Below are 230,686 nucleotides of genomic sequence, written 5' to 3'. Positions count from 1 at the left end.
CTGTTCAGGTTGGTATTGATGTACTGCAGCGTATTGGCGCTTTGCGCGGTTAGCCAGGGAAGTATCTCGTATTTCAACCTGCCGGTGAACAGGTAGCTTTGCCGCTGGGTAATGGCCGTGTTGTATTTGTGTGAATACGATGGATTATCATACCATTGTGTAACCCTTGCCCCGGAAGGATTGTAAATGTAATTAGGAACAGAATCCGCCGGTGCTCCATTGGCTGTATAAGGTGTTACCCAGGGTTGAAACAGGTAAATCTGGTTTTCAGAAGTTGTGGCCGTATACTTATCCCACAGCACGTTGGTGTTGAGCGAGAAAGATAATTTCCTGGAGATACGCTGGTCGATGTTAAGCCGTAATGCTTTCCTGCTGAGGTGATCGCTCAGCTCGGTGCCGTCCTGGTTCACCCAGTTGACCGCTGCATACACCTTGGTGCGGTCGGTGCCGCCGGAGAGTGACAGGTTGATATCGCTCAGGCTGCCATTGGGGTAGAAGGCACGATCCGTCCAGCTGAAGTTCTTTTCCAGGTCAGCATCCGTAAATATCCGCGTTGCATTGAAATAATTTTCAAAGCTGCCAAAGCGCGTCTGTAAAGACGGTGTGCCGGCGTAGAGTGATTGCATGCTGCGTGTAATATGAGCAGACAATTGCTCCGTATCCATAAAATTCACCAGCCTGTTGCTGTACACGCCGCCATGGCTCAGGTTGAGGTTGACCTTTACCGGTGCATTGGCGCCCTGGCGGGTAGTGACCACGATCACCCCCTGCGCGGCCCTTGAACCGTAGATGGCAGCAGAGGCCGCGTCCTTCAGCACGGTAAGACTCTCGATGTCGTTGGGATTTATGATATCCTGCAGGTTGGCGGCGGTGGTGATAACGCCATCCACAACGATCAGCGGGCCGAAATTACTATTGGACTGATCAGGCATGGAAGCCTGCCCTCTTAATACGATCTGCCCCCTGGTAGCTACACTTCCTCCATTCTCCACGATATACATCCCCGTGGCTTTGCCTTTGAGCATAGCGAGCGGATTAGCGCCGGAAACACCACTGCGGAGATCGTCGCCGCTGAAGCGCTGAACGGAGCCGGTCAGTTCACTTACTTTTCTCTGCGTGTAGCCTGTGGAGATCACTACCTCCCCGATATTCCGGGCCATCACACGCATTGTGAGCTCAAGCGGTCTTTGGGAAGTGACCGCGCTCACCCTGTATATAATTCGCTCATAGCCAATAAAAGATACCTCGATAACATCTCCTGCATCGGCTTGCATGTTAAACCGGCCGCTTTCGTCGGTTACTGCAGAAACTTTCTTCCCGCGGACGGTCAGCGTTGCACCAGCCAGCGGCTTGCCGGCCGTATCTACAATACGGCCTGTAATGGGAATAAATGCGTTGATCGCTAAACGCTCAGTGTTACGTTCCCGGGAGGCGCCCGGGGGCACAGGCGTTTTTCTTCCAGATAAGAAAATCGTCTTGTCCTCTATCACATATTCAATGGACCGGTCTTTTAACAGCATATCCAGGAACTTGGTCAATGGCATAGCAGTTACCGATAAAGACACCGTTTGATTTTGGGAAAACGATGCCTCCTTTGTAAGTACAACGTAACCCGTTTGCTTTTCAATCATCGAAAAAACTTTCCTGAACGTCAGATCTTTCCCTTCAATAGTGACGTTTTGAGCAAACCCTGTAGCCCTGACGGAAATAAAAGCGAAAGTCAATAATAGTGTGGTTAGTCTCATAACCCTCCAGATTTTGGTTCGGAATCCTTTGTTTTTTTCTAAGGGCTCATGGCATCCGTCTAAGCGGATTTGGTTGATGTTCCCGCCCTTCAGCATAAGGTCAAAAAAAAGGACCCGGAAGCGCACAGGAAGCCAATAGCGATTTTTTTGCATAATTTGCACCTGATTTGGTTGTAAATAAATAATGGTTGATCGACCGTTTGAAAACTGACTGAATCATCCAACCGTCATGGGGCCTAACCATGACGGTCTTTTAATGTCAGTAATGTATGCACGCCAATAATGGTTGATTTATATTTATAAAAGTTGGTTTATGCATTGTAATTCTATCGCCTGAAGCGTTGTCAGGGGAACAATCTCAGCGTCCTGCCTTCCAGCTGACAGTGAATACCCAGCCTGTCCAGGCCTTTTATTAAGCCATTGAGCGTTACCCCCCGTGTCATTTTTCCCGTCAGCTTCATATCCTGTATCTCGCCCTCATATACAACATCAACATCATACCAGCGCTCCAACTGGCGCATTACTTCTCCAAGCGTTGCTCCCTCGAAATCGAACAACCCGTTTTTCCAGGCCATAACTTTTTCTACGGAAACATTGCTGTGTACTGTGATCTCCCGGTGTTCCCCGGGGCCAGCGGGAACATTTGCCTGCTGTCCCGGCCTAAGCGTCACGGTTTCGCCGTCCGGAGTCAGCGGCCCGGCGTTATTACCAGGGATCGGGACCGGTCCGATCCGCACGCTTCCCTCGAGCAATGTGGTGCTTATACTTTCTTCATTATCGTAAGCGTTCACATTAAAATGAGTACCAAGTACCTGTATGTTTGTTTTATCCCTTACATTCACCCTGAAAGGAACGCTGCTTTTAACGACTTCCAGGTACACTTCTCCCGTTACCTTTACGGTTCTTTCATTTCCATTGAAAACAGTAGGATAGGTAATAGAACTGGCAGCATTAAGCCAGGCCTTTGTACCGTCCGGCAGCCTGACATCAAACTGGCGCCCCTTGGGCGTTGTGACAGTATTGTAGGCAATTTCTCCGGAAGCCGGCCCGGCAGGATCGTAGGCCAGTCCGCCACCCCTCAAAACTACCGCCGCACCGTTCTGATTAGAGACGATGCCTTCGCTTAAACTATCCAACACCACCTGGCTGCCATCAGACAAAGTCAATATAGCGCCGGTCCTGCCTGGAAGAATATCTGCAGGGGTAGTTGACAGAGCGGTGCTATTTTGTTTTGACCGCTGATAAGATGATGAGATAAAGTAGACCGACGACGCAATAACCGCCAGGATAGCCGCAGCCGCCCACCAGCGGCGCGCGAAGATCATATGACGCTCAGGCATGTGGGAAGACTGGCTGTTATTATCCAAGATCTTATTAAGTATCCGCTCCCTCAACGCCGCTTTGTTGTCCGGATGATACTCCGAAAGACTTTCACCGAGTGACTGGGAGGAAGTAATTTCCTCCACCAGGTTGGCATTGTTAGGCGAAAGCGCTTTCCAGTCCTCCAGCCGCCGCTGTTCGTCTTCTTTTAACGTCCCCTGCAGGTATTTATACAACAGGCCAGGTATGTCCTTATCTTGCATTTACCGGGTTTTAATGAAAAAACTAAAGAACAATAAGCTCCATAGTCTATTACGGCTGAGCATATAGAACCTACCAAAAAAAAGAAGACTTTTTTTATTTATTTATATTGAAATACTTACTTATAAAGCATTTCATAAATATCATTAAAACCAGCGGGAAAAAAGAGGGGGAACAGGATGTATGATTGGCCCAGCGCTATTCTTATGAGCTTTATGGCGTTCGACTTTTGGTTACTCACCGTCTGGACGTTCAGGTTCAGCCGTTGTGCAATTTCTGCGGGTTTGAGGCCTTCTTTATAGGAGAGCAAAAAAATTTCTTTCATTTTCCTCGGCATCTTTTCTACTTCCGCATAAACGAGCCGCAAAAATTCTTCCCGGATCTCAAGCCAGGCAAAATCAGGCTCTGACTCCAGCAGCAGGCTTTGTAACAGGTCTGCATGTTTTTCGGATTTCACTTTGTTATGCCTTAATATATCCAGGCATGCATTCCGGGCGGTCACTTTAAGGAAAGCTGCGATCTTCTCCTGGCTTTCCATCTGCCCGCATCGCTGCAATAGCTTTATGAACGTTTCGGAAACAACGTCCTCCGCTTCCTGCTTGTTATAAAGCCATCGTTTCGAGTATTGATAAACAGAAAAATAATACCGGTCATATATTTCGGTAAAAGCCCTGATATCACCTGCCTGAAACCGCTGAACAAGATTATTTTCTTCGTATGGGTGGTTGCTCGACAATAACTGAATTAAAATTTGATATCTCCTTCACAATACTATCACAAATTCTCATTTTCTCCTTATCAATTTACATATAAATTTTAATGTGTTATGCTGATAAAAATCCTTTTGGGATGATGTTAATCTGTTTCGGCTATCTGCTCAAATTATGAATGCATTATAAAATAAGACAATGTCATTTTCATCGCGAAACGCCAGCCTGTTGCTATTTTATCTTCCTGTAGGCTTCTAACAATGCGCCCAGCTTGCTTTCAACCTGCTGGTACTTTTTATTTCCCGAGAGGTTTTCCTTTTCAACACGGCCATCGCCCAGATGGTACAACTCCCTGCTTTCAACGGCATCGTTAGACAGGTTGTACCAAACTGTGTATCTCCATTCCTTGTCCCTCACAGAATACCCCATGTCGGTGGCGGTTTTTGAGACTATGGCCTTGTAGGGCCTGACGAACTGGCTGTATGCAACCTTATCCCATCTTAAGGCAGGGTCCTGCAGGACGGGAACAAGACTGCCACCGCTCAGTTTTGAAGCCGGGGGGATATTGCACAGGTCCAGCAGCGTAGGATAAATATCAACGGCTTCCACGATGGCATCCGTGCCTGCGCCATTCTTTGCGCTTCCGGGCGCGGCTATCATCAAAGGCACTCTTGCGTCCAGTTCGAAATTGGTGGATTTGCACCATAGGTTTTGTTCCCCTAAATGATAGCCATGATCGCCTACTAACACTACTATCGTGCTTTCGCTCAAACCCAGCCTGTTCAGCTCTTCCAGCACTTTGCCGACCTGCGCGTCAACAAAACTGATGCATGCGTAATAAGCACGGAGAAGATCTCTTTCCTTTTCTTTCGTAAGCGGCCCTTCATCTGGTATGTCCGTGTAACCTCTCAATTCCTGCCATTGATGAAATGCGATCTCCGGTGCGCCTGTGGGCCTGCTGCTATTTTCCACGCCGGGAAAATCAGTGTGCGCATACATATCCCAATACCGCGTTGGGGCGCAATACGGGAGATGCGGCTTCCTGAACCCGGTTGCCAGGAAAAACGGCTCACCTGAATTTTTGAACCGCCTTAACAGGCCGATAGCCTGGTCTGCTACTTTTCCGTCGGGATAAGCGGCATCGGCCTTACTGGTAAACTCAAAAGCATCCGCCTTGCCGCCTTTTTTATTTCTTTCAAGAAAGTATTCCCTGCCTTTGGGGCCGTTGAACTCCGATTGCACCGGCGACCAGCTTACCGAATCCAGCGTTTTTTTTGTATCGTGAAAGATCTTGCCGACACCGACCGCGGTATATCCGTTATTCTTAAACGCCTGCGGCATGGTAATAACATCGGGGACCTTTTCCCTGAAATGGGTGATGAGGTCCGTAACACCAGTCTGATCCGGGCGTAAGCCGGTTAAAATGGAAGCACGGGAGGGGCTGCAAACCGCCTGCTGGCAATACGCATTTTTGAACAATACGCTGCGTTGCGCAAGCTTGTCCATGTTGGGCGTAATTGCTTTGGTATCGCCGTAGCTCGCCAGGTTCGGCCTCAGGTCATCGATGATGATAAAAAGCACATTGTATTTTTTGCCCTTCTCCTTATCATCGGCAAAAACTGAAAGTGCATATAACATGCATGCGGCAATCAAAAAAAAACTTTTGGAGATCATGTTAAAAAAACTTCGTGGAAACATAGGCGTATCAACTATTCCGCGGACCTGGCGATCCTCCGGAATTTTAAGACATTTAATTATAACCATTAGTACTTATGTAGTACATATTAAAAGTAGCGTTTAAAATTTAGACCTGCAAGTCTTTTCCAGATAAATTTTCTGCAACAATAACGCTCACCTCGCGGTTACACCCTGCCGTGGCAATTTCTCTTCCAGCAGCTTTTCAATACTATCGATCCCCGGCCCGGACAATACATTCCCATCCGGCCCTATCAGTACATAATGTGGACGGCCGGATACTACGTAATCCCTGAGCATTGCGGTATCCGCCTTAACATGCAAATAGGGAAGCTGGTTGAGCCGGATCAGTTCTTCAACCTGTACAGGGTTTTCCGTGGTAATTCCAACTATCTCGAAGCCGCGGCTATGATACTTTTCATACAGGGATTTGATCTTCGGAAAGGCCATAATACAGTACCCGCACCATGTTTCCCAAAAGTCCAGCAATACAAACCTGCCTTTTAGCGAAGCAAGGGATATTGCTTTCCCGTCAAAACCCATGTACCTGAAGCCAGGCGCGGGTTTTCCCAAAAGCGGATATACATAATGCGACTGCTTTTTAGGTTTGACCTCGTTTTGTTTATACCCGGCGTATGCCTGCTGAGGCGTGAGCCCTGCAACATTGCCTTCCTGGTTTTCGCGCCGCTTCGATATCTCCCAGGTTTGTGTCTGTAGCGTACCGTTGAACTGTACCATCGACTGTGCTTTCACGATGCGCAGAGGGGGTTGTGTTAAAGTAAGCGTGATAGTGGTGGTTGCATTATAAGCATTGGGTGGGTAGGCTAAAATGAGTTGTTGCAGACCGCCGGACTGCTGAAGTGAAAGAGCGGGCGTTTTGCCGTAGGGATAATTATGAAGCAGGTAGTCTGACAGGTCCGCACGGAAAAGCATCGGTTGGATGAGATTCAGTGCGCTGCGGTTTTTGGCCGGGTTACTGAAGTCGTTGGGAAAGAGATAGGGATTAACCACCAGCAGCGTGCTGTCCCGGTGGTTGGCCTCGATATATTGCTGCCTGTCATAATAGCTGTCGAAACCTCCAAAGGCGGCTTTACCGCTCAGGTGAAATACATAACCAAAAATCGTATCCCGTTTCTCGGGCAACAGCCAGGCATTGCCTTCTATGATCTGCACAGAATCTTTAACTGATGGATAGTACCACGTATACTGCATATGGTAGGCAAGATCACGGATCGCCTGGTGCTCACGGTCAAGTTGCTGTAGCAGCGCGACAGCCCGCAGGCTGTCTGGCGATTGCGCCGCAAGGCCTGCCGGGATCAGCACCAGCGTCAATAACAGGCAGAACGCTCTCATAGGCAATTTTCTCCTAATTTACGAATATTTCGCAGAATTACGACAATTTCGTAGCTTAATCCTGACCTGGACATCCTGCGATATGAAAACCGGTTCCCGGAACACCTTTAGCGTGGCCAAACGGCGCACATTGCAGCGGGCGCCTGCCAAAAAAATGCGCCTGCAGGATACTTTTTTCTATATTTAAAGTCATGACCCAATTCAAAACATCGCTATTCACAGCTGCGATCATCATGGCTGCCATGGCTACGACTATCAACAGCGCGGCCCAGCAGCCGGCTATATTCCTGGCGGACCCGACCATCTTTGCTGACAACGGGAAGTTCTACCTGTACGGCACCGGCAGCAACCAGGGTTTCCTGTTCTATGAATCTGCCGATCTGCAAACCTGGAGCCAGCCTGAAGATTCCTCCCGCCGCCTCGCGTTGAAACGCGGGGATGCCTTTGGCAACAGCGGCTTCTGGGCGCCGCAGGTGTTGAAACATAAGGACAATTATTACATGGCCTATACGGCTAATGAACAGATTGCAATTGCCAGTGCGCCCAATCCGGCAGGCCCTTTCCGGCAACATGCCCCTCTCCCGCTTAGCGGCTCGGGCAAACAGATAGACCCCTTCCTGTTTTTCGATGAAAACGGAAAGATCTACCTGTACCATGTGAAGCTGCAGAACGGCAACCGCATCTTCGTCTCGGAAGTGAAACCGGACCTGACAGACGTGGTGCCCGGCACGGAAAAAGAATGCATAGCCAGCACCGGGGGATGGGAAAACACCGCCGGAGCAACATGGCCGGTAGCAGAGGGCCCTACTGTTCTCAAACATAAGAACGTTTATTACCTGGTCTATTCTGCCAACGATTTCCGCAACAAAGATTATGCGGTAGGATATGCCACTTCCCTCTCCCCCACCGGCCCCTGGAAAAAATACGCCGGCAACCCGGTCATCAGCCGGCATACGGTCGGGCAAAACGGCTCAGGCCACGGCGATGTGTTCTTTGATAAAGATGGCGAAATGTATTATGTGCTGCACACCCACCGCTCTGACGATCGCGTATCTCCCCGTGCCACGGCAGTGGTGGCCTTACGGTTCCGGCCTGTAGCCGGCGGCGAAGATGTACTGGAAGCGGATGCGAAATCGTTCAGGTGGCTGAATGTTGCACAATAATGACCAATGGCCATTAATATTCCTCTTACTCATTATTATTCCTGTCCGGCGGCGTGGCCCCAAGCAAATGCCGCACGAAAAAGTCGCGGCGTTTAATGCGGCCATACGGTCCTCCGTCGCTGTGCCCTATGCCCGGTATCGGCAGGAATTCGAAGGTCTTGCCGCTGTTGATCAGCGCGTTGATCACGCGGTAAGTGGATTCCGGCGGCACATTGGTGTCTGCCTCGCCCACCATCAGGAGCAGCTTGCCTTTCAGTTTGCCTGCATTGGTAACGTTGGACTGTTCATCGTAATGCTTGCCCACAGGGTATCCCATCCATTGTTCGTTCCACCATTGTTTATCCACGCGGTTGTCGTGGCATCCGCAGGAGGATACAGCTGCTTTGTAAAACTCAGGATGGAAGAGCAGGCCGCCGAGCGCATTCTGCCCGCCGGCGGAAGTGCCGTAGAGCCCTACCCTGGCGGTATCCACGAAGCGGTATTTTGCAGCGAGGGCTTTGATCCACAGGATGCGGTCCGGGAAGCCGGCGTCTGCCAGGTTTTTCCAGCACACATCATGAAATGCCTTGGAGCGGTTGGCGGTGCCCATGCCGTCTATCTGCACTACTACAAAACCCAGGTCTGCCAGGCTTTGCATCTCGGTATAATAACTCATAAAGCTCTTGGGAACAAAAGCATCCTGCGGCCCTGCGTAAATATTTTCGATCACAGGGTACAGCTTTGTGCTGTCGTAATCCGAAGGGCGGCACATAATGCCCCAGATGTCTGTTTTCCCGTCCCTGCCCTTTGCCGTGAAAGGCACCGGGAAAGGCACACCTGTGGCCTGCCAAGCGCTTACATCGGCCTTTTCGAATGTTGAAATGAGCTTCGCATCTGCCGTGCGGCGCAGCTCATGTACGGGCGGCACGTTCACCTGCGAATATTTGTCGATGTAATATTTCCTGTCCGGCGAAAAGGATAACTGGTGATTGCCTTCTGCGGGCGTAAGTTTCACCAGGTTCTTCCCATCCATGCCGATGCGGTAGTAATGAACAAAATAAGGATCTTCTCCCGGCTGCATGCCTCCGGCACGGAACCATATCTCCCGTTTCTTCGTATCCACACTGTCCACACTGCGTACTACCCATTCGCCTTTGGTAAGCTGTTTTTTTATCGCCCCGGTAAGTGTATTGACCAGGTAAATGTGGCGCCAGCCATCCTTTTCAGAGGTCCAGAGCATTTCATTCGTTTCCGGCAGGTAGTGCGTATACAGGCGGGATTCATAGATAAACGTGGAGGTCTGTTCGTCCAGTATGGTGCGGGCCGCGCCGGTAAAAGCGTCCACTTCCATTACGCAGAAACGCTGGTGGCCGCGGTCTGCTTTTTCATATAAAAAATAACGGGGATTGTTGTGCCGCCAGCGCAGCACGGGAGGGCCGAAAAAATCCAGCGGCTCCGCATTTACTTTCACCGCCTTTTTATCTGCTACGGAAAAGATATACATCTCATACACCGGGAACGGGTCGCCAGGCTGCTTATAAGGCTGTGAACGCAGCTGCCCGCGTGTGGTGCCGGGAACGTCCGTGAGTACGTAATAGACGGCGGAATCCTTTACCGGCCGCGTAAGATAGCCGATGAAATATTTGCTGTCAGGCGACCAGGCAAATGCTTCATAACGCGCCGCTTCGCCGGTGCTGTCGGAGCCGTTAGCGGTAAGCTGCTGCTGCACGCTGTCTTTGGCGGATTGAATAAATACATTGCCGCGGATGGTCTTCGCGATCCATTGTTTATCCGGCGATACGGCGCCTGTCGAGAAGTTCCTCCACCGGGAAGGCCCCCGTTGCAGCACCTGCGACTGCGGCGTAGCGGTAGCCCGCAACCTCGCCAGCTCGGCAGTATCTTTTATTTCTTCCTTGCTGCCGGTAGCAGCGTTTACCAGGTAATATATTTTTGAAGAGTCTTTATTGCTGCCCACCTCATACCAGAATTTCTCCCCGCCCGGGAGCCAGTTGGCATCCACGTTGTGCCGGACGATCTTCCGCCGGGTGATGCTGTCTGACAACTGTACATGCTGATAGCGCCGCATGATATCGGCATGATCAGGCATATAAGGCGTTTGTGCGTTTTGCTGCGCCAGCAGGGATCCGCCGGGCAAAGCACAACAGGCAAGGAATCCAAAGAATTTGCAGTATTTCATAATTAAATCCTGTGCGGTCAGGTTAGACATGTTTGAACTTCTTAAAAGTACTAATCGAAAGGTTCTCTTTCCAAACGATTTTTGATCACTTTTTGACCGCTTATACTCATATCTTGACCCGGACGGGATTGAGGTCCTGCAAGCCTTTCAACCTGTTTAAAAAACGAGGGCCATACGATATCGTACGGCCCTCATTTTTTTATAAAAGCTTCATCTATTTTTTCTGCTGCGACAGGAATGTAACCAGCGAAGCTAGTTCTTCGTAAGACAATGCATTGGCCAGTCCCGCCGGCATCATCGAGGTTTTCATTTCCTTGCGCGACAGGATATCGCTTGTTTTAACGGTGTATACGTTTCCGCCGATATCCCTCAGCACTACCCTGGCGGCGGTTTCTTCGGTCACAAATCCCATGTAGGACTTGTTGCCTTTCGCGGTGATCGTTACTGTCGCAAAGCCCTGCGAAATAGAAGCGTTGGGTTTCAGGATGGATTCGGTGATCTGTTCGCGGTTCATGATAGAGCCAACCTGCCCCATAAACGGGCCTTTCATTTTCTCGCCCTTGCTGATGCTGTGGCAGGCCACGCAGCCCTGGCTGGCAAAAAGCAGTTTTCCTTTAGCAGGGTTGCCCTTCAGTTTATTGATCGCCAGCAGCACATCTTCGATAGATGATTTGCCGACCTGGCCTTTTTTACTTTTGATCTTTTCAAGGTCCACTTTGGGTTCTTTCGCTATCGGCGCTTCAGCTTTTTTCGGTGCTGCAAACGCTGCAATGTCCATCCTGTGGCGGGCGTCCAGGTCTGTGAAGAACTGTTTCCTGGCGGGCGCTTTCAGTGCTTCCTTTTTCAGGAATTGCTCGATCGCCGGCGACCCTTCCCACTTCACGGCTTTGTAATAAGGGCCATGCGAATCCGGCCGGGTGCCCCACCACCATGAGGCGTCGTATGAATCTTCTTTTTTATAGAGACGCGCTAATGTAACCAATACCTGTTTCTTCAGCTTTTCGTCTTTTATACGCGGGTAAGCGGCAATTAAACCGTTTACAGCTTTAACATCATGCATATAACGCAATGCCCACAGTGCGAGGGTTGCATTTCCGCCATTGAGCGCCGCTACAGCGGAGTCTGTCGCATGCAGGCTTACCAGCGCCTGCACTGCCAGGTGAGGCAGCACAATAGCCTGGTTGGGCGTAGCGTGAGGCCCTTCCACATCTTTGGCGGGCGCCGCAAATGAAGCGGGGACCTTGGTTTGAAGCAAAGCGCCGGCGGTTTCGGCACGGCCTAAACGGCCCAGCCCGATGATCGCGGCAGCGCGCACGCGTGCGGAAGAATCTTTGAGCCCTTCCAGGAAAGGCTCGCCCGGAACCCCGTTCAGCAGGCCTTTACGGTCTGCCAGTGCCCGCAATGCATGTTCTCTTACTTCGGCGTCTTTGGTGAACGCCGTTAAAGCAGCAGTCCCATCCTTGCCTGCCGCCTGCGCATAAGTATATATGCCGGCCACACGGGCATATAACGGCAACGCCTTGTCGGAAGCAACTTCCAGCGCAGCAGAAACAGCCTGCTGGTCATTGCGCGCAATCAATTCCTGGGAAGCATTCAGGCGGGCTACCGCGCTGCCCGAACGGAGCAATTGTGCAAGCTCTGTCACCGAAGCTTTGGCCAGGTCCGGAAATGCCTGGTACGTCCAGTTCTCCGGCACTGCGCGGATCACATAACCCTTATCAGGACTGCCGGAATAACCCGCGCCATCCCATGCGGAAAGGTAAAGCCTGCCGGATCCGTCCACATCCAGGTCGGTGATCTGGGGCAGGGCCATGAACTCTTCTTCTTTTTGCGTGAACGTAGGACCATCGGGTGTTACCCGGTGCATGTACAGCATGCTCCTGCCCCAGTCCGCCATCATGGGAACGTTGTTGTATTTCTCCGGCCAGCCTGGCTCCGCCATAAACAGCGCGCCTGTGCCAGAACCGCCGCCAACGTCTACCAGCGCCGGCAATATCTCATCCGTAAAATGCTGGAACAGTACCGGGTAGCCATATTCGCCGGATTGGATATGATGCGAAAACCGCACGTTCCATCCGCCGCCGTCGTTGGTATTTTCCCTTGTGAAAACATTCATATATGGATCAATGGCCACGTCGTATACGTTGCGCGTGCCATGGGTGAATATTTCCATTTCCGTGCCGTCGGGCCGCACACGTACAATTCCGCCGCCCAGCATGGTCAGCTTTTTGCCGGAACGGTCCGTGGCATTATGGAAACCGAAATCGCCCACGGCAATATAGATCCAGCCGTCGATACCCATCCTGATGCCGTTGGTGGCATGGTCGGTGCCGCGTTCCTGGATATATTTGGTATTGCTGAGATGTTCGATAAGCGGCTGGGAAGGCCCGTCTGCCCTGCCATCGCCGTCTTTATCCCCGAACACTACGAGGGCCATGCCTGTAGCTTTACCGGTCTCTTTGGAAAATGTGGTGTGCAGTACGTACACCCGGCTTCCCATCACCAGGATGCCGCGGGGATTGTCTACCACCGCGAATTCGCTATGACCGTCCATTTTGCCGTCATTATCGCTGTCGGTGAGCTTGAGAATGCGGCCTTTCCCGGGATCTTTTCCCAGTGAGCCGATCATGTCTACCCCTACGAATACTTCACCGGTGGGCGCCACCGCCAGGCAGGCGGGGCTTGGCGTTACATCCGGGCCGGCAAATCTTGTGGTCGTTAATCCCGGAGGATCAGGGAAATTGGGCCGTGCTTCTCCAAAATAATGTTTTGCGCCGATCAGTAATGTAAATGAAGAGACCAGGGCAAGTGGAAGTTTGATCATTTGTATGTACTATTATTTTAATATGCTTATCAAAGAGTGGGTCAATATTAAAAAAAATAAAAACTTTGCGGCTGAATTTTTTGAGGGGCGGTATAATGAAAAGCCCCTTTGCATGCACAAAGGGGCTTAATTATATTATAACACCGGCGCTATTCTTTCGTCCCGGGAAACAGGCTGACAAGCAGGTTAATGGAAAAAATACCGTCTGTATAGTTCCTCAGATTTTTACCTTCCGGCGTAAAAGAGGCCATGAGCTTTACTCTTGAGAGGATATCCGCGCCTATGCCTACCGTAAAGTTCTGCGTGGAGTGATACATGCCGAATACACTGGCTATATTGTTCACCAGCTTTACTTCCACGCCTGCGTCTATCACGTCTTTATTGCCCCTGATGCTGGTGTAGCACAGTTTCGGCTCTATGCTGTTGATCTCGCCTTCGCCAAGGTAAAACTTATACGAGGCCGCGGTAAACAGCGTGGGCCTGTCTACCGAATAATACGTTTCCTTCGTCACGTTATTGCGGATACTGGGCACGGCCGCTTGCAGGGTAAGGCTTTGGGCAGCGTAGACCACGCCAAAATCGCCATCCGTTTGCAGGCCTCTGTCGTTATAATACGCCAGCGAGGGATCACTGTGATCCCCGTCCACTTCCCCGGTAGTGAAGCGGTTGTTGACAACTGCCGCGGAAATGCCAAAGCTCAGGCGTTGGCCCCGTGCCCCGACGGGCAGGTGGTATGCATAGGTGAGCGCACCCCGGAACTGGTGGAACGGGCCGGCGTTTTGCGAAAAACCATTAACGCCCAGGCCTACCCTTTTACCCATATTGTAATCGGCCGAAAACATTGTATTGACGGGCGCTCCAGGCAGGTTATCGAACTGGCGGTTGTACGATACCATCAGGTTCAGGCTGGAATCGCGCCCTGCCATGGCCGGATTCGCGAGGTATTGATTAAAAAAGTACTGGGCGGCAGATACCGTGCGCTGCGCTGCGGCAGGCAGGGCAAAACATACCAGCAGCAATGCTGCCGGTATGACCTGGTATATTTTATGATGCTTGTGCATGGTATTGTTTTTTGTAGCCGTATTTATTTTTTGTCGAGTACAATGGAAATATATCCTTTGCGTACCGGTGAGCCATCGCCCAGGTTTACAATGTAGTAGTAGTTGCCCTCCGGCAGCGGAACCCCGTTCAGCTTGCCATCCCATTCGTTGTTGTAGTCATTTCTCGTATACACTACTTTGCCGTTGCGGTTCACGATCTCCACTTTGTTGCCCGGGTAGCGGTGAATGTTGGAGATAAGCCACCTGTCGTTATAACCGTCGCCATTGGGAGTGATGATATTCGTGGCATGGAAGGCGTCTTCCGTTACTTCTACCGTAAAGCTTTTTTCCAGTGAGCAGCCGCTGTTGCTAAAGCCTTTCACCACATACGTGGTGCTTCGCGTTGGCGTAACTACTACCTGCGAATCCGTAACGTTCGCCGGCACGGTCCATTCGTAGCGGGCAGCGCCTCTTACCGTGAGAGTAATATTTTCGCCCAGCCTGAATTGCGGGCCCTTGTTGCTTTGAATAGTGAAATCGACGCCGGATGCAACATTGATCTTAAATGTGCGGATAAGCGTATCCACGCCTTCATTCGCCGTGCCGCCATTATCCTGTACGCGCACACGAACCGTTACTTCGCCTGCTGCATCAGCCTTCAGCGTGTAGTGAATAGCTGTGGCGCTGATGCTGAGGTCGGTGAAGAAAGGCTTGTCTGCCGAAATAGTAGCCGCAACGGTTTGCTGTGTTTCTTCCCCTGCCGTCATGGCAATATCTATTTTCTGTGAAGCAGCGCCCGGGCAAACCGATTGATCGGTGATGGCTGTAATGGCGGGCACTTCGTTCACATCACGGGCAGATAGTGTGAGCGCCTTCTCAATCCACAAGCCGTTTTGATCGGTAGCCCGTACGCGGATGTTGAAGACAGGATGAAGCTCGTAGTCCAGCACAGTTGCATTACGCACCAGGTCATTGTCAATGGTAAAGAATGAATTGTCCGCATCGCCTGCACCTGCTGCCAGCGTATAGGTAAACGCAGCGCCGGGGTCGGCGGTGGCAGTGGTCAGTTTGGCTGAACTGCTGCCTATAGGCCTGTTTTCGTAGAAATCTCCCGCGGCAAGACTGATATCAGTGGGACCTGTGGCTTTCCTGATGTGCAATGTGCCTTTTACGTAACTGATGTCGTAGTTGGCAGCTGTCGCGCCTGTTGCATTGATGGGATAATCCCCTTCAGGGCTGGCTGCCGTAGCCGTTGTGGAAACGGTGGGCTGTGTGGTGAGCACACTTGCGTTCTCCGTATTCGCAAAACCGCTGTAACTAACGGTCAATGCAGGAATGGCTGCACCTAAAACGATCTGTTTATCGTCAGCAGTAATCGTCAATGGCCGCTTGGTGATCTCGAATTTATTGGACACGAAGGTCACGTTGTAATTCGGCCCCGCCGTTAAGCCGGATACCAGCAGATCGTAAAGTCCTGCATTATTGCCGGCCTGTTTGGATACCTGGCCGGTGAATGCATCACCGGGTACAAGCGATCCCGTGGTAACGGTATAGGTGAACTGTGGAAGAGCGTTGCCATACATCACTTTCTGGCCGGGATCGGCGGTTACCGTAACAGATCTTTGCGTGATATCGCCGCTTACAGTAACCCCGTTCAGCATGTAGTTGCCCTTATCAGCACCGGCCAGTTCGAGGCCGGTAACGGTTACCGGGATTTTGGCGGGCGGGGTGTTTACATTCTTTGATGCATAAACAGCTGCGATATATTGCACCTGTACCACATCAGTACCGACCAGGCCATTGGCAGCAGATAGATTATTGAAGGTAACGGCCGCGGATGTGCTGCCATCATAGACTTTTGTGACAGGCGCAGCCGTGGCTGTAAGCACTTTAGGTTTAATGATACCCGCGGTGGTAGCGGACGTCGCCGCCAGCTGGTAATTATCCTTTTGGGCGCCGCTGAGCGCCAGACCAGTGACTGTAATGGTCTTACCGGCGCCTGCATTTTTGGTATCGTATTGCGCCGCTGCACCTGAAACGGCTACTGCGTCAGATCCCACTACCCCGTTCAGCTGGTAGTTGGCAGCCGCGACAGTTGCCATGTTATTGCCATCGTATGTTTTGCTGATCGCAGGCGTGGCCAGCAGCGTGGCGGTGATCGTTTTTGGCGATACGGTGAGCGTGCTGGTAATTGAAGCGGCAGTATGCGTAGCATCGGCTGCCTGCGTAGCGGTGATGTTCGCAACGCCGGGTTTGATAATGGTAACGGTATTACCGGATACGGAAGCCACAGCCGCGTTATCGCTGGAGTAAGTAAATGCGCCGGTGCCGGTGCTGGCAGGCTGGGGCAATGTAAAGCTGGCATCGCCATAACTCTTGGTCATAGCCGGGAACCCTCCAAGGCTGGATGGCGCATGGATGGTAACAGTTTGTATGATGCTGCAATTATTGGCGTCTTTGACAGTGCAGGTGTAAACGCCGGCAGCAAGACCCGTAGCGCTGGCCGAATTGCCGCCGGAAGGCGCCCATACATAAGTGAGCATGCCGGTGCCGCCGCTGGCTGTTACCGTGGCTGTACCGTTGCTGCCGCCCTGCGTGGTCACATCTGTTTTTGTAATCGTTGCCGTGATCTGGGCAGGTTGTGTAATGGTGAAGTTCTTCGTAAGGGAACAGTTATTCACATCCGTGATCACACAGCTGTAATTGCCCGCAGCCAGGTTGTTTAGAGTGGTACCGTTGTTTCCGCCGGCAGACCAGGTGTAAGCGTAAGGCGCAGTGCCGCCGCTGGCCAATACCGAAGCGCTTCCGGTAGAGCCGCCGTTGCACAGCGCGGGCGTTTGTGAAATAGTGGCGCTGACCGCGGCCGCCGGCTCAGTGATGGTTACTGAAACAGTGCCTGTACAGTCATTTGCATCGGTAATGGTGCAGGTGTAAGTGCCCGCCGCCAGGTTACTGATGGAAGCAGTATTACCACCACCCGGCGCCCAGGAATAAGTGTAGGCGCCGGTGCCGCCGGAAGCCGCAATAGTGGCCGATCCCGTGTTCCCTCCTTTGCACAATACATTGGTTTGTGCGCTGACAACGCCTGTTATCGCAGCAGGCGCTGTTACTGTAACAGTCCCGGTGATTGCGCAGTTATTGGCATCTTTAATGGCAACGGTATATGTACCCGCAGCAAGACCAGTGATCGAAGCAGTGGTTCCACCATTATTCCATAAATAAGTATAAGGTGCCGTACCGCCGGATATCGCTACGGAAGCGCTTCCATTCGAGCCATCGGCGCAGCTTACGCCGGTTGCATTCATCACAGCAAAAAGCGCGGCTGGTTGCGAAATAGTAAGAGAAGAGCTGGCCGTACAACCTTTGTTGTCCGTCACAATACAGGTATAAGCACCCGCAATAACATTGCCCAGGGCGGCAACTGTGCTGCCGTTCGACCAGGCATAGGTATATGGCGCAGTACCGCCGCTTGCTGAAGCAGTTGCGCCGCCGTTGTTACCACCGTAGCAAGTAACATTCACAACGGAAGAGACTGTTACGGTAAGCGGAACAGGCGCATTCACGGTCACCGTTTCAGTAAGCGTGCAACCATTCGCATCGGTAATGGTGCAGGTATAGGTTCCGGCCGCAAGACCATTGACCGTAGCGGTAGTTCCGCCATTGCTCCACAAATAAACATAAGGTGCTGTACCGCCGGTTGCCGTTATAGAAGCGGAACCGTTGGAACCCCCTGCACAATCCGGTGTTGTAGCGCCGCCCGAAGCAGAAAGTGCAACAGGTTCGGTAAGCGTAACAGTTTTAGTGACGCTGCAGTTATTGGCGTCCTTAATAACGCAGGTATATGTGCCGGCAGCAAGGCCATTGATGGCAGGAGTAATTCCGCCATTGCTCCAGGAATAGGCATAAGGCGCTGTACCACCGGATGCATTTACAGAGGCAGAACCGCTGGACCCGCCATGGCAGCCTACATTTACCTGTCCTGTAGTAGCAACAAGAGCCGGCAGTTCATTTACGGTAACAGTCGCTGTCTGAACGCAACTATTGGCATCAGAGATCGTGCAGGTATAGGTGCCCGCGGTAAGGCCATTGATCGTTGCGGCCGTTCCGCCGTTACTCCAAACATAAGTATAAGGCGCTGTACCGCCAGACATGGCAACTGATGCAGCACCGTCGGAACCACCATGGCAACTTACACTCACCTGTCCTGTGACGGCAACGAGGGCGGGCAGCTCATTCACAGTAACAGTACCTGTTTTAACGCAGCCATTGGCATCAGTAACAGTACAGGTAAAAGTACCTGCTACAAGGCCATTGATCGTAGCGGTCGTTCGGCCATTGTTCCACAAATAAGCATATGGCGCTGTGCCACCGGATGCAATTACAGATGCCGTACCATTATTACCGCCTGTGCAGCTTACGCTGGTTTGCGAAGTATTGAGCACAAGCGCGGCAGGCGCGGAAACGGTAACAGGACCAGAGGCAGCACAACCGTTATTGTCTGTTACATTATAAGTATAATTACCTGCAGCGACGTTAGCAATCGCATTCGCAGCAGTTCCGTTCGACCATGTATAACTGTATGGAGCAGTGCCACCGGATGGTGTCAGCGATGCGGCGCCATTTGTGCCACCAAAGCAGCTTACATCTGTTACAGTCTTGGAAACGGCAAGCGCAGCAGGCTGTGAAATAGTTGCTGAGAAATTAGCCGTACAACCATTATTATCTGTCACCACGCAGGTATAAACGCCCGCGCCAACATTGCTGATAGTAGCCGATGTATTACCATTCGACCAGGCATAGGTATAAGGCGCAGTACCGCCGCTTACTGATGCAGCAGCACTGCCATTCGTATAACCATAGCAAGCAGCATCGGTAACCGCAGACGAAGTTGCGGCAAGCGCAACAGGCTGGCCTACCGTCACTGTTTTCGAAAGCGTACAACCATTGGCATCGGTGATCGTGCAGGTATAAGTCCCTGCTGTAAGACCATTGATGGTAGCGGCCGTTCCACCGTTGCTCCATACATATGCATATGGCGTTGTACCGCCGGATGGGTTTACAGATGCAGAACCATTGGAACCGCCATTGCAGCTTACATCCACCTTTCCGGTGGTGGCGGCCAACATCGTTGGTTCACTAATGGTAAAAGGACCGGAAGCAGTACAACCATTATTGTCTGTTACATTGTAAGTATAATTGCCCGCTGCAACATTGGTAATCGCACTGGCAGTAGCTCCGTTCGACCACAGGTAGTTATATGGCGCCGTACCGCCGGATGGCGCCAGGGAGGCGCCGCCATTTGTACCGCCAAAGCAGCTTACATTGGTCACATTAGGAGTAGCGCTGAGTGCGGCCGGTTGTGAAACAGTGGCAGAAAGGTTAGCCGTACAACCTTTATTGTCAGTCACCACACAGGTATAAGTGGCAGCGCCAACATTGCTGATAGTGGCGCCTGTGGCTCCGTTCGACCATGCATAAGTATAAGGCGAAGTGCCACCGTTTACTGATGCGGCCGCGCTGCCGTTCGTATAACCAAAACAGGTAGCATCCGTGACACCAGAGGAAGTAGCAGCAAGGGCAACGGGTTGGCCCACCGTCACTGTTTTTAAAAGCGTACAACCGTTGTTATCAGTAATAGTACAGGTATAAGTACCCGCAGCAAGCCCATTGATAGTTGCACTGGTTCCACCATTGCTCCAGGAATAAGAATAAGGAATCGTACCGCCGGACGGGGTTACAGATGCAGAGCCATTAGAACCGCCATTGCAGCTTACATCCACCTGTCCTGTGGTAGCGGCAAGCGCCGTTGGTTCGGTAATGGTAACAGGGCCGGAAGCAACACAACCATTATTATCTGTGACACTATAAGTATAATTGCCTGCAGCCTTACTGGTGATCGCACTGGTAGCAGCCCCGGTTGACCACTGGTAGGTAAACGGCGTCGTGCCGCCGGTATGCGCCAGGGATGCCGCGCCATTTGTACCGCCAAAGCAGGCTACGTTCGTTACACTTGGGGTTACAATAAGTTCTGCCGGTTGTGAAATGGTAGCGGAAAGGTTAGCTGTGCAACCATTATTGTCCGTCACCACACAACTATAAGTACCTGCGCCAACGTTGCTGATAATGGCGGCAGTGCTGCCGTCCGACCAGGCATAAGTGTAAGGTGAAGTGCCGCCGCTTACTGAAGCGGTCGCGCTGCCATTCGTATAACCATAACAGGTAACATCGGTAACAGCAGAAGAGGTCGCAGTAAGCGCAACAGGCTGGTTGATCGTTACTGTTTTGGTGATCGTGCAGCTGTTGGCATCTTCGATCGTGCAGGTATAAGTGCCTGCTGTAAGGCCATTGATCGCGGCAGTCGTTCCACCGTTGCTCCACGCATAAGTATATCCCGCTGTACCGCCGGATGGCGTTACAGATGCAGAACCGTTGGAACCGCCATTGCAGCTTACATCCGTCTGCCCTGTTGTGGCAGTGAGCACCGGCGGCTCGTTGATCGTGAAGCTCTTGGTGACCGTACAACCATTCGCATCGGTAATTGTGCAGGAAATGGGCCCGGCAGGAAGCCCGACGGCTATCTGGCCCGCCGCATACCCGTTGGTCCAGAGGTAAGTATAAGGGCCGGTGCCGTCGCTGGGTATTACAACGGCGGAGCCGTTGGATCCGCTATGACAACTTACATTAGAATATGATTGCTCGGCAGAAAGCGGGGCGGCAGGCTGTGAAATGGTGACGGAACCGGTAACAGTACAGCCATTGGCGTCCGTCGCGGTGCAGGTATATGTGCCCGGCGTAAGATTATTGATTAAAGCGGCAGTTCTGCTGTTGCTCCACTGGTAAGTATAAGCCCCTGCTCCGCCGCTTACCTGCGCCCTGGCAGTACCATTTGAGCCACCGTAACAGCTGACGTCCGTTTTTGGAAAATTTATCGCCAGTGGCGTGGCCGGCTGGCTGATCGTGAAACTTTTAGTAACGGAGCATCCCCTGACATCTGAGATCGTACAGGAAATGTTAGTCCCTGCAGTCAACCCTGTTACGCTTGCAGTGGTAGCCCCATTCGTCCAGAGGTAGGAATAGGGGCTAAAGCCGCCGGACACGCTCAGTATCCTGGCTTCCCCGGTAGCGCCGCCATAACAGGCGACGTCCATTTTCATCGTGCCGGCAGTGACTGGTGCTGGCTGGGTGACAACGATGCCGGTCTTTGTGTAGATACATCCATTCGCATCTGTAACAGTGCAGGAGTATGTATCCGCCGAAAGGTTTATAGCCTGGTTGGTGGTCTGGGAGCCTGCATTGGCCGACCATAGGTAAGTATAAGGCGAAGTACCGCCGCTCATCACCAATTGAACCTTCCCATTGGAACCGCCGTTGCAGGTTACATTCGTGATGAAAGGCGTTGTTATATTCGCCGGATTTGGCTGGGTAACAGTAGCAGAAACGTCCTTTGTAGCACCTTCCGCATCCGTGATCGTGCAGGTATAGACGCCTGCTGATAAGCCAGTTACTGTTGAACTGGTACTGCCTACAGGAGACCACGAATAGGTAAAAGGCTCCTTGCCTGAATTGGGGTAAACGTAGGCGGTTACCGTGCCGTTGCTTCCACCGGGACAGCTCACATTCGTACGCGTGGTATTACCGTTTAAAGGCCAGTTCGTTTGAAATTGCGACTCCACGGTATAACTGGTCCCTTCGGCATTAGTAGCATAGCTCCTGTAATAAATAACGGTATTAGCCGGAAGCCCTGTTACGATTTGGCTGAAAGTGCCGGTACCGCTGCCCATCACCACCACGTTATCGGCCATTGTAACGCCTGAGGCCGTGCCCCATACGATTCCCCGCTCAGTAACAGGAGATCCTCCATCGCCCGTAATGTTCCCGCCTAAAGTGATTGAATTAGCGCCGAGATTGCTGTAATTGATAGCGAGTATAGTAGGCGTCGCAAACATAAGGCGCCCGGTAACCGGATCCTTAAGCCCGTCAAAAGCTTTGGTATAGGAATACCGGCACAGCAATAATGTGCAGAGAAATACCCCGATGGGTAGCCATTTGTATTTCATAGTATATGGGATGCCCGGAAATCAGCCACTATGGCTTTCTTTCCATTTTTCTATTTTATAAAAGAGATCGTTTTAAATACGTGTAAGGAAACTCCCCGATAAGGAGAAGACAGTATGCTTTTAAAAACCGACAACCGAGATAACACTTTCACTTTCCCACAACAAAAAATAAGAAACTGCATTACCAGATTCATAGGGGTACGGGAATTTTTTTGATTGAATGCACGAAGGTAGATATATATGCGAGACTTTCTTATATATAGAAGAATGAATTTTGTGTTATAGTACTTTATTTACCTTCAACATACTGCTCCGCACAATTTTCTTTGTTTCTACTATCAGTATTCATGATCATGATAATAAAAAAAGGCCCGCCGGGCAAAACCAGCAGGCCTTAAATGGTTGGTTAGAATTATTGTAAGTTTTACAACATATCCAGTATCCCTTCGTTTTCGATAATGATCATCCCCTGCCGGTCTGTAGTAATACCCTCCTGCAGCCTGTAGGTATATCTCGGCACATGCCCTTCCATCACCGTGGGCAGGAATACGAAACGGACAGACGGAATTTCCCGCAATGCTTCCCCGACTTCAAAAATATGCGTGGAGATGATGAAAAAACATTCGGTAAAACCGGCAAACGCAGCAGTGACGGACAATGTAGCATCATAAGCATCTTTCACGTTCGTGCCTTTGAACAGCTCGTCAAAAATGATGAACAGTCTTTTTCCTTCGCTCACTTCTTCCGCTACTTTTTTCACCCGCAGCACTTCAGCGTAAAAATGGCTGTAGCCTTTGTTGAGATCATCAGGTACATTCACGGAAGAATAAATGCCATCCATGACGGAAAACTCCAGTTCCCGCGCGGCAACGGGAAAGCCCATGTGCGCGAGATAAAGAAGGATGCCGGATGCTTTCATGAGCGTGGATTTCCCCGCCATATTCGCACCGGTCAGGAAAAGCACGTTACCGTCTTTACTGAAACCGAAGGAATTAGGCACGCCTTTGTCCAGCCGCGGATGCCTTACATCTGTTGCTTTCAGGAAGTTGGCGCTGCGCGGATAGGCTACGGCAAAGGAAAAATCCTTTTCACGCGCCACGGCTCCAACAGCGATGTATACGTCCAGTTCGTAGGTAGCCTGGATGAGCGCCAGCAACTGTTCTTTCCATGCGCCCGCCAGCAGGTAGCGCAGGCGCGCAGCCTGTGAAAGCTGCAGCTCATCCTCCGCCGGCATATCCAGGAATGCAGCGGCCTGCGGATGGCGCAACACCTGCCCCGCCTTTTCCGCCCAGGCAGCCCAGGGCGTGCCTTTATGCAGGCCGTCCTGTTCCACGCGGCGCAGCAGCTGGCGGCATTCGCGGAGGATCAGCAGGCAGGCATGCAGGCCTTCCTGCTCGCGCCCATACGTTTCATCACGCGTCAACCCGGCCAAGGTTTTGTTTTTCGCCATCCTGATGAGGGAAAACACGGGGCTCTGTTCCCTGTTTTCTTCCAGGTAAGCTACCATCGCGGTGATGGTTTCGTTTTGAAACGGGAACTCCGCCGCGTGATCGCGGAAGTAACGGAACACAGCGCTCCTGGCGTTGATGGCTTCCACGTCCGTCATCGGGCGGAGAAACATCTGGTCCAGCAGTTGCAGGCCGCCTTTGGTCCTCACCCGGTTGAACAGGCTGAATATAGAGCTGCTGTCGTATTTGCCCAGCAGTTGCAGGTCGTCGAGCGTTTGCTTGTCGGCAATAAAACTCATGAGGTTTTCTTTTCTGTTTTTTTCCGGGACAAAATATCCAGGATCCCTTCGTTGTTGATGATCACCATGCCATGCCGGTCTGCCGTGATGCCCTCTTTCAGCTTATGCGTGTACACGGGCTTGCCGTTTTCCAGCAAGGTGGGCAAATACATAAACCGAATGTTGCGGCATTTTTCCTTCAGCACCTCCCCTGCTTCTATGATGTGGGTAGACACGACGAACATGCAGTTGCGCCGCCGTGCGATAGCGGCTGTAACCGCAATGGTGGCTTCGTATGCGTCTTTCACGTTCGTGCCGCGGAACAGCTCGTCAAAAATGACGAAGAGGTATTTGTCGCGGCTCAGCTCACGTGCTACGTTTTTGATGCGCAGCACTTCCGCGTAGAAGTGACTCGCGCCCTGGCTGAGGTTATCCGGCAGGTTGATGGTGGTGAAAATGCCGTCTCTCACGGCAAACTCCATCCTGGCCGCCGGTACGGGAAAACCCATATGACCCAGGTACATCGCGATGCCGAGGGATTTCATGAAAGTGGATTTACCCGCCATGTTGGCGCCCGTGAGGAAGATCACGTTTCCTTCCGGCGTGATCTCCAGTGAGTTCTTCACCGGTTTTTCCAGTGAGGGATGCCAGAAATCTTCCAGCATCACCGTCTGCAATTCCCTCGCCACCGCTTTGGGGAAGGCGTATCCCCGCTCCCGGCCTGTTTTGGCGACAGACAGGAAAGCATCAGCGAGGTAAATATGGTCCAGCAGCTGCCGCAGCTTATCCCGTTCACGGAAGCGGAGCAGCTGGTCGTATGCGGAAAGCGTGGCGAAGGAGAACTTTTGTTTCCCGGTATCAGCCAGCACAGGCTGGAATGCGGGGTTCGCCAGCAGTTTCTCCATCGCGGCTATTTCTTCACGATAAGGTATCCCGGCCACCTGTTCACGGGTAACGTCTACGAATACACATGTTGCCTGCAAAATGCCCACGAGGCTGGCAACGCCTTTCTCTATGGCTTTGTAAGCTGTATCCGCTGCAATGATCTGGTTGAATTTCCTCGCCAGGTTATCTTCCTGCCGGCTCAGCTGCGTGCGCTCGTCGGTGTCTGACAGGTAATGCTCCGCGGCGTCGAACCAGTGGCTTTCGTAGGGGAACCGCACTTCATGCTCCGCGAAATACCGGATCACTGAGCTACGGGCGTTGATGGCTTGTTCGTCTGCCAGCGGGCGGCGGAACATGTCTTCCAGCAGCTCCGATCCGCCTTTGGTATGCGTGCGGTTAAACAGCGCATAGACGCCATCGTTCCCTCCCTTGCCAAAGAGGTGGAGATCATTGATCGTTTGTTTGTCGGTCATCAGGCTCATAACGTTGCTTTTATTTTCTCCGGCGCCTGATAAGCAGGATAATGCCCGCCAGCAGCATGATGCCGGGCCATACCCACATCAGGACCGTTTTCGCGGTTTTCGCGCCGTTCTTTTTCATGTGAATCTGGTTGTCTGTAGGCGCAGGGCGGCTCACGTCCACCGGCACGTTGCCATAAGACAGCCAGTGGAACATGCCCGGGATGATGTTGAAGTTGGAAGCGCCATAACGGCGGATCGGCGGGGTCATGCCCTCGTTGCTGATGCAGTCCGCATCTCCCAGCACCACGATGCGCTGTTCTTTTTTACCTACCTGGCGGGAAAGGCCCATCATAGTCACATAAGTAGCTTGTTTCTCGCCGGTGGAGGGATCGAGGCTGGCGGAGTCGTTCACGAAATCGATCGTCTGCAGCTCATTCCAGGTCTTCATCGTATCCCTGCTGGAAATGATCGGCGTGAACTTGAAGCCTTTGTCTTCCGCTTTCTCCAGCCCGGCGGAATTCACCATGCCTACCCATTGGCCGCGCTGGTCCATGTTGTCGAATATTTCCGCGAGGGCTTTGCCTTCTTTGGTCGGCACGCAGATCACCACATTGCCGGCTACGTCCAGCTTTGGCTGCACGAGCTGGCCAGGCACGGTTTTGAGGCCGAACTGCGCGATGAAATCTTCCATCACTTTAGAACCCGGTTTCAGCGTCACTACCAGGTTGCCGCCTGCTGCGATGTAGGCATCCAGTTTTTTGCTGACGTTGGAATCCGGCGCCTCTTTCAGGTCCGCGATCACGATGATGTCCATGTCTTTGGGTATCTGCTTATCGCCTGAAAGGTCCAGCGTTTCCACATCGGAGCCCTGGTTGGTGAGGGCATAGCGGAAAGTTCTTTCCGAAGAGAAAAGGGTATAGTCTTTCGCGCGTTCGCCTTCCAGCTTGCGGCCGCCGGCCAGGAAGCCGATGCGCGGCAGCTTCATCACCATGCGTTTGAACGCGGCGGTGATCTCCGCTTCGCTGGGAAACTTCATCATGTCGTTGTACAGGCGCAGGTATGATTTCTGCCCGTTCTCCCTTTCCACCACGCGCACAAAAGTGTTGCCTTCCGCGCTGAGGTCGATCTTCTTTTTGATCTCTTCCGGCTTAAGGAACATATCCACATCGATGTCCATCACTTCCGCTCTTTTTTTCGCCTGTTCGTCCAGCGGCAGGTTCTTCGGCTCTTTCGGGCTTCTGAAGGCGGGGTTCACGGATTTGTCATAATAATAAACGTAACGGAACTTTGTTTCCGGCTTAAAGCGCAGGTACTGGGAGAAGCGGTCCTTATCCTCGTTCACCTGCGATGGCAGGCCGTTGAAGGCTTCGCGGTCCAGCAGGTTCACGTAGGTGGTAATGGTGAGCCCGCCGGTCATTTTCCGCACCACATCCTGGCTGGCAGGCGTAAGCGTGTTCCTTTTCGTTTCGGTAGCGTCGTAATAGCTCATCATTTTCGGCCGTGAAGTGATATATCCCAGCATGAGCGCCACGATCAGCGCCAGGGAATATTTACCCCATACGGATGCGAAGGAAGCATGCGCGCGGCTGGCCTGCAGCCTGAGCACTGCCAGGGCGAGGAACAGCGCCATGATGATCATGAAGTACAGCACGTCTTCAGAACAGATCAATCCCCTGATCATCGTAGTGGTGCGGCCTGAAATAGATAACCAGTACGTGAGGTCCCGCACGAATTCAATATCCTGCCATACTTTGCCGATATAGTTCAGCAGGCCCAGCAGCACCAGCGTGCCCAATGCGGCTACTACCTGGTAACTGGTAAGGCATGACATAAACAGGCCGATGGCCGAATAGGCGCACATCAGCAGGTAAAGGCCCAGCAGCCCTGAAGATGCTTCCTGCCAGCTGAAGTTTTCTATTTTAACCCCGCCGATCACAACGTATACCAGCAAAATGCCGATCAGTACCAGGCTATACAGCATCATCGCCAGGAATTTACCGGAAATGATCTGCGAGGAAGTGAGCGGTGAAGAATACAGCAACTTTACGGAACCGCTGCTCAGCTCGCGGCTCATGAGCCCCATGGTGAGCAGGGGCATGTAGAGATAAAGATAACCCTGCACGGCCGGGAACAACGAAAGTTGCCCGCCGAACAGCCCGAAGGTGCCCGCGCCGATACCGTCCACTAATTCCTGGTAACGCACCAGCTCCTGCAGTGCGCCGCTGAATACGAAGGCGGTCTGGAAAGCGAAGATCACGAGGATCATCCAGGCGATGGGCGAATAAAATAATGTATAGAGTTCCGCTTTTGCGATCTTATATATTTGTCTCATTTTGATGACGTCTTTTTAGGTGCATTATTTACCGGCCTTCCCGGACAGTCTTGCGAATACAGCATCCAGCGAGCTTTTTTCCACTACCAGCTCCATCAGCCCCCAGCCACGGTCCACGCTGGCGGCCGCTACGCGCCGGGTGGTGTTCTTGTCGCCGTCGTAGCCGAGGCGGAATCGGTACGGACCGATCTGCTCCACGGAGCGCACGCCTTCGAGCTGCAGCAGCTCATCTCCCGCAGGCGGTTCATCCAGCGAGAGGATGAGGCTGTTGGGTTCTATGTAGTTGTCGAACATATCCATGGTGCCTGAGAACACGAGCTGCCCCTGGTCTATCATCTTGATCTCCTGGCAGGTGGCCTGCACTTCGGAGAGGATGTGGGTAGACAGCAGTACGGAACGGTCTTTCGCGATATCGCGGATGAGGTGGCGTACTTCCACGATCTGGTTGGGATCGAGCCCGTTCGTAGGCTCGTCGAGCACCACGAAGCGCGGGCTGTGCACGATGGCCTGGGCAATGCCCACGCGTTGCTGGTAACCGCCGGAGAGATTGCGCAGCAGGCGGTCCCTGAAATGCAGCACGCCGCATCTTTCAGCAGCTTCGGCCACGGCTTTTTTTACCTGCGATTTATCCACCAGGCGAAGGTCTGCACAGTAGGTCAGGTATTCCTCCACCGTGAAATCCAGGTGCAGCGGCAGTTTCTGCGGCATAAAGCCGATGTTCCGTTTGGCCGCTACCGGGTTCTTGTCCAGGTCTGTGCCGTTGATGAACACTTTGCCTTTGGTTTGCTTCAGCACGCCACAGATAATATTCATCGTGGTGGATTTACCGGCCCCGTTGGAGCCCAGCAGGCCTACCACTCCCTGGCTGCGTATCTCGAAACTGATATCACGCACCGCCCATTGGGCAGTGTAGCGGTGAGACAGATTTTCAACTTTTACAATGGCGTTTTCCATTCAGTAAGTATTGTTTACGTAATTGTTTGAAGGCATTCCTGAAACAACCAACTCCTTCCTTTCTACCTGTCTTCAACCCAATTATTGATGAAAGGCAAATGCAGCCTACGGACGGGAACAGCGAAACAGGAAGCCCCGATAAACATCGGGGCTTCACTTGCTGCTTATGAAGAGGACGTTGTTTGCCTGTTTTTACCCGTTTGTTGAATTTGTTGAAGGGTCCGCCGCTTTCGGGCGGACCGGCTGTTACATTGGCGGAAGGATCGGAAATGGCTGCCCTCCGCCGGTTTGCCGGAGAGCAGCCATAAACAGGGATCAATAGGTCGCGTTGGCGATAGCTCTTACGTCAATACCGTATTTATCTTTATAGTATTTGACGAGGATATCGAATTTTTGTTTGATCAACGGGTAGTTGTCAAGAAATGGCGCCATCTGTGCGTCTGTACGCTGCGTGATGTGCATCAGGAAAGAACTGATGTCGTTGCTTTTGTTGGAAGTCCAGCTGAAATCGCTGAAGCTGAGCCATTCAAGAGGATTGCCGTTGGTGAGGTAAGAAGAAGGCAGGAAACCCATTTGCCGGTATGCCTCCAGGTTAGCCGGGTTGGCGGCGTTGACAGGAATGGCGGGCTTCGGCGCAGTGTAGTTGCTCACGTTATAGAACGCAGCGGGAATATCGATGATCTTTGCGCTTTGGTAGTAGCTCCACATCACGCCGAAGATCAGGTTCTTTTTTGCCACTTTCTGCTCGGGTGTAAGCGTGCGCAGGGAAACGTTCATGCCGGCGAACGTAACCGCCTTGCCGACCACCTTGTAATCGAAATAGAGATATTCCCTGCCTGGCGGGAAACCAACGCGGTACTGGCGGATGCTGTCTGCCATGAATACCCGGTAAGGAATGCCGCCCTTTTTCTTAAAGTCTTCCGGCAGGAACTTCAGCCATACGTCTTCCAGCAGGGCCAGCATATCCCCGGCATAGGCGGGGTTGCCCAGCACGGCGGTATCGATCTTGCTGGCGCTGCTGCCTGCTGACTGGATCCATTCAAAATCCTTCTGGGTGAAGTTGTACAGGAAATACGAACCGTATGTATCGTACAATTGCTGGATCTTGTCGTTCGCTTCTTTCGGTGCATTGCCCTGCGGCAGTACGTAATCGGGTTTGATCTCTACCGGCGGCCCGATGGCAGCGTCTTTTTTACAGGCGGCCAGGAACAGGCTGCCGGCAAAAGCGAGGAAGAAAATATATTTCATGTGAATGCGTGTCATGAGTTCAGGAATTTATTGTCCGATCCGCTCGTGCATAGCCGCGGAAGGATTTTGGGTGAGCTTGGGATTGCGCAGCAGCAGCCCTGAAGGGAAAGGCAGTGTATACGCGGGATCCTTTTCAGCAAGGGTATACTGCAGGATAGGCTCTGCGATATCATGCTGGTAACGGTGCGTGATGGCGGGCCTTCCGTAGCGGCGCAGGTCGAACCAGCGGAAACCTTCGTAGCAGAACTCCTTGCGGCGCTCGTTGCGGATCTCTGCCAATAGCGTAGCCTTGTCGCTGATGCTCACGTCTGCATACCCGGTAATGCGGCGGCGGCGCAGGTCGTTGAGGTCTTTCAGCGCATCGCCCAGCTTGTTCAGCTGCACATTTGCTTCGGCGCGGTTCAGCAGCGCTTCGGAAGCGCGGACGGCCTGCACGATCGTGTTCGGGCCGTTGGATAGGAGTTTGTTCAGCAACACGGTTCCGCTTGACTGTTCCAGGAAACCGTATTTGCGGCGGACGTCGCTGGCGCTGAAACCCGCCAGGAATTCGGGGGCAGGCCTGTATTCGGTCTGGCCATACATCTGGAAGGTGCCGCCGTACATCCATTCTACTTCTGCGTTGTCGTAAGTTATCCAGGGACCGGTAGTAATACCGGTGAGGTTCGGGATAGTAGCCCCAAGATCAAAAGCTTTGTTCGCTTCGGCAGCACACTCTTCCCACTTGTCCATATGGAGGTACACCCTTGAAAGCAGGATGTGGATCGCCGGCTGGTTGATATGATAATCCTTCCGCACCACGGGCAGCGGGTCCATCAGGCGGGCGGCTTCGTCCAGGTCTTTGATTATTGCCTCATACACCTCTGCAACAGTATTGCGTGCGGGAAATTCGGCCTCTACAGTTGAGTTCATCTTCAGCGGCACAGCCGGCCCGTTCGGGTTCTGGTTGTAGGGATCGCCGTAAAGATTGGCCAGCGTAAAGTAGTGAAACGCACGGATAGCAAGTGCTTCCGCCTTAACGCGGTCCTTTTCCTGCTGTGTGCCGATGGCATCGTCCACGTAATCCAGCACGGCATTGCAGCCTTTGATGCGTTCGTAAAGCGCGTAATACGAAGAGTTGGCGGCAACATCGCCAATACGGTCGCCAATGCCGTTTTCTTCCGCCTGGCGCGGCTGCCAGGTGTAAAGCAGGTAATGGGTCTTTACCGAGTTCGTACCAACGATGGGAAAGCCTGAGCTCTGGCCGTATTCAATGAAAAGGTCCACATCATCGTCCATGAGGTAGACGGCGCTTGCGGGCTGTGCCGCCCCGGGATAGCCGGACCCCAGCAGCAGCTCACGGAAGTCTACTACGGTTTTAGGCACCACGTCGCTCTGGGATTTTTCCTCCAGGAACTTGGAACATCCGCCCAGCGCAAGGGCAGCGGCGATCATCGGTATTGCAAATAATTTATTTTTCATGCGCGTCGGTGTTAGAAGGTCATGTTAAATGATATAGAAGTCACCCTGCGTGCAGGCCAGCCTGCAGTTTCAGGATCGTATCCCCTCCAGTCCTTATCGAAGGCGATAAAGAAAGGATTCGTGAGGCTGAAGGAAGAGGACAGGTTCCTGACATGCAGCGCCCTCAGCACAGCCGGCCCGAATTGATAATTGAGGGCTAGCTGGCGGCAGCGGATGAAATCTGCGCTGGCCACCATGATGTCGGAATTGTTATACAGGTCGTAAGGAGAATAGAAATTGGTTGTGCTCGTCGTGAGCAACGGCAGCGGCACATAAAACCTGTTCGGGTTGCCGGGCGGAACAGCCGGGATGTTCGTATACTGCTCGTCTCCTGGCTTTTTCCAGCGCTGGTCAAGTATACGCGGCGCATTTTGCTCGGGTGTGGGCGCGCCGGAAGCATTGTAATACACGGGCAGGCGTTTATCCGCACCGAATGCCAGGGAGAACATGGCGGAGAACGTGAAATTCCTGTAGCGCAGCGAAGTGCTGAGGCCGCCGGTGAAATCCGGCTCCAGCTTCCCGCTTTCCACCAGGAAGTTCCTGTAATCGTCGGTCAGCTTGCCATCCAGGTAATTGAACATCGGCACGCCGTTATTATGGTTCAGGCCGGCGAAGGAGTAGGAATAGAAAGTGGAATACGGTTTCCCGTTCAGCACGGCGCTGCCGTTCAGGTAATCGTTCAGCAGGTTGATCTTCTGGTTATCCTTTACCACGTTGCGCGTACGGCCGCTGTTAAGGCCCAGCTGCCAGGTGAAGTCCTTCGTGCGCACAGGTATCACGTTCACAACGAAGTCGTAACCATAGTTCTCTATCTGCGAACCGAACACGATCGCCGCATCCATCCCGTTTTCCACGGGCACTTCCCTTGGAGACAGCACATTGCTTATTTTCCTGAAGTAGTTGGCCGCAGCGCTCACCCTGCCGTTGAACAGTGAAAGGTCCATTCCGAGGTTCCAGGTTTTGGTCTTTTCCCAGCCCAGGTCATAGTAAGGCAGCGATTTGATGTTGAGGATGTATTGGTTGTAAAGGTTGCTTAGGCCGCCGTCTGTTGCAATGAGGTAGGGAGACACTGCTTCCACCGCGTTACCCTGGTATCCATATGTGGCGAAAAGGTCCAGGTTGTTGAGCCAGGCCACGTTCTGCAGCCATTTTTCGTTGGAAGCGCGCCATTTGGCGCCAACGGACCATGTGGGCTGGAAGCGTTTGTTCTTGTCCTGGCCGAAGCGGTTGGAAGCATCCACGCGGGCGTTGAAGTTGAATATATAACGCTGGTCGTAACCGTAGAATACGGACAGATATTCGCTCAGGTAATTGCTTTCCTGTGTTGTAATGCGTGAGTTCAGGCGCATGGCTTCATGCAGGTCTTCCCTGTTGCCGCTGATGAGCACGGGCTTCTGCGGCACCGGCGCATAACTTTCGCCGCGGTAGCGCAGGTAACCGTAGCGGGTGGCAAGGTCGCTTTCCATATCCGAGGAACGCGCTTCGATACCGCCCTGCGCCGTGATGGAATGCACTTTGTTGAAGATGCGGTTGTATACAAGGCTGTTGCGGAGCGTATAACTCTTGTTGGAGGAATTCTGGAACGCCACCAGGCCGCCGAAAGGCAGGCGGCTGCTTTTTTCCTCGGCGGAGTTGGAAGGCACGCTGCCAAAGTCGTAACCGCGCTCGTTCGTGATATACCAGGAGAGCTCGGTGGCATAGGATTTCTGGCGGGTAGTGACGGAAGAATAAGACAGCAGCCCCTGGTACTCCAGCCCTTTCACCAGCTGCAAACGTACATCGGCAGTGGTGCTGAGCGTGCTGTTCGTATTGCCGGAACCGGTATTGTCAATTTCGTTCTGTATGTTATAGAGGTAGCTGTTCTTGCCGGGGATGGCGGTGCTGCCAACACCGCGTTTTTCGTGGTAAAACAAAGTGCCGTCCTCATTGTACATCGGTATCGTACGGGAAGTGTTGTACGCGTAATCGAAAGGGCTTACGCCGTAAGCAAACCCTTCGGTATTATTCATGCTGCCATTCAGCACCAGGTTCACGGTGAGACGGCTGCCCAGGCGGAGCGTGGTATTGGAGGAAGCAGAAAAAGAACGGAGGCTGTTGCCTTTCGCCTCTCCCACCTGCCGTTGCATATTCAGCGAGGTACGGTTCATCAGCTTTTCCGTACCGCCCGAGATGCTCACGCTGTGGTTCTGGCTGAAGGAGTTGCGGAAAAGATATTTGAACCAGTCGGTATTCTGGTTTTCCAGCTTGCGGTACCCTGCTATATATTCATCGTAGGTGATCTGTTTGTCTTGCAGCTGCTGCACGAGCGCGCCGTAGCCGATGGGCATTACGCCCTGGGTGTAGGAATCGCGGCCTTCGTACACTTCTTTGGAGAACTTCATCAGCTCCTGCGAGTTCATCAGGTCGTACTGCGCATATTTGGGGCGCTGGCCCAGGGAAAGGCTGGTGCTGTAGGAAACGGACATCTGCCCGGGCCTTCCCTTTTTAGTGGTGAGCACGATCACGCCGTTGGCCGCCTGCGAGCCGTAGATGGCAGTCGCGGAAGCGTCTTTCAGCACGGTGATCGTTTCAATATCGTTGGGGTTCAGCCAGGAGACGGCACTGGAAGCGATGAGACGCAGGTCGTTGAGGTCGCCGGCAAGGCTGCCGCTGTTGGGCGGCAATGGCAGCGGGTCGCGCTGGATGATGCCGTCTACCACCCACACCGGCTCCTGGTTGCCCAGGATGGTGGAAGTACCGCGGATGCGGATCTTCGGCGTAGCGCCCACCTGGCCCGACTGCACCATCACGCTCATGCCTGGTACCACGCCCTGCAGCATCTGGTCGATGCTGGTTTCACCGGCTATTTTGATATCATCGGCGCGCACGCTGTAAATGGAGCCGACATAACTGCCTTTGTTGATGCTGGAATACCCGTTCACCACCACATCGTTGATGGAAAGGTCGCGGTTGCGCATGGTGAGGGAAAGCGAAGGAGCCCAGCTTTCCGTGGACCTCAGCAGGCCCGCCTGGTCGCGTTTTACGGCAAATGCAATGAACCCGTTGGCCGTCTGGCGGAAGGCGATCTCAACAGGCTCGTAGCCCAGCATGGAAAATATCACCACGGCCTTGTCGTTAGGAATGCCAATGAGTGAAAAATTCCCGTTGGTTGCGGAAATGGCGCCGATATTGGTACCCTTTACGTGGATAGACACACCGGGCAATGGCTCCCCCGCTGCCGACCGGATGGTGCCGCTCGCGGAACTCAGCGTAGGGTCCGGCTGTGCGGGCGCCGCCTTTCGGGACAATGCGATGGTCTTGCCTTTGATCATGTAAGTAACCGGCAGGTCTTTCAGCACCAGGTCCATCAGCTCTTCCAATGGCATATCCTTTACGGAAAGCGTAATGTTGTGGTTCTCGTCGATGGTATTGGCATTGCTGAACACCACGTAGCCGGTCTGCGCCTTGATGGCGGCAAATACGTTCTTTAAAGGTATAGTCCTGGCAGACAAGGTGACGGTCTGTGCATGGCCGGAAGCAGAAGCCTGGAAAATTGCGGCCATTATGAGGATCGCAGTCAGTTTCATCACAATAATGATTTTGGTCGGGCCGTATTTTCCCCGGTTACCGGGCGGCCAATAGCATTTTTTTTGCATAAATTGCAAGCGATTTGGTTGTTAATAAATGAGAATAGCAAGTCCATTTAAGCCTCAACCGGATCATTTGAGACCGTCACGGCTGCAACCCGTGACGGTTCTTTGTTTGGCTGGTTCTTAATCTGATATTTTTTAACCCCTTGTTGTCCTGTTGTATGCTAGTTGTTCAGTACGATCAGTGTACGTCCTTCGATCCTGAATCCAACGTCTGTTCTTCTTAATATCTCCAACAGATCGGGCAATGCGATCTGCCTGTTTATTTCTCCCAGGAATGTGATATCCGGTATCCCGTTTTCGTATACGACGCTGATGTCGTACCAGCGTTCCAGCTGGCGCATCACGTCTTCTATGCCGGCCCCTTCAAAATTGAAGAGACCGTTTTTCCAGGCCATGATCTTATCCTGGTCTACGCTGAGCACCTGTATCCGGCCATTGGCGCGGCTTACAGCGGCCTGCTGGCCGGGGCCCAGCACAGGTTCTTTGCTGGCATCCGTTGGCGCGGACATTTTTATGATACCGGTCAGCAGCGTAGCGGCGACCGTTTTTTCATTCTCATAAGCATTCACGTTGAAGGACGTGCCCAGCACCGTGATGGTTGCTTTGCCCGCGGCGTTCACGAGGAAAGGTTTGAAGGCGTCTTTCGCCACTTCAAAATATACTTCCCCGGTTATATCCACTTTGCGCTCGCTGCCTGTAAAAGCAACGGGGTAACGTATGGAGCTGGCTGCATTCAGCCACGCCTTCGTACCGTCGGGCAAGGTGACGCGGAACTGCCGCCCGCGGGGCGTGGTCATTGTATTGTAGGCGATGGCGGAAGCATCGCTGCCGGCATCGTTATAGCTCAGTTGCCCGTTGGAGAGCACCACGTCCGTACCGTGCTGCTGCGCGATTACGCCGTTGGCCAGGCTGTCGAGCACCACTTTGCGGCCGTCAGACAGGGTAAGGATGGCCCCGTCGCGGCCGGGCGGTATTTCCGCGGGCGCGGCAGCCACATAGGGTTGGACGGTTTTCTGCTGTGCGGCCCAGTACCAGGCGCCGGCGCCAAGGAACAATACGGCCGCGGCCGCCCATCCCCAGCGGCGCAGGAAGTGCAGGCGGTGTACAGGCGCAGGCGCGGGAGCGGCAAAGGCCGGTATTTCTTCTTCGATCTTTTGGGAAATGCGGTGGGAATCGTAGGCATAAAACTGGCGCAGCCCCCGGGCCACCAGCTGCGGGTCGGTCAGTTCCCCGAGCAGCCTGCGGTTGTCCTCGGCGGCGTTCAGCCATTCGTCTAATGTACGTTGCTCTGCTTCATCCAGGCTGTTTTCCAGGTATTTGCCAATCAGCCGGATGATCTGGTCATTGTTCTCTATCATGCCCATATACCCCTAAAACAACTAACGCGTCAAAATCTACCAGCCGCTCTCAAAAAAAATTTTCAGGTGCGCAGCAGCGAAAGGGCTGCAATGAGCACCGGCAGGGAGATGAGTTCATTTTTCAGCAGGGCGGTGCGCAACAGCCCTACTCCTTTTGCTTTCTGATTTAAAACCGTCTGATAGGCCATATTCAGCTCCGTGGCGATCTCCTGGGCGCTTTTGCCGTCTATAACAGCCAGGCGCACCACGTCGCGGCAGCGGGGCGGCAGCTTTTCGATCTCTGAAAAGATCAGCTGCATTACTTCTGTCTTGATGTATGCTTTTTCCACGTCCGTATCCAGCCGCTCCGCGGCCTTTTCCAGCGAGTGATGGACATCGCCGTGCCGTTTCTGCGCCTTCAGGTGATTGAGCGCGGCGTTGCGGGCAGACGTATATAAAAATGATTTCAGGTGTGGTATGGAGGGGAAATCTTCCTTTCTTTTGAAAGCCTGGATGAAACATTCGGAAACAATGTCTTCCGACGCCATGGTATCTTCCACCATCTGGTCGGTGAAATAGCAGAGCGGCCGCAAAAAGCGCTCATAGACCGCATGCAGGGCTACCCGTTCGCCCTGCTGAAATAAAATGATCAGTTCGGCGTCTTCGTATGGCAGATCGGTTGACAAATTCGTTGATTCCAATGACGGGTAAATGTAAACAATCTGCGAGAAATTAAAAAGGCGGGCGGTCCGGCCCGCTGAGCCAATCCCTGACCAGGGAAGCCGGCAGGATCACCGTAGCCGTCCTGCTGAAGCGGGCGATCACGATGCCGCACCATTCACCGTCTGCGCTATATACCGGCGCCCCGCATTCGATTGCCTTTACATGTGCGTCACAAAGCCAGGCACCTTTAAAACCGTCCCGTATCCTGCTTTTGCCGCCTTCAAATAATTCCGAAGCATGTGTTGCACGTGGTACAGGGCGTTCTCCCAGGGCCACTTCTTTTTGTATAAGACTATCGCCGCGCGCCAGGCCGATCGTAATGGTTTGCAGCGGCGGGAACTTCAGCAGTTCGTTGCTGAAACCTACAGCGCCCGCGGGTTGTGCGCCGTTGAGCCTGACAAAAACATCGCCTTTCCGGATACCCGCCATGCCTGCCGGGCCGTCGGGGTCAAGGAATTCCACGGTGGGCACATCGTTCTTGTCTATCAGCATCAATCCAAGGTAACCGGCAGTGCTGCGAGGCGGCATATTCGTGGCAGCAGTGCTCACCACGCCCCTCTTTTGCTGCCCGGAAGGTAAAGGCACATAAATAAAATTGCCCAGGGCAAGCGTATCCGCGCGGAAATGCCGGCTGAGTTCATAATTACCGTTTGTAAGCCTTTCATCGGAAAACAGCAGCACAAGGTCGTTTTCCACATTGCGGGCCAGCACTTTCAGTGGCACGTCTTTTCTTTTAGCAGCACGGATCACGGGCGATTCGCCCAGGTCGGAACTTTTGCCGATGATCCAGGTTCCGTTGCGGTTGGTTTTCCAGATAGTGCCCGCGGTTTCTTTGGGCTGATCATTCACCTGGCTGATAATATGGACCGGCAAACAGCTTTTCTCCAGCTGCAGCGACGGCAGCGGCGGTTCCGGCGAAAGTGCGGGATGCGATAAAGCGGTTATCGAGCTGTCTTCCGGGTATTTCGTGTAATTCTGCTGCTTCACCAGCGAGGTCCAGTATTTTTTATACTCATCCACGGGAACATGGTAGTTGATCCCTTCGCCGGTCGCGCAGCGGCTGTTTAACCCTATCACTCTTCCTTCAAGATCAAATACAGGACCGCCGGAATCGCCGACTTCCATCGTACAATCAGACACCACGAATTTATTCCTGTCAAGGGGATCGGTAATATACCCGAAACGGACATTCGGCAACGGCAGGCCGGTAGATTCAGGGTACGCCAGCATCAGGCAGGGCGTGCCTTTCGTGAGATTTCCCGAAGAGCCCATTTCCGCAAAAGGCCAGGCGCCTGCATCCAGTATTCTCATCACGGCAATATCAGGCAGGGTCTGCTCTTCGTTCAGGTCTATCCTGCCCATGCCCTGTGCCAGGGCAGTTCTGCCGTCGGGGAAAAAGATCTTGTAGATCATGCCGGGCCTGGTAGCATGCGCGACGGTGAGCATGTATCCGTCCGCGGTAACCACCACTGCGCTAAAAGGCCCGCCAGCCTGTGCGCGCCGCAGGGTATCGTATGCAAACGCCTTCACGGAAGCACTCCAGGACTTTTTGACCGCTTGCCGGATGGCCGCATCCGTCGCCATTTTCTGCTGGCCGAATGCTTCCGCAACGATAAACAGCAACGCGATAAGGACAGCGGCTCTTATTTTTACTTTGTCGGATCTCATATGGAAATTTTGATTGGCACTACCGGACGTAGCCTGCAAAAGGCACTCCCGCTATGGGAAAGGATTTGCATCTTTATCGGATAGGGAAATAAACCTGGTCTTTGATTTGATTGGTTCTGGCCTGCAAAATAACCTGAATGGGAACAAAAAGGGATCAATTTGGTATCAAAGGTAAAACGGCATTTTGGGCAGCACCGGGGAATAATGACTGGCAATATTTAGGGAAGGAATGGCAGGGGAACGTCGCTTGGAAAGGTTGTAAGCAATTGCTTACAACCAGTCATTCTATTTTAACAGCTCCCTGCTGCCGGTAATAGTCCGCCAGCCCCTGTATCGGGTCCTGTATGATCTTGCCGGTGGCCATACCATAATGTGCGGCGGTTTTCTTCAGCAGGTCTTCAAAATGAAAAGCGATGGAACCTGCGCAATTAAGCGTGTACCCGGCATAACCCGGGTAATGGCAAACCAGGGAACGGAAAAAATCATGGAATGCATCTGTTGCCAGCCGGTATACAAACTCATCATCCAGGCGCTGGTGCACAAATTTTGCAAACCCCGCACAGAAGCGGTTTGCCAGCGGGTCTTTATACACGCGTTCCATGATCTGTTCTTTTGTTAATCCATAGACCGACAAAAACTCCTGCCGGAGCGGCAGCGGGAGATATTCGCGGCAATACGCGATGAGTAATTTCTTCCCGATGTAGCTGCCGCTGCCTTCGTCGCCCAGCATATATCCGAGCGGATCGATGGATTGTATGACCTGCTTCCCGTCGTAGAGGCAGGTGTTTGTACCAGTACCGAGAATGGCCGCAAAACCGGGTTCGTTACCCAATAAAGCTTTGGCGGCCGCCAGCAGGTCGCTGCCTACTGAAACCGCGGCGTTCTCAAACAAAGCGCGGAGCGCCGCTATCACCACCGCTTCGGTGGAAGGCTCGCAGCCCGCGCCGTAAAAATGCACTTCCGTTACCGCCTCCCGCGGCACTTTCGCGGGCAACGCTTTGTGCAGCGACTGGTGGATATATTGACTGTCCACATAATACGGATTATATCCTTCCGTACTGAAATACAACAATTCCTCTCCCGGGCAGATCAGGCACCAGCTGACTTTGGTGGACCCGCCATCTGCGATCAGTTTCATGTATAAATTTTAAACGTAAAAAATCTCAGGCCTTCTCTGCAGGCAAACCGGCCCTGTAGCCTCTTAATGCGTAAAAGGTAATGAATAAATAGCAGGGGATCAGGATCCAATAGGCCTGCCCCGGGCTCCAGGCATCAGCCAGGTGCCCGTACAGCAAGGGAATGACCGCCCCGCCCCCAATGGCCATCACCAGCATGGACGAACCTATCCTTGTGAACCGGCCCAATCCATGAATGGCCAGCGGCCATATAGAAGGCCACATCAGCGAATTGGCAACACCCAGCATGGCGATGAAAAATACCGACGCCACACCGTCCAGGAGCAGCGCTGTGAAGGCAAAGGCGATACCCGTGAAGGAAGAAATGATCAATGCCTGCCGCTGGCTGATATACCGCGGAATGCAAATGATCCCGATCATATAACCCAGCAGCATGCCGCTCAAAGTAAAGCTGGTGAAGAACTTCGCGGTTGCCAGTGCAATGCCCTGCGACGCGCCGTAGCTGATAATCGTGTCCGCAGCCACCACTTCCACGCCCACATAAAGAAACAAAGCCGCTACGCCGAGCAGCAAATGTGAGTACCGGAAAATACTGCTCCTCTCCGCTACCTGTTCCCCGCCGTTATTTTCTTCTTCCTCCGCATTCACTTCCGGCAGGGATGAAAAATAAATGGCGACGGCCAGCACTGTCAATGCCGCTGCCATCAGGCTATACGGCCCTATCACTTTATTGGCGAGCGCATCCAGTGCAACCTCGCGGGCCGCAGGGCTCATAGTGGCTATGCTGCCCTGCAATGCATCCGCGTCCTCTAATACCACCATGCCCAGCACAATAGGGGCAATGATACCTGCCACGCCATTACAGATACCCATGATGCTGATCCGCTTCGCAGCGCTTTCCCTCGGTCCCAGGATCGTGATGTAAGGATTGGAAGCTGTTTGCAGGATGGAAAGGCCGGTGCCCTGTACGAACAGGCCTGCCAGGAAAAGCCCGTAGGTCCTGCTCAGCGCGGCGGGAATGAACATGAGCGTTCCCGCGGCCATAATCAGCAAACCTGCCGCCATCCCGTTTTTGAAGCCGGTGAATTTTAATATGCCTGCCGCCGGCAGGGCCATCACCAGGTAAGAAATATAAAAGGCAAATGTGACCAGGTAAGATTCAAAGTTGGTCAGCTGGCATGCGATCCGCAGGTAAGGGATAAGAACAGACCCCAGCCATGTTACGAAGCCAAATACAAAAAATAATATCCCGATCATAACGATGGCCCTGCCGGGATCGGCCGCTTTCGAATGGTTCCGTGCTGTATACATCATTATTACCTGTTTTTCTGCCTTACCGCCTCTATCACCTGTTCATAAACATCCAGCGGCGGAAGCCCCGGCTGACCATACCAGAAGAACGATCCAAAGCCCTCGTACACGCCTGCGCGGATGTGCCACGCCGCCGGCAGGTAGCTGGCCACATCATTGCAATACCCGGCTACGGACACCAGTTTATCCGGCCATATGCCGCGGATACCTTTGCCATATTCGGTAACGGCTTCGCGGGAAATGCCCACGAACTTCCAGTTGCCGATGTTGATCGTTTGCACGTATTCCGGCAGAATATTTTCGACCTGGTGATCTTTGTACCGCTGCAGCATCAGGTTGGCCCAGCGCACATTCTTTTCCGCTTCAATGTCTCCCGGCTTTCCTTCGTTCGCCGCTTTGAACCGCAATACGCTGTCCGCACTCCAGGGCTGCACGGGAATGTTCACCGTGTCCATGAAAAAGCTGATATCCCCTTCTATGCGCTGCAGCCCGGAATCCAGCACATGCAGCACATCCGCCGCCAGCTCCGCTCCCGTTTGCCGGTGATCGCTGCTCCGGGGATTGATATCGCCGCCGCAGCCCTGTATGAACACGGCATTATCCGTACCCGTGCGTTGCTCCACCAGCTTCCGTGCGATGGAGGGATAGTTGGCGCCAAGGGTAAACGATTCTTCACCTGCATTCCTGAACACCGGGTGGCAACCGGTAAGGAACAGCACACTCCTGGTCTTATCCTGTGTATCGGTGATCTTCAATACGTCCACCACATTGTCGTATGGCTGGGCGGCATTGGCCCCGGCCCTGCGGTTATGCCCGATCTGCGTGGCGCCTCTGGTAAAGTAGAGACGGGAAGGCGATAAATTGTCGAGCGCTGTTTCAATCGCGCGGATGATGCCTGCTTTCACCACTTTGTCCAGGTAACTGCTGTCGGGGAAATGATAAAAGTCGCCCCAGGTGATCCATGTTTGGGTGACCGGCGCAAAGTGTGTATGCGATGCGTTGAGCAGGATGGCGGAAGGCGGTATATTCCTGCTTTTGAAAATGGCTTCTTTCACCGCTGCGCCCAGCGACGCATTAAAGCCGCACACGTCTATGCCTGCGATCACGGCCGTCCGGCCGTTTTTGCGGATCGCCAGGGCGCGGGCCGTGAGGTCGTTCATCGTTTTGTGGCTGCCTTTATGCAGCACATCCTGACCGTCTGCCGCATACAAAGTATGATGGAGCACGGCCAGCTGCCTGGCGGCGACCTTCCAGGTGATATCATTCTTACGTCCGATCTGCCGCCATGTGATACCCTGCGGGCCCGGAACACCCGTCCACAGGCTGTCGCCGCTGTTCACGCCGTACAGCTCGCGGCCATTACCGGTTAAGCTGATAAAACGCGGCGCTTCGCCTGCCGGCCGCCAGGTGATCTTTTTCGCTGTGACCGTTCCTTCCATCAATGCGTTTCCTACGGTGGCATATAGTTTGCCATGCAGCTGCGCCAGCGCAGTTACCGGGCCAGGACTGCCGCGTTTTTTCCAGCTAACGCCATTCGTGCCCGCGATGCCTTCCAGTATTTCGCTGGCGGTATCCACAGCATAGAACTTCCCGCTCATCGCTGCGAGCGCCTTCAGCGCCACTGTTTTTCCAACCGCTTTCCACTGAAAGGTATCTGCTGCGGGAGTGCCCGTCAGCCAGTCGCCCTGCAGGTTGGCAGCAAACAACCTGCCGTCCGCCGAAGTAAGGGCCGTTATGCCTTTTACGGATTGTACAGGCTGCCAGGTGAGGCTGAAGCGTCCTTCCCTTGGCACGCCATAACCCGCCAGCGCGGCTGAATACACGGCGTTCGTATCCGGATCGATGTGTACGGTGCCCGTTCCTGTCATAAACCCGTCCTGTGCAAAGCCTGCCTGTGCACTCAGCAACAATGCCAGCCCGGTAATTAAGCGCATTTTCATATGTTCTTTATATTCTTTCCGAAAGATGATCCAATGCTTTCCTGACGCTGCCATGAGCGATCAGCAGCTTCCTGGCCGTTTCGTAATCCTGTATCCCGGCCCTGGACATCAGCATCTTCACCGCCCTGTCTATGATCTTGTTATTGATCAGCGCCACATTCACCATGCGGTTATCTTCCACCCTGCCCAGCTGTATCATGGTGGTAGTGCTGATCATATCGAAGATCATCTTTTGCGCCGTGCCGCACTTCATGCGGGTGCTGCCGGAAACAAACTCCGGCCCGGTGATCACTTCCACCGGGAAATCGGCCGCCGCCGCAATGGGAGAACCGGGGTTGCTCACGATGCAGCCGGTGGCAATGCCATGCTCCCGGCATTTCTTTAAACCCTCCAGCACAAAGGGCGTAGTGCCGCTTGCGGAAATACCTATTACGATATCTTTTTTGCTGATCTTCAGCGCCTGCAACTGGCGCCATCCGTCTTCCGTATCGTCTTCTTTTTCTTCCAGCGCTTCCACAAGGCGGTCCGTACCGCCGGCCAGCACTGCGTTGAGCATGCCCTTCGGCACGCCGTAGGTAGTGGGCATTTCAATGACGTCCAGCACCGACAAACGGCCGCCGCTGCCGGCTCCCAGGTAGAACAACCTTCCGCTCTGCCGCAGCTTTCCCACCACGGCCTGGATCAGCGCATTCAGCCGGGGCAGCTCCTTTTCCACCGCCATGGCCACCAACTGGTCTTCCCGGTTGATGCCGGCGGTAATCTCTTCAATGGTCATTTTCTCAAGATGCCTGTACCTGGACGGCTCTTCCGTTACTTTTAACATGTTCATGGTTTTGTTTATTATGATCTCAATTTTTCATTACTGATGGAACCGGGTGTTCTTATTGCATATCAATGCCGCAAACAATGGGCCTGTGCGTGGATGCCTGTGAGTTGATAACAGCGCTGTTGCCGGCCGTTACAGGACTTTTCACGAAAATATAATCGACACGCGACGAGGGCGCGTCCGCAGGAACGGTATATGCCGTTTGTCCTGCAAAAACATCCGTGAAGCTCGTCAGGACAGTATTGACAGGCGCGCTGCCCGGCACGTCGGCGAATGTGCCGGCGAATACTTTCCAGGTATGATTGCCGAGGTTCACCAAAGAGTCCGCCTCTTGTGCCTGCAGCAGGCGTTCGGCGGATGTGCTGCCAAGATTGGTAACGTATACATACAATGGGTTGGCGTTCACGCTTATCCTTGCTTTCAGCAGCCCCATGTAATGCGTGGTGTAGTCCGTATAAAGCCAGCTTTCGGTGAATGATTTGGTAATAGGGTATTTGCTCAGGATGCCGTGCCCGAATTGCCGTTCCTTGTTCCCGGATGCGGGAATGGCCGATTTCCAGGTGGTTTTCTGGAACTCGTAATACATCCCCAGTTCATTCGCCAGCCACAGCAGCTGGTCCACGTAATTGCTGCGCGCGTCGTAATTCCGGTCCACTTCATTCAGCACCACCACCTGCGCTTTGGAAGCGCGGATCACGCCGGCGATCCTTTGAAGGTCCACCACGCCGTCCATGCCTTCACCATGCCTGATGTTGTACTGCATCAGCTTCAGCTTCGACGTGCCTACCGATGCATTGGCCACGATCGCGAAATGATCGGAATACTGGTTTTGTATCACGGTGCTGTTGCTGAAAGTGATATTGGAAGTACCCAGGATATAATCAATGCGCACAGTGGGATTATTGGATTTGAAGGTATAGGCGGTGTTCTGTCCTTCGAACGCGTCTACCATCGTTTCTTTGATGGAAAGGATGTTCGCGTTGCCAGGCGTGGCATTCAGGTCGCCAAGCAATATCTTGGTGCCGTAGTTCTCATCCATCCAAACTTTCAATTGCTGCCGCTGCAGCCTCAGGATCGAAGTATCTGCTGCAAGATGCGTAACATAAAAAAGCACCGGGTGGCCGTCTATCACGATCCTCGTTTCCAGCAGGCCGAAATAGTGGCTGTCGTGGGCGTCATAAAGCCGGGCATTGAGCACTTCTACCGGGTATTTGCTGAGGATCGCATGCCCGAACTCCCTTGTTTTGCCACCCGACTCGGGAATGGCGCTTTTCCAGGTGGTTCGCTGGAAAACAGGGTACATATCCAGCTCATTGGCCAGCCAGGCAACCTGGTCCTCGTAGTTCGTGGCGGCTTCGAAATTTTTATGTATCTCGTTCAACGACACCACATCAGGATCTGCCGCGCTGATCACATCCGCAATACGCTGCAGGTTGTAAACGCCGTCTATGCCAATGCCTCCATGGATATTATAATGCATTACCTTCAGGTCCGCCAGGGAAGCAGCCTGCGCATTACTTCGCAGCTCAGCCCGCTGGCCGGGCTCTTCCACTTCTTTGATCTTATGACAGGAAAACAAGAGGCTGGCGCCGCAGAGGAACAACAGCAAAATAAACGATTGATGAATGGATTGTTTCATTGTAAAGATTTTAAGTTGATAAACCAATCTTCCACTATGTTTCATCAGGGATCTGAAATGTCCTGTACGTTGATAAAAAAGCAATGTTTCACGGGGTAAAACTCCGCTTCGTTCCCGTTCAATATCTTCACGCCCCGGTACGGCACGATGCCCAGCTCTCTCATACAGCGCTGATCAAGGTTCGCGATCATCAGTACCTGGGCTGTATCTGTTACTGCCAGGGCGGGTTTGTTCACCGGCATGTTGAAGCGGTACAGCAGCCTCCCCGCGTTCCGCATGTTGGTAGTCGTATGCCGCGCATGCGGCTCGATGATGATGGCCGATGCCGGGATATGCAGTTCCTGCACGAGGTATCTTTTCATTTCCACGGCCTCGCTGTAAGGCGTGCGGTGCGGGTACACATGCCCGCCGGATACGATAATGAAGGGCGCCATTTTGCGGTTGAACCTTTCAGCAGCCATTTTACACCTTGCCACCGCCCGGTGGTCTATGCGCACGCCCGGCGAATCCGGCCCGAATCCCGGTACCAGCAAAGCGGTGTAAGGGTATTTCTCCCATTCGGTACGGGCAATGGCTGCATAAGCCTCCGCGTTCTGTCCGCCCGTCAGCGGCTCGTAGCGGGCTGCTTCATCGCGGCCGTTGATCAGCAACGTTTCCATGGCCAGGGCCAGTGGTAATGCATGGTATGGCCGGGATGCCGTTTGTTTTTTCAACTGCCTGTCCAGCATTTTCTCCGTGAGCGATCTGAAGGAAGGATCGTTTACATTGAACGAGATGGAATCAATGATGGCATATCGCGGCCGCCCGCCTGCGAGGTAGGTATCAAAAATGTAGTTCATGCCTGCCGCCGTCTGCTCCCATGCAAAACGGAGCAATGCAGTGTCTGCCGGCACGTCGCCTTTGCTGTAATACCCCGCGGCACGTATCGCCCGCACTACGTCCTTCATATTATTCTCCCGGAGGTAATGCGCCACCAGCCGGTCGCCGGCCCGGCGTGTTTCCTCTTCCCCCAGGCGCAATGCCGCGGCGTAACAGGCCATGCTTGTGCATTCCCTCCTCGCCCGGAGCACGCGTTCACGGTAGGCCCGGCCCAGCTGCTGCAATACCGCATCATTCGCCAGGGCCGATTGCGTACCGGCATGCGCATCCAGCTGCACCGGCAGGTAAAACAGCTTGCTGCGTAAAACCGCCGGGTCTCCTTTGGGAACTGTGCCGGATAATAACAGCGTGCACGAAAGAACGTATAGCCATGACCGGTATCTTATGTTTATCATATTGTGTTCCTATTGTTCAGGCCATTTATTGTTTTGCTTCAGCTGCGGGTTCAATAATAATTCGCTGAGCGGAAGCGGATACAGGTAATCCCTGTCTTCATCGAATGTTTTCGTCACTTTGCTGTGAACGACGATCTTTCCTTTATCGCCCTCACTCAGCGCTTTGTCCGGCTGCAGTACGAAATATTGTATACCCGGTGTGGAAGGCGAAGGTTTTACATCCACAACAGCCACGTCGTTTTTCCCGTCGCCATCGAGGTCGTACGTGCCTTTTGCGGGATAGTAGGCCCCGTAAAAAACTTCCGCGAGCAAATGCCCTTCCTTCCAGCGCATCAGGTCGTTGAACCGGAATCCTTCCATGGCCAGTTCCACACGGCGTTCGCGGCGAACCTCCAGCACAACGGGATCGGTGGTATGGCGGTATTGCGCCAGCAGGAATGGGTCTGCCGTCAGGCCGCTGACCGTGAGCGCGGGCATATTTACCCTGGCCCGCAACAGGTTAATGGAACGGTCCGCTTCCGCCTGGGTAAGCTTGTTCAGCTCGGCCATTGCTTCGGCATAATTCAACAGCACTTCTGCAAAACGGATAACGGGAAGCGGCGTATAGGCGGCGGCATCCTGGTCTGGCGTGGACACAAATTTTATATTCTGGTAGCCAGTGAAGGCATTGGCATAATCCGGCACCAGGTTTACCGCGGCGCCGATGCGCCGGTAGCCGGGCGTCCGGATGGTTTGCGCCAGGCGCGGGTCCCTGTTCACCACTTCTTCCCAAAAGGGCATGGTAGCAGACCCGGGTGCGGCGGAGAAAGGCGTGCCGTCCTTCATCAGGTAAGAATCGATCAGCGACTTTGTAAGCCCGGGATTACCACGCGTGGGGGAAGTGAATATCTGGTTGGCCGCATGCGATTTATTGACTGCCAGCCCGTAGAGGCGGCTTAAGATAAATTCGTTGGCATTGGGCGTTTGCGCGGAGAACAGGTTCAGGTATACCGTATTGGCATCGCCGGTGGCCAGCTTGTACTGCCCGCTTTTCATCACGGCACCGGCCGCGTCCGCAGCTTCCTGTAGCAGCGTGTTTGCCGAGCCTGTCAGCCCAAACTCCGGGTGGTATTTGCGGAATGTTCCCTCAAAAAGGCATACGGTGGATTTGAGGGAAAGTGCCGTCCATTTGTTGATGCGCGCCGGCGTTTTGGCAGTGCGGAGGTTGGCTGCTGCGAAATCGAGATCCGCCTTAATGGAGTCCATGATGAGGCTGCGGGGATCGCGGGCTCTGTAAAGCTCCGGGCTGCCCGCGTTCAGCGACTTGCTGTACCAGGGCACATCACCGAACCGTTTTAATTTGTCGAAATAAAACCATGCGCGGAAAAAACGGGCCACGCCGGCGTAATGATTCTTTGCCTCAGCCGGGATGGAAGCCTTGTTATATTGCTCCAGGAAATAGTTGATATTATACAACGCCGTCCAGGTCCAGCCGGCGGAAGCCGCGTCTGTGAATACCCTCCTTCTCCCGGTTACCACCTCGTCTATCGCGGAAACGTTCACGTTATCGCTTGAAAAATCCGCCGTAAAAATGTTCTCTCCAGGCAGGCTGGCGTAAAAACTATTGGTATACAGTTCCAGGTCCTTTTCCGTATTAAAGAACTGCTGCGGACTAATGTCGCTTTGCGGATAACGCTCCAGGAAATCGTTTTTACAGGAAATAAAGCAGCAACCTGTAAACAGCAGCAATAAAAGTGATCTTATGTGCATAAAACAATTTTAAAAGTTGATCTCAACACCAAATGTGAACGTACGCATCAGCGGGTATACAAAGCCGGCGCCGTTTGCGCGCGAAGCGTCTACTTCGTCACTCAACCCTTCAGGATCGAATGCTTTGGACAGGCGCGTCCATTCAAACAGGTTTTGCCCTGAGAAGAATACCCTTGCCATGGCGATCTTCGCCCTGGTGGAAATGGACTGCGGGATGGTATAACCAACGCTGAGGTTCTTAAGCCGCAGGTACGCCGCATTCTGCAGGTAACGCGTCTGCACGGCGCCCAGCGACCGGTCTGTGGTAAGCGCCTCGTAAGCGCGCAGGCGCGGGAAGTAAGCGTCCGGATTTTCAGGCGTCCAGTAATTGTTTTGAATATGATCGTACACGGGCTGGTTCCAGCGGTTGTAAAAACCCCAGAACACGGCAGACTCGGTGCCCGGCCAGAAATCACGCTTGCCGACCCCTTGCAGGAATACGTCGAGCGAGAAGTTGTACCAGTCAAAACCCATGTTCACACCGAATGCGTAACGGGGTGTGGTGTTCCCGATCTTGCGGAGGTCGCCCGGATCGTCTACCGTGTTCTTTCCGAAACTGATCACCTTGTCGCCGTTCGTGTCCTCGAACTTGATGTCTCCCGCTTTGGGCAGGCCGGGAAACAGGTGCAGCCTGGACTGGTCCGCATGTCCGGCGGATTCATCGTCTGTTTTGAAGAAGCCCAGGGTCTTGTATCCCCATATTTCGCCTACTTCCATCCCTTCATAAAAATCAGTCAGCAACCTGCTGGGATTGTTGAAGCGGGTAATGACCGACCGGCTGTCTGACAGCACCACGGAAAAGTGATAGGCAAACGGCTTGCCGGTCAGCTGCAGTTCATCATTCCATTTCAGGGACAGCTCCCATCCTTTAGTAGAAAGGTCTGCCGCGTTTTCTTTCGGTTCAGCCGTACCGAGCACCGCGGGCAGTGTTCTGCCTTTGGTGAGCATGTTCTTCGTCTGCCGGTCGTACCAGTCAAATCCCACATTCAGCCTGTTCTTCAGCAAAGCCATATCAAAGCCCATATTCAGCGTGCTGGCCGTTTCCCAGGTGAGGTTGAAAGGCACCAGGCCGGGAGCGCGCACCGCCAGCGGCAGCGCCCCGTTCAGGTCCAGCAGGTCAGAAGCGGTGTAGGGCGATATCGTGCTGATGTACGCGTAATTGCTTACCAGCTGGTTGCCCAGCGAACCATAGGAAGCGCGGAGCTTGAAGCTGTTGACCGTCTTTTTCAATGACCGGAAAAAAGGTTCATTGGAAAGCACCCATCCTGCGGAAACAGAAGGAAAAAACCCGAAACGGTCGTTCTTCGCAAAACGGGATGTACCGTCGTACCGGCCGTTGAATTCAACCAGGTACTTATTATCAAAATCATAGTTCAGCCGGCCGAAGATCCCTTGCAGCGCCCATTCCGATTTGTCGGCAGACAGGGTGGTGAGGCCGTTGGTGAGGTTGATGGAACCCAGGCTGGAAGTGATATTCTCATCCCTCCTCGCTATAAATGAACTCAGCTGGTTCAGCTCGCGGTTGAATCCTGCGAGACCTTTTACATGGTGTTTCCCGAAACGTTCTTCATATTCCGCATACAGGTTGATGATGTGATGCGCCCTGTCTGCAGCGCCGGAAGAATAATAATCCGGGTTGGTAAAATTCACGATGCTGTTGGGCCTGTTCTCATATTTCATCCTGAAATACTGGATATCGTCGCGGGTCTGCGTGAGGAAGTACGTGTAATCTCCGTTTAGCCGTAACCGGTTGTTGAAGAAATTCGTACGGAATCCTACCGTGTTCTTGAACACCTGGTCTTTATTCTTTGTACGGCCGGCATCATTCAGCTGCCCGAATACAGACATACCTGCAAGTGTATAATTGCCGTTAGCCGTCTTAATAGCTTCGTAAGGGTTGGCGTAGAGAGAAAGGTAACGGTACACGTTGTAACCGCCGTCCGTTACAAATTTGTTGGGCGCGTCGTACACGCCCTGGTTGAATTCTATGTTATCGAACACCTGCAGCCATTCCCATACACGGGTATCCACTTTCAGGCGGGAACTGATACGCTCGTAGGAATCCGTGGCATGGGCGAAAATGCCTTTCTGTTTTTCATAGCCCAGGGAGAGATAATAGGAAGTGTTATTTTTTGAATTGGAAACACTGATATAGTTTTTTGAAAAAGGCGCTTTGTCGTTATAGAATTCATCATACCAATCCGTATTCGCGCCTCGGATGAAGTTGCCACTGGCATCCACACCCAGCTCAGGCAATGAAGGATCATCGCGCCGCTGTTGCAGGTATTCGATGATGGCCGGCATGCCCGGCGCGTCTGTGCCTGCGTAGCCGCGGTATGCTTCGTTTTGTATGGTCGCAGCTTCCAGCGGGTCGTTCACCACGGAGGGGATACCGATGGGCTTGCCGAAGCCGAAGTTGTTGGTATAACGCACGAGGGGTTTGCCTTCCTTCCCTCTTTTGGTCGTCACCAATATTACGCCGAAAGCGGCACGGGCGCCATAAATAGCGGCGGAGGCGGCATCTTTTAATACGGTTACGCTTTCCACATCTTCGGGGTTGATGAGGTTGATCTGCCCGGGCGTACCGTCTACCAGGATCAGGGGAGCGCCGCCGTTGATGGAGGTGAAGCCGCGGATGTTGAAGGTGCCGCCGCGGTTCAGCTGCCCGTCACCAAAGGTGATGTTCAGGTTAGGGATGGCCCCCTGGAGGCCCTGGGCGATGTTCACGATGGGGCGGTTTTTGAACACTTCTTCCCCTACCTGCGCTACGGAGCCGGTCACTTTTGTTTTGGACTGGGTGCCATACCCTACTATTACTACATCCTGCAGGGTCTGGGCGTCGGGCTTCAATTGAATGTTGATCTCTTTCCGCCCGGCAATCGCCACTTCCTGCGTGGTGTATCCCATAAAGCTGACGATGAGCGTACCGGCATTATCCGGTACAGTGAGCGTAAAGCGGCCCTCGCCGTCGGAGGCCGTACCTGTCTGGGTGCCTTTAAGCCGCACCTGTGCGCCGGGCAGCGGTGTGCCACTGCCACTGTCCGTTACCCGCCCGTGGATGGTGATCTCCGCGGCGGTTTGCATAACAGGGCTAGCCGCCATTGTGCGGGATGTATAACATACCAGCAAACAAATGGCCCCTGCGATAAAACACAGCCTTGCGGCTGAAGCTGTCATAGATACGAGAAATCTTTTTTGCATATTCCCGGTGAGTTTAATTGCTGAGTGATGAGGATGCCCCTGGTTTATTTCAAGATCATGTCTAATTGGAAACGGCCGCTGGTTGATAAAAAATAGTCTCATGTTTGCGTATTTGCCTGCCGATATTTGCGTTTTTAATCGACTATCAGAACAAATATAACAGCATAAAAACGCAAATTCAAAACTTTTCTGCATTTTCCTTCAATAAAAATCTGCACATAAACACATAGAAGAAAATCTCAATTAGTTTAAAATATTTCCAGAATACTGTTATTTTAACCCTATTTTTGACACAAATCAATCAAAACACCATATTTGTATGAATTTAATATTATGGTAACCATAAGTTAATTTTGAACTAATGCCGGTTTGCGTTTTTATTTGGTCTTTTACTCAAAAACGCAAATAAACGCATATGGCTGATTGTTTTTTAGGGTAATTTCAAGACCGGTTAATAAAAGAAAAAGATGCTCAAAGAAGAACGCCAAAAGCTGATCATGCGGGAGATCAACCTGCACAATAAGGTGCTGTCCAACGACCTCAGCATCCTGCTGGATGTTTCGGAGGATACCGTGCGCCGCGATCTGAAAGAGCTGGTGGAAGAAGGATATATCATTAAAGTGCATGGCGGGGCCATCAGCAAATCTCTCGCTACCCCGTTCATGAAAGACAGCACGATCTATGCGCAGGATTCCAAACAGCTGATCGCTGAAAAAACATTATCGCTGATCAAAAAAGATATGGTGGTATTAACGGAAGGCGGCACTACCATGCTTGAATTCGCCAAAGCCATTCCCGAGCACCTTACCGTTACTTTTTTTACCATCAGCCCGCAGGTGGCTATCACGCTGTCGGAAAAAAGCAACCTGGAAGTGATCACCATCGGCGGCAAGCTGTCCAAGAATGCTAACCTTCATACAGGCTCCAGCGTGATCAACCAGCTGTCCGAGATCAAAGCGGACCTTTGCCTGCTGGGCGCCAACGGGTTCTCCGCGGAAGACGGGCTGACGGATGTGGACTGGGAAATTGTGCAGGTAAAAAAAGCGATCGTACGCTCCGCGCGCAAAACCGCCGTGCTCTGCATCAGTGAAAAACTGAACAGCAGCCGCAGGCTGAAGATATGCGACGTTAACCAGGTAGATTATCTTGTTACGGAACTTGCCCCCGGCCACCCGGTGATGGCCGCTTATAATAAAGAAGGCCTGACCGTATTATAAGGTCACGGCCTTTCCCGCTTCCGGCGTATATGAGCACTACAGCAATAGTACGTTGGCGGGGTATTTGCAGCCAGGTTATTCACTGCAAACAGGATAAAAGCTGTTAACGAAAACCTGGAAACCATGCTGGAAACCTTTACTCATAAAAAGATGGAGGTCGCTGATTGCACGATCGACATGGCAATGGCCGGGAAAGGACCGGGATTGCTGCTATTACATGGTTTTCCCGAAACAAAAGCGGCATGGCATAAGATCGCGCCACAACTGGCTGCCGGTTATACAGTGGTATTACCGGATCTTCCCGGCTACGGCGATTCTGAGGGACCAGTTCCCGATGCGGACAATAGCAACTACAGCAAACGCAGCATGGGCAACATCATGGTACAGCTGATGCAGCAGCTTGGCTTCAGCACTTTTGCACTGGCCGGCCACGACAGGGGAGCACGTGTTGCTTACCGCATGGCGCTCGACCATCCCGGGGAAATTTCCCGGCTGGCAGTGCTCAATATCATTCCCACACTGGACATGATGGACAAGTTCACCTACGATACCGCCCTGAAAATGGGGAATTGGATATTTCTTGCCCAACCCGCTCCCCTGCCGGAAAAGCTGATACATGAAAACCCCGCATTTTATCTCAATTATGTTTTGGACGACTGGTCCGCAACACCTGCGCTGATCTTCCCTGAAGCAAGAGCCGAATACCTGCGTTGTTTTAAAAAGGAAGCAGTAATAGCGGCGATGTGCGCGGAATACAGGGCTTCGGTGCTTGATGCGGCGTATGATCACGAAGACCGCGTCAGTCACCGGCACATACATTGCCCCGTACTGGCTTTATGGTCGGAAAAGGATTTCCCCGGCCCTGACGGCCCGCTGCCGGTTTGGAAGAACTGGGCGGGCGAGATATCCGGCGCGGCTTTGCCGGGAGGGCACTTTTTGATGGAAGAATGTCCTGATGAGGTTTTGCAGGAATTCCTCCGGTTTTTTAAAACATAATAAAAGATAAAAGGACAAACAGGGAATCCCCCGTTTGTCCTTTCCTTTTGTACAATTCCCAACCAATGGAGATTGAACTGCGTTTTGGTATTTTTACTTTCTTGCCATCTCTATCATGGCAGAGACTTCTTCCACGGCAATATCGTCTGTACTTCCAGCGCCGGTGAACTTGAAGCGAATATTCCCATTCCTGTCGATCACGAATTTCGTGGGGATGGCCGATACTTTGTAGTCCGTCACCACTTTATTTGTCCCTGTACCTGCATCTTTCAGATCCATAAGCACTTCAAAAGGATAATTGTTTTCAACCACGTATTGTTTTGCTTTTTCAGTCGCGTCCTCTTCCTTTTCCCATGTATGGATGAACAGGAAACGGACGTCCTTGTCATCCTTAAATTTTTCCATCGCTGTTTTCATCGCGGGGAAAGACCTTTTACAGGGGCCGCACCAGGTGGCCCAGAAGTCCAGCACCACGATCTTCCCTTTCAGGTCCGCCAGGGAAACGGATTTGCCGTTCACGTCAGACAATGTGAACGTGGGAGCGGGTGTGTTGATGATCTGCTTTGCCAGGTCGGCCCTTACTTTTTCGGCTATCTTTTTATTCAGCGCAGCCATGTACTCATCGTAACCGGCTGAGCTTCCTTTAACCTTTACGTACAGCTCCTGGAGGCTTTTCTTTATCGGGGCGCTCACAAAGCCTGCCTGAACAGTTTCATCCAGCACGTTGAAGGCTTCGCTGTTCCGGCCCAGGGCGGCCAGGATATTTGCGTAGGCAAAATTTATATTCGGTCTCATCCTGTCTGAACTGTCGCGGGCCTCAGTGATGTACTTCAGTGCCTGGTCGTATTTCTTTTCCTTGTATGAAATCTCGGCGAGAATGGAGCTGCTGGTCACATAGGCTGCTTTCACAAAACCGTTCGCACCCTGGTCGCTGCTCTTTGCAGACAGGTGGCTGAGCGCCAGCGCCCTCGCCTTATGGCATAATACAGCTGCCTCCTTCGTATTTCCTTTTGCCGCCAGGCGCTGCGACAGGCCGGTCAGCCCTTCCGGTTTCCAGACAGGCGACTGTATTTTGTCTGCGTACACCATCATCTTCTTAAGGTCGCCGGCTTCCATAAATGCGTTGGCAACAGCGTGGGCAGCATAATCGTATGAGTAGCTGTCTTTCCAGGGCTTGGTTGGCGGGAACTTTGCCACCCATTTTTTATAGGCCGCTTCCTTTTTAAGGGCATCTTTTTCGTTGTATACCACTGTTACTTCCTCTTCTCTCACTACTTCTCCCAATGGGAACATGGTCTTCAGCCTGCCTGTTATGGAATCGCTCACTTTCTGCTTGTTCAGCATATAAAAGAAACGGCGGGCGGTCAGCCAGTCCCTTTCGTCTTTGCTGCTTTGGATCAGCGCATACAATTGCGCTTCCAGTTTGCTTTTGTCCGCTTCGTCAGAGGAGCGGGCGAGCCTGGCATAATACCGTTCTGTCGTATCAGCCGCCGGTTTTCCTGACTGGGCGTATGCATGGTTTGCGCCGGCTGTTGCCACCAGTAGAAAAGCCGGTAAAAGGAATTTTGTCATGTTTTACGTTTTATCGTGGGTTGGTTAAAGATTTTCCGGGATCATCCCCTGGCCATATTGATCATGGCGTCCATTTCTTCGTGGAATGCGTCGCTGCCGGCAGCACTGTTACCTATCGTGGTAAAGCGGATGTTTCCCGCGCCGTCGATCACGATCTTGCATGGAATGGCGTTGACCTTATAGTTCACCGCAGCTGTATTCTTTTTAGTTTCCGGGTCTTTCAGGTCCATCAGTACATTGAACGTGTATTTCATATCCCTGATATAATCCCCTGCAGCCTTGGCCGCATCAGGCGCTTTTTCCATGGTATGAATGAACAGGAACACCACATTCCCGTCATTCTTATACCTGTTCACCGCTTCCTGCATATTGGGGAAAGACGCTTTGCAGGGGCCGCACCAGGTAGCCCAGAAATCGAGCACCACTACCTTTCCTTTGAAGTCGCTCAGCTTAACGGTTTTACCTGCGAGGTCTTTCAGCTCAAAATCATACGCCGGTTTATTGACCATCGTTTTCGCTACTTCTTCCCTTACTTTTTCTTTAAACGCCTTGTTTATTTCCGCAGAAAGCTCCGAAAATCCTTTCTCAGAGCCATTCACAGCCACATAAGCGGTTTTAAAACGCTCCTTTATCAGCGGGGTGGCAGCGCCGCTTTTCAGCAGGTCCACCATATCGGGATATGCTTCGTTGTATTTATTCAGTTGAATGAGGTAGTTGAGATAGGTCGCCTTCAGTTGGGCGATGCCCACCGCAGTTGTTTTGGACTGCTTTTCGTATATCCGTTTAGCGTGTGGGAATCCTTCTTTATATTTCCCGTTGGCATACAGCAGCTCGCTGAATATCCTGGAGAATTCATCCATTCCCTTATGGGTGGTATCGCCTTTGAGATCGGCGAAAGTTTTCCGGATCAGCTTTTCGCCCAGCTTGTAATCCTTTCCAGCAATGGATTCGCGCGCGGCATAGGAAAATGCATTTGTTTTATACTCGCTGTTCCGGATCATGTTCAGGTACTCCATTACTTTCTGCGGTTTGTTTTTGCCCAGGAAAGTAACGGCCACGAAATACCTGGAACCGTCCAGGTTGAATTCCGGTCTTGAGCCGAACCGTGCTACCATTTCGCGGTAGTTCTTTTCATTTTCAGCGGGGTCTCGCTCTACATAGATCCGTTCGCCCAGTACATTAAAAGCCGCCCTGCCGTTGGGAAAACGCTGGCTGATCACTTCAGCGATCTCTTCTTTTTTATCCGTGTTCCGCGTGCCGTTGTAATAGTTCAGCAGCAGCTGGAGGTCGCTTTCTTCTTTGCTGTTTTCCAGGGTGCGAAGCGTATCCTGCAAGGCCGCCGTATCCTTCATGTCCAGGATGGCGTTCAGCCTGGGATCAGCGGTGCGGCGTTGGGCGGCGCTGGGTAAGGCCAGTAGCGAGCAAAATAAAAGGGGAAGCAGTTTCATGACTTTAATGGTTGAAGGCAACCAACGGGGCATACCGCTCCGTTGGTTGTGTAAGTTAATATTCGGGATTGTCTTCAAGATTCGGGTTGGCGTTGAGTTCCTGAGAGGGAATGGGATATAGCTGCTGGAACGGTTTCCAGGCGGGCTTTATCAGGCTCAGCACTGCCGTGGCCCTGTTCAGCCTTTTCAGGTTGAACCACCTGTCTGCCTCGGTAAACAATTCCACCCATTTCTCATGTTCTACCGCAGCCAGCAGTTGGTCTTTCGTAAGAGTGAGCGGCAAAGGAAGTATCTGCGCGCGGTTCCGTACTTCATTGATATCCTTCACGCCGTCTTCCACCTTTTGCTGGTTGGCCCTGGCTTCCGCGCGGGTAAGGTACATTTCCGCCAGCCTGATCATCACCGGGTACTCGTTGCCGGCGGTGGCGTTGCGTAGTTTGTATTTATAAGGATACCAGTATTCTTTCCCAGCATAGGTCATGGATTTGGTCCAGTAAACCTTGCGCTGGTCGTTGGCTTCGAAGGTGTTGGCCAATGTATCGTATAGCACGAAGCTGGGTGTGGTGGCAGACGGCAGGAACTCGCTGCCCATGATCGTTGCAGGCGTGGTAATGCCCGCCAGTGATATCTGCCAGATAGTTTCGTTGCTGTTCATCAGGAACACCTTGTCCAGGTCGGTTACCAGGCTGTATACGCCGCTGTTGATCACTTCCGTGGCCTCAGCTTCGGCGCCCGCCCAGTTGGACTGGTAGAGATATACCCTGGCGAGGAATGCGGAGGTTACATACCGGTTGATCCTTGCTCTTTCCAGCGAAGGATAGGCGGTACCCAGCAGTTGCTTTGCGTCTGTAAGATCGGCCACGATCTGTTTGTATACATCCGCTACTTCAGACCTTGGCAGCTGGCTGGTGCGCAGTGCGTCTGTAGTGGTCACCAGCGGCGTTTTCCCGAAATAGTTGACCAGCTGGAAATACAGCCAGGCTCTCCAGAATTTGGCTTCACCTAATAATTGGTTCTTTAACGTGGCGGAAAGAGAGGTGGTGGCGGTGAGCCCTTCGATCGCGAAGTTGGTTCTGCCTATTCTCCTGTACAGGTTGGAATATTGGATCAGCGCATCATTACTGGCAGCCAGCACATTATTCTTAAAATTATCGAAAGAAGTATTGGTAAGATAGTATCCTTCATCAGCACTCATGGCTCCGTACCTGATGGAGCTTAAAACAACAGATTCATTACCGCTGGCAATGCCGCTGTAAATGCCCATCACAACAGCGGTAGCCGCGGCTGAATCAGTAAAGGCGTTATCAGAGCCAACGGCGTTGGGCGGCGTGTCGATAGCAATGTATTTTTCGCAGGAGTAAAAACCTGTCACCAATGCCAGGGAAACGAACCCCAGGCAGCTATTCTTTATATGCAATATTCTCGATTTCATGCTGGCAATTTTAAAGTGTAACGTTAATTCCGGCTGTGATTACCCGCAGCGGCGGCATGGCAGTGCCTGTTTCCGGATCGTAAACATATTTCTGTTTGGAAGTCCACCAGAGGTTCTGGCCCTGCAGGTATACCCGCAGGTTGCCTGCTTTTATCTTCTCCGCTATCTGTTTCGGGAAAGAATAGGAAAGGTTGACGTTGCGAAGGCGCAACCAGGAAGCGTTCCCGAAAACGGCGTCTGAGCCGGAATAAGAGGAATAAATGGAAGATGTGGTGGTATATCTTGGCACACTGGTCGCATCGCCTGGCTTCTGCCAGCGGTCCAGCCAGAAGGCAGGCATGTTGCCGCCGCTCAGCACACCCGGTGCGCTGGCCGGCCGTATATTGCCGTCCTGGATGGTATACTGGAAGAAGAAACTGAGATCGAAATTTTTATAAGTGATCACGTTGTTCAGGCCACCGTATGCCTTGGGCGCGGTATAACCTACTATCGCCCGGTCCCTGCTGAAATTAGGCGTAAAGGTCAGGCTGTCTTTCGCCGCATCGCGGTACATGGGCTTGCCGGTAGCAGGGTCGGCGCCCTGGTACTGGAAACGCATTAGATAGCTCAGCTGCTGCCCGAGAGCATTCACGTTATAGAAGAAATAACTCTTGCTGGCGCTTAGCACTTTCGTTCTCGGGATGGTCAGGTTAAATGAACTGCTCCATTTGAAATCTTTCTTCCGGATATTGACAGTATTTAATTCCAGCTCGAAGCCTGTGTTCTGGATCAACGCGTCAAAGTTGGCGCTGTAGGAATTGAACCCGGCCTGCGTAGCCAGGGAAAGAGAACCCAGCTGGTTAGGTGTGCGGTTCCTGTAATAATTCGCGGTCACCTGCAGGGCATTTTGCAGGAAACCCAGCTCCATGCCAAATTCCAGCTTATAGGTGGTTTGCCATTTCAAAGTGGGGTTCTCTACCCTGCTGGGCGCCAGCGCGGCCCCGCCCTGGTATGCCGTAGTGCCTGAATACAGGTTGCGGTACAGGTAATCGCCGATCTGGTCGTTGCCGGTAAGGCCGTAGCTGGCCCTCAGCTTGCCGAAAGACAGCCAGGGGAGTGATTTTCCAAATTCCTCGTTGGTGAATACCCATCCGCCGCCCAGGGACCAGAAAGTGCCGAAACGATTGCTGGGCCCGAACCTGGAAGAACCGTCCCTTCTCAACACTGCATTGAAAAGATACCTGGAATCCCAATCATAGGTAACGCGGCCAAACAGCGAATTATAGCGATAGAGCGTATAACCGGAACTTGGGTTCCCGTAAGTGCCCGCGCCTGCAAGGGTACCCAGTAAAGCCGGCGTGCTGTAGTTATCTGCGGAATTGCGCAGGGAAGTATTCAGGCTATGCTGGAAAGTGCCGCCCAATAAAGCAGACAGCCTTCCCTTGTAAATACTGGTATTATAGGTAAGCTGTGGCTCCACGATATACCCTTTTTGCTCTATCGTCGTAAAATCCGCCGAATTGGTAGGCGTACCGCTCAGTGGATTTTTTGATATTGCCGGGAGCTGGTTGTTCTGGTTCAGCGATGTGCTGCTGTATCCGAAGCTGGTCTTAAAGTCCAGGCCAGGCAGGATGGTATAGCGCAATATCGTATTGGCCATCAGGTTATTGGTCTTGCCGATATATTTCACCAGCAGGTACGATTCAGGGTTCGTAAAATTGCCCGTCCATATCAGCCCGCCATTGGCATTGTACAGCGGGAGATTCGGCGGAAGATTGTAGAGCGTGCTCATATCCTGCCGCAGCAGGTTGCTTTCCCCGTAAGAATAATTGACGGCAACGCTGGCGAAGAATTTTTTATCCAGCGAGCTGTGCTCCGCATTCAGCCTGGTGGAGATGCGGTAGTCGTTAAAATCGCCGGGAAATACCGTAGTTTCTTTATGGTAGCCGGCATTCAGCAGGAAGCGCGTGCGCTGGTCGCCGCCGGATACGGTGGCTTGCGCATCTGTAGCGTTCGCGGTGCCGCCCAGGTATTTTTTCTGCCAGTCGGTATTCGTGTCCTGATCCCAGAGGAGCAGGTCGGGCGCGTTGCCGGCAGTGGGTGTAATGCCGTCGTTGGCAAAGGCTTCCTTGCGCATCTGGAGGTATTGTTCCTTATTCATCATGGGGATGAAATGACCGACTTTCCCCGCACCACGGTATACGTTAATGTCCAGCTTCGTTTTACCGGCCTGGCCTTTTTTGGTGGTGATGAGCACTACGCCGTTGGCGCCGCGGGTGCCGTAGATAGCCGTAGCATCGGCATCTTTGAGGATGTCTATCCTTTCGATCTCAGCGGGGTTGATAATGCTGAAGGGACTGATGCCGCCGTTGGCAGCGAAAGACCCGCGGCCGTTGAGATCGTTGGTAACAGGTACCGCGCCGTCCTGGATGTTGAATGGAACGCCGTCTATGATATACAGCGGCTGCGAGCCCGCGCCGGTTTGGTCCAGCGTATTGAGGCCGCGCACCACGATGGTCACACGGGAGCCGGGCAGGCCGTTGGATTGGGTAACGAGCGCGCCGGCTACCCTGCCCTGCAATGCGTTGAGCGGGTTGGCCACCGGTTGTTTGGCAATTTCTTCCGCGGTAATGGAACTGATGCTGCCGGTGTTCTTCGCTTTGGTGGTGGTGCCGTAGCCGATCACCACGGTCTCGTTCAGCCCGCTCACGCTGATCTTCAGCGCTACGTTGATCTCTTCCCTTCCATTTATTTTAAAGCGTTGTGTTTCAAAACCGATGTAGGATACGACCAGTTCCGCATTCTTCGGCACATTCCGCAGGGTGTAAGTGCCATCAGGTTCCGTATGCGTGCCGAAAGGCGTTCCCGGCACCACGATGGAAACGGCCGGCAAGGGATTTCCCTTTTCATCGGTCACCCTGCCTTTGATAATGATATTGTCCTGCACCTGCGGCTCTTCAGCCGACACGGGCGCCGGCGGTGCGGCAGGGCGGGCTTTCCAGGAAAGCACGATGGTTTTTCCCTGGATAATATAATCCAGCGGCTGGTCTTTCAGCAAAGCATCCAGGAAATCCTGCAGCTGCATGTTCTCCGCTTTTACCGATACCGGTTTGGCTGCATTGAAGAATTGTTCATTGGCAAAAACGACGTAGCCGGTTTGTTTTTCCACGGCTGAGAAAGCCTGCTTCAGGCTCGCTCCCTTCGCGGAATAAGAAACTTTCTGTGCTGTGCCGGCGGCATAGGAATGAACAAGCGCAACGGTCAATAAAAAAGCGGTCAATCTCATGATCCTCACGATTTTGGTTAGGCGATGGCATCTGGCCGGGCTTCCCGGCTGCCAATGGCAGTTTTTTTGCATAAATTGCAAGAGATTTGGTTGTTAATGAAATGGTTTGTCAGACCGGTTTATTTCAATTGAATCCTGCCGTCATGGGGCCAACCATGGCGGCTTTTTATTAATGGTTGATCGTAAAACGGTTGGTCTTACTCTTCTGATTACTCATGTCTTAATGTTATTTATGTATAGGTAATATCCGCCTGTTCCAATCAGGGCAGCACGATCAGCTTCCGCCCTTCCAGCCTGAAATGCACGTTCGACTTCTGCAGCACTACCAGCAGGCCTGACAAAGGAATGTCCCTCGTCATTTTCCCCCAGAAGGTGATCGCCGGTACGCCTTTTTCATATTCCACATCTATGTCGTACCATCTTTCCACCTGCCGCAGGAACTGCTCCAGCGTAGCGCCTTCGAAATTAAAAACGCCGTTCTTCCAGGCCATTACTTTGTCGATATCCACATCGTCCGCCACTTTGATGCCGTTGCTTATCTGCGCCTGCTGACCTGGTTTCAGCATCGCGCCCTGCCTGTTGCTCACCACTCCAACCTTGCCTTCCAGCAGGGTGGTATAAATGGCCGGCTCGTTTGCATAAGCGTTTATATTAAAGTGCGTTCCCAGCACCTGCACTTCAGCAGTATTATTTACCTCTACAAGAAAAGGCTTGTCTTTGTTCTTCGCTACTTCAAAGTAGGCCTCCCCTGTTACTTCCACTCTCCGTTCTTTCCCCGTGAATGCGGTAGGATACCGCAGGGAACTGGCTGCGTTCAGCCAGACCTTCGTATCATCGGGCAGCGTTATCCTGAACTGGCGGCCGCGGGGCGTGGTCATGGTATTAAATGCAGTTCCGGCCGGTTCCCCGGTTTCGTCGTACACCACCTGCCCGTTCTGCAACCGCACCTTTGCGCCGTTCTGCGTGGCGATCACGCCGTTGCCCAGGCTGTCCAGCTCCACCTGCGAGCCGTCCGCCAGCGTAAGCACCGCGCCGTTTTTGCCGGGAGCGATGTCGGGTGTATTGACGGCCGCTACCTCAGGCTGGGAACTTTTATCCCTGGTGCTTAGCAGGTACGCACCCAGGCCTGCGGCCAGCACGGCCACTGCCGCAGCCCAGCCCCATCTTCTCATAAAATGCACACGGTGTACGGGCACAGGCGTTGTTTCAACCTCCGGGCCCACCTGTTCCATCAGGCGGGCATACACTTCCTCCTGCCAGCGCGCCAGCCCCGGCTCATCTGCGTTGAATTCGCCGGTAGCCTCCAACTCCGCTTCCCAGGCCTCTACCAGCAGCTTTTCTTCAGCCGTGCAGTTGCCCTGGTTATAACGTTCGATCAGTTCTCTCGCTTTAATTGCGTCCATATAAATCAACGTGGTTCTAATAAGTAGTCGGGCGGGAAAGCTAAACCGGGTATAAAAAAGAAAAAAATTTACCTGGCCAGGTCGGAAAGGGCCATGATAACGGCTACGCCGGTGTATCCAAGGGTATTTTTGATGAGCAGCAGGGCTTGCTGCACCTGTTTCCTGGCGGTTTCGGGGGAAGTGCCCATTTTTTCCGCGATCTCGGCATAACTGAGATGTTGTTCGCGCCTGAGCAGGTAAGCCTCCTTCATACGGGCGGGCATTTTTGCCACGGCGCCCTGGATGGCCTCCTGGGCCTCTTTCAGTTCCAACCTGAGTTGTGAAGACGGGGGAAGGGTGTTAACAGCCGTATCGGTGAGCACCGCCAGGTAATCGCGGCGGGTAATGTTCCTGGCAATGTAATCCCTTACCTTGTAGCGCACGCTGCTGTGCAGGTAAGCGGGCAGGGAACCCTGTATATCGAGCTCGGTCCGGCGTTGCCAGAGTGAAAGGAAGACGTCCTGCAGCACGTCAGCCGCCTCTTCTTCCCCTCTCAGCATTCTTGCCGCCAGGGTAAAGAGGTCTTTCCAGTACCGGTCATACAACAACCTGAAAGCATCGGCATCCCCCTGCGCTATCCGCGCAAGCAGCTCCCTGTCCACTTGTGTATGATCGGTTGACAATAATTCTTTGATTTAGCAGCCGGTTGCAAACTATAATAAAAATGTCAGAATACGATCATATACATGTTTTTTGCGGTGAGAATGAATGATTTCCCCTAGGTTCGCCTCCTCTAAAATCAGCACGTCAACCATTTGCAGGAATATTCTCACCTTTTCTCCAGCTTCAGCACCACGCTCGTTCTGCCGCCGGATATTTCGGGGTTAAAACCGACGTTCATGAGGAACTCGCCGGAATACTGCCTGCTGTCGTCAATGGGCGATTTGGTGCCCGGGTAAAGGCTGATCTCCTTCAGGCGGTACATTGCCGCGGGATCCAGGCCTTTTAAGCGGATGGGGGCTGTGCTGCCTTCGCCGTAGCGGTTGCTCACGAGATAATTGAAGATAACGCCCTCTGATTGGTTTTTACTGATATAAGCCAGGGAAGCCACCGCGCCTTTCCGCGGATCCGCCAGCCGGTATTGGTCGCCCTGCCATACCAGCTGTTTGAAGGAATTGTATTCTTTGATCGCCTGTTTGCAATAAGCCAGGTCTTTCTCCCCCAGGTGGCTCACCACGATATCGAAACCCAGCTTGCCCATCATCGCCACGTCCGTCCGGAACTTGATGGGCTGCTTGCCCCAATCGGTAACGTGGTTGGCCGTTGCAATGGCCGGGTAGAAATAGGAATACTCCCACTGGATGAAGATCCTCTCCAGCGGGTCGGTATTATCGCTGGGCCAGTATTCGGTGAAATATTTCAGCGCTTCGTAATCCACGCGCCCGCCGCCGCCGGAACAAAGCATCATGGGCACCGTGGGATATTTATCGCGGATGCGTTTCAGCACATTGTACAAGCCGCGCATGTATTCAATATAAAAATGGGACTGGTTGCCGCCGAGATACGCGGAATGCGCGTTAAATATCACCGCGTTGCAATCCCATTTGATATAAGCCAGGCCAGGGTTTCGGATAAAAAGACTGTCCACCGTGCCATACACGAAATCCTGCACGGCGGGATTGCTGAGGTCGAGTACCAGCTGGTTGCGGAAATAATGCTCTTTGCGCGCCGGTTCTTTGATCACCCAATCGGGGTGCTTTTCATACAGTTCACTTTTAGGGTTCACCATTTCCGGCTCTACCCAGATGCCGAATTTCACATCGTTCTTAGTCGCCTCTTTCACCAGGCTGGCAATGCCGTTGGGCAGTTTGCTTTTGTTTTCCTGCCAGTCGCCAAGGCCCGCCCTGTCGCTGTTGCGGGGATATTTGTTGGCAAACCACCCGTCGTCCAGCAGGAAAAGGTCCACGCCAAGGTCTTTGGCGTCGCGCAGGAGACCCTTCAGTTTGCTTTCATTAAAATCGAAGTAAGTGGCTTCCCAGTTGTTGAGCAGGCTGAGCCGGTTGCCCTTTCCATCCAGCACTCGGTAGTTCCTTGCCCAGTCGTGCAACTGGCGGCTGGCATAGCCCTTTCCTTTATCGGAGAGGATGTACAAAAACGCCGGTGTTACGAATTCTTCTCCAGGCTTTAGTGTATATGGCGACGCATAATTGTTGATACCGGAAATGAGCCGGAGGTTATCCTGGAAATCGAGCTCGATATCCGTCCTGAAATTGCCGCTGTATTCCAGCGCGCCGTAGAGCACGGTTCCTTCGTCTTCACCGGCAGGTTTATTCAGCGAGATCATGAACACGGAAGGCTGCAAGAGATTAGCCCTCGTGCCCAGTTTTGAATCCAGCGTTTTAATGCCATGCGTGATCTTTGATTCTTCCGGTTGCATTTCCCTTGCCCAGTCGCCATGGTACTGGTTCAGCCAGAAGCCCTGCGCTTTCAGGTACAGGTTGGCGGAGGCAAATTTCTCCAGCACAACGTTCCCCTTTTCCCGGTGGCTGATCACCGACCATTGTTCGATCACGTCGTGCCTGGGGTAGACCTTGTAATGCAGCACCACTTCAAAATCGTATACGGGATCTTTGAGGGTGATTGAAAAAAGTGAAATACTGTCGCCGGACTGTTTGTGCTCATGTTTTACATACCGCAGGTCCAGCGATCGGTTGCCGTCGGCATGCACCACTGAAACCGCCGGTTCCAGCAGGTTGCGGGAGCCTGACGGCGTGTATGCGGCGTTCAGCACACCGGTATAGTCACTGGTTTGTTTATACACGGAAGGCACCAGTTTGTATTCCTGTGCGTTCACCAGCTTCTTTCCAAAATATATGACCGACAGGTCTTTTTCTTTGCCTGTTTCCAGTACCAGTGCATTGTTCTGCGTCTCGATGGGGATGATAATATCCTGGGCTTGAAGGCTGTGAACGCCTGTACCGAAAAACATCCATATGGCCCAACAAACAGATTGCCTGATCTTATTCTTTCCTTTCCTCCTGCAATTCATACGTATTCCCTGTTATAAAATTTTTAAGTGTATCCTAAGTGCATTATTGCTGCGGGCCCTTATACCGGTTATTAACGGTAATACCCGGCCACTTGTCCGTTCTGAAAGGTGCTGCGGGCCAGCCTTCTTTATTGCAGAGATTTGCATTGCCCGCATCGTCTGCCCAGGCATAACGCACTGCCACCGGCTTTGCCACCTGGCTGCTGTGTACCGTTACCTGCCCGCCGGCAATCACCGCCTCGGCGGGATAAAACTTCCTGTCCTCCCCTGCTATTTCAAAACCCTCCAGCGTGGATGATCCGTTTCGTATAGCCAATCCCGTTCCCGCTGAAGAAAAACGGATATGAACGCGGTTGCCTTCCGTCGCGGATGATTGATACACCGGCCCTGAAGCGGTCACTGTTTTGCCGTAGGTATCTCGCAATGCCACTGCTGCCAGCCGCTCTCCCACGTCCTTTTTATTGCGGGGGTGAATGTCATTCGATTCGCCCACATCGATGGTAACGGCCATGCCTGTATGAGGCAGCTTCAGCACAGCAGCCTGCGACTCCCGGATCTCCGCCCATGTGCTGCCGTTGTTGCTGTTGCCGTTGCTGGCGTTGAAGCTGGTGAGCTGCACGAAATAAAAAGGCATTTCCCGGTTGTTGAAAAGGTTCCTCCAGTCCCTGATCAGCAAAGACAGGGCATAACGGTATTCATACCCGGTATATGCATTGGCTTCTCCCTGGTACCATATCGCTCCTTTGATGTTCAGCTTACCGAAAGGATGCACCATCGCATTGTACAATACCGAAGGATAATCGTTAGGCCCTATCCCGGTTTTGATCTGCAATACTTCCTGTACGCAGTACGCCCAGTTGCCCGCAAGAGCATAGCGGTGGCCGTTCACCGTCAGCGACAATTCACTGCTGTCGCCCCAGATGCCGCCACCGGCGCCGGTATCGTCTACCCGCACGGCGATCACATTCTTCCCTGCTTTTAATTGTCCCGCGCCGATGGTATAATGGCGGTCCACATTCCACCCCCTTCCTTCACCGATCAGCGAGCCGTTCAGGTAAGCCTGGTCGCTGTCGTCTATCTTCCCCAGTTGCAGGGCTGCAGGCAGACCCGCATCTTCATCACGGATGAAAACTTCTTTTCTGAACCATACCACGCCATCCAGGCGTGATAAAACAGGTATTTTTTCCCACAGAGCAGGCAGGGGCATCTGCGGCCATTTGCTGTGATCGTAGTCTGCAGATTTCCACTTTGCGCTGTCCGCCACATCCGGCAGGTTCTTTTTCAGCTGGCGAATGTAGGCGTCTTCTTTTTGTTTCCTGGCCACGGTGAGTTGCTCCAAACTCCGTCGCGGGATCGTTTGGAAAAGTGCTTTATAGTGACTGTCCTGCGCCATGGCAGCGTAGCTGATCCACGATTCGATCTGCGTGCCGCCCCAGCTGGAATTGATAAGACCGATGGGTACATCCAGCTCCTGTTGCAGCTGGCGGCCGAAGAAATAACCAACCGCGGAAAAATTTACGATGCTGGCCCGTGAGCAGGTTCTCCAATTTGCTTCATTCGATTGCAGGGAAGGCAATCCATCTACGTTCCTCGGCACTGTATACAACCTTATCTTCGGGTTCAATGCTTTGCTGACCACCTCGTCGGCATCCGGCACGCCGCTCACTGGGAATTCCATGTTCGACTGGCCCGAGCAGAACCAGATATCCCCCATCAGCACGCCGCGTAGCGTGATCGTTTCTTTGCCTGCCACCGCCAGGTCGTAAGGTCCGCCTGCCTTTTCCGGGGCCAGTATCACCTGCCAGTTCCCGTTTTCACCCGCGCGGGTTGTTTTTTCCTGAAGGTGCAGGCTCACGGTGATCTGCTCCCAGGGACTGGCCGTCCCCCAGATCCTGAGCGGCACGTTGCGCTGCAATACCATGCTGTCGCTGAATATATGCGGCAGCTTTGGTTGCGCCTGCGCATATGTTGCGGAAAGCGTACAAAGCAAAGTGGCAATGGCTATCTGCTGAATGCGTTTTATCGCTGGTCTCATGGTTTGATACATGCTTTATATTAAATGTCGTTTGTTAGGTTATTATTGAAAAAGCCCGTCACTGCGGCAAAGCTCGTCATTTCACCAAAGCTGGTCATTGCGAGGAGCAGCGGGGGATTTGTGCGGAGCGCGACGAAGCAATCTCTTCCATGACCCGGGGTACGCTAATCCAATGCAGGAGATTGCTTCCCCGCCCCACCCGCGTTGGCTCAGCTGCTCCTCGCAATGACGACTTTCGCAGCAACGAGCTCACTTTGACGCGTTTCTCCTTGATGGCCTCGGTGCCTGAAGCCGCATATCTTTGTAGCGACGGGCTTTTGCAATGATGCTATTTCCCGGCATTCACCGTTTTTAATTCCCCGTTCACTTTCAGCTTCACCTGTTTGCGGGTGGGCGATGAAATGTTATAACGGGTCACCACACCGTCTTTCCACTCGAAATCAACGGTGCAGTCGCCTCTCGCCTTCAGGCCTTTCACTTTGCCTGCGGGTTTCCAAAGATCGGGAATTGCGGGCAGGAGTTCTATATAACCGGCATGACTTTGCATAAACATTTCCATGATGGCCGCGGCTGCGCCGAAGTTGCCATCTATCTGGAAAGGCGGGCCGGCAGAGAACAGGTTGGGATATACGCCGCCCCCCGCGCCGTAGTTGATATCTGTGCGGAGCGTAGGTTTCAGCAGCTCGCGCAGGAGCTTGAAGGCGCGGTTGCCGTCCAGCAGCCGGGCCCAGAAGAGTTGTTTGTAGGCAATGGCCCAGCTGGGGCCGTCGTCGCCTCTTACTTCCAAAGATTTCTTAGCAGCCGCGGCCAGCTCCGGCGTGCCGTTGGCGGTGATCAGGTTAGCGGGATACAACCCGTACAAATGGGAAATATGCCGGTGCTGCGGATCGGTTTCCTTGTAATCTTCCAGCCACTCCTGGATACGGCCGTCCGCAGAGATGATGCCGGCGGGAGGAAGCTGCTGCAGCTGCGCGCGCAGATCGTCTGCAAACGCTTTATCACGCTTCAGTTTCTGCGCGGCTTCGATCACGTTGGTGAACAGCTCGCGGATGATCTGGTTGTCTATCGTTGCGCCTACGCAGATGCTGGCGTGGTTGCCGTTCGGCAGCAGGAAAGAATTTTCCGGGGAAGATGAAGGCGAAGTAACGAGCCACCCCGTTTTTTCATCTTTCACCAGGATGCTTTTATAAAACAACGCCGAGCCTTTCAGGATCGGGTAAATGCTTTCCAGGTAAGCACGATCGTCTGTATACGCATAATGTTCCCATAAATTATTGCACAGCCAGCCGGAGCCGGATTTGGTAACGCCCCAGGAGGCGCTTTCGCCGGGCTCTGTGAAGCCCCATACGTTGGTGATCACATGCGCTACCCATCCTTCCGCATTGTAATAGGCTTTGGCGGTCCTCTCACCGGGCTTTACCAGCCCGCGCACCAGTTCGGTAAGCGGGAGGTTCAGTTCGGAAAGATTAGCCATTTCCACCGGCCAGTGATTCATTTGTACATTCACATCCAGGTGGTAGTCGCCATTCCAGGGCGTACGCACCTGGTTGGCCCAAAGCCCCTGCAGGTTGGGTGGCAGCAGGCCCACGCGGGTACTGCTGATAGTCAGGTACCTTCCAAATTGCAGGAAAAGCACCGGCAAGGATTTGTCTTCTTCCGGGTGTTTGTAATAGGCCGCCAGCCTTTTATCCATGGTAAGTTCTTCCGCAGGGCCGTTCCCAATATCAACGGCAACGCGGCCAAACAGTTTGCTGAAATTACGCAGGTGCAATTGTTTCTGCGCAGCATAACTTTTCTGAAGGGCAGCCTTCATATTCTTTTCCACCAGCGATTTATAATCCGGCCTGCGGAAATCTGTTGCCGTGGAAATAAAGATCAGCGCTTCATCTGCGCCTTCCACCACCAGCTCGTTTCCTTTTACAGTTTGTTTCCCGCCGGTGTTCACCACTCTCACCTGGGTAAGGTATTGCATGCCCTTCCCGTCTGTGCCATTATCCAATTGACCGGCTAACGTCAATGCCTCTCCGCTGATAGAAGAAGTTCCTTTTTCGGGGCGGCTGACGCCAACGGAAAAACTGATCTTTCCTTTTTTACCGGCGCTCAGCCGTATCACGTCCACGTCATCGCCGAAGCTGGTGAAGTATTCGCGAAGGTATTGCACACCATTGATGCTGAAAGTTGTGCCGGCCACCGCACTGTCCAGCGAAAGCCAGCGGCGGTAACCTTCGTAAAGAGCGGCGGCTCCGTCGTAGCGGTAGGTAACCGCCAGGTCCGCCAGCATCTGGAAACATCCCCATTGCGGGCCGCCGGAACCGGGGCCCAGGCATACAAAGTTCTTATCGATCAGCTTTTGCGCTTCGTCGTTCTTGCCTTCAGACAACAATCTTCTTATTTCCGGGAGCTGTCGGTAGGCCTCGTAGTTGTTGGCGTCCTGCGCGCTGCCGGACCAAAGCGTGATATCATTCAGCACTATTTTTTCCTTCTCTATGCCGCCATCCGGCGTCATGCCCAGGCGGCCGTTCCCCAGCGGCAGCGTTTCCTCCCACTGCGCGGCAGGCTTGTCGAACCAAAGCTGCAGGGGCCGCTGCTGTGCATGCAGCGCGAAAGAGCATAAGAGCAAACAAACACCGATCGTTATTTTCATTTGTGTCTTACTTTGTTTAAGTTCTGTTTATTTTTAAAGATTATTCGCTGCCAGCAAAGTCCGTCATTGCGAGGAGCGATGACGGACTTTCGTTCAATAACGGGCTCTTCGTATCATTATTTCTTATACCCCAACGTCAGTTCACTCAGGTTGCTGTACGCACTCTCCCCGCTGGCCACTCTTTTTATCCTTACCCTAATGTAGCGGATGCGGGGCGTTTCGGTGGAAAAATTGACCGTGTACGGCCCCTTGCCGTCATCAGAACGCGTCACTTCTTTCAGCAGGATCCAGCCTTTGGCGATAGCATCGTCTTTCCAGCCATCATCGTTGCCCGGCACGGAAGTAGCGGCATTGGTTACATCGGCAATGCCCCACACTTCGTATTCCACCGGGTTGTGGCAGCAATCGCGGCCGGTCACTTCCAGGGTGCGGAGGCTGTCGTATGCTTTGCCCATATCGAAAGTGAAATGATGCGGCAGGCGGCTGTCTCCATTGGAATGGAAAATATTCGGGTAGCCTTGTGGCCCCTCCGAACCGTCCCACAGCCGGGAAACGCTGGTCTGCCCTTCATACGGCTGCACGTCGTACGGCAGGTTCACTTCGCGGAAGAGGGATTTGTCACACTTCACGATCCCGAACTCTATTTTCGGGAAGGTGTCTGTAAGGCTCACCGAAAACGTGTCCAGCGCAGCGCGGTTCGGCGTGTAGTACGACTGGTACGCCACCCTGGTGCCGTATTTGTAATCGTTCAGCGTAATGGAATTCTCACCAGGCGGCAGGGACACTTCTTTTTGTTCATCAGCTGTATTAACGTAACGAATATACGTAATTGTGTTCGTTGAATCCGGCGGCAGGAAATTCAGCGTGATCTCGTTGCCGTTATCATTCAGCAGCTTGTAGGGGTCTGTAAGGTTCACCGGCCGGTTCATCAGGCTGTTGCGGTAAGTGGCGCCATACACCCTTGCATTCTGTATTTCGATCGGGATGGAACGGTTGCCGTTCTTATCGAATGAATGGACGAAAAATGAATAGGTATATTCCTGCAACCCGCTGATGATCGTAAAAACCGTATCGCCGGGACTGTGCGTTGAAGCGGGTACTTCCGTGGAATCCGCATAATTGTTCCAATAGATCCTGTACTTCGTCACGGAAGGATCGGGGCTGGGCGACCAGCCGATGCCGAGGCGGAGGTTGCCGGGCCTGGTAAAGGTTTGCGTGATGGCGCCCGGGTATTTGAGTTCCTGCCCGTTGAGGAAGTCCTTGAAATCATCCGGCTTCTGCGTGCAGGAAGCCAGCAGGCAAGCCAGGCCAGTGATCCAGGGGAGGGACGAATTTTTTATAAACATATAGGCTCTTTTATGGATTACCTGGGGTCGCCCCAGAATGTCAGTTCGGCTACGTTAAAAAAGTTGTTGGTCAGCGATGCATTTTCCAGGCACTGGAAGCGGATGTACCGCACCTTCGGCAGGTCCAGCGAAAAGTTGAAGCTGAAGCCCGCGTTCCAGGTATCGAGGTCTGCATTCGTGTACTGCGGGTTGGGCAGGCCGGAGGGTTTTGCCGGGAGGCGGAAAGTGCCGAGGTTGATCCAGCCGTTGGGCGACGTTTCGCCAACGCCGGGCGCGCCGGGGCCGCTGGGCAATGTTTCATCCACAGGATCGGATGCGCGGCCCCATAAGGTCCAGGTGAGCGGTGCGCCGGCCTGCCAGAGCCAGTTGCCGCTGCCGTCTATCCCGCGGTTCCAGATGGTGTACCGGCTGAGTTTGGCCCCCTGCCCCATGTCGAACGTGATCACGGCGGGCCACACCAGCGGCTGGATAGGCTGCTCGGTATGATAACCCGGCGAACCTGTATTGCCGTTCCACAGGTTTTGTATCTCCCAGCCAAAGCCCGTACGGACGTCAGACGGCAATACATACCCGTTGAATTTCGATTTATCTATCTGCACTTCATAGATCGGTTTCACGGTCGTGAAAAAAGTGTCGGATATATTCCCCCATTGGTCTGTAATATAAATACCAAACTCTTTTGGAATAGTATCATAACCCCGCAGGCTATACGAAATAGTGTCGCGGTTGGTATAATTCTGATTGATGATCTCCAGCTGGTTGGTACGCGGGTCGCGGCTGATGGTGATAATACCCAGGTTGGCCCTGAAACGGTTCAGCACATTGATGTTGATGCCGCCGAAATCGGGCTTCGTGCCGATAGTAGGAAATGCTTCCAGGTAAGCCGGTATGCCGGGATGTACGGTCACTTCCACGGGATCGGACATAACGTTGGCGCGGCTCACGGTGTGCAGCGTCACTTTATAGTCCTGGCTTTTTTCAAAACCGCCCACACGGATGGTATCGGAATAAAAGGAAGACTTCGTCTGCCGGCTGGCGTTATCGTTGATCATGTAGCTGGCCTGCACGTAAAGCACGTTCTCAGACGCGGGCAGATCGTAAGTGATAATAGCAGAGCCCGCTTCATTCTTCACCTGCACATTGGTAACGCTTCCGGGCTTGGTTTTGTCGCCGGACACTACGTCTTTATAATCGGCCACTTTGCTGCAGGAAAACACCGCCATCCCCATCACTGCCGGCAGCAGGCACCACAACAATTTTTTATATCGGTTTGTCATAATCATATTTTGAACGATTCGCGAAAAGGTTTACCAGTAAGGAGTTTGAACCAGGTTAGGATTGGTGATCAGGTCATATTCCTGGATGGGGAATAAATAATCCTTCAACCCGAACGAAGGTTGGTACACGGTGCTGAGCTGGTAATAGCCGGCCACCGTCCTGTTGAACACGCTCCATCCCTGGAAGGGAGAGGACAATACGGCCTGCAGTTCTTTCCAGCGGCGGAGGTCCCAGCCGGCCTGGCCTTCAAATGCCAGTTCGATCCTTCTTTCCTGGTGGATGATCTGCCGCAAACCTTCTTTGGTGGAAGGCTTGGCGGGATTGCGCGAGTACTGCGACCAGGCAGCCAGCACACCCGGCAACCCTGCCCGCTGCCGCACCTTATCGATCCAGGAATACACTTCCGCCGTGGGCCCGCTCACTTCATTGAGACATTCCGCATACAGCAGCCACAGGCCAGACAGGCGGATGAACGTCCAGGGATAGGTCTGCCATACGGTATTCTGACCAGGCACAGATTGGTAATGCACCAGCTTCTTGGGCCAGTAGCCGGTGGCGTTGTACCGCGTACGGTCCGGCGGGGAAGCATATCCATTCACGGCATTCACGAAGTTGGGATTGTTGTCGTTCGTATTGCCCGACCCGAACCAGGTGGCGCCGTCGAAGGAAACGCTGGAATAGTAGCGTGGTTCGCGGTTGAAGTTGCCTTTCACGGTCGTATAATCCTGCTTGATGTAATAACGGTGCGCTTCATCGCCCGTCTGCAGCTGGTAGCGGCCCACATAGTCCCAGGTCTTGTCTTCGTTGATCGGCACGCCATTTTTGCTATAGAATATTTCAGATTGTGAAACAGGCACAGAGAAATTTGAATAAACGGCGAATACATTCGCAGCAGCTTCGGCGGTCACTCTTGGCATGGACATATACTGCCACCCGTAATGCGGGTTGAGCGTCCACACCTGCTCGGGGTTCCAGCCATCCACGAACGCGCCCTGCAAGGTGAGCAGCTGCCGCGTTTGATCAGACATGCTCACGATATTGCCCTGTATCCTCAGCTCATAAGGCTTTGCGCCTGCCGCCACCGCCGCGTCGATGGCCGCTTTGCAGGCATCCGCCGCACGTTGCCATTTCGAGTGGTCCACAGCGGCGGGGAACAAACTTTGTCCCTCCTTCCCTTTGAACGAAGCGTAATCGGGATTGCCGTTGAAGAGCGGACTGGCCTGCGTGGCAAGTACTTCAGCCTTCACCGCGAGTGCGATGGTGGCCGTAACGCGTCCTGCTTCGGCAGCAGCGTTCTGGATCGCGGGCGGCAGGTCTGCAGCGGCTTCATCCAGCGTTTTCACCACGTAGCTGAAACAGGAGTCCAGCGTTTGCTGTTTCTGCCGCACTTCTTCGGAGCTGGCATTGATGGGAATGGCTTTATCTGCAATGGGGATCGGGCCGTACATGCGCAGCAGCCAGTAGTGGTAATAGGCTTTCAGAAATTTCGCTTCGGCGGCCCATCGCGTCCTGTCGTAAGGCTGCACGTCCAGCGGCAGGTGGATATTATCCAGGAAGATATTACACATGCGGATAGACTCCCAGAGCTTGAGACCCATGTTGTATCCATCCCAGTAATTATGCAGGGGGTTCAGGCTGTTTTGCAGCCCGCGCATAAGGTTGAAGCCGCCGTCGCCGCCCTGGCCGCCAAGTGTGGTCTGGTCCTGCATGTTGATAGGGAACAGTATTTCGCCGGAAGCGGTAAAGCCTGCATTCCTTCTTACATCCGACAGGCTCTGCAGGTTGGAATAACAGCCGAAGAGGTAAGCCTGCGCTTCGTTGGCATTGCTGAACGAACTGGCCAGCGTGGCCACATTATCGGGAGTCACATCGAGGTATTGTTTGCACCCGGGCAAAGCCGCCAGGGCGCCACCAGCCAGGAACAATATTCTGATCAATATTTTCATATCCTCTTTTTTAGAATTCGAATTTTAAGCCGAGGTTATATACTTTCTGTATCGGGTATGCAAAGCCATTGCCGGCCAGCTCCGGATCCCAGAGTTTGAATTTGCTGAAGGTGAGCAGGTTCAGCCCGCTGAAATAAATACGCATGCTGTTCATATGTATCGGCCTGCCCCATTTTTTAGGGAGCGTGTAACCGCCTTCCACAGACTTCAGGCGCAGGAAGCTGCCGTCGCGCAGCCACCAGGTGCTGGTTTGCTGGTTGTTCGGAATTTCGTAAGTGGAAAGCCGCGGCCAGAGCGCGTACAGGTTTTGATTTTCTTCAGACCAGTGATCGTTGGCATAGGCTTCCAGTATCTGCGCGTCTTTCGCGAAAGGCGCGGTGCCAAATACGCCGTCGTCGAAATTGGTAGTGGCGGTGGGATTGATAAAGAAAGAAGAACGGGCGGAACCCTGGAAGAAGGCGCTGAGGTCAAAACCCTTATACCCAACGGAAAACCCGAAACCATAAATGATCTGCGGGGTAGACGGCAGCCCGATGGGCACCTGGTCGTCCTGGTCTATCACGCCGTCCTGGTTCACGTCGCGGTACTTGATATCGCCGCCCATCGGCAGGTAATCGCCGAATACCTGGCGGGGCGAGTTGAGCGCTTCTTTATCGTCCACGAAAAGCCTTTCCGCGATGAACCCGAAGGGCTGGTTGATCATCCTGCCGGTGCGGAAGCTCCATGGATTGGGGTATTCAGGCTCTTCAAGATGGATCACCTTGTTGCGGGTAAGCGTAAGGTTGCCCAGCGCCGAAGCCCAGAGGCCGGAATTGAAGTCCTTGCGGTAGTTGAAACTCAGGTCAATCCCTTCAGAAAGGGCTTTACCCAGGTTGGAACGGAGGTTGCCGAGGGCGGAGTTTTCTATGCCGACTGTAACGGGAATGTACCCGCGCTGTATCAGGATATTGTACCTGTTCTCACGGTATACTTCCGCAACCAGGTTCAGGTTGTCGAACAGCGTGATCTCCGCTGCCAGGTTCGTTTTGCGGGAAGTTTCCCAGGTCACGTCAGGATTGGGATAAGCGTAGATCACCGTTCCTTTCATGGTCACTGAGTTGTTGGTACCGAATACTGCGCTGCCACCGGAATTGGGCGCTACGTTGGAGAGATAGAAGAAACGCTGCGTCCTGGGGTCGCCGATCGCATCGTTGCCTACCAGGCCGATGCTGCCGCGCAGCTTCAGCCGCGTGATCACGTTCTTTATCCAGCCGCGCCAGAAATCTTCGCTGGACACCACCCATCCCGCGCCGATCGTGGGAAAGAAACCAAAGCGGTGCGCAGGCGCAAATTTCTCTGAACCGTTGTAACCAAAATTAAATTCAGCAAAATACCTGCTGGCGAAGGAATAGCTCGTCCTGCCGGACAGACCGAGGTTGCGGTTGGGCAGCGATGCCTGGAGGTTGCCCGCATTGCCGTTCAGCGTTTGCTGGCGCGTGCCTACCAGCGAGGCGCCCACTGTATGCCGCCCGAAAGCGCGGCTGTAGTCGATCCTGCCGAGCATGTACAAATAAGTGTTCAGGTATTTGGGGCCTTCGTTGTATCCCAGGTATTCCCTGGCAGCGCCGGGCTGCGGGTTGAGCCAGCGCAGCTTATAATCGCCGCTCTGTTCATCATAGCTCTGTACATCGTAATAAAAAGGAAGATAGTTGCGGCTTACATCGAAATAGGAATAACGGTTGGTACTGAACAGGCCGAAGAAGGTAAGGCCGGGCGTAACGAACTTCAGGTTCTGGTTCAGCTCAAACTGTGCGGACATGCGCGATTCGGAAAAACTCTTATACCCGTACATCAGCGATGCGTAGGGGTTCGACTGGAGGTTGCCTGTCTGGTTGATCGCATTCCCGAAAAGAATGTGCTGAGTGTTCCGGTTGGCACTGTCTGGCGCATAAAAAGCCGGGAAGGCAACAGGATTGGAATGCAGCGCCTGCGAATACAGGTCTGTAGCAAAACCGCCACCCTGGTTGCTAATGGGGCCGGTATATTCATTGAAATTACCCCAGAGGCGAACGCCTACTTCCGTGGTGGCAGTGGCTTTGATGCTGGTATTGGCCCTCAACTGGTAATTTTCAAAACGCATGCCCGAGTTGAAGTTGTTCACCGGGTTCACGCGCAGGATGCCATTATCCCTCGAATAAGAGCCCGCTACATAATATTTTGCCAGGTCATTGCCGCCGCTCACGCTGAAATTCGCGCGGGAGGTGCTGGTACGTTCTTTAAATATCTCGTCTATCCAATCCACCGCGGGATAGATGTAACGGTTAAGGCCGCCTTCGCCGTTCAGTGTTTTCTGTGTGCCGATGATCTTGTTCGGGCTGTAGAACGGCGTGGCCAGCGGATCCCGCGTGGTCAGCGCTTCGTTGTACTTGCGCATATAAGTGATAGGATCGGCGAGCTTAATGCTTTTGGTGGGGGAAGAGATCGCGGATTCAACGCGAAGTTCTACCTTGGCCTTCCCCGCCTTGCCTTCCTTGGTGGTAACGAGTATCACACCGTTGGCGCCCCTGGCGCCGTAAAGCGCGGCGGCGCTTGCATCTTTCAGGATGGAAAAGCTCGCGATATCATCTACCTGCAGCCTGGCCAGGTCGCTGGCGGTGAGTTCGATATTATCCACGAGAATAAGCGGACTGTTGCTGTAACCGAGCGTGGTTACACCGCGGATGAAAAACGAGGAGTTATCCAGCCCGGGCTGCCCTCCCCGCTGGAAGGAAATAACGCCCGCAACCCTTCCTGCCAGCGCATTGGTAAGGTTACTGGCCGGTATCTTCAGTTCTCCCGGCTGTATGGAAGTAACTGAGCCTACTACCGCCTCGCGCCTTTCGCGGCGGCCAAATGCGGTTACCACTACTGCACCTACGGTATCCACCGCCATGGACAAATACACCGTTACCGGCTTCCCTTTCTGCACCACCAGCTCTTTCGACTGGTAGCCGATACAGGAAAATTCAAGAACGGCCTGGCTGCCGGAAACATCCAGCGAGAATATACCCAACCGGTCTGTACTGGTTCCCTGCCGGGTGCCTTTGATGACCACGGACACGCGGTCTATCGGGAGCCTGGTAAGACTGTCCACCACATGGCCGCTGATGTTGCCGGCATTCTGCGCGGAAGCGTTCAATGAAAAGGTAAGCAGGGAAATGAGCAGGAACAGCACTGCCGGCATGCGGCAACGCAAACGCTCCCGGCTGCTGAAGCGAGAAGATCTGATGTTCATATTCTGGCGATTGTAAATTGACTGGCGCCACCGATGCTAAAGCCCTGGCGCATCATGGCTGAATCTATTGGCTGATACATAACGTGTATAACATAACGTGCTGCGTATAACGTGGTGAACGCAGTGCATTGTGCTGTACTATACTATACTATATCGCTAAGTTATTACAATATTCCGATCTTCCAAAAAAATTGGCGTTTAAACGCAAAGAAGTTTTCAAGTGAATGTTGCCGTGGAATAAATGCGCGGCTATTTTTCGCGGGTGAACTCGAAGATGCATGCATCCGCAGGCGGCACGGAGAGCGGCTGCCGGCCGTCCACCAAACGGGTATCGCCGGAAAAAAGTTCTTTTATTTTCCAGCGGGTATTTTTACCGCCCAATAATTCCGCGGGGATTTGCATGGTTTGCGCAGCGCTGCCGTAATTGAACAGTGCGATGTAGAGCCTGCCGTTATCGCGCCGGTAGAGCTGTTCCACTCCTTTGTTGCCCGTGTTGCCCAGCAGGGGGCGGAAACTTTTTCCTTTGGCGGCCAGCTTTAGCAAATCACGGTTTTGCAAAAGTTTTATAGCGGTATACGTCCATTTGCCGAAAGCAGAAAAATCGTCGCCGGTAATGATGGAACCTGTTACCAGGGCGGCTGCCAGCCTGGCCCTGTTCACGCCGTCGTTTTCGCTGGCAAATACAATATGGTCGGCGTCTACGTAATCGTACAGGTACGACTGCCACCAGCCGTAGCCGGTGCTGCTCATGGTATATTCGGTATTGTCAAGACTGCTGAAAGCATCGCAGGCAATACGGCGCACATGTACGTAACGGGCAGTGGCCAGATTCGGAGAAATGGCCGCGTACACCAGCATTTTGTTGTCCAGCACGCTGTCCAGGAAATGCATGCCTTTGTTGAATGCCTGCATGCCGGTAGTGACGGTTGGATCAAAAAAGCGGGTTGATTCGTGCGCGCCGTGGCCGAGGAAATCTATTTTGATCATTTCAAAACCCAGCGACTTCATGCGGTTGATGGTATGAACGATCCTTTGCTGCGTGGCGGGATGCGTGGGGTCCATGGCCCTGCCGCCGGCCATGTCCAGCATGCGGCCGTTTTGCGAGGTCCAGGTTTCTTTGTAAGAATAACCGGCAGAGCCTTCTACGGCGCGGTCATATTTTCCCCAGTCGGCAAAAGGCGTCCAGTAGATGCCCGGCTTGAATCCCTTTTGTTTGCAATGGGCCACGAATTCACGGAGCTTGCTCACATCGCCGTCTATGCCGCCGGGGGTCATATTGTCCCAGTAAGCATCCAGGTCGATGAACAATGTGTGATCCGCCATCCTGAAGTTTTTGAGGCTGTCTGCGAAAAAGTCTACCACCTTCATCGCCTGGTCGAACCGGATCTTGTCCCTGAGCACGCCCCAGCTGTTCCAACCCATCGGGGTGGGGCCTTTCCAATCGGCGATAGACCGCGGATGCAGCCGGCTGTTTTGTTTTGCGAAGGTTTCCATTCCTTCCCGCCAATCGGCAAAAAAACCGGCCATCATTTTCGGGGACGATACCCAGCCGTCAACCGGCAGCACTTTTCCATGCGGTATCACATCATGTGTAACGGTGCTGTCTGTAAAGCCAGCCAGCAGCGATACGCCAACGGACCTTCCTTTCTCTTTCAGCAAAAATCCTGTTTTCCAGTTATCCTGTTCCAGCGAGCCCATCACCAGGCCGGAATTATCTTCCACGTTGTATACCGCGCCCACTTCGCTTCCGTTGAAAGCGGCTCCTGCCAAAGGCATGGCGTTATATCTCACCCACATGTCATTATCGAAAGGCACAAACAGCGCGCGGTTGTCGCCCGGCTTGCTCCACAAGAGGCTGTCTGTAGCCAGCGGCGTCATGGAACCCGCAGCGGCTGCGCGCAACCGCAACTGTGTGATAAAAGCGTTATTGTTTTGGAATGTATAGAACAGTTGCTGCAGTGATGTATCCCCCGCAAAAGTAATAGTATACAGCTTCGCTTTGCCGAGCCTGGTCTGCACATCGCTCACCTTGTAGCCACCCCTGCCTGCTTTCCGGCTGTCGCCGGGCCTTTCAGCCTGGTAAACGGCATATGCCGCTTTGATCATTACCTTACCATTCCAGGTCACATTGTACGTTCCTTTGTCCAGGTCATACACGATGCTGCTTTTATTTCCCAGCGGGATCACCAGTTTCGGCTGCTGCGCCGCGGCAGATGCGGTGTACAACAGGCAGCAGGAAAATATCATTGCGGTCAGGTTCCTGTAAGGCATAGCTTTGTATTGAGAAGATGATCTAATCAGCGTTATTGTTTTCCCGCGATCCCTGCCGGGGAAAAAAGAATGAACATGCCCACCATAACTATCAGCAGCAGTCCGTAATACAGGTAACGGTTCTTCCAGGGCACAATATTCACGGCCGCCCGGCGGGGAAGCGCATATACTTCGCTCATGGGCTTCAGCCTACCGATCAGCAGCATCATGGCCGAAACGACGATGAACAATATGGCCAGCACATGCAGGTAATGCAGCCCGGTATCGAACAGGAACTGTGTGGCGGCATACACAGCCACGAAAAATATAATGCCAATTTTGGCAGCCAATGGCGGCACTTTTTTCGTCAGCAATCCTACTACCATGATCGTAAAAACAGGCACACTGAAGAAGCTACTCACCTTTTGCAGGTAATTATAGAACCCACCGTCGAAATACATGATGTAGGGAGAAAAAATGATGGCAAGGATGGTAACGCCGGTTTGCAGGACCTTCCCGCTGCGCAGCAGCTGGCGCTCGTTTGCCGGTACGCCGTTGCGCTCCAGCCAGGGCTTGTACAGGTTCATGATAAACAAGGTGCCGGTGCTGTTGAGCCCTGCGTTGAAAGTGCTGAGCGCCCCGCCGAAAACCACTGCCGCCACCAGGCCGATGAAAACCGGCGGCAGGATGTCGCTCACCAGCCGCGGAAAAACCGTGGCGGTATTTTCCAGGCTGGGGTATAAGTGTAAGGCGATCAGCCCGGGTACGTTCAGTAAAAGCGGCGCGAACAATTTTCCCACGCAGGCAAGGGCAATGCCTTTCTGGCTTTCCTTCAGGTTTTTGGAAGCCAGCGCTTCCTGTACGATGTATTGTTCCATCCCCCAGTAATAAATATTGATCAGCAGCATGCCGGTGAAGATGGTTCCGAACGGCAGCACATCACCCGGTCCGCCAATGGCGTTCAGGTGTTCGTGATGTGAAAGGGTAAGGGTTTCAATGCCGCGCCAGATGTTGCCTCCGCCCAGGTAACGGAAACCGTAATACACGATCATCACCCCTCCTATCAGCATACCTACACCCTGCACCACATCGGTGATGGTGATGGCCCGCAGGCCGCCGAGCACGTTGTATAGCAGGCCTATGACGCCTACAACGAGCACGATCAGCCGGATGGCGGAAAAATAACTGATGCCCAGCCATTGATCGATGTGGAAGATGCCGTTGACCGCTACAGCGCAGCCATATAAAACAGTCGGGATAAGGTTGACGAAATAACCCAGGAGAAAAACGACGGAGACGATCCGCTGCGTCTGCGCGTCGAAACGTTTGGCCAGGAAGTCTGGCGTGGTCACCGCGCCGATCCGCAGGTACATCGGCATCAGGAACTCCGCCACTACCAGCATGGCCAGCACAGAGCTCATGCCCCATGCCATTACAGACATATTGGTGGTGTATACGAATTCATTCTCCCCGATAAATTGGTTGGCGCTCATGTTCGTCAGGAACATGGAACTGCCGATCATCCAGAAACCCAGGCTGCGGTTGCCCAGGTAAAAGCTGACCGGGGTTTGCTGCGTTCTTTTGCGCGTAGCGTAGAACGATACGCCGGCAGCCGCCACCGTTACAAAAAGGAAGCTCAGAAGTATAGTAGGACTCATAAAAAAGCAATCATAATGATCCCCTGCGCAGGAGAACGGTCGGTATTATCTCCTGTATCTTTTCACGCGTCAGTACAAATTCAGCGGCCTTCTCGGCCATTTTTGAAAAATCCGTGGAATAGGTGGTGATGCCGTCAAAAATAATTTCCTTCACCACTTCGTCGTTATGCGAAAGGATGCCTACATCTTTACCCAGCCTGAAACCCTTTGCCTTTGCGTCTTTCAGCATCTCCCAAAGCTCCGCGTTGTTGATGGTGAAATAAACGTATCCTTTTTCGATGGAACCGGGAATGTATTCGGTGCGGATCAGGCTTTTGATATTAAAGTCCTTCACGAACTTTTTATACGCCTCAATGATCTCGATCGGCGTGTCTGACGCGGGCCGGTGGTAATGGATCATTCCTTTGAACTTCCGGATCGCGGGCGCCAGCTTCGAAAAAGCGGCGTACGACGATTTGCCGAATTCCTGCACGATATAGGAAAAATCGCCGTCCAGCGGCTGGTAGCGGTCGATCATCAGGAATTTGTTCAATGGCAGCGTAGCCAGTATGCCGGCCGTGCGCTTATGCGGAATGGGCGCCACCACGTACATGCCGTAGCGGCCTTTGACGTTGGCAATGATGCTTTCCAGTACGTCGATATTGTTGTGATGGAAATAAATATCAATGGTGGCAGGCGTGCCCAGGCTGTCGCGGAAGGTTTTGAAGAATACCTCCTGGAAGCTGTCGAATGCAAAAATGACCAGCGCGATGCGCAGGTTGTTCTCCGTGTTTTCAGTCGATACATAAAAACCAATCCGGTTCTTCGACTCCACGATCCCGCGGCTGACAAGTTCTTTGTATCCCTTTGCAATGGTTTCCCGCGCAAAGCCCAGCTCTTTGATCAGGTTGTTCACCGAAGGAAGCATGTCCCCGCGCTGGATCAGCTTATCGTTGATAGCGTTGATGATACCCTGTACCAGCTGCTCGTGTTTGGACAATCCCTGGATGTTTTCCAGCTCCCTGATCTGTTCGTATATATCCTGCATTGCAAATAATTGATGGACAGTCGTTTAAGCCTGTACTATTCTATTCTACAATGTAAATATATTCAACAGTTTTGAAAAATCAAATAATTGTGCCGCTGCCGCCTTTCCTGCACTTAATTAAAAAGAACGGGTAATTCTCCTCGATCTCCGTGATCTCAAACAACCCGGCCTTATCAAACTCTGCATGAATGGATGCCCTGTCATAAAAAAACATTCTAACGCCGCCGAACATTTCATAACGGTCCGGGCCGATCTGCTTCCCCTGCCCGTAAGTTGGCGCATCTTTAGAGATGACAGTAAAAACCATGCAGCCGTTTTCTGCAAGCTGATCATAACAATCACGGATCAGTTTTGCCCTTTCGCCGCTGTCCAGCAAATGGATCAGGGCGTAACAAAATATGCCGTTGTATTTGTTGTTGTCAAAAGGCATATCAGTGACGGAACCGTGATGTATGACCATCCCTGTGCCATAATGTTTCCTTGCCATTTCAATCGCTGTTTTGGATATCTCGATCCCGGTTACGGCCATGCTATTGTCCCGGAAGACCTGCGCATTCCGGCCATAGCCAATGCCGGGGATCAGGACATTCTTCACGGATTCCCGGACAAAAAGATCCTTCGTCACTACTGCAGACTTTGCCGGCTCAAAGCCCCACATCTCCTGCTTTTCGGAAAAAGCTGATTCCCAGAATTCCGGTTTGTCGTTCCTGTCTTCCATGATCTCCTTTTATATTTTTTGCAACGAAGTTACATTTTCTAAAGTTGTTCATAACGGTGAAATTTATTCAACATTACCATTATAAAATTTTTCTTTCTTCACGCAACCTTTTTGAATACGTTGCCGTAATATTTATTATCCCCAAACCATTGCTACTGCTGTTTTTCACAGCATTTCTCCCGCTGCCTATTATGATTTTTTTAATCCATTTATGATTATTAACAATCTAAAATTGTGATTACTATGAAAATCAATTCCACACAGGCTGCCGGCCTTACGCTCCACATCCCCGGCGCATTTGTAGCGGCGCTGTTCGGCGCGCTGTTGTTGTATGGCTGTAAAAAATTTGACGACAGGCCCAACAGGGCAGTAACGTTAGAGCTTGTTGCAGACAATCTTGTTTCTCCCCTTGGCGCCACCGAATCGCCGGATGGCAGCAAACGGCTGTTCATCCTCGACCAGGCCGGCAAGGTCTGGATCGTGGATAAGAACGGCACCAGGCTGGGCACTCCTTTTATTGACGTTACCGGCATGATGGTACCGCTGAATGCCGGCTACGACGAACGCGGGCTGCTGGGCTTCGCTTTTCACCCGGATTACAAACAGAACGGGAAATTCTACATCTACTACAACCGCCCGCGGCGCGAAGGCACCAGTTTCAACAACCTCAGCCGCATCGCGGAATTCAAAGTGTCCGCAAACCCCAACATGGCAGACATGGCGTCTGAACGTGTATTGCTGGACCTCGATGATCCGCAGGGCAATCACAACGGCGGCACGCTGGCATTCGGGCCCGACGGTTACCTTTACATCGCCATTGGCGACGGCGGCGGCGCAAACGACGTAGGGCCGGGCCACGTAATGGACTGGTACCTGCCGAACGCAGGCGGCAACGGGCAGGACATCGACTCCAACCTGTTCGGCAACATTCTGCGGATAGACGTGAACAGCGGCAGCCCTTACAGCATTCCTTCCAGCAATCCCTTCGTGGACAAGCCCGGGAAAGATGAGATATGGGCCTATGGCTTCCGCAACCCCTATCGTTTTTCTTTCGACATGGGCGGCAACCATTGGCTTTATGCCGGGGATGCGGGCCAGGTACTGTATGAAGAAGTCGATGTGGTAACAAAAGGCGGAAACTACGGCTGGAACGTGAAAGAAGGTACCCATTGCTTCAATGCGGCCAACAACAGCGTAGAGCTGCCCGGATGCCCCAATACAGACGTGTTCGGCATGAACCTCATCGACCCGGTGATAGAGGTCAATAACAGTAATAATCCCGCCGGCGGCAGGATGACCACCGTTATTGGCGGGAATGTGTACCGCGGGAATAAGATCCCTGAATTCAGGGGCAAATACCTGTTCGGCAGTTTTTCCCAACCGGGCAATGTACCGAACGCTGAACTGTTCATTTCCAGCCCGCGCAGCGGCGGCGGTTTATGGTCTTACTCCGAAGTAACGCTGAAAGACCGGCCTTCAGACCTTGGGTATTATCTCAAAGGTTTCGGGCAGGATATGGAAGGAGAGGTATATCTCACCGTTTCCAGCATGGCCGGGCCTTCCGGCAATACCGGGAAAGTATTTAAACTCGTGAAGGAAAAAGGCCACGGGCACGATGATGATGACGACAACCGCGGCTATGGCGGAAAAAAATAGATACGCTGCCATACATTGAAGAAAAGGGTCCCGGCTCAACCGGGACTTTTTTTATGCCTTCCCGGGAAAAAAAATTCCTTACTACTACTACCATTGGCGTTTTCGATTGTCTCATAATAGGATAAACTGGTTATCTTTTGTTTAAGCCGTTGCAGGAAAAAGCCCTTCGTTGTGGGAGCGTTCGTCATCGCTTGAAAAATCCGTCATTGCGAGGAGCAGCGCCAGAGCGGGGGCGCGACGAAGCAATCTCCTGCGTTGAATTGAGATACCCAGTGTTTGGAGATTGCTTCGTCGCGCTCCGCACAAATCCCTTCGCTGCTCCTCGCAATGACGGACTTTGGAGCAATGACGGGCTTTGCGCAATGATAACTTTGCCGGATATGGCTTCATCGCTCCGCATGCAACGTCTAAAGATTATTATGATCAATATGAAAAAAATAACCGGCCTTCGCAGATACCTTACAGCATGCATGTTTATGCTGCCTGCCATGGCAGCTCAAGCCCAGAATGCCCAACAGGACCTGAACGTAACGGGCAACTGGATGCAATACACCGATGCACCCAATTCGCTGTACCACCACCTGGCAGCAGAGGCCTTCACTTACCTGGACAAGCGGGCGAAAGAAGTGGCTGCCCTGCATTCGCCCAATGATTGGCAGCAAAGGCAGCAGTGGCTGCGGCGCATCCTGAGAGAAGCGGTGGGCGCCTTCCCGGAAAGAACGCCCTTGAACGCGAAAGTGACCGGCGTGACCAGGAAAGACAACTACCGCGTGGAAAACATTATTTATGAATCTGTGCCGGGATTGTACGTAACAGGCTCCCTGTTCATCCCCGGCGGGTTGAAAAAAGGCGCAAAAGCCCCTGCTGTGGTCTATTGCAGCGGCCACTCCGCCACAGGCTACCGTTCGCCTGCCTACCAGCGGGTGATGCTGAACCTGGTGAAAAAAGGATTCATCGTGTTTGCCTTCGATCCCGTGGGGCAGGGCGAGCGGCTGGAATATTATGACACAACGGCCCGGAAGTCGCGGCACAAGTGGCCGTCGAACGAGCACTCCTATCCCGGCGCGCAGGTATTCATGACCGGTAACACCCTGGCCATGTACATGATCTGGGACGGCATCCGCGCGGTAGACTTCCTGCTGAGCCGCAAAGAAACAGACCCTGAGCGTATCGCCATCACGGGCCGCTCGGGCGGTGGCACGCAAAGCGCTTACATCGCGGCTTTCGACGACAGGATCAAAGTCGTGGCCCCGGAAAATTACATCACCAGCTTTACCCGCCTTTTCCAATCAATCGGTCCGCAGGACGCCGAGCAGAATTTTTTCCACGGCATAGCCCGCGGCCTGGATATGAGCGACCTGTTGATGGTGCGCGCTCCCCGGCCCGCATTGATGATCACCACCACGAGAGATATGTTCTCCATCCAGGGCTCCACTGAAGCAGCTGCCGAGGTTTCAGCCCTTTATGCAGCTTACGGGGAAAAGGAGAATTTTATGATGGTGACAGACGATGCACCGCATGCGTCCACCAAAAAGAACCGGGAAGCCCTTTATGCCTTCCTGCAAAAACATCTCCATCAACCCGGCACGCCGCATGACGAAGAAGTGCAGCCGCTGAGCCCGCAGGAGTTGCAGGTAACGCCAACGGGCCAGGTGCATACTTCTATGAAAGGAGAAACTATTTTCAGCCTGAACTTTAAAACCGCGCAAAAAAAACACGAGGCCCTGCTGGCCGCACGGAAACAAATACCCGCCTACCTTCCCGCCCTGCTGGAATCTGCAAAGAAACTTTCCGGCTACCGTGATCCCGGAACGGGTAAAGCACCGGTGTTCACCGGCCGCCTGCAACGGGAAGGTTATATGATAGAGAAATTTTTTCTTGAAGGCGAAGGTAACTACGTGATCCCTTACCTGCTGATGAAGCCCGCTGTTCCCAACAGCAAAGCCATTCTCTGGCTGAACCCTGCCGGCAAAGCAGCAGATGCAGTGGCAGGCGGGGCCATAGAAAAGCTGGTGAAAGAAGGATTTACCGTGCTGGCGCCGGACCTGGTTGGCACCGGCGAAACCGGGCCTGGAAAATTCATCGGCGATTCCTACATCGACAGCATTTCCTATAATCTCTGGTTCGCTTCCATCCAAACCGCCCGGAGCATCACCGGCATCCGCGCGGGCGATGTGGTGCGGCTCACGCGTTTGCTTGGTAAAACCGGCATCAAAGAAATATATGGCATTGCCCTGGATGAGATGTCGCCTGTATTGCTGCATGCCGCGGCTTTCGAAAAAAACATAACACGCGTAGCGCTGCTGCAGCCCTGCACTTCCTGGCATTCCATCGTTTCCGGCCGCATCTTCCAATCGCGTTTCGTGCAGGGCGCGGTGGCAGGCGCCGCGGGCGTGTATGACCTCCCCGATCTCGCGGCCAGTCTTGCGCCGCGCAGATTATTGATAGCAGGGGCGGTAGACGGAAACGGGCAACCGCTGGCCGCCGAAACGCCGGACCAGGAGCTGGTAACAGCAGCCTACCGGGACAATAACAGTCAGCTGAAGACCACACCTGCAGGCAATGTGCAGGATGCGCTGGCCTGGTGGCTGAAAGACTGATGAAGAATAATTAAATCCAACAACTATGACAAAAAAGATATGGTTCCTCTGGCTTTGTTTCACAGCACAGCACGTTATTGCGAAAGACTATCCCATCACCGCATTTGGCGCAAAGCCCGGCGGTATGGTCAATACAACAGCCATCAATAAAGCCGTACAGCAATGCCATGCGGGCGGCGGGGGCCGGGTAATCGTTCCCGCGGGCGTTTTCAGTTCAGGCACGATCGTTATGAAAGACAATGTGGAACTGCACCTGCAAATGGGCGCCGTGCTGCTGGCAAGCGCCAGGCCGGAAGATTTCCCTGCGCAACCGCAGCCCAGATACCGCTCCCAGAAAGATCCCGGCGGCTGGCATGCGCTGATCTACGCCAACGAGGCATCCAACATCGCCATCACCGGCCCCGGCACCATCGACGGGAACGGCGCGAAACACCCAGGCAATCCTAAGAACAAGCTGGGCAGCGATATGGACGGGCGGCCGCGCAATATCCTCTTCATCTCCTGCCGCAACATCAAAGTGGAGCAGGTGACCATGCTCAACGCCGCCATCTGGAACCAGCATTACCTGGACTGTGAAGACGTTGTGGTAGACCGGGTGAACGTATACAATCACGCCAACCGCAACAACGACGGCATTGATATAGACGGCTGCCGGCGGTTCCTTCTTTCCAATTCCGTATTTGACACAGACGACGACGCCATTGTACTGAAGAGCACCGGCGCCGCAGCCTGCGAAAACGTGGTGATCACCAACTGCATCGTTTCCAGCTTCTGCAACGCGATCAAAGCCGGCACCGAATCTACCGGCGGTTTCAGGAATATATCCGTTTCCAACTGCGTGGTGAAACCCAGCCGCAACGCGCATCCTCCTATCTATGGCACCCAGCGCGGCATTGCAGGCCTCTCCCTCGAGATCGTGGATGGCGGAACAATGGAAGGCGTCAGCATCAGCAACATTATGATAGAGGGCACCGACTGCCCGTTATTCGTAAGGCTGGGCAACCGCGCCCGGAAACATACCGCCACGGCAGAAAACCCGCCCGTCGGCACAATGAAGAATATCGTGATCAGCAATATGACAGCATACGGCACCGGGAATTATTCCTCTTCCATTACAGCCATCCCCGGGCATTACGTGGAAAATATTTCCCTATCCAATATCCAGTTCTTCAACAGGGGCGGCCTCCAGCCCGGCAGTTATCTTCGAAACATTGAAGCCGTAAAGGAAGACGAGAAAGGTTACCCGCAGCCCACTGCCTGGAAAGAACTTCCTTCCTCCGGCCTCTTCATCAGGCATGCAAAGAATGTGCAGGTAAACGGCCTCATGCTCGGCTCTTCCGCAGCAGACCCGCGCACGCCGCTGGTAGCGGAAGATGTGGAAGGCTTGCAGGTAGCGCAGGTGGCCAAACTGACCAACTGCACGGCAGACGTTTTCTTCAAAGGGAAAAATGTACGCCTGGCAAAAATAGAAACGCCTCTAGGTTGGGAAAAAGAAGTGATGAAGATAAAATGATTTTTAGATAAGTATCGCTAAGAAGCCCGTCATTGCGAGGAGCAGCGGGGCCAATGCGGGAAGGGCGACGAAGCAATCTCTTCCATTGGATTAGTACATTCTAATGATGGGAGATTGCTTCGTCGCGCCCCGCACACAATGCCCCGCTGCTCCTCGCAATGACGTGTATTTTCGAAACGACGACCTCCCGGAGTTAAATCTATTTCCACAGCGGGTTCTGTTCCATCGCTTTGTTCAGCGACATTTCCAGGCTGGGTATCGGCAACAGGTTATGTTTCTCTGAAACGTTGTTGTATCCGCGTGTGGCGTACCTCAGGTTGGCAGGTGCATTCTGCCCGTGATCCGCGCCCACGGCTTTCATCACAGGTACAAAAATGCCCCAGCGGATAAGATCGTGTTTCCTGAGTGACTCAAAAGCCAGCTCCCTGGCCCTCTCCTGCTGCAATACTTTTTTGAATTCTTCCTGGTTCAAACCCGCCAGGTCCGCTTCGGTGATATTCGTGGCATCAGGCAGCAGCTTGCCGTAACCGCGCCTGCGCACCTGGTTGATGGCGTTGTATGCAGCGGCAGACGGGCCTCCGTTCACTTCATTATCCGCTTCGGCAAACATCAGCAGCACATCGGAATAGCGGATGATGGGAAAGTTGGTCGGGCCGTAGTCGGTGCTTCTCGGAAGCACGGTCTCGTATTTCCTCCGCCATTTCCCGCAGCTCCTGGAATATATATCAGTAGCGGCTTTGGGCACTTCTTCCGTGCCGTTGTTGCTGCGGAAGCTGTAAGGCGCTATGTTCCAGTCGCGGCGCAGGTCACCGGGAGCGAACATCCTGTAGAGGGTGCCGGTGGCGCCAATCCTTTCATAGGCGTAACCCGCCACGTTGTCGCGGTTGAGCGTGGAGGCATAGTTTACGAAGCGGCTGCCCATTTTGAGCGTACTGCTGCTGTTGCCGTAAAATTCTATTTCCCACATCACTTCATTGTTCTGCACATCATACAGGTCCGCTGTTTCGTTGATGAACACCTGTTTGTAATCCGGGTTCAGGCGATGGATGCCGGATTGCATCACGCTGTCCGCCCAGGCACGCGCTTCTTCGTATTTACTGACGTCTTTCAGCGGCTCACCGGCCATTTTCAGGCATACGCGCGCCATTACGCCCATGATGGCGGTTTTGGAAATATGCACGGGCCTGCCGGTTACGGTATAACTATTCACCAGGTCCTTCGCGGTTTGCATATCATTTAATATCTGGCGGAACACTTCAACAGAGGGCGTCCTGGGATTGTCGGTATTCCGGCTGTCTTCCGTAGGGTCCAGCAGCAGCGGTACATCACCCCAGAGGCTCACCAGCTGAAAATACATAAACGCCCGCAGGAAAAGCGCTTCGCCTTTGATCACGTTACGCGCAGCTTCGCTCATCACGGGTTTATTGATATTGGCCAGCAGGTAATTGGCGCGGTTGATGCCTTTGTAAAGATCCCGCCACACAGCGTCCACGTAGGTGTCCGCAGTATTATGATCATAAGCCATGGCATTGGCCGCGGTGGTAGTGCTTTTGTAAAACGCTTCATCGCTGCCGTGCGCCAGGAAAAGGGAAAGATACAGACCGTAAGTAGCATCGAGCGCCAGGGCGTTGTATACGCCTGCCAGGGCTTCGTTCAGCTCCTGCTCGGTGCTGTAGTATTGTTCAGGTGAAGAAAAATCCTGCGGTTTGGTGGCGAGGAACTTTTTACAGGAAGTACCGGCCAGCAGTGTGATCGTAGTGAACAGGACGATTGTCTTTTTCATGTTCCTTCTTTTATAATGTCATGTTAAGGCCAAAGGTGATGGTTCTGGCACGTGGATATACAGAGTAGTCGAAACCGGGTGTGAGCGCGGAGTCGAAGGCAGACACTTCGGGATCGAAACCTTTGTAACGCGTCCAGGTGAGCAGGTTTTGCGCGGAAACATACAGGCGCAGGCTGCTGAGTTTCGCCCTTCTGATGATGTTTACCGGGAAGTTGTAACCAAGCGACATCGTTTTCAGGCGGAGGTACGAACCGTCTTCCACTACGCGGCTGGAATACCCGAAATCAGCCGGGCCCTGGCCGTTGGTGCGGAAATAGGTATTGTTCTGGTTCTCCGGCGTCCAGCGGTCTTTGTAGGTGGCAAACATGTTCTGGTGCATCCTGCCGCCGCCTTCAAAAATGATGCGGTTGGCGTTGAAGATCTCCTGGCCTACGGCGAACTGGAAAAATATATTCAGGTCAAATCCCTTCCAGGAAAAGTTATTGGTGAAACCGCCGGTGTAATCAGGATTGGGATCGCCGATCACGGTGCGGTCATCCGTATTCACCTTGCCATCTCCATTAAGGTCTTTGTATTTGATGAAACCCGGCTGTGTGGTGGCACGGTTGGTATGATAAGTTGCCACGCCGTCTTTCAGCATGTATACACCGGGGCTCGTTTCATTAAAATCGCTGTACTGGTAATTGCCTTCCCAAATGTAGCCGTAGTATTGTGCGATCGGCGCGCCCACTTCAGCGATGTACAGCGGCACTTTGCTGAAATCGAGGTTCCAGAGAAGGATAGACAGCAGCTCCTGCTGCCCTTCCGCCAGCTGCAATACTTTGTTCCTGTTGAATGAAATATTGAAACCCGCATTCCATTTGAATGCCGTCTTATCCAGGATATCCCCGTTCAGCGTAAGTTCCACGCCGGAGTTCTGCACTTCGCCGATGTTCTTGAACGCATTGGTAAAACCGATGGACGTAGGCACTTTTGCATCGAGCAAAAGGTCTGAGGTGACTTTTTTGTAAGCGTCCACTTCCAGTGTGAGGCGTTGGTTGAAGAAGCCAAGGTCGAGACCGATATTGGTCTGGCGCGTGCTTTCCCATTTCAGGCTTTTGGTGCCCAGCTCCGAAAGGATGGCGGCTTTCACCGGCTGGTTGTTGAAGCTGTATGCAGTGGCTGCGGGAAGCGTGACAGCAGAGAGATACGCGAAGTCGGACACGCGGTTGTTGCCCGTTGCGCCGTAACTCACTCTCAGCTTGGCATTGGAAATAAATTCCAGCGGCTTCATGAACGGTTCTTCATTGATCCTCCAGGCTACGGAACCGGAGGGAAAAAAGCTCCATTTGTTGCCGTCGGAGAAGCGGGAAGAGCCGTCTGCACGGAAAGAGGCCGTCAATAAATACTTATCGCGGAAAGTATAATTGACCCTGCCGAGAAAGGAAGCCAGCGCGGAGGAAGAAGCGCCGGAGTTCACCGTTACAGGCGTGCCTTCGCGCAGGCCTGCTATGCCCAGCGCTTCATTGGGCACCATGTTGGCTGCATACCCGCCCAGCGAGCTTTTATTGGTCTGCACCGTAAAACCCGCCACTGCATTGAGCCGGTGGAAACGGTTCAACTCCTTGTTGAAAGTGAGGGTATTCTCGTTCAGGTAACTGCTTCTTTCCACGAAATTCACCGAGCCGCTCACGCCGTAGTTCTTACCGGACTGTGTGAGCGGACTGCCCTGCGCGGTCTTGCTGTTATTGAACGCTTCCGTTTTGATCTTTTCCTTCGTCATGCCGCCGGTAACGCGCAGCGTTACATATTTGCCGAACATGTATTCGGCATAGGCGTTCACCATCGTGATGTCGGAGATCGTTTTCCGGTGCTCGTTCCGTACGGAATACAGGGGGTTGAAGCGCATGTCCGCCAGGCCGTCTACCACATCGTCTATTTCCTCGTCTATCAGCGAAGCGCCGCCTGTTACAGGCCTGTAGCCCCATACGCTGTACATCAGGTTGGTGGAGGCCACCGTTCCCCGGCCTGCGGAAGGCACGGTGCCGAATTTGTCCATGTGGCTGAGGTTCGCATTTACGCCTACTTTGAAGTTGCTGTTGATGGCAGACTCTATGTTCATGCGGCCCTGGAAACGGTCGTAGCCGGTATTGATGATCACGCCGTCCTGGTTCAGGTAAGAACCGGAGATGGAATATTTTGTTGTTTTGGTGCCGCCACTGATGGAAATAAAATGGTTCTGCATGGGCCGTACTTTAAATATCTCATCCTGGAGATCGAGGCCGGGTATATTGCGGTAGTCTTCAATGCTTTTGCCGTTGGCGAGATAAACGGGGTTGGCTTGCGCGCTGTCGCGCTCCACCTGGTATTTTACGAATTCATAAGGGTCCATCAGTTCCATCCTGCGGATGTTCTGCTGGATGCCGTAATAGCCGTTGTACGTGATCACGGGCGGGCCTTCGCGGCCTTTCCGGGTGGTGATCATCACCACGCCATTGGCGCCCCTGGCGCCGTAAATGGCCGTGGCAGAAGCGTCTTTCAGCACTTCTATGCTTACAATTTCCGCGGGGTTGATCGCGTTGTTGTCCGGGTTTTCCATCGGGAAGCCGTCTACCACGTACAGCGGGGAATTGTCCTGCGTAACGGAATTGTTCCCCCTGATCACCACTTTCATGTCCGCGCCCGGCTGCCCGTCTACCGAGCTCACCTGTACGCCCGCCACGCGGCCTGCAAGCGCTTCTTCGAAGGTGCGCACGGGCGCTTTGTGGAATTCAGCCATCTTTACGGATGAAATAGAACCGGTGAGGTCGCGGCGGCGCACTTCACCGTAGCCGGTTACTACCACTTCCCGCATGGATTCCGTAGTGGAGGAAATCCGCACTACGATCTCCGGCCCGTTCACCGCTGCTTCTTTTTTTTCATACCCGATATAGCTCACTACTATTACCGCGCCTTTGGTAGCGGCAATACGGAAGTTGCCGTTCGCATCTGTTACGGCGCGGGCGCCGGAACCTTTTACCGTCACGGAAGCGCCGATCACTTTTTCGCCGGTCTTTTCATCCACCACGGTGCCGGTAATGGTACTGTCTGCCCGCTGCTGCTCCGGCGCTTCTTTTTTCCGGATGATGATCATCCGGTCGTCTATATAAAAGCTGAGCGGCAGCCCGGCGAGGCATTGCTGCATCGCCTGCTGCACGGTTACGTTCTTTACCTGCAGGTCAACTTTGCCGGCTTTGCTGATAAGATCCTTATCATACATAAAATCGTAACCGCTTTGCGTGCGGATGAGTTTCAGTATTTTTTCCAGCGGCGCATTCTTTTCGCTGATGGTGATATTTTGCGCGTAACCCGGACCGGTAGCGGCCTGCAGGGCGACTGAAACCAGCAGTCCCAGTGCAAATTTCATAAACAGCGGAAACTTCAAGGCATGGCGGAGCCGCTTACCTTTTCCGGTAATCTTTTTGAACATTCAATTGCGTTATTTTAGTTGATAAATGCCCCGGCCTATTAATTTACTGCCTTCCGGGGCGCACCTGGTTATATCCTGGCTTACCTGATTACTTTGATCTTCCTTCCTTCCAGCTTAAACTTCACGCCTCCTGTTACTTCCAGCATTTTTAACACTTCGGCAATGCTCCTGCTCCTGGATACTTCGCCGCCAATGCGGAACGGCTTCGGATCATATTCATATACCACATCCACATCGTACCAGCGGGAAATGGTGCGCATAACGGTCTTAAAGTCCTGCCCGTTGAAGATGAATTCCCCGTTCTTCCACGCGGTTTCCATTTCGGTTTCGGCGTTCCTGATGCTGAGCCTGCCGTTGAGCAGCACAGACTGCTGGCCGGGCCTGAGCATGCTGCCGTTCACCCGCACCGCGCCTTCCAGCAGCGTGGTTTTGATATCCGGTTCGTCGTTGTAGGCATTGACATTAAAATGCGTGCCCAATACTTCTACGGTTTGCGCATTGCTAATCACTTTGAAAGGTTTCGCCGCGTCTTTGGCCACTTCAAAATAAGCCTCACCGGTCAGCTCCACGCTGCGCTCCTGCAACCCGGCGAAAGATGCGGGAAACACGAGGGATGAAGCGGCATTGAGCCACACGCGCGTGCCATCGGGCAGGTCTATGCGGTACTGTCCGCCGCGTGGCGTGCTGATGGTGTTGCGTTTCGCCGTTCCGCCGGCATCGCCGTTCTCAGGCTCGTACAACAATTGACCATCTTTCGTTTTGGAGATGCGGATATCTCCCTGCCTGGCCAGCTCTCCATCCGCCGCATCTGTCAGCGATATCTGGTCGCCATTGCCCAGCGTGAGAATGGCCTTGTTGCTGCCCGGCACGATCTGCGGTTGTGCACTCGCAGTTTCTACCGGAGCGGGAGCGGCTTTTTTGTTATTTAAATAGAACATCGCGCCGGCTGAAAGCAGCAACAGCACTGCAGCCGCGGCTGCCACACGGTAAATGGGAAATATTTTCCTCCGTACCGGTTGCGGAAGACCCGCTTTCTGCAGCGTGCCCGCCCAAAGCTCCGCGTTAAGATGCTCGAAGAACCGGCCGTCGTCCAGTTTCTTTTGGGCAGCCTCTGATTCATACCACCGGTCCACCAAAGCCCGCTCTGCATCGCTGGCGGTGCCCTGGATGTATCTCGTCAAAAGTTCTTCTGCCTGTTGTCGGTTCACGGTATTGATATTATGCCCGGAGGGCTGCTTTAATAATAAGACAATCGGAAATGAAGGAGGGAGTATCCCGGGAGAAAAAATTTTTCACCGCATGCAAACGAGCAAAACAATGGCCACTGCCCCCGAGTCTTTCAGGTTGAGCCTGAACTGTTGCAGTGATTTATGCATTTGTTTTTTTACTGTTTTATCGGATATGCCCAGGCGGCCGGCAATTTCTTTGTAGCTGAGGTTTTCCTTCCGGCTCAGTTCGAATATCTCCTTCATCCTTGGCGGCAATGCCTGGATCTCCCGTTCAATGGCCGCTGCCAGGTCTTTTTCGTTCAGCCGCTCGATAGTGGCGGTGCTGCATTCGCTGGCAAAGCTGCCCAGCGCGTCGAGGTAAGCGCTGTGGAACTTGTTTTTGCGGATGAGATTGATAACCTTATGCCTGGCGGATACATACAGGTAACCGGCGAGATTGGAATACTGCTGTTCGCGTTTGATCCATATTTCACTGAAAACTTCCTGGATCACATCCTTTGCTTCTTCCTCGTCCAGCAGCATTTTATAGACGTGCCCGTAAATGATGCGCCAGTATCGTTCATAGACCTGTGCAAAAGCAAGCTGGTCGCCAGCCTTCAGCAAGCCGGCCAGCTCCGCGTCTGATAGTTGGCTGTATGCATGATCCATCATGTGGTTGATAAAACGCTTTAAGGAGACGGTGCGTGTTTACAATATTAAAAAATTGTTTTGGTTCATTTGATATAATTCGGATGGGATGCGCAGGCGGGTGGTATGTTTACTGCTGTTTCTGGATAAATCAATGTCGATGGACGGAGGCCGTCATTATGGGAATCCCGTCATTGCGAGGAGTTGCAAGGAATTCTATGCGACGAAGCAATCTCCCAATACGGGGTGTATCAATTCAACGCAGGAGATTGCTTCGCCGCCCCTCCCGCTTTAGCGCTGCTGCTTCTCGCAATGACGAAATTCACGCTCCCGAAGCTGTTTCCACAACGGCTTTACTGGCTTCCGGCTTCGGTTGCCGGTTATGCTGTTCGTCTCTTACCAGCCATCTCGTCGCTTTGTATTTCGGCAATATATCGTTCAGTTTTCTCTTCAGCCATTTGGAAACGAGCTCAAATACGATAAACCCGATCACGATAGACACCACCCACTCCATCGTGGTGTAAGTATGTTTGTCCACCACCGTTTTGCGGGCGGTAAGGCCCCATAAATTACGGATGCTGCGGGTGGTGAAGAAGTGAGACACCAGGCGCGTGGACGCCATCCCGATCACGAATCCCAAAAAATTCCCAACGTAGTTATTATAAATGTATTCAACGAATTTCCGGATGACCCCGTTCATATAAATTAATTTTAACATACTAATATAAAGCGGATATCCGGATTATTCCAGCATGTTGCATAAAATTCATATTGCGGGCCGGTAAAAAATTTGCAGCCCGGTCAACCTGCCGGCGCTATGAACTCCGGAGGCCAACGGGCTGCCTTCCTTTCAACCACCTGAACCATTCTTTATCTTTCTTTCCCCAGCCACTTCCTGCTGCTGACGATCAGTTTGTTCCGCCGTCTTTTTACAGAAATGGCCTGTTGGTATTGTTCACCGGCATTGCGGCGTTTGCGGTATGCGGTAAATACCTGTGAGGCCGTCAGTATGCCCACTATTTTCGATTTATCGTCTTTCCGCACTACCGGCAAGTATTCCAGCCCGTAGCGGTCCATAAGCTGGATAGCAGTGTCCAGGCTGCTTTCAGGGTATATCCATGTTTTGGCGGGCAGCACCAGCGAAGCAATATTATCCTTATCCTGCGCCTGGTATACCTGTTGCAGGCCAATGATGCCGGCAAAACGGCGGTCGCCGTCTTCTACCACCAGCGGCAGCTGCGGGTTGCCTTCCGCGCGGAGGCGCGCTTTTACCTGCACAATGTTTTCTTCAGGCAACGCGGTGATGAAGTTGAAGGCCATGCCATCCGCCACACGCAGGTGCTGCAGGATATCCGGTTCGTAGGCTTGCGGCGTGCTGATGCCGCGGCGGCGGATCTTCTCCGTCATAATAGAGCCTTTCATCATAAAGAATGACACGAAGTAAGACGCCGTGCAGGCGCCCAGCAAGGGCAGCAGCCCATGCGCCTGCATGGTGGTTTCCAGCGCAAACACAATAGCAGTAAGCAATGCCCTGGCCGCGCCGGCAAACATCGCCGCCATGCCGATCAATGCGCAGGTAGGCAGGTTAATGCCGCTTTGCGGGAAGAAATGCATCACCAGCATGCCTAAACCCAATCCTGCCGCGCCGCCGATCGTAAGCAAGGGCGCCAGCGTACCGCCGGAAGTGCCGCTGCCGAGGGATACGGACCATGAGATAAATTTAAGGAAACACAGTCCCAGTACCAATTGCAGCGAAGCGGAACCCGTAAGCAGCTCCGTGATATTGTTATACCCGACGCCCAGCGTATACGGCGCAAAATAACCGGTAACGCCGATGGCCACCGCGCCGATGGCGGGCCACCACATCCAGTGAACGGGCAGGCGCTCGAAGAGGTCTTCGATCAGGTAAATGCTTTTGGAGATCAGCGCGGAAGCCACGCCAATCACCGCGCCCATGGCTGTGTACCAGATGAGCGCACCGTAAGTGGGGGCCAGTATACCCGGCATGGCAAATACAGGCGCCGTGCCGAACAACAGCAGGTGCATGGCCGCGCCGGTAGCGCAGGCTAGTGCCACGGGTATAATGGAACGGGGAGAAAACTCAAATAACAATAATTCTATCGCCAGCAGCACGGCTGCCACGGGCGTTCCGAAAATGGCAGACATACCTGCCGTTGCGCCCGCCGTCAGCATCACTTTCCGTTCATTTGGCGAAATGCGCATGATCTGCCCGGCAAAGGAACCGAATGCACCGCCGGTGGAAATGATGGGGCCTTCCGCCCCGAACGGGCCGCCGGTGCCAATGGAAATGGCTGCGGACAATGGTTTCAGCAGGGTGATGATGGGTTTGATGCGGCTTTCGTTCGTAAGCACCTGCTCCATGGCTTCGGGTATGCCATGCCCGCGGATGGCCGGGGAGCCGAGCCTGGCCATCAGGCCTACGATCAGCCCGCCAATGACGGGTATGGCCAGCACCCAGATGCCCAGCGCGTTATGGGCGGGACTGGTTTCATGAAAAGAGAATTCGCCGTAAAAGGCCAGGTTGGTGATCAGGCTGATCAGCGCTACCAGCAGCTTTGCAATGAAACCGATGATCACGGCGTTCAGCACAGCCTGTATGCTTAAAAAAAGTACCCTGCGGGAAACGGGCCGCTCCTGCCCGGGTTGTTGCCCTTCATTCAACAGGTCGTCCAGCGAAGGCGCAACCGGTATTTTGCTCATCTTAAATCTGATATTTCCTGCAAATATATTGTCTTGGCAATATTTTACAATGATATTTATTTAAAACATCTAAAATAATATTGCAATAGCAATGAATTATTTGCCCTAATTTAGCGCCCATGAATCATCATCCGCACTGCTTCCTCCACCAGCATTGCCTGCCTGAATGGAAGGCCGCCATCGACGTCAATGCGCAGCTGGTGAGCTTTAAGAAAGGCGCGGTCATTTTCCGCGAGGGCGACCCGGTGGAAGGTTTTTATTTCCTTCACAGCGGGAAAGTGAAAGTGCATAAACAATGGGGCGAGGAAGGGAAAGACCTGATCATCAAATTTGCCGGCGAAGGCAATATGCTGGGGCATCGCGGCCTGGCATCCGATGAGGTGTACCCTGTTTCGGCCACTGCCGTAGAAACGGTGGAAGCGTGTTTTATCACCCCCGAATTCTTCCGGAGCACCATGCTGGTAAATCATGAGCTGGCCTACAGCATGATATTGCTGTATGCGGATGAACTGCAGCAGGCGGAACAGTCCATGCGCGACATGGTGCATATGAATGTAAAAAGCCGCATTGCCAAAAGCCTGCTGAAGCTGGAAGAGATCTTTGGAAAAGATGAAGAAGGATATATCAGCGGCCATCTCAGCCGGCAGGATGTGGCGTCTTTCGCGGGCACCACTTATGAAACCCTTTTTAAAACAATCAACGAATGGGCGGCAGACGGGCTGGTGGCCGCATCCGGCAAACAACTGGCCATCCTCAACAAAAAGAAATTGCGGAATATGGTGCAATAAATGTGTATGCGGCGCGGGGTGGCAGTATTAGAAACGAAATCCGCACCCGCTCAAATTCACAGGTATTATTAAGATCAAAAAATAACACGCTCGTATTAGCCGCCGGAATGCTGAAAGGGATATCTTTACTACCGTTAGCCGTAGGCAAACAATATTCCAAAAACCAAAACAATACCCGATACCGAATCAGTAACCGATCCTAGCATTCCAGAACCGTCTCAGCAAGCTTTTTTATCCACCTAAAACTACCTGCATGAAACATTTCATTCTGGCGGCGGGATTGCTTTTGCTGAGCTCCATCGTGTCCGCACAATTGAAGGTCGGCTCCAATCCCAGCCAGATCAACAGATCTTCCATCCTTGAACTGGAAAGTACCCGCCAGGGCCTTTTACTGCCCAGGATACCCGGCGGCAACCTGGCCCTTGCCCCGCTGAGCACAGCCCCGGACGGGATGATCATTTATGTGCCGGATTCGGCCAGTTTATTTATCCGGAAGAACAGCTTATGGCAACGGATGTCTGCAGACAGTGTGGCCAATGCCGCCAACTGGAATATCCTTGGCAATGCCGGTCTCGATTCCGCCGTCAATTTCCTGGGAAGCACCACCCATCAGCCGGTGATCTTCAGGACCAACAACGCAGAGCGCCTGCGGCTCACCGGCGGCGGCAACATCACCGTTGGCACCAACGTCATTCCCGCAGGCACCAACCAGGTGCAGGTGATGGTGATAGACCAGGCCAGCGGCATGCTCATGCAAAGAACCATGTCTGAAGCGGCATTCAGCAATGCCATCGTTTCGCTCAACGGGCAGCGCGATTCGGTGCAGACTTTCCGTATAGACAGTGCCGTTACGACCGACCTTGCCATTAATTCCGCCGCAGGCGTGCATACCTTCAATGTTCCCACGCAGGACGGCAGCGGGTCGGTTTCCCGGGGTTTCCTGTCGTATGCGGACTGGCTTCGTTTTGATTCCTCCGCACGGTCGCAGATACTGGCAACGGCTTTTTCCAATACAACTTCCGCCACCGGTCTCAGCATCAACGGCGACTCCATCAGGCTGCATGCCGCGGATGCCACCAACCCCGGCGGCGTGTCCGTTTCCACGCAAACCTTCGGCGGGGCCAAGAATTTCAGGGACACGCTGAGCGTTGGCCTTGCGCAGGGCACGGCGGCCAATTCCACCTTCCAGCTCAACGGCTCCATGTCTGCCAACATCACCAAAAAAAGCGCTGACTACTCCGCTACCGAAACCGACAATACCATCCTGGCAGACGCTACCGGCGGTGCTTTCACCATTACCCTGCCGCCGGTGACCAATATCAGCGGGAGGATCTACACCATCAAAAAAGTGGGGACCGGCGGCATCGACAATGCCGTTACCATTACGCCCACGGGCGGCACGATAGATGGCGGGGCGAATTACATCATCTACAACGACTGGACGTTTGTTACGCTTCAAACGGACGGCACCAACTGGTATGTGATCAAAAAATAACGCCTCACCAAACGAATATCCATGAACATACGTCCTCCCGGCCGGATCGTATTGCTGCTGTTTGTGTGCTGGCAACCCGCCCTGCTCCGGGCGCAGCTCAAGCTGGGCGCCAATCCCGCCAGCATCAGCAAATCGTCTATACTGGAACTTGAAAGCAGCAGGCAGGGCCTTTTGCTGCCCCGTGTGCCAGACACTGCCGTGGCTACACTCGCCGCAGCGCCAGACGGTACCATCATTTACTTCACGCCAACCAGCAGCATCCTCGTGCGTAAAGGAGGCGCCTGGCGGCAGATGACGGACGCTTCCACCCCTGTATCTTCAACCGGCTGGCAGCTGAATGGGAATACGATTGCCGCTACCAGCACGCTCGGCCCGGTGAATAATTTCGCGCTGCCTTTTATCACCAATAACCAGGAAAGGATGCGCATTGCCGCCGACGGCCGCGTGGGCATAGGCGTAACGGATCCTGCTAACCCGCTGGTGGTAAAGGACACGCTGGAAATACGGCAGACAAATACCGCTTCGCAGCTCTCTCAGATGCTGTTTACCAATGTAAGCGGTACTGGTGGCGGCGACTTCCGCATTAGTTCCGACGGGCAGGATTTTTACCTGCAGGGCGGCGGAGGCAGGAGGCTGCAAATAGGGAACTATTGGGGGATTTCACTGGGCGGCGACCGCCAATCGCCTACCTTTCCGGCATTTGTAAACGGTACCGGGGGCACCGGCGTATTGGTATACTCAGAGCGCAACGCCAGCGTACCGCTTGCCATACAAGGGCACTCCTCTACCCAATCAGGCAATCTTACCGAATGGAGAGACCAATCAAGCACAGTGATGACCGTGGTAAGCCCCGGTGGCAGCCTGGGCATCGGGAATACGGCGCCTTCCACCAAATTGCATATTACTACCGGCACTGCGGGAGATGGCGGACTGAGGATGGCGAATCTTACCTCTTCTTCCACGATCACAACCGGCGTCAATGTTGGCGCGCTGGGAATGGATGCAACCGGGAAGGTCGTAAGAGCGCAGAGACCGGTGATCTATAATGGAGGCGCGGGCGCCAATGGTGCGGCGGGCGGTACGGCAATGGCAGATTCTGTTACAAAAGTCTGGATAGCGGACGTTAGCAATACGGCAACAGGCATTCAGACCATTAATTTCCCCTCAAACGTAACATTTACCAGGATACTCAGTATACAAGTAACGGCAAAGGGAGGCAGCAGTGTAACTACCGCACCTTTTGTTACCATTACGAGTTATACAACATCCTCCATTACCATCCGGGTGCTGGAAAGCCATTCAACGACCGTGGTTATATTGAATACAGCCGTGGAGGGCCTGGCTCCGCATACGGATACGGCAACAAACATCTTTATCCGCGTAGAAGGTTATTAACGAAAGCGTTTTTTTGAAATTCAACACGAACATATCGCTCTTCCTCAAATTGCTCCCGGCACTGATCTTCCTTTGCCCTGCGGCGCAGGCGCAATCAGGCATATTCATCCCGCCGGGGGCGGATATCATGGTCTATAAAGCCGATACCATTTCCATCTTCAGCAATATGGACAACCGGGGGCGCTTTGGCTCATCCGTTGGTTCGGTGGTGCTGTTCTACGGACAATCGTGGAGCAATACAGCAGGAGCATCGTTGCCGGACGAACGGTTCTATCATCCTTCGCAACCCGCCAACGGCGGCACTTTCCGGTTCATACAACCGCAGGACGCCGGCGCCGTTACGCAGTATATTTTCGGCGGGTACAGCGTTTCCGGCAATACAGGCGCCAGCTTCCCCAATCTCAGCATCAGCAACCCCGCAAACGTGCAGCTGGCAGACCTCAGCGACCTCAGCATCCGCCACAACCTGCATTTCGAAAGCGGCCACATTATCCTCAACGGGTGGAACATTTCCGTGGGCGACACTTCCCCGGGCAGCATCACCGGGTATTCGCACCAGCGTTTCATCGTTACCGGCAGCACGCCTTACGGCGGGTATCTTTACCGCAGGCGGGTGAGCGCGGCAAACGGTCAGCTCATTTTCCCGGTTGGTGCAGGCGCAGGCAGCTACACCCCGCTGGCCCTGCATTACAGCGGTACAACAGCGGATGATTTCGCGGCCCGGGTGTTTGACAATGTGTTCTCCAACGCACAGACCGGCGGCCTTCTGCAAAACAGCCGGGTGCTGAAAACCTGGCACCTGCGGCAGGCACGCCCGCAAAGCAGCCGCCAGACGACGGTGTGGCTGCAGCACAATCCGCCCGAACAGGATGCAGGCTTCGCCCAAAACCTGGACAGCAGCTTCGTCACCCGCTTTGTTGCTCCCGCGGGCTGGGATACTGTAAGCCCGGCGGGGTTCACGCGCCCGGGCAACTTCACCACCGGCGCGCCGCTTGCAGAAGCGTTTGTGCATGCCCGTAGCTTCACTGCATCGGGGGATCTTTTCCTTTCACTGCTCACCTATCACAAACTGCCGGTGCCAAGGTTCCAGGTATCGCTGATCTTCGATGCGTTCCGGAAAGACATCCGGTGGGTGCAGACCAACTGGCTCACGCTGCATGAACAGAACGTACAGCATTTTGAGCTGGAACGCCGCCGTGAGCATGAAAACAGCTTCCGCACGGTAGCCGTCATCCCGCCGCAAACGCCTACAGGCAACAGCCAGGTGAACCGGAGCTACCAGTACATGGACGATAATTATTATGACAACTGGAGTTATTACCGGCTGAAGACCATCAGCCGGAACGGCGACAGCGCCTATTCCCCCATCCGCGCCGTGCCGAACTTTTACCAGGTCACCGTTTCGCCGAATCCCAACCGTGGAACATTTACCGTCAGCCTGTTCGGCGTGCGCAACCTGCTCAGGATGGAAATGTATGACATGAGCGGCAGGCCGGTGCACAAGCTGCAGATCGGCGGCACCAACACGCCCGTGTCTGTACCCAACCTGGCGGCAGGCCTTTACATCCTCGTGTTCTATGATACAGACAATAATAATCTTATCGTAGACCGCCAGAAGATAGAGATCATTAAATGACGAAGGGCCGCACGTTTTCACGCACGGCCCTGGCCACTAAAACAGGGTTCAGGTTATTTGATAAGAACGGCTAATTGCTTCTCGAGATTCTCCCCTCTCAGGTTCCTCGCCAGTATTTTGCCTTCCGGTGAGATCAGTAAGTTAGCTGGTACACCGCGGATGTTGTAGAGCTTGGCCACTGCATTGTCCCAGTATTTCAGGTCAGATACGTGGGTGAAGGCTTCCAGCCCGTCTTTCTTGATAGCGGCCAGCCACAGGTCTTTTTTCCCCGGCTGGTCCAGCGATACGCTCAGCACTTCAAAGTTCTTTGCTTTGTAGGCTTTTTGCGCAGCTACCACGTACGGGTTCTCCGCGCGGCAGGGGCCGCACCAGGATGCCCAGAAGTCCAGCAGCACATATTTCCCTTTGAAATCGGAGAGCTTCACGGGTTTGCCGTTCACATCGTTTTGCGTAAAATCCAGCGCCATTCCGCCGATGACCAATTGCTTTTCCGTATCCATCATCTTCCGGAAGTTCCTGCCCTCACGGGTTTCGCGCACTTCTTTGTCCAACGCGGCAAACAAGGGTTCCAGTTCCTGCAGGTTCATGTTGTTCGCCACAGACAGTTCCTTCATCGCTACGATGCTGAAGAACGATTTCGGGTTAGCCTGGATGAATTCGCGCTGTTTTGTTTTGCGAAGGTCTATCGCCTGGCGGTAACGCCCGTCCAGCCACTTCATGAAAGAAGTATCGTTGCGCTGCACTTCCGAAGAACCGCCATAGATGCGGTTGATGGAAGCCATGGCGGAATCGTAGCCGGAGATGAACAATTTATACTGCGCGAATGCCGTATTCAGCGGGGAGCCGGTGATAACGGCTTTACTGAGCAGGTCCGGGCTGGTGATGCTGATCTCGCCTTTGTCCAGGTAAAACAGCAGGCGGTCCGGTTCCGCGCCCGGTTGGGCAATCATCATCATCATCGCCATGTCTGTATATGCCGCTTCGCCTTTGAATTCAAAAGCGCCGTCGACCACATTGGCCGAATCCATTACAGGACTTTCCCCTTTTTGCCAGTTCAGGTATACTTTGGCGGGCGCATTGTAGTTACCCACTTTACCTTTCAGTGTATATTTGACTTGTGCGAAACCCATCGCAGGGAGTGCCACAGCGGCCAGTAACAACCATTTTTTCATTATCGGTGCTTTAGTTTGAATGTTTTTTAATTCTCCCGTATCATGATATCCACCGGCGCGCCGGGAATACCGTCCGTTTGTTTGATGATGCCACCGTTGTTGCCGGTGCTGGTATTGAGGTAATACACCGTTCCTTCCACGCCGGCGATCAGCTGGTTGCCGTTGTTCGTCATTTTCAGCATGGTCACGCGTTTGCCGCCGAAGTTGGCGTCCAGCACTTTTACTTCCTTGTTGAGAGGATTATAGCGGTAGATCTTGTCGTTAGATGTAAAAAAGAAAACGCCTACGGGAGAACTTTGCCACAGCGTGCCTGCCGTGAGCAGCGCTGCACCGGGAAACACGCGTTTGCCCAGCGCGCCGAAGCGGCTGCGGTCCTGTGACCAGTCCAGGCTGAACTGCAGCTCGATCTTTTTGCCTACGCTGTCTACGAACGCATACATGGAATTGTCGCTGAAGCGCTCCATGTACAACAGATCCATTCCCAGTTTTTTAGGATTGAAGGCAGAATCGGTGAGCGTGTAGGCGGTATCGTAGAAATTGGAGAGGCTGAAACGTACAAACTGTTTTTTTTCTTTTTCGAAGGCAAGATAGTAGCCGTTTTGGGGCTGCTCGTAGGCATTTGTGACGATGCGCGGATGCAGCTTGTAATCGCCGCCGATCGGTTCGCCCCAGAAGCCGTAGTAGGGCCAGAAAGGTGCGGTTTCCGTAGCGCCCAGGAAGAGTTTCCCGTTGATGATGGCCGTAGTGACGCCGGCGGGCATATTCAGGAAAGTGCTTACTTCCCGTGCAGGCGGGGCGGTGTAGAAATTCTCGTCCAGGGTTTTAGCCTTCAGCAGGGTATTCGCGTCTACCTGCACTGCACCGGTACCTTCACCGCTGTAGGTCACCCAGAAGAAGTTCAGCTGGTTCATGTAGAACTGGTTCCTGATGGGCACTATCTGCATAGCCCCGCCGGGAATGCCGGAGTTGTTGATGGCCGTGTAAATATCAGGCTGCAAAGTGCCGTCGGGCTTTACGAAGCTCAGCACAGTGCGGTTGTTGTCGTTGCTCAGCACCAGTGTGCCCCGGGTAAACTGCGTTTGTCCCTTTATTATAAACTTGTAAAAATATTTTTGTTTCGTGTTGTTATCCGTCAGGACCAGCAGCGCATTGTAGCGGGAGGCGCCCAGTCCGAACACAATGCGCAGCTGTTGGCCATCGTATTCAACAGATGTCGCCCTCTCCGGCACATCTATCTTCCAGTGGCAGGAATAATCGTTTTTACCCGATTTGAGCGTGATAACGGGCGCAACGATCAGGCTGTCTCCCGAAGTGGCGTTATATGCGGTATCCAGCCCGCTGATCACGGGGTCGGGTACGGCGATGTAGTCGTAATTCCCTTTGTCTTTAGAGCATGCGGCCAGCACCAGGATGCCGCCGATCAGGTATAAAAGATGATTTCTCATGATTCGCTGTTTGGCATTAAACAATCCGGGCCCCGGTTTCGTCTGTGAAATAATATCGGTTATCAGCAGGGTTCAGCTCCAGCAGGTATTTCTTCCCGGGGTTGGTAATGCTGAAAAAGTTATACTTGCCTGCGCCCGCTGGCTCCAGCGTGTATCCCTCCTGCGGGTTATCTGCTACCCAGCTGATGGGGCTGGCCAGGAAGTTCTTGAAGCGGCGGATGGCAAATAACACCTTTGGCAGCACCTGCGCATCGAAAGCTACCGGCAACTCGTTTACACCGGCGGCGCGGATGAACAATTCGTGTTTCACGCGGGAGTAATTGCCCAGCTCGCCTTGCCAGGTAGCCCACCAGGCGGGCTTTTCGAGCCGGTTGGAAAAGATCACCTTGGCGGAATCGTACTCGGGATTGGTCACGGTAAAGTCCTCAGTGGGTACCAGGCGCAGCTTCAGCCGCACACTCTTGCTTGTCAGCGCCGGATCTGCAGCAAACAGGATAATGGGCACTTTGGCAACACCGCTATCCGCCGGTATGATATATTCCTTTTCGAGGGATTTATAATGTTTGCCCGCCTCCGCCGTGGTGGCCTTTTCATCCACCGCAATGCGAAAACTGCGTGCCTCGCTCCTGCGCATACCGGCGATCCGCACGGGCAACCATACGGTATCTACAGATTTTTCGGGGAACAGCGCGAAGGAATACATCACGCTGTCCATCCGCCGGTTGTTACCGGAAAGATCCTTGAAATTTAAATCGAAATAGATATTGTCCTGCGCGGTATAGAGCTGTTCTTCCGTCTTTTTACAGGCGGAAAAACAGGCGCTTCCTATGATGATATATGTCAGAAGTTTTTTCATCGCTGTTGTTTTTATCGGTTACCGTATGCGATCTCGTCGTCAGGGAAAGGAAACACGTAGATGGCATTACTGCCGCTGATCGTGCTGCCGGAAGGGCCGGGAATGTTCGCGTTCAGCCGTTTGTACATGTAGAACATCTGGCCTTCTGAAAAGAATTCCTTCCGGGCCTCTTTCTTCAATTCCGTCATGAACACGGTTTTGGAAGGATCGTTCAAACGCACGCCGATACCGCGGTTGAGGCGGACGGTGTTAAAATATTCCCATGCGGCGGCAGGGTTCCTGTCGAATGTACACTCCGCGGCGATATAATACATTTCACTCAGGCGGATGGCCGGCAGCATCAGCGGATGCTGGTTGCGGTCGCCGTCGCGGGCGTATTTCATCACGCGCAGGTAGGAGCCCGAGGAGGAAGACCTGTCTTCGAACCACTGCTTGAACCGGTAATCTTCCGCGCCAACACCTCCCACTTCGTAAATGTTACGGCATTCCGCCGGGGACACGTACAGGGCGGTCACGCCATTGTCTATCACATCACGGATCGTTCCGTTGGCGTTGTTGGCATAGATGCCGAATACCAGTTCTTTATACAGGATGCGGTCTTTCTTCTCATCATCAGGATTGAGGAAGTCCGTGGCTTTGGTGAAAGGAAATTTGTTGGAATTGATCACTTCCAGCGCATGGCTCAGCGCCTGGTCCTGGTCGCCTTTGCTGAGGTACACCCGCGCCAGCTCGCCGCATACGGCGTAGTAGTTCAGGCGGTGGCGGCGCTCCTGGGTAAACAGGTCCGGCGCATCAGCTTCGGTAGTGGTATCGCCGTTAGGGTAACCGACCTTATAACCGGGATTCAGGATCGGGTCTGCCGCGCGCAGCAGCTCTTTCGCTTCCAGCAGGTCTTTGATCACAAGGTTCAGTGCGTCTTCTACTTTATGCAGCTCCGGCGTTGCGTTACTGAACTTCGTTACATACGGGATGCCGGTTCCGTTTTTATTCACGGCATACGATTCGGCGAACAGCCGCAGCGCATCAAAGTGGCAAAAGGCGCGCATCGCAAGGGCCTCTCCTTTCACGAGCTGGTAATTGGAGCCGGTGAAAAGGTTCTTCTTTGCATCCACGTTTTCCAGGATGAGGTTGGCATTGGCCACTACGTTGTAAAGACCTTTCCACATCTCATCCCTGCGGTTCATAAAGTTCTGGTCTTTATAGTTGAAACGCATGGTAGGCCCATACGCCCAGGGATCGTTGATGTCTACAATGTAATTCTGCGCAAGCGCGTCAAGAGAACCTACGGTAAGTTCGCGGCCGAAAAGGTCTGCCTTGGTAAGCCTGCCATACAGGCCGTTGATAGCTTCCTTGAAGCCGTCTTCCGTGCTGAAAAGCGCGTCTTTACTTACTTCGGAGGCCGGCGTCACATCCAGCCACTTGCTGCAGGAAGCCAGTAAACATATGGTGATGATCGATATCAGGTATTGCTTCATGTCGTCGGTTTTAGAATCTGGTGGCTAATGAGAATGTGAAGCTGCGCGCAAAGGGATAATCAATGCCGCGTTCTATCTGCAGGCTGGACCAGTATGCGAGATCATTCAGGTTGAGGGCCAGGCGCAGGCTTTTCATCTTCAGCCGCTTGTAAAGGCTGGCGGGCGCTTCCCACGAAGCGTATATGCTTTTGAACTCAAGCCTGTTCTCCCGCTGCACGAACCGGCTGGTGGCCTTGGTGGTGGTGAGGTCCGCAATATTCTTGTAGAAGGTGCGGTCTCCCGGTTTCCGCCACCTTTCAGACAGCACGCGACTGTCCACATTGTATTTCGGATCGGCGTTCTCCACACGGTCTATCAGCGTCTGGTTATAAATATCCCCGCCTACTTTAGCGTAGAAGCTGAATTCCACCATAAAGCTGCGGTATACGATGCTTCCGCCGAAGTAACCGTCGAAGTCAGGCGTCATATCGCCTACTGCCACGGTGTTGCGCACGTCATAATCGTAGGTGGTGGTGCCGTCGGGGCGCTGGAATATCTCGCGGCCATTCTCAGGATCAATCCCAAGACTGCGCACGGCGTAGATGGTATTGAGGCTCTGCCCTTCCTGGAAACGCAGCAGGGGTTTGGTCCTGAGCGCGGAGTCCTCGCGCTGGTTCTTGTCCACCTGTTCGTTATAGCTTTTAAGGGAGTTGGAAATTTTCGTGATGATATTGGTGTTGCTGCCGAGATTAGCGTTCAGGTTTACAGACCAGTCTTTGCCGCGGAGCACGTTGGCGCGGAAATATACTTCGTAGCCTTTATTCACCATTTCGCCAAGGTTGTCTTTATATGAGCTGAAGCCCGTGCTGGGCGCCACGTTCACGTCCGTCAGCAGGTCTTTGGTGAGCTTGCGGTAATAACGCGGCGAAATGTACAGCCGGTCTTTGAACATGGAAATTTCCATACTCAAATCGTAGTTGCGCGTACGCTGCCATTTCAGTTTCGAGTTGCCGTAACCGGCAAACACCGCTCCTACTCCGGTAGAATACCAGTCTGCCGTGTAATAGTTATAAGTGGTATTGGAAAGGTACGCCGGGAATGACACGTCCCCTGTAAGCCCGGTAGTGGCTTTGATGCGCAGCTGGTTGAAGATGGTGTTGCGCATGAACTTCTCGTTGTGCAGGTTCCAGCCGAGGCCATAGCTCCAGAAAGGCGCCATGCGCGATTCGGAACCGAACTTGGACGATCCGTCTACCCTCACGGTACCATCCATCAGGAAACGGTTCTGGTAGGAATAGTTCATGGAGAGGAAAGCGCCGATCAGCCTTTGTTCTGTAACTGAACCCACGGGCGCTTTGTCTTTTTCATAACCGCGCGCAAATGATACATCCGTGAAGCGGTCATTGGTAAAGCCCTGCGCCACGAATTCGCGGCCGGTGAACTTTGTAGACTGGATATTGGTGCCCAGCGAGAAATTGAGGAAATGCGAGCCCTGCAGCACTTTGTTGTAGTTCACGGTAAGGCTTCCATCCACCTGTGTTTCCTGGATGGTTTTGTAATAATAACGGCCGCGGTCTTTCAGCGCATCGCCTTTATCGTAATAGAAAGTGTTGCTAAGCGGGGACACGAAGCGGTCGTCTGTACTTTTCCGCTTGGTGAGACTGATATTCCCGTTCACCCTCCAGGCCGGGGAAGGGTTGTATTCAATCGCAAAGTTGTCGATGAACTCGGTGTATTCCGTTTTATAGAAACCGCCGGTGGTGGCTTCGTATAGCGGGTTAAACACAGTCGCCAGCACGCGGTCTCCACTCACACGGTCTTCGTTGCTGAGATAGGCCCACTGGTCTACGGTTTGCATGATCCTTCCGGCAGAGTCGAAGCGCGGGTAGTAAGGGTTCATGCGCACGTAATCGGCAAATGAACCGTAGGGAGATTCCGTTCCGTTTACCTGTGAAATGGTGAAGCTGTTGCGGAACATGAGCTTGTTATCTTTCAGGTTGTAGGAAAGGCTATTGGCCAGGCTGTAGCGGTCCCTGCCGGAACCTTTCATCACGCCGTTGTTCGTCTGGTAGCGGGCATCCACGCCGTAGCGGATGCTGGGGCTGCCGCCCTGCAGGCTGATGGAATGTTTGTGCCCGAAATCGGTGCTGAGCGGCTGGCTGAGCCAGTAGGTGTTCACACCGCTGAGCACGTTCCTCCTTTTCGCGTAATACTTCTGCATCAGTTCATCCTGGGAATCGATGCCGCCGTTGCTGTCGTACAATCCCGCCAGGCGCTCGTATTCCAGCTTCTCTTCCGCGTTCAGCACGCTGTAAGCCGTGAGGTCCGGTGTGGTTACGTTCAGTTCATAGTTGTAGTACAATTCCAGGCTGCCCTCTTTCGGCGTTTTGGTTTGTATCACCACTATGCCGTTAGACGCGCGCGAGCCGTAGATGGCCGTAGCGGCAGCGTCTTTCAGCAGCGTGATCATCTCAATGCGGTTCACGTCCAGGTCATAAATGGTTTGGATGCCCACCTGGTAGCCGTCCAGCATGAACATCGGGAGGTTGGTAATAGTAGCGAGCGAGCTGCGCGTGAGCAGTTTGGGATCGCCTGCGGGCACGGCCGTGGCGCCTCTTACATTGATATTAGGCAGCTGGTTGGGATTGGAACCCGCGAGATTGTTTTCCACGATGCGGAACGAAGGATCATACGCCTGGATGCTGGCCAGGATGTTCTGCGGATTGAAGCGTTTGATCTCTTCGCCGGTGATGACGATCGCGGAGCCGGTGTAGCTTTCCTTTTTCAGTTTCTGGTAACCGTTCACCACGAAGTCTTTCATGGATTGCACGTCTGTGAGCAGTTTCACGTCCAGCGAGCTGCGGCCGTTCACTTTTACTTCCTGGGTTTTGTAGCCCAGGTAGCTGAACACCAGCACGGCGTCTTTCGGTATGTTACTGAGGGCGTAGCGGCCTTTTTCGTTAGTCTTGGCGCCGTTGAAAGTGCCTTTCACCACTACGGTCACGCCGGGCAGCGGCATACCGGATTCTTCGGTGACCTGGCCTGATATGCCCGCCTGCTGCTGCACAACGGCTTCCAGCTGGAGGGGATGCGCGGCGGTTTCATCCGAGGCCGTCTCAGTTTTCGGACGGGCCGGCTTCTGGTTTTCTTTTATGTAAATGATGAACTGCCCCGGCGACGCCTGTTCCGCTTCGAGGCCGAGCGGCCGCAGGAAACGGTTCAGATAGGCGTCCATTTTTTCATTGGGCTTTTTGGAAGCAGGCTTCTGAAGACCCAGGCCCTGGGTGGTTACGCCAATGTAGTTGATCCGTACGTTGTACTCCTTTTCAATCTGCAACAGCAGGTCCTTCAGTGGCAGCGGTTTGCCGTCTGCCGGTGTTTCCTGTACTGCAAAATACCCGGGCGAAGCCTTGTCGGTCCCGCTTACAGCCGAAAGCGGCAGCAGCAATGCGAGGGCCAGGCTTTTAAACGATCTCCCGGTGTAAAATTCTACCATAGCAATAGATTTTTGGTTGGTTGCATAATGATGTTGATTCCCCTGTTCCAGGCATAACAATGCCTGTTCCCGATCTCAACGGGAATTATTTGTGACATAGCTCCCGGAAAAAACCCGGGAAAAACTCGTAATTATCTGTGCTTAGTTCTGCCTGCTGATCCGGTATACGTTCTTCTCTGTCTCTTCTATCTGTACATTAAAAGTGCGGGATATTGTCTTGAAGAAAATCCCGATATCGTCTAATGGTATGCTTCCTGTGAATGTCTGGTCGCCCAGCCCGGCGTCTTCCGGTTCTATGATCACGCTGGTGTTTTCGTGCAATGCGCGCACCACGTCCCTGATCGGCGCGTCGGTGAAATGCAGCACCTTCGTGCGCCATGAGCAATAATTTTCAGGGTTCACCTGTTTGTTCACCAGTGAATCTTTCATGGATGAATAAGCGATCATATCACCCGCCTGCATGGTGATGGGCGCGGATGTTTTGTTCTTCAGCTCCAGTTGTACCTTGCCATTGCTCAGCACCACCTGTGTTTGCCCGCGGCGGGTGTTTACGTTGAAAGAAGTGCCAAGCACCCGCACGGCCATATCGTTGGTGAGCACAATAAACGGCTCTGCACCTGGTTGCTGTTTAATATTAAAGAATGCTTCTCCACCCAGCAATACGGTCCTTTCTTTACCTTTTCCCCATCCCGCTTTCAGCGACAAGCTTGAATTTCCGTTCAGTCTTACTTCCGAGCCGTCCGGCAGCACGATGGTTCTTACTTCTAACCGGCTGGTTTGGTAGTGCACGTATTCCTCCCTGTTAAAGAGCCAGAAAGACACGGCTGCCACCAACACCGCGACTGCGGCGGCGTAGCCCATCCAGCGGCGGTTGCTGGCCCGGGGCATCTGCACCACTTTTGCGCCATCTTCCCGGCCGGCTGCGCTTTCTATGCTATCCTCGATCCTGGTCCAGGTTTCCTCTTCCGCCCCGGAGGGCGGCATCTGCGCGTTATGCAGGGCCAGCAATATCTCTTTCGCTTCCAGCAACTCACCCTCCTGCCCGGGATGACTGCCCAGCCATGTTTCCCAGAACACTGCTTCGGTCTCATCCTGCTCAAGCACCCATTTCCGGAACCCGGGGTGCTGCAAAAGGTCTTGCGTCGTGAAATTGCTCATTATCGATACTTATATGGTAAAGCAGGAAACGGGTAAAATCTTAGCGCGTTTTTCCACTTTTTTTTGAAAAAAATATTAACTCGTTAAAAATGAACCAGTTGAATAACCAGCAGCAGGATGCATTTCAATCCGCCGCTGTGCTTTTTTAGAAAACTGAGGGCTTTGGACAGGAGGACGTAAGACGAATTCAGGCTCAGGTCCATCAGGTCGGCGGTTTCCTGCGGGCTGAACCCTTCATAGAAGCGGAGGTGCAATATTTCCTGCTGGCGCGGGGGCAGCTGGTCCATGATCTTCACGAGCTTCAGGCGCAGTTCCCGGGAGGATTGCGCTTTGATGATCGCGTCTTCCGGGGAAGCAGCCGCAGCGGCAGTTTCCGGCACTTCCTCGAAGCTGTGCAGCACACTTTTCTGCACCTGCGCGGTGATCCTTCTTTTGAGGCTGGCCAGTAAATAGAATTTGATGGAATCTGTGGAGGAAAGCCGTTCGCGGCTCAGCCAAATGGTTACAAACAGGTCGTGTATGCAGTCTTTAACCAGGCTCTCATCCGGTTGCAGCTTCATACCATATCTGAATAAAGCGGGAAACCAGGTGCGGTATATGAAGGCAAGCGCCTCCTTATCCCCTTCCGTCACCCTACTCCATAGTGCTTTATCATTCAGGCTGGCGTACAACTCGCTCGTGTTTAAGATTTGATGGACTGTGAAACCGGATAAAGATATGTACCGGAAAGTTAGGATGCAAGGTGATTTTCGGGGGAAACGGGGTGTTTCCTCCCTGGCCGGCCCGCCTGCTATATCGATTTTCCAGGGGTGGGCGGATGCAGGAACGTGATAACCAGGGCTTCCGGCTTAGTTTGTGCTTGTTTTACCCCGTATCCTTTCCAGGGCAGTGGCGGGCCCAGGGCTGGTTATTCCGCTTTCAGGCTTCTCACCGGGTTCATGACGGCGGCTTTCACGGCCTGGTAGCTCACGGTTGCCAGGGTGATCACCAGGGCGCCGGTAGCTGCTATTACAAATATCCACCACGACAGGTCCGTACGGTATTCATATTGCTGCAGCCATTGGTGCAAGGCATACCAGGCCAGCGGGATCGCGATGGCGCAGGAAATAAATACCAGCATCACGAAATCTTTCGACAGCATTCGCCAGAGATTGAATACGGACGCGCCCATCACCTTACGGATGCCTATTTCTTTAGTACGCTTCTCCGCCACGAAAGATGCCAGCCCGAACAGGCCCAGGCAGGAAATAAAGATTGCCAGCACGGCAAAGAAAGTAGTAAGGTTGCCGATGCGTTGCTCATCACTGAATTTTTTCGCATACTCATCGTCTGTAAACTTATATACGAACGGGCTCCCGGGGTTATACTTTTTGAATACAGGTTCTATTTTCGCCAGCCCTTCCCGCATGGGTATGCCTGGTTTTATCCGCACCATGATCAAACGCGTCCAGGTGGGCTGCAAATGGAAAATAACCGGCCGTATTGGCTGATAGGGCGATTCCATCACCATATCTTTCACCACGCCAACGATCACATGATCCTGGCCGAGCCAGCGGATCACCTGCCCCAGCGGCTCTTTGAAGCCCACCAGCTTTACGGCGGATTCATTCAAAATAAAAGCGCCGGTATCTGAAGGGAAATTCCTCGAAAAGTCGCGCCCCTCTTTGATGGTCCAGCCGACAGTATTCCCGAAATCGTGCGAAACAGCGATCGTGCCCGGGCTTACCACCTTGTCCGGATCCTTGCCCTTCCAGTCTATGACGTTGTTGGACCATACCTCGGTAGGCGCGCTGTTGGACTGCGACATATCTGCCACGGCCCCTGTTTGCAGCAGCTCGTTCCGGATGGCGTCGTAATGCCCGAAAAAATCCGGCGTATTCATATCCACGGTGATCAATCCTTCACGGGTATAACCTACCGGCCGGTTGCGTGCATGCTGCACCTGGCGGTATACGATCAGCGTGCCGATCATGAGCACGACGGATACGGTAAACTGTACTACCACCAGCACTTTGCGGGGAAGCGCCGAAAAACGCCCGGCCCTGAAAGTTCCTTTCAGCACTTTCACCGGCTCAAAACCGGATAGGTAAACGGCGGGATAACTGCCGGAAACGATCCCGGTAAAAAAGGTAAATCCAAGTATCATCGTCCAGAATAAAGGATAGGCCCATGGGATGGACATCGTTTTATCAGAAAGCCCGTTAAAGAAAGGCAAAGACAGTTGCACCAGCAGCAAAGCCAGCACCAGTGCAAGGAAGGTTACGATCAGCGATTCGCTGAAAAATTGGCCGACAAGTTGCCCGCGCATGGAACCAATGGCTTTGCGGATGCCTACTTCCCTGCTGCGTTTTTCGCTTCTCGCGGTGGAGAGGTTCATAAAATTGATACAGGCCAGCAACAGCACGAACACGCCGATGATACCAAACAGCCACACCTGCCTGATGCGGCCGCCTGCCTCCCGCCCGTTCTCGAATTTGTCGTACAGGTGCCATCTATCCATCGGGTGCAGCAACAGTTCTTCTTTCGCAAAGCTGACATGCGGGGTAGGAAGACCTTTGATCTTCGCGTTCAATTTATCATTATCCGCACCAGCGTTCACTTCCACATACAGCCGGCACATATGATTGTCCCACTGCTTCTGCGCTTCCTTTATCCAGTATTCGGTATCATTCATGTACCGTTCCCAGGGCAGCAGCAGCTTCAGATCGCGGTAAGTGGTATTGTAAGGCAGGTCTTCAAACACGCCTGCAACAGTCATATCATGTTTGTTATCTACGCGCACAATTTTGTCTATCGGGTCCGTATCGCCAAAGATCGCTTCTGCGGCGGACCGGGCCAGCAATATGGAATTCGGGTCTTTCAGCGCATCCTGGTGGCCGCTCAGCATTTTTAAAGTGAACATGCGGGGAAAGGCTTCCTGCGCCCAAATGCCCATCTGCGATATTTTTTTGTCGCCGGCGGCGAGAATGTGCGCTTCGGTCCACGAAGCAAGGGACACATTCGGAAAATCAGCCGGGTATTGGTCCCGCAGGCCGTAGCCCATTGGAATGGAAACAGTCTGGCCGGTGTAAACAGCTTCCGGCACGGTGACGTTCACCATCACCTGCGCCAGCCTGTCATGCTTTTTATGATAAGTATCAAAAGACACTTCATCCCAAATCCATAACCCGATCAGTAAAGCTACGGCCATGCCTGTGGCAAGCCCGACAATGTTGACCGCCGAATACATTTTATTATTCAGCAGGTTACGCCAGGCAACTTTGAGATAATTTTTCAGCATAACATGAAAGGGTTTGCAGGGCAGCCGCCAAAAAAATGCCAGCATTTTCAGGATATATTACCCAGCAGGGTACACATTTAATTATTTCAATAACTGTCCGGTTTTGATACACGGGCTGTCCGGGTATGCATCATGATTAAAAGTCATGCTGCAATAGCATCAAGATACTGCTGGATCGATTCGACCGCCGACAATTTCGCCTGCTCTTTTTTTTGCCTCAGCTTCGTCTTTTCAGCCTCGCTGATATCAGGATCAGCTAATAGCGCCTCTATTTTCCTGATTATCCTCTTCCTGGCAATATCTGCTCTTATACTTTTAAAAAGCTGAGCTACTTCAGGAGATATGAGGGTCCACGCATACTTTATCATTAAAGTAAGCGCTGGCGCTAAAATGATCAACCAGGATCTGCAGAAATTTCCTTCAGGCAAGTTTTGGGCTAACTCAACCAATATCATCCCTCCGCCTGCACCAACTATATTGTCTATGTTATTTCTTATTTTTCCGGAGGAATGCCGGGGTTTAACTTTTGACAAAATCTGTTATTTTTTTTGATGGCTAAGCCATAGATCCACAAATCTGATGATCTCCTCTGCAGTATCAGTTCCGTCAAGCTTTACTTCGGCGGTTTCACCGGACTTCCCTGTCACCCTATACTTCACTTTTCCAAATAATATTTTCAGGAGATTTACAAGCATATAAACTACCGGAATAGCACATACTACCGCAACCAGGATGGTTTGTAATTGATCAACTGTCATTGTTCACTTTTTTAATTTTTAATCACTGAAATGAAATTAACGATTCTTTCAACACGAAAAAAATTTCCGTCGAACCTGAAAACATTTTTTGAAACCATGCATTTCATCATGCATACACGCATCTCAAAACGATAAAAAAAGCCGCTCCAAACGAAGCGGCTTTTACAAACAATGAATTCCATTTATTCGATCAACCCCAGCTCCTTCAGCCGCGCAGCTGCTTCGATCAGCATGGCGCCGCTCAGCTGGGTGCTCAGGTCTGTTGTGGTCACTACGCTAGTCCATTTGCTGCCGAAGAGAATGGAAGGCCGGTAGGTTCCCTGCTGCCACAGTGTTTCAGCATTCAGCTTCAGGAAGTTCACGAACTTCGTTTTGTCTGTCGCACTGATGTTCCCATCTGTGATCAGCAGCATCAGGTTGCGCACCAGTATACCTTTGAACAGTCCGCCGTCTCCCCCACCTTCATCTTTCATGATATTCCCTTGTGTGAAATCTCCCGAAAGCGCGTTGTTGGCGGTTTTAAGCGCATCGTTCAGGTACACGGACTCGCCGGTGATCTTGTACAATTCCACGCCGGAACCGATGTATACGCCCTGGTTGTAAGTGAACTTCCAGGCTTTGTTCGTACCCGTACCATCCAGCCCGTCCCACACCAGGCCGGTAACGGGATCTACCAGGTTGGCCTTTTGCCATTGATAGATCTTTTTGGCCCAGGCCAGGTCTTCAGGCTGCTGGTTCAGCTGGTAGATCCTTGCGGCAATGATGCAGGCGGGCGCATTGGCGGGCGTGTTCTTGTTCTTCCGCTCTTTATTCCAATAGATACCGCCGCCCCAGGTTTCGTCCCAGCCGGTCTTAATATCGGTCCACAGCAACTCTGCAGTGGTTTTATATTTCGCGTCGCTGGTGGCTTCGTAGGCGCGGATGCAGGCCAGGGCCATCCATTCCATGTCATCGTAAAAATGATTGATGTAGGTATTGCCATTCTTCACGCGCATGCCTTCCAGCAGCTCGTCCATGCGGGTTTTCACCTGCGGGTCGTTGGTGCGGATGAAGGCGTCCAGCAATACGTCCAGCGCATGGGCATTGCGCCAGTAGTGGAAATCCTGTTTGCCGGCGCTATTTTCATTGTAGTATTTGCCGGTCTGGTTGTAGAAATTTCCCAGCAGGGATACATACGTCGAATCGGCATTTTTATCCCAGTTGAAAACGGCGGTCTTTTTCCCGGCGCCCGGGCCCGGACCGTCATCCACCGGCTCTTTGAGGCAGGCGCTCAGGGAGGTGACCAGCAGGGCGCAGGCAAATAATCTGAACGGTAGGTTCATAAAGCGTCTCATTTAATGATGATTTCGTGCGTGTAGTTTTTGTCCCGGTAAAAGAACAGGTTTACATCGCAGTTTTTAGTATCCACTTCTGTTTTGAACTTGTAGCAATAATTCCAGCGGTCGTTTCCTGTAATAGGCCGCAGTTCCCAGAAAGAAGCGGGCGTGGTGCTGGTCGGACGGCTGTTGTCCGCATTGGAACTGCCTATCCATTCATCGCTTTCCACACCGGCAGCGTTCTTCACGCGGATGCGGAACTTATATCTTTCGTCGCGGCCCCAGGATTCCTGCCTGAATGTGATATTCTTGTCTGCCGCGCTCCATTTGCCATTGCCAGCATAAGCGGTCTCGAAAAGGAACTTATCGTCAGGCGCGAACCACAGGCCGATGCTGAGTATTTCGGTAGCGGTGGCGGTGGCGTTGTTGAAATCAAGACGGATGCGGTAAGCCTTCGTGCCTGCTGCATGAGTGCTTTCGCCTTTTTCTTTCAGCAGGTCGCCATCCATGTAAAAATTATTAGGCGTGCCGGTCTTGCGGTCTATGAACTGGAACTTCCCGTCTTTCAGCGAAGTGTATATTTCGAATACGCCGGCGGTGATCATTTTCATCTGCAGGGCGTTGGCCGCATCGCCGCCTGCTTCGGTGGCGGTGCCGGTGAGAAATACGTCCACGGGTATTTCTGCAAAGCCCGCCGGCCTTTCTACTTCAATGGTCCTTGTTTCGGCGGAAGGTTGAATGTTGAAACCTTTGCTGGCAGAAACGTTCCACTTCAATTTACCGGTGCCCAGCGCGGGAATGCCTGCTTTGGCGGCCAGTGCATTCAGGTCTTTATGACTGAGGGTGAGCTTGTTTTGTATCCCTCCCCCGTCTGAAGCAATGCGGCCCAGCGGCGCGCTGAAGTCACCGGATTCTTTGTCGAACACTACTTCGTAAAGTACCAGCGAACCGTCTTCCGCGCGGGCCTGTTCCCATTCAAAGCTCAGCGATGCGCTGGTGGCAGGTTGCAGCTTGGTGAATTTATTATTGACAGGCGCGCTCAGCTTTTCAACCGGCTTCATGTTCGTATTCAGCTCGTAGTCGTTCTTTTTACAGGCCGAGAATAAAATGGCCAGCAGGAAAAATGTGATCGGGAAATATCTTTTCATAACATGAGTTTATAATGTTGTGATTTTACCATCCGGTATTTTGACCAAGGTTCTTGTTCTGGTCGCTTTCGAAAGTAGGCACAGGCCAGAGGTAATGTTTCGGGTTGATGAAGGTCCTGTTCTCCACGATAATGTACCCGTTCGGATCGCGGTTGAATGCGCCGCCGCTCACTTTGATACCTCTCACGGGCCTGTTCAGCACCGTTTCCGCAGTTTTCCAGCGGCGGATATCCAAAATACGCAGCCCTTCAAACGCCAGCTCAGCCCTTCTTTCGCGGCGGACGATGGCGCGCAGCTGCTCTTTGGAACCACCGGGGAATTCGGTGGCCGCGGCTTCGGTAAACCCTGCGCGCACGCGCAGCAGGCGGATGCTCCGGTTCCAGGCTGCAGCGTCAAGCGTGCCCAGTTCGTTGAGCGCTTCGGCGTACATCAGCAGCACGTCCGCATAACGGATGATGGGCAGGTTGAGAGTGGAATTGTAATTGGAGGCAGTGCGGTCGTAAAATTTGCGGAAGTAATAACCGGTGGGCGAAGCACCCTGGTCGTCCACACTATTGGTAGCCGGCACGGAACCGGGCTGCGTGAGGATGGTCTGCACCCTGTTCTCAAAATCGGTGATGGTAGCGCCGTGATGGATGATAGTAGCGGCAAAGCGCGGGTCGCGGTTCACATAAGGGTTGTTTTCATTGTACCCGGAACCTGCTTCATTAATGGCCTTGCCGTTGAGCATGATGTAATCGTCCACCAGGTCCTGCGTCGGCACCAGGACGCTGCGCAGCAGCGCAACGGTTTGCGGGAGGAAGCTGCGTTGGGTGCTGAATGTTCTGCCGCCGCCGTATTGCATATCCAGGATGGTTTCGCTGTTGAATTCGAAGGCGGGAAGGAACAGGTTGCCGTAATTGCCCAGCAGCGAGTAAGTACCGTTCTCCGTGGAATTGATCAGCAGCTCGCATTCTTTCCGCACCTCATCCCACTCACCGTTGAACAGCCTTACCCTGGCGCTCAATGCTATGGCGGCCCCGCGGGTAATGCGACCACGGTCTTTTTCAGCATAGGCGGTGTTCACCGGCAGATCATTCCTGATAGCTGCCAGCTCGTCCAGCACAAAACGGATGATCTCGGCTTTGGAGGTACGCGAGATGGTTTTGGATTCTTCGATGGAGATGAGACTGGTGAAGAACGGTGCGTCGCCGAACCAGAAAGCCATCTGGAAGTAGGAATATGCGCGGATGAAACGCGCTTCGGAAATGATGCGCTGTTTCAGCGCCGCGTCCATAGACGGTACGCGGTCTATATTGAGTATAACGTTATTGCATTTACGGATAGCGCCGTAACGGTAACTCCATTCTCCTCTTACCCTTGCGTTGGCGGGGTCGTAGCTGCCCGCCGCAATGAGCGATACACCGCTGAAACCCGACCCGGATACGAAAGCGTTGTCGCTGAGGGCTTCGTCGCCGAAGAAGAAAAAGTCGTTGGACATATTCTCATAGCAGCTGGTGAGCGCGTCTAGCGCATCCTGCGCGTCGCGCCAGTAGGCTTCGTCTGTAAACTCGCGCGTATTGGGCTGGTCCAGCTTCCGGCAGCCCATCAGCGACGCGGCGAATAACAGTATGAACAATATTCTTTGCATAGTTAAACCTGTTTAGAATTTGATATCCAGCCCGAATGCGAACGTTGCGGCATTGGGATAGTTGCGGCCTGCAATGGCGTTGTAATTGGCGAAGCCCAGCTTGTCGTCGTACTGTGTGAACTCGGGGTCCACACCCAGCTCCTTGAACCTTCTCGGCATAAATGTGAGCAGGTTCTGGCTGGTGAAATACAGGCGCGCGCTTTGCAGCTTCACGATGCCGGTCACGGATCTCGGCAGGGTGTAGCCCAGCTGCAGGTTCTTCAGCCGCAGGTATTTGGTATCAAACATCCAGTAATCGGAATAAGCGAAATTGTTGGCGTTGGCGGTACCGATGGTAAGCCTGGGGTAGGAAGCGCCGGGATTGGTAGGCGTCCAGCGGTCTATGTGCTGCACGTAGGCATGGTCTTCGTTGTTGTGGAAAGCCTCCACGATGTCTCCCCTCAGGAACTGCGAGCGCCTGCCCACGCCCTGCCAGAACATGGTGAAATCCCAGTTCTTCCACACAGCGTTGTACGTAAACCCGAATGTATACCGCGGGAAAGGATTGCCGAACACGTAGCGGTCGTCCGCATCTATCACCCCGTCTTCATTACGGTCTATGTACCGGATATCGCCGGGCTGCACCTGCTGGTTGTAGGCAAACGGCACTTTCGGCGCGTTCTTGATATCGTCCAGGTTCTGGTAGAGGCCGTTGGAACGGTAACCGAAATAGGACGCGATGGGGAAACCTTCGCGGATGATGTACGTATAGTCCGCCCCGCGGATGGATTCCTGGCCGAAGCGGATCACGCGGTTCAGGTTATCGGAAAGGTTGGCGCCGATGGTGTGGTTTACGGGACCGGTTTTGCCCCTGTAGCTCAGGGTCAGTTCCCAGCCTTTGTTCTCGACTTCGCCCACGTTCTGCAAGCTGCTGCCGATGCCGGCAGTGCCGGGCACTTCCTGGGTGAGGTAAATGCCGGTGGTGCGTTTATTGAAGAAGTCGAAACTGGCGCTGAGCTTATTGTTGAAGAAATCAGCATCTACGCCGTAGTTGCTCATAGTGGAAATTTCCCATTCCAGCAGCTCGTTGTAAGGCGTAAAATCTGCGCCGGGATTGGCGGTGTTGTTGAACGGGTATTTGTTGGGATTGATGTTCACACGTGCCTGGTAATTGAAGCCGCCGATGTTGGAATTGCCCACCTGGCCCCAGGAGTACCTGAACTTCACATTGCCGAAGCGGTCGCGGAAACCGTCCAGGAAAGCTTCGTCTGTTACGCGCCAGCCGAGGGAAAAGGCGGGGAAAAACTGCCAGCGGTGGCCGGGCGCCAGTTTGCTGGAGCCGTCGTACCGCCAGGTGAATTCCGCCAGGTACCGGTCGTTGTACACGTAGTTCATACGGCCAAAGAGGGAATTAAGGGCATACAGGTTTGGATTGGTGATATCATTGTAAGTGCCGATCGTCGCGTAATCGAGCGTACCGTCGGGCTTCGGTATGTAACCTCCGCCGATGGTCCACTCTTCATCGAGATTGGTGCCGGCGTAGCGGGTGGCACGGAAGCCGTAACCTTCGTTCTGGGCGTCGCTGCGTACGCCTACCTGGCCTTTTACGTAATGTTTACCGAAGGTATTTTCATATTCGGCGGTGGCATATACGTTCGTGGCCATGTCTTTATATTCTGACACGGTCATCTGGTTATTTACCGGTGGGTTGGCAGTGGTGTAATAAGGCGCATAGCTGTATTTATTAACGCGGTTCCTGTAGTTCTTGATGGAGTAGGTACCGGAAGCGTTCAGGTTCACGGTAAAGTGATTCACGGGGGTGATGGTGATGTTCAGGCCGCCCAGCAGGTTATCCCATTCTTCACGGTTATACCCTTGCAGCGCCAGCTGCGCGATCACGTTGTTGCTGTTGAGCGCAGGCACCACGAAATTGCCCAGCGAATCTTTCACGGGATAGATACGCGGGGTGCGGATGGCGTCGCGCATGAGTATCCCGATGTCTGCCTGTTGTTTGTTATAATATGATTTTGTATAGGCGAGGTTCATATCCACCCTCACGTATTTGCTCACGTCCACGGAAATGTTGGCGCGGGCGTTGTAACGTTTGTAATTGAAATCGACATCGGAGGGAATGTATTTGTTTTGGAGCATATTACCCTGGTTCACATATCCCAGTGAAAGCAGGTAGCTGGCGCTTTTCCCGCCGCCGGTGAGGCTAAGGCTGTGGTTCTGCTGCGGCGTGTGTTTGCGCAGCATTTCGTCCACGTAAGCCGGTTCGGAGCCCCTGTTCTTCCAGTACGAGATCTGTTCGGGCGTAAACTGCGGGGTTTTACCGGAGTTCACCAGCGCTTCGTTCTTCAGCGTCATGTATTCCCATCCTTCCACCTGGCGCGTCATGGTGGTAGGCGTTTGCCAGCCATACATGCCGTTGTACATCACGGAAGGCTTGTCGTCTTTCTTTCCTCTTTTGGTGGTGATGTAGATCACGCCGTTGGCGGCCTGCGAGCCGTAGATCGCGGAAGAGGCGGCGTCTTTCAGCACGGAGATGCTCTCTACATCATAGGGGTTCAGGTTGCGAAGGCCTTCATTGCCCGCCTGCACGCCGTCTATGATAATGAGCGGCGCATTCCCGGTAAGACTGCCCACCCCTCGGATATTCAACACCATCGCGGCTCCCGGCTCAGCAGTGTTCTGCTGCAGGGTGAGGTTGGGCGCTGTGCCCTGCAATGCCTGGAACATATTGGATACCGGCCTGCTTTCGATATCCTTCGTGGAAATGGTGCTGATGGCGGCGGTCACCTGTTTCTTCCGCTGTGAGCCGTACGCGGTGATCACCACTTCGCCCAGTTCTTTCGAATCGGCAGTGAGCACAACGGTGATGCTGGTGCGGCGGCTGATGGGCACAACGGCGGGAAGGAACCCGACGTAAGTACATACTAGCGTGCCGTCCATGGCGGAAGCGGGAAGCTTTAATGTGAAATAACCTTGTTCGTTGGTGACAGCGCCGATGTTCTGGGCGCTTTGCAGGCGAACGTTTACGCCGGGGATCCCCTCACCGTTATCACTCACCACCCGACCGGAGATGGTCACGTCGTCCTGCTGTGAATTTACGGTGGTGGCGGCGTTTCCCTGTTTCAGGATGATCTTGTTGCTGATCAGCTCGTAGCGGATGGCCAGCGGTGAACAGATCATTTCGAGCACTTCTTCGAGCCGTTTGTCTTTAACGTTGAGGGTGATCTTTTTGGCGGCGGGTATTTCGTCGTTCGAGAAAACGAATACATAAGCCGTCTGCTGTTCAATCTTTTCAAGCACATCAGTGAGCCGGGTGTCTTTTACCTGCAGGCTGATGCGCTTGTCCAGCGGTTTCTGGGTGTCCTTTGCCTGTTGTTCCCCTGCGGCGCCGGCGGCGGCGAAAGTATGCTGCGCCTGGAGGCCGGGCAGGCCCATCAGCGTAAGGCATAAGAATAGCATCAGGAACAACGAACGGAAAGGACCCACGTTAGGTTGTGGTCTTTCTTTCATAACGTTAGCGAAAATTGTTAGCGAAACTGGTTTATAAACTATTTTGATTGACGTGGTTACTCACCGATCAGCAGGGTGCTGTCTGTGACGCTGTATCGGAATGTCCTGGACCGGGCCAGGTAATATAAAATATCCTGTAAACTGTTATTCTGGAACGATCCCGTCATGCGGTAATGGCGCGGCGCGTCCGATTCAAAGATCACTTTCTTGCCAAAACTGCGCTCCAGCTCGCGGCAGATCTCTTCGAGCGGTGCATCGCGGAAAATGAGGCGGCCTTCGGTCCATGCTTTTTCATCTTCGCCGGAAGTATTCTCCTTTACAATATCTTCCACGGTATGCCGGTAGGTCACTTTTTCATCGGGCGTGATGTAGAACGTATCCGGCGGCTGGTTGCCTTTCCCGTATTTGGGAATGAAAGCCACTTTGCCCGTGGTCACCGAGGTTTGTACGGGCTCATCGTCGTAAGCACGCACATTGAAGGAGGTGCCCAGCACTTTTACGGTGCCTTTGGCGAGGTGAACAATGAAAGGGCGTTCCTGGTCTTTCGTCACGTCAAAAAAAGCTTCGCCGCTGAGATACACTTCGCGGCTGGTGCGGGAAAACACTTCCGGGTAAGATATCCTGCTTTCCGCGTTGAGCCATATTTTGCTACCGTCCGCCAGCTCTATCACTGCGCGCGTGGCTTTGCCGTTCTGGCGGTTGAGCCATTGCGCCGTGTCCTGCATCGCCTGGGCAACAGGTACGGACGTATCCGGAAGCTCGCGCCGGGTGTAAAGGAAAACCGCGATCAACAGCGCCACGGTAGCGGCGGCGGCCATGTATGCCTGCCACCTGCGGCGGCGTGCGGGCGCGTCTTCTGCAAGCGTCGTTCCATCCTGTATAAATTCCGCGTGCGCAGCGTCTTCCCCTTCTTCAGGAAAGGAAGCAGCTGCCATCCCCTCCTTTCCGCTGCGGATCCTGCTTAGCGTTTTTTCCAGCGCCTGTTCTGTTTCCGCGGAAGACAGGCCTTCGTGCGCGGAAAAATATTGCTGGAGGAGACGGTAACGTTCCTTCAGATCGTCCTGCTGCAACAGCCCGTCCAGTTCTGTCAATTCAGCCGCTGTGGCTTGCCCTGCCAGTTTCCTGGCCAGCAGTTCTATGAATTGTTCTTCGTTGATCATCTTCTGTTGAGCTGTTGTAGTTATTAGGACAGGCGGATTGCCGGAATTACTTACAGGAGTTTAAAAAAAATTTACGAGCAGCAGCAACCACAGCATGGCAGGCGGTTCTTTCCGTTTTTTGCCCGGCTTCGCGGAGAGGAAAGGTGCAATGGCTTCGTTCAGCCGCCGGATGGCGCGGAACAGCTGGGTTTCCACCGTCCTGGGACTGATGTTGAGGATCACAGCCACGTCCTTATAACGGAACCCTTCGTCGCGGATGAGCCGGAACACCTTGCGGCACTGGTCCGGCAGGCGGTTTACCTCCTGGTCCAGCCGGTGGTGCATTTCCTTCCATTCCATTTCCTTTTCGGGATCGGCGGGCGCGCTGAGCTGCGCCAGCCCATCGTCCAGCGGGGCAATGCGGAGGGTGGAGAATTGTTCGAGATAATTGAGAGAATGGTTCTTTACCGCCACGAAGAGGTATACTTCCAGGTTGGCTACGTTTTCCAGCGCCAGGCGGCGGTTCCAGAGCTTCACGAATACGTCGGACACGATCTCTTCCGCCGCCTCGCGGGAATCCACGTATTGTATGCAGAAACGGAGAAGGCGGTCATACAGCAGCCGGAACAGGGCGGCGAATGCCTGTTCATTTTCGCAACGTGCAATTTGGAGCTGCAGCTCCCTGATCTTGGCGTGGATGGCTGTCATGTCACTTAAACCCTCTGTTCCGGCGCAAAATGCCGGGGTGTACTGTTAGGACAGGTAATATTGGGAAATTACGTACAAAAGGCGGGATTTTTTTTGAGAAGCACCAGGAAGGGAGTACATTTATACGGTTTTTTTACTATTTAATTGTTACCCGATCATGAAAAAAATATCCCTTTGCCTCGCGGCCATATTGCTCGCCGTATTTTCCGGATCTGCGCAGAACTCTAACCCATGGCCAACTACAGGCAATGTGGGCATTGGCACAACCAGCCCGCAGTACGCCCTGCATATTAAAGGCATAAACCCGGCTGTGATGCTGGAATCAACTTCCACTACAGGCAAGTCGTCCGCGATCCGCGGAAACGGCGCCACCTGGCTGATTGGATACGGCGGAGAACCCGGTTCCGAGGACATAAGCATCGGTACTAAAGACGGGACCGGCAGCCGCACGCTTTCTTTTGCCGCAGGCGGACTTGAAAGAATAAAAATACTGGCAAACGGGAATACCGGCATTGGTACCATCACTCCCACCGCGAAGCTGCATATTGTCAACAGCCAGCAGCAATTACTTTTTGCCACCGGCACCTGTACATCCGGTTATACTTTAAGCATTGGCGTAAACGACGACGGCATCAACTTCTCCAACAACTCAACCGTACGCGGTTTCAAACTCAAAAACGGCAACGGTACATTGCTGGACATTTCCCATGGAGGTGCGGTTGGTATAGGCGCCGAACCGCAAACCGGCTATAAACTTGCCGTGAACGGCGATGCGTTGTTTACCAAAGTGAAAGTAAAAGCCTATGTCAACTGGCCCGATTTTGTCTTTGAAGAAAAATATGACCTGCCATCTCTCCGGGAGGTAGAAAAATATGTAGAAGCGCACAAACACCTGCCCGGCATGCCTTCAGCCGCAGCAATAGCGTCCGGCGGGCTCGATCTGGCTGAAATGAATGCGAAGCTGCTGCAAAAGGTGGAAGAGCTCACGCTCTACCTCATTGAACAAAATAAAAAACTGGAACAGCAGCAAAAGGAAATCGATTTGCTGAAGAAAAAATAAACTTCAATAACCGGGGCGGGTAAAGTGCACAACATCTTCTCCTTTCCCCATGATCACTTCCGCTGCAAGATCAATAAAAAGACCGTGGGCCACGAGGCCGGTGATATGGTCCAGTTCCTGCGCCAGCGCGGCGGGATCAGCGATCAGCCCGAAATCCGCATCCAGCACCTGGTTGCCTTCGTCCGTCACAAAACCCTCGCGCAGGATGCAGGCGGCGCCGAGCTTTTCCAGCTGCCGCTGCACGAAACCGCGCGCAAACGGGATCGTTTCGATGGGCAGCCTGAATGCACCCAGCTGTTCTACCAGCTTGCTGCTGTCTGCAATGATCACTTCCCGCCGCGTTTTTTCCGCCACGATCTTTTCCCGGAGAAATGCGCCGCCTCCACCTTTGAGCAGGTGCAGCTGCGGCGTGAACTCATCCGCCCCGTCTATCGTGATATCGATCTCTTCAACGGAATTGATATCGGCCAGCGGGATGCCGAGCGTAACGGCCAGTCGGGCGGTTCTTACCGATGTGGGAACGCCGCTGATGCGGAGGCCGCGGAGGGCTATTTCATGGATAACGAATTCAGCCGTGGTACCGGTGCCCAGGCCCACCACCTGGCCGTCTTGTATAAGCTTTACGGCAGCCATAGCAGCGGCCTTCTTTTCGTTGTTCAGTTGCGCAGTCATCTTACAATTTACGCACGCGGAGAGATTCTAAAAAATTAATGTAGATTTAGTCATATGAAATTCCGCGCTATCTTATGCCTTGCCTTGCTTTCCTGCACCAGCGCTCTTGCGCAGCGCCCTTTTAAAGTGATCGCCTTTTTCACCGGGAAAAACGACCAGGCGCATATCAGCTTCGTGCGCGAGGCGAATCAATGGTTTCCCGCCATGGGCGCGAAGTATCATTTCACTTACGATTCCACCAGCAACTGGGATAACCTGAATGCCGCTTTCCTGGCCAATTACAACGTAGTGATCTTCCTGGACACACGGCCCGAAAAAACCGCCCAGCGGGAAGCTTTCCGCGAATACATGGAAAAAGGCGGCGCCTGGATGGGTTTCCATTTCTCGGCATTTGCACTCACGCCATCGCAATTCCCGCAGAACTGGGACTGGTACCACAATACTTTCCTCGGCTCAGGCTCCTACGGCAGCAACACCTGGCGGCCCACTTCCGCCGTGCTGCGGGTGGAAGATTCTACGCATCCAGCTGTGAAAGCCCTTCCCAAAACCTTCGCCGCCTCGCCAAACGAATGGTACCGCTGGAGCAACGACCTCCGCCAAAACCCGGACATCCGCATCCTGCTGGCCATAGACCCTTCCAGCTTCCCGCTCGGCACCGGCCCCAAGCAGCATGAGATCTGGACCAGCGGCTATTACCCGGTGGTGTGGAGCAATAAAAATTATAAGATGGTTTATATGAACATGGGCCACAACGATATTGATTACGAAAACAAGACCAATAAAACGCTGTCTTTTACGTTTGATAATGCCGTGCAAAACCAGCTGATCATTAACAGCCTGCTGTGGCTGGGCGGCGCGGCGCAATAACCTGTATGTATGAAATACAATCCCTTCCTGTATTTGCCGGCGTTCCTGCCGGATTGCTGAAGGGACCGTCCCTACAAGTCGCTTCCCGTCAATAAGACCAGGTCGGCCTGCCTGTCGGTCTCCTGCGCCGGCAGTTTCCGCACGTCCAGGTCTGGATAACGCGGGGCAACCAGGCGGGCGAGTTCAGCAAAACCTTTCATATCCCGCGGCTTGATCTGCTGGTAAGGCCAGGGAGCGGCGGGATCTGCATGCGCCAGCATCCAGCTGAACGCCTTTTTGAGGCTTTTGCCGCCGCGCGTTTCCATGGTCCAGAGGTTGAGCTGTACGTTTTCTGCCAGGCGCGCCAGCTCAAAAAATCCTTTCAGGTTCATCTGCGAATAATTCCAGGAAAGCGTGCGTGCCAGCTCGTGTGGCTGGCTGCCGTCTTCTTTCAGCTGGCTTTCGATGCGGGGAATGGTCTGCTCCCGCAGTATTTTTGCCGCCTGCGCCGTATCGCCCAGGAACAGGGAGATAGACACGGTTTGCACGTCGTACCAGGTGCCGTGGTTGTTATGTTCATCCGCTTCGTCCATCCCGATGGGGCTGGTGCGCATCCATTGCAGGAAGCTGGCATACCACTGGCGGATAGCGGCGCTTTCGCCCGCGTTCAATGCATGGGAGCCTTTCAGCAGCGAAACGCCGTCCAGCAGTTTGGCAAGGGCCCGTGTGTCTATCAATCCAATACCGCGCCCCTGCGTGATACCGGGGATCGACTGCCCGAAATTCAGGTTTGGGTTCATACGCGTAGCAGGATCGATGAACCAGGCGCGGAGCAAACGGGCCGCATGCGCCGCGTAATCCTGCTTCCCGGTGTAATACCATGCAATGCTCAGCAGGTAAACGTCGCGGCAGAGCGCGTTATGATATTCCGCATCGCGGATGGAAAAACGTTCGGGGTTCACCTGCCCGTCTTTCCGGATATAAGGCAGACCATCCTTCTTGGTGGAATCAGGCCACCAGTAAGGGCCTACGCTCATATAATCGTGCTTGTCGCCACTGGGCGGTATTTTTTCTTTGAACACCACTGAATACGGGCCATTTTTCAGGGCTTTATCTGCGTCCTGCAAAATGCTTCCCAGCGCTTTCACCACCGCTGCGTCGCCCTGCTGCACAAGCTGTTTACCTTTCACAAGCGTTTCGGGGCGCATCAGGAAGGTTTGCGGCGTGTCTGCAGCCAGGCAGTCCAGGCTGAGCGCCAGGCAGAGCAGGAACTTACTCCATGACAATATATTTTTCATAGTTTCTTATGGAATAATTAAAAATGAAACGGGGACTGGCCGGCCAGCCCCCGTTCGTGCATTACTTCATTGTATAACGTTTGATGCTGATCACCGCTGTTTTGTTGCTGTTGGCGGCATTGATGAAAATATACGCCCTGTATTTCCCATCCGCCGTTTCCACCCATACCCCGTATTCTTTCGCGAGGTTGAGCGTGTAATCCGCCACATCACCGAAAGTGAGCTTCTGGAAATCCACATCATCAATGAACACACCCTGTGAAAGCCTTGCCAGCTGCTGGTCGCGGAGGTTCCAGGTTTTCATCAGCTTCGCATCCCTGTTCACACCCGCAGGCAGCGTGATGCCGGGCAGGTATTGGGGATCGGCGGCAGGCGCTACCAGCGCATGGCCGAAAGTGATATTCGGGATGGAACGGTGCAGGTATACCAGGTCGATCTTATCCGCATGCAGCGCTGCATCCGCCTGGTTGTAAGCCGCCATGTCAGCAATGGAAATATACTTCGCGCCATTGTCTGCCAGCGCAATGTCCAGCTTCATTTCCATATTGGCTATTTTGTAGGGACCGAGATCGTACGATACGGTTTCGCCGTTGCTGGCGCGGGCGGTGAACTTAAAGCTCACTTCCTTACCGCGCGCTTCGTCAGCAGGAACGTAATAGTACCGGAGCGTAGCCGCCATCGTGTCTTTCGTGAAGGTCACGGAGGTGGTGTTGCCCTTGTTCTCCGAAGGATCCCCCACTACCACGCCTATATCGGCGCCGGAGCCGTTGGTATAAAACGACCTGTGCTCCAGGAATGTGGCAGGCGCGCCGGCAATAGATGCTTCCACTTGCGCGGAAACGATCTTGCCTTTGCCGGCCGGGATGGCCATGGCATATGCGAACTCCATGCGAAGCCCCGCCATATTGGGGCCAATGCTGCGTTTGATGGCGTCATTCTGCAGCTCAGTCTTCGGCTGCGGCACCTGGTAGTCCTTGTCGCTGCATGATGCGAACATCACTGCCGCGGCAAGCACTGTTGTATATCGAAAGAATTTTCCTGTCATGATTCAATGTTTTAATTGAGACAATTATTGCTCAACCGTTACGAACACCTTGTAGGTTTTCCGCACCTGCCTGTCGCCGGAAATAACGGTCCAGGTCTTTTGCGTACCGAGGTCTGAAAAGTCCACCCAGGTGGTGATCTTCGGGTCCAGCTTGCAATCCTGCGACAAGCCGAATTTCGGCCATATCTTTTTCAGGTCCGTTCCGAAACGCACCGTTACGTTGATGGTTTGAGCAGTGGTGTCTATCACTGCTGTTTTGCCATGCACCACCAGGTGGTCCGTACCCAGCATTTCAAAGCTGGTAACGGCGCATTCCTTACGGGTAGTGATAAGCAGGCCGTCTTCATCCACAGGCTTGTCTTTCGAACAACCCATCCAGATCATCGCGGGAAGCATTATTATGAAAACTGCTGAAATATATTTCTTCATCTCATCAAATTTTTAAATTATAACCATGGAGTGTTCTGTGTGAGCTTGGGGTTGCGTTCCCTTTCAGCCGGCGGTATCCTGAAGATATATGCCCGCTGGTAAGCTCTTTCCGGCTGGTTTTGGAATACATCTTCCGTATTGGCTTCGCCGTGTGTGTCCAGGAAATCGCGGCCGGGTCCGTTAGGAGGGCCCCAGATCCTTTCCAGTGCTCTCCAGCGGCGGAGGTCCCAGAAACGCTGGCCTTCGCCCAGCAATTCCACGATGCGCTCCTGTTCTATGGCATTGAAGAATGCTTCCGGGCTGCTGTATTTATCCGCTGCCAGATCGGGCAGTGCGGCGCGGCGGCGGATCTTGTTCACCAGCTCAATGGCGTCGGCATTAGGCCCGCCGATCGCGTTGGAAGCTTCCGCATACATCAGGAAAACATCGGCAAGGCGCATAATCGGGTAGGAATAGTTGCCTTCGCTCCTGCCCAGGCCGGCTGTGTTGCGGAGGAACTTGCGGTATACGTAACCGGTATTGCAGCCGTCGGTATTATATACATTGTCGTACCGGATGCCGTTCACAACGATATTGGGCGAGTTCCAGGTGTTGTAGATGAATGGAAGGAAGCCGGTCGATTTGAGTGAATTGAACCCGACGCTCAGCTCGAAATCCCACATGATGGAGGATTTCATGCGATAGTCGCGGTTGGCGTAGCTCTGCGGGTTCAATGCGGAATTCGGGCGTGTTCTTGCATCGGGCGTGGTAGGATTCAAGGGGATCAGCGGGGGCGCGAAATCGCCGGTGCTGAGCAGCTGGTACCTGTCGGCAATTTCGTAGCGGGGAGTGATCCAGCATTGTGAACCTTCGTGCGAACGGCCGGCCACATCGCGCATCAGCTCTTCGCCCTGGTTGGTGCCGGTGCCGCCGTGCGTGAAATACATCACGAATTCCTTGTTGGTGGTAATGTCGTTCGCCACCGGCGTGAAGAGGTAATAATAGTTCGGCAGTTTATCCGCTTTACCCAGCTCGTCGATCTCGCCGGGCTCGCCGTTCCTGAAGAGCGAGAGCCCCATGTTCATGGACACTTCCTTCAGGTCCGCCGCTGCTTTCGTATAGCCGTCTGTCGCTTCGGCAGCGCTGGGCTGGAAGCCTTCCAGCTCCGGCCATCCGAATTTATTCCAGCAGGCCCAATACAGCATGAGCTTTCCGCGGAAACCAAGCGCGGCGGCCTTGGTGGCGCGGCCCTGCTCGGTAGATACTAACGGGAGTTTCTCGTATGCATAAGTAAGGTCCGCATAAATGGAATCCTTGATCTGTTTGATCGGCATACGTTCTACCTGCGATACCTGGTTGTTGTCCGTTACGATCTGTGTAAAATAAGGCACATCGCCCCACAGCGAGATCAGCCTGAAATACACCATGCCCCGCAGCAAACGCGCCTCGCCCATGATCCGCTCCAGTTCGGGCACCGCGGAGCTGTTCACGTTCGGGATCATTTTCCTGACGTTCTCGATCACATAATTCGTCCTGTTCACACCGCCATACAGGTAGCGGAACATATTATCATACCGCTCGCCGCCGCCTGAAGGGGAAGCGGGATTCCAGTTGCCGGTCGGGTACGCGTTACCTTTCTGCAGGTCGGATGCCGCGCTGGTTCCACGGGTACGCTGGTAATCGGCCAGCCCGTCCCAGTAATATTCACGGTCAAACAGCGGGCGGACGTCCGCATAAGCGCCCATGATGGCGATCTTTGCGTCTTTCTCCGTTTTCCAGAATTCTGAATCAGCCAGTTCTGTCGTTGGCAGCTGATCCAGCAGGTTCTTCACGCAGGATGTAGCCAATACACACCACCCCGCAGCAATAGCTATCAATTGTATATGAATGCGTGTTCTTTTCATAATTCATGCTTTTAAAGGCCCACATTAATGCCGAAGGAATAAGACTTGTTCAGGGGATAGGCATTGCTCTTGTTGCCTGTCAGTTCCGGGTCCAGGCCGCGGAATTTGGTAATAGTACCCAGGTTCTCGGCAGAACCGAATACCCTGAAGCTATACAGGCCAACCCTTTTCAGGATGCCGGCGGGGATGGAATATCCTACCTGTACGTTCTTGAAGCGGATATAGTTCAGGTTGTCCAGCCAGAAGGAAGTTTCTGAACGGTTATTCCCTGAGCCGCCAAGGCGTGGCCATTCCCCGTTTGGATTGTCGTTGTTCCAGGGAAGGTTCCAGTGGTCCCACGACCAGGCGTAGCGCGCTGCGGCGGGGTTTACGTTGTTGTAGTTATTGATCCAGTAATCTTTCCGCCCGGTGGCCGCGGTTACCAGGAAAGCCACGTCGATGCCTTTCCAGGAAACGTTTCCGCTGAAAGAATAATTGGCGGTAGGACGGTCGCGCTGCACATCCGGGTAAGCCACTTTATCGTTGTCGTTGATCTGGCCGTCGCCGTTCACGTCCTTGCGGATGAGGTCGCCGGGAGAAGCGCTCTGCGGGGTATTGTTGTACACGTCTTCCCAGGTTCTTGCAATACCAATGTCCTCATAGGTGATCAGGAAGTGGTAAGGCATGTCCAGGAATATCCATCCTTTTGCAAGGAACTCGTTCCATTTCTCGAGATTGGTGCGGTTGTAGGATGCGTTGAAGTTGAGGCCATAGTTGAACTGGCCAATGCGGTCGCTCCAGGTGATGTTGGCTTCCACGCCACGGTTGCGCAGGTTGCCGATGTTGCGGCGGGGAGCGTCGTATGCGCCGGTGAGCAGCATAGACAGGTCGGAAGGCCTGAGCATATCGGTGGTAAGCCTGTCGTAATAATCCAGCTCTGCAGTGAGCCTGTTGTCCAGGAAACCAAGGTCCAGGCCAAGATTGAACACAGTGGAGGTTTCCCAGGTAAGATCGGGGTTCACCATTTTACGGTATACGAAACCCTTTGCAATATCCTGCCCGAGCATATAGTGGCTGGCGGAGAGCGTGGATTGCTGTTCATATCTTTCCACGCCGCTGTTGTTGCCAAGACTGCCGTAAGAAGCTCTCAGCTTGCCATTGCTGAGCACTCTGCCGGTAATGGGTTTAATGAAATTCTCTTCCGTGAAGCGCCAGCCTACCGCTACTGAAGGGAAGAAGCCATAGCGGCTGCCGGGGAGGAATTTGGAGGAACCGTCGTAACGGAAGTTCGCTTCCAGCAGGTATTTTTCAAACGCTGTATAATTGATGCGCCCGATATATGAACGGAGGCCTTCAGTGCTGGAGTTGCCGGAAGCGCTCTGTATGCCGGATAATGCAGCATCCACTTCATGAAGATCGGGATGCAGCCTGTCGTTTCGGCTGCTGTTCTGCGCGCGCGTATTCCAGTATTCTTCGCTGTATACGCCCAGCACAGAGATCTCATGGTTATCAGCGATCTTCCTGTTGTAGCTGATGCGGCCGGTCATCATCGTTTTGTAACCGGTGTTCGTGAAGTTGCCGATACCGGCGTTTTCACCCACGTATACGCGGCTGCCCGGGGAGTTGGACTGGAAATTCCAGGCCTGGTTCGGGATGTTCGCGTTATAACGGAACTGGTTGAAATAGTTCAGCGAGTAATCGAGCCTGCCGGTGAGGCCGGGTATCGGCGTCCAGTCGAAATAAGCCTGGCCGTTTGCTTCCTGGCGGTTCTGGCGGTTGAGCGTGTTCTGGTATACGGTGTAAGGATTGTACGCCTGTGCGTCTTCGCCATACGCCATTACGCCGCCGTATTTTCCCGATACCGGGTCGTAGGGCGTAATGCCCGCGATGGCGTATTGCATGTCAAAGCCGGCAGTGTTGGCCGAGTTGTCGTCCGTAAAACCATCTTCCAGTGCATACACCATTTTGGACCAGTTGCCGTTGAATTTCACGCCGGCATTCATGTTCCTGCGCACCTTGTAGTCATAGCTGAAGCGGGCGTTATATTGTTTGTAGTCGTTGTTGATCTGCAGGCCTTTTTCATCCAGCACGCCAACAGACATAAAGAAGTTGGACTGTTCATTGCCGCCTGAAGCGGAGATATTATAATTCTGCAATTGCCCGTCGCGCATGATCACATCCCACCAGTCGGTATTGGGATAAGCCAGCGGATCGATCATACCCAGCGCCATCCATTGGTCGATAGTGCCGTCTTTGAACTTCCACTGGGAGCGCGAAGTGGCCACTGCGTTCTGGCGCTGGTGCAGGGTGAGGCCTCTTGGGTAGTCTGCCATGAAATCGTAGGCGCGCGTCGGCTTTTGCAAGCCGAAAGTACCGTTGAAGTTGATGGATGTTCTCTTCTGTCCCTTACCGGATTTGGTGGTGATGAGGATAACGCCGTTCGCCGCGCGCGATCCGTATACCGAAGCCGAGGTTGCGTCTTTCAGTACAGACACGCTTTCGATATCGTTCATGTTCAGGCGGTTGATGTCTACGTCGGGCATGCCATCCACTACCACCAGCGGGTTGGCATTGTTCACCGTGCCAAGGCCGCGGATGATGAGCGCCGCGCCGTTGCGGCCTGCCATGCCGGTAGACTGCGAAACTGCAAGGCCGGGCACAAGGCCGGAAAGTGCGGACGAAGCATTGGGTAGCGAGCGGTTGGTGATCTTTTCATCGACCTTCACTGCGGATACTGCGCCCACGAGGTTCACTTTCTTTTGGGTGCCGTACCCTACCACCACCACTTCGCCGAGTGCTTTCTGGTCGGTCTTGAGCGTTACCAGCACTGCCTTGCCTGCGGTGTAGGGCACTTCCTGCGTGGCATAACCGATGTAGGTGAACACGAGGATGCCGGAGGAAGCCGGTGCATTTTTAATGTTGAAATTACCCGTGGCATCTGTCGCGGAGCCGGTGGTGGTGCCTTTAACGGCCACGGTCACACCTGGAAGCGGCGCTTTCAGGTCGTCTGTTACGCGGCCGGTGATGACATAGGTTTGTTGTGCCCGGGCCGTGCCGGCGATAAAGACTGCCATAAGCAGCAACATGCAGAAACGGTGGAAGGGCCGCCTGCATGAAAAGGGAGGTGAATGTTTGATCATAACGCTTAGTTTGAGAAGGTATCAGCAATAAAATGGCAATTGCCCGCTTTTTTAGCGGACATTACGGCCAAACGCCGTCAGAAAATGCAAACGTTTGCATTTATCTACATAAAAATCAGTTTTTGTGTTGATAGCATACCGTGGAAAGTTGATTTGATTTTGTGATTAAAGTTTAGTCTCTTGTTGATGGGTAGTCAAGATTTTGGCAATATCCTACTCCTGCTTTAACAAATGTATAAAAAACAATCGATTGAAATAAAAATTTTCGGGCATTTTGCTGTTCCGGGGTATTTTCTGGCCTGTTCCGTTAACAAACATGCCTCAGAATTCGCTATGATAAAGGAATTAAGGCAATCGATAAATGGTCAGAAATATCATTTTTTGTCTTTATATTATATCAAATTTTATCCTCCATATAGGACTGGCCGCAGGTTTTTCCTGTATGTTGCTCCTGAAACGCTCGAAAAAAGTGGTTATACACAAGCCGAACGACGGCAGCCAGGGGGCAGATCATGCTCCAGTTTCTCACGAATTAGCAATCGTTTGCATTATTTCGTTTATTCTTGCCTGTGTTTTATCCTGATAGCCTTTTGAGTTAAGCGGCAAACATTTGCATCTGTCATAGTAGCCTGGCATACTGTGTCGGCCGCTTTGAAAAGTCTTGCCAAAAGCATACACGCGGATTAAGAGGACCAGTCTCCCTTTCAGGAATCCCCGTATTTATTTTTGCCTCGCGATGGTATAGATCAGGCTGATAAGCGCTGCAATCATCAATATCATGGCCACCAGCATCGTTTCCGCCGCGCCGGGCCAGTGCTGGAGTTTAAAGAGTGCCCCTGCTATAGTGGCGACAATGGCAGCAAAGGCAATAAGGATAGCATGTTTGAATTTCATAGTACTCGAATATATGCAATATCCCCATGCAGGTGACGAAATAAGTTACATGAAGAAATGCTCGGAAATGATCTTCCCGTCCTTCACTGTATACACGCACAGCTCTTCCCATTTCGCGCGGCCCCTGCCCTTCATGGTAAGGTCCATGCCGGATACGAAAGCAATGATGTTTCCGGTGATAACGGGTTCGTGCACATAGATCTCATGCACCTCCTCAATCATGGAATTGAACTTCTCTCCTTTTTTGATGATGTTGTCCAGCCCCCTTTCTTCTTTAGGAAAATCTGGCGTCTCGTAGGGTTCAACGCTTAGCACGTCATCAGCGAAAAGTTCTCTCTGCGCTGTTTCGAAGTCGCCTTTGCGGCACAATTCCACCAGGCGTTTTGCGATTTGTTCTGTAGTCATAACGTAAATTTTGAATGGTAAATATCTGCTTTTTATCCTTGCCGGGAAACCGGCTTCATACAAATTTCATGATGGGTAAAAAATAATTTTCATCCTCCTGTCAAATGCAGTTTTTTCACTGTAGTTTTGATAACCCGCATTAAAAACCTGCGCTTCTTTAAACACATGAACCGTTTACCCATCCTGGTGATCTGCTGCCTCATCAGCCTTCATTCTTTTGCACAATCTGCATTGGATTCCGTACTTCAGCTCCCTTCTTTCAACGGCGTAGTGGCCATATCCCGGAAAGGAAACATGCAGTACCTGAAGAGCCATGGATCCGCCAATACTGAAGCCCATACGCCTATACGGACAAACGACCAGTTCATCATCGGCTCCGTCAGCAAACAGGTGACCGCCGTACTGGTGCTGCTGGCCGCGGAAAAGGGCCTGGTGCAGCTGCATACGCCCATCCGCAAATACCTGCCGGACTACCCGGATGCATGGGCAGACAGTGTAACCCTGCATCAAATATTGAACCATACCTCCGGCATCGTCATGTGGGGAAAACCGCTGGCTTTCAGGCCCGGCAGCCAGTTCCGGTATGCCACCATGTCTTTCAGCGTGGCGGCCGACGTGCTGGAAAAAACAAGCGGCAAAACATACGGCGAGCTGGCAGCGGAACTGTTCAAACGCTGCGGCATGCTTCACACTACGGCAATGGCCCCGGCTATCAAACACCTGGTTACGCCTTATGAAAACGGCAAGCCCGTTACTTTCGATTACAGCCGTTTACCCATACCGGGCGGCGCCATCGTTTCCACCGCGGAAGACCTTACCCGCTGGAACCAGCAACTGCACACGGGAAAGATACTGAAAGACAGCAGCTACCGTCTTATGATCACCCCGTCATCCGCCCGCCCCGCACACCGCTGGGGAACAGTGGCCTATGGCTACGGCATCCAGGTGTTGAACGATGAACTGAGCCACAATGGCTATATTGGCGGCTTTCATACCACCTGCATCTGGTACCCGCAGCAGCAGCTGAGCCTGGTGATATTGGAAAACATCACGCAAAAGCCGGAGGATATGGATGATACTTACCGGCTCCAGGATAAGATCCGCGAAATCGTTCACCCTTAGCATAAAACGCCCCGGCCCGGGGCGTTTTTTCATTCCAGCCGCCACTGCACCGCGTCTTTTGCCACTGGTATAAAATTCCATGCGCTAAATAATTTTTATTCCATTTTTGCAACTTTAATCCCTGCATCACTCATCATGTCTAAAAGCGCCCCGGTCAACAAGCCTTCTTTCTTCCACCGTAAAGTGTTTATGGGCGTTACACGGCTGGAGATCATCCTCTACTTTTTGATATTCGCATGCCAGGGACTGATACTGGCGGTGCCGACGGCGCTCTCCAAAAAGGTGCATCCCTCCTGGCTCATCTCAGTAGCGGTGGATTCAGTGTCTATGGGCCTGGCCTGCCTGCCCGCATGGTGGCTGATCTTCCGCCGGTACAGGGACCGGCCGCTGAAGAAACGCTTTCTCCTCCACCTGTATGCCGCACCGGTGTATATCATTACCTGGCTGTTGATGATGGATGTGTACCACCTGGTTGCTGGCCGGCCGGTGCTGTCGTTAAAAGATTTTGCGCTGAGCTTTTTCCCGACCCTCGTTTTTTATGTCCAGGTGTTTGCCATGCTGCATGTATATCACTTCTACCTGGAGCGGGAAGCGCAGCTGCAGAAGGAAAAAGAATTATCGGCCCTGGCCTTCAACAGCGAGATCAATGCCCTGAAAGCGCAGATACAGCCGCATTTCCTGTTCAACACGCTCAACTCCATCAGCGCCAGCGTGCCGGCAGAACAGGAATCTACCCGTGAACTGATCGCCCGGCTGGCGGATACTTTCCGTTATTCGCTGTATTGTACCGAGCATGAATGGGTGCCATTGCGGGAAGAGATCCGTTTCATCCGCACCATGCTTGAAGTGGAGCACTCGCGTTTTAAAGACCGGCTTCAATTCAGCATTTCGCCGCTGAACGGGGCCGCTGATATCCTGGTGCCATCCATGCTGCTGCAACCTGTCGTGGAAAATGCCGTCAGGCACGGGATTGCCCCGAGCATAGACGGCGGGCGCATCAATATAGCGGTAGAACAGTTGCCGGGGAAATTGAAGATCGTGATCAGCGATACCGGCGTAGGGTATACCGGCGACCCGCGGGACCTGCTGGCTTCCCCCGGCGTTGGGTTGAAGAATACCCGCCAGCGGCTTGAGCTTTTATTTTCGGAAACCATACATATCACCCGCAACAAGCCTTCGGGCCTGATATTTACGTTCTATATCCATACCAATGCCCATGCAACGGAAAACAGCATTGATCATAGACGATGAGGAAGCGTCCCGTTTCCTGATCAGGGAATACCTGGAAGATTTCCCCGGGATAGCCGTTTCCGGCGAATGCCGCAACGGCGCGGAAGCCATACGAGACATTAACGCCATCCAGCCGGACCTCGTGTTCCTGGACATCCAGATGCCCGCCATCAACGGCTTCCAGGTGCTGCAGGAAATTACCCATATACCGCTCATCGTGTTCACCACGGCTTACGACCAGTTTGCCATCCGCGCGTTTGAGCTGAATGCGCTGGACTACCTGCTGAAACCCTATACCAGGGAACGTTTCAGCCTCACCATGGAAAAAGTGCGCCGGAACACCCAGGCCCGGAACCTGCACTTCCTCGCAGAAACCAATACCGGCAATTATCCCAGCCGCATATTCGTGGAAAAAGGCAACCGCCTGAAGAATCTCGCGGTGGATGATATCCTCTACCTGAAAGCGGAAAAGGATTACACACAGATACATACTGCCGGGCAGCCATACCTCAGCTCGCAGGGCATCGGCACGCTGGAACGGCGGCTGGACCCGGAAAAGTTCATCCGCATCCACCGCTCGCATATCGTCAACATCCTCCACATCAAAGAAGTATACCGGGACGTCAGCAAGATGTTCGTTGTGATGCAAAACGGCACGGAACTGAGCATCGGCCGCAATTACACGGAGAACCTCCGGAAGCTTATCTACTGAATTTCGTCGAAGGGCGCGGCAGTTGGTCCGGTGTACGGGCAGTTGGTCGATATAAACGCAAAGGCATTTGTTTCCCCGGTATTTTGTGGTTACAAAATCATTAGCATGAGAAGGATGATCATTTTCATACGCAGGTATTTGCTGCTGTTGCCCGGCAGGAGCCGCCCGCGCGTGCGGGTACAGGCTGGCAGGAACCGTTTGCGGGTGTAAAGCATTCGCCTTTACGGCTGCGAGGCCCAGCTGATAGCGTTCCTGAAAAGGGTGATATAGTCTGGATTGCGGAACAGGTCCGGTGAATGGCCCATGAAAATATAGATGTTCTTCCCCGGCATGCGCGGGTTGCTCCAGATCACCGGGTGGTCGCCCATCTTTTTATTTGTAGCGGGCGAATAGCTGTTTTCGTCTACACTGGCGATCACATGCACGTTGGGCCGCGGGCTTTTGTTATAGGTATACCATTCTTCTTTTTCTATCCAGAAAGCATTTTTAATTCCTTTCATGACGGGGTGCGCCGCATCTTCCACTACTACTTTCCCTTTTGCAAAATCCGCGATGTAATCTTTGAAACGGATGCCGCCCATGAAATCCGAAAACCACTGCCACATGGGAAAGCCGTCGAATTCGCCGAGCAGCGTGGCGTGATGGAAACCGATCCAGCCGCCTTTCCCGGATTGAATATAGGCCTCAAAAGCTTTTACCGCTGCGGGTTTCCAGGCATAGGGCGGGTAATCGAGCTGGATGAACAGCTGGAAATCTTTTAAGAAACCTTCATTGATCAGGTCGGTATTCTGTATGTATTCAATGCTGAAGTTGCTGTCTGCCGCCAGCTGATCCAGCCAGGGCTTTGCGGCGCTCGTGTAGGGAATGTGATGGCCGCCGGGCTCCGCGAGCACCAGCGCTTTGAAGCGCGGTATCCTGGCGGACTGTACAATTTCACCGGAAAGCAGGCAGGTAAGGGTGCTGCCATTTTTGGAAGAAGGAACGATCACGGAAGTATCAGGCCGGAGCATGGACAGGCTGAAGCCAGCCAGCAACACTAACACGATAACCGTTTTTAAAAGTTTGTGCATGAAGATGGGCGTTTATGTGGAAATCCCGGTACCACACAATCTACAGATAGTCACTGTTATTTACAATACTCATCCAGTCTGGCCACGGCGTATTCCGCGCCCAGGTCTTTCGCCTTTTTCCAGTCGCTGCAGGCGCCTGCCTGGTCGCCCAGGTGCTGCCGGGTATTGCCCCTGTTAAAATACACCATAGGATTGAGCGCATCCAGCTCCAGGGCTTTATTGTGATCCAGCATGGCGGCTTCATATTCGCCGGCATCGTCTTTATTCACTGCGCGGTTGATGTATGCTTCTTTGAATTCAGGGGAAAGGGAAATGGCCTTGTCGTAATCTTCGCGGGCTTTGGCGCCCAGCAGTATTTCCTCTTTGGCGATGGCGCGGGAATACCAGGAATTCGCGTTCTCCGGGAAGATGCGGATGGCCGTGGTGAAGTTGATCACAGCGGCGCCGAAGTTTCGCTGCCGGTACGATTCCATGGCCAGCTCAAAATAATAAGCCAGCCGGCCGGTGGATTCATCCTGGAAATCTTTACTGTCCGCCCCGGCAAAAGTGCCGTACCCGTCCAGCCGGCAATCGTGCTCATAACCTTTAATGGCCAGGTCTATAGCCCAGCACAGCAGGTTATCCGCGTCCACCGGGAACTTCGGGGAAAGCGTTTCCAGCTCCCACTGGCCGTTTTGCAGGCTGACAGACTTCGTTTTCATGCCATAGGCAGCAACCAGGAAGGCGGCCAGCTTTTCCAGCTTCTCCTGCGCATCCGATATAAAATACACGTCAAATTCCGCCAGGGCGTATTCAGGGAAACCGCTGCCGGTCATCCTGCCGTACACGTCTGCCGCAAGGATCACTTCTTCGGGAAATCTGGCGATAAACTGCTGCCGGGTGAAATATCTCTCTGCCATCCTGGTCAATTTTTCAGGAGGCAAATGTACAGGTTTATGCGGAAACGTTACCTGCCGTAGGCGCGGGATGTTTATCTTTGCGCCTATGCCGGCCTTTTCCCAGCCACCATTCCTCAACCTGTTCAGGCGTATTGCCAACATTGGCGTGCGGCCGGGAATGCCTTTTATTGAAGCCAGGCGTACGAAGCTGCTGAACCTGCTGGCCCTTCCCTGGGTGCCGCTGATGTCCATTTTCTGTATTGTTAACGCAATTCAGGGCCGGTACCTGCTGAGCTGCATCAACGGGCTGAATGTGGCTGGCAGCCTTGCCGTGTTCTGGCTTCACCGGCGGCAGCGTTACCTCAGCGCGCGGATGCTGCTGATCATTTACAGCATCGTGCTCTATTCTATGGCCGCCCTGATATACCGCAACGGCGCGGAATATTTCCTGCTGAACATCCTTATTATCACCATCCTGGTATACGATAACGCCTGGCTGACCTGCAGCCTTTCGCTGGTAACCATTTCCGCTTTCCTCATCATTCACTTCACCGGGGCCGAACAAGCCGCGCAGGTGCCTGTTCCGCGTATCGTTTTCAACGTGGCCTGCTCCCTGCTGTTCCCCATCCTTGCGCTGAGCTACTTTAAGCAGGTGCATGCCGATTACCAGCAGGAACTGGAGGCCAAACGCCAGGCCCTCGCCGCGCTTAACCGCGACAAGGAAAAACTGTTCTCCGTGATCGCGCACGACATCCGCGGGCCGCTTGCCACGCTGGAGCTGCTGCTGGACATGTTCCGCAAAGGCGAATACAACGAAAGCAATATGCTCGAAGCGTCCGAAGAACTGTATAAAAAAGTGCATCACCTCGGCGGGTCTATAGACAATATGCTGCGCTGGAGCATGGGGCAGATGCGCGGCATCAGGACCGCGCCGGAACACTTCCCTCCCGCCCCGCTGGCCAATGAAATACTGCAGATGTTCCAACCCGGTATCGAAGGGAAATCTTTACGTGTAACGCAGGAAGTGCAGGAAAATATTTTTGTGTATGCAGACCGCGAACAGGTAGCCGTTATCCTCCGCAACCTCATCAGCAACGCCATCAAGTTCAGCCACCCGGGTGGCCATATTCACTTTGCGGCCAGCCAGGAGAATGGCACCGTCACTTTCGCCGTGCGCGACGAAGGGATCGGTATTCCGCCGGAGAAGATGGGCGAGCTGTTCTCCTTAAAGACCATTCCCTCCTACGGCACCGGCGGCGAAAGAGGCAGCGGCCTGGGGCTGCTGCTGTGCCAGGAATTCACCCAGCTCAACAACGGGAAACTTGTCGTAAATAGCTCCCCGGGCAAGGGCACCCTCTTCACCGTTGTGCTTCCCGCCGGCACTCTTTCCAGGGAAGAAGAAGACGATGAGGACGATTTTTAAAAATGCCCGCCTGTGAGACCACGGGCGGGCTTTCATTTGTTATCACGTTACTACTTAAAAGTGCTCATCAGGCAATGACGAGTTTTTTACAGTGAACTTTACTAACAGCAAATTGAATTTTTAAGGAACGATGTCTTACATAGCCCCCCAGCTTTTGTTGGGTTTGGGCCCCATTTCCAGTTCGAGGGTGCCGCCGCTCACCAGTTGCCCGTGCGTAAATACCGGCTTCAGTAAAGGCTGGCCGTTGAACTTTGCGCTTTGAATGTATTTATTGACGACAGACGCATTATGCGCCAGTATTGTGAATTGTTTGTTGCCTGCCAGCTGTATGCTTACTTTTTCGAACAGCGGGCTGCCGATGCTGTATTCCGGAATGCCGGGCGTTACAGGATAGAAGCCCATGGAAGAAAAGACCACGAAAGCGCTCATCCCCCCGCCGTCTTCATCGCCGGGAATGCCGAAGATGTTGTCTTTGAACCATACGTCCAGTAAAAAGCGGATGCGCTTCTGTGTTTTCCAGGGGCTGCCGGTGTAGTTGTAGAGATACGGAATATGAAAGCTGGGTTCATTGCCCATGGAGTACTGCCCTGTGAGGCCGGTGGCGTCCGGGAAGATGCTCCAGAACTCGTATTTGCTGCGTCCCAACCCTTCGCGGTACAGCTGGTCCAGCGCGGCTTCCATCTCTTTGGCCCCGCCGAAAAGATCGCGCAGGCCTGCAATGTCGTGCTGCACCTGCCACTGGTAGGTGTAGCCGTTATTTTCATCATAGAACTCACGGCCGCCCATGCCCCCGTCTATCTTTGGGTCTATTTTGATCCAGTTGTCCTGGCCGTCTTTCGGCATGAACATCTTTACCTGCGGCTGCCAGAGGTTTTTGTAGTTCAGCGCGCGTTTTGCAAAAGCTGCTTTGTCACTATTTTTCTTCAGTTCTCCTGCCAGCTGGCCCAGCGCCCAATCGTCGTACGCGCCGCCAAGTGTTACCGCCACGGCCTGCCGCTTCTCGAAGCCGTGCACCATCGGGTCTGTTTCCTTTTCGCCTTTAGGCAAAGCCGGGAAAAAACCCTTGGTGAGATAAACGTCGTCCAGCGGGCCTTTGGGGCCATTGCGCCAGGGTAGCATGGTGGCCTCGCTGGCGTTTTTCTTCATGCCTTCGTATGCCTTTTCCACGTCAAAATTGCGGAGGCCTTTGCGGTATGCGTCCAGGAAAGTAACGGAGGAATGGAAGCCGTTCATGCAGGCATGATCACCGAAAAGCACCGGGAATGTGGGCATCCAGCCGCTTTGTTCGTACATATTCACATACGACTGCAGCATATCTTCTTCCTGCTGCGGGTTGAGGATGGTGCGGAGCGGGTGATGGGCGAGGTAGGTATCCCAGCTCCAGTCGTCCACATAAAACGGGCGCCTGGCGCCGGTGTGCACTTTTTTATCGTACCCGGAATAATAGGATCCGTCTTCCGTAATATCCACCATCCGTTCGTAGCAGCGGTACAGGGCTGTGTAAAAGGACCTGCGTTGCGCTTCCGTGCCGCCGGTCACCTGCACCTGGTTGATCACTTTGGCCCAGGCCGCTTCACCTTTCTTTTCCAGCGCATCAAAGGAAATGCCGTTGCCGACCTCTTTCCCGAAATTCTTTTTTGCCTGTTCCGCGCTGACGAAAGACACAGCATACCGCAGCTCTATCGTTTCCGGCGCGCCGGCCCCGAAGCTGATCTGCTGTTTCCCGGTGGCGCCGGGCGTGCTGAATTCGCCGTAGAGGAACACTTTTACATCGTCGTGCCAGGTTTCTACCGCGGCTACGCTTTTGTTGTCCAGCCATATCCATTCAAAGAAACCGCTGTTGTAGGGGCTGAACTGCAGGTGCTTTGGTTTGCCCGCCGGGAAGGTGAACCGGAAAATACCTGCTTTTTCGCCGGGCGTGTACCGTACCGTGATCTCATCATCTACCAGGTAAGTTTCGTACACCCATGGGCGTGTCACTTCCAGGTCGTGATCGTAAGTCATGGCCCCGGGCGCGGTGGCGCCGGTATGGGGTTTTACGGCGAATACTTCGCCGAGGCGGTGGGAAACCACCAGCAGCGGGAAACTTTTGACCTGGTCGTCGATATAATCCGCCCTTACCGGGTGCATGCGCATCACCTGGTTAGGCAGCTGCGCCGTGGGGCGGGTAGGCTGCAGCAGGTGGCCAACGTTCCCGATCTTCGGGTCCACATAAGGCAGGAAATCCTGCGCGAAGCCCTGGTGCATGAATAACAACAAAACACCTGTCCATTTTAAGCATTGTTTGAGCATAAGGTATATCCGTTAATTATTTTAAAAATCGTTGACAGTCAATATGCAACGGCACCTGCCTGCCCTATTTTGCCGGCTGGTACAGAGCGGTGGCGCTTTCCCCCTGCATCTTTAAAGCGGGAACAGGCAAACGGGAAGGCCGGGAAATGAGAACGGAAAGGGATGCGCCATGCGTGATCTGTTTTCATCGTGGAAACGTTCAGTGAAAAATCAGATCACAAAGTAAATTCGCGGGGCTTAACAGGGAGTATAATAAACGATTAACAGACCTATTAATTTCCGCGCATGGCCGGAATTAATGTGTTAATGGAGGATGTAGCCGGAGGAATGGCGGCGGTCTCTGCCCGGAAGCGCCCTGCGTTCACACTATCGGCTGAGTTCGAAAGATAATTGTTTTTTTAATAATGCTATAGAGACTGAAAGTAAATATTATTATTTATCTTTATGTAAATATTTATTGATAACCTGGATAAAGACAATAAAGCCCGGTCTTTATTCAATAAAATATATTGAAGGAACCCTTACCTATGAGGCCTCTTGCACTAGCTGTAACGGCAGCTATTTTATTTACCCTTTCGCTGCCTGCAAGAGGTCAGTTGCTTTCGCGCACCCCGCCGCCGGACACGGTAAGGTACCAGATGAAGGACGGGTCGTTCCTGGCTTTCCGCCAGGTGAATCTCAGCATGGGGGAGATCGGGTTCGAGATATTGGTGAGCAGCAATATCAAAAGCAAGAACGGGCCTAAGCTGGAATTCCGGATAGACCGGCCGAAGGGGAAAAAGATCGGTTCGCTGAAGATACCCGATACGGCGGATACGACCTTCACACTCAAGCTGACCGGGCAGTTGCGCAACGCGTTCGGCGTCCATGATCTTTTCCTGGTAGCTAAAGGCGAGGGCGAATTCCAGATCTCGGGCTTTGGGTTTATCCATAATTATTTTGCGGAGCGGTAGGGCGCTTTCCGTTTTGGCGTTCTATTGTTTTTTGTATTTTTCAAGCATGAAGCGAATAATCTGTATGGCTGCCGCGGCCATTTTAACCATTCACGTCTCAGCACAGGAAAAAAAAGCGGGCAACCCGGTGTTCCCGGGCTGGTATGCGGACCCGGAGGGGATCATCTTCGGGAAACAATATTGGATCTATCCTACCTTTTCGGCGCCTTATGGCAAGCAGGTGTTCCTGGATGCATTTTCGAGCCCTGATCTCGTTAAATGGACCAAACATCCGCACATACTGGACACCAATGCCATCCGATGGGCCAAACGGGCCATGTGGGCGCCGTCTGTTATAGAAAAGAAAGGAAAGTATTACCTGTTCTTCGGGGCCAACGATATACAGAACGACCAGCAGTTGGGCGGCATTGGCGTTGCGGTGGCAGACCGCCCGGAGGGGCCGTTCAGGGATCACCTGGGCAAGCCGCTGATCGATAAGTTCCATAATGGCGCACAGCCTATCGACCAGTTTGTTTTCCATGACAGCAACGGCCAGTATTACCTGATCTATGGCGGCTGGCGGCATTGCAATATTGCACGGCTGAAGGAAGATTTCACCGGCTTCGAGCCATTCCCGGATGGCACAGTGTTCAGGGAGATCACGCCGGATAAGTATGTTGAAGGCCCGTTCATGTTCCAGCGGAACGGCAAATATTATTTCATGTGGTCTGAGGGCGGCTGGACGGGGCCTGACTATAGCGTGGCGTATGCTATCGCGGATTCACCGATGGGGCCTTTTAAGCGGATCGGGAAAATATTGCAGCAAAACCCTGCCATCGCAAAAGGCGCCGGTCATCACTCGGTGATAAAGGTACCGGGTGAGGAAAGCTGGTATATCGTTTACCACCGCCGTCCGCTGACGGAAACGGATGCGAACAGCCGGGAGGTGTGCATAGACAAGATGGAATTTGATGAGCAGGGAATGATAAAGCCGGTGGAGATAACGGTGGAAGGGGTGAAGGCGAAGAAGTTGAAATGAGTATAAAATGAAAGAGGCAGTTTCAAATTGAAGCGACCTCTTTCATTTAAATCAAGAATATTTTCCTTGCGCTTTTTTTTCGCTTTTCTTCTGCGCGTCATCGCATTATATGCAGAAGTTAAAACAATATAGATTAAAGCGGCTATATCATTTATTTTCTCTCTTCTACTTCTTTCTTTTGCTGCCACTTCAATTCCTGATAAGCAAATATAGCTTTCACTTGTTCCATAAACCGATCCGCTTCTTCTTTAGTGCGGATAACCCTTGACAGGTTGTTATCAATGATGCGCTCATTTGAAGACCTTGCAGGTCTTCTAAGACCCGGGGTCTTGGGCATCTTCTCGATTTCATCAAGTTTCTGTTGTACGATCGGGTCCATATAATAAATTTAAGATTTTTTGTTTGTTTTGTTTTATTCTGACGTAACTGAAAGACATAATAACGATACAAATCTTTCAGCGGTCGCTGATAATTAAAATCTTCAGGCTTAGGCTGAAAAAAGAATTGTCCGTCGCTATCTGTTTCGAAATCCCCATTTCTTAGTAACCTTAAATACCAATCTACCCCAATAGCCTTAAAATATTCATCAAGATATTCCTTATTGGTAATAAACATACGATGATATAAGTAAGCTCTCGTATCATCAGAACCATCCAGCCCAATCTGGAAACTGGCATTCTTTTGAAGAAAATAAAGACAAAACAATAAGATGGTAGAAAATACCTTGTCAGGATTAGAATGAAAAACTCTCGCCATATCATCAATATTCCCCTCGCCATCCACAGGTCCAAACGCAAGATTATACGTATTCGGTAACATCGGATCATCCAATGCCTCAATACTCACTTTCAACAGTACCTCTCCACCCTCTTTTAACGGTACATAAAACGTCATAGCGGAAAAATCATCCGACACTTCCTCTAATTCAAACGTATCTCTTAGGTTAACTTTAATCATCCCAAATTCCATTTCAAAGACCAGACTTCCAATTTAAAAATTTGTTGCACACAGCAACGAAAAAAACGAAAATGAACAAAGAATGAACAGAACTATGGTTTTCAATGTTTCATAGTGAGAGAAGGCTGATCACGGTCACCCTTCCCGTTGACACTCCTCATTCCCTCATTTCTCGTAACCGCCGAAATTTACAGCATGAAAAAGATCATCGTAGCCCTGGATGGCCTTAAACTATCGCTCTCCGGCATCAAAACCGCCATCGACCTTTCCAAACAGGAAAATGCGCATCTCGTGGGTGTTTTCCTCGACGACTTTACGCGCAACAGCTTCAGCATGGAAGACGCTATCCACCAGGGCAACCTGAAAGAACTGTCTGAAAAAGATCAGCAGCAACGGGATATCGCCGTAAAAGAATTTGAATTCTATTGCCGCGAAGCCGGTATCAACCATGCGGTGCACCGCGACAAATCATTTGCCCTGCCAGACCTCATGCGGGAAAGTATTTATGCGGACCTCCTGGTGATCTGTGCAGACGAAACCTTCACCCGTTTCACCGAAGCGCCGCCCACCCGTTTCATCCGCGACCTGCTGAGCGGCGTACAATGCCCCGTGCTGATCGCCCCGCTGGAATATAAACCGCTGAAAAAAGTGATCATGCTGTACGATGGCGCACCCGCTTCTGTATTCGCCATCAAAATGTTCACCGGCACGCTCCCGGAAACCAACCAGCTGCCCGCGGAAGTGATCACGGTAAAGGATGAAGACCTTCACCTGCCGGAAAACAAGCTGATGAAAGAATTTATGAAACGGCACAATCCCCGCGCGCAATACACCGTGCTCAACGGCGAGCCGGAAGCCGCCATCCTGCACCGTTTACAGAAGGAAGGCGAATCCACCCTCGTGGTGCTCGGCGCATACCAGCGAGGCACGGTAAGCCGCTGGTTCCGCAGCAGCATGGCCGATACGATCCAAAAACACCTCAAATGCCCGCTGTTTATCGCACACAATTAACATTGCCCGGCTGGAATGAAACGCTAATTTTGCATAAAACTCCGAGCAATGGCCCTGCGTGAAGCCACCACTGAAGATATTCCCGCCCTGCACGCCATCCGCATGGCGGTGCGTGAAAATGTGCTCCGTAATCCCGGGCTGGTTACTGAAAACGATTATGTGCGCTACCTCACTACCGACGGTAAAGGCTGGCTGTTTGAAGAAGGCGGTGAAATAAAAGGGTTTGCCATCGTGAACACGCGCGCCCACGAAGTTTGGGCGCTGTTCGTACATCCTGATGCGGAAGGCCGGGGCATCGGCCGCCGCCTGCACGACGTTATGCTGGAATGGTACTTTGAATACTTTGAAGATACACTGCGCCTGGGCACTGCGCCCAATACCAGGGCGGAAAGATTCTATATCCGGAAAGGCTGGAAGAACCAGGGCATAAAACTGAACGGTGAAATAAAATTCACGATGTCCATCACCGATTACGAAAAAATGTAAGCCTATACCTGCTCTTTAGGTTTGGTAAAACCACGGCGCGTCATTTCTCCCCAGGCTTTCCGTTTCCTGAAAAAGTCGAAATAACCCCTAATGCCCGCCCACACCACGAATGGATGGAAAAAGAACGGTTCAGACAAAGCGGCCCATATCAGCCTGATGATCTCTTTCCTGCGCCGGTACTGGTTGTAGGTAAACACTTCCATGTAAATGGCGAATATTGAATTGAGATACCCGAAAAAGATGATGAACAGCAGGAAGGCAAAGAACATGTGCCAGTTGATCAGTCCCCAAAACGCCAGTAGCAGGAATACTATGAAACCCACGAATTCTATCAGCGGCGCCAGCATTTCAAAGAAAAGCCAGTAAGGGTAGCTCAGCGCCCCCAACAGGTCGTAGCGGGGGTTGAGGAATATTTTCTTGTGAAAACGCAGGGTCTCTATCGTCCCTCTCGTCCAGCGGTTGCGCTGGCGGTTGAGGATGGTAGCGGTTTCCGGCGCTTCCGTCCAGCAAAGCGGGTCGGGAATGTAGGTTACTTTGTAGGGAATATCCTGCTCGTGCATATAACGGCGCATGCGCACAACCAGCTCCATATCTTCCCCAACGGTATTCGTATTATACCCGCCGCAGCGGATGGCGATCTCTTTATCGAAAGCGCCAAAAGCGCCGGAAATAAGCAGCAGCCCGTCGAGCCTGGCCCAGGCCATGCGCCCCAGCAGGAAAGCGCGGATATACTCCAGCGCCTGCATCCGCGCAAGGTAGTTTTCAGGCAGGTACACCCTCGTCAGCCGCCCGTTCGTGATCTCGCAGGAGTTGGCGATCCTGATCACCCCGCCGGATGCAATCACTTTCTCATCGCCTTCTTCGAGGAAGGGTTTTACCATTTTAAGAATGGCATCGTGCTCCAGGATGCAGTCTGCGTCTATGCAGATAATATAATCGTTGCTGGTGATATTGATCCCCACATTCAGGGCATCGGCCTTGCCGCCGTTCACTTTGTCTACCACTACCAGTTTGCTGTAAGCAGGGTGCTTCGTTTTATACACGGCCTTCACTTCCTTCGTGGGAATGCGGTAATTGACATAAAAGTCCACTTTCTCCAGTTGGTAAGCATCTATCAGCTTTTGCAGGCTGTCGTCCTTACTGCCGTCGTTGATGACGACCAGCTCCAGCTTGTTGTAGTACAGCGACAGCAACGACCGTACATTCTCCACGATGGTCGCTCCTTCGTTGTAGGCCGGCGCCAGGATGCTGACGGAGGGAGCATGCGGCGATGCGGCCAGCAGCCTGTAATCCGTAATCTCGTTTTTGTTCAGGTATTCCCTGGTTTCGTTGATGGAATTGATGCCGATGAAAATGTAAAAGCAGATCAATATAACGGAATACAGGAAAATGCCCGTTACAATGATGTAGACTAATATTTCCGCAAGATCCTTCATCGTGCCATTTCGCTTTTGATGTGGAGGTAAATTTTTTCATACGGTTCACTCACAGCCGCCGCTTTATGCTGCAGGATGCCCAGCCCTCCTTTCACATTGCGGGCAATTGCCCTTGCCGCGCGCAGCTTTACAGCCGGGTCGTCGTTTTCCAGCTCGCGTTCCAGGAAAGGCAGCACCTCTTCGTTCGCAATGTGTTCCAGCGCTTCCAGGATCAGGGTGCGGTTGTGCTCGGTTTCCCAGAGATAACGGCCTTCCAGCACGGCGGGCGTTGCATCGTCGCCGATGCGCACCAGCGTCTGGATGGCCTGCCCGCGCACTTTTGGATTATCGTGTTTCAGGCAGGCAATGGCTTCGTCTTTCACCTGCATCTGCTGGTAGATCTCCGCCAGCTTCAGCGCAAAGATCACCACGCTGTCGTTGGCCGAAGCCAGCCAGGCCGGCAGTGCTTCAAAATGCCCTGGATCCAATGGCTGCAGCTGTTCCAGCAGTTTTACCTGCTGCCAGCTGTTCATGGGATATTTCAGCGTGCCGAGAAAAACCAGTCCTTTAAAACCGGAGAACGCCAGCAAAGCGGTTTGCGCTTCGGTGCGCACGTATTCGTTCCGGCTGTTGGTATATGGCTGAATTTGCGGCTGCAAGTCCCGCTGCTCCATCATGTACAGCTCATAAATGCCTTTCGCCTTTTTGTACCAGAGGCGGCTGTGGAATTTGCTCACCGAGCTTTTCTTCAGCCCCAGTTTTTCATATAGATAGATCACATTGCGGGATGCGAGACCAATAAGGTTCTTTTTGGTATTGATCAGCTGGTTGATAGCATATTGCCGCCCCACGCGGTATTTGCGGCGGTCCTGCAGTTCACCGGGTATTTCTATCTCCTCTTCTTCCGAAAATTCGCCCAGCAACATCTGCCCCAGCCATTGATCAAAAAATGCCTGCACATTCTTTTCTATCATAAAGCGGCGCTTGCGCAGGCGCAGGTAAAAGGAGGTGGAAATGAGTATCAGCAGGATGACCGCAGCGAATAACACGGTATAGGCATACAGCGTGTACTCAGGTACCGTAGTAGGTTGGATCGCGATCGTCATTGGGATTGAAGGAGCTTTTTAACACGGATAGATAGCTCGGTAAGGCTGAAAGGTTTGGTCATATAATCATCCGCCCCCAGCTTAAAGGCTTCTTCCACGATATTTTCCTGTCCCATGGTGGATAATACGATCACTTTGATCGGCTTGCCCTCAGATTGTTTGACGGCGCTTACGATCTCCAGGCCGGATACAGCGGGCAGCATGATGTCCGTCAACACCACATCCGGCTGTTCCGATCTGATGGAATCCAGCGCGGATGCGCCTTCTGCACAGGATATGACCTCGTAGCCTTCTTTCGCAAGCTTGATCTCGATTGTTTTGCGTATCAGGTTATCGTCCTCCGCAATTAATACTTTCATAACTGTAGGTTGTCTCGGTAACATAAATATATAATATTCCGCTGAATTGTAAGAAGTCCTATCTTTATTGATATTTAAAAAACACCTACTGAATATGCGGTTTTTCTTGCTGATGACTGTAAGCCTGTTTACATCCCTGCTGGCTATTGGTCAGGATTCCGATCAGTTATTCCAGGAAGCCCGGAAAGCGGCTTTCGACCGGAAAGATTATCCCGAAGCCATCCGCCTTTGCCGGATGGCGCTCGCTAAAAGCCCGGATTATGCGGACATCCGGGTGTTTCTCGGCCGCGTATACACGTGGTCCGACAAAACAGACAGCGCCCGCGCGGAATTCCAGTATATCCTGCAACGGCAGCCGGAGTACGAAGATGCATACGTCGCCATTGCAGACCTCGAATACTGGAACGACCGCCCGCAGGAAGCATTGCAGTATGTGGACAAAGGGCTGGGTTACCACCCTCAAAGTGAAGAGCTGCTGCTGCGCAAAGCGCGTATCCTCGGTTTCATGAAACAACTAACCGCCTCCGCGGAATATGCGAATAAAGTGCTGGCCATCAACCCCGGCAATGCCGCCGCACGGTCTTTGCTGAACGGTATTAAGGACCAGGTAAGGAAAAACAAGCTGGACCTCAGCTACGATTATACGTATTTCGACAAGCGTTTCGACCAGGCCTGGCATATGGCCAGCCTTAGTTATGGGCGGCAGACCAATTACGGTTCTGTTATCGGGCGGGTGAACTATGCCAACAAGTTTGGGGAAAGCGGCGTGCAGGGCGAGGTGGAAGCGTATCCGCGGTTCTCCAATACCTTTTACTCCTATGTCGGTTTCGGTTATTCCAACAGCGACATTTTCCCGAGATACCGCGCGGGCTTTTCGCTGTATGCCAACCTGCCAAAGAGTTTCGAGGCAGAGCTCGGCTTCCGTTACCTTTATTTTTCCAGCAACACCTGGGTGTATACGGCATCTATCGGGAAATATTACCGCAATTTCTGGTTCAACTTCCGCACGTTCCTGACGCCAGGGGAAGACAACCTGAGCAAATCCTTCCACCTCACTTCCCGCCTGTATACGGCCGGGGCAGACGATTACTGGACCTTCGGCATCGGCACCGGCATTTCGCCTGACGATCAGCGGAACAACATCAACTACGAGATCAACACCAGCCTGATGACCTACAAAGCGCTGCTGGGCTGGCAGAAAACATTCCTCAAACAAAACATCATCGGCCTTTACGGCACCTGGTATTATGAAGAATACCGGCCGGACACCTATGGCAACCAGGTGAACCTGCAGGTGAGCCTCATGCGCCGTTTCTGATCATTTGTTCACATACTGCCTGTACAGCGAATCAGGCATCAGCTGTTTCGTTTGAACCAGCTGGTTGTTCTTTTTGCGGTAACGCCCGAAGCCCGCTTCCAGCTTGCCTGCGGTATCTTCGTCGCTATCAGGCTCAAGGTCCATATTGGGTAATATCCTGAAAAGAGTGCCGCCGTTGAGCAGGTAGGTGCCCGCCACGTAGTCGGACAGGTCATTCTTGGTTTGCATCAGCGGGTATTGATGCACGTTGCGGAAAGCCCGCGCCGTATCCAAACCGCTGCTCACCCAGGTTGTATAAGGCGGTGCGGCAAAGCTGTATTGCGCTTGCAACAGGCTCGTGAGAGACGGTGCAACGTCAAGATGCGAGGAAATGGAAGAGAATTTTGCGGCGCGCTGCAGCAGCGGCGAATGTATCAGCAGCAGGGTATGATACCGGTCGATCTTCGAGCGCATGGGTATTTCCGGCAACCGGTGATCGCCGGTAATGAGCACGATCGTATTGGCGTAGTCAGGCCGCTGCTGCAGCTGCCGGAAGAAACCGCGCAGCGACTCGTCCATGTATAAAATGGACGCATACACCGCCTTGTATCGAAGATGCGCGGCCTGTTCCTCTTCGGTCAGTCCAAGGGAACGGATGCGCTGCTCAGCCATGGCATCGTAGCGGGCCTGGTTGGGTACTTTGAAAGGGGAATGGGTGGAAACGGTGAGCATCACGTCCAGCCGCGGCTGGAGGGAATCTGCGGGTGTCGCGTCCAGGTATTTCCGGAACAGCGCTTCATCGGAATAGCCCCAGGTGAATCCGCCGCTGTTCACCGGCAGCAGCTCATATCCTTCGCCAAAGTTATGTTTGCCGATAATGGTATCCACGCCCTGGTTCTCCGCGAACTGGTCCATCTTATCGAAACCCGCTTCCCCGGCGTACATGAAACGTGTATAATAGCCGTTATGTTTGGCGAGGTTCATCAGCGTAAGCGCATTGGGCAGATCGGGCGCCAGCTCGGCAAAACCGTTCTGCGCAAACGGCAGCGACCCCAAAATGGAAGGCAGCACGGCAAACGTGCGCCCGCCGCCGCTCAGGAAATTCTCCCAGTACAAACTGCGGCCTGCAAGCGAATCCAGGAAAGGCGTGAAACTGCCGAGGTATGCGCCCTGCCCCGAAAATGCGCGACCCAGCCCTTCCACCAGCACGATCACCACGTTCGGCGGCCTGCTGCCCTGGCGGAAATACGGCAGCAAAGTATTGCCGGGCGGCGGCGTATGCAGGAAAGGATATTTATCGGGCTGCACATATTGCACACGGAACAGCGTATCCGCCGCCATTTCTTCACCCAAGCCTCCTTCGCCAACGGCAGAAGGAAAAAAATACTGCTGGCTGCGCGTCAGGAAATACCCCGTTTTATTCAAGATGATATTCCCTGCGTATTCCGAACGGATGCCGCTGCGGGTAAGCGCTTTGGAAACCGGTATCCAGAAGAAGAAAACCGCCACCAGCACAAACCAGAATCCCCTCCTGTCTCCTTTTATTTTTTTCCTGTATAACAATATCATAGATACGACTGCCGCAACAAACACCGCTGCCAGCCCGATGAGCGTAACTGTAGGCAAGCCGCCGCCCGCGGCCGCACCCACCGTCTGCCTGATATCTTCCATAGAATAACCGTACAGATCGGCGCCCAGCGGCACACTCGTTTGCTGGAAATAAAGGTTGAGCGCAAAGCTGATTATCACATACAGGCTGATGAGCGTGAGGTAAAAAATATCCCCTGCCCTTTTGCTGACAAACATGTACAACAGCAGGTACGGTATCACGATCCAGCGGATGATGCTGAAGAACGTAAGCACGTCAGCCCACAACGCCCGCGGCACAATGACGGCCGGCGAAACCGGGAGCCGCCCGATCATGGCGAGATCTATGGCCCTGATCAATACTATCAGCAGCAACAGCAGCAGCGATAACAGCAGGAAGCGGTTGAACGCGGGTATCCAGAAATGCAGCTTGGGGACTTTCATATAGTTCTATCTATTCTTTGCTGAATAAGCCCCATCACCAGCGCTACTTCCGCGGAAATTTCCTCCAGCAGGGAATACACGGTGTCGGGATCAAATGTTTTCATACGGTCGAATTCAAGAGCGAGGCGGCCCAGCTCTCCCAATCCTGTGCTGGACGTGGTGCCGCGCAACTTATGGCCGATAGCGTTCAGCCCGGCCAGGTTCTCCTCCTTCACAAACTGCTGTATGGCCTCCACGGCCTTTTGCAGCTCGGAGCGGATCAGGGCAAGGATTTCCTTCCCCACATTATCTTCTCCAAGGTATTCTATCAGTACGTTTTCATTAAAGTGTTTCGACATGTCTTTCTCCTCGATGGTTTCTTCAGGCTGCCGTTCTCCGTTTCCGGTCAGCCATTTCCGTATTTTTTCAGACAATGAGGCCTCTACGATCGGTTTGGATAGGAAGTCGTCCATCCCCGAGGCCAGCGATTTTTCCCTTTCGCCGCTGATGTTTCCCGCGGTGAGGGCAATGATGGGCACGCGCCCGTTGCGCTCCATTTCCCTGATCTTGAACGTGGCTTCATAACCGTTCAGCTCCGGTATCTGGATATCCATGAGGATCATATCGGGCATGCGGTGGCGGCAGATCTTCACGGCATCCAGGCCGTTGCCTGCCTCAACAATGGTGGCCCGTGGCATAAGTTTGTGGATGATGGTCTTGGTGAGCAGCATGTTCACGGAATTGTCTTCCACCACCAGTACGCATGCGGTGGTTTCCCGCATCTTGATTGCAGCGTCGTCCGAAAGTTTTGGAGCCGCTTCTGTTGCTTCGCCCGCGAAGGCATGGTCTGCCTGCAGTTTGAGGTAGAAATAAAAAATGCTTCCCGAGCCGGGATAGCTGATCAGCTGCAGCTTGCTGCCCATCAGCGCGAGTATCTTATTGGAAATGGCCAGGCCAATGCCCGTGCCGCCGTAACGTTTGGTGGTAGATGCGTCTTCCTGCGCAAAGGCTTCAAATATCTTCTCCTGTTTGTCCGGCCGTATGCCAATGCCTGTGTCCCGCACTTCGAACTTAAAGGTGATCTCGTCTTCTTTCGGGTTGGTAAGCGCTGAAATGCGCAGCTTGACGGAACCTTTTTCAGTAAACTTCACAGCATTGCCTAACAGGTTCACCAATACCTGTTTCAGGCGGAGCGCATCGGCGAATATGAACCGCGGGAGATCGCCGGAAATATCGAGCACAGCCTCAAGGCCCTTTGTGGTGGCCTGGAACGTCACGATGTCCATGGCTTCGCGGCCCATGTCAAACAGGTCTGCCCGTTCAACATTCAGGTCCAGCTTGCCGGCTTCAATTTTGGACAGGTCGAGTATATCGTTGATGATGCTCAGCAGTACGTTGGCAGACTGGTGAACGATGGAGATATATTGTTTCTGGGTATTATCCAGCTGGGTTTTCATCACCAGGTCGGTAAACCCGATGATGCCGTTCAGCGGCGTGCGGATCTCGTGGCTCATATTGGCCAGGAATTCGGATTTGGCGCTGCTCATTTGCTCCGCCTGCTGCTTGGCGGCAATGAGCGCCTGTTCCATCCGCTTTCGTTTGGTAATATCGGTGGCGATGCCGAGGTATCCTACAATGTTGTTCCTGAAGTCGCGGATGGCCGTCATTACCAGCGACACGATGCAGCGCGAGCCATCTTTTTTTACGTATATCCACTCGCGTTGTTCCGAACCTTCTTTTTCCGTTTTGTACACGAAAGCGCGCATCCCTTTGATCTCCTTCCCGGTTTCGCGGGACAGCTCCCGCGCCCTTTCTTCCAGCTCTTCCGCGTCGTGCACAACGGCGGCAGACTTCTTCCCGATCATTTCGTCGGCAGTGTAGCCCAGCATGCGTTCCGCGCCGTTGTTGAACAGGGTGATGGTGCCGCTTGTATCCGTGGCGATCATGCTCACTTCGGAAGCTGATTGCAGCACTTCCTGCAACAGTTTCCTGGAATTGGCAACTTCCAGCTGGGCCAGTTTTTTCTCGTTGATGTCCTGGTAAGAGCCGTACAGCCGTTTGCATACACCGTCTTCAAATTCGGCATGCCCCTGCACGCGCACCCAGCGTTCCTTGCCCTGGCGGGTCACGATCTGCACTTCCATATCCCAGCTTTTGCCGGTGCGCATGGCGCGGTTGATGGCGCGCATAACGGCAGACTGGCTTTCGCCTTTTTTGAAGAAACCAACGGCTGATTCGAGGTCTGGCTCATAAGAGAGAGGCACGCCGTGCAGTTCCTTGGTGACGTTGGTCCAGTAGATCTTTTCTTTTGCCGTTTCCGCCACCCAGCCGCCTACACGGGCCACCTGGTTCGTCTGTTCAAGCATTTCCGTGGTGCGCGCCAGGTCTTTTTCGAGCAGGTAACGGTCTGTGATATCAATAGCGTTGGCGATAACGAATGGCTCTTCGTTCAACGCCTGTTCCAGGTAATTGCTGTACATCCAGATGCGGCGGGAGCCGTTGCGGTGAACGGTGGTCATCTGCCCGGAGGTACGCCCTTTTGTGCGTATCTCTTCCAGGTATCGTTCAAATAAAGGGTAATGGCTGGTCGGCACAATGTCCCGCAGGTTCTTGCCGATCAGTTCTTCCGTGCTGTAACCCAGCAGGTTGGCTCCTGCGCTGTTAACCGACAGGAAGTTGCCTTCCAGGTCGTGCGTGCACATCAGGCCCTGGCTGTGCTCAAAAAAGGCGCTGAGCTTCTGCTGGCTTTTCTCCAGCATTTCTTCCTGTTTTCTTTCTTCGGTGATGTCGCGGCCTATGGCGAAAATATTGCCGCTGGAGGGCTCGGAGTTCACGGCCCAATGTATGACCCGGTATCCGCCGGCGGCTGTCCGCATCCGCCGGGTAAAGCTCACGGTAGCGCTGCCCTCTGCAAGGGCTGCCAGGCTTGCGGTGGCTGCGTCCAGGTCGTTGGGGTGAACGAGGTCCAGCACCGGCATACTCAGCAATTCTTCTACGCGCCAGCCCAGTACGCGGCTGAATGAAGGATTCACCCGCCGGAAATAACCATCCATGCCGGCAATACAGATCAGGTCCTGGGAAAGATCAAAAAGATTTTCGAAGTGCTGCAGCTCTTCATTTTTCCGCCTTTCAGCAATAAGGGCAATGACGGTTTCGGCGAGCAACTGCAGGCTTTCTTTCTGGTGCGTGTCCAGGCGGTTGGGCTTGCGGTCGGAAACGCAAAGCGCGCCCAGCGCGAAGCCGTTCTTATCTATCAGCGGGTAACCCGCGTAAAAACGGATATGCTCTTTCCCTGTTACGGACGGCCAGGCGGAAACCCTGCTGTCTTTCGTAGTGTCCGGTATTTCCATCAGCCCGTTTCCCAGAATGGTCAGGCTGGAAATGGATCTGGCCCGGGGCGTCTGGTGTATAGGCATACCCGTGGCCGCTTTGGTCCAGCTACGTTTTTCGTCGATGAGTGAAATGAGCGAAATAGGCACACCGCAGATGCGGGAGGCCAGCTCAGTGAGTTTATCGTATTCTTCTTCCCGCGCAGTGTCCAGGATATGGTAACGATGCAGCGCGGCAAGCCGTTCTTTTTCATTCGGCGGAACAGGCGGTGTATTCATATGGCAGCTATCCTCAGGGATATTGGTTGTCCTCTCTCGATTATAAATTTAGGCAAAAATAAGAAAAAGCGCCGTAGAAGAATCCCCGGCGCTGTACTAACGTATCTTATGAAAACACTAAAATTGCTTAGAATACCGCAAAGATCGGCTGTTGCGCGGCTTGCGGAACTGACCTGCGTCATGTCGGGCCATGATCCTGGTTAGGCATCCTACTGTTGTTCGGAATCCGCCACCAGTGCCAGCGCCGAAATCTTACGCCAACATCGCTTCTTTCAAATATGCGGAAGCGTAGGGCGATTGCAGCACCTGGTCGCGGAACTCCGGCCTGCTTACCTCGGCTTCCACGGCTTTGGGGTCGCTGAGGTCCAGGCGGGAAAACAGGGCGAAAAACTGTGGGTCCGTTTGCAGCAGGTGCAGCAATTCCATGGCCAGCGCTTCCGGCGACGGCTTGGGTTCCCCGCTGCGGAACAGCTTGCGGCGCTTGAAGAACGAGCCAACAGTTTCCACCACGCCAAACAAAGTGCTTTCCGCGGAGGGCGATTGTGTGAGGGCGCTTTCGTCTGCCACCGGCACCTGCAATGCGTCCCAGGCTTTCAGGATGCCATTGCCGTAGTATTTTTGCCATTCGGGAAACAGCTTCTCCTTTGCCGCCGCGGTATACAGGGCATGGCGCACGGCTTCCACCTTCAGCCATTTACGGCCTTCTTCATAATAACCTTTCTGCTCCATTTCTTCACGATGAAAGGCAATGTAGAGCGCCGCAGCAGCGGCTACCTGCGGCGTGGCGGACGAAGTGCCGCCTCCGCTGCGCAGGAATTTATGTTTCGTGGAAGCCCAGGGCGTATTCGGCGTATAGGCAGCCAGCGCCCGCGTCATGCGGGATGCCGGGCCCCAGGAGCCCTGCATATATTGCGTGCTGATGGCGCGCTCGCTGCCGGGCTGCAAAAAGTCCACATCATAAGGCTTATGGTTGTACATCGCTCCGGTAGCGGCAATCACCCGCTCGAATGCAGCGGGATACATCACGCACTTGGGCAATAAGTTACCCGTGCCTTTGTACCAGCAATTGCTGGCGGCAGACACGATCACGATGCCCGCTTCGTATGCCTTGTTCACGGCCCTGGCCATACGGTTGCTGGGTTTGCCCGCCATGCTCATAGTCACTACTTCGCAGCCGGTTTCTATGGCGTAGGAAAGCGCTTCGCTGAAATTTTTGTCGTTCATGATCACCACGGATTCCGAAATGCGCATGGGTATTACCTCTGCCAGGGGCGCGCCGCCGATGAAACCTTCGTATTCTTCGAAAGTGTCTGCCAGCGCCACTTTGTTGCCGGCCAGCAGCACCATGGTGCCAAGACCATGACCGTCCTGCCCTGATTCAGGCTTGTCTATCGCCTGTGACGGATCTTCTTTTTTTACAAAACTGCGTTGCCTGGCCGCGTCCAGCTTAGCCGGCAGGGCCGGGTGACCGGCGATGTAGCCGGTATCGAGATGGGCGATGCGCACATGCGCGCCGGGTTTGGCGCTTACGGCTTCGCTGGCTTTTTTCAGCTGGGAATGGTCATCATCCAGGTGCCAGCCGATCTTTCCCTCAGGATGCGCAGGCGGCCATTCGCGGATGAAATCGGGATTATTGGCGTCCCCTTCGCGGGTGGCCCGTTTATCCTGCGCGGGATTTACGCTTAGCACAGGCTCTACCCTAGCCTTCCAGCCTTTCGCCAGCAGTTCCTGCTGCAGCGCGTGCGCCGCGCTCCAGGCATGCTCATGGGGCGTATTTTTAAGCTCAACCAGCATGCTGTTGCCATCCTGTTCCAGCACTTCAATGTCTTCACCGCCGGTAAGGCCGGCATCAGGTTTTTCTTCGAATTCGATCAGCAGCTGCGCGTTCTTTTTCACTTTCACGTTGTCCCATTGCTCTTCCTGTGAAATATCGCGGCGGACAGGGTCGGGGCGCAGGTCCGGCGGGCGGGAACCCTTTACCTTAGCTGCATCGGGGATGCTGATGGTGAAAGGGAATGCAGCGTCGAAGGCAGGAATGATGCTGCCGTATTGGAAAAAGTTGGGGCGGGGGAAATAATATTTTTCACGGATCTCGTCTATCAATGTTTCCGCCGTGGCCTTTTTCATGGAAGGCTGCTCAAACAGCTGCATGAAGGCTTCTGTGAAAATGCCGTTGGTTTCGCCGTCGTAGGTGGTCTGATCGTCCTGGCAGGCGGCCATCAGCTTCACCGCGGCTTTTACATTGGCGGCCTGCGCGGTTTTCCGGTATTTTTTCTGCAAAGGTTCGTACACGCTTTCGGCGAACCGCGCCATCACGTCCTGCTCCGCTTCCAGCGGCAGTTTGCGGGAACGGAGGCCTCTCGCAGCCGCGCTCCTGTTCAGGCCGGCTTCCAGCAGGGCGCTCAGGTCCGATTCATCCGGCAGGGCGCGCACCATGGTACCGGAGTGGCAACTGTCGGACACTACCAGGATGCGCGTGCCTTCGCGGAAACCCCGGAAGGCTTCGAACAGTTCGTCATCCAGCAGTTCGCGGTCGTACAGGCACCAGGTCTGGTCGTTCCTCTCCTGGTCAAACCCTTCCGCTTTTTCATTCCTCACCTGGCTGCCGTGGCCGGCGTAGGTGAGCAGCAGGATGTCTCCCGGTTCCATTTGTTTTGCATGGGTATTCAGCGCATCCAGCACCGCAATGCTGGTGGCGGCGGCGTTGTGGAGGGAATGCGGCTCATAGCCCAGCCCGCGGGCATAGGATTCCCAGAAAACGGCATCGTTGACGGCGGCTTTCAGTACGGGCACACCGGGATAGTGTTCGGTATCGAGCTTGTTGAGCCCGATGTGCAGGGAATAACCTTTAGACATATCATTGGGGTTTTAAGTGTGGTGAATCAGGTTCATTAACGCGTTCATGCTGGCCGGTTCGCGGAAGTAGGAAAGATGGTTGCTGGCCACTTCCTGCACCTGCTTTCCCTTATCCAGTGCGGGTATGGCGAACATGCTCTTCAGGGTAACGGCCATGTCGTTGGCCTCTTTGTCGTACAACGCGAAAGACAGTCCCGGGTATACGACCTTTTTCGTTACTACCGCCGCTATTTTGCGCAGGAAAAAATCATCGCCTGAATAATTCTCCAGCAAAGCCGTGTTTCCGGCAATGATGTGGTATTCCACGCCGGGCTTCATGGGCGAAAGGGCCAGGTCCTGCAGCAGCGGCGAGCCGGGCGACAGCTCTTTCAACGTGGTGCCCGGGTTCAGCTTCAGGTGCTTCAGCAGGTACGCCAGCCCGGTAATGGCGTATTTCACCGGCCCGGTAATATTCAGCGCCTGTGTGAGTAAGCCGGTTGCCGTGCCGCTCAGGCCCGCCATTTCGGAGCCGGAACAGGGCGAGCCGACGAGGATCAGTTTTTTTACATAGCCGGTATCTTTTATCTTTTCCGTCAGCCAGCGGGCCACCAGCCCTCCCATGGAATGCGCTACGATAGTGAGTTCCGGCATCCCGGGCTGGCCCATTCCTGCATCTTTCAACGCTTTGTCCAGCAGGGCGGCGGTAGTGGCCACGGGGGTGGAAAGGTTTTCGTAATCGTAAGTAAGCAGGTAATCCGGCGGCGGGTCCTGTGCCATGAACACTTCTTTCATATACTTCGTATCGCCGATGATGCCGTGTATGAGCAAAGTGGCTTTCGCGCCGGGTCCCAACGCCTGCACTTCCTTCCAGCCGCCTCCGGCTGAAGCGTAAATAGCCAGCGTGTTCGCCTGTTTGGGGCGGAACACTTTTTTGAAATACAGCTTCACAGCAGACATGAGGCTGCGGGAAGTAACGGGTGAAGATGGCAGCTTTTCAACGTAAATATTCCCTTCATCGTCCGCGTATCCCAGCGGCACGTACAATTGCAGCTCGTGATCATAACCGAACGGCACGATCACTTCTTCGCGGTCTTCTTCCTCCAGCGAACGGACGGCCGCCCGTGGAGGCGCCTGCTGTATCACCAGCGGGAAGCCGGGTTCCAGCGCCTGGTCCGTATGCAGCTCCAGCGCGGCGATGCTGCCGTTCAGCCCATTGTCCGTCAGTTCGGTGCCCCAGATGTCCGGCGAGGGCGTGTCGGTCATATCACGTGTATTCGTTTCCGTTAGTGCCACCGCTTTCGCGGAAAAGCCTTTCGGCGCTGTGACGGTAAACGCCCCGAAATCGGCCGTGCCGCCGGATGGCAGCTGCTGCTCGTTCGTTTCCGCCACGCAGGTAACGGAGAATGTAAAAACGGACCATGCGGCCAGATCTACTGCCTGCTCCTCCGCTCCCCCGCCCAGGTCCCTCACCCCGGCCCTCTGCGGCGCCAGGTCCAGCTCCAGGCCTTCCTGTTTATAACGGCTCACTTCAAATTCGGCGGTAGATACAATGATCTTCAGGTGATCTGTTACTTCGCTCACCTGGTAGTTTTTATAAGCGGGATCGATGCTGACGGGAATAGTAGCGGAAAATTTATTGTTGACCGCGTACGTCAGCGCAATGCCTTCACCGGGCAAAAGAGCCGGCTGGTCTTCGCGCACGAGGTCTGTATAAATGCCGTATTTACTGCCCAGGTACAACACCTGTATGAAACAACGTTCCACCGGCGCATCGTTTTTTAACGTGACATGCAGCCGGAACGCAGGATGACGGCCATTCCTGTAGTGTAAACGAATGTTGTCCCCTTCCGCCTTTTCTCCTTTCGCATTTTCACTAAGGGCCTGCCCTTCCACGATTTCCCAATCGAACTTAAAATGTTCTTTGGTGAGCAAAGGATCGAGGTGCTTCAGTTCCTTTACCGCCCGCCAGTTGGCGATGGTATTAATTTTTTCCAGGAACAGCGCGGCGTTCCGTTCCCTGCGGAATAACGGCAGTTCGCCGTTGTAATCAGTGAGCAGGTATTCCCCGCCTTCCAGTTTTTTCACTTTGTACTGCGCGCCGTCCGTGTTGGGCAGGAACGACAAATGCAGTCCCGGGAATGTCCCGGCTTTGTATGCATCCTCTAAAGCCTTGTCTGCACTGCTTTCCACGATCATCAGCGACCGGTTCGCCTTCAGCACGGAAGCCCGTACATCCAGGCTTTCTGTATCAAAGCCTTCCAGGGCAATGGTGGCATACAGCGGGAAAACCGCGGTAACAGCTGTATCTGCCGTCTTTTTCCCGTCTGTCACCCGCATTACATCTCCCACGGCAATGCCGTGCAATTCGCCGCCATACAGCTTCCATGTTCCTTCCATTTCATTGAAGCGGACTTCATACATAGGTTTATAAGGTTGTATGGAAGAAGAAAGGAATTGCTGGTCGAGGTCCGCATCGTTCAATGAAAACGCCACGGGATGCTGCCTGTCTGCCCGGCTGCTGACGGTAATGGCCAGCCGCTGCACCAGGTCGCGGTAACTGGCGGCTGTGCCCCCGGCGCGCAATACTTCCGCGAGCTTGCCGGTGAACAGTCCGCCGCGCATGGACTCCTGCGCTTTTTCATCGCTGCGGCAGGCGGCCAGGTGCACATAACGGGGAATCGTGATCGTGGCGCGGCCTTCTTCCACCGTATAAAAATCCATATCGCCATAGCCGATAAAATCTTTGAACGCTACTTTATTCCGCGCGGAAGGCTGGAAGCGGAACTGCACATCGTCTTCGTTCACCAGCGCGCGGGTATTATTGCCCGAGTGGCAGCAGTCCATGATCACGAGGCAATGCGCTTTCGTTTTCGAAAACGCTTTCCAGATAAGGTATGCCAGCTCTTTATCGACCAGGTCGCGGGCGGTGGTCCGGCTGTCTGCGCATACCAGCGTTTCCAGCTTGCGGCCGGGATTGGCATAATGAAACTCTTCCGGTGCATCGGTTTGCGAGCCATGGCCGCTATAGAACAACACACAAATGTCTTCTTCGCCGGCATTATCAAAATGAGAGAACAGCTTGGTGGTGATATTGGCGAAAGTAGGCGCTTCGTATGCCAGCTCCGTTTGCTGCGATCCGCGGTAGGCGGCTATCTGGCGTTCATCCGCCGCATTGGGCGCCAGGTAATAGGCCGGGAGGTATTGCATACCGGGTTGCTGGGCTGCCTGTTCGCGAAACAGCAGGTCCATTTTCAGCACATCGTGTATGCATCCGCTGAGCGCGCCCTGTGAATAGGCATTTATGCCCACGAAAGCGGCATAAAACTTACGTTCTTGCATATCAGCTAATATTTTAATGCGAAACTACGGGGTTACGGTTATCCTTTCTGTCGTTGTATGCTTTGAGGTCATGTCAAACCTACTACTTTATTGAGGCTCAGACAAATAAAATTATTATTTCCTGTAAAATTCGTAATTTACATTGCATTGTTACTCCAAAAAAGTACACCGGGAAGAACCGGTTCAGAAGATCGTGCGCAAATTTAGCAACATTATTTACCCCGAAGCATGAGTCATGAAAACGATCATTATTTCCTTTGCGAACAGCACGGATGCACCACTGAAATCCATTACAGCTGAAGACGAAGGCATCCACGGCATCCTGATCGCCAACAGGCGCGGCAATTTCAACGTTCACCGCGAATCATACGCCACCATCGCCAATATGAACACGGCTTTCGGCGCATATGGCAACGAAGTGGGCATTTTCCATTACGGCGGGCATGCCGGGCAAACTTCCCTCCTTTTCAACGACCAGGAAGCCAACGGCGTGGGCATTGCCTACCAGTTGAAACCCAGCATAGACAGCGGCAACCTCAAGCTCGTGATCCTCAACGGGTGCAGCACCGCCAAACAGGTGAACAAACTGCTGGAGCTGGGCGCTCCCGCTGTGATTGCGACCAACTGCCCGATAGAAGACGGCGCCGCAGGCATCTTCGGCGTGGAGCTGTTCAAAAACCTGGTGCAGAAAAGAATGAGCATCCGCAGCGCTTTCACCGCTTCACTGGCGGCCGCGCAGGTAGCTACGGCAGCGGCGCTGGGGGTAGACGAGCCTTTGAACCGCGACCTTCATCTTCCCGGGGAAGCACCCCGTGAACCATTCTGGGGATTGTTCTATAAAACGGCCAACGCGGTAGACAACAATCCCCTTCCCGTGGCAACTGAAGCGGCCCCTGAGAATTACGAACCCAACCTGCAGTTGACCCAATCCATCTTCAACGCCCTCGTAGCCGATAAAAACGTTCCCGCAGAGCAGCTCAATATCCGCAAACAACAGGAGATCATTGAAGACAACGTGTTCCAGAAAACGATCATGGACGTGTTCCCCCATCCCATTGCCATCCAGCTCAAAACGCTGTTTGCCGCTGAATACGGCGCAGAAGCGCTGAAGCAGCCGGGGCGCAGGCGGCTGGAGCAGATCGGGCGGGTGTTCCACATCACCGCCGAATTCATGGGCATCATTATGATCTCCCAGCTGTGGGAACTGAAAGTGACCGGGCGCGTGAAAACATTCCCTGAGCCGATCGCGCAGCTGCTGGAGAGTTATTTTTCGCTGAACATAGACGAGCGCTCCGTTTACAACTACAGCAACCTGATCCGCGACATCCGGAAATACATCGATTCACTCGGCGATGTGAATTATTTCGTAAGCGAGCTGGATACCCTGCGCGAGGAAGACCCCGCCAACCGCCCGTTCAAAGAAGCCTGCGAATTCCTCACCTACATCCGCAACGGCACTTATTTCACCGTGGCCAATCCCAACAAGCCGGCCGTGATCAAAGATGAAGAAGTTCCGGAACTGTGCCTGCGCGCGGAAGCCATGCTGTCTGCCTTCTTCGAAAAGCTCGGCTTCCTGCACCGGTATACGCTCACCAGCATCCAGAACATCCGCATCAATAAATACCGGCACGATACGTTCACCGTGTTTGACCACCAGGTGGTGAAACTGATGAACTCCAACGCCAGCCACGAAGTGAATTATTACCTGCTGGCCAAACACCTGGACAACAGCGGCGTGGTGCTCACCAAACAAAACCTCACCGTGTTCAACGTAGAACGGCGGCAGTGGCGGGGCGATTCGCTGGAATTCCTGAACCTTTCGCCGCTGGTGATAGACATCAATTCCTTCGAAAGCAAGGCAGACCGCTCCAATCTTGTATTCTACGGCCAATACCGCGCGGCAGACGATGTGTATGTGTTCCGCAACGTGAGCAAGATCGACGATGAGATGAACCGCGTGGAGATCAATATCAACCGCAGGTTTGGCAGAACAGAGCAGCAGGAACAGGGGCGCTACGAAGCCGTATGCCAGCAACTCACCGCGTTCAAACAGCTTGCTTTGCAGGCCCTGGAGCCACAGGTATAACGACGAACGGATCTTTCCAAATAAAAAAAGCGATAACCCCTCAGCCAGATGGAACCGATCATCAACAGCCCCTTTAAATTCCTGGACCCTTACGGAAGGGACGATTACAATATTTTCTTCGGCCGCGACGAAGAGATCAGCCAGCTGTACCAGCACATCCACAAAAACAGGCTCGTGCTGGTGTATGGCACCAGCGGCACCGGCAAGACCAGCATTGTGCAGTGCGGCCTGATGAACAGGATGGACGATACCGACTGGACGCCGTTCTTCATCCGCCGGGGCGACAATATCAACGACTCGCTCCTGAGCAACCTGAAACAGGCCGTGAACAGCAAAAACGAAGTGGAGACCGGCGTTACCGCCGCGCTTTCCGGCAAAAGCGTACTGGTGCAGGCGCCCAGCCCGCGCACCGCGCCCATCCTCAAAACCAGCAACGTCAGCGACCAGGTATACGACTCGCTCAAAAGCGTGAACCTGCGTTATCTCCGTTCCGTTTACCTCATCTTCGACCAGTTTGAAGAACTGCTGATCATGGGCAGCGATGCGGAAAAGAAGACATTCATCAGCATCATCGACCGGATACTTTCAGACCCTGACCTGCAGTTTTGCAGCCTGCTGTTCATTATGCGCGAAGAATTTTTCGCGGGCCTCAGCGAATTCGAAAAAGAGATACCCGACTTCTGCGACCGCCGCCTGCGCATAGAGCCCATGAATGCGCGGAACGTGGAGGAAGTGATCACCCGCAGCTGCGAAAAATTTTCCATCAACCTGCAGGAAGGCCCTGAGAACGCGCGGCAGATCATCAGCATACTTATGGAAAAGGGCGTGGTGAGCCTGCCTTACCTGCAGATCTACCTGGACCAGCTATGGCGTTCCGTGTATATGATCACGCCCGTGAAAACCATTGCCCCTGGTAAAGATTATCCTGCGCTGACGTTCAACAACGCCATCATCAAACGTTTTGGCGGCATGCAGGAAGTGCTGGAACGGTTCATCCGCGAAAGGATCACCGTGATACAGGACCTACTCGAAAAAGAATTCCCCGGCATCCCGGAAGATTTTGTGAGCAACGTGCTGGACGCGTTTGTGACCTCGGAAGGCACCAAGCGGCCACTGGCGTATATCAGGATCAACAACGGCGTCTGGTTTACCGGGCAGGCGCCGCCATACCTGCAAAAACGGCCGGGCGGGCTGATGATACGCTGTCTTTCCGAAATGGAGAAGAATAAGATCCTCCGGACGGAAGGCCTCACCTACGAGCTGGCACACGATGTGCTGGCGGGGCTGATAGACAACCGCCGCACGGAAGACCAGCGCCGGGCGGGCTTTACCGACCAGCAGATCCGCAGCCGCTACAGCGGTTACCAGAACAAGATCAGTGAATTGCTGTCTAACAAAGAGATCGAATCGTACCGCCCGTATATCGAACAGTTGAATCTTCCCCCGGAGATCATCGCGTTCTATGAGGCCAGCGTACAGCAGCGGGACAGGATCGCCCAGCAACGCGCGGCGGAAGCGGAGAAACTGCAGAAGATGAAGGAGCGGCAGCGCAGGTGGAAATGGGGCTGGGTATCCGGCGGAATTTTACTCGTGGCGGCTACAGGCCTGTATTTCTATTCGCAGATGCTGCGCAGGGAATTTAACCGCAACGAGAGCCTGGTGTTCATGGCCTATAACATGGAAAACCTTGACCAGCTGGAAGCGCTCAATCTCTTCGGGCCTATCAAAGGAAAAGTGTATGGCGAAGATACCAACAAGGTGAACCAGAAGCTGATGGAGTTTATGCAGACGCAGAAGCAGAAGCAGAACATACAGGCCCTGTTCAGCATTTACGCAAAAAACCTGCCTGTATCGCTGATAGAGCCCGGCAGGATCGATATTTCGGAGGACGGGAGATTTATAGCGCTGGACAAAACACGGGAAACACGTTCCATAGTGCGGGATTTCATGCTCTTCGACAACAGTAAGCCTTCAGACAGCGCATATCAACTTACAAATATTACTTATGCTTATTTCACCAACCGTCCTCATATCCTGCTGCTGTACATCGAGCCTTCGGAAGAAATGACGGAGCAGAGAAAAAAGCAGTGGTACAGGGAAAACATACCTACCCGCAAGCTTGCTCCTACGGAGCCGACTGCCTCTTCGCAAGTATCACTGTTTATCCTGTTTGACTGCATTAAAAAAAGAGGGGATACTATCCGCTTCGCTTCTCCCCAGCAACACCTGTACGTTGCGGATCAGGTGGAGGACAAGCCCTTTCCCGAGTCCGAGTTCGATTCGCGCCGCGTCCGTTTTACCGAGAACGGTAACCTCATCGTACCGTACACAGACCTGGACGCCAGTGGTTTCCTGGAAGACAGGCTACAGCTGCGCGATAACCAATACAATCACATTGCGTTCCTGCCTTCATTCACCACCGTTACCACTCCCCGCGACTATTCACAAATACTCACCCTTGAAAGAGGAGAGAATTACGAGGATTACATAAATATCTATAATGCCAGCGGGCAGCAGGTGCACAGGCTCCGGAACATCCTTTTCGCGGATTTTACAGAAGACGGAGCATTGATCTGGGGTGGTGAAAGGGAGTTAAATGTATTGGAAGGAAGGGACACGCTCCGTTTTGATGCGAGTCACAGCGTAGATTACGCATTCGGCAACCTGTCCCTGAAAAAGCTGCTGGCAAGACTGTCCGGGCCAAGTGGCCGGGAGACGCTGGAACTGATCGATATGAATACGCATTCCAGCCAATTGTTCGACGAAATACTGGTAGCAACCAATTTTGAGAAGAATGCATTCATCACGCGCAGCGACGAACCGGAACCAGCGCCTGAAGTTGGTCCGCTGGATACGCTTGCAGGTATTTATTTTAAAAACGGGTTTATGCCTATAAAAAACCCCACCGATACACTCCGGCGGTACGACCTGGAAGGGAAACTCTCCGCCGGGCCCTACACGCACCCTGACGGTGTTGTATCCGTGCGGTATAACAGGATGAAAGATGAAATACTGCTGCTGACCAAACAAAATAAACTCATCATACTGGATAAGTATCTTAACGAAAAAACCGCCATGCAGCTCTCTGCCAATGACCGCTGCGGGCTTTCCGACAACGGGGAAATATTATATTACGTAAGAGATAACTGGCTCTGCGTATTCAGGAATAACCTTCAGCTGCATGTATTCAATCCACAGCGGATTTGGGCGCAGCTGCAACTACCTCCGTTGAAAAAAGAAGTGACGAAACAGCGAAGGAAGGAACTGGGGCTGGAATTCAAGTAACCTTACAACCCGTTCTGCATCCGGTATTGCTCCTGCAGCTTTCCCGGCGCAGCGCCATACCAGGCGCTCTGCACGGCGCTCACCAACAGTGATTTTTTTACTTTCCCGAGGCGCGTAGTGGTCCAGCCCTGCAAGCCCCAGCCGCCTTTTACCGGGTAAAAGCTGTTGCCGTCCTGCCCGCAAAAAGCGGCCTGCACTTCCGGTGTAAAGCCGAAATTGACGGTCTGTTCCGCTTCGTTCACCGTAGCGAAAATGCGTTTTTTGGTGCGGAAGGCCGGGTTGCCCCAATGCTGCACTTCATATGCTTCCGGCATAGACAGGCACAGGGCCCTGAATGTTTCTACTGATATCATGCCCCTAAATTACGGCATGTTCCCAGTCCTGAAATTGTAAGAATCCGACATTGGTTGCGTACATTCGTTTTTATGGAACGGACATCCCCTCATTTCAGGAACGGCTCCTTTCACAACGAGGTGCCCACGGAGATCATGGTAAAGGGCACTTCCACCCTCAAGCTGCTGCTCAAATTCTTCCGGAAGCCGCCCCACGCCTACCCCCCGGCGCCCCTGCCCACTGTGCATACCGATCTGAAGGCAACGCCTGCCGGCGAAACGGCCATTACCTGGTTCGGGCATTCGTCGTACCTGCTGCAGGACCGTGGGCTGAACATCCTCGTAGATCCCGTCTTCAGCGGCCACGCCTCTCCTGTTCCCTTCACTGTGCGGGCTTTCCGGGGCAGTGATGTATACGGCGTGAAGGACCTGCCCGATATCGACATCCTCATCATCACCCATAACCACTACGACCACCTGGATGCACGCACCATCCGCCGCCTGCGCCACCGTGTAAAAGCGGTGTACACCTCGCTGGGCGTGGGCAGAACATTGTCGCACTACGGCATGCCGGCACAGCTGATCACCGAAATGGACTGGTGGGAGGAGAAGGAGATCGCTCCCGGGGCGTCACTCACGGCCACGCCTGCACGGCATTTTTCCGGCCGCGGCCTGCGCCGCGACAGCTCGTTATGGTCCTCATTCGTGTACGAGCACAACGGCCGGAAGATCTATATCGGCGGCGATTCGGGCTATGGGCCTCATTTTAAGGAGATCGGCGGGAAATACGGCCCTTTCGACATTGCCATACTTGAATCAGGCCAATACAATGCCCAATGGCCGAACATCCACATGAACCCCGAAGAGGCCGTACAGGCAGGCTTTGATCTTGGCGCGAAAGTGATCATGCCTGTTCACTGGGGAAAATTCGCGCTGGCCTTCCACCCATGGAACGAGCCGCCGGCGAGGGCTGTGAAAGCCGCGGCGGAGAGAGGCATGCGCATTACCCTGCCAAGGATCGGCGAGCAGGTGATACTGGACATTTCATACCCGGATGCGCGCTGGTGGGAATAGTACTCCCACTTAAAGAAACCCCTGCGTAGAAATACGGATAAATTCAGGTAAATGTTCCCTGTTCCGCGGCTCCCTGTATCAGTAGATTTGCAACATCAATTAACCCCAAAAAAATTAACGAAGATGTCTACTGAAAAGAAACCACTGAACGGCTACACCATAGCCGGTGAAAAACAAACCGTTTCCAATCTGCAAACCATCCGCACGCAGGTACTGCAAGACCGTACCATATTCAACATGCAGGCGGTGGGGCGCAGTTACAAGCTGGCACAGGCTTACAAAAGCGTGCGGAACCTGCGGCTGATGGACCCGAACAAGATCCAGCTGAAAACATTTGCGGAATATGTAGCCGTCAACAAAAAATTCCTGGACCTCGTGCCCCTGATAGAAGAAAAGCCCCGCCCCGTTTACAACGCCAACGAGGCGTACCTGAACACCTACAGCTGGCTGCGTTTCCCCAAAGGCAAAGTGCTGGTGCTGGTGCATAACGACGTGTACACCCAGACCAAAGACCGCGTGGAACGTTATGTGATGGACCTCGGCCGTGACGGCTACTGGGCAACCATCCACGTGGTGCGCGGCGGCAAACCCAATTTCATCCGCAACTACATCAAAGGCAAATCCCCCGTGGGCGTGGTGATGGTAGGCGCCATTCCCGCCGCATGGTTCGAAATGAGCGACGACTTTTACGGCGCCAGCACCGAGTTCCCCTGCGACCTGTTTTACATGGACACCAATGGCACCTGGGCAGATGCCGACGGCGACGGGAAATACAATGCCGTTACCGGCGACGTGATCCCCGAGATATGGGTAGGCCGCATCTGGACGCCCACGCTGGATGGCAACGACGCCGCGCTCATCAACAATTACTTCGACCGCAACCACCTCTTCCGCACCGGTAACCTGGGCCATTCCCGCTCGGCGCTGGCTTACGTGGAAGACGACTGGACTGGCTTCGACGATTGCGAAATGGACCTTATGACACCCGCAGCCTATATTACCAAATACACTAATCCTGACATCACCGATGCGGACCTTTACAAGGAAGAAGTGAACAAAACACGTTCATTCGTGCAGCTTTGTTCACATTCTTCCCCGCACGTGCACTCCTTCCACATTCCTTCCACCGGCACTACCGAATGGATAGACCGTTCTTATTTCCGCGACAGCCGTGCCCCGAATGCGCACTTTTACAACCTTTTCTGCTGCAGCACCGCCCGCTTCACGGAAAATGACTACCTGGGCGGCTGGTATATTTTCGACAAGGCCGGCGGAGAGACCAATTATGGCCTCACCGCGGTAGGCAGCACCAAAACGGGTTCCATGCTGTTCTTCGCGGACTTCTACGATCCCATCGGCAAAGGCAGGTGTATTGGCGATGCAATGGTAGAGTGGTGGAAAGCCCGCGGCTCTGATCACGACCTGGGCGAACGGCAGTGGTTTTACGGCATGAGCATCCTCGGCGACCCGACGCTTACCTGGTGGAAAGGCGCAGTGCCCCGCCCGCTGGAACCCGCGGAAGGCTCCGTATTTAATCACTATCCCCGCACCATGACCTTCAAATGGGCGCCGGTAAACATTCCCGGGGCTACCTACAGCATCGAGATTGATGCACACGGGGCAGTGAACAGCGGAGAATGGGCCGCACAATCTTTCCGGAGCTTTGCAGTATACCATGGCATTACCGGCACGAGCTTTAACCACAATTTCGTCGGCGCCCAGCCGGGCCGCTGGAGGGTAAGGGCAAAGATCGGCGACAGGTATTGCGCATGGAGCTGTTGGTGTTATTTCCGTTTCACCATTTAGGGAGTATTCATTCAGCATAGACAAAAGCAGCCGGCTCGCCGGGCGATGCGCGGCTGCTTTTATTTTGAACATAATATGCATTCAATGCGTTAATGATAATTCAACCATCCCGATCACTGATCTTTTGCAATAGCAAAGGGTTAGCAATCGGAAATGTCAGCTCCTGGAAGACCTCCAGGAGTTTTTTTGTTTATGCCCTTCAAAAATATTTCCCCGGAATTTGGAAAAATAAAATAATGATTTACTTTTGCACTCCCTGAAACAAGATGCCCAGATGGCGAAATTGGTAGACGCACTGTGTTCAGGTCGCAGCGCCCGCAAGGGTGTGCTGGTTCGAATCCAGTTCTGGGCACTAAAATGGACAAATCGGAAATTCTTTTGGTTTGTCCATTTTTATTTTTATGCAAACCCTTTTCCAGCATAAAGATTACTCAGTTGCCATATCAGCTGGGGGCTTCGATCCTACTCCGTCAAAAAATACCTTTTCCCGGATCAATGGCGGCACAGATGGCTGGTGCCGTTTCGCCTTCCCCTTACTCAGCCGGATCATTATTTGTGTCATCGAAAGAAGACTGACCACCTGAGGGATAATTTCCCGTACCTGCCGGTACAGACGGATCGTCCGACAAGCGGGTATCTATATTAATTTCTCCCTGCAACAGCCTTGCAACCGGACAATTTTTTGCGATCCAAAGCAGCCGCTCTTTTTGTTCACCGGTTACGGGCTGACCGAAGGAAACTGTCCTGAAAACCGAGGTCTTGAATGGCTCCGCTTCCTGCAGCATATTCACAGAGCAATGTATGTCCGTAATATTCCATCCCTTCCTTTTGATATACATGCGCAAGGTCGTCAATGTACAGCCTACCAGGCCGGAAAGAACCGTTGTAAATGGATCGGGGCCAATATCTTTACCCCCATTAAACGAAGGTTCATCGAGGATCAGTTGACCTGCACGCCAGTTGACAACAACTTCCTGACGGTCTTTCATAAGATCACCCGTAATGTCTTTGGCGAACAGGCGAAGCGTTGTTTTTTTCCGTATCATGATCTTTAATAAAACTATTTTTATAATATCACAATGTTACGCTTGGGAAGTCAATAGGAACATTTGTGATCGCGTACAATAAGTTAAGCGTGGTGATGTTGCCAACGGCAAGCACCACATCCACCAGGTGCCCCTGATGATATCCCGCCTCGTAAAAGTCCAAGAGAATATCTCCCGCAATATGTCCCTTCGTGAGGGCCATACTATGCGCCAATGCAGCGACGGCACTCAATCTTCCGTCAAATTGAATATCATTTGAGCGTATGTCCAGTACCTGCTTACTGCTGAAACCAATCCGTTCTGCTACTGCGCTATGGAAACTGAGACAATACGGACAACGATTCACCTGGCTCACAACCAGGCTTACAACCTCGCGTTCACGGTAGGTAAGCGAGTTTTTCTGTGTGAGGTAGCTGAAGTAATTTTCAAGGCCGTTTTCGCTGCTGGCGAATGCCACAAAAATATTAGGGACTTTACCAAACATTCCCTTCAGTTCTTCAAATATCCCCTGGTTCTTTTCCGAAACGTCCTGGCCGTCCGGCAATAAAAAGTCACTCATAAAAATTAGTTTATCAAAAAGATCTATTGTTGGAATTATCCAGGCGCGGCAACACAGCTTCCGCCTTTCCAGGGCCGGGCATTTCAACTACAGACCAGCACGAATATCCCCGTAAGCCTCCGGATATTTGTTGAACATCATAGCCACGAAGCCGCATTCCGGTTTTATCCTCAGACCGTTTGCCCTCGCGTAATCAACTACCGCATCAACTAATTTCCTCCCGTAACCCTTTTTTCGCTGGGTAAGGCCAACGCTCGTGTATCCTGCTTTTAATATGCCGGGAGTAACAATAACCATCATTCTCCCGACTTCCTGGCCCCCGACGTTCAATGAAAAAAAAGAAATTCCTTTTTCACCTTCGTGCGTTTCGATCGTTTCCATAATATTAAGTTCTATATTATTAAAAATTCAGCATGTGCCTTTATCCGTCACCCTTTAAAATACCGTTCTTCTACAACCAGGCCGTTTTCCCATACTGAGCGTACAATCTCATGCAAGTAAATATTGCTTCCGTCCCTCATGTCCAAATCCAGGATATATTCTGAAAAGGAGGCATTATCATCTGACGCAGACCGGAGAAGCGTAATCTTCTTCACTGTCTGAATAGAATCTACAAAATCGGTTAGCTTCTTCATCGCCGCTTCCCTTCCCTCGGTTACCCTGCCGTCAAATTCGATAGTCCTGATACCAGGTGCATAGTACTTTTCCGCAGCTTCCGCCAGTTGACCATTTATCACCATTACGTTCATGTTGTTTGATAATTCCTGGATACTTTTTTTCATTGTTATATTTATTTATTGTGAATAACAGTTTTATCCGACAGATACCCGTGTTAATTATTAGTCTGCCCTCCCATATAAATTGACTGCATATGGGCCGCTTAATTCAACAAAACATCAAGTGCAAGCTAATAGCTTGCACTCTTTTCCGCATTGACATTTGTCACAAACGGCGTCTCAGTTAATTGTTATATCAAGCCTGCAATCGACCTGCAATATTTACATCTCTAAAAAATTCCCATCATATTTTTTGTGACATATATCAATTATAAAAAGCAAGATACTTACGTCCTTTACAGGCCTATGAACCAGGGGGATCTTCCGAATTTCAAAAAAACCGGATGTTCCATAAACTCATTATGAAAAATATTTCTATTACAGCGCAAACACTGTTACGCCTTTCATTAGGGGTAGGTTTCATACTACCTGTGCTGGACCGCATTGGTTTACTAGGCGCACCAGGCAGTCCCAACGTATCATGGGGCAGTTGGGACAATTTTGTCACTTATGCAAATAGTTTGATGCCTTACCTTTCTACAAAGGCAGCTTCGTTCTTTGGCCTGGCAGCTACAATTGGCGAAGCGGCATTTGGCATATTGCTCATTGCCGGTTATAAGACCAGGCTTGCTGCCTATGGCAGTTTCGTGCTTACGCTCATGTTCGCGTTAAGCATGTTGTTCTTTGCCGGCTACCGGTCTCCATTCGATTATTCTGTTTTCGTTGTGAGCTTTTCCAGCCTGCTTTTAGCTTCACTTCCCGATAAAAAACCGCAGGAAAACAATACCTGACGGGATAGTAAATTTTGAAATTTTCACCTATTTTTTCCGGGAAGTGAACGGGGCGAGCGCCTTTTTCCATATATCGATGGCGGCGGCCATTTCTATTTCATCTAAAGAGCAGTATCCTATACGTATAAAGTCATTGGGCAAAGAATGCTTCGGCTGGAAAAAATAGCGGCTGCCATCAGCAATTTCCAATCCCAGTCTTCCCGCATTCAGGGCAACTGCTTTAGCACTTATATTCTTCCTGTAGGCTGCCCAGATAGCCAAGCCGCCATTCGGCCGCTCAAACGTTAAATATTCTCCCATTTGCGCCTCCAGCAACCGGCAGGCATTTTCCAGCCGTTCCTGGTAGATCTTATGCGATTTTTTGATGTGCCGGGAGATATCACCGGCACTCAAAAGTTCTGCGATTGCCTCTTCCAGCAACTGCTCACCCTGGCGGTCTATCAATTTACGCAGAGCAGCAGCTTCACTTATTACCGCTTCCGGGGCCACCATAAACCCGATACGAATGCCGGGGGCGATGCTTTTGCAAAAGGAACCTACATAAATGATATGCCCGCCGGTATCCACACTTGCCAGGGGCAAAAGAGGATTGCTTGTAAAGTGATAATCAAAATCATAATCATCCTCAAGCAAAGCAAATCCATACCTGTGGGCCAGGCTCATAAGCCGCATGCGCCGCTCTGCACTAAGGGTCACAGTGGTAGGCCGGTGGTGATGCGGAATAATGTAGATCATCCTGGGCACTTTCCTTTTACACAGCTGCTCAATCCTGTCTACATCAATACCTTCCTTATCTACCGGAATAAATACCAGCCTGGCTCCCGCCAGCTTAAAGGTTTGATTCGCATCCAGGTAGCCCGGTTCGGGTACAAATACTAAATCCCCGGGGCGGATGAGTAGTTGCGCAGTCAGGTAGATTCCCATCGCGGTCCCCTTCGTTATCAGTATTTCCTTTTCTGTGACCTGCATCCCCCTGGTTCTATTTAAAAATTTGGCAAGCTCTGCCCTGAGACGATAAGAGCCTTGCTCCGGGCCGTACATGAGCAACCGGCTTGTAAAGCGGTTCTTTCCAAATCTCCTGTATTCCCGTACCAACTGCTCAATAGGGGCAATCCTCGGGTCAGGAAAACCGTCGTCGATCTTGTACAAAAACGCAGCAGATCCCGGGTTGTCGTTTTCAATATTCGGATCTATCCCTGTTGCTCCATTAAAGGCAGAAGGCTGCTTTATTATCAAGGGAAAACCAGGCTGCCGGCTTCGCATCATTTTTTTGCCGCTTTGATCAGTTACACGGGCAGAGGTATCCGGCAGATGCCGGGAAACATAAACGCCGCTTCGGTTCCTTGCTTCCACCCATCCCTGCGCTCCCAATTCCTCATAGGTCGCCACCACCGTCTTACGATTGAGCTGCAGGGCCTGGGCCAGTTCACGCGAAGAAGGCAATGCCTGCCCGGGTTTCAAGATCCCGCGACATATCAACTGGATAATTTCCGACTCCAGTTGCCGGTATAAAGGACTGTGTTCACCATCTTTATTAAACGAAATTTCAAGAATCTTTTTAATCATAAACTGGACCCCTGTATATTTTGAAATTGGTCCCCTAAGGTAACCAAAATATGCTCTAATTTTATACCAGATTATGGAAACAGCGGTTCAATCTAATGGCCAAAATCATGTTTAGAACAGCAGGCAGACAGCAACAACAGTGCATGTTTGCCGGCAAAAAAAATGGAGGTGTATTATGAAAGCAATAGTTGTGACAGACCAGGCTGCGGGCAAGGCCGGGATGCAGCTTGTGGAGCGCCCTGAACCACAGGGAGCGATCAATGACGTTATTGTCCGGGTTTATGCATCGGCGATGACAGGAGATGAATTGTCGTGGCCTTCTACCTGGACCGACCGTGCCGGCCGTGACAGAACCCCATCGGTCCCGGGCCATGAGCTGGCGGGAATTGTTACCTCCCTGGGTTATGGGACGACAGGGCTAACCATAGGACAGCGTGTATTTGGTCTTACTGACTGGTACCGCGACGGTACGCTGGCGGAATATGTAGCCGTTGAGGCACGTAACCTCTCGCCGCTGCCTGCAGACGTCGATTTTACAGAAGGCGCGGGCCTGGTGATGCCGGGTTTGACTGCATGGCAGGGGCTGTTCGTGCACGGCCGTCTCCGGCCTGGGCAGGCTGTGCTGGTTCATGGCGCCGCCGGCGTGGTGGGCTCAATGGCAGCGCAGCTGGCGCGGGCCGCAGGTGCCTATGTCATCGGCACAGGGCGCGCGGAAGGCCGCCAAAGGGCTCTCGATTTCGGCGCACACGAATACATCGATCTTGAAAACGAAAAATTGCAGGATGCCGGTGAAGTCGACCTGGTCTTTGATATCTTCGGCGGAGATATTGCCAATCAGTCCGCGGGCCTGATCAGGCCCGGAGGAACGCTGGTGACCATCGCAGGGCCTACGGAAGCCCGGCCCGCTAACGGACAGGCAATCGACTTCGTGGTCGAAGCAAACCCAAACCAACTGAATGAGATCGTGCAGCGGCTGCGGGAGGGTCGTTTGCGAACGAACATAGGCAATACTTCCACCCTCAGCGACGCCGTTGCCACCTATAACTCAGCCGACCGGGTAAACGGAAAGACGATTATCCGGGTTCTCCATTAAAAAGGCCGCATGCCGCAGAGTTGAAGCTATAGGGTCAATTGCTTACAGTATTCAGTCTTGTCTGTTAATGTCTGAGTGTATCTTCAATTTGTTCGAGAGCTATATCAGATCTCATAACCTGTTTTCCGACAAAGAAATTGCAATTATTAAGTCCATGGCCATACCGAGGCGGCTTAAAAAAAAGCAATACTTATTACGTCAGGGAAGTGTATGCAGGTTTCAAACTTTCGTATGCAGCGGTTGCCTCCGGTCATATCGTATCGATGACGACGGGTGCGAGCATATTTTTAGCCTTTCACCGGCAAATCATTGGGTAAGCGACCGGGTAAGTCTTGTAACCGAAACACCGTCTGATGAGTTTATCGATGCTTTGGAAGACAGTTCGGTTGTGCAGATCCCGGTAAATAACTTTAAAAAACTTTTGAAAGACATCCCGAACTTCGAGGTATTAAATACCAAAATTATTGCGAACGAATGCAGTACCAGCCGTGATAGGATATATATGATGCTCACCCATCAGGCAGAAGAAAGATACCGTCAATTCATCCGATGTTTTCCGCAATTGCATCATCGTATCCCTGTATTTATGATCGCTTCCTATCTTGGTATAACAAGAGAAACACTGACCAGGATACGCAGTAATATGTCTACCCTTAGTTCCTGCAGGCTTGACTGACACCCAGTAAACTTCAAGCCGGCCCCAAACCTCTTTTCTGCCAAATTAGTTCCTATATTAGCGGCTATGACAGATTTATCTCATACTGAGCATCAAATTCATTATGTCTCGAATTTCCAGGACCTTGTTTCTAGGCCATTCAGTGGAGAAATGAATGCGATTTGCTGGACCCGTGAACTAACAGGTGATTTTTCTGAGATCGTTAAAAAGTTAACGCTAAGCGGAAACATAACGGCAATCGAACAAGCGGAACTTCACCAACTTCAGTTGAGTGAACAGGGAGTACTTGCCCGTGAAATTCTTTTAAATGACCTGGAATTATTGACAGCTCATGGCGCCTCCCCAATCCTTAATGTGATCAGGCACTATGACCGGGATGATACCTACCCTTTTTTCCCAACCGATGTTTATTCTTTTCATGCAGACCACTCTCCTATACCAACCGATACCTTTTTATGCACTTACTATGGCGAGCCGAGTGAAATATTACCAAATTCACAGGGCAAAAAGAAAGTACTTGTTCCGGAAATACGTGATGAACTCAGGAAACTATATCAAGGAGCAGACGAAGGTTTTGAATCATTCTTAAGTGACCATTTCTTTGATCTGCACTACCAGGCTAAGCCTGATGCTCGTCCCATAAGCCTGGGCCTTGGGCACCTGTGGAGGCTGGCGGTTGATCACCCCGGAAGCCGGGTGCCTCCCTGTATTCACCGTGCGCCGAAGGAAAAACCCGGACAGAACAGGTTGTTGATGATCTGCTGAGCCCGGTGAGGGGCCCCCGCATCCAGACAAAAACCGGCGTATTTTTCATTCTTTGTATTTATATTTATATCCGGAACGTTTTCTCATACCGATGGCCACTAACCATATAAAATATTTAAACGAAGATGAGCTGCTGGAAGGGTTGCTGAAAGGCGACGTTCACGCTTTTGACTACATTTTCAATAAATTCTATGGCGCGTTGTGCTTATTTTCCGCGCGGTTGACCTCGGATAAATTTACAGCTGAAGAGATCGTCCAGGACATCTTTTGCAAGCTGTGGAGCAAACACAATGACTTTAACAGCCTGAACTCCATTAAAGCTTTCCTGTACATCAGCACCCGGAATGCTTCCATGAATGCCATAAAAAAACAAAGCCGTAAAATGAAGCATGACCAGGAACTGGCTTTGTCCGGAAATGGGTTTGAGGAACCATTTATCAATGAAATAATTTACATCGAAGCCCTTCGCGAAATCTCAACAGAGGTGAATGCCTTACCGGACCAATGCGGGAAGATCATTAAAATGATCTTTGAAGACGGGCTGCAGCCTAAAGAGATAGCAGATAAACTTGATATTGCCATCAGTACGGTTTACAACCAGAAAATGCGCGGACTATCCATTCTAAGAAAACGCCTCTCGGATAAAGGATTGGGCATTATAACATCTGTTATATTATCTATTTATTTCAAGTAAAGAACTTCCCCGAAAACCCCTTGCCATTGCTGTTTTCGCTTCCCAACCAACCCTTTGCATATCATATTGCCGACGATATTTAAAAAAAATTCAGATCCTTTAGAGGAAATGTGACGGTATGTTGTTTCTACTATGATAACACCAATTAATAGCGATGTCCGATAAAAAGTTATATGACCCGTTTCATATAAGCAGCCTGTTAGCACGCAAGCTTTATGGTACCCTCACCGCATCCGAGGAAGCTGAGCTGGAGGCATGGCTGAATGAAAGTGCCGGCAACAGGGCGACCCTTGAAAAACTCTTAAACGAAGGCACCCGGAAGCAGGAGATCGAACGCTTGCAGGAATTTGACGGGGAAACGGCATTGAAGAGCGTCCGCGCCAGGATCGGGCACCCGGAAAGCGCCGGCAGAAAGACCTTGAAGAGTTATATGAAAAGGATTGCCGCCGCGGCAGCAATAGTCATAGCAATTTCCGCCGGCTTTTGGATATATAAAGTAAAATCGCCGGCACCGCAACTGTCATACCAGGAAGAGAGAGCGGAGATCTCGCCCGGCGCCAATAAAGCCATCCTGGTCCTGTCCAACGGGGATAAAATAGATCTCCAGGCGGCCAAAAACGGGAATATCGCTTACCAGGCAGGCGCCGTTGTAAACAAGCAGGCGGACGGTAAATTAGACTACCGCGGCGATGGCTCTGCCCAGACGGGGACAGCAGATGAGTCAAACACCCTGCACGTTCCCAAAGGCGGGCAATATGAACTGACGCTGCCGGACGGCACCCGTGTCTGGCTAAACGCAGCCTCGTCATTGACATTTCCCGTTGCATTTAACGGGAAAGAGCGCCTGGTCAGGTTAAGTGGAGAAGCCTATTTTGAAGTGGCCAAAAATGCCGGTAAATCATTTCTCGTGAATGTGGATGGTAAACAAACAGTAGAGGTATTAGGCACACATTTTAATATCAAGGCTTATAATGACGATCCCGATATCAGGACCACCTTGCTGGAAGGCTCAGTAAAGATAATCAGCAAAAACAGCCATGCAATTATCAAACCGGGGCAAATGGCCGTCAACAACCTGGAAGCGCCTTTGTCTGTGAGGAACGCAGACCTGGACGAGGTAATGGGCTGGAAAAACGGGCTGTTCGTGTTTAACGACGAGCATATGGAAGATGTGCTGAGAATAGTGGCAAGATGGTACGATGTGGATGTGGAATACCAAACTGACGTCAGTCAAAAGAAACTGAGGGGCATTGTATCCAAATACAAAAGTATTCGCGAATTACTTGATAATATAACAATTACATCCGGGATCCACTATAAAATAGAAGGAAGGCGCGTCATCCTGATGAATTAATTCTTACTAAACAAAATGTTCGGGAAAAGGCCAGGGGCAGCGCAACCAAGCCCCTTGGCAAAGCACAGGCATGAGAGCTGTATGTGCAGGCAATCACTATAATCGCTGTTATCAACCATTTATTTATCTAAGCTTAAATTCCACCGTCCAGATTAAAACTGCATTTGAACGCGGATGTCCTTCCCGTGTTCAGCCTAAACTGATTAACGTTATGAAACTTTCCTTTTTTATCTGCCTTATCGCCTTTGTGCAGGCAAGCGCATCTTCAAAAGCTCAAAAGATCAATTTAAATAAAACGAACGCCCCGCTATGGGAAACGCTGAATGAAATTCACCGGCAAACCGGTTACAGCATTCTTTGCGATCCTGATATCCTGAGCGCGGCAAAACCTGTTACTGTTAAAATAAAAGACGGCTCGCTGGAAGATGCCTTAAAAATATGTTTTAATAACCAGCCCTTTAATTATGTGATCAACCAGAAAACGATACTGATCACACCCGCCAAACCGCCGGCACCGGTGGTCAGTCAACCTGCCGCCACCACCAGGATAACCGGGAAGGTGACGGACGACCAGGGTAGCCTGCCGGGAGCGAGCATCAAGCTGAAAGATTCCAATATTGGTACCATATCAGACGCGAAAGGCAACTATTCCATCAATGTTCCGGACGCTAAAGGGACCCTTGTTTTCACCAGTATCGGTTATTTGACACAGGAAATCCCGATCGAAGGGCGCACTACGATCAATGTGCAGTTAAAGGTGGAATCAAAAGGATTGAACCAGATAGTAGTGATCGGTTATGGCACCGTCCGCAAGAAAGACCTGACCGGCTCGGTTTCCTCCATAGGAGCAACTGAAATAAAGTCACAGCCTATCAACTCTTTTAACCAGGCGCTGCAGGGCAGGGTATCCGGCGTACAGATCACGCAGGCGTCCAATTCACCGGGCGGGGGCATCACCATCCGTGTTCGCGGCGGCAACTCTATTTCCGCCAGCAATGATCCTTTATACGTCGTTGACGGCTTCCCGATCTCCGTACCCACTGCCGCAAACGGGGCAAGTGGAAGCGGCGCCCTTTATGCCAACCCGCTGTCTACGATCAACCCCAATGATATTGAATCGATAGAAGTGCTGAAAGATGCCTCCGCTACGGCGATATATGGCTCAAGAGGCGCTAACGGCGTTGTATTGGTGACCACCAGGCGCGGGAAATCAGGCCAGCCGAATGTTGATTTTGAAACCTACGCAGGTGTGCAGCAGGTTGTAAAACAACTGAAGCTGGGGAATGCGATGGATCACCTGAACCTGAAAAATGAGCAGCTTGCCAATCTTGGTTTCGCTTTAAGGTTCGGGAACCCCAACGGGCCTTATCCTACACCTGTTGCTGCCTATGGTGAAGGTACCGACTGGCAGGAAGAGATCTTCAGGACCGCGCCCATACAGAGTTACCAGCTGTCTGTTACCGGCGGGTCCGACAAAGTACGCTACCTCGTAAGCGGCAACTACCTCAACCAGGACGGGATCATCATTGAGAACAACTTCAAACGTTATGCTTCAAGGATCAACCTGGACGCTACTTTGAGCGAACGCATCAAACTGGGTTCCAATTTTACCGCATCGCGTACAGTCAATAAAGGGGTTTCCGAAGGTCTCGTTGCCGGCCCGATATATGAGGCGCTGACCATCTCGCCCGCCAGCCCGGTGTACGCGCCTGACGGCAGCTACCAGTTACTGAACCTGGGGCCCGGCACCGGCTTTGCGAGCACTCCCAATCCCGTGGCCATGCTGCGTACCTCAACCAATGTGCTTACGACAGACAGGGTGCTGGGTAATGTATTCGGGGATTTCACCATCCTAGAAGGACTGAAAGCACACATCAGCTTTGGCGCGGATATCCAGAACTCATTCAGGAATGTGTTCTTTACGCCGCAAACCCTTGCCGGAAGCGGCCGGAACGGTTATGGAAGCAATGGCACCACAGAAAATATCAATACTTTAAATGAAAATACCCTTACGTATACAAAAAAGCTAAACGAGGATAACGCCTTTGATGTATTGGCCGGTATCACCTTTCAAAGCAACAGGATGCAGCGGACCTACCAGGAGGCGGAGAACTTCCCGAATTATACCCTTGGGGCCAACAACCTGTCTGCAGCCACTACACTGGATGTTACCAGCAGCAGCCTGGAGAAGTGGGGCCTGAATTCTTACCTGGCCAGGATAAACTACCGCTTTAAGGACCGTTATCTGTTCACGGTCAGCGCCCGAGCAGACGGCTCATCACGTTTCGGGGCCAATAATAAATATGGATTTTTCCCTTCCGGGGCGTTTGCCTGGCGTGTATCCGACGAAAATTTCTTAAAGAGCAGCCGCATCATCAGCGACCTGAAGCTGCGGGCCAGTTATGGTATTACCGGAAATGACGGGATCGGTCTTTATAATTCCCTTTCGCAATACACTATCGGGAAAACTATTTTTAACGACGTTGAAGTGCTTACCAACCAGGTTTCCCGCATTGAAAGTCCTGATCTGAAATGGGAAAAGACCGCCCAGCTGGATATTGGTTTTGACGCCGGTTTTATCAACAACAGGATCTCCGTTATTGGTGATTATTACGTTAAAAAAACCAGCGGCCTGCTGTTATACGTGGACCTGCCGGCAACTACAGGCGCCACCAGCGTGTTGAGAAATATCGGCAGCGTGCAAAATAAAGGATTTGAACTTGCGATCAACACGATCAATATCGACAAGGGCGCAAATGGATTGAAATGGACCACGGCCGGTAATGTTTCCTATAACGAAAACAAAGTGGTATCACTTGCAAATGGCGTGGATCATTACTTTTCCGGGTTAACCATCATAGAGGTTGGGAAGCCGCTGGGGTCGTTTTACGGGAATGTATTCGGCGGTATATGGCAAACCAAAGAAGAGATCGCTGCTGCCGGTCCTTTAGCGCAAGCCGGCAGCCTGCCCGGCGCATACCGCTGGCAGGATATAAACGGCGACGGCATATACAATGAGTCCGGCGACAGGCGGGTGCTGGGCAACGGCCTTCCCAGGTTTGTTTTCGGCCTGACCAACAACTTCTCTTACAAAAACTTCGATTTTTCCTTTTTCCTGCAAGGCGTACAGGGAAACAAGATCTATAACAATTTCACCACGTTGATCGACGCGCAATACAATCATCCGAAATCATATTATGAGAATCACTGGACTGCCGCGAAACCCGGCAACTCGGTCGGGGCTATACGCCAATGGGTTTTACCGGCTGTTTCTGATTTTGCGATAGAAGACGGCTCGTTTTTACGGTTAAAAACGGTCACCCTGGGATACCAGCTGCCAGGTTTTACGAAAGTCATCAAAAGAGCCCGTGTTTACGCCAGTGCGCAAAATCTTCTTACGTTCACTAATTACACGGGCTATGATCCCGAAGTGAACGGGGATTTTAATAGTAATATCCAATACGGGGTGGACAACTTCAATTACCCGCCGTCAAGGATCTATATGCTTGGCTTGTCCGTTACTTTATAATTAAAACCTGATCAAAAATGAAAGCACAATATAAGTTGATGAACAAAGCGCTGTTGAGCTTCCTGGCTATAGTTATGATCTTCGGGGGAAGTTGCAGGAATAACCTCGTTGAGGTGCCCTATTCGTTCCTCGGAGAAGAAAATTCCTTCAAAACGGCAAGCGATGCTACCGTTGCGCTGAATGCGGTGTACGACAGGCTGCGTACTATTTATAACATGACGATGATCAATCTTGCAGACGTAAATTCCGAAGAGCTGACCGTGCAATCGAACGTCGGGGCAAGCATACTAGAGCTCGACAATAACCTCTACTCGCCGTCAAACCCTTCATTCGACGCGTTTTACACCAACTGCTACCTGCTGATCGACAGGGCCAACAGGGTAATTGAGAATGTGCCCGGGATCACTATGGACGCAACCGCCAAAGCACAGATCATCGGGGAAGCGAAGTTCCTGCGGGCATTGATCTACTTCGACCTCGTGCAGGCTTTTGGGGATGTTCCATTGGTTACCGCCCCTACAACCGATGTGGTGAACGTGAGCATACCACGCGCACCGGTGGATGAAGTGTATTCCCGGATCATAAGCGACCTGAAAGACGCCGTAGCCGCGAACCTGCCGGCGAAATACACCACCTCGGGGACGATCGGCCGGGCAACCAGCGGCGCCGCGAAATCACTTTTGGCAAAGGTTTACCTTACCCGTAAAGATTATGCAAATGCGGCCGCCGCCGCCAGGGAGGTGATAGACTCAAAAGTTTACAGCCTCTTTCCTGATTATAAGAACATCTTTCCTCCCGAAAACAAAAATGGCCAGGAGCATATTTTTTCAGCCCAGTACAGCTGCATAAAAACATCTTACGGCAGTACAATGGCTGAATCTTTCGCAATTTATTTTTCGTACCCGATCAACCAGGGCGGCGGCGCATACCAGGCAGATTCCAATTATGTAAAATCTTACCTGCCGGATGACTACCGGAAACAGGTTACGATCATCACCCAAAAGGTGAACCCTGCGAACAACGCATTGGTATTATCCCGCACCGGCCCCGCAGTGGATAAGTACTGGGATCCCGCGCCGTGCGCCAGTTTTGCCGCGCGGAACAACTTCATGATCCTCCGTTATGCCGATGTGCTGCTTATGTATGCGGAAGCAATAAATGAAATAAACGGACCAACTCCCGAGGCCTATGATGCCATAAACCAGGTGCGCACCCGTGCGAGGAACGGCAATCCATCCGCTAACCCGCAAAACCTGGCTGGTTTATCACAAGTCCAGTTCAGGGATGCGGTTTTACAGGAAAGAGGCTGGGAGCTCTGCTACGAAGGGCACCGCCGCTGGGACCTGCTGCGGACCGGCAAATACATCAGCACTCTTCAGGCAGCCGGGATACCCGTTGCACAAAAGAACCTGCTTTATCCCATCCCGCAGCACCAGAGAGACGTAAACGAGGCGCTTACACAAAACCAGGGTTATTAAACATCGCTCCGGAACTAAAATTTTAAAATGAAAAAAATACACATAATCATTGCTGTCCTGGTGCTTTACGCATTAAGGGTAAATGCATCCGGCAAACCCACCGTGGTAGTATACGGAGGTACGCCGGGAGGCATATCTGCCGCAGTGGCGGCCGCGCGGAAGGGCGCCAAGGTCATCCTGGTCGAACAGACCGCTCACGTAGGCGGTATGAACACCAGCGGGATCGGCACAGCCGAAACCGAACACATGATCGAGGAAACCATTTCGGGAATTCCATTGGAGGTTTATACCCGGATTGGAAAATCTTATGGAAAAAATAAACCCGCCTTTTATTTCGAATCGCATGTTGCCGAAAAAATATTCCTGGATATGCTCGGCGAACAGGATATATCTATCATATACCGGGCCTTTGCAGATAAAGTGAACAAAAAAGACAATACAATTAAAAGCATTGTATTGTCTAATGGAAAAACAATAAGCGGCGATGTATTTATCGACGCAACTTATGAAGGCGACTTAATGGCAAGAGCGGGAACATCATATACTTATGGAAGGGAAAGCAGATCCCAGTACAATGAACCGCTAGCAGGGATCCGTCTTTTAGACAATCCTATCAACGTTTCGCCATATGATGACAAAGGGCAATTATTACCCGGGTTTTCGGAAGCGAAAGATCTAACCAACGGCGAAGCCAGTAAAAGAATGATCAATTATAATTTCCGGCTGATGATGTCTACCAATGCCGACAGGGTACCGTTTCCCGCGCCGCGGCATTATGACCCGGACCGTTTTATTACGCTTAAACGCCTGCTGGCCGCTCATCCAGGCATGAAGCTGACAGATATCATTGACATATACTCCTGGAATTACCCGCCGGGAAAATATGAGACCAATAACAAACAAAATGCAGTGATCTCGTTAGGGCTCTTTGGCGGCAACACCGGGTACCCGGATGCAGATTACAAAAAAAGAGAGCAGGTATACCAGGATCACAAGGATTGGACATTAGGATTACTTTATTTCTTACAACATGAACCCTCGGTACCCAAACCGTTGCGTGATGAAGTAAATCGTTATGGCTTTGCCCCGGATGAGTTTAAGGATAACGGCAATTTCCCCTATTACTTATATGTACGGGAAGCCCGGCGTATGACCGGCAGCTATGTACAAACCCAGAAGGACATTTTTAATGAGCCGGAGAAGCCCGACGCTATTGCTTTGGGATCGCATTTTGTAGATTGCCATCATGTGCAAAAGGTCGCTATATCCAAAACACAATACGTTAATGAAGGTCGCATTTGGGTCAAAGTGGACCAACCGTATGAAATTTCGTACCGTATCATCACTCCCAAACAAAATGAATGTACAAACCTCCTGGTACCCGTTTGCGCTTCAGCTTCCCATGTCGCCTTTTGCTCTCTCAGGGTTGAAGTTACCTGGATGCAGCTTGGCCAGGCCGCTGGTATTGCCGCAACTATGGCCGCCAAAAATAAAAGGCCGGTACAGGAAATAAATGTAAAACAGCTGCAGGAAACTTTAAAAAGAGACGGCGTGTTATTTGACCGCGATGAGCAGCATTGGATCAATAATGATAGAATTTAACGTTGTGGCAACCTATAAGAATGGGCAACCCGGGAATTCTTCCGGTTTGTCCATTTTTAATTATCAGCGGCTGGTATTCTTCAATATCCATATAGCTCCATTCTTTGTTACCAATTTGTCCAACTTCCCGTTTGTGGTTAATTCGTCTAAAACTTTTTCACTTTCAGGCCTTGCTGTGCCTGTGAGTTCTGCAAATTCTTTTGCTGTCAGCGAATGATAGGTTGAGAACAAAGAATACCAGCTTTTATCGTATTCGTTTTTTGAAATACCTGAACGAACTTTTAATAAAGCGTTTTCATAAAAGCTGTATGGTTTCGAGCCATAAACAATGCCGGTATCCCCTGCCGCGCCGGTAAAAAACATTGTTGGGAAACCTCTTACTCCTAACTCCCTGCCTAATTGCAGATCTTTGTTAAAAAGTTCTTTCGCTTCGCCTTCATAAGCCTTTTTAAACTGAACAATGTCCAGCCCGACGTTGCTGGCAGCTGATTCCAGGTGTTCCCATTTTGTTATATTCTTTTTTTTCAAAAACACCATTTCTCTTATTTCACGAAGAAATAAAATGGCTTTTTCATTGTCTTGCAGCTGGGCAGCTTTAAAAGCAATTGAAGGCGGATAGGAAGAAGGTAATGGATCTTCCAGCCAAACATCACCATCTATGGGCATATCATAATATACACTCACTTCATCCCAGTGGTGGGCAACATCGGAAGGTTTGCTGATCCCGCCGGCGTTGTAACTCCAGTCGGGCAATAAACCGCCCATCCTGTATTCTATTTCAATGCTTTTTCCATATTCCTGTTTGAGTTTCCTTAGCTGCGGCTCTATGCCCCAGCAGGAAGAACAAATCGGGTCGGTGTAGTAAATGATCTTCACCGGCTTCTTTTCGGATCTTAGATTGTTACTATCAGCGGATCCTCCATTGTTTGCAGGAACTTCACAAATACCATTCTCAGGATCGCATAACAAAGGGTTATTATTCTCCATTTTCTTTTTAGTTTGTGCCTGGCCAATCTTATAGCCTGGCAGCATTATTGAAATCAAAATATAAACGGCCAGCTTCATCTTTGAATTTGCACAAAGCTCCGCGTAATCATTTATTCCAACAATAAGTCACTTTTTTATGACTACCGGGCAAAGGTCTTCCACATAAAAAACACCGGCCCTGTTAAGCCGGTGTTCCTGGTACTATTATTGTTTCCGGCGCCCCGCCTACTTAAAATGCAGGATGCCTTCCTGGTCTATCCAGGCGTCAATATGCGAGATTGCTTTTAAATCCTCCATGAAAACGTTGATCGGGTGGTTGCGGTTGATAACGCCGCTGAACCGGCGGGACAGGATCGCCGGGTTGTCAATTACGACCCGGACGCCGTACCAGCGGGGCACTACCCGGCTGATCTCTTCGAGGCTTGCATCGTTAAAGTAGAACAGTCCCTTGCGCCAACTGAGCACCTGCCTGGCCTCAAAAGCAGTCTGCGTGATGGGCTGGCCGGCCCGGTATACCGCCTGCCTTCCAGGCGCCAGCCTGCTATTCCCGGTAGGCGCCTGCATGTTGACCGCCCCTTCTACCAATGCGACTTTTACAACGCCTGAATCATAAGTATTCACATTGAATTCTGTGCCGAGCACCTGCACAGTACTATACGGCAGGTGCACAATGAATGGCTTGGCGGCATCCTTTGTTACTTTCACATAAGCTTCTCCGTGGATGGTGATCTCCCGCCTGTCCCCGAAAGAAAGCGGGAACTCCAGGCGGGTGGCGGAATTGAGCCAGACCTCAGACCCGTCGGCCAGTTTGACCTGGTAATCCAGTCCTACCGGCACGGAAAGACTGTTCATGCCCGCAGGGATCGTATTATTGTTGCCCACCGCATAGGTAAGCACCTTATGGTTATTGTTGAGTTGCACGGCACCGGCATTAATAGCGCCCTCTTCCCGGGAAAGATCGATGACCTGGCCGTTTGCCAGCTGTAATTCAATAACGGGCTTTGAAGGAACTCCGGCCAGGTCCGTCTTCCCGTGTTTGTTGAACTGTTGCCAGCATATAGCCGCGATCGCCAACACGCCGGTAATTGCGGCGGCTGCGGCCCATCTTTTTTTATAGAAGGGAATATGCCTGATCGTTGCCGGTGACTGCTGTTGCTTCCGGAATTCAGCTGCGAGGTTCCGCCAGCTGGGGTTTTCCTTCCGGCGGGCGAAACCTGTCTCCACATCTTCAGCCGGCAGTGAGCCGGCCAGCTCCTCATATGCCGGCCGGGCATGGGGGTTGGAAAGGAACAAATGCTCCAATGCTTTCTCTTCTTCCGGGGTAAGCGTGCCGGTCAGCTTACCCATTAACAAAAATCTTTCTTCTTCGGTTAATTTGTCCATCATACTATAATGACTATTTCGCGGGGCGGCGTCACTAACCAACCATTAGATTTTTTTTAAGCTTTCCCGTAACGACTTCAGTGCCCGGGTCATGTGGTTACTGATCGTGGCCGGGCTGATATTCAGGATGCCTGCGATCTCCGCGTAGCTTAGCTTCTCAATGTAGTGCAGCCGGAATACCCTGGCTGGCATGGGCGGCAATTTGTCTATGGCAGCCTCTATTTCCCGGCGCAGTTCGCGGTTTTCCAGCTGAGCGTCGAGCGCCACCCTGCCGCCCTCTACATAATCAAACTGTTTTTTAAACTTTTCCCGGTTCTGTTCCTTTTTAAGGGCCACCAGGCAGCGGTTGCGGACCGCGCGGACCAGGTAGCTGACCAGGCTGGAATGAACATCCAGGAATAATTTGTTTTCCCAAAAATCGCTGAAGAGATCCTGTACCAGGTCCTGGGCCGCGGCCTCCTCCTTTAGAAAAGAAAGCGCGTAAACGAACAAACGTTCGCGGGTATGCGTATAGAGGATATCGAAAGCATCCAGGTCAGACGCCTTCAGCCGCTCCAGTATTGTATGATAATTCACCCCACCCTGTTGCACGGTGTTAGCATTTTATAGTAAAACTAAATAACGTATGCATTAATTGTCAAAATAACATTATACCTGCCCTGATGGCCACTCCCGGGATGCGGGGCATCCGCCGGTCTTCCCGAACTTTCTCATGTATTGGGATCCTAATTTACAATGGAAGAGCCGGCAGGCATATTCAGCGGCAACGAAAAATAAACCTTTTTGCGTTTCCGGGAAAAAATAAAAAAATCCAGATCCGGTTAGTGACTGCCCATAGATTTTTAGTCTATTGCATAAGCAGGGTCATCTGAAAAGACCATTTTATTCAACCAAACTAACTGTAACATCATGCATACAGACAGCTCGCCTTAGCACGCTCATAAAGGAAGAAAAGCCCCTCCCCGCCTGGACAGCATTGAAGGGGCACGGTCCGGAATATTCAGTATTAAATATCTCTAAACCAAATGCAAGATATGCCAAATATCATTACAGTTTGTATTAACAGGCTGTCGCACCCGGCCTTTCCAAAAGGGAGCGGAAAGTTCATCATGCAAACAACCACATTCATACTCAGCGCTATTATTGCAACAGCGCAAGTACTCCTGGCTGCCCCGGGGCACGCGCAGGGAAACGAACAGACCATCATCTCCCTGGATTACAAAAACGCCCCGATACAGCAGGTCTTTACCGCCATCGAAACGAAAGCCGATGTCGTGATCATGTTCGAGAATACAGGCGCGCTGAAAAACGAAAAGGTCAGCATAACCGTAAAGAACAAAAAAGTCGGGGAGGTTATGGACGCTCTTTTGAAAGGAAAAGGGCTGAAATGGACCATACGCGAAAATGTAATACGGGTAGAAAAGCCACATCCAACCACCGTGTTTAACCCGGTGGCGCCCTCTCCTTCCGCCAGGGATACGGTCAGAAAGGATAGTGTTTTTTTTATTAGCGGCAAGGTAACGGACGACAGCGGCGAATCATTGCCCGGTGCGTCTGTTGTAGTAAAAGGCACTTCCCAGCGAACTGTTACGGATGCCGGCGGCAATTACCAGCTGCCGGCCGTTCCGGCGAACGGCGTCATTTTGTTCTCTTTTGTCGGAATGACCCCGCAGGAATTTCCCGCCGGCGGTTCTTCCGTCAGGAATGTCAAACTGCAGCGGGCCACGGTCGGGCTTGATGAAGTGGTGGCCATCGGTTACGGCACGCAAAAAAAGATAAACCTGACGGGGGCCGTCGGCGCTGTTTCCGGGAAAGACCTTATGGCCAATGTACCCACTAACACCGTAGCGGCATTACAGGGCCGCCTCCCGGGCGTTACGGTCACACAACCATCCGGACAGCCCGGAGACGAAGGGGTGAGCGTGATCATCAGGGGAATAGGCACCATGAACTATGCCGGCCCCATGATCATCGTAGACGGATTGGAATCGAGAATGGACAATATCTCACCCGGTGATATCGAAAGCGTAAGTGTGCTGAAAGACGCATCTTCCGCCGCTATCTACGGATCAAGAGCTGCCAACGGCGTGATACTGGTAACCACCAAACGCGGAAAAAAAGGCGTTTCCGAGATCAATTACAGGGGCTTTGCCGGCTGGCAGGCTACAACGAATCTTCCTGATCATCTGCCATCGCATGAATATGCTGAATTGTACAATGAAGGCAACAGGAACCAGGGCCTGCCTCCCCGTTACAGTAATGATGATATTGCCAAGTACAAATCCGGCACTGATCCCTATAACTTCCCGAATACGGACTGGCTGGGCCTACTGCTTACAGAGTCCGGGTTTACCCAGGACCACAGCCTTTCTTTTGCGGGCGGTAATAATATCACCAGCTACAGGGTGTCTTTCGGGTATTTCGGTCAAAACGGGCTCATCAAAGGGTCTACCCACAAACGTTACAATGCCAGGATAAACCTGGACAGCCGTGTAAAGGAATGGCTGACCCTGGGCATGAATATGTCGCTGTCGAGGAATAACGTGATCTACCCTATTTCGCCATTCAGCGGCGGTGAAGATTTTTTCAGGCAGGCAAACTTTATACCGCCCACGGTAGCCAATAAAAATGCGAATGGCACCTGGAACCGTTATACGGACGGGAATCCCATTGCCTGGGTAGATGCGGGCGGATTCAGGAACGGCACCAATTCCCATTTGCTTGGTAGCGTTTTCGGGGAACTAACCTTATTGAAAGGTCTAACCCTGAAAGGAGTTGCCGGTGTTAACTACGACCTGGGCGATAATAAAAGACATGTAAAAACGATCGAGTACTACAGCAATGGCGTACATACCGTTCAGGGACCCAATAGCGTAACGGATAATATTACCCGCCAGCAAACCGTCACATTGCAAAGCCTGCTGAACTATAACAGGAAGTTTGGCAAACATGACGTGAAAGGTTTGCTGGGAGCTTCCCGGGAAGCTTACAAACTTTCCAGCAACGAGGCATTCCGGAAGAATTTTCCGTCTAATGACCTGGACCAGTTAAACGGCGGATCAACGGTGGGTATGACGAACGGGGGGTACACCGTCGAGTCCCGCCTGGGCTCTGTGTTTGGAAGAGCTAACTACGAATTTGACAACAGGTATTTATTGGAGGTGAACCTGCGGAGAGATGCTTCTTCCAAGTTCAACCGCGGGTACAGGGTAGGCTGGTTCCCGTCATTGTCAGCAGGCTGGAGAGTAACGGAAGAGCGTTTCATGAGCGGTATCAGCTGGATCGATAACCTGAAGCTGAGAGTATCCTGGGGACAGCTGGGGAACAATAATATCGGTGACTACAATTATTTCCAAAGGATAAAATTAGGGCAGAACTATAATTTCGGCGGCATTGTTGCAGACGGCGCCGCCACCACTGTCGCCAGCAATGTGATCATCAGCTGGGAAAAAACAACAGAGCTGGACCTTGGTATTGATATCGATCTTTTCCGGAACAGGCTGTTGTCCATATCTGCCGATTATTACAACCGCTATACAGACGATATCCTTTCCCCTGTTCCGGTTTCAATGTCCTTCGGGTTACCCGCACCGGTTGTAAACGCCGGCGCCATGAGGAATAAGGGCGTCGAGCTGTTGCTGGAGCACAATTATGCAATAGGGAATGTTCAGTATACCGTATCCCTGAATGGCGCATTCAACGAGAACAAAGTAGAGCGGTATAAAAATCCTTCCAAAGGAGACCTGATCTACGCGGAAGGAGAACCATGGGGATCTTATTATGGTTACGAGGTAACGGGCATTTACCAGACAGATGCTGAGGCTTCAGCTTCCCCGCATGTAGACGGAGCGCCCGTAAAGGCCGGCGACCTCATCTTTAAAGACCGCAACAAAGACGGGAAGATCAATGGCGACGACAGGATCGTGCTGGGCAATACCATCCCCGGGATCACTTATGGAGCCAATATCAACCTGAAGTACAAAGGATTTGACCTGTCTGCTTTCTTCCAGGGCGCCAGCAAGGTAAGCCGTGTGATAGGCGCTGAATCATTCTGGGCATTCGACCCCAACAACGCATTGCGCATGCACCTGGACAGGACCATCACCGAAAACGGGAAAGTGGTTAAAAACGGCCGCTATCCAAGAATACTGATCACCGAGAAACATAACCAGGTAATGAGTTCCTTCAGCGTATTGAATGCTTCCTACCTGCGTTTAAAGACCGCCCAGGCAGGATATACACTCCCGGCAGCATGGTTAAGGCCGGCGGGCATTACCAAAACCAGGGTATACGCCAGCGGGCAGAACCTGCTGACCTTCACAAAATTCCCTTCCAGCTTCGATCCGGAGCTTTTATCCGGCTCCGGCAACGGCACCTATCCACAGGTTAAATTTTACACAGTAGGAATTGACGTAACATTCTAAAACGTACACGGATGAAAAAGATATTATTTACAATACTTGCGCTTAACCTCGCTATGATATATTCCTGCGGAAACAAGTTCCTTGATGTGAAACCGAGGAATGAACTGACGGATGCGACCTTCTGGAAAACAGAGCAGGATGCAACACTGGCGCTGAATGGCTGCTATCGTTTATGGGAGGCCTATGCGAACATCGTGCTTTTTGACGGTGCCAGCGATAACGCCTATGAAAAATCCAATTTCGGTTTCCAGGTGCTGGGCAACGGAACATTAACAGCGGCGAACTACCACGTTTTGGGCAGCTGGATCGACTGGTTCCATTTTATGGATGAAAACGGTGGCGGAGATTTTGCCGCATCCGTCAACTGGTATCCTTATACACGCATCCGCAAATACAATAATTTTCTTGCCAATATAGACCGGGTACCGATGGATGATGCTAAAAAGGCTCAGTACAAAAGTGAAATAAGGTTCCTGAGAGCGTATGATTATTTCTGGAAAGTAATGCTGCATGGAGACGTGCCGCTTGTTACCAAAGTGATCAACGCAACGGATGAGCTGCCCCGGGACCCCGCCCAAAAGGTGAAACAGTTCGTGCTGGAAGAGCTGTCTGCCATTATCAGTGAAGGCTCATTACCGGTTCAGAATACCATCGAATCGAAAGGACATGTCACCAAAGGCGCTGCATTGGCACTGAGGGCCAGGCTGCAATTGGTAACGGGGAATTACGCAGCAGCCATGGCCGACGCCAAAGCGGTGATCGATATGCCCTGTTATGAGCTGTTCCCGAATTACAGGGACCTGTTCCTGGAAAAAAGTGAGGGGATCAACAAAGAGGCTATTTTAAATGTGCAGTACATTGTAAATGATTACGAACAATCACTCACGCAGCTGAACCTCCCCGCCGGGGACGGCGGCTGGTCCGCCCTTAACGCTACCAAAAGCATGGTGGACGCCTATGAATGCAGTAACGGCAAAGCCATCACCGACCCCACTTCCGGTTACGACATCAATGACCCTTTTAAGAACCGCGATCCCAGGCTGGAAATGACCCTGCTGCATCCCGGGCAGTTGTGGAAAGGGCGTTATTACAATACGCTGGATCAATTCATGCCGGACGGCAGTCCCAACCCGGATTACAACAGGAATGAACCTGCCGCCAGGTCGGGCATGAATGTGATTAAATACATCAACAGTCTTGCAGACAGCCCCGGAGGCTGGCCTCCTAACTTTGGCGGAGACATCATGGTGATCCGCCTGGCGGAAATGTACCTCATATATGCGGAAGCTGCCGTGGAAACCAATACCAATACAGCCCTCGCGCTTAATTATATCAATGCTGTCAGGACAAGAAGCGGGCATATAAAAGCAACCACTTTAACAAGGGCGCTGGTGAGGAATGAACGCAGGGTAGAACTGGCCTTTGAAGGGCTGAGATACCTGGATATCATGCGCTGGGACCTTGGACCGCAGGTATTGAACGGGCCCTTATACGGCAGCCGCAGGGGAACGATGGACTTTACGAACGGGAAGGTCACCTGGGCAGGAAACGGAATGGATGTGAACGATGTTAACTACATCAAGCTGGAAACACGGACGTTCAACCCCGTAAGGAAATACCTGTTTCCCATACCGCAGGCCGAAATGGATGCCAATCCAAAGATGGTGCAAAACCCGGGTTATTAAATGATACGCAGTTTTCTCCTGCTGCTGCTGCTTTCGGTGGCAGGCAACCATGTACAGGCGCAGGCCCTTAATACTGCTCCCGAAGAGGGACGGGGAACCTATAAGAACCGTACATTTTTTCACCTGGAGCGCTACTGGGACAGTACAAAAGTATGCAGCAATCCACACAAAGGCTGGTTCATCCATTATTATGACAACAGCATCTCCAATTACGGGGACCGTTTGGCAGCAAATGATTCCCTGCCTGATTTTCCGGGGTTGAATGATATCTATCTCAGGCTGGCATGGTGTTACCTTGAACCGGAAGAAGGCGTATACAACTGGGAACTGCTTGATTCGATCATCAACAGATGGACAGCATGGGGCCACACCATCTCTTTCCGCATCACCTGCAAGGAAACAAACGGGCCTCCCTATGCCACACCCGGATGGGTGAAAAAGGCCGGGGCCAGGGGCAAAATGATGCAGGACGACAAGGCCTGGGCGCCGGATTATGATGACCCGGTGTTCCTTGAAAAACTGGAGAACTTCCATAAGGCCTTCGCTGCAAGATATGATGGCAAACCCTGGGTAGAATATATCGACATCGGGAGTATTGGCGAATGGGGAGAAGGACACACCGCCTTTTCGGGTTGGGAAGACGTACCGGTGGCCGTCGTTAAGCGGCATATTGATATGTATAAAAGATGTTACAGAAAGTCTGTGCTGCTGATCAGCGACGACTTTATCGGGCAACGTGATGCGGACGACGGGTCGGATTATGCAATATATCATTATTGCCTGCAATCAGGCATCGGTTTCCGGGACGATAGCGGAAATGTAAAATGGTACAAGACTCTCGGGTTTGGCCCTTCCTGCATACGCAGCCCCGAATTGTATAGCAGGGTGTATAAGAAGATACCGGTTGTACTGGAATCTGATCATTACACCGATGCCGTGCAAAATGATATGTGGAAAGATGGCACAGGATTCGAAAAGGCCATACGGGAAACACATGCCACCTTTATAGGATTCCATCATTATCCCCGGGAATGGCTCAGCGAAAATACCATACTGGCCGGAAAGCTGGCTAACCTGAGCGGCTATTGGTATTTCCCAAAATTCGCAATGATGCCGGATACCTTCCGCATCAATTCCGGCCGGAACTATTTAAGGATGACCTGGGAGAACCACGGCGTAGCGCCGGCCTATCACAGGTACAAGCTTTCCATACAACTGGTTAATAAAAAAACCGGGAGCACTTCAATCCGGGAATTGCCGGAGTCTGACAACAGGACCTGGCTTCCCGGTGAAATCGTAGCGGAGCAATACAAGATCGGCATAGATAAAAACCTCGACACGGGCAGGTATGACCTGTTGATAAACATGCGCGACAGCTGCGGGTTTCACAACAGGAATATTCAACTGCCAATTAAAAAAGAAAGAGAGATCCTGCCTGGCTGGTACAAGATCGGTGAAGTGATGGTGAACTAAAAAACTGCCTGGCCGGATGAGAGTGGCGCGCCGCCAAAACGTGCAGTATCTGCATGATGACCTTCTATGTGCATAAACGAACCAATATAAAATGAAAAAAAATATGATTTCGCGCCGGAAGTTCCTGTCCGCATCTGCTATGGCAGCCGGCGGAGTAGCCATCGCGCCCGGCGGGCTGGCAAATGCCGCGGAAGCTGCTTCAACCGGAAGCGCCGCCAGGGAAGTATGGGTGGCCAGTGTGTCTCAAATGGATATGACAGCGGAAACACCGGCATTAATGGTAGAGAAAATATTTGAGGTATTACAGGAAGCCCTTGTTTTTAAACCGGATATCATCTGCCTGCCCGAACTTTTTAACACTTCCAATATCAAACGGAAATACACTTTTAAAGAAGAAGTGGCATTTTCCCCGGATGTCATAAAACAGTTCTCTGCATTTGCAAAAGCCAACAATTGTTATATGATCTGCCCGGTATATACGGAGGAAGCCGGGAATGTATACAATGCCGCGGTGGTGCTCGACAGGCAGGGAACGAGATTGGGAGAATACAGGAAAGCGCATATCGTAGAGGATGAGATATCGTTTGGTATTACGCCCGGTACATTGTCGCCACCGGTTTTTAAAACTGATTTTGGCATTATCGGCATCCAAATTTGCTTTGACATACTATGGGAAGACTGCTGGCGAAAATTAAGAGAAAACGGGGCTGAAATTGTTTTCTGGCCCTCTGCTTTCGCCGGCGGACAAATGGTCAATACCAGGGCCTGGCAGAATAGATACCACGTTGTGTCCAGCACAAGGAAAGACACTGCCAGGATCTGCGATATATCCGGGACGGAAATTGCAAAAACGGGAATATGGAACAAAAACCTGGTCTGCGCCCCCATTAACCTCGAAAAAGCGTTTGTACACGTATGGCCGCATGTATTCCAGTTTGACAAGATCAGGGAGAAGTATGGCCGCAAAATACGCATCACCATCTTTCATGAGGAAGAATGGGCCATCATAGAAAGCCTGGCCCCCGATGTAAAAGTGAAAGATGTTTTAAAAGATTTCAACATCAGGACATTTGAACAGCATGTGCAGGATTCCGAGGCAGCACAGGTAAAAGCCCGCAAACAATGAGCGCAAGACTGATCCTGACCATTATCTGCGCCGGGCTGCTAAATGGCACTTATGCGCAGCAATATTCGCTGCTGAATGCATTCAGGCCTGAATATACAGGCAAGGCTGAACCGGCTGACCTGGACGGAGACGGCGACCCCGACCTGGTAAGGGTACGGTTATTCAATAACTGCAATGCCATATGGGTAGACGATGATGACGACATGATGCAGGGCGACCAGGAAGGCGATCTTGACAATGATTGTTTGCTGACCGACAGGAACGGCGATGGCATATTTGCCGGCCCGGGGGACCTGAGCATTGACTGGCTTGATACAGATCATGATGGTGAAGCAGACATCCAGCTGGTAGTGGAGAACAGCAGCCTGGATTCAGTTATCCACTGGGATTGGAGCAGCAATTACATGTGGATCATCGATGATGAAAAGGACCAGTCGTTCCATTTTATCAACTGGAAAGAACTGGTGCTGAAATGCTGGACGCACGCCGGCGCCTCGCAATTCTTTGAAGACTACCACGGGCAAACCCTTTTCCTGAAAACACATGCTCCCAGCTATCGTATCAAGGACCTCAGGGTCAACTGGGAAAACCCGTTCCTGTTTTACGACACGGACCAGGACGGGCTGACGGAAATGTCCGTGCGGCTGGAAGATAAAGGGCATTTCACGCCTGGCGGAGGGCAGGACATTTCGCTGAACGGGGTTGTGAACCGGGCTTTTGTATCCGTAGACCTGGACAATGACAATGCGCCTTCCAATGAATTCGATTTTGACTTCAGCCTTTACTTTGAAGGAACGGGCTTTTCCTATGAAGACCAGGTACACCCCGTCAATAACCACCACGCGGCAGGCATCGACGACCAGGTCAGCCACCTGTTATATGATAAAAGATGGAGGGCAGTAAAGGAACTGGTATATACCCGCAGGGATGCCGCATTGCATAAGGTCTTTAACGAAGGAGAATGGAGCCGCTGCTGGATGGTATTTGATGAAGATGACGATTGCGAACGCTGGGAGCGGGTGGAGTTTTACGAACCCAAAAACTATTTCAGGATAGGAAAGAACAATAACGGGATCGATCATAACCCGCAGGCGGATGCAGCCGGCGACCGGGGGGAATGGGATGAGGATAATTCGGGAAAAGGCAGCCTGTATATAGGATCTGACGGCAAGATGCATTTATACGGGGCAGAAAAGGGTTGCTGGAGGATTGACCAGAACGCCGCCAGTTACCAGGGCTGGGGCGGATTGTATGAGGGCGGATACAGGCGCATCCCTTCAGAGCCAGGGCAATTCCCTACCATCGCTTATGAAGACACAGACGGAGACGGCTTTTTTGACCTGGTCAAACATGACCTCGACGGCGATACCTCCTTTGAAAGAATTACAGATCTGAAGGCGCTGGGCATTGCTTCTTCCTATGAAATAATCAGTACCAAACAATTCACTTATAAGGACTATCACGACCTGTTTGAAAAAACAGCCGGGCAGATGTGGAACAATGCTTTGCAATCCATCCGGGTGGCCAGGGCGCTGAAGATCAATTATAAATGGTACGCTTCGCTGATGACCGCCAGAAGCAGCCGGGAAAAGTACAACAACGGGTACTGGCTTCAATTCTACATTTTCAATGAACTCCTCTCCCATTTCGAAAAGAACAAACAGCAGGAACTGATCAGCCTGCTGATGAAAGCCTACTATGGAAGGGATTGGCGTCAATTATATGAATACGTTTTAAACAATTAACCATTTAAACAACCAAAAAATGAGACAACTACTATTGCTGTTAAGTATCGGCGTCTTACTCGGCGGATGCTCCGCCAAGGACGCAGCGCTGGAGGATTTAGATAAAGTATCCCTTGACGATGCTTTGTCCTACTCAAAACGCGGAAACTGCAACGACCGGTCCTGGCCGGATGCCACCAATACCGGGCTTCCCAAAGGATGGAGACCAAAGAGAACATATGCCAACTATACCATGCGCAACAACGAAGTATTAAGCGACGTCCTTGTTACGGGGTACATCTCCATTCCTGTATCTGTGAAGCGCTGCACCATCAGGCGCTGCCGTGTGCGCGGAGATGAAACGATCGGTTTTGACCATACGGTAATATGGTTCCAGAACACCGCCCAGCCCAGCGTGCCGGGCGTGAACGGCGACAGGACCTCTATTCTTATTGAAAACTGCGACATCGGCCCTGAACTGGGCAGCTTTAACCCCAATGACGTGGACTGCGGGATTGCCGGGTGCGCCACCAATTGCACTATCCGGAATAACAATATCCATGATGTGGTAAGAGGGATCGACGCCATGAGCCATTCATTGGTGGAAAATAACTTCCTGCATGAAATATGGGTAACGCAGGATAAGTCGAAACACCACGATGGAGTGTTTATCTGGGGCAGCTCCAGCAACGTCACTGTAAAGGGCAATAACATAGAGTTATTGGATGTATCCAACACGGCTTCCATTTTCATGCAGGGCGCCGCTTCGCGGAATGTCAGCATCACCAACAACAGGGTGACCGGGGGAGCGTATGCCATCAGGTTAAACTTCCCGGATAATGGCGCCGGCCTGGGTGCGGGGATCTGTACTGGGAACAGGGTAAGGCGCAACCCGCCGGATCCGGGCGCAAAAAATCCTTTGGGCGGAGATTACGGGCCTGCAAGTTATTGGGAGTTTTACCCCGCTGTATGGACAAACAATGTCTGGGATGATAATGACGAGCCCTTTACCCCCGTACTCGTAAACTGGTAATGATTGATTTACTATAACCTTAAAACTTAAAACCATGAAAGTCCTGAGTTTATTTTTATTGGCTGCCTTCCTGGTAACCGGCTGTACAAAAATAAAAGACCGTGATACGATTAAGGCAGACCGCGTTCTTGCAACATTAAACGATGAGGAAGAAACTTATAACGTGTTTACGACCCAAACCCCTACCGCGACAGATACTGACGGGCCATACGAGATGGGTATGAAATTCAAGTCCACCCAAATAGGCAACATCACACAGATCCGCTATTACAAATACAGCGGGGAAACCGGCACCCACATCGGGCGTTTGTGGTCTGCAGGCGGCACTGAGCTGGCCAGTGTGACCTTTACGGGAGAAACTGCTTCAGGCTGGCAGACAGCAACGCTGAGTACGCCCTATGAAATTGTTGCCAATACCGTTTATGTAGTAACAGTTAACTCCAACACGAGATATGGCGCTACTCCCGGCGGTCTCGCGTCAGCTGTGACCAATGGGCCTTTAAGTACGGTTGTTGGTTCCAATGGTGTTTTCGGAACAACTTTAGGCGCATTCCCCACCAGCACCTATAACGGTGGCAACTACTTTCGTGATGTTACTTTTGAAGTGATCCCGGATGTGACCGCTCCAAGCACCCCCACTTCTGTGACCTCTTCTGATATTACAGGTTATGGTGTTGACCTTAGCTGGACGGCTTCCACGGATAATGTGCATGTTACCGGATACAATGTTTACAATGACACCGTATTGATCGCTTCTGTTACGGGCACCTGGGCTAATATCTATGGATTGACCCCGTCTACGGCTCACAGCATTAAAGTAAAAGCGAAAGATGCGGCGGGTAACCTTTCTGCCGCAAGCACACCGCTCAGCGTAACTACAGGCGCGGCCGGCAGCGGCTTGCGCGGCTGGCAGATCGATACGACCACTGTTGGGTTAACCGGGGTAAGTGTGAATAAAAATACGCTGCCATTGCATAGTGATCCGATTGCCGCTGGCTCAACTATCAGCCTGAAAAAACTGGTAAACCCGGATCTGAGCGCCGGTAATATCATTATTGACAGATGCTGGATCGTTATTAACACAGGTGGCAGTAAATGGAATGTAGGCTCTGACAATGGTGCAATCCTGATCAAAGATTCACGTATTGAAGCAATCGACATCCCGGGCAAGTATGCTACAGCGCCTTTCCAATCGCCAACCAATAAAGAGGTGACCTTGTTAAGAACTGAAATAACAGACCAGGGTGGCGGATTCTGGCTGGATGGAGCCGCCCTGGTAAGGAACTGTTATATCCACAATCTGCCTGGCTATGGTGATCCGGCCACAGATACCGGTAATCATGTGGATGGTGGTACAAGGCGTAACGGTATTGCGCAATTGAATGTAATAGACAACCACATTGATATCCGCAGTGCCGGCAACAATGCATCCTCCGCATTTTTCATACAACCGCTTTATGGTTTCATTGACAATATCCTGCTGCGCGGCAACCTGCTGGGCGGAGGAGGATATACCGTATACGGGTCAAACCATAATTACACTTACGGCACCCATATCTATGCAGATAACAACAGGTGGTATACCGGGGCGGCATATGGATATGTAGGAACGCCCAGCGGACCGGGATTTGGTTCATGGACAAACAACTACGTAAACAACCCGGCAAATACGGATAATAAAGGGACAGTGATCACTTATCCATAAACGACCGGATAAATCATTAAAAAACCGGCCAATTACAGGATTATGTTTGTAATTGGCCGGTTCTTTTTTTAAAAAAAGGTTTTACCAAAACCTCCAATAAATATAACACCAGGCAACCGCATATAATGCCAGCCAGAGTTTGAGACTTTGATACCAGGGGCGTTTAACTTCACCTTCTCCCAATGTGCGCAGCCATGTTAAATTCCAGGTAAACGGCTTCACCAGTTCAGGCTGCGGAGCGGTTGTATAAAGAGATACTACTGCTATCAGGCCCATCGTGAGCACCTGCGCTATAGCGCCAATATAGAGCCAGTGAAGGTTGATATCCATGGCAAGCAATACAGCAACCAGCAATACCTGGATAATTACGCCGCCCAGCAATCCCGCAATAGCGCCGGCATAGTTCGCCCTTTTCCAGAATATGCCCATCAGCAACACGGCAATGAACGGTGTTGCGATGTATGTTACACCGGTCTGGAAATACCTGAACAATCCCACGGTGCCAACATACGGCGCAACTAATGAAGATATGAGTAAAGCAGCGGCCCCGGAGAGCTGGCCGGTGATGATCAATTCCCTGTCCGCCGCGTTTTTCCTCCAGAAACGGCGGTATACATCCAGTGAGAAAATAGTAGCCACGCTGTTGGTAAGCGCGCTGATGCTGGCCATCACCGCTGCAAAAAAACCACCCAGGATAATACCTCTCAGGCCGGACGGAGCAAAGAGCTGTAAAGCAACCGGGAACGCACGGTCCTGGTCATTTGGCAACAGCGAAGGACCCTGCCGCATTATATCCAGCCAATGGTAAATGATCAATCCCAATAAACAGGTTACGAGCGGCCTTACAATATTGATAAACCCCGAGAAGATAAGTCCCATCATCCCATCCCATTTGCTGCGGGCAGAAAGTATCCGCTGGATCATTACCTGGTTGGATGATTGATAAAAAAGGAATACGCCGAAAGATGCCAGTATCAGGCTCAGGAAAGGAGCCTGCGGGTCCGATGGCGGGTGGTAAAGGTGAAATCTCTCCGGGGCGGCTGCCACCATGGCATTCCATCCGCCAGGTATTTTATCAAGGGCTACAAAATAAAATATCACACCGCCGCCAATAAGCATTACGCATTGAATGGCATCCGTCCACATTACTGAACTCAACCCGCCTGCCAGCGTATAACTGGCAGTAACCAGTATGATGCCAACCATTACGGAATGCAACGGCCAACCGGTCAATTCGCTGAGTGTGATACTGCCTCCGTAGATCACCGGCGGAAGAAAAACGAAAACATATCCCACCAGGATCACGACGCTGTAAATATCGCCACAGGCAGGGCCGAACCTGCGGTTGAGCAGTTCCGGCACCGTCATTATCTTGTTACGCAGGTAAAGCGGGATAAAAAATATCATCGTTAACAGGTAAGTAGGCAAGCTCCACCATTCCCAGTTCGCAATGGCCATACCGCCCTTGTAGGCGGCGCCTATCGTTCCCACGATCTGCTCGCTCGAAACGCTGGTGGACACAAAAGCAGCGCCGATAAGGTACCAGGGCATATTACCCGCGGCAAGGAAATATCCCTGGGTGGTCCGTTTCACTTTTCGCGCCGCCAGTAAGCCGATGATCACTACAAGCAAAGTTTCCCCGGTAATGATCAGGATATCTATTAATGAAAGATGAAATTTTTCCATGCTGTTATTTGAATATATGCCATTGTTGTAAATGTCCGGCGCTGCAACCCGGCGCAATTGTTTGTTGCGGGCCAAGGGTTTCCAGTTCCGCGTAGTCTTTGCAGACGAATATTTCCAGGTTGTTGTTTACCTTTTCTGTGCCGTGATCATTGTTGCAGATGATCAATGTCCCCGAAGGCTGTATAGCGGCCAGCCATCCGGCATCTTCATGCCATCCGGTTTTGCCCCTGTGTTGCCCGGGCAACGGAACCATAAGGTCGGCAGCCAGTTTCCAGTTCTCCGGGGCTGTGCCTGGCCAGTAGTCAACTTTTGAAAAACTACAGCGGGCCAGTAAATTTGCAGTGCGGGGAACACAGGTAATAGCCCATAAGGCTCCGTGCCAGGCTGATGATCCGTTGTTTTCAAGTATATGCCGGATATTAAATCCCTCAGCCGGGGATGCAGTGATCTCCATGGAAAGCCTGATGCCATCGTGCCTTTGCGGCGCCCTGATCAGCAATCCGGTTCCTGTGGCGGACACCTCACAGGCCGAATTGTCGGGATAATAACTGGCGGCTGTTTCAGGCGCAACGGTGAAACGGTGCCCCCCGTACATCTTCCACTCCCCTACTTTGAAACCGGTATGATCTTCATACAGCAGGTTTTCCCCGCCGTTCCGGCGGAGCGAGAGTATCCGCGGGCCCATGGAAACACCTATGACCATCTCGGTATTTCCTGCATATAATTTCACGGTATCGGTCATGGCAATACCCTGCAGGTCAATCCGCGCTGGTAGGCGTCCAGCCTTGTGAATCCTTCTGCAAACCGGCATCCTGCGGCTAATCCCCTGAAGCGGGCCTGTACAGTCACCATGTCGGCAAGGTCTGTTGCTGCAAGTTCCTGCATAGCTTCTACCTGGCTTTTATGGCATGCCAGCATTTGCAGCTTTACGTCCATCACCTCACTGATATCCACATACTCCGACGGCAGGAGCCCTATACCCCCGAGATTGTCCATGTAATATAGCTGTGCATGCCCGAAACGGCAGGCTGGCTTTGATTGGCCGGGAATGAACGGCAGGCCTTTCTGAAAATATGCGTCGAACACCAACTGGCTCACATAACGGTGGTCCGGGTGGTAGTCGTTGGGAGAATGGGTAAAGATCACATCCGGGTCTGCTTCGCGCAGGATATCTATCATGAGGCGCCGCTGTTCCCGGTCCGGGAAAACGTGTTCGTCCATGACGCCGGCCCAGATAAGGTTTGCATTGATGATGGCTGCGGCATCACGGGCTTCTTTTTCCCTTATCTTCCCCAGTTCATCCGGCGGGATCCTCGCATCTCCCATATTTCCGCTGGTGAAAATGGCCATTGTTACTTTATGGCCTTCCCTGGCGTAACGGATCAATGTTCCGGCGCAAAGTATCTCCATGTCGTCCGGGTGCGCTGCTACACAAAGTATGTTCATAATACACCGTATCTGTTGTATACTGTTCTTAAGGAGTCGCCGTTCAACAGGTCTTTCCTTGACTGGTCTTCTTTTGATCCTTTTTCAAAAGCGAGTTCCAGTACTTTATCCTCTACTTCGCGGGGTATTACTACAATACCGTCGAAATCGGAGAAGATCAGTTCCCCGGGATGCACCACCACATCGCCGCAGCGGACAGGCACATCGTAAGCCATCACCCGCCCTCTTCCCAAACTATCCAGGGGGCGGATACCGCCATAGAAAACAGGAAAGTTCATATCCATGATCTTGCGGCAATCCCTTATCATACTGTCACAGATGCACCCTACGGCGCCGTTCCGTTTGGCAATGGTGCTCATTAATTCTCCCCAGGGCGCATTCGTAGAACCAAAATCCGTAGAATGCACCACCACATCGCCTTTTGTAAGGGAGTCCACAGCCTCTATTTCAATGGAGTAAGCGTCTTCTTCCACATAATCTGTTTCCATCCATCTCAGCGTCCGGGCTCTTCCTATAATAGTACAGTTATTGGCATCCAGGGGCCTTAAGCGCTGGTGCATGGCCTGGTTGCGATATCCGAGAGTGTCCAGCACGTCACAAACAAGGGGAACATAGAGGTGCTCTCTGATCCATGCAAATTTTTCTTCGTCATTAAGTAACATCATCTTTATATATTTTATACGCTATTATTCTAAAACCATACGAATGGTTGCATCCGTTCAGGAATAATGCATTGTTCCTGCATATTCATTTTGGTACAAAACCATTTGAAAACTTCCGGGTTTTCCGCATTTAAAGCCATCATATCATAATGATTCGGCATCACGAACGTTGGCTGCAGTGAATACGATAATTCAGCGGCCTGCTCGGGACCGGGGTTTCCCCATTTACCGTTCACCGGCACCATCATCACTTCCGGCCTTTGAGGCGCGGCAGCCATCAGCAGCGGGTGAAACTGCGTATCGCTGGTATGATACACATTCCTGCCATTGGGAAATTTGATGTGATAACCCGTGGTATCCAACACATCCGGGCCGGTAGGCAATGCAAAAATGCCGCTGACCTCCAGTCCTTTGATGGTCTTACTTTCCCCCACATTTATTACTACGACCCGGTGTTCCGGGACGCCCGTTTCTATGAGCTTCCTGGCGGTCAATGAAGGCGCTGCAAACCAGGTATCCTGTTTATGCTGGTATTCGGAAAGGGTCCCCGGATCCAGGTGATCGAGGTGATCATGCGTGGTGATATAGATATCCACCGCGAGATCTTCCGGCTGGATAGGCGCAGGATATAACCTGCTGAATTCAGGAGCGCCCGCGGCGGCAGCGTCTGAAAGATAGGGATCTATTGCCACCGTAATGCCACACGACCGGATGATATAACCTGCCTGCCCCAGCCACCACATCGCAGCTTGCGAGGGGAAAAGTTCATACTCCAGGATTGACCGCATGTTATTCATCCATTTACAGGTTTACGCAAAAACGTTTTACAGCATTCTCATCTATTTCTATTCCCAGGCCCGGGCCGTCAGGCACCGGGATGTAACCCTCTTTGTCCATCTGCACAGGATTCCTGATGATCTCGGTGAGCATGGGGTTTTCACTGACATTGTATTCCAGGAAAAGCGACCGTGGCAGCACGGCATTTAAATGAAGGCTCCCGGCGGTAAGAAGGTCGGTCAGCCATGCATGGGGGCAAACATCGATTCCTGCGTACTCTGCTTCCCAAATGATCTTCCTGGCCTGTGTGAACCCGCCGCAACGGGTAAGGTCCGGCTGGATAATGTCTATCCCGCCTTTGGTGATCAGTTCCCTGAAACCCCATGCTGTGGCTTCCTGTTCGCCGGCCGCCAATCTCGTTCTTACCCCCGCGGCTTTTGTTTTTGCATATCCTTCATAACATTCCGGGTGCAGGAAATCTTCCAGCCAAAAAATATTATATGGTTCCAGGGCACGGCAAAGCTCAATGGCATCATAAGCACTGCGGTTCACCATCCAACCGGCATCCACCATTAGCTCCACATCAGGGCCAAGGGCTTCCCTGGCTGCCGCTACCAGTTTTATATCCTGCTTGCGGTCCTGTCCAAACACACCCCAGCCAAACTTCACCGCGGTAAAACCTCTTTCCAGGTAAAATGCACAGGCATCTTTGATGGCCTCCACCGTCGGGCGGAAAAGCGTGGAGGCGTAAGCTCTCACACGGTCGCGCCTGGCGCCGCCAAGTATCTTATAAACAGGTTGACCGGTGGCTTTTCCGATAATATCATGACAGGCAATGTCAAACCCGGACAATACCTGCATAGCCACGCCTCTCCTCCCGTAATAAATGGTGCCGCGGTAGATCTTATCCCATAACCTCTCCACATCGAAAGGGTCTTCCCCGATCACCAGCGAGCGTAATCCTTCAAATACGCCTGCCCCGCTTTCCGGCGCATTTACCACTGCTTCCCCCACATGCGGCGATGTCTCAATGTCCGACCAGCCGGTGATACCTTCGTCTGTGCTTACTTTCAGCAGCAGGCAGTGTTTCACTCCCCTTGCTTCATCGCTCCCTTCCGGGGAGCGGATCTCAAACGGGGATTGCAGTATGAATGTTTCTACATTTGTTATTTTCATATTCTATCAACTGAAAGTGATCGCTACTTTTAATGCACGGTCATGCCCGTCCCGGGCCAATGTGAATGCTGATTCCCAATTTTCAAACGGCACCTGGTGAGTGATGAGCTCTCCCAGTTTTAAGTCCTTATCACCGAGACATTTTAATGCCTCCTCCATGCGGTCTTCGTCGTTGCAGGCGCCGGCTATTTCCAGCTCAGACAGGTGGAGGGTGAACAGGTTCAGTTTTACCGGTTCTTTAAGCGCACTGAAGACCACCAGCCTGCCGCGGGGGCGGAGCGCTTTCACGCAGGTGTCCAGCGCCTCTGCTGAACTCACAGCCAGGATGGCCACATCCACGCAATTCGTTGGGTCTGTATCCGGTATTTCAACCCCGGGAATACTTTGCAGGCGGAATGGCACTCTGCCCGTTATGATCACGCGCGCCGCCCCTGCCCTTTTGACCAAACGGGCAATGATATTCCCAAATGGCCCATCCCCGGCAATCAATACAGAACGGTCTTTTAGATCGCCCGCCCTTGCCACTGCCTGCAGGCAGACAGCCACCGGCTCCAGTAAAGCGGCTGCAGCATCCGGTATATTGTCCGGCACTGCTATCACCCTGTCTGCACGCTGCGTGAAATATTCCGCAAAACTGCCGTCCCTGTTATAACCGAGATGTTCCATGTTCGCGCAGAGATGCCTGAACCCGCGTTTGCATTCTTCGCACTTTCCGCAATGTACAACAGGGTGCACGGCAACGCGGGTACCGGGCGGCAGATGCTTCACGTCGCTGCCGGCTGCCACAACGATTCCAGCCGCTTCATGCCCCAGTATCCTGGGATAGGCGATACCAAACGGGTTACTCTTCAGGTCATGAAGATCCGAAGTACAGATGGTTGCCGCCCGGGTTTGCACCAATACCTCCCCGGCGCCGGGAACCGGCACCGGCACTTCCGCTTTCACCAGCGTATTGAGCCCTTTCATTTGTAATGCCTGCATGGTTTGTTTCATACGCCGGACTTTGTAGGATCAGGCAATCCCAGCAAGTCCAGCGCATTGCGGTGAATGATACCCTCTGTTACTTCTTTGGGAATGGATGGAAGGCCGCTGTTTGCCAGTATATGATTGATATTACGAACGCCATTCAATGAATCTGTGGTGGTAGTAAATGGAAAGTCTGACCCGAACAACACTTTTTCATGTGCGCGGTACTCCACCAATAACTGCATGGAATTATAAAACTGCCAGGGCCGGTAGTATAATGCGGACAAATCCGCATATACATTCGCATGCCTGCGGATAACGGCAATCGTTTCTCCTTCCCATGGATGGCCCAGGTGTGCAAGCACCATCCTCAGATCTGGAAAACTCACGGCTACCCTGTCGAAGTGAACCGGGCGGGAGTAATCCAGGGGTGTGCCGCTTACAAATGAAGTTCCGGCATGAAAGAGAACCGGCAGGCCATGTTTCATACAGTAACGGTATATCTGGTAACACCTGGGATCGCAGGGATGCACATCCTGGTACAGCGGGGACATCTTCACGCCTACCGCGCCGTCCTGCTGGTGGCATTTCTCCAGTTCGTCCATGAAGCCCGGCAATGCGGGGTCTATAGAAGCAAAGTATAATAAGCGCGATGGCGCCAGCGCTACATGCGCGGCCACCATATCGTTCGGAATGTTCCAGCCTGTGGCAGACGCCTGTAATCCGAATACAATGGCCACATCAGCCGCTTTCGTACTTTCCAGGTGCTTTTCGCCAAGGTTCCGCCATATGGTCGGATCAATCTTGCACCGTTCCATGTCGGCCAGCAACTTCGGGCCAAAATCTGTGTCAGGACGGAAAATATGTGTATGAATGTCTATGATCATGCCTGCTATCTATTCAAACGACCAATAATGCACTGCCCATGGTTGCAGCGTTACCTCTACCAGCTGGTCCCCCTTTTTTATGTTTACAAACGGGTCGGGCCGCAGCCGGTGATTCTCATCACTGCTGCCCCCTTCTGCATCCAGTACAATATGACGTACCATCATATCTTTGGGCAAGGCTTTCAGCTGCAGTTTTACTTTTACGGAATCTGCCGAGAAATTCCATAACAACATGTTATGCATTTGCAGCTGCGGGTCATGCGTGGCAAAACCATGCACTGTTTTGCTGTCTGTGTGCAGGTCCAGCTTCCGGCCAGCCATACGGGACAATAATTTGAATGAAAAATACGCAGGGCGAATATAGCCCTGGTAATCTATCAGGCCGCTGAACTGCGCCTGGCGGTTCCACCAGCGGCTCATAAAAGCGGCGCCATGCGCGGAGAATATCTTTGCGAAGGTGTCATAATTCACATACCAGTCCCTGACCTGGTAATAGCAGGACCAGTCCAGTCCCGCATCCTTCATCTGCCAGATGGTTTCCATAACAAAACAAGGCTGGAAGCGGGGATCCAAAGGAGGGTTGAATAAATGCATGTTCCATTCATTCATGATGGTTTCCGGGTGAAGATCAGGATATCCTTTCAGCATTTCCTTCACATAGTCGATCTGGCTGCGGATAAAGGCCGGCCTGTTGTCATAATTATGCCAGGATACAAAGTGTAAAGGTATCTTCTCTGCTGAGCAGGCACGGAGCAGCTCCGGCAAGATGGGCGATTTGTAATTTGCCAGCGCCGGGCCGCCTACTTTTGCCTTCGGGTCCGCTTTTAATATAGCGGCTACCGTATGTTTGTAATAACGCGCATAACTTTCGGGTTTGAAACGGTAAGGCGTACCGCCGTCTTCTCCAAAGTCCACTTCATTGCCCACTTCCCAATATTCAATCCCGGCGCCTTTATCCACGTAGTGCCGCACTACGTCGTACACAAATTGTTCCCAGCCTTCGTAATCATTTGGCTCAACGATATCATGATCCACAACAGGGAAAAATACTTTTGGCTTCAGGCAAAAGCTCATGAAAGGTTTACTGCCGGTTTGCAGGATGTTGTTCACGGTACTGTCCAATGTGGTGAAATGATATTTCCCTTTTTCCGGCAGCACATTGTAATACTCGCTTACAAAAAGGCGGATAACCGCGGGATGTAAGGCCCTGATCTCAGTAATATGTTTGCTTAACATCGGCTCTTCCGAAAGTCCGCCCTGGCCCAAGGCCATCTGGCTGATCTTCATAGGACCCATTTCTTTCGAAAAATCCACATTCACGGTTGTCTGCGAAAAGGCCGTCCTGCTGATGATACAGGCTATAATAAATGCCAGTTTCCCTGCTTTCATTTTAGTCATTTAATAAGTGGCGGTAACGATGAACTTATTTCCTTCCGGCAGTGGTATCTGCACCTGTTCTTTTTTTACATCATAATCCGTCCAGGCTTTCCCATTTACCGTTACGCTGCGTATCTGTTTATTGCCGGGGCGCCTGAATCTTACCAGGAGTTGTTTTGGAGGATTACGTTTCGCCAGTTGCACGGTAGCCGTAACCTGGTGCTGATCATTTTCTCCTTCCATTGTAAATGAAACGGGCCCAAAGTAGGAAGGCGCATTCTTCACTTCGATCTGCTTTCCTTTTTCCAGCCATTCTCCCGGAATTGCCTGGCCAATGATGAGGGTATCGTCACCTATTTCATTCAGCAGCATTTTCCTGTATATCTCAAACCATGCACCGTCGGTACTGGGCGGCCCGTAATATTGCCCCCACGCCCACCTGTGTTCAAGCGGGGTCAGCTGGCCATGGGAAAAACCACAGGCCATGAGGCTGTAAAAGGCGCGGATGACTGCTTTGGGCTCATCTCTCAGCAAATGGGTATTACCTTGCTGAACATACACAGGTTCATTGGCCATACCCAGGTTCTTAAGGAACAAATTATCTTCATGGTCATGCAACAACGCTGTTGTAAGCCAGCCATTGGGCTCTATTACTCCCAGCCTTGACATATGCAAAGCGCCGCAATCCACATCTGTAGGATACCATTCTTCCATGATACGCCGGGTTGTCAAAGCATCAGTCGATACATAATTGATCCAGGTGCCGTCTTCCAGCTGCACAACAGGAGATCTCACGCTGCTCCGGGCAAACTCCCGTGTCGCGTCTTTCTTCAATTTAGCCGCCGTAGCCAGCACGGCTTTCGCCCGCGGGTGGCCATAGACGGCCAGCGCCTTCCCGAATGCATCCAGCCCGCCGCCAAAGTAGGCCTGTATAAACGCCCATTCCCTTTTCGCCACGGTAAGGTCATTCAGGGGCTGCCTTATCAGGCCGGTCTTGCCTGGCCCTGGTATTTGCGCCATACACCAATCCAGGGTCCGGAGTGATTGCGGTAACAGTTTTTCAAAACTTTCCCGGTTCCTTGTAAGCAGATAATTTTGCGCTACTGCATATAAGTGACCGGGGGAATAAACACCCCAGTTAGCATTTCCTGCTATCCGGCCGTCCGGTTGCTGCTGCGTTTTATACATCGCGGCAATTTCATCCTGGGCAACCTTTTCATAACCCCGCAATCCATAGATCATATAATCTACATACACGGCCTGGTTAATGGGCCACCGGGCATCCGTTTGCCCATAGCCGATATTCGTATACGGCAGGTCCATATGCGGGGCGCCAGTACTGTCTGATGTATGGCGGGGCAGGCAGAGGGCATGCCATAAGTTTGCCTTGTATAGGTTATTTACGGCTTCTTCCGGCACTTTAAAGGAAGCTCCCCTGTTCATCCAGTCTTCCCAATATTGCAACGTTGCTTTGCGTGCATCAGCATACGTTAATGTCGCCAATGCTTCAGGCGTACCAACAACGGGGGAAGGCAATATAAGTATCAGCTCTTTTGCCGCTCCCTCTGCCAATTCACCGTTTACCGCTATTCCTTTTTCACCTGGCGTTATATCTAAGCCGGTGGCTTCTTCCAGCATTAACCAGGTGTTGCCTGATCTATCTGCGATCATCCAGCTCTCATTTTTCTTTACCGGGCGCAATGCGGTTGTATCCGGTTCGCTCTTCAGTTGAAGGCTAAAACTGAAGGGCCCCCGTTTCCCGGAAATACGTACTTTGGTGAACATCACCGCCTCTTTATCCCCGGAAGGCGCTGCGAACTGTTCAATTTCACAAAGCTGTCCCTCTTTCTCCAGCCGGGTAACGATCACAGGAAGACCATTCTCTATGTGCTGGCTTTTCCACCTGCTATTCCCGTATGTAATATCTAACCTGAATTTGTGTGGCGAAGCATAGTCTGGCCGTACATTGCCAAACCTGTCTACAGCAAACTTATAGATAGACCCGTGAGATGGGGCAATTACAGTAAGATGCCCTTTTATCCCTAACCACGTTGTGGCCCATGATACGTTCCAGGCGATGGGGTTCCCGATGTCTTCCCATTTTTCCATAAACTCCCGGAGGGTAGCATCAGGAGCTTCCCTGACGCGGTCGAGAACTCGCTGCCCGTTTAAAGAAGCGAGATGTTTTTCAAAGCTGACAGGATTGTCTGCCAGTGTGATAAAAACATCCTGTTCGGGCAACCACATTGCGCCCTGTTCCAGCAATTGCAACAGGCCTATTGTAAAGCCGGTTGTTCCTTCTTTATTCAACCGGATGGTTAGTAAAGGAGCATCAGGGTGATACCAGGGGTCTTTACGCAGCCTCGCAGCCTGGCCGGGGGCGCCGTGTTCCATCAGGTAGCCCCACATGGCATCCCCGTTTATGGAATGCGGATCGCGGAAGTTTGCCAGTTTCCGCAAGGGAGCTACAGGTTCCGGCCAGCTTACTTCTGAGACCAGTTCGTCTACATCCCCTGCGCCGCAATTAAGTTTCGATACCGCGGCAATGTGGTCATTGTTTTCAATGTTGCTGCCCGTCAACCTTCCTGTTTGCAGCCCATTTGAATTGCTGAGCAACTGCACCGTGAACAACCGGGCTTCCCGGCTTTTTAAACCAAAGGCTATTCTGATCTTTGTTCTTTGTAATCCTTTGCTCTCCCCGGCAGCAGCCAACAGTATGACAGCCGCTGCGATCGTTATCCTTGTCCAACGTTTCCAGTTCATATGGAATGGTTTCGAGCGGTTTATTAAATATAATAAAACCGCTCACACGTTTATTTAATAATTTGGATTCTGGACAAGTTTGTTATTCTTATCCATGGCCGATTGGGGAATGGGCAGAAAATAGTTCTTCTCAGGATAGAACTTTCTCATTCCTCCGCCGGCAGGCACTATCGTATATACTGGCACGTTGTTTACCAGCTCTATCTTCATTGCATGTACCGGCTTGTTCAGGATCACTTCCGCCAGTTTTAAACGCAGCAGGTCGGGCAGGCGTTTATCTTCAAAGGCCAGCTCTACCCTTCTTTCCCGGTGAATGGACGTGCGCAGCTGGCTTTGATTCATACCGGGCGCGAGGTCCGGCAGCTCCGACCGTTTCCTGACGGCATTGATGGCATCGTATACGGACTGGTCGGGCCCGGTAGCTTCATTCCTTGCTTCGGCATAACTGAGCAGTACTTCCGCATAGCGGAAGATGATCCAGTTGGCGCTGTTGAGGTTACTCCTGGCGCTTGCGTATTTAGGATTGATCCCTTTACGGATATAATAACCCGTTCTTGTAGATATGCTACTGTTATTCAGGTCTGTGGCGTTCAGGCTACCGACACCCTGCTTCATGATCATGACGTCGCCCAGCCAGGTGGAGCCATCGTAGACGATGGATTGGTAAAACCTTTTTTCCCTGTTCTCATACGGCTTCTGGGGATTATAACCGGATGCGGGGTCTGTAATAGGCAGTCCGTTGGCCATAGCATATTCATCAACGATGTCCTGCGTCGGGTCCAGGTGCCCGTAACCTGTTAATGCGCCTCCTACAAAACGGGGCCCGATATTGCCGTCTCTCAGGTTGGCCAGATCGGTCCCCCCAAGATGTTGCCTGCTGAAGATCACTTCCGCATTGTTATTGTTCTCTTCAAAAAAGAGGGTGTTATAATCCGGGAAAAGCTTATAGGTATTCAGGTCGATCACCTTTTTGAAAGTGGCGGCAGCCAGCTCCCACCTGGCCTTATCATTGGCGGGATTGTACAATGCGCTTGCATAGAACAGTTCACATGAACCTTTTAAAGTAAGGGCCGCGCCTCTAGTCGCTCTTCCTGCTTCTGCCGTGATACCAAGATCGGGCGCGGCCGCTTCCAGTTCTTCAGTGATAAAGTTATAGGTTTCGGCAGCGGTGTTACGCGGCCTGAAAATATCATCGCCCTGTTCCTTCAGGTTCAGTACTTCTTTGATAACAGGTACTCCGCCGTGGTAAGTCCACAACAGCGAATAAAAATAAGCGCGCAAAAACCTCGCTTCCGCGATCCTTGATTTTTTCCAGGCTTCCGGCAATGCGGAGGCGGTAGCTTTGGCGATGAACAGGTTGGCCTTCCTGATACTGGTATACAGCCCCCATTTGCCGGGCGCATTGGCGGGCGTATAAATAGAAGGACCATATATGTTGGTGCTTACTCTTCCTGCCTGTCCGTTCATCGAGTTGTCCGAATAGTTTTCCCATGGATCGCCAAACTCGATGCTGGGAACCGATGCATAAACATCATTCAGGAAAAGATCCGCATTGGCCGTACTTTCCCAAAGTGTTTCATCCGCCACCTGGTCCTTGGGAGACACGTCGAGGAATCTACCGCAGGAAAAAAAAGTAAGGGCAATGAATATTATGCTTAAAAGTTGATGTTTCATACCAGCTTTTTTTGTTGGATTAAAAAGTAATGTTCGCGCCTGCAGAGATGGTCTTTTGATTGGGATACCCCCAGGCGCTGTCCGGATGCCCGGAATCGTTCCTGCCAATTTCCGGGTCATAGTTCTTCAGCTTCGTCCAGGTGAGAATGTTCTGCCCTGATACATACAGCCTGACGCTCTCCATCTTTATACGGTTCAATACTTTAGCAGGCAGGTTATAGGAAAGGGTGGCGTTCTTCAGGCGCAGGTAAGCTGCGTTACCCATCCAGAAAGACGACCGTTGCGAGTTGTTCACCGTAGGAGCAGAGGTGAGTCTTGGGTTGGAAGCATTAGGATTCTGGGGCGTCCAATAATCAAAGTTATGTTTGTAAGGCAGCATGGTTTCCCAGAATGCCATGATGGATGATCCATGATAATACCAGTTGACCTTAGCCGCTCCCTGGAACAGCAGGTCCAGTGAGAAATTCTTAAATTTCACGCCCGGGGAGATGCCATATATGATCCCCGGCGCAGCCACCGGATCACCGATCACCGTTATATCGTCATTATCAATTTTTCCGTCCTTATTGATGTCCTCGTACCTGATGTCTCCCGGCTGCACTGCGCCCCATGGCTGCCTGGCAATACCCGGTTTCAGTGCGCCGGAACCATCGAAATCATTTTGCTGGAAATAACCCAGGGCATGAAAGCCAAATTGTGTACCCAGCGGCCGGCCTGTTATACGGCGGTTAGGATTATTAAAAGTGGTAGCGGTTTCAAACACCTGCAGCACTTTGTTCCTTGCGTAGGTAAAATTAGCGCCCAGCGTAAGGTGTAAGTCCCGGGATACATCATACACTGAACTTGCGGAAAGATCAAAACCACGGTTTTCCATTCTTCCCGCATTCACCTGGCTTAACCCGATACCATATTCAGCGGGCACTTTCACATCCGGGTTAACGAGCATATTGGACCTTTTTTCATGGAAGTAATCCACCTCGAAATTCAACAGGCCTTTCCACAGGCTCACCTCCAGGCCAACATCTGTTTTCCGGGCGCGTTCCCAGGTAATGTCAGGATTGGGCTCCACTCTTTCACGGATGCCCTGCACCGCATTACCGCCCAATACATAATTTGTACCCTGCACACTATAGGTACTCATGAACTGGAACGGGCTTCCCGCCAATGCGCCTACTTCGCCATACGAGGCCCTGATCTTCAGGTTGTCTATCCAACTGTAATGATCCTTGATGAATCTTTCTTCAGACAAACGCCAGCCCACTGAGAATGCAGGGAAAAACCCGAACCTGTTCTCCGGGGAGAAATAATAACTTCCGTCGTACCTGCCGCTTGCTTCCAGCAGGTATTTCCTGTTATAGTCGTATGCAACACGGTACACCAATCCCATCTGCCTGGCAGAACTGGAAATACCGGAGGTGCTCATATCGGCCTGGCTGGAACTCCCGAGGTCGATCTCATCAACCGGCAGGTTGTAATTCCGCCGGGCAGCGCCCAGGCTCTGGTAGTCGTTACTTTTTGCTTCAAATAATCCCAATACACTAACGCCATGTTTACCAAATGTCTTGTCGTAATTCAGGCCAAACTGGTAAGTAAGCTGGTAGTCGTTGACGTAATTCTGGGTAAGGGAAGGTTTTGTCGGTCCAAAGATACCATCCTTGATCACATAAGGCGTTTGTGACCTGTCCAGGCTGGCCCTTTGTATAGGCAAGGCCCATACTTTGGTCATCGCATAGGTAGGGTCAAAAGCAATCGTTCCTTTCGCTTTCAAACCGGGGATAAATGGCAACCGCTGTTCAACAGACAACTGGGAATAGATGGCTGTCGTATTGACCTTCCGGTAGCCGCTATTGAAAAGGCTTGCGGTCACAAAAGTACCGGCCATCCCGTTGCTGAACCGGAGCGGCCCGTATAAGGGATGGAGGTAACCGATCAGCTCAAATATGCGGCCGGTGCCGATAGACGGATACTGATCTTTCTGCTGGCGGCCATTGATCCCAAAAGAGACATTGGTGCTGTTGGTGACCTTTGCATCCAGGTTAAGGGTCATGTTAAACCTGCGGTCATTCGTAGCGGGCCACATCCCTTCCTGGTACTGGTACCCGATGGCGGCGTAATACTTCACTCTCTCAGCGCCGCCGGATATTTCAATATTATGGTTTGTAAGTATGGCATTCCTGTTGGTGAGATCTTTCCAGATATTCTTAAAAGTGGGATACGCATCCGGGTCGGAACCATCCTGGAACTTTTGCAGTTCAGCATCAGTGTAGGGTTTAGGCAGGCCTTCGTTGACCGCCGCCGCATTCCTTAAAGTGGCATATTCATAAGAATTGACATAATCGGGTAATACCACCGGGTTCTGGAAACCCACGTACCCGTTATAGGTAAGTGTGGGAGTGCCTGTTTTACCCTTCTTGGTGGTAACAAGGATCACTCCGTTCGCGCCGGCTACTCCGTACGGCGCTACGGCAGCAGCATCCTTCAGCACGGAAAAGGATTCAATGGAATTGGGATCCAATTGCTGGAAGCTGCGGGGAATACCGTCTACAATGATAAGCGGCTGCGTGGAGCCGGTAGAGGAAATACCCCTTATGAAGATGGAGGAACCATCCCTTCCCGGTTCCCCTGATCCCTGTTTAACAATAACGCCCGCCACTCTTCCACCCAGGCCATTGCTGAGGTTGGAGATAGGCAGAGATGATATCTCAGCTCCCTTCAGCGTGGAAATAGCCGCCGTAACAGAGGTCTTCTTTTTTGTGCCGTAACCAACTACCACCACATCGTTCAGGATATCCCGGGCAGAAGTTTCCAAAGCAATATCCAGGGGCTCCTGGTTAGCTATCTTTACCTCTTTTGTGACAAATCCCATGTGGGAGATCACGAGTGTCTGACCGATCTCAGCCCTCAGCGAAAAGGTTCCCTGCTCGCCGGTAGTGGTTCCCTGGTTTGTTCCCTGGATGGATACAGATACGTTAGGTAATGGAATCCCACCGCCGGTAACCTTCCCGGTAACTGTCAGCTTTGCCTGTGGAAAACCTCTTTCCGGGAGTAACAGAAGCAAAAGCGGCAGCAACAATGATCTGGCGGTCATAACGAATTTAATTGCGCGTAAATTCATACTAATAATTTTGATTGACATAGTTACTTACTATCAATTGGGTAGGCCAAAACCGGAGGAAAAAATTGCGTATGCTAAAACTTGGTTGCCTTACAAAATTATTCGTTAGCGTTTCCGGGAGATTGTACCATCTTGCTGATTGCGTACCCTATTTTGCAGTTTTTTGCCGCTTACGGTGCCTCATATCCTATTTGAACTAATTAGTACCCGATTCCGTGCTTATAGCCTTTGTATGCTTAAAAATCCGAACGGATTTGCATATATTCAATCCATGAAACCGCGTTACAAACCTATTCCATCCGAATCGAACCTGTTCAAAGTGGAATTTCAGAATACAAGTGAAGTGTTCGATTACCCCTGGCATTATCACCCGGAACTGGAGATCACTTATATATTGAATGGGAAAGGAGTACGTTATGTTGGAAATACGATAGAAAACTTCTATGAAGATGACCTTGTACTGCTGGGTTCTAACCTGCCCCATGCATGGAACCACACAGCGGATCCATCACAGCAGGTGATCGCTATTGTAATTTACCTGAAAGAGGAATTCCTCGACAAAACCTGGATGCATAGCATTGAGTTTGAAACGGTGCGCAAGTTATTGGAGGCAATGAGAAAAGGGATCAAGATAGATACGCATGTGGCCAGCAGGTTAAAGCCGAAATTCATTGATCTGCTGAATGCCTCATCTTTTGAAAGGCTGATGATACTCCTGCAGATATTACATGAACTTTCCCTCAACACGGAGTTCCGTTATCTCTGTGAGCAGGAATTTATGGTGGACCTCAATTTTAATGATAAGGAGCGCATCAATGCGGTATATAAATATATTCAGGCAAATTATAAACGGCAGATATCGTTAGCCGACATTGCGTCCAGGCTGAACATGACGGAGGAATACTTTTCACGTTTCTTCAGCAAAACGATGAAGAAACCCTTTTTTGAATTTCTCAATGAATACAAGATCAACAGGGCCTGCAAATTATTGATAGAAACAGATAAGCAGGTAAGTGAAGTATGTTATGCTTCGGGCTTTGAAAGTCTTCCTTTCTTTTACCGGCAGTTTAAAAAGTTCAAGAACTGCCAGCCCAAGAATTACCGGCAGGATTATCAGAAGATCTCCTTCTGAATCGCCAAATAGCAAAACGATCAAACATTTAACCTAACTAAAAACCCTAACATGCAAAATGATGCGCATCAGTAAACTATAATCCAATAACCCTTTAAATCCTATTATCTATTAATTATCTCTGCTAACACGCGGACAGAAGGCTATTTGCCGTATCCTTCCGGTGGAGGGACTGTTCAAAGCCATTCCTGTAAGGCTTAGTACAGGACCATTCGTTTTACTCAATGTTTATTTAAAAAACAATTTATGAAAACTTTACTGAAATTAACAACCGGCATAGCGCTGGTGGTCCTGGCGGCCGCATGCCAGAAAGAAAAGACGGGCGCAGCCGTTGAAGCTCCTAAAGAAAAGGTTTCTTTAACAGCGCTAGTGGAAAAAATGTCCGCTTCCAAGGATCCTGCTGATTATGCAGCTTTAAAAGCAGCTTATGCATCGTTGAACGCCGAAGAACTGCAGCAATTCGAAGAGCTACGCCTGAAGAGGGATTCTCTTTATTTAACACAGAAAGCTGCGGAGGCCTCCAATGGCCGGGTAAGCGCTTCACAGGAAACGCTGATCAGCGCTCAACTCAGAAAAGCAAAGGATATCCGCTCAGGTGTATACACCGCTTCTCTCAGTAAGTTCAACAAACCGTTCAACAAGTTGTCTGAAAAAGAAACAAACGAACTGTTCAATTCGCTGGACAGGAAATCTGGTTTCACAATTGCTTCATGCCCTTCTGCGAGTTATCCATCTGTTGCTTACTACAGAACATATAGTGGCCAAAGCTACTATGGTATCTGGGATATGGCCAGTACGGGAAGTTCGGACTGTGATTATGAATATCGCTTCGACGGTTACTATTATTATGCTTCTGCACAGGATTTTGATACCTACCTGCTGTTGAACTCTTTCGGAACCGCCGTATCACGCAGGATCATTTATTACACTGATGGCTATGATACCGCTATATTACTTGGAGCAAACAGGGTACACTTCTATATTGTTCTTCCAGCTATGGCACAATTGCACATGGTGAATTAATATGAATTCCCCTGGTTTGTCCATTTTCATTTTGGAACAACCATATGATACCTGTCTTTCTCATTATGCAAACAAAAAACACCGGCCTGTGAGGCCGGTGTTTTAGCTATTATATCTCCGGGATCAGAACGCGCTGATCTCGGCGAAGAAAGTAATGTTGGTGTTGCCATGTGTAGCCGTCACCGTTACCTTAAAGTATCTCGCGGAGAACTGCTGGGTAAAGAACACGGGCTGGCGGGCATTGATAGCCTGGAGCTGGTAAGTGCCTGCGTTCTGCCAGGTGGTGCCGTTCGCGCTGGCTTCCACTGTCACCGTTTTGGGCGCGCCATTGGGCGCATTCTGCCGGGCGGTGAGGTAAAGGCCGGAAAGCGTGTTGCCCGCATGCATATCGATGGTGATATGATGCGGCAGCGGTGGCTCTCCCCCATCCCACTGGGTATGCCAGAATGTATTCAGCAAGCCGTCCAGCGCGAAAATGGCGCGGCCGTTGTTAGGGCCTTCACCGTTGGCTTCTTCCGAATCCACCTCGGCCACGGTCCAGGCGGCGCGGTTGATCTCGGGGTATACCGGCGGCGTAACTTTCACCACGAAATACGTAGTTGCCTGCGCGCCGTTGATGCTGAAACCGTCTGCGGAAGCTAGTCTCACCGGGATCATATAATTATGCCCTTCTTCGATCAGCTTGGCGTTGATGGTAAAAGCAATATTCTCACTGATCGTGCTGCCTTTTTTGATCACGGTGCTGCCTTTCGCGAATTCAAAGATATCATCGGGAATGCGTTCGAACGCAGGCAGGCTGGCAGCGGCGCGGGCAGCGTTGATCGAATCCCATTTTGAATAATCCAGTTCAAAATTCACTGTAACGTCCCGCGGGGCGCTGGCAAAACCGGAGCCCGCGAAAAAAGCGTTCATGTCGAATGCATAAGCGGTATCGGACTGCAGCGGCGCCCTGCGGTTTACGGTAATATCCGTGAAAGCGCCGTTGATGGCCTGCGACATTAAGATACGCACGTCACCGTCGTTTTCGGAAAATGTGTTTTCTTTTTTGCAGCCTGCGGCGCCGATCCCTGCCAGCATTGTATAGAGAAGTATTTTTTTCATTTTTCCATTTTTAAGGATGATAAAACCGGTGCCCTTACCAGTTAGGATTCTGCGGAAGCAGTGCCGGATTCAGCGTTAATTCGTTCGTGGGCAGCGGGTACAGGTACATCCTGTCGTTCCAGGTACGGGAAGTGATGTTGTTGTAAACGCGGATGTAGAAATTTCCGTTCACGATCACATTGCTCACCTGGTTGGCCGGGTATTGCGCGCGCAATGCGGGCGTGAGCTTCATGCCCAGTATCGTTTCCGGGTTGTTGATGAGCGCGCCGGCTTTCCAGCGCAGCAGGTCGTCGAAACGGAAACCGTCTCCCACCAGCTCGATCCTTCTTTCCCTCCTGATCTCATCCAGCAGCAAAGGAATACCCGGGAATTTGGATTGCGGGTCTCTCACCAGCGTGGCAATCGTCATCGGCGCCATGCCCACGCGGGAGCGGATCTCGTTCACCGTCCTGTCTATCACCGCCTGGCTTGCTTCGCCCAGCTCGGCTTTGGCCTCCGCGAATATCAGCAGCGTTTCCGCGTAACGGAAAATGAAAAGGTCGAGCGTGGATTGGTTGGCATTCCACTGTGCGAGGTCGGGGCTGTAGTTCTTCACCGCGGCATAGCCCGTCACCACGCCGGGAATACGCGGCAGCGTCACCACGTCGTTCACGCCGCCGGGGTTGGTGGTCACTACAAAGCCCCGCGTGGCAATGATCTGCCTGAAACGGGGATCGCGGTCCACCATTTCATCATCCAGCGTTTCATCTCCCTTGTATAACGGGCTCAGCGCCGTGGGCAGGCCGTTCTTGTCCAGGAAGGAACGCACGAAATCTTTGGTGAGCGCCGGCCATATGTCGGATATCTGGCGGGTGAGGTTGTGCATGCTCACGTCCTTGATATAACGGCGCGCCAGGATGGCCTCGGAGTTGCCTCTCAGCTCTTCCTGGATGAACAGGTTATAATAATCTTTCGCCGGGTTGCCGGTTTTCCAGATGGCGTAACGGCCGGTGTTCATCACGGCTTCGGCGGCATCGGCGGCGGCGCGCAGGTAATTCGTTTCATCGCCCAGCGCATGGTATTTCCGGAAAGTGCCTTCCCAGAGGCAGATCCTGGCTTTCAGGGCATTGGCCACGTCTTTGGTGATCCTTCCCCTGAATTGCTGGTTGTCGCCGTCGGCGGCATTGGCCACGGCGAAGTTGAGGTCTGCCAGCACAGAGTCCATCACCTGCTTGCGCGGCTGGCGCGGACCGTAGAGGATGGCGGAGGAAGTATCGGTAAGGTCCTGTGAAAGCCAGGGCACTGCGCCGAAACGTTTTACTTTATTCCAGTAAAAAAGCGCGCGGAAGAAGCGGGCTTCGGCGGCATAGTAATTCTTTACGGTGCCGTCCATCTGCGCGCGTTCGTACCGCTGCAGGAAGTAGTTCACATTGCGGATGCCTGACCAACCGGTGTAGTTCCAGTTGTCGTCTGTGGCAGGCACTACGTATTCGCCGGCCAGGAACACATCGCGGGAGCTCTGCGCGAAGTTGTCGGAATTGGCTTCGCTGTTGCCGCGCTGTACGGGCAATGCGTCGTAGAATTGGTTGAGATACAGTTTCAGGTCGTTCTCATTTTTGAAGAACGTGGGCTCGCTGATAGCGTCCTGCGGGAACCTGTCCAGGAAGTCCTCCTTTTTACAGGCGGCCAGCAACAGGAAGAGCGTGCA

General features: G+C 52.4%; 150 protein-coding genes and 1 tRNA gene (2 of these 151 only partly in view). 43 read left to right on the top strand and 108 right to left on the bottom strand.

Annotation, left to right across the window (positions count from 1 at the left end):
- From R3I13_RS17965 to R3I13_RS17945, 5 genes are all read right to left on the bottom strand, one after another.
- Nucleotides 1-1,544 carry the beginning of a SusC/RagA family TonB-linked outer membrane protein gene (locus tag R3I13_RS17965; protein WP_346319341.1) on the bottom strand. Its footprint begins 1,702 nt before the window's first position, so only the first 1,544 of its 3,246 coding nucleotides appear in the window; its start codon is at nucleotides 1,542-1,544; the stop codon falls past the left edge of the window.
- Nucleotides 1,545-2,089: 545 nt separating this feature from the next.
- Entirely contained in the window at nucleotides 2,090-3,328 is a 1,239-nt protein-coding gene (locus tag R3I13_RS17960; RefSeq protein ID WP_346319340.1) for a FecR domain-containing protein, read from the bottom strand.
- A gap of 116 nt (nucleotides 3,329-3,444) precedes the next feature.
- A complete protein-coding gene (locus tag R3I13_RS17955) occupies nucleotides 3,445-4,062 on the bottom strand; it encodes a sigma-70 family RNA polymerase sigma factor (RefSeq protein WP_346319339.1) in 618 nt (205 codons plus the stop codon).
- Nucleotides 4,063-4,267: 205 nt separating this feature from the next.
- Nucleotides 4,268-5,617: a sulfatase gene (locus R3I13_RS17950; RefSeq protein WP_346319338.1), complete on the bottom strand. Its 1,350-nt coding sequence runs from the start codon at nucleotides 5,615-5,617 to the stop codon at nucleotides 4,268-4,270.
- 270 nt (nucleotides 5,618-5,887) lie between these two features.
- Entirely contained in the window at nucleotides 5,888-7,084 is a 1,197-nt protein-coding gene (locus R3I13_RS17945; RefSeq protein ID WP_346319337.1) for a TlpA disulfide reductase family protein, read from the bottom strand.
- 191 nt (nucleotides 7,085-7,275) lie between these two features.
- On the opposite strand from R3I13_RS17945, the gene R3I13_RS17940 reads away from it, so the two are divergent.
- Nucleotides 7,276-8,247 carry a glycoside hydrolase family 43 protein gene (locus R3I13_RS17940; RefSeq protein WP_346319336.1) on the top strand — a complete coding sequence of 324 codons (972 nt, stop codon included), beginning with the start codon at nucleotides 7,276-7,278 and terminating at the stop codon, nucleotides 8,245-8,247.
- A 25-nt stretch (nucleotides 8,248-8,272) separates the two neighbouring features.
- On the opposite strand, the gene R3I13_RS17935 is transcribed toward R3I13_RS17940, so the two are convergent.
- The 22 genes from R3I13_RS17935 to R3I13_RS17830 all read right to left on the bottom strand — a co-directional run bounded on the left by R3I13_RS17935 (nucleotide 8,273) and on the right by R3I13_RS17830 (nucleotide 51,922).
- Nucleotides 8,273-10,423, bottom strand: coding sequence for a prolyl oligopeptidase family serine peptidase (locus R3I13_RS17935; protein WP_346319335.1), 2,151 nt, complete (start codon nucleotides 10,421-10,423; stop codon nucleotides 8,273-8,275).
- A 214-nt stretch (nucleotides 10,424-10,637) separates the two neighbouring features.
- Entirely contained in the window at nucleotides 10,638-13,247 is a 2,610-nt protein-coding gene (locus R3I13_RS17930) for a hypothetical protein (protein ID WP_346319334.1), read from the bottom strand.
- Between the two features lie 149 nt (nucleotides 13,248-13,396).
- Nucleotides 13,397-14,308 carry a PorP/SprF family type IX secretion system membrane protein gene (locus R3I13_RS17925; protein ID WP_346319333.1) on the bottom strand — a complete coding sequence of 304 codons (912 nt, stop codon included), beginning with the start codon at nucleotides 14,306-14,308 and terminating at the stop codon, nucleotides 13,397-13,399.
- Nucleotides 14,309-14,331: 23 nt separating this feature from the next.
- A complete protein-coding gene (locus R3I13_RS17920; protein ID WP_346319332.1) occupies nucleotides 14,332-22,344 on the bottom strand; it encodes an MBG domain-containing protein in 8,013 nt (2,670 codons plus the stop codon).
- 424 nt (nucleotides 22,345-22,768) lie between these two features.
- Nucleotides 22,769-24,091: a DNA mismatch repair protein gene (locus R3I13_RS17915; RefSeq protein WP_346319331.1), complete on the bottom strand. Its 1,323-nt coding sequence runs from the start codon at nucleotides 24,089-24,091 to the stop codon at nucleotides 22,769-22,771.
- On the bottom strand, nucleotides 24,088-25,437 hold the full coding sequence (locus tag R3I13_RS17910) for a DNA mismatch repair protein (protein WP_346319330.1): 1,350 nt from the start codon (nucleotides 25,435-25,437) through the stop codon (nucleotides 24,088-24,090). Before R3I13_RS17910 ends, R3I13_RS17915 begins: the two co-directional genes overlap by 4 nt.
- A gap of 10 nt (nucleotides 25,438-25,447) precedes the next feature.
- A complete protein-coding gene (locus tag R3I13_RS17905; RefSeq protein ID WP_346319329.1) occupies nucleotides 25,448-27,748 on the bottom strand; it encodes a Gldg family protein in 2,301 nt (766 codons plus the stop codon).
- Nucleotides 27,749-27,772: 24 nt separating this feature from the next.
- Nucleotides 27,773-28,702 carry an ATP-binding cassette domain-containing protein gene (locus R3I13_RS17900; protein ID WP_346319328.1) on the bottom strand — a complete coding sequence of 310 codons (930 nt, stop codon included), beginning with the start codon at nucleotides 28,700-28,702 and terminating at the stop codon, nucleotides 27,773-27,775.
- A 315-nt stretch (nucleotides 28,703-29,017) separates the two neighbouring features.
- Nucleotides 29,018-29,965, bottom strand: coding sequence for a hypothetical protein (locus R3I13_RS17895; RefSeq protein WP_346319327.1), 948 nt, complete (start codon nucleotides 29,963-29,965; stop codon nucleotides 29,018-29,020).
- A gap of 12 nt (nucleotides 29,966-29,977) precedes the next feature.
- Complete coding sequence (locus tag R3I13_RS17890; protein WP_346319326.1) at nucleotides 29,978-31,408, bottom strand: RagB/SusD family nutrient uptake outer membrane protein; 1,431 nt, start codon at nucleotides 31,406-31,408, stop codon at nucleotides 29,978-29,980.
- Nucleotides 31,409-31,419: 11 nt separating this feature from the next.
- Entirely contained in the window at nucleotides 31,420-35,013 is a 3,594-nt protein-coding gene (locus tag R3I13_RS17885; RefSeq protein ID WP_346319325.1) for a SusC/RagA family TonB-linked outer membrane protein, read from the bottom strand.
- 227 nt (nucleotides 35,014-35,240) lie between these two features.
- Nucleotides 35,241-36,437 (bottom strand): FecR domain-containing protein, encoded by a 1,197-nt coding sequence (locus tag R3I13_RS17880; RefSeq protein ID WP_346319324.1) that lies wholly within the window; start codon nucleotides 36,435-36,437, stop codon nucleotides 35,241-35,243.
- A gap of 62 nt (nucleotides 36,438-36,499) precedes the next feature.
- On the bottom strand, nucleotides 36,500-37,102 hold the full coding sequence (locus tag R3I13_RS17875; RefSeq protein WP_346319323.1) for a sigma-70 family RNA polymerase sigma factor: 603 nt from the start codon (nucleotides 37,100-37,102) through the stop codon (nucleotides 36,500-36,502).
- Between the two features lie 46 nt (nucleotides 37,103-37,148).
- Nucleotides 37,149-38,807: a trypsin-like peptidase domain-containing protein gene (locus R3I13_RS17870; RefSeq protein ID WP_346319322.1), complete on the bottom strand. Its 1,659-nt coding sequence runs from the start codon at nucleotides 38,805-38,807 to the stop codon at nucleotides 37,149-37,151.
- A gap of 280 nt (nucleotides 38,808-39,087) precedes the next feature.
- Complete coding sequence (locus R3I13_RS17865) at nucleotides 39,088-39,945, bottom strand: N-acetylglucosamine kinase (protein WP_346319321.1); 858 nt, start codon at nucleotides 39,943-39,945, stop codon at nucleotides 39,088-39,090.
- A 25-nt stretch (nucleotides 39,946-39,970) separates the two neighbouring features.
- Nucleotides 39,971-41,257, bottom strand: a complete 1,287-nt coding sequence (locus R3I13_RS17860; protein WP_346319320.1) for a sugar MFS transporter — start codon at nucleotides 41,255-41,257, stop codon at nucleotides 39,971-39,973.
- Between the two features lie 2 nt (nucleotides 41,258-41,259).
- Nucleotides 41,260-43,194 carry a hypothetical protein gene (locus tag R3I13_RS17855; RefSeq protein ID WP_346319319.1) on the bottom strand — a complete coding sequence of 645 codons (1,935 nt, stop codon included), beginning with the start codon at nucleotides 43,192-43,194 and terminating at the stop codon, nucleotides 41,260-41,262.
- Nucleotides 43,195-43,201: 7 nt separating this feature from the next.
- Entirely contained in the window at nucleotides 43,202-44,017 is an 816-nt protein-coding gene (locus R3I13_RS17850; RefSeq protein ID WP_346319318.1) for an N-acetylmuramic acid 6-phosphate etherase, read from the bottom strand.
- 58 nt (nucleotides 44,018-44,075) lie between these two features.
- Nucleotides 44,076-45,659: an endonuclease/exonuclease/phosphatase family protein gene (locus R3I13_RS17845; RefSeq protein WP_346319317.1), complete on the bottom strand. Its 1,584-nt coding sequence runs from the start codon at nucleotides 45,657-45,659 to the stop codon at nucleotides 44,076-44,078.
- 44 nt (nucleotides 45,660-45,703) lie between these two features.
- On the bottom strand, nucleotides 45,704-46,933 hold the full coding sequence (locus tag R3I13_RS17840) for an ElyC/SanA/YdcF family protein (RefSeq protein WP_346319316.1): 1,230 nt from the start codon (nucleotides 46,931-46,933) through the stop codon (nucleotides 45,704-45,706).
- Nucleotides 46,934-46,942: 9 nt separating this feature from the next.
- The gene (locus R3I13_RS17835) at nucleotides 46,943-48,682 is read right to left on the bottom strand and encodes a RagB/SusD family nutrient uptake outer membrane protein (RefSeq protein ID WP_346319315.1); all 1,740 of its coding nucleotides are present in this window, start codon (nucleotides 48,680-48,682) and stop codon (nucleotides 46,943-46,945) included.
- A gap of 9 nt (nucleotides 48,683-48,691) precedes the next feature.
- Entirely contained in the window at nucleotides 48,692-51,922 is a 3,231-nt protein-coding gene (locus tag R3I13_RS17830; RefSeq protein WP_346319314.1) for a TonB-dependent receptor, read from the bottom strand.
- A gap of 467 nt (nucleotides 51,923-52,389) precedes the next feature.
- Between R3I13_RS17830 and R3I13_RS17825 the strand changes: the two genes are divergently transcribed.
- Both R3I13_RS17825 and R3I13_RS17820 read left to right on the top strand, forming a co-directional pair.
- A complete protein-coding gene (locus R3I13_RS17825; RefSeq protein ID WP_346319313.1) occupies nucleotides 52,390-53,139 on the top strand; it encodes a DeoR/GlpR family DNA-binding transcription regulator in 750 nt (249 codons plus the stop codon).
- Nucleotides 53,140-53,262: 123 nt separating this feature from the next.
- Nucleotides 53,263-54,135 carry an alpha/beta hydrolase gene (locus R3I13_RS17820; protein WP_346319312.1) on the top strand — a complete coding sequence of 291 codons (873 nt, stop codon included), beginning with the start codon at nucleotides 53,263-53,265 and terminating at the stop codon, nucleotides 54,133-54,135.
- A gap of 93 nt (nucleotides 54,136-54,228) precedes the next feature.
- Here the strand turns inward: R3I13_RS17820 and R3I13_RS17815 are convergent, their stop codons facing one another.
- The 17 genes from R3I13_RS17815 to R3I13_RS17735 all read right to left on the bottom strand — a co-directional run bounded on the left by R3I13_RS17815 (nucleotide 54,229) and on the right by R3I13_RS17735 (nucleotide 84,438).
- A complete protein-coding gene (locus R3I13_RS17815) occupies nucleotides 54,229-55,707 on the bottom strand; it encodes a TlpA disulfide reductase family protein (RefSeq protein WP_346319311.1) in 1,479 nt (492 codons plus the stop codon).
- Nucleotides 55,708-55,748: 41 nt separating this feature from the next.
- On the bottom strand, nucleotides 55,749-57,155 hold the full coding sequence (locus tag R3I13_RS17810) for a TlpA disulfide reductase family protein (RefSeq protein ID WP_346319310.1): 1,407 nt from the start codon (nucleotides 57,153-57,155) through the stop codon (nucleotides 55,749-55,751).
- Between the two features lie 55 nt (nucleotides 57,156-57,210).
- Complete coding sequence (locus R3I13_RS17805) at nucleotides 57,211-58,587, bottom strand: RagB/SusD family nutrient uptake outer membrane protein (RefSeq protein WP_346319309.1); 1,377 nt, start codon at nucleotides 58,585-58,587, stop codon at nucleotides 57,211-57,213.
- 10 nt (nucleotides 58,588-58,597) lie between these two features.
- A complete protein-coding gene (locus tag R3I13_RS17800) occupies nucleotides 58,598-61,852 on the bottom strand; it encodes a SusC/RagA family TonB-linked outer membrane protein (RefSeq protein WP_346319308.1) in 3,255 nt (1,084 codons plus the stop codon).
- A 260-nt stretch (nucleotides 61,853-62,112) separates the two neighbouring features.
- Nucleotides 62,113-63,255, bottom strand: coding sequence for a FecR domain-containing protein (locus R3I13_RS17795; protein WP_346319307.1), 1,143 nt, complete (start codon nucleotides 63,253-63,255; stop codon nucleotides 62,113-62,115).
- 68 nt (nucleotides 63,256-63,323) lie between these two features.
- The gene (locus tag R3I13_RS17790; RefSeq protein ID WP_346319306.1) at nucleotides 63,324-63,917 is read right to left on the bottom strand and encodes a sigma-70 family RNA polymerase sigma factor; all 594 of its coding nucleotides are present in this window, start codon (nucleotides 63,915-63,917) and stop codon (nucleotides 63,324-63,326) included.
- A 146-nt stretch (nucleotides 63,918-64,063) separates the two neighbouring features.
- Complete coding sequence (locus R3I13_RS17785; RefSeq protein ID WP_346319305.1) at nucleotides 64,064-66,283, bottom strand: alpha-galactosidase; 2,220 nt, start codon at nucleotides 66,281-66,283, stop codon at nucleotides 64,064-64,066.
- A 43-nt stretch (nucleotides 66,284-66,326) separates the two neighbouring features.
- The gene (locus R3I13_RS17780) at nucleotides 66,327-68,318 is read right to left on the bottom strand and encodes a sialate O-acetylesterase (RefSeq protein ID WP_346319304.1); all 1,992 of its coding nucleotides are present in this window, start codon (nucleotides 68,316-68,318) and stop codon (nucleotides 66,327-66,329) included.
- A 328-nt stretch (nucleotides 68,319-68,646) separates the two neighbouring features.
- Entirely contained in the window at nucleotides 68,647-70,962 is a 2,316-nt protein-coding gene (locus R3I13_RS17775; RefSeq protein ID WP_346319303.1) for a glycoside hydrolase family 95 protein, read from the bottom strand.
- 116 nt (nucleotides 70,963-71,078) lie between these two features.
- A complete protein-coding gene (locus R3I13_RS17770) occupies nucleotides 71,079-72,308 on the bottom strand; it encodes a DUF4998 domain-containing protein (protein WP_346319302.1) in 1,230 nt (409 codons plus the stop codon).
- Nucleotides 72,309-72,325: 17 nt separating this feature from the next.
- Complete coding sequence (locus tag R3I13_RS17765; protein ID WP_346319301.1) at nucleotides 72,326-73,585, bottom strand: DUF4959 domain-containing protein; 1,260 nt, start codon at nucleotides 73,583-73,585, stop codon at nucleotides 72,326-72,328.
- A 30-nt stretch (nucleotides 73,586-73,615) separates the two neighbouring features.
- Complete coding sequence (locus tag R3I13_RS17760; RefSeq protein WP_346319300.1) at nucleotides 73,616-75,532, bottom strand: RagB/SusD family nutrient uptake outer membrane protein; 1,917 nt, start codon at nucleotides 75,530-75,532, stop codon at nucleotides 73,616-73,618.
- A 10-nt stretch (nucleotides 75,533-75,542) separates the two neighbouring features.
- Nucleotides 75,543-78,785, bottom strand: coding sequence for a TonB-dependent receptor (locus tag R3I13_RS17755; protein WP_346319299.1), 3,243 nt, complete (start codon nucleotides 78,783-78,785; stop codon nucleotides 75,543-75,545).
- A 249-nt stretch (nucleotides 78,786-79,034) separates the two neighbouring features.
- Nucleotides 79,035-81,056 carry a hypothetical protein gene (locus tag R3I13_RS17750; RefSeq protein ID WP_346319298.1) on the bottom strand — a complete coding sequence of 674 codons (2,022 nt, stop codon included), beginning with the start codon at nucleotides 81,054-81,056 and terminating at the stop codon, nucleotides 79,035-79,037.
- Nucleotides 81,057-81,088: 32 nt separating this feature from the next.
- Nucleotides 81,089-82,693: a solute:sodium symporter family transporter gene (locus R3I13_RS17745; protein ID WP_346319297.1), complete on the bottom strand. Its 1,605-nt coding sequence runs from the start codon at nucleotides 82,691-82,693 to the stop codon at nucleotides 81,089-81,091.
- Between the two features lie 10 nt (nucleotides 82,694-82,703).
- Nucleotides 82,704-83,720, bottom strand: coding sequence for a GntR family transcriptional regulator (locus tag R3I13_RS17740; protein WP_346319296.1), 1,017 nt, complete (start codon nucleotides 83,718-83,720; stop codon nucleotides 82,704-82,706).
- A 79-nt stretch (nucleotides 83,721-83,799) separates the two neighbouring features.
- Nucleotides 83,800-84,438 carry a class I SAM-dependent methyltransferase gene (locus R3I13_RS17735; protein WP_346319295.1) on the bottom strand — a complete coding sequence of 213 codons (639 nt, stop codon included), beginning with the start codon at nucleotides 84,436-84,438 and terminating at the stop codon, nucleotides 83,800-83,802.
- A 243-nt stretch (nucleotides 84,439-84,681) separates the two neighbouring features.
- Here R3I13_RS17735 and R3I13_RS17730 point away from each other — a divergent pair, with 243 nt between their 5' ends.
- From R3I13_RS17730 to R3I13_RS17720, 3 genes are all read left to right on the top strand, one after another.
- Nucleotides 84,682-86,094, top strand: a complete 1,413-nt coding sequence (locus tag R3I13_RS17730) for a PQQ-dependent sugar dehydrogenase (RefSeq protein WP_346319294.1) — start codon at nucleotides 84,682-84,684, stop codon at nucleotides 86,092-86,094.
- A 488-nt stretch (nucleotides 86,095-86,582) separates the two neighbouring features.
- Nucleotides 86,583-88,694 (top strand): acetylxylan esterase, encoded by a 2,112-nt coding sequence (locus R3I13_RS17725; protein ID WP_346319293.1) that lies wholly within the window; start codon nucleotides 86,583-86,585, stop codon nucleotides 88,692-88,694.
- Between the two features lie 25 nt (nucleotides 88,695-88,719).
- Nucleotides 88,720-90,207, top strand: coding sequence for a glycosyl hydrolase family 28 protein (locus R3I13_RS17720; protein ID WP_346319292.1), 1,488 nt, complete (start codon nucleotides 88,720-88,722; stop codon nucleotides 90,205-90,207).
- Nucleotides 90,208-90,406: 199 nt separating this feature from the next.
- Here the strand turns inward: R3I13_RS17720 and R3I13_RS17715 are convergent, their stop codons facing one another.
- The 6 genes from R3I13_RS17715 to R3I13_RS17690 form a co-directional block, all read right to left on the bottom strand.
- A complete protein-coding gene (locus R3I13_RS17715) occupies nucleotides 90,407-91,990 on the bottom strand; it encodes a RagB/SusD family nutrient uptake outer membrane protein (protein WP_346319291.1) in 1,584 nt (527 codons plus the stop codon).
- Nucleotides 91,991-92,000: 10 nt separating this feature from the next.
- Nucleotides 92,001-95,375, bottom strand: coding sequence for a TonB-dependent receptor (locus R3I13_RS17710; RefSeq protein WP_346319290.1), 3,375 nt, complete (start codon nucleotides 95,373-95,375; stop codon nucleotides 92,001-92,003).
- A 143-nt stretch (nucleotides 95,376-95,518) separates the two neighbouring features.
- The gene (locus R3I13_RS17705) at nucleotides 95,519-96,646 is read right to left on the bottom strand and encodes a FecR family protein (RefSeq protein ID WP_346319289.1); all 1,128 of its coding nucleotides are present in this window, start codon (nucleotides 96,644-96,646) and stop codon (nucleotides 95,519-95,521) included.
- An 84-nt stretch (nucleotides 96,647-96,730) separates the two neighbouring features.
- The gene (locus R3I13_RS17700) at nucleotides 96,731-97,318 is read right to left on the bottom strand and encodes an RNA polymerase sigma-70 factor (RefSeq protein WP_346319288.1); all 588 of its coding nucleotides are present in this window, start codon (nucleotides 97,316-97,318) and stop codon (nucleotides 96,731-96,733) included.
- A 298-nt stretch (nucleotides 97,319-97,616) separates the two neighbouring features.
- Entirely contained in the window at nucleotides 97,617-97,994 is a 378-nt protein-coding gene (locus tag R3I13_RS17695) for a hypothetical protein (protein WP_346319287.1), read from the bottom strand.
- Between the two features lie 170 nt (nucleotides 97,995-98,164).
- On the bottom strand, nucleotides 98,165-100,015 hold the full coding sequence (locus R3I13_RS17690; protein WP_346319286.1) for a chloride channel protein: 1,851 nt from the start codon (nucleotides 100,013-100,015) through the stop codon (nucleotides 98,165-98,167).
- Between the two features lie 119 nt (nucleotides 100,016-100,134).
- Here R3I13_RS17690 and R3I13_RS17685 point away from each other — a divergent pair, with 119 nt between their 5' ends.
- From R3I13_RS17685 to R3I13_RS17670, 4 genes are all read left to right on the top strand, one after another.
- Nucleotides 100,135-100,803: a Crp/Fnr family transcriptional regulator gene (locus tag R3I13_RS17685; protein WP_346319285.1), complete on the top strand. Its 669-nt coding sequence runs from the start codon at nucleotides 100,135-100,137 to the stop codon at nucleotides 100,801-100,803.
- A 253-nt stretch (nucleotides 100,804-101,056) separates the two neighbouring features.
- The gene (locus tag R3I13_RS17680; RefSeq protein WP_346319284.1) at nucleotides 101,057-102,298 is read left to right on the top strand and encodes a hypothetical protein; all 1,242 of its coding nucleotides are present in this window, start codon (nucleotides 101,057-101,059) and stop codon (nucleotides 102,296-102,298) included.
- A gap of 21 nt (nucleotides 102,299-102,319) precedes the next feature.
- Nucleotides 102,320-103,693, top strand: a complete 1,374-nt coding sequence (locus R3I13_RS17675; protein WP_346319283.1) for a hypothetical protein — start codon at nucleotides 102,320-102,322, stop codon at nucleotides 103,691-103,693.
- Between the two features lie 13 nt (nucleotides 103,694-103,706).
- Nucleotides 103,707-105,329, top strand: a complete 1,623-nt coding sequence (locus tag R3I13_RS17670; protein ID WP_346319282.1) for a T9SS type A sorting domain-containing protein — start codon at nucleotides 103,707-103,709, stop codon at nucleotides 105,327-105,329.
- 53 nt (nucleotides 105,330-105,382) lie between these two features.
- On the opposite strand, the gene R3I13_RS17665 is transcribed toward R3I13_RS17670, so the two are convergent.
- From R3I13_RS17665 to R3I13_RS17590, 16 genes are all read right to left on the bottom strand, one after another.
- Nucleotides 105,383-106,501, bottom strand: coding sequence for a TlpA disulfide reductase family protein (locus R3I13_RS17665; RefSeq protein ID WP_346319281.1), 1,119 nt, complete (start codon nucleotides 106,499-106,501; stop codon nucleotides 105,383-105,385).
- 26 nt (nucleotides 106,502-106,527) lie between these two features.
- Nucleotides 106,528-107,946, bottom strand: coding sequence for a PKD-like family lipoprotein (locus R3I13_RS17660; RefSeq protein ID WP_346319280.1), 1,419 nt, complete (start codon nucleotides 107,944-107,946; stop codon nucleotides 106,528-106,530).
- A 16-nt stretch (nucleotides 107,947-107,962) separates the two neighbouring features.
- Entirely contained in the window at nucleotides 107,963-108,802 is an 840-nt protein-coding gene (locus tag R3I13_RS17655) for a DUF4843 domain-containing protein (protein WP_346319279.1), read from the bottom strand.
- A gap of 11 nt (nucleotides 108,803-108,813) precedes the next feature.
- Nucleotides 108,814-110,277, bottom strand: coding sequence for a RagB/SusD family nutrient uptake outer membrane protein (locus R3I13_RS17650; protein ID WP_346319278.1), 1,464 nt, complete (start codon nucleotides 110,275-110,277; stop codon nucleotides 108,814-108,816).
- Between the two features lie 10 nt (nucleotides 110,278-110,287).
- Nucleotides 110,288-113,752 carry a SusC/RagA family TonB-linked outer membrane protein gene (locus tag R3I13_RS17645; RefSeq protein WP_346319277.1) on the bottom strand — a complete coding sequence of 1,155 codons (3,465 nt, stop codon included), beginning with the start codon at nucleotides 113,750-113,752 and terminating at the stop codon, nucleotides 110,288-110,290.
- Between the two features lie 141 nt (nucleotides 113,753-113,893).
- Nucleotides 113,894-114,910, bottom strand: coding sequence for a FecR domain-containing protein (locus tag R3I13_RS17640; RefSeq protein ID WP_346319276.1), 1,017 nt, complete (start codon nucleotides 114,908-114,910; stop codon nucleotides 113,894-113,896).
- Nucleotides 114,911-114,993: 83 nt separating this feature from the next.
- Nucleotides 114,994-115,542: a sigma-70 family RNA polymerase sigma factor gene (locus tag R3I13_RS17635; RefSeq protein WP_346319716.1), complete on the bottom strand. Its 549-nt coding sequence runs from the start codon at nucleotides 115,540-115,542 to the stop codon at nucleotides 114,994-114,996.
- Between the two features lie 275 nt (nucleotides 115,543-115,817).
- On the bottom strand, nucleotides 115,818-118,190 hold the full coding sequence (locus R3I13_RS17630) for an FtsX-like permease family protein (RefSeq protein ID WP_346319275.1): 2,373 nt from the start codon (nucleotides 118,188-118,190) through the stop codon (nucleotides 115,818-115,820).
- Nucleotides 118,191-118,333: 143 nt separating this feature from the next.
- Nucleotides 118,334-118,723, bottom strand: coding sequence for a hypothetical protein (locus R3I13_RS17625; protein WP_346319274.1), 390 nt, complete (start codon nucleotides 118,721-118,723; stop codon nucleotides 118,334-118,336).
- 6 nt (nucleotides 118,724-118,729) lie between these two features.
- Nucleotides 118,730-118,948 (bottom strand): hypothetical protein, encoded by a 219-nt coding sequence (locus tag R3I13_RS17620; RefSeq protein ID WP_346319273.1) that lies wholly within the window; start codon nucleotides 118,946-118,948, stop codon nucleotides 118,730-118,732.
- A 182-nt stretch (nucleotides 118,949-119,130) separates the two neighbouring features.
- Nucleotides 119,131-120,270: a glycoside hydrolase family 76 protein gene (locus R3I13_RS17615; protein WP_346319272.1), complete on the bottom strand. Its 1,140-nt coding sequence runs from the start codon at nucleotides 120,268-120,270 to the stop codon at nucleotides 119,131-119,133.
- A gap of 8 nt (nucleotides 120,271-120,278) precedes the next feature.
- On the bottom strand, nucleotides 120,279-121,412 hold the full coding sequence (locus R3I13_RS17610; RefSeq protein ID WP_346319271.1) for a SusE domain-containing protein: 1,134 nt from the start codon (nucleotides 121,410-121,412) through the stop codon (nucleotides 120,279-120,281).
- Nucleotides 121,413-121,437: 25 nt separating this feature from the next.
- Complete coding sequence (locus tag R3I13_RS17605; protein WP_346319270.1) at nucleotides 121,438-123,042, bottom strand: RagB/SusD family nutrient uptake outer membrane protein; 1,605 nt, start codon at nucleotides 123,040-123,042, stop codon at nucleotides 121,438-121,440.
- A gap of 12 nt (nucleotides 123,043-123,054) precedes the next feature.
- Entirely contained in the window at nucleotides 123,055-126,543 is a 3,489-nt protein-coding gene (locus tag R3I13_RS17600; protein WP_346319269.1) for a SusC/RagA family TonB-linked outer membrane protein, read from the bottom strand.
- Nucleotides 126,544-126,599: 56 nt separating this feature from the next.
- The gene (locus R3I13_RS17595; RefSeq protein WP_346319268.1) at nucleotides 126,600-127,703 is read right to left on the bottom strand and encodes a FecR domain-containing protein; all 1,104 of its coding nucleotides are present in this window, start codon (nucleotides 127,701-127,703) and stop codon (nucleotides 126,600-126,602) included.
- 60 nt (nucleotides 127,704-127,763) lie between these two features.
- Complete coding sequence (locus R3I13_RS17590; RefSeq protein WP_346319267.1) at nucleotides 127,764-128,390, bottom strand: RNA polymerase sigma-70 factor; 627 nt, start codon at nucleotides 128,388-128,390, stop codon at nucleotides 127,764-127,766.
- Nucleotides 128,391-128,547: 157 nt separating this feature from the next.
- On the opposite strand from R3I13_RS17590, the gene R3I13_RS17585 reads away from it, so the two are divergent.
- Complete coding sequence (locus tag R3I13_RS17585; protein WP_346319266.1) at nucleotides 128,548-129,450, top strand: hypothetical protein; 903 nt, start codon at nucleotides 128,548-128,550, stop codon at nucleotides 129,448-129,450.
- A 3-nt stretch (nucleotides 129,451-129,453) separates the two neighbouring features.
- On the opposite strand, the gene rpiA is transcribed toward R3I13_RS17585, so the two are convergent.
- Nucleotides 129,454-130,122 (bottom strand): ribose-5-phosphate isomerase RpiA, encoded by a 669-nt coding sequence (gene rpiA, locus R3I13_RS17580; RefSeq protein WP_346319265.1) that lies wholly within the window; start codon nucleotides 130,120-130,122, stop codon nucleotides 129,454-129,456.
- Between the two features lie 54 nt (nucleotides 130,123-130,176).
- Here rpiA and R3I13_RS17575 point away from each other — a divergent pair, with 54 nt between their 5' ends.
- Nucleotides 130,177-130,989 (top strand): ThuA domain-containing protein, encoded by an 813-nt coding sequence (locus tag R3I13_RS17575; RefSeq protein ID WP_346319264.1) that lies wholly within the window; start codon nucleotides 130,177-130,179, stop codon nucleotides 130,987-130,989.
- A gap of 71 nt (nucleotides 130,990-131,060) precedes the next feature.
- Here the strand turns inward: R3I13_RS17575 and R3I13_RS17570 are convergent, their stop codons facing one another.
- From R3I13_RS17570 to R3I13_RS17540, 7 genes are all read right to left on the bottom strand, one after another.
- The gene (locus R3I13_RS17570) at nucleotides 131,061-132,266 is read right to left on the bottom strand and encodes an alginate lyase family protein (protein ID WP_346319263.1); all 1,206 of its coding nucleotides are present in this window, start codon (nucleotides 132,264-132,266) and stop codon (nucleotides 131,061-131,063) included.
- A gap of 61 nt (nucleotides 132,267-132,327) precedes the next feature.
- Entirely contained in the window at nucleotides 132,328-133,311 is a 984-nt protein-coding gene (locus tag R3I13_RS17565; RefSeq protein WP_346319262.1) for a DUF4466 family protein, read from the bottom strand.
- A gap of 24 nt (nucleotides 133,312-133,335) precedes the next feature.
- Nucleotides 133,336-133,740, bottom strand: a complete 405-nt coding sequence (locus tag R3I13_RS17560; RefSeq protein ID WP_346319261.1) for a hypothetical protein — start codon at nucleotides 133,738-133,740, stop codon at nucleotides 133,336-133,338.
- A gap of 17 nt (nucleotides 133,741-133,757) precedes the next feature.
- A complete protein-coding gene (locus R3I13_RS17555; protein WP_346319260.1) occupies nucleotides 133,758-135,623 on the bottom strand; it encodes a RagB/SusD family nutrient uptake outer membrane protein in 1,866 nt (621 codons plus the stop codon).
- A gap of 11 nt (nucleotides 135,624-135,634) precedes the next feature.
- Nucleotides 135,635-138,676: a TonB-dependent receptor gene (locus tag R3I13_RS17550; protein WP_346319259.1), complete on the bottom strand. Its 3,042-nt coding sequence runs from the start codon at nucleotides 138,674-138,676 to the stop codon at nucleotides 135,635-135,637.
- A gap of 786 nt (nucleotides 138,677-139,462) precedes the next feature.
- Nucleotides 139,463-139,636 (bottom strand): hypothetical protein, encoded by a 174-nt coding sequence (locus R3I13_RS17545; protein ID WP_346319258.1) that lies wholly within the window; start codon nucleotides 139,634-139,636, stop codon nucleotides 139,463-139,465.
- A 45-nt stretch (nucleotides 139,637-139,681) separates the two neighbouring features.
- On the bottom strand, nucleotides 139,682-140,041 hold the full coding sequence (locus tag R3I13_RS17540) for a nuclear transport factor 2 family protein (protein ID WP_346319257.1): 360 nt from the start codon (nucleotides 140,039-140,041) through the stop codon (nucleotides 139,682-139,684).
- A gap of 165 nt (nucleotides 140,042-140,206) precedes the next feature.
- Between R3I13_RS17540 and R3I13_RS17535 the strand changes: the two genes are divergently transcribed.
- The 3 genes from R3I13_RS17535 (at nucleotide 140,207) to R3I13_RS17525 (ending at nucleotide 143,105) form a co-directional block, all read left to right on the top strand.
- Nucleotides 140,207-141,163 carry a serine hydrolase domain-containing protein gene (locus tag R3I13_RS17535; RefSeq protein ID WP_346319256.1) on the top strand — a complete coding sequence of 319 codons (957 nt, stop codon included), beginning with the start codon at nucleotides 140,207-140,209 and terminating at the stop codon, nucleotides 141,161-141,163.
- Nucleotides 141,164-141,298: 135 nt separating this feature from the next.
- The gene (locus R3I13_RS17530) at nucleotides 141,299-142,414 is read left to right on the top strand and encodes a histidine kinase (RefSeq protein ID WP_346319255.1); all 1,116 of its coding nucleotides are present in this window, start codon (nucleotides 141,299-141,301) and stop codon (nucleotides 142,412-142,414) included.
- Entirely contained in the window at nucleotides 142,380-143,105 is a 726-nt protein-coding gene (locus tag R3I13_RS17525; RefSeq protein ID WP_346319254.1) for a LytTR family DNA-binding domain-containing protein, read from the top strand. Before R3I13_RS17530 ends, R3I13_RS17525 begins: the two co-directional genes overlap by 35 nt.
- 221 nt (nucleotides 143,106-143,326) lie before the next feature.
- On the opposite strand, the gene R3I13_RS17520 is transcribed toward R3I13_RS17525, so the two are convergent.
- Nucleotides 143,327-144,175, bottom strand: a complete 849-nt coding sequence (locus R3I13_RS17520; RefSeq protein ID WP_346319253.1) for a ThuA domain-containing protein — start codon at nucleotides 144,173-144,175, stop codon at nucleotides 143,327-143,329.
- A gap of 56 nt (nucleotides 144,176-144,231) precedes the next feature.
- Nucleotides 144,232-145,074 carry a hypothetical protein gene (locus tag R3I13_RS17515; RefSeq protein WP_346319252.1) on the bottom strand — a complete coding sequence of 281 codons (843 nt, stop codon included), beginning with the start codon at nucleotides 145,072-145,074 and terminating at the stop codon, nucleotides 144,232-144,234.
- A gap of 85 nt (nucleotides 145,075-145,159) precedes the next feature.
- Here R3I13_RS17515 and R3I13_RS17510 point away from each other — a divergent pair, with 85 nt between their 5' ends.
- Nucleotides 145,160-146,476, top strand: coding sequence for a HAMP domain-containing sensor histidine kinase (locus R3I13_RS17510; RefSeq protein WP_346319251.1), 1,317 nt, complete (start codon nucleotides 145,160-145,162; stop codon nucleotides 146,474-146,476).
- Between the two features lie 135 nt (nucleotides 146,477-146,611).
- Here the strand turns inward: R3I13_RS17510 and R3I13_RS17505 are convergent, their stop codons facing one another.
- Nucleotides 146,612-148,735, bottom strand: coding sequence for a GH92 family glycosyl hydrolase (locus R3I13_RS17505; protein WP_346319250.1), 2,124 nt, complete (start codon nucleotides 148,733-148,735; stop codon nucleotides 146,612-146,614).
- 560 nt (nucleotides 148,736-149,295) lie between these two features.
- On the opposite strand from R3I13_RS17505, the gene R3I13_RS17500 reads away from it, so the two are divergent.
- Nucleotides 149,296-149,721, top strand: a complete 426-nt coding sequence (locus R3I13_RS17500; protein ID WP_346319249.1) for a carbohydrate-binding protein — start codon at nucleotides 149,296-149,298, stop codon at nucleotides 149,719-149,721.
- A 46-nt stretch (nucleotides 149,722-149,767) separates the two neighbouring features.
- A complete protein-coding gene (locus R3I13_RS17495; protein ID WP_346319248.1) occupies nucleotides 149,768-150,739 on the top strand; it encodes a glycoside hydrolase family 43 protein in 972 nt (323 codons plus the stop codon).
- A 216-nt stretch (nucleotides 150,740-150,955) separates the two neighbouring features.
- On the opposite strand, the gene R3I13_RS17490 is transcribed toward R3I13_RS17495, so the two are convergent.
- Nucleotides 150,956-151,696, bottom strand: coding sequence for a hypothetical protein (locus R3I13_RS17490; RefSeq protein ID WP_346319247.1), 741 nt, complete (start codon nucleotides 151,694-151,696; stop codon nucleotides 150,956-150,958).
- A gap of 195 nt (nucleotides 151,697-151,891) precedes the next feature.
- On the opposite strand from R3I13_RS17490, the gene R3I13_RS17485 reads away from it, so the two are divergent.
- Together R3I13_RS17485 and R3I13_RS17480 are read left to right on the top strand one after the other, a co-directional pair.
- Complete coding sequence (locus R3I13_RS17485) at nucleotides 151,892-152,707, top strand: universal stress protein (protein ID WP_346319246.1); 816 nt, start codon at nucleotides 151,892-151,894, stop codon at nucleotides 152,705-152,707.
- Nucleotides 152,708-152,755: 48 nt separating this feature from the next.
- Nucleotides 152,756-153,193, top strand: coding sequence for a GNAT family N-acetyltransferase (locus R3I13_RS17480; RefSeq protein ID WP_346319245.1), 438 nt, complete (start codon nucleotides 152,756-152,758; stop codon nucleotides 153,191-153,193).
- A gap of 2 nt (nucleotides 153,194-153,195) precedes the next feature.
- Here R3I13_RS17480 and R3I13_RS17475 read toward each other — a convergent pair whose 3' ends face one another.
- From R3I13_RS17475 to R3I13_RS17465, 3 genes are read right to left on the bottom strand one after another with little or no spacing between them, the layout of a single operon-like run.
- On the bottom strand, nucleotides 153,196-154,629 hold the full coding sequence (locus tag R3I13_RS17475) for a glycosyltransferase (protein WP_346319244.1): 1,434 nt from the start codon (nucleotides 154,627-154,629) through the stop codon (nucleotides 153,196-153,198).
- Nucleotides 154,626-155,714 (bottom strand): HEAT repeat domain-containing protein, encoded by a 1,089-nt coding sequence (locus R3I13_RS17470; RefSeq protein ID WP_346319243.1) that lies wholly within the window; start codon nucleotides 155,712-155,714, stop codon nucleotides 154,626-154,628. Before R3I13_RS17470 ends, R3I13_RS17475 begins: the two co-directional genes overlap by 4 nt.
- Nucleotides 155,711-156,073: a response regulator transcription factor gene (locus R3I13_RS17465; RefSeq protein ID WP_346319242.1), complete on the bottom strand. Its 363-nt coding sequence runs from the start codon at nucleotides 156,071-156,073 to the stop codon at nucleotides 155,711-155,713. The genes R3I13_RS17470 and R3I13_RS17465 overlap by 4 nt, the downstream gene beginning before the upstream one ends.
- A 94-nt stretch (nucleotides 156,074-156,167) precedes the next feature.
- Between R3I13_RS17465 and R3I13_RS17460 the strand changes: the two genes are divergently transcribed.
- A complete protein-coding gene (locus tag R3I13_RS17460) occupies nucleotides 156,168-157,391 on the top strand; it encodes a YaiO family outer membrane beta-barrel protein (protein WP_346319241.1) in 1,224 nt (407 codons plus the stop codon).
- Here R3I13_RS17460 and R3I13_RS17455 read toward each other — a convergent pair whose 3' ends face one another.
- The 4 genes from R3I13_RS17455 to R3I13_RS17440 all read right to left on the bottom strand — a co-directional run bounded on the left by R3I13_RS17455 (nucleotide 157,392) and on the right by R3I13_RS17440 (nucleotide 169,162).
- Entirely contained in the window at nucleotides 157,392-159,401 is a 2,010-nt protein-coding gene (locus R3I13_RS17455) for an LTA synthase family protein (RefSeq protein ID WP_346319240.1), read from the bottom strand.
- Nucleotides 159,398-162,988 carry a PAS domain S-box protein gene (locus R3I13_RS17450; protein WP_346319239.1) on the bottom strand — a complete coding sequence of 1,197 codons (3,591 nt, stop codon included), beginning with the start codon at nucleotides 162,986-162,988 and terminating at the stop codon, nucleotides 159,398-159,400. Before R3I13_RS17450 ends, R3I13_RS17455 begins: the two co-directional genes overlap by 4 nt.
- A gap of 252 nt (nucleotides 162,989-163,240) precedes the next feature.
- On the bottom strand, nucleotides 163,241-165,844 hold the full coding sequence (locus tag R3I13_RS17445) for a S8 family serine peptidase (RefSeq protein ID WP_346319238.1): 2,604 nt from the start codon (nucleotides 165,842-165,844) through the stop codon (nucleotides 163,241-163,243).
- A gap of 12 nt (nucleotides 165,845-165,856) precedes the next feature.
- Complete coding sequence (locus R3I13_RS17440) at nucleotides 165,857-169,162, bottom strand: caspase family protein (RefSeq protein ID WP_346319237.1); 3,306 nt, start codon at nucleotides 169,160-169,162, stop codon at nucleotides 165,857-165,859.
- A gap of 235 nt (nucleotides 169,163-169,397) precedes the next feature.
- Between R3I13_RS17440 and R3I13_RS17435 the strand changes: the two genes are divergently transcribed.
- Complete coding sequence (locus R3I13_RS17435) at nucleotides 169,398-171,248, top strand: hypothetical protein (RefSeq protein ID WP_346319236.1); 1,851 nt, start codon at nucleotides 169,398-169,400, stop codon at nucleotides 171,246-171,248.
- A 48-nt stretch (nucleotides 171,249-171,296) separates the two neighbouring features.
- Nucleotides 171,297-174,533 carry an ATP-binding protein gene (locus R3I13_RS17430; RefSeq protein WP_346319235.1) on the top strand — a complete coding sequence of 1,079 codons (3,237 nt, stop codon included), beginning with the start codon at nucleotides 171,297-171,299 and terminating at the stop codon, nucleotides 174,531-174,533.
- A gap of 2 nt (nucleotides 174,534-174,535) precedes the next feature.
- Here R3I13_RS17430 and R3I13_RS17425 read toward each other — a convergent pair whose 3' ends face one another.
- On the bottom strand, nucleotides 174,536-174,886 hold the full coding sequence (locus R3I13_RS17425; protein WP_346319234.1) for an MmcQ/YjbR family DNA-binding protein: 351 nt from the start codon (nucleotides 174,884-174,886) through the stop codon (nucleotides 174,536-174,538).
- A 72-nt stretch (nucleotides 174,887-174,958) separates the two neighbouring features.
- Here R3I13_RS17425 and R3I13_RS17420 point away from each other — a divergent pair, with 72 nt between their 5' ends.
- The 3 genes from R3I13_RS17420 (at nucleotide 174,959) to R3I13_RS17410 (ending at nucleotide 178,097) form a co-directional block, all read left to right on the top strand.
- Nucleotides 174,959-175,939 carry an MBL fold metallo-hydrolase gene (locus tag R3I13_RS17420; RefSeq protein ID WP_346319233.1) on the top strand — a complete coding sequence of 327 codons (981 nt, stop codon included), beginning with the start codon at nucleotides 174,959-174,961 and terminating at the stop codon, nucleotides 175,937-175,939.
- A 123-nt stretch (nucleotides 175,940-176,062) separates the two neighbouring features.
- A complete protein-coding gene (locus R3I13_RS17415; protein WP_346319232.1) occupies nucleotides 176,063-177,745 on the top strand; it encodes a hypothetical protein in 1,683 nt (560 codons plus the stop codon).
- A gap of 268 nt (nucleotides 177,746-178,013) precedes the next feature.
- Nucleotides 178,014-178,097, top strand: a tRNA-Leu gene (locus tag R3I13_RS17410).
- Between the two features lie 181 nt (nucleotides 178,098-178,278).
- On the opposite strand, the gene R3I13_RS17405 is transcribed toward R3I13_RS17410, so the two are convergent.
- From R3I13_RS17405 to R3I13_RS17390, 4 genes are all read right to left on the bottom strand, one after another.
- Nucleotides 178,279-178,791, bottom strand: a complete 513-nt coding sequence (locus R3I13_RS17405) for an OsmC family protein (RefSeq protein ID WP_346319231.1) — start codon at nucleotides 178,789-178,791, stop codon at nucleotides 178,279-178,281.
- Between the two features lie 28 nt (nucleotides 178,792-178,819).
- Nucleotides 178,820-179,350: a carboxymuconolactone decarboxylase family protein gene (locus tag R3I13_RS17400; protein ID WP_346319230.1), complete on the bottom strand. Its 531-nt coding sequence runs from the start codon at nucleotides 179,348-179,350 to the stop codon at nucleotides 178,820-178,822.
- A gap of 87 nt (nucleotides 179,351-179,437) precedes the next feature.
- Entirely contained in the window at nucleotides 179,438-179,731 is a 294-nt protein-coding gene (locus R3I13_RS17395) for a GNAT family N-acetyltransferase (protein ID WP_346319229.1), read from the bottom strand.
- 47 nt (nucleotides 179,732-179,778) lie between these two features.
- Nucleotides 179,779-180,132: a hypothetical protein gene (locus tag R3I13_RS17390; RefSeq protein WP_346319228.1), complete on the bottom strand. Its 354-nt coding sequence runs from the start codon at nucleotides 180,130-180,132 to the stop codon at nucleotides 179,779-179,781.
- Between the two features lie 338 nt (nucleotides 180,133-180,470).
- On the opposite strand from R3I13_RS17390, the gene R3I13_RS17385 reads away from it, so the two are divergent.
- A complete protein-coding gene (locus tag R3I13_RS17385) occupies nucleotides 180,471-180,917 on the top strand; it encodes a DoxX family protein (RefSeq protein WP_346319227.1) in 447 nt (148 codons plus the stop codon).
- 27 nt (nucleotides 180,918-180,944) lie between these two features.
- Here the strand turns inward: R3I13_RS17385 and R3I13_RS17380 are convergent, their stop codons facing one another.
- Nucleotides 180,945-182,483: a PLP-dependent aminotransferase family protein gene (locus R3I13_RS17380; RefSeq protein ID WP_346319226.1), complete on the bottom strand. Its 1,539-nt coding sequence runs from the start codon at nucleotides 182,481-182,483 to the stop codon at nucleotides 180,945-180,947.
- Nucleotides 182,484-182,658: 175 nt separating this feature from the next.
- Between R3I13_RS17380 and R3I13_RS17375 the strand changes: the two genes are divergently transcribed.
- From R3I13_RS17375 to R3I13_RS17345, 7 genes are all read left to right on the top strand, one after another.
- Nucleotides 182,659-183,576 (top strand): NADP-dependent oxidoreductase, encoded by a 918-nt coding sequence (locus tag R3I13_RS17375; protein WP_346319225.1) that lies wholly within the window; start codon nucleotides 182,659-182,661, stop codon nucleotides 183,574-183,576.
- Nucleotides 183,577-184,318: 742 nt separating this feature from the next.
- Nucleotides 184,319-185,017, top strand: coding sequence for a hypothetical protein (locus R3I13_RS17370; protein ID WP_346319224.1), 699 nt, complete (start codon nucleotides 184,319-184,321; stop codon nucleotides 185,015-185,017).
- Between the two features lie 91 nt (nucleotides 185,018-185,108).
- Nucleotides 185,109-185,711, top strand: a complete 603-nt coding sequence (locus R3I13_RS17365) for an RNA polymerase sigma-70 factor (RefSeq protein ID WP_346319223.1) — start codon at nucleotides 185,109-185,111, stop codon at nucleotides 185,709-185,711.
- Nucleotides 185,712-185,865: 154 nt separating this feature from the next.
- Nucleotides 185,866-187,065 carry a FecR domain-containing protein gene (locus R3I13_RS17360; protein ID WP_346319222.1) on the top strand — a complete coding sequence of 400 codons (1,200 nt, stop codon included), beginning with the start codon at nucleotides 185,866-185,868 and terminating at the stop codon, nucleotides 187,063-187,065.
- Nucleotides 187,066-187,276: 211 nt separating this feature from the next.
- Complete coding sequence (locus tag R3I13_RS17355; protein WP_346319221.1) at nucleotides 187,277-190,594, top strand: TonB-dependent receptor; 3,318 nt, start codon at nucleotides 187,277-187,279, stop codon at nucleotides 190,592-190,594.
- Between the two features lie 17 nt (nucleotides 190,595-190,611).
- Nucleotides 190,612-192,072 carry a RagB/SusD family nutrient uptake outer membrane protein gene (locus R3I13_RS17350; RefSeq protein WP_346319220.1) on the top strand — a complete coding sequence of 487 codons (1,461 nt, stop codon included), beginning with the start codon at nucleotides 190,612-190,614 and terminating at the stop codon, nucleotides 192,070-192,072.
- A gap of 27 nt (nucleotides 192,073-192,099) precedes the next feature.
- Entirely contained in the window at nucleotides 192,100-193,674 is a 1,575-nt protein-coding gene (locus R3I13_RS17345; RefSeq protein ID WP_346319219.1) for an FAD-dependent oxidoreductase, read from the top strand.
- Nucleotides 193,675-193,737: 63 nt separating this feature from the next.
- Here R3I13_RS17345 and R3I13_RS17340 read toward each other — a convergent pair whose 3' ends face one another.
- The 3 genes from R3I13_RS17340 to R3I13_RS17330 all read right to left on the bottom strand — a co-directional run bounded on the left by R3I13_RS17340 (nucleotide 193,738) and on the right by R3I13_RS17330 (nucleotide 196,635).
- Complete coding sequence (locus R3I13_RS17340; RefSeq protein WP_346319218.1) at nucleotides 193,738-194,739, bottom strand: ClpXP adapter SpxH family protein; 1,002 nt, start codon at nucleotides 194,737-194,739, stop codon at nucleotides 193,738-193,740.
- Nucleotides 194,740-194,886: 147 nt separating this feature from the next.
- Complete coding sequence (locus R3I13_RS17335) at nucleotides 194,887-196,047, bottom strand: FecR domain-containing protein (RefSeq protein WP_346319217.1); 1,161 nt, start codon at nucleotides 196,045-196,047, stop codon at nucleotides 194,887-194,889.
- A 42-nt stretch (nucleotides 196,048-196,089) separates the two neighbouring features.
- Nucleotides 196,090-196,635, bottom strand: coding sequence for an RNA polymerase sigma-70 factor (locus tag R3I13_RS17330; protein ID WP_346319216.1), 546 nt, complete (start codon nucleotides 196,633-196,635; stop codon nucleotides 196,090-196,092).
- A gap of 518 nt (nucleotides 196,636-197,153) precedes the next feature.
- Here R3I13_RS17330 and R3I13_RS17325 point away from each other — a divergent pair.
- From R3I13_RS17325 to R3I13_RS17295, 7 genes are all read left to right on the top strand, one after another.
- Nucleotides 197,154-200,468, top strand: coding sequence for a SusC/RagA family TonB-linked outer membrane protein (locus R3I13_RS17325; protein WP_346319215.1), 3,315 nt, complete (start codon nucleotides 197,154-197,156; stop codon nucleotides 200,466-200,468).
- 11 nt (nucleotides 200,469-200,479) lie between these two features.
- Nucleotides 200,480-202,153 carry a RagB/SusD family nutrient uptake outer membrane protein gene (locus R3I13_RS17320; protein ID WP_346319214.1) on the top strand — a complete coding sequence of 558 codons (1,674 nt, stop codon included), beginning with the start codon at nucleotides 200,480-200,482 and terminating at the stop codon, nucleotides 202,151-202,153.
- Nucleotides 202,154-203,626 (top strand): DUF4832 domain-containing protein, encoded by a 1,473-nt coding sequence (locus tag R3I13_RS17315; protein WP_346319213.1) that lies wholly within the window; start codon nucleotides 202,154-202,156, stop codon nucleotides 203,624-203,626. It begins immediately after the preceding gene.
- Nucleotides 203,627-203,717: 91 nt separating this feature from the next.
- Nucleotides 203,718-204,752, top strand: a complete 1,035-nt coding sequence (locus R3I13_RS17310; RefSeq protein WP_346319212.1) for a nitrilase-related carbon-nitrogen hydrolase — start codon at nucleotides 203,718-203,720, stop codon at nucleotides 204,750-204,752.
- Nucleotides 204,749-206,497, top strand: a complete 1,749-nt coding sequence (locus R3I13_RS17305) for a hypothetical protein (protein WP_346319211.1) — start codon at nucleotides 204,749-204,751, stop codon at nucleotides 206,495-206,497. Before R3I13_RS17310 ends, R3I13_RS17305 begins: the two co-directional genes overlap by 4 nt.
- A gap of 19 nt (nucleotides 206,498-206,516) precedes the next feature.
- Nucleotides 206,517-207,509 (top strand): hypothetical protein, encoded by a 993-nt coding sequence (locus R3I13_RS17300; RefSeq protein ID WP_346319210.1) that lies wholly within the window; start codon nucleotides 206,517-206,519, stop codon nucleotides 207,507-207,509.
- A gap of 34 nt (nucleotides 207,510-207,543) precedes the next feature.
- Nucleotides 207,544-209,214 carry a DUF4082 domain-containing protein gene (locus tag R3I13_RS17295; protein WP_346319209.1) on the top strand — a complete coding sequence of 557 codons (1,671 nt, stop codon included), beginning with the start codon at nucleotides 207,544-207,546 and terminating at the stop codon, nucleotides 209,212-209,214.
- Nucleotides 209,215-209,295: 81 nt separating this feature from the next.
- On the opposite strand, the gene R3I13_RS17290 is transcribed toward R3I13_RS17295, so the two are convergent.
- Genes R3I13_RS17290 through R3I13_RS17235 form a run of 12 tightly spaced genes read right to left on the bottom strand, consistent with a single transcriptional unit; the run spans nucleotide 209,296 to nucleotide 225,743 of the window.
- Nucleotides 209,296-210,900, bottom strand: a complete 1,605-nt coding sequence (locus tag R3I13_RS17290) for a sodium/solute symporter (protein WP_346319208.1) — start codon at nucleotides 210,898-210,900, stop codon at nucleotides 209,296-209,298.
- 4 nt (nucleotides 210,901-210,904) lie between these two features.
- Nucleotides 210,905-211,642, bottom strand: a complete 738-nt coding sequence (locus R3I13_RS17285; protein WP_346319207.1) for a hypothetical protein — start codon at nucleotides 211,640-211,642, stop codon at nucleotides 210,905-210,907.
- Nucleotides 211,639-212,346, bottom strand: coding sequence for a PIG-L deacetylase family protein (locus R3I13_RS17280; protein ID WP_346319206.1), 708 nt, complete (start codon nucleotides 212,344-212,346; stop codon nucleotides 211,639-211,641). The genes R3I13_RS17285 and R3I13_RS17280 overlap by 4 nt, the downstream gene beginning before the upstream one ends.
- A complete protein-coding gene (locus tag R3I13_RS17275; RefSeq protein WP_346319205.1) occupies nucleotides 212,343-213,011 on the bottom strand; it encodes an RraA family protein in 669 nt (222 codons plus the stop codon). The genes R3I13_RS17280 and R3I13_RS17275 overlap by 4 nt, the downstream gene beginning before the upstream one ends.
- A 26-nt stretch (nucleotides 213,012-213,037) precedes the next feature.
- On the bottom strand, nucleotides 213,038-213,796 hold the full coding sequence (locus tag R3I13_RS17270) for an MBL fold metallo-hydrolase (RefSeq protein WP_346319204.1): 759 nt from the start codon (nucleotides 213,794-213,796) through the stop codon (nucleotides 213,038-213,040).
- Between the two features lie 13 nt (nucleotides 213,797-213,809).
- Entirely contained in the window at nucleotides 213,810-214,961 is a 1,152-nt protein-coding gene (locus R3I13_RS17265) for a mandelate racemase/muconate lactonizing enzyme family protein (protein ID WP_346319203.1), read from the bottom strand.
- A gap of 6 nt (nucleotides 214,962-214,967) precedes the next feature.
- Nucleotides 214,968-215,954, bottom strand: a complete 987-nt coding sequence (locus R3I13_RS17260) for an alcohol dehydrogenase catalytic domain-containing protein (RefSeq protein WP_346319202.1) — start codon at nucleotides 215,952-215,954, stop codon at nucleotides 214,968-214,970.
- Nucleotides 215,951-216,814, bottom strand: coding sequence for an amidohydrolase family protein (locus tag R3I13_RS17255; protein WP_346319201.1), 864 nt, complete (start codon nucleotides 216,812-216,814; stop codon nucleotides 215,951-215,953). Before R3I13_RS17255 ends, R3I13_RS17260 begins: the two co-directional genes overlap by 4 nt.
- Nucleotides 216,815-216,823: 9 nt before the next feature.
- Nucleotides 216,824-218,203, bottom strand: a complete 1,380-nt coding sequence (locus tag R3I13_RS17250) for a hypothetical protein (RefSeq protein ID WP_346319200.1) — start codon at nucleotides 218,201-218,203, stop codon at nucleotides 216,824-216,826.
- Nucleotides 218,204-218,212: 9 nt separating this feature from the next.
- Entirely contained in the window at nucleotides 218,213-220,954 is a 2,742-nt protein-coding gene (locus R3I13_RS17245; protein ID WP_346319199.1) for a hypothetical protein, read from the bottom strand.
- A 54-nt stretch (nucleotides 220,955-221,008) separates the two neighbouring features.
- Nucleotides 221,009-222,628, bottom strand: coding sequence for a RagB/SusD family nutrient uptake outer membrane protein (locus R3I13_RS17240; protein ID WP_346319198.1), 1,620 nt, complete (start codon nucleotides 222,626-222,628; stop codon nucleotides 221,009-221,011).
- A gap of 19 nt (nucleotides 222,629-222,647) precedes the next feature.
- The gene (locus R3I13_RS17235; RefSeq protein WP_346319197.1) at nucleotides 222,648-225,743 is read right to left on the bottom strand and encodes a TonB-dependent receptor; all 3,096 of its coding nucleotides are present in this window, start codon (nucleotides 225,741-225,743) and stop codon (nucleotides 222,648-222,650) included.
- Between the two features lie 271 nt (nucleotides 225,744-226,014).
- Between R3I13_RS17235 and R3I13_RS17230 the strand changes: the two genes are divergently transcribed.
- Nucleotides 226,015-226,875, top strand: a complete 861-nt coding sequence (locus R3I13_RS17230) for an AraC family transcriptional regulator (RefSeq protein WP_346319196.1) — start codon at nucleotides 226,015-226,017, stop codon at nucleotides 226,873-226,875.
- 246 nt (nucleotides 226,876-227,121) lie between these two features.
- Nucleotides 227,122-227,898 carry a hypothetical protein gene (locus tag R3I13_RS17225; RefSeq protein WP_346319195.1) on the top strand — a complete coding sequence of 259 codons (777 nt, stop codon included), beginning with the start codon at nucleotides 227,122-227,124 and terminating at the stop codon, nucleotides 227,896-227,898.
- A gap of 123 nt (nucleotides 227,899-228,021) precedes the next feature.
- Here R3I13_RS17225 and R3I13_RS17220 read toward each other — a convergent pair whose 3' ends face one another.
- Entirely contained in the window at nucleotides 228,022-228,999 is a 978-nt protein-coding gene (locus R3I13_RS17220) for a discoidin domain-containing protein (RefSeq protein ID WP_346319194.1), read from the bottom strand.
- A 34-nt stretch (nucleotides 229,000-229,033) separates the two neighbouring features.
- Nucleotides 229,034-230,686: the 3' portion of a RagB/SusD family nutrient uptake outer membrane protein gene (locus R3I13_RS17215; protein WP_346319193.1), read on the bottom strand. The gene runs 27 nt beyond the window's last position; only the last 1,653 of its 1,680 coding nucleotides appear in the window; the start codon falls outside the window, past its right edge; it ends in the stop codon at nucleotides 229,034-229,036.

Origin of the sequence: Chitinophaga sp. YIM B06452 (genome assembly GCF_039655965.1) — a bacterium.
Lineage (GTDB): Bacteria > Bacteroidota > Bacteroidia > Chitinophagales > Chitinophagaceae > Chitinophaga.
The sequence above is the reverse complement of the archived record's forward strand: the minus strand, read 5'-3'. Positions and strand labels throughout refer to the sequence as shown.

Coding starts and splice junctions, on each gene's coding strand:
- R3I13_RS17610 (WP_346319271.1), bottom strand. CDS start 121,412: ATGAAAAGATATTTCCCGATCACATTTTTCCTGCTGGCCATTTTATTC.
- R3I13_RS17660 (WP_346319280.1), bottom strand. CDS start 107,946: ATGAGAAATCATCTTTTATACCTGATCGGCGGCATCCTGGTGCTGGCC.
- R3I13_RS17805 (WP_346319309.1), bottom strand. CDS start 58,587: ATGAAATCGAGAATATTGCATATAAAGAATAGCTGCCTGGGGTTCGTT.
- R3I13_RS17595 (WP_346319268.1), bottom strand. CDS start 127,703: ATGATCAACGAAGAACAATTCATAGAACTGCTGGCCAGGAAACTGGCA.
- R3I13_RS17630 (WP_346319275.1), bottom strand. CDS start 118,190: ATGCTGAAAAATTATCTCAAAGTTGCCTGGCGTAACCTGCTGAATAAT.
- R3I13_RS17345 (WP_346319219.1), top strand. CDS start 192,100: ATGAAAAAAATACACATAATCATTGCTGTCCTGGTGCTTTACGCATTA.
- R3I13_RS17775 (WP_346319303.1), bottom strand. CDS start 70,962: ATGAAAATAACGATCGGTGTTTGTTTGCTCTTATGCTCTTTCGCGCTG.
- R3I13_RS17825 (WP_346319313.1), top strand. CDS start 52,390: ATGCTCAAAGAAGAACGCCAAAAGCTGATCATGCGGGAGATCAACCTG.
- R3I13_RS17715 (WP_346319291.1), bottom strand. CDS start 91,990: ATGAAAAAGACAATCGTCCTGTTCACTACGATCACACTGCTGGCCGGT.
- rpiA (WP_346319265.1), bottom strand. CDS start 130,122: ATGACTGCGCAACTGAACAACGAAAAGAAGGCCGCTGCTATGGCTGCC.
- R3I13_RS17905 (WP_346319329.1), bottom strand. CDS start 27,748: ATGAGACAAATATATAAGATCGCAAAAGCGGAACTCTATACATTATTT.
- R3I13_RS17390 (WP_346319228.1), bottom strand. CDS start 180,132: ATGAAAAAAAGTATCCAGGAATTATCAAACAACATGAACGTAATGGTG.
- R3I13_RS17450 (WP_346319239.1), bottom strand. CDS start 162,988: ATGAATACACCGCCTGTTCCGCCGAATGAAAAAGAACGGCTTGCCGCG.
- R3I13_RS17690 (WP_346319286.1), bottom strand. CDS start 100,015: ATGAGCAAAATACCGGTTGCGCCTTCGCTGGACGACCTGTTGAATGAA.
- R3I13_RS17835 (WP_346319315.1), bottom strand. CDS start 48,682: ATGCACATAAGATCACTTTTATTGCTGCTGTTTACAGGTTGCTGCTTT.
- R3I13_RS17440 (WP_346319237.1), bottom strand. CDS start 169,162: ATGCAAGAACGTAAGTTTTATGCCGCTTTCGTGGGCATAAATGCCTAT.
- R3I13_RS17295 (WP_346319209.1), top strand. CDS start 207,544: ATGAAAGTCCTGAGTTTATTTTTATTGGCTGCCTTCCTGGTAACCGGC.
- R3I13_RS17620 (WP_346319273.1), bottom strand. CDS start 118,948: ATGACAGTTGATCAATTACAAACCATCCTGGTTGCGGTAGTATGTGCT.
- R3I13_RS17560 (WP_346319261.1), bottom strand. CDS start 133,740: ATGAAGAAATATATTTCAGCAGTTTTCATAATAATGCTTCCCGCGATG.
- R3I13_RS17405 (WP_346319231.1), bottom strand. CDS start 178,791: ATGATACGGAAAAAAACAACGCTTCGCCTGTTCGCCAAAGACATTACG.
- R3I13_RS17845 (WP_346319317.1), bottom strand. CDS start 45,659: ATGAAACAATCCATTCATCAATCGTTTATTTTGCTGTTGTTCCTCTGC.
- R3I13_RS17510 (WP_346319251.1), top strand. CDS start 145,160: ATGCCGGCCTTTTCCCAGCCACCATTCCTCAACCTGTTCAGGCGTATT.
- R3I13_RS17400 (WP_346319230.1), bottom strand. CDS start 179,350: ATGAGTGACTTTTTATTGCCGGACGGCCAGGACGTTTCGGAAAAGAAC.
- R3I13_RS17260 (WP_346319202.1), bottom strand. CDS start 215,954: ATGAAACAAACCATGCAGGCATTACAAATGAAAGGGCTCAATACGCTG.
- R3I13_RS17570 (WP_346319263.1), bottom strand. CDS start 132,266: ATGAAAAATATATTGTCATGGAGTAAGTTCCTGCTCTGCCTGGCGCTC.
- R3I13_RS17430 (WP_346319235.1), top strand. CDS start 171,297: ATGGAACCGATCATCAACAGCCCCTTTAAATTCCTGGACCCTTACGGA.
- R3I13_RS17590 (WP_346319267.1), bottom strand. CDS start 128,390: ATGACAGCCATCCACGCCAAGATCAGGGAGCTGCAGCTCCAAATTGCA.
- R3I13_RS17940 (WP_346319336.1), top strand. CDS start 7,276: ATGACCCAATTCAAAACATCGCTATTCACAGCTGCGATCATCATGGCT.
- R3I13_RS17750 (WP_346319298.1), bottom strand. CDS start 81,056: ATGCCTTACAGGAACCTGACCGCAATGATATTTTCCTGCTGCCTGTTG.
- R3I13_RS17395 (WP_346319229.1), bottom strand. CDS start 179,731: ATGGAAACGATCGAAACGCACGAAGGTGAAAAAGGAATTTCTTTTTTT.
- R3I13_RS17325 (WP_346319215.1), top strand. CDS start 197,154: ATGCAAACAACCACATTCATACTCAGCGCTATTATTGCAACAGCGCAA.
- R3I13_RS17470 (WP_346319243.1), bottom strand. CDS start 155,714: ATGACGATCGCGATCCAACCTACTACGGTACCTGAGTACACGCTGTAT.
- R3I13_RS17710 (WP_346319290.1), bottom strand. CDS start 95,375: ATGAAATTTGCACTGGGACTGCTGGTTTCAGTCGCCCTGCAGGCCGCT.
- R3I13_RS17420 (WP_346319233.1), top strand. CDS start 174,959: ATGGAACGGACATCCCCTCATTTCAGGAACGGCTCCTTTCACAACGAG.
- R3I13_RS17865 (WP_346319321.1), bottom strand. CDS start 39,945: ATGAAACTGATCGCAGATGGCGGGTCCACCAAAGTCAGCTGGTGCCTG.
- R3I13_RS17650 (WP_346319278.1), bottom strand. CDS start 110,277: ATGAAGCAATACCTGATATCGATCATCACCATATGTTTACTGGCTTCC.
- R3I13_RS17265 (WP_346319203.1), bottom strand. CDS start 214,961: ATGAAAATAACAAATGTAGAAACATTCATACTGCAATCCCCGTTTGAG.
- R3I13_RS17555 (WP_346319260.1), bottom strand. CDS start 135,623: ATGAAAAGAACACGCATTCATATACAATTGATAGCTATTGCTGCGGGG.
- R3I13_RS17335 (WP_346319217.1), bottom strand. CDS start 196,047: ATGATGGACAAATTAACCGAAGAAGAAAGATTTTTGTTAATGGGTAAG.
- R3I13_RS17915 (WP_346319331.1), bottom strand. CDS start 24,091: ATGAGTTTTATTGCCGACAAGCAAACGCTCGACGACCTGCAACTGCTG.
- R3I13_RS17760 (WP_346319300.1), bottom strand. CDS start 75,532: ATGAAAATATTGATCAGAATATTGTTCCTGGCTGGTGGCGCCCTGGCG.
- R3I13_RS17250 (WP_346319200.1), bottom strand. CDS start 218,203: ATGAAAGCAGGGAAACTGGCATTTATTATAGCCTGTATCATCAGCAGG.
- R3I13_RS17350 (WP_346319220.1), top strand. CDS start 190,612: ATGAAAGCACAATATAAGTTGATGAACAAAGCGCTGTTGAGCTTCCTG.
- R3I13_RS17615 (WP_346319272.1), bottom strand. CDS start 120,270: ATGAACCTACCGTTCAGATTATTTGCCTGCGCCCTGCTGGTCACCTCC.
- R3I13_RS17795 (WP_346319307.1), bottom strand. CDS start 63,255: ATGGACGCAATTAAAGCGAGAGAACTGATCGAACGTTATAACCAGGGC.
- R3I13_RS17740 (WP_346319296.1), bottom strand. CDS start 83,720: ATGCAGGATATATACGAACAGATCAGGGAGCTGGAAAACATCCAGGGA.
- R3I13_RS17945 (WP_346319337.1), bottom strand. CDS start 7,084: ATGAGAGCGTTCTGCCTGTTATTGACGCTGGTGCTGATCCCGGCAGGC.
- R3I13_RS17365 (WP_346319223.1), top strand. CDS start 185,109: ATGGCCACTAACCATATAAAATATTTAAACGAAGATGAGCTGCTGGAA.
- R3I13_RS17910 (WP_346319330.1), bottom strand. CDS start 25,437: ATGAGCCTGATGACCGACAAACAAACGATCAATGATCTCCACCTCTTT.
- R3I13_RS17275 (WP_346319205.1), bottom strand. CDS start 213,011: ATGATGTTACTTAATGACGAAGAAAAATTTGCATGGATCAGAGAGCAC.
- R3I13_RS17730 (WP_346319294.1), top strand. CDS start 84,682: ATGAAAATCAATTCCACACAGGCTGCCGGCCTTACGCTCCACATCCCC.
- R3I13_RS17810 (WP_346319310.1), bottom strand. CDS start 57,155: ATGAAACTGCTTCCCCTTTTATTTTGCTCGCTACTGGCCTTACCCAGC.
- R3I13_RS17880 (WP_346319324.1), bottom strand. CDS start 36,437: ATGATAGAGAACAATGACCAGATCATCCGGCTGATTGGCAAATACCTG.
- R3I13_RS17425 (WP_346319234.1), bottom strand. CDS start 174,886: ATGATATCAGTAGAAACATTCAGGGCCCTGTGCCTGTCTATGCCGGAA.
- R3I13_RS17820 (WP_346319312.1), top strand. CDS start 53,263: ATGCTGGAAACCTTTACTCATAAAAAGATGGAGGTCGCTGATTGCACG.
- R3I13_RS17600 (WP_346319269.1), bottom strand. CDS start 126,543: ATGAAAGAAAGACCACAACCTAACGTGGGTCCTTTCCGTTCGTTGTTC.
- R3I13_RS17840 (WP_346319316.1), bottom strand. CDS start 46,933: ATGATAAACATAAGATACCGGTCATGGCTATACGTTCTTTCGTGCACG.
- R3I13_RS17850 (WP_346319318.1), bottom strand. CDS start 44,017: ATGTTAAAAGTAACGGAAGAGCCGTCCAGGTACAGGCATCTTGAGAAA.
- R3I13_RS17890 (WP_346319326.1), bottom strand. CDS start 31,408: ATGAAAAATAAATTATTTGCAATACCGATGATCGCCGCTGCCCTTGCG.
- R3I13_RS17585 (WP_346319266.1), top strand. CDS start 128,548: ATGAAAAAAATATCCCTTTGCCTCGCGGCCATATTGCTCGCCGTATTT.
- R3I13_RS17300 (WP_346319210.1), top strand. CDS start 206,517: ATGAGACAACTACTATTGCTGTTAAGTATCGGCGTCTTACTCGGCGGA.
- R3I13_RS17745 (WP_346319297.1), bottom strand. CDS start 82,693: ATGAGTCCTACTATACTTCTGAGCTTCCTTTTTGTAACGGTGGCGGCT.
- R3I13_RS17765 (WP_346319301.1), bottom strand. CDS start 73,585: ATGACAAACCGATATAAAAAATTGTTGTGGTGCCTGCTGCCGGCAGTG.
- R3I13_RS17490 (WP_346319247.1), bottom strand. CDS start 151,696: ATGATTAAAGTTAACCTAAGAGATACGTTTGAATTAGAGGAAGTGTCG.
- R3I13_RS17310 (WP_346319212.1), top strand. CDS start 203,718: ATGAAAAAAAATATGATTTCGCGCCGGAAGTTCCTGTCCGCATCTGCT.
- R3I13_RS17225 (WP_346319195.1), top strand. CDS start 227,122: ATGAAAACTTTACTGAAATTAACAACCGGCATAGCGCTGGTGGTCCTG.
- R3I13_RS17475 (WP_346319244.1), bottom strand. CDS start 154,629: ATGAAGGATCTTGCGGAAATATTAGTCTACATCATTGTAACGGGCATT.
- R3I13_RS17935 (WP_346319335.1), bottom strand. CDS start 10,423: ATGAAATACTGCAAATTCTTTGGATTCCTTGCCTGTTGTGCTTTGCCC.
- R3I13_RS17900 (WP_346319328.1), bottom strand. CDS start 28,702: ATGGAAAACGCCATTGTAAAAGTTGAAAATCTGTCTCACCGCTACACT.
- R3I13_RS17700 (WP_346319288.1), bottom strand. CDS start 97,318: ATGATGGATCATGCATACAGCCAACTATCAGACGCGGAGCTGGCCGGC.
- R3I13_RS17270 (WP_346319204.1), bottom strand. CDS start 213,796: ATGCGGTCAATCCTGGAGTATGAACTTTTCCCCTCGCAAGCTGCGATG.
- R3I13_RS17830 (WP_346319314.1), bottom strand. CDS start 51,922: ATGCAAAAAAGATTTCTCGTATCTATGACAGCTTCAGCCGCAAGGCTG.
- R3I13_RS17815 (WP_346319311.1), bottom strand. CDS start 55,707: ATGACAAAATTCCTTTTACCGGCTTTTCTACTGGTGGCAACAGCCGGC.
- R3I13_RS17960 (WP_346319340.1), bottom strand. CDS start 3,328: ATGCAAGATAAGGACATACCTGGCCTGTTGTATAAATACCTGCAGGGG.
- R3I13_RS17785 (WP_346319305.1), bottom strand. CDS start 66,283: ATGAATTGCAGGAGGAAAGGAAAGAATAAGATCAGGCAATCTGTTTGT.
- R3I13_RS17220 (WP_346319194.1), bottom strand. CDS start 228,999: ATGAAAAAAATACTTCTCTATACAATGCTGGCAGGGATCGGCGCCGCA.
- R3I13_RS17495 (WP_346319248.1), top strand. CDS start 149,768: ATGAAGCGAATAATCTGTATGGCTGCCGCGGCCATTTTAACCATTCAC.
- R3I13_RS17870 (WP_346319322.1), bottom strand. CDS start 38,807: ATGAGATCCGACAAAGTAAAAATAAGAGCCGCTGTCCTTATCGCGTTG.
- R3I13_RS17535 (WP_346319256.1), top strand. CDS start 140,207: ATGAACCGTTTACCCATCCTGGTGATCTGCTGCCTCATCAGCCTTCAT.
- R3I13_RS17245 (WP_346319199.1), bottom strand. CDS start 220,954: ATGAACTGGAAACGTTGGACAAGGATAACGATCGCAGCGGCTGTCATA.
- R3I13_RS17255 (WP_346319201.1), bottom strand. CDS start 216,814: ATGATCATAGACATTCATACACATATTTTCCGTCCTGACACAGATTTT.
- R3I13_RS17920 (WP_346319332.1), bottom strand. CDS start 22,344: ATGAAATACAAATGGCTACCCATCGGGGTATTTCTCTGCACATTATTG.
- R3I13_RS17725 (WP_346319293.1), top strand. CDS start 86,583: ATGGCAGCTCAAGCCCAGAATGCCCAACAGGACCTGAACGTAACGGGC.
- R3I13_RS17290 (WP_346319208.1), bottom strand. CDS start 210,900: ATGGAAAAATTTCATCTTTCATTAATAGATATCCTGATCATTACCGGG.
- R3I13_RS17305 (WP_346319211.1), top strand. CDS start 204,749: ATGAGCGCAAGACTGATCCTGACCATTATCTGCGCCGGGCTGCTAAAT.
- R3I13_RS17780 (WP_346319304.1), bottom strand. CDS start 68,318: ATGAGACCAGCGATAAAACGCATTCAGCAGATAGCCATTGCCACTTTG.
- R3I13_RS17530 (WP_346319255.1), top strand. CDS start 141,299: ATGTCTAAAAGCGCCCCGGTCAACAAGCCTTCTTTCTTCCACCGTAAA.
- R3I13_RS17360 (WP_346319222.1), top strand. CDS start 185,866: ATGTCCGATAAAAAGTTATATGACCCGTTTCATATAAGCAGCCTGTTA.
- R3I13_RS17895 (WP_346319327.1), bottom strand. CDS start 29,965: ATGACACGCATTCACATGAAATATATTTTCTTCCTCGCTTTTGCCGGC.
- R3I13_RS17285 (WP_346319207.1), bottom strand. CDS start 211,642: ATGACCGATACCGTGAAATTATATGCAGGAAATACCGAGATGGTCATA.
- R3I13_RS17525 (WP_346319254.1), top strand. CDS start 142,380: ATGCAACGGAAAACAGCATTGATCATAGACGATGAGGAAGCGTCCCGT.
- R3I13_RS17240 (WP_346319198.1), bottom strand. CDS start 222,628: ATGAAACATCAACTTTTAAGCATAATATTCATTGCCCTTACTTTTTTT.
- R3I13_RS17320 (WP_346319214.1), top strand. CDS start 200,480: ATGAAAAAGATATTATTTACAATACTTGCGCTTAACCTCGCTATGATA.
- R3I13_RS17520 (WP_346319253.1), bottom strand. CDS start 144,175: ATGCACAAACTTTTAAAAACGGTTATCGTGTTAGTGTTGCTGGCTGGC.
- R3I13_RS17605 (WP_346319270.1), bottom strand. CDS start 123,042: ATGCAAAGAATATTGTTCATACTGTTATTCGCCGCGTCGCTGATGGGC.
- R3I13_RS17735 (WP_346319295.1), bottom strand. CDS start 84,438: ATGGAAGACAGGAACGACAAACCGGAATTCTGGGAATCAGCTTTTTCC.
- R3I13_RS17800 (WP_346319308.1), bottom strand. CDS start 61,852: ATGAGATTGACCGCTTTTTTATTGACCGTTGCGCTTGTTCATTCCTAT.
- R3I13_RS17770 (WP_346319302.1), bottom strand. CDS start 72,308: ATGTTTATAAAAAATTCGTCCCTCCCCTGGATCACTGGCCTGGCTTGC.
- R3I13_RS17685 (WP_346319285.1), top strand. CDS start 100,135: ATGAATCATCATCCGCACTGCTTCCTCCACCAGCATTGCCTGCCTGAA.
- R3I13_RS17540 (WP_346319257.1), bottom strand. CDS start 140,041: ATGACTACAGAACAAATCGCAAAACGCCTGGTGGAATTGTGCCGCAAA.
- R3I13_RS17545 (WP_346319258.1), bottom strand. CDS start 139,636: ATGAAATTCAAACATGCTATCCTTATTGCCTTTGCTGCCATTGTCGCC.
- R3I13_RS17855 (WP_346319319.1), bottom strand. CDS start 43,194: ATGAAAATGCGCTTAATTACCGGGCTGGCATTGTTGCTGAGTGCACAG.
- R3I13_RS17380 (WP_346319226.1), bottom strand. CDS start 182,483: ATGATTAAAAAGATTCTTGAAATTTCGTTTAATAAAGATGGTGAACAC.
- R3I13_RS17235 (WP_346319197.1), bottom strand. CDS start 225,743: ATGAATTTACGCGCAATTAAATTCGTTATGACCGCCAGATCATTGTTG.
- R3I13_RS17925 (WP_346319333.1), bottom strand. CDS start 14,308: ATGCACAAGCATCATAAAATATACCAGGTCATACCGGCAGCATTGCTG.
- R3I13_RS17375 (WP_346319225.1), top strand. CDS start 182,659: ATGAAAGCAATAGTTGTGACAGACCAGGCTGCGGGCAAGGCCGGGATG.
- R3I13_RS17860 (WP_346319320.1), bottom strand. CDS start 41,257: ATGATGTATACAGCACGGAACCATTCGAAAGCGGCCGATCCCGGCAGG.
- R3I13_RS17645 (WP_346319277.1), bottom strand. CDS start 113,752: ATGGTAGAATTTTACACCGGGAGATCGTTTAAAAGCCTGGCCCTCGCA.
- R3I13_RS17575 (WP_346319264.1), top strand. CDS start 130,177: ATGAAATTCCGCGCTATCTTATGCCTTGCCTTGCTTTCCTGCACCAGC.
- R3I13_RS17500 (WP_346319249.1), top strand. CDS start 149,296: ATGAGGCCTCTTGCACTAGCTGTAACGGCAGCTATTTTATTTACCCTT.
- R3I13_RS17755 (WP_346319299.1), bottom strand. CDS start 78,785: ATGAACATCAGATCTTCTCGCTTCAGCAGCCGGGAGCGTTTGCGTTGC.
- R3I13_RS17455 (WP_346319240.1), bottom strand. CDS start 159,401: ATGAAAGTCCCCAAGCTGCATTTCTGGATACCCGCGTTCAACCGCTTC.
- R3I13_RS17415 (WP_346319232.1), top strand. CDS start 176,063: ATGTCTACTGAAAAGAAACCACTGAACGGCTACACCATAGCCGGTGAA.
- R3I13_RS17675 (WP_346319283.1), top strand. CDS start 102,320: ATGAACATACGTCCTCCCGGCCGGATCGTATTGCTGCTGTTTGTGTGC.
- R3I13_RS17460 (WP_346319241.1), top strand. CDS start 156,168: ATGCGGTTTTTCTTGCTGATGACTGTAAGCCTGTTTACATCCCTGCTG.
- R3I13_RS17355 (WP_346319221.1), top strand. CDS start 187,277: ATGAAACTTTCCTTTTTTATCTGCCTTATCGCCTTTGTGCAGGCAAGC.
- R3I13_RS17565 (WP_346319262.1), bottom strand. CDS start 133,311: ATGACAGGAAAATTCTTTCGATATACAACAGTGCTTGCCGCGGCAGTG.
- R3I13_RS17465 (WP_346319242.1), bottom strand. CDS start 156,073: ATGAAAGTATTAATTGCGGAGGACGATAACCTGATACGCAAAACAATC.
- R3I13_RS17340 (WP_346319218.1), bottom strand. CDS start 194,739: ATGAAGCTGGCCGTTTATATTTTGATTTCAATAATGCTGCCAGGCTAT.
- R3I13_RS17695 (WP_346319287.1), bottom strand. CDS start 97,994: ATGAACGGGGTCATCCGGAAATTCGTTGAATACATTTATAATAACTAC.
- R3I13_RS17680 (WP_346319284.1), top strand. CDS start 101,057: ATGAAACATTTCATTCTGGCGGCGGGATTGCTTTTGCTGAGCTCCATC.
- R3I13_RS17665 (WP_346319281.1), bottom strand. CDS start 106,501: ATGAAAAAATGGTTGTTACTGGCCGCTGTGGCACTCCCTGCGATGGGT.
- R3I13_RS17315 (WP_346319213.1), top strand. CDS start 202,154: ATGATACGCAGTTTTCTCCTGCTGCTGCTGCTTTCGGTGGCAGGCAAC.
- R3I13_RS17385 (WP_346319227.1), top strand. CDS start 180,471: ATGTTCCATAAACTCATTATGAAAAATATTTCTATTACAGCGCAAACA.
- R3I13_RS17640 (WP_346319276.1), bottom strand. CDS start 114,910: ATGAGCAATTTCACGACGCAAGACCTTTTGCAGCACCCCGGGTTCCGG.
- R3I13_RS17885 (WP_346319325.1), bottom strand. CDS start 35,013: ATGAAACTGACTGCGATCCTCATAATGGCCGCAATTTTCCAGGCTTCT.
- R3I13_RS17485 (WP_346319246.1), top strand. CDS start 151,892: ATGAAAAAGATCATCGTAGCCCTGGATGGCCTTAAACTATCGCTCTCC.
- R3I13_RS17720 (WP_346319292.1), top strand. CDS start 88,720: ATGACAAAAAAGATATGGTTCCTCTGGCTTTGTTTCACAGCACAGCAC.
- R3I13_RS17550 (WP_346319259.1), bottom strand. CDS start 138,676: ATGGCAGTCTTTATCGCCGGCACGGCCCGGGCACAACAAACCTATGTC.
- R3I13_RS17230 (WP_346319196.1), top strand. CDS start 226,015: ATGAAACCGCGTTACAAACCTATTCCATCCGAATCGAACCTGTTCAAA.
- R3I13_RS17435 (WP_346319236.1), top strand. CDS start 169,398: ATGAAAACGATCATTATTTCCTTTGCGAACAGCACGGATGCACCACTG.
- R3I13_RS17515 (WP_346319252.1), bottom strand. CDS start 145,074: ATGGCAGAGAGATATTTCACCCGGCAGCAGTTTATCGCCAGATTTCCC.
- R3I13_RS17280 (WP_346319206.1), bottom strand. CDS start 212,346: ATGAACATACTTTGTGTAGCAGCGCACCCGGACGACATGGAGATACTT.
- R3I13_RS17370 (WP_346319224.1), top strand. CDS start 184,319: ATGACAGATTTATCTCATACTGAGCATCAAATTCATTATGTCTCGAAT.
- R3I13_RS17655 (WP_346319279.1), bottom strand. CDS start 108,802: ATGAAAAAACTTCTGACATATATCATCATAGGAAGCGCCTGTTTTTCC.
- R3I13_RS17445 (WP_346319238.1), bottom strand. CDS start 165,844: ATGTCTAAAGGTTATTCCCTGCACATCGGGCTCAACAAGCTCGATACC.
- R3I13_RS17480 (WP_346319245.1), top strand. CDS start 152,756: ATGGCCCTGCGTGAAGCCACCACTGAAGATATTCCCGCCCTGCACGCC.
- R3I13_RS17930 (WP_346319334.1), bottom strand. CDS start 13,247: ATGATCAAACTTCCACTTGCCCTGGTCTCTTCATTTACATTACTGATC.